Source organism: Rugamonas fusca (assembly GCF_014042365.1).
Taxonomy (GTDB): Bacteria; Pseudomonadota; Gammaproteobacteria; order Burkholderiales; family Burkholderiaceae_D; genus Rugamonas; species Rugamonas fusca.
The window spans coordinates 567461-759687 of the sequence record NZ_JACEZS010000001.1; the positions used below are offsets into that span (position 1 = coordinate 567461).

Here is a 192227-nt window from a genome sequence, read left to right on the forward strand (position 1 = left end):
ACAAGGTGGCTACCTTGTAGTTAGCCGAGGTGCAAATGTCCGCCAGATAACTGTTACGTGTAGATGACGAAGACGCGAACGCGGGTGAAATCGAAGGCGCCAATGTGCTAAAAAGGAGCGCCATGATGGCGACCAAAATATGCAATGTTCTCCGTTTGGCAAATGCAGACATGGCGATATTATACGCTCGCGTGCTAGCACCACCTGACAACGTCACCGATATGCTCAGGTGGCTACTGCGATTGATGGTGCCAACCAAACAAAAAAGAGGGCTATAGTATTGTGAAGTCAACGATTTCAGAAGGCTACGTGGTGCTGGACCTTCTGTTGTCTTCATGTACCGGGGAGACAAAGCGTTGGGACAAAATTATGGTTCTTCACGGATTTCCGGGAAACGCGGCTTTAATCCTCAAAAAGAAGAATTCAGAGTCGCGATAACCGTATGCCATCCGTTTCAAGCGTGCTTTGGCGCCCAGCCGCAAGGCACGCCAAGCCGCGAGACACTGCCGCCAAGCTTCGCTCGATCACTGCCGACGGTGTATGTCACGCGAAAAATTAACTTACATCAATATTTCCAAATACTATATGACTGTATAATTCATCATCACCTGAACGAACGCCGAACTCGGGATAGCGATACCGGCCGCTGAAACGACACGATGAAATTGACCACACTGACGCGCCAACTTACCGCCTGGATCGCCTGTCTCGCGATCCTGATGGCCGCGTTGGCGCCGGCCATTTCTCAAGCCGTCGCCGCGCAGGAGGTAGCCAACGCCGGCTGGACCGAGGTTTGTTCGTCTACCGGCGCCAGGATGGTCAAGATGGCCCCGGACCAGAATCCCGCCTCGACATCGCCAGCCGAACACGGTTTTCACTTCAAGCACTGCGCGTTCTGTTGCACCCATGCCGGTGCGCCCGGTCTGCCGCCCTCCGCCGGCTTCATCGTTCCCATCTTGAACGACAGGCTAGCCTTACCGTCCCTCTACTACCAATCTCCCCGCCCGCTGTTCATCTGGGCCGCCGCGCACTCGCGCGCGCCGCCTGCCATTTCCTGATTTTTTCCGCTCTTTTCTGATGCCGGTCGCGCCGCGCAAGCGGTGACCGTGGGCGCCTTCGCCACTGCTTCGCCCGCGCCGGCCGCATCCGTTTGCCGCCGTCTGTCCCCGACTACGTCCACACGTCGTCGGTGTGCGCACGCGCGCTCGTAAAAAACTCCAGGAGAACAATCGATGAAGCTGCCCCCCTTGGTGCAACCATTGGCGGAACTGACCGCCGCCGACATCCGCCGCTACAGCCGGCATCTGCTATTGCCCGAGCTCGGCCTCGATGGACAAAAGCGCCTCAAATACAGCAAGGTGCTGGTCATCGGCGCCGGCGGCCTCGGTTCGCCGGCCTTGCTTTACCTCGCGGCGGCCGGCGTCGGCCTGCTCGGCGTCGCCGACTTCGACGTGGTCGACGAATCGAATCTGCAGCGCCAGGTGATACACGGCGTATCGGATCTGGGACGGTCGAAAGCGGAAAGCGCGCGTGCCGCGATCTGGGAACTCAACCCGCACGTGGACGTCCGGCTGCACACTGAACGGCTCGACGCCAGCAACGCGCTGGCCATCGTGGCCGGCTATGACCTGATCGTGGACGGCACGGACAACTTCGCCACGCGCTATCTGGTCAACGATGCCTGTGTGTTGGCCGGCAAGCCCTACGTCTGGGGCTCCATCTTCCGCTTCGAAGGCCAGGCTTCGGTGTTCTGGGAACAGGCGCCCGATGGTCGCGGGCTCAATTATCGCGACCTGTATCCCGAACCGCCGCCGCCCGAACTGGCGCCGTCCTGCTCCGAAGGCGGCGTTCTCGGCATCCTGTGCGCGTCGATCGGCGCCATGATGGCGACCGAGGCGATCAAACTGATCACCGGCCTGGGCGAAACCTTGCTGGGACGGCTGGCGGTCTACGATGCCCTGGACATGAGTTACCGCTTCATGCCGCTGCGGCGCGATCCCAAGCGGACCCGGATCACCGCGCTGGCCGACTACCAGGCTTTCTGCGGCTTGCGGCGCCCCGGCGGCATGGAAGCCGACGTTCCCGCGATCAGCGCCGTCGAACTCAAGCAATGGCAGGAACGCGGCGACGCCTTCCAGTTGATCGACGTGCGCGAGGCGACCGAGTGGGACATCGTGCGCATTCCAGGCGCGCGGCACCTGCCGAAAGACATCGTGGTGTCACCCGGCGTCGCCTCGCAACTGGACCGGAACACGCCCATCGTCCTGCATTGCAAAGCCGGGGCGCGCTCCCGCGCCGTGCTGCTGGCGTTGCGGGAACAGGGGTTCAACAATCTCCGCAATCTGGACGGCGGCATTCTCGCGTGGATCAAGGACGTCGATCCCACGCTGCCGAGCTACTGAACATCGAGGAGAACCATCCCATGCTGATCATACTTGCAGACCTCGTCGACGCGATGCTGGTCCAGGCCAGGCGGGACCATCCGCTTGAAACCTGCGGCGTTATCGCCGGCGCAGCGGGCTCTAACCAGCCCATGCGCCTGATCCCGATGCGCAACGCGGCGCAATCGCCGGAGGCGTTCCGCTTCGATGCGGCCGAACAGTTCCAGGTCTGGAAAGACATGGACGCGCGCGGCGAAGAACCGCTCGTGCTCTATCACTCGCATACCGGGTCACCCGCCTATCCCAGCAGGGACGACGTGGCATGCGCCGCCGAACCACACGCGCATTACGTCATCGTCTCCACAGACGCCGCCTGCGAGCGGCCCGTGCGCAGTTTTCGCATCGTCGACGGCCGCGTGGTCGAAGAGACGATCAAACCGGTCGAACGCTACGCATCGCCCGCCGCGCAGGCCGTCCCCTCGCACAACCTCATCAAGGAATTGTCATGACCATCATCGTCCATATCCCCACGCTGTTACGCCCGCTGACCAACGATCAAAAGCGGGTCGAGGCCAGCGGCGCCACCATCCGGGACCTCATCGCGCATCTCGAACGCGCCTACCCCGGCATCCGGCAGCGGCTGATGCAGGGCGAACAGCTGCACCGCTTCGTCAACATCTACGTCAACGATAACGACATCCGCTTCGCCGGCGAACTGGATGCGCCCGTGGGCGAGCACGATACGGTCACGATCCTGCCGGCGGTCGCCGGCGGCTCGGGCCGCTCGCTGGCACGGGCCGTGGTGGAGCATGTGCGATGAGCCTTCCGCTGCCCCTCAGCCTCTGCAGCCTCGCCGGTTTGCCCCAGACTGGCGCCCCCGCCTTCAGCGCCGCCGTGGCCTCGCTGCGCTACCAGGGCCAGGCGCTCGGCATGTCCCTGACGGAGGCCGCGATGCTGCAGGCCACCGGGCCAACGCTTGCGCTGGCGCTCCATACGCCGGGTGCGCCGCCCATCGCATGCGACATCGGCGGCTGGCCAGATGGCCAGCCCGGCATCGCCACCGAATTCACCGTGCAAGCGGCATGTGGACTGATGTCGGTGCACGGGCGCGCCAGCGGGCGGATGCAGCCGCTGGGCGTGAACTACGTCTCCATGCTGACGGCCACCCTGGCGCTGCAGGGCATGCTGGCTGCCGCCGTTGGACAGCGGCGCGGCTTGCCGGCCACGCAGGTCTCGACCTCGTTCGCTTCAGCGGCGCTGCTGGCCGTCGGACAATACATCGCCGGCGCGACCGCGCCGGAAGCGCCGGAAAAAATCCTGCCCGGCGGCGCGTCGACGGCGGATCGCCCGCCATTCGTTTCCGCCGACGGCGTGACGTTCGAACTGGAGACGCTGGATGCGCAACCATGGCGCGCCTTCTGGTCTGAAATCGGCGTCGAGATGGACAGCGTAGGCAAGGGTTGGAACGGCTTCCTGCTGCGCTACGCCAAAGCGATCGCCCCGCTGCCGCCGGCATTGAGCGCCGCGCTGGCGCGGCTGCCCTATGCCCAGGTCGCCACGATTTGCGCGCGCACCGGGGTATCGATTTGTCCGGTACGTGCGCTGGAAGAACGCTCCCGTGACCCCGACGCGGGTTCCCTGTTGCGGCAAGGACCATGGGCGTTCACGCGCGAAGACGATGCGGCCCGCTACGCCACCCCGGATAGCGCGCTGAGTCCGTCCACTGGCACGCTGCCCTTATCCGGCTTGACGGTGGTCGAATCCTGCCGTCGCATCCAGGGGCCGCTGGCGGGACATCTGCTTGCGCTGCTCGGTGCTACCGTCGTCCGTATCGAACCGCCGGGCGGCGATCCCTTGCGCGGCATGCCGCCAATGGCAGGAGGAGTTTCCGCCCGCTTCGACGCGCTCAACCGGCTCAAGAGCGTGCGCGAAATCGACATCAAGTCGGCGCAGGGCCGCGCCGAGATCCACGCGCTGGTGCGGCAAGCGGATGTATTCCTGCATAACTGGGCGCCCGGCAAGGCGGCCGAACTGCGGCTCGATGCGATGGATCTGCGCCGCATCAATCCCGCCCTGGTCTACGCCTACGCCGGCGGCTGGGGTGTGGCAGGCGGCCATAACCTTCCCGGCACCGATTTCATGGTGCAAGCCTATTCCGGTGTCGCGCACAGGATCGCGCGCGCATCCGGCACGCGCGGCGGCTCGCTGTTTACTGTGTTGGACGTGCTCGGCGGAGCGGTGGCTGCGCAAGGCGTGGCGGCGGCACTGCTGAGCCGCACCCTGCAAGCGGGCGGCATCCGCATGGAATCGTCACTGCTGGGGGCGGCGACCATGCTGTGCGCCGACGACTTTGACGCGCTATCCCATCCGAACGACCTGCCGCCGTCCCCCAGCGGCGTGCTGGTGGCTATCTATCCAACGCAACAGGGCTGGCTCGCGATCGATTGCCCCGACGCGCAAACGGCGGCGGTGCTGGCCCGCGTCGTCGGCTTGGACGCCGCATTGGAACCGGCGCGACTACACGCCCACCTGACGCAGGCGCTGCAAGCGAAAACGGCGCATCAATGGTTGGCCCTGTTGGAGCCGTGCGGCGTCGCCGCCGCCATCGCGCTGGAAGACCTGTCCGAACTGCATGGCCAGCCCCGGCTGGCGTCCTGTTTCACGGACGACGCGTATACCCGTATCAATTCTCCCTGGAGGTTTCAATGAATGACGCCGGCATCATCGACCTGGTCCCCGCCGAACTGCGCCGCGAATGGGTACGGCGCGGCTGGTGCCCTAACCGCACCGTCTACCAGATGTTCCGTCAACAGGCCGAGCGGCACCCCGACAAGGCCGCCGTGCTCGCGCCTGGCGGCGGCATCAGCTATGGCGAACTGCTGGAACAGGCGCTGCGGCTGGCCACGAGCCTGAAAGCGCACGGCATCGTAGCCGGCGACGTGGTGGCCTACCAGTTGCCGAACACCTGGCACTGCTGCGCGATCGATCTGGCCGCCGCCGCGCTGGGCGCCGTGGTAGCGCCGTTTCCGCCGGGGCGCGGACGCCTGGACATCGAGTCGCTGCTCAAGCGCTGCGACGCCCGCGCCATCGTCGTGTCGCCGGAATACGGCGGCCTCGATATGTGTGCGCTGATCGAATCGCTGCGGCCGGCCGTGCTGTCGCTGCGGCTGTTGATCGTCGACGGCGGTAGCCGGCCCGGCTGGCATGGCTTCGAACAATTGCTGCAGGCTGAAGCGATGCCGCACGAGGCGTTGCCGTCCGTCTGCCCGGACGCTCCGGTGCGCTTCCTCGTCTCTTCCGGCACCGAATCCGAGCCCAAGCTGGTCGCCTATTCCCATAACGCCTTGTTGGGTGGACGCGGCCGCTTCCTGCAACGGCTGCACCCGGATGGGCCGTCGTTCCGGGGACTGTACCTGGTGCCGCTCGGTTCCGCCTTCGGCGCCACGGCCACCTTCGGCGTCCTGTGCTGGCTCGGTGGTTCGATCGCGCTGTTGCCGAAGTTCGACGTGGCGCAGGCGGTGGCCGCCATCGCCACGTTCAAGCCCACGCATATCCTCGGCGTGCCGACCATGCTGCAACGGATGGCCGCCGAGCCGTCGCTGGCCGCACTCGACAAGTCCAGCCTGGCCGCGCTGGTGTCTGGCGGCGCGGTGATCGACCAGGCCAGCATCCAACGCTGCATGGTCGCATTCGGCTGCGGCTTCATCAGCCTGTATGGCTCGGCCGACGGCGTCAATTGCCACAACACGCTGGACGAGCATGCGGACGTGATCTTCAAGAGCGTGGGCCGGCCCAATCCCACCATCTGCGCCATCCGCATCGTCGACGAGGCTGGTCACGAAGTACCGCAGGGCGAGGTGGGCGAGATCACGGCGCGCGGGCCGATGTCGCCCATGCAGTACGTGAACGCGGCCGATCTCGATCGCCGTTATCGCGATGCCGACGGCTGGGTCAGCACCGGCGATCTAGGCCTGATCGATGCCGATGGCCGCCTGGTGCTGGCCGGCAGGAAGAAGGACATCATCATACGCGGAGGCGCGAACATCAGCACCGTGCAGATCGAAAGCCTGGTCACCGCCTATCCGGATGTGGTGAGCGCCGCCTGCGTGCCGGTGCCGGACACGGATCTGGGCCAGCGCGTCTGCCTGTGCCTGACCATGCGCGACGGCGCCGAGCGGCCCGCGCTGGCCGACCTGACCGGCTACCTGCGCGACCAGGGGCTGGAAGTCAACAAGCTGCCCGAATACCTGCGCTACCTGCGGCGCCTGCCGCTGACGCCGGCCGGCAAGGTGGACAAGAAGCTGCTCGCGGTCGAAGTGGCGTTCCTGGGGCGGGGCGTCTCGGCACCGCCCGCGCATGCGGCGCGTCCGCAGGAGCTGGTGCATTGAACGCCACCACCGAACCGGCCCGCCTGTCATGGCCGGCCAGCGTCGGCCTACGCCTGGTGCTGACGCTCGCGATGACGCTGCCCATGCTGATCCTGTATGCGATCGGCACGCTGGGGCCGTTCCTGGTCCGTGACTTGCGGATCCCGCCGGGCTGGCTGGGGCTGGCGACCATGAGCACCTTCGGCCTGGCCGCTCTGATGTCGCCGGGCGCCGGCCCGCTGGTCGAACGGCTCGGCGCGCGGCGCGGCTTACGCATCCTGTTCTTCTCGGTCGCACTGGCCTATCTGCTGATGATCTTGCTGCCCGGCTTCGGCGGCGTGGTGACGGCCGTCGCCATCTGCGGCCTGGCGCAGGCATTGTCCAATCCAGTCACCAACCTGTTGATCGCGCAGCGCGTCGCACCAGAACAGAAAGCCCTGGTGGTCGGGCTCAAGCAGGCCGGGGTTCAGCTGGGCGCCCTGTTCGCCGGCCTGGCCTTGCCGGGCCTGGCGACCCAATTCGGCTGGCGCACGGCGCTGGGCCTGATCGTGCCGCTCGCGTTCGCGCTCGGTTGCATGGCGCCTCTGGTGGCGCCGGCGCCTCCGGCGACCGGCGCCAAGCGTGCTGCCTGGAGACGCCCGAACCTGCCCCTGCGGCGCTTGATGGGTGTGCAAGCCGCGGTGGGCATCGCCCTGTCGGCCTTCGTCACCTTCCTGCCCATGTTCGCCACCAGGCAGGGCATGGGAGCCGCCCAGGCAGGATTGATGGTCGCCATGTTCGGCGCCATGGGTATCCTGTCCCGCATCGTGCTGACGCCGCTGGGGGCCAGGTTCAAGGACGAATCTCATCTGCTGCTGGCCTTGCTGATCCTGGCGGCGCTGGCCATCGTCGTGACGATGACGGCCGATGCCGCCAGTCATTGGAAGTTGTGGCTGGGCGCGATCGGGATGGGCTTGACGGCCGTCGCCACCAACGCGATCGCGATGGGCATGCTGCTGCGCGATCCAGGTTTCGGGCCAACGGCCACGTCCTCGGCATGGTTGTCGGCGGCGTTCTTCGGCGGCTTCGCGTTCGGCCCGCCGTTGTACGGTGTGATCGCCGATTCCGCCTACGGCTTTAGCGGCGCGTGGAGCTTCGCGATCGCGGTGCTGCTGGCCGGCTGCCTGATGACAGGCGCGTTGGCGCGCGCGCGCCGGGAGCAAGCCCAATGACGGCCCGGGATTTGACTGGCGACGCAGTGCTGAGCCGCACCGAGATCATGGCCACGCTCGACCACCTCTGCGCACGCATGGACTGGATCGAGGCCCAGTGCACGGAGGGCTTTCCGCTATATTCGCCCGGTACGGACAATGCCTGGACGGTGTCACAAGGCGGCTCCTGGGTAGGAGGCTACTGGGCCGCCTGCTGGTGGCTGCGCGCGCACCTGCGCCGCGTGGAGTCCGACCGTCAAAAAGCCCGGCTGCTTTGCCGGCGCCTGGCGGCGAAGATGGACACCGATTCCATTCATCGCGCGATGCTGTTCTGGTATGGCGCAGCCTTAGGCGCGCGCTGGTGCGGCGACGAGGCGGCGGGACGCGTCGCGCAGGCCGCCGCCGACGTGCTCGCCGGTGCCTTCGATCGTACGCTGCAATGCATCCCCACTGGCACGGCGATCGGCGGCGGCAGCCACGGCCGCCGGCACATCGCCATCGATGCGCTCGGCCCGCTCATCGAGCTGCTGACGCACAGCGACAACCAGGCCCACCATGACATCGCGCGACGGCACACCGATACCGTGCTCGCTGCCTGCCTGAACGGGGATGGCGCGTTTCACGCGGAAGCGCTGTACGCGGATCAGGCGGGCCCCGCGTGCCCTGCATGCCACCCCATTGGCCAGGCCGGCGCCTGGTCGCGCGGACAGGCGTGGGGCATGTTCGGACTGGCCGCCGCCGCGCGCTGGGGCGAACCCTACCGGGCACAGGCGCGCGCGGCCTGCGAATACTGGTTGCGCTCGCGTCCATGTGGCATACCGCCGGACCGCCTGGACCAGCCATCCGGCTTGGCCGATCCTAGTGCTGCGCTGATCGCAGCCCTGGCGATGCAGTTGCTGGCCAAGGTCGAAGCGGCCGAAACGCCATGGCAAGCCTGCGCCGAGCGCCAGATCGCCGCGGTTGTGCGCAGCCGCTATCTGACCGGTGCGCACAATGCCGAGGGCGGCACGCCGCCAGGCATTTTCTGGGGCGCCTGTTACCAGACCAGGCCGGGCCAGCGCGAACTGGTCGAAGCGGCGTGGAGCAGCTTCTTGCTGATGCAGGCGCTGTCCACGCTGGCTGGCGCGCCCGGCGCCGCGTCACGCATTGATTGAACTTCATTTTTTAACGACAGGAGAAACACCATGAAACGCATGAAATTGCACTGCCTGATGGCCGCACTGCTGATGGGGGGTAGCCTGGCGGCGGCGTCCGCGCAAGACGCCGAGCACGCGGCCCGGATCAAAAGCCTGATCGGCAAGACCTATGACCGCCCCGATCACAAGGTGGAAACCGCACCGGTGGTGGTGGTCGGCGAGCATGCGCTGGCCGACTGGGTGCAAGGCGAAAAAGGCGGACGTGCGCTGCTGCGACGTAACCAAGGCGATTGGACCATCGTGGCCTGCGGCGGCGACGGCTTCAAAGACGTCAAGCTGCTGCAGGACGCCGGCATCCCCGCCGACGCGGCCAAGCGGCTGGTCGCCCGGTTGAACGAGGCCGAGCAATCGCTCAGCCCTGCGCGCGTCAAGCGATTCGGCTTGTACGGCACGGCCAACGACCCACGTGCGGCTGAACACCACGACCATTCCCACCATTCAATGCAACACTAAGCCTCAGAGAACCATACGCCATGAAACGACAACGCCATCCACTTACGCTCGCCGTCTCGCTCGCCTTTGCCGGCGGCGCGTGCGCGCAAACTGCAACCGTCGCAACCGTGATCGTCACGGCACATCCGATCATCGAAGACGTGAGAGTCGATCCCTACTCCAGCACGACCGCCGTGCTCACCGAAGGTCAACTGCGCGACCAGAACGCGGTCGACCTCGCGTCCGCGCTGCGCCGCACGCCGGGCGTGCAGATCTCGCGCTACAACCCGGTCGGCGCGTTCGGGGGTGACCAGGGCGGCGCCATTTTCATCCGTGGCATGGGCGTCAGCCGCCCGGGCAGCGAAATCAAGACCGAGATCGACGGCGTGCCATTCTACATGGGGCTGTGGAGCCACCCCTTGCTCGACCTGCTGCCCGTGAACGGCATGCGCACGATCACGGTCTATAAGAGCCCACAACCTCAGGTCAGCGGCAACAACTTCGCCTCGGTCAATCTGGAAACCAAGCGGGCGACCGAGGATGGCGTACATGGCAGTGCGCGCGTCTCGGCTGGCGCGTTCGGCACGGTCATCGAACAGGCCGACCTGCTGGGCCGCGCGGGCAAGCTCGATTTCGCGTTGGCGCAAGGCCATGCCCAATCCGATGGCCACCGCGCCCATGCCGACGGCGAGTTGAATAACGCGATGGGACGTCTGGGCTGGAAGCTGGACGAGAACTGGTCGCTCGGCGCGAGTTTCCTGGCTGTTGACAACAAGGCAAGCGATCCCGGCGACAGCCGGCTGCCCGCGCCGACGGTCGCGGCGCAATACAACACGCGCGCCAGCATGATCGCCGCCTACCTGTCGCACCAGCATGGCGACTGGCGCGGCGAAGTCAAAGTCTACCGCGACAGCGGGGAAGGCAACTGGCTGCATCAGGCCGGGCTCGATGGCGATACGCCGTCCAACTTCCGGATGAGCGGGCTGCGCTGGAAGGAGCAGTTTTCGCCGTGGCAGGGCGGCACGGTCATGGCCGGCCTCGATGACGACCGCATCTCGGGCGACGTGAAATTCAATCGCATCGCGCCCGCGCCGCAGGCATCGTTCGACGCGCCGACCTTCAGGATCACGTCGCCGTATGCGTCGGCCAGCCAGAATGTCGTCCTCAACGCCGACTGGTCGCTGCTGCCCTCGGCAGGTGTGCGCTTCTACAAGCACAGCGAGTTCGAGTCCAGATCGGCGCCGCATGTCGGCTTGTCGCTGGTATCAGACAAATTGACCGTATTCGCCAATCTGTCCCGAGGCATCAACTACCCAGGCCTGGAGGTGCCGACGCTGGCATCGCTGATTCCGCCGCTTGGAACGAGCTGGAAGCAGTTATCTCCGGAGGAATTGGATCATGCGGAAATCGGTGCCAAGCTGTCGCCAGGCGACAGCACGCAGATTGACGCCAGTCTCTTTAACGACAAGGTGAATAACCGCTACGTATTCGGCTTCCCGCCGGACGTGCCTCCGCCGCCGCAATTCATGAACCTCGGCGCTTACCGTATGAAGGGCGCGGAACTGGCCATCCGGCAGGGGATAGCCAGCGACTGGACGCTGTTCGGCGGCCTCACCCTGCTCGACCCAAGTATCGACCATTTGCCCTACACGCCGAAGCGCGCGCTCACCGTCGGCGTCAACGGCAAGGTCGGGCCATTCTCCATCGCTTTCGATGCGCAGTACCAGTCGCAAGTGTGGGCCTTGAACCGTGCCCGGGCCGCCGGCGCGGTCAACAGCGAACAGGTCAGCGGATTCGCGGTGGCGAATCTGCGCATCGCCTATCCGCTGCCGGCGTTGGGCAAGAAGGGAGAGGTATTCCTGGCGCTCGAAAACCTGTTCGATCGTGACTATGCCTATCGCCCCGGCTACACCATGCCAGGGCGCTGGGGCCAGGTCGGCCTGGCGGCGAGTTTTTGAGCATCGGGCCAGCAATGCTTGAACGGACCTGATGCAAATGGCCGATCCGTCCGCACCGGATCGGCCGCTTGCCTTCACCTGGCCGCGACAACGCGGAAAAAAGGAAACGCAAACGTGGACTTGCAACTGACAACAGAGCAGGAAATGATGGCCACCGCCGCGCGCAAAATGGCGGCCAAGTGTATTGAACCAGTCTTGCGCAAGCATGCGGCCAGCGCACCGTTGCCGAAGGCCGCCATGCTGGAGATCTATGGCGCGCTGGCCGATTTCGGCCTGACCGCGGCGCGCCTGCCGACTGAGCTCGGTGGCGGCGGGCTAAGCATGATCGACTATGGACTCATGATCGAACAGCTCCCGCCCGTTATCGCGCTGTCCCTGATCTCGCACGAGGGCACGATCATGCGTATCCATGCAGGCGCCACGGCGGAGGTCAGGCACGCCTATCTGCCCGATCTGATCGCGGGACGCAAGATCGCGTGCGCGGCCAACTCCGAAGAGGCGGCGGGCTCCGATGCGAATGCCGTGCGCACCAGGCTGGAGATGGCCGATGGCCACGCCCGCATCACCGGGCGCAAAATGTGGATCTCCAACGCCTCGGTGTGCGACGTGGTGGTCGCATCGTGCGCCGCTGAGGCTGATGGTGGCGGCCGGCCCCGGATCCGCCGTGCCCTGGTCGATCGCAGCCAGAGCGAAATCGAGGTCCGGGCCATCGAACTGACCGGCCTCAAGCAAGGTCATCTTGGCGAGCTGGTATTCGAGCGGACCATGGTGCCGCCGTCCCACCTCATGGACGGTGAAGGCGACGCCGGCAAATACTACGTGGTTGGCGGCAACGGCAACCGCCCATTGCTCGGCCTGATGGCGGTGAATATGGCGCAACGTGCGTTCGACATGGCGCGCGAGTACGCGACCGTGCGGCAGCAGTTCGGGCAGTCGCTGGCGAGCTGCCAACTGGTCCAGCAGGATCTGGCCGAGATCGAGTCCGCCGTCATCAGTTCACGCCTGATGTGCCTGTACGCCCTCGATTGCCTCGATCGCGGCATGCGCGGCGACGGTACCTCGGCGATGGCAAAGCGCTTCGCCACGCACCATGCCGAACGGGCCGTCCATCTGGCCATGCAAGTGCACGGCGCGATGGGCATCAGCGAGGAATTGGCCCTGGAACAGCTCTGGCGCGACGTGCGCGTGCTGCAGGTTCCAGACGGAACGATGGGCATCCTGGCGCTCATCCAGGCGCGCAGCTTGACCGGGGTCGCCGCGTTCCGCCCCGGGATGGCGCGGCCTTGAGCGCGCCCCGCTGTCAGGCGTGACGTACAGACCGGGTGCGTAACACAATTAAAAGGTTCTTCACGGATTACCGGGAAACGCGGCTTCTATCTTCAGGAGGAAGAAAGCGCTGTCCCGGCAATCCGTGAAGAACCAAAACTATTCCACGGCGGCCGCGACCGGAGCAACCAAAGGGTACAAGCTACACGGATATCTGAAGGCTGTCCGCCTCGAATTTGCTGCGCCGCAGCCGCGCAAGTAGTAGCGGGAGTCATTGCGAGGTTGCCCGCTGCCGAGATTAGGTCGCTGTTGGTTGGCTAATTGGAGATTACGGGATTTTCGGACCAGCAACATTTACTAATCGACTCCCTTGAGATCGAGAGAAATCAATTGTAGGTGGGTGCAGGTGAGCGTCCAGCTAACGTGGCACGTCCTGTTTAAAGCTGAGATCGACAAATTCGCGCAGTTGCGTCAAGTCGGTCTTGGCATAGGCGGCCGTGGTCTGAATCGATGCATGTCCAAGGAGGGACTGAGCCACCGGCAGCGGGACACGATGATCAACCACTAGCGCTTTTGCATATGCATGGCGTAGCCAATGCGGGGACGCCGCCTCTAACAACGCTGTGCGGCCTGGGTCGGTAGCCTTCAGCGTTTCAGCGATTGACCTGAATATAAGTTTGATTTCGTCGTAGAGCCCGCCAGCCTGTAGGGCACCGCCCTTGAACCCGTGAATAAACGGCAGCACTTCATAGGAACTCGGGTCGGGGTTCAGTCCGCGGGCCACGCGATAGGAACGGATCGGTGCGACCGCTGACATCGGCAGCGGGACGGCTCGTTTTTTCTCCCCCTTGCCATGAACATATAGCGTCCATCCCCCATTATCGTCGACTTCGACTCTCGGCAGGTTTCGCAGAGCATCCCAAGCCAGCTCGGCCAGGCGCACGCCAGAATAGCGGTAGGCCGTCCAGATCGCTCTGCGGCGCAGCACCGCTATGTCTTGCTCTTGGCTGGTATCGACCATCCATTGATCGCAAGCGGCCAGGACGGTCGGCGGCAAAAAGCGGCTGGATGAAAACGTATTGCGCGATGCGTTCGTTGAAACCAGGCCCGACGCGGGATTGGCGACCAGATAGCCGGTGTCAAACCAGTACTGATAGACGCTGGCCATCACCGCAAGTGCGCGTGCTTGGGTACTATCACTTGCGCGCTTGATCTTTTGCTCGCCGCTCGCCCCAGTCGTCGCACGGGGCAAGGCAAGCATCTCACGATAGGCCACGAGGTCGTTGCGGGTCAGATCCGACAAGGGCCCAAGCCCATGGTCGCGCGTCCAGTTAATGAGCTTTCGCAGGTCAGTCGCATACGCGCGCAATGTATGTCGCGATCGGCTCGCCCGCTCGCGCAAGAACAAGATCAGCGCCCGCGCATCGTCCGGTGCATCGATTGTGTTCGAGGCGGCGTCCTTGTTCACAAAACGTCCGGATCTAGCCAGCCAGGTGAACAACGTGTCGGTGCGACGTGATTCGATCAACGACAGCCATCGGTTTGCTTCGTCTACCTGATCATCAACCGTCGCCACCAAGGCGCTAACCTTGAAGCGCCGTCGATGCGTATGCAGTAAGCCTGCGAGAACGGCCTTGGGTTGGGGGGCATCTGAGGCCAAGGCGGTAAGCAGTCGGCCCTGGGTCCACCATTGGATTACCTCGTCATGCTCGAGGAGCAGCTGGAAAATCTTTGGCTTACTTTTTTTGGCGTCTGCCAGTGATGGGAATGTCTGTTTTAGTCGCGCGATTGTCCAGCGCTCATAGCAGTCATGCCCCAAGGCGTGAGTCAGGTACACCAGGGCGTCTTCGATCCTCTCCGGCAGCAAAGCGGCGGGAGCAACACCATGATCAAGCCAGCGTTCCATGGCTATTTCGCCGGTTTGCGGCGTGGCGCCGCACGCTTGGAGGTTGCTGCCGGCGCCGAGGGCGCGCGCTGCTTCGGTGCCGGCGCCTTCGCCAGGGTCGCCCGGATCAGTTCATCGAGCTGCATACGCTGGCTCGAATTGATCGCCTTCAGGGTGTTCGCTTCGCTAACGGCCGTCAGGCATTTGCCATGCTCGCTGGCAGCTTCGGCCTGTGCGTGGGCGAGCCCGTCTTCCAACGCAGCAATCCGTCGCTCCGCGAACTTCAGCTGGGAGGAGATGCGCTCCTGATCCTGCTTAATGGATTGACGTTGGTGGGCCGTCTCCTGCAGCAACTGCTTGGACAGTCCCTCATAGCGCTCCTGCGCGGAGGCCAGCTCCTTGGCCTGTACTCGCGCTGTCGTATCACTTTGCTGCCTCAGTGCCTGCAATTCAATTTGCACTTCGTCATAGACTCCTTGCAGTGCCGCGAACTGTGCGTGGCCAGTGCTCAGCTCCGCCCGGGTTTGCGCCAGCTCCGCGTCCCGGCTAGCCAGCTGCGCGCGCAGGGCCGCAAGCTCCTCGCGCAGCATCTCATTGCGTAGCTGCGCATCCTTGACCGAGGCATCGGCCTCATCAATCGATTGCCGGGCCTGGGCCTTGAGTTTAAGGACGTCGTCCAGCTGGGCGGAGACGGCTGATTGCCACAGCCCGCGCATCTGGACGGCGATATCGGTCGGGATGTCCGGTATCGCGGCGTTGGCCAGGCCGGAGATCACGATTTCCGACTCGATCTCGTTAAGCGCGCGCCCGACTGTGGCCGGATTGCCGCCACCCAGGCGGTCCATGAGCTTTCGCACCGAGACGATACGCCGGAAGCGCTCGCTGGTAGCCGGTGCCACGTCATGGGCCTCAGCCAACATGGTGAGCACGGTGGAACGGATTTTGTCAGGGGTGGCAATAGGTGGGCGTGGCATGGAAAGCTCCGAAAAAGTCGGTTGTCGGAGTAAGCTTACACGTTAAAATAACGTTATGTAAGTTTAAAATGGTATTATTAAAAAATACAATCAAAGATAACTTATATTATCCGTTCAAACCGGGGCGTGCGGATGTTGGCAACGTCGGTGCAAGGCTAGCGTCGCCGAGGCCAGCGGCCGGGCCGCGTTACAATGGCATTTTTGTACCCGCAGGACGTTTATGGCTGAGTACGCGAAACGAATCAACGGTTGGGCTGGTTTTTCCGGCAAGAAGGGCAAGGGATTTTGTGTCATCTGTGGTCAATTCGGGGAACTTACGCGCGACCACGTGCCACCACAAGGATGTGTACAGATCACCAGCGCCGTACTGAGTCGGCTCATGATGGAGTCGCAGCGCAAGGAACAGCAGCACGACACTATATACATTCAGGGCGGCCTAAAATTTCAGACCTTATGCGCAACGTGCAATAACGAGCTGCTAGGACTGCGCTATGATCCGGAGCTTAAGCATTTCGTCGATCAAATGCGCATCGGTATGCAGGCCGTTGCAAGGAATGTTGTGCTGCCCCGCATCGTCAGGGTGGAGGCTGCCCTGCACCTGGTGGCCAGATCCGTCGTCGGCCATATCCTTGCCGCACATTCAGTAGCCGATACGCAGAACTGGCGTCAGGATATCGGAGCTTCGGAATCCTTACGCCAGTATTTCCTGCATTCTGATCACTCGTTCCCGGAGGATTGGCGCCTGTACTGCTGGCCATACCTATCGAGAAAGCAGGTGATCCTGAGGCACGCGTCCTGGATGAATATCGCGTTAACCACGGGCGATAAGACGGTGTATGGACATTTACTGAAATTTTTGCCGTTCGGTTTTTGGCTCGTACACAATCAGCCGATGGACTTTATCATTAATGCGCTGGACATCACGCCACGAAGTGCGCCCGACACAACACGGGAGGCAGTTTCATTTGATCTTCGCCACGCGCCTCACCATCTATATCCAGAAAACCCATCCGGCCACCACATCATGCTATTTGCAAACGAGCACGTCTGTCGCCGCGCCGGCGCCAGGTCGGCCCAAAACTGGCAAATAGTCTGCCGCCACATGCCGGGGACAGCAAGTCCGGACTAAATGTATCATTTCCACCCCTTGTCCTACCTCGCCCTCAATATCGAAGGAGAGTGATGGGGTTACAGGATCTTGCAATGTGAAATCTAACACTGACTGCCAATGTAAGCATTCGAACGGTTCCGCTTGGAACCATACATTCCAGGTAGTTGCCTCATGGCATCATATGCTACTGGGATTGCGAAAAAAAAACGGCCAAACGGCGATCTTTCAGGGGTAGTCAGGAAGTTATTGATTTTATGGGGAAAATCGGACTGACCTAGGAAATCGGCCTTATACCAGCCACGTATCGCTAACGTAGTGAATCACATAGAAATCGAAGCAACCCCTGGATGGGCGACAAGGTCGTTAAGTCGCTGGAAGCCTACAAATACAGCATCGTCAACAACGACTTCGAAGCGACGGTCTCAGTTGATCGCAACGACGTGGAAGACGACAACCTCGGCTTCTATGGCCCACAAGCTCAGATGGCGGGCCAGTCCGCCAAACAACTACCCGATGAAATAATCATGGAAGTAGTGAATCGTGCGATGAGCACGCCATGCTTTGACGGCCAAAATTTCATCGATACCGACCATCCAGTACGCCAGGTCAACGGGTCGATGGCGTCAGTAAGCAACAAAGGTACGAAAATCTTGTCGGTAGCCACCCAAGCCGCAGCGGCGGCGAGCTTCGGCGCCGCGCGCATGGCGATGCGCCAATTTAAAGACGAGGAGGGCCGCCCACTCGGCATCACGCCAAACGTGTTACTGGTCCCCGTGGCACTTGGCGATGTGGCCCGCGCTCTGGTGACAAATGATCGCCTCAACGATGGCACTCCCAATCCGTATCGTGGCTCCGTTGTAGTGATTGAAGACGCGCGCCTCATCTCCGACACCGCGTGGTTCCTGCTGGACACTACGAAAGCGGTCCGGCCGTTCATCTACCAAGTACGCAAGGAACCTGTATTCGTACAGCAAACCGATGCGAACTCCGACGCGGTATTCAACCGCCGAGAATTCAAGTTCGGTGCAGAGGCCCGTGTCGCCGGCGGCTACGGCTTCTGGCAAATGGCATGGGGGTCTGACGGCACCACGTAACGAGCATTCCATAACCTTTAGCCGAGATAGGGAAATCATAGGCGAAGAGGGTAGCACTCCTAAATATGGTTTCCCATAGCGTGGCTGGCCCCGCTAAAATACGCGCCGCCTCTGTGGGGCATAGTTGTACCGCGTATTTCCCAAGCCAGCATTTTCAAATACTCACCGCCCGCTAGGCTATGGATACAGGCCATATTTAACGTTGTAGGCCAATGGGAGGCCGGACGTCCCTCCATACACATGGTCAAGACCCGTGATCGTGGACTCCGAATTTCCACGCCTCATTAGCCTACAGGACTAGCGTACACCAAATGTGCCGCTAGTTGTATCTAGACAAACGCTCTGCAATATTTCAATTCTCTTGTCCAAATATTTCAAACCATGTGGCTACGGTCAGCGGCGCGGCGGCGCCTCCGTGCCGCCGGTGGCCACCGCGTTGACGCGGATGCCGTCCTGCGCATGCTCCATCGCCAGGCTGGCCGTCATGGCGTTGACGCCGCCCTTGGAGGCCGCGTACGGAATGCGGTAGATGCTGCGGGTGGCGATCGACGAGACGTTGACGATCACGCCCTGCTGGCGCGCCACCATGTCCGGCAGCACGGCGCGGCAGCACCACAGCGTGGGGAACAGCGAGCGCCGGACTTCCGCCTCGATCTGCTCGGGCGTGTACTCCTGGTAGGGCTGGGCCCAGATGGTGCCGCCCACGTTATTGATCAGCACATCGACCCGGCCGTAGGCGGCCAGCGCGGCCGCCACCAGCTGCTCGGCGCCGGCCCAGGTTTCCAGGTCCACCCGGGACACCAGCGCCAGCGCGCCCAGCGCCTGCACTTCGGCCGCCACTTCCTCCACCAGCTGCGCGCGGTCGGCCAGCACCAGCTGCGCCCCCTCCCGCGCCAGTTCCAGCGCCACCCCGCGGCCTATGCCTTGGGCCGCGCCCGTGACGACGACAACCTGCCCTTCAAAACGCCGCGCGCTCATGCCGCCACCTCGCTGCTGGCCGAGAACTTCTCGAAATAGAAATTGGCCGGGCTCACGCCGCATTCGGCCAGCCAGCGCCGCACCGCGTCCACCATGGGCACGGGACCGCACAGGTAGAGATCGACGTCGCCGCCGTTGAGCCAGGCCGGATCGACATGCTGGGTCACATAGCCCTTGCGCGGATGCGGACTGTCGACCGAAGCGACGACGGTGCGGTAGCTGAACTGCGGATGGCTGGCCGCGATGCGCTCCAGATGGTCGAGCGCAACCAGGTCCACGTCGTTGGTCACGCCGAACACCATGCGCACCGGCTGGCGGAAGCCGCTGGCCGCCAGCACCTGCAGCATCGACAGGAAAGGCGCGATACCCGTACCGCCGGCCAGCAGCAGCAAGGGACGCTGCACTTCGCGCAGATAGAAGCTGCCGTACGGACCGGAGAACGAGATCGGCTGGCCGACCTGCGCGTCGTGCGCCAGGAAGGTGCTCATGCGGCCCTGCGGCACGTTGCGCACCACGAAGTCGTAACGGCGTGCGCCGGGCGCGGAACTGAACGAATAGGAGCGCGTGAGCGCCGTGCCTGGCACTTCGACGTTGACGTACTGGCCGGACAGGAAGCCCACATCGGCGCCCTCCTCCAGTTCGATCGAAAAGCCCAGCGTCGTCTCCGACAGCCGCTTGACCTGCGCCAGGCTGCCGGCGTAGCGGGACACGCCCGTCTTGCAGGCCGCCGAGGTGGCGGGGATGCGCACCACGCAGTCCGAAGTGGGCTTCATCTGGCAGGCCAGCACGTGGCGCTGGGCCGCCTCCTCCGGCGTGAGCGCATCCTCGATGTAGCTCGACTCGGGCATGTCGTAGCTGCCCGACTCGCACAAGCCGCGGCAGGTGCCGCACGCGCCGTCGCGGCAATCGAGCGGAATGTTGACCTTCTGGCGATATGCGGCGTCGGCCAGCTTTTCGTTGTCGTTGCAAGAAATGAAGCGGGTCACCCCGTCTTCAAACTGCAGTGCGATGCGGTAGCTCATCGTCTGTCTCCTGGTTCTGTTGCGGTAAAGCGGATACGGCGTGCGGTGCCTGCCTACAGGTGGTAGATGTCGATCACCTGATGGATGTAGTCGTTCTTCAGCACCACGTATTTATTGGTGATCAGCGGCTGCCCGCCCGAAAAGTCGATCTCGTAGCGCATCATGCCGAAGTGGCTGAAGTCGGTCTGGTAGCGATGGCTCAGCGTGTGCCAGTTGAAGCGCACCGTCACCCGCGCCCCGTCCTGCCGCTCGATCTCCACGTTGGAGATGTTGTGGCTGGTGCGCGTGTCCGGGATGGTGGCGCTCGAGCGTTCGGTCTTGATGCGGAACACGCGGTCTTCCAGGCCCTGGCGGGTCGGGTAGTAGATCAGCGAAATCTCGCGCTGCGGATCGCTGATCAACTCCCCGTCGTCGTCCCACGACGGCATCCAGTACTGGACCTGCGGGTGGTAGCACGCCAGCCAGTCATCCCACTGCTGGTCGTCCAGCAGGCGGCTTTCGCGGTACAGGAAGGCGCAGATATCGGTGATGGAAACGGTGCTCATGCCTGCTCCCCTTCGCTGCGTACGGCGCGCTGCATCACTTCCAGCCAGTAGCGGTGCTGGATCGTGTACAGGCCTTCGTCCTCGGTCTTCACGCCGCTCATCACCGGCTTGAGGCCGATTTCGCGGGCGGCCGCGTCGGCGCCGGCAATCCAGTGCTCGCTGCCGCGGCACATGTCGTTCCATTCCAGCGCGCTGCCCATGTAGCCCTGCTGGCAGGCGCGGAATTCCTCCAGGTCGTCCGGCGTGGCCATGCCGCTGACGTTGAAGAAGTCCTCGTACTGGCGGATGCGGCGGGCGCGGGCCTCGTCCGACTCGCCCTTGGGCGCGATGCAGTAGATCGTCACTTCCGTCTTGTCGACCGAGATCGGACGCAGCAGGCGGATCTGGGACCCGAACTGGTCCATCAGGTACACGTTCGGATACAGGCACAGGTTGCGCGAGCGGCCTATCATCCAGTCGGCCGTGGCGCCGCCGAAGCGCTGCGCATATTCCTCGCGGCGGGGGAAGTTGGGCCGGTCCTGCGGATTGGCCCACTGGGTCCACAGCAGCAGGTGGCCATGCTCGAAGGCGTAGAAACCACCGCCCTGCTTGCCCCACTTGCCCGCATCCATGGCGCGGATATTGTCCGGACGCGTCTCCGATTCATCCTTGCGGCGGTTGGTGGTGGCCGCGTAGTTCCAGTGCACGGCCGACACGTGGTAGCCGTCGGCGCCGTTCTCGGCCTGCAGCTTCCAGTTGCCGTCGAAGGTGTAGGTCGACGAGCCGCGCAGCACTTCCAGCCCGTCCGGCGACTGGTTGACGATCATGTCGATGATCTTGCCCGCCTCGCCCAGGAATTCGGCCAGCGGCGCCACGTCGGCATTGAGGCTGCCGAACAGGAAGCCCTTGTAGCTCTCGAAACGGGCCACCTTCTTCAGGTCGTGCGAACCTTCCTTGTTGAAGCAGTCCGGGTAGCCAGCATCCTCCGGGTCCTTCACCTTCAGCAGCTTGCCGCTGTTGTTGAAGGTCCAGCCGTGGAACGGACAGGTGTAGGTCGCCTTGTTGCCGCGCTTGTGCCGGCAAAGCTGCGCGCCCCGGTGGGTGCAGGCATTGATGAAGGCATTGAGCTCGCCCTGGCGGTTGCGCGCGATGAACACCGGCTGGCGCCCGATATGGGTGCTGTAGTAGTCGTTGTTCTGCGGGATCTGGCTTTCGTGGGCCAGGTAGATCCAGTTGCCTTCGAAGATGTGCTTCATCTCCAGTTCGAACAGGGCCGGGTCGGTGAAGGCGCGGCGGTGCAGGCGATAGTCGCCGCGCTCCTTGTCCTCGACCAGGAAGCCGTCCAGGCTTTCCAGCCTGGGCGCGGCGGCGGGATGGATGGGGATCATGATCTCGCTCTCCCTCAGGCGGCGGCGCGCACGCGCTCCACCTGGGCGGCAGGGGCGACCGGCGTTTCGGCGTGCAGCTGGAAGTCGAAGTCGATCTCGGCATACGGCGCCTGCAGGCCCTTGGCGGCGATGGCGCCCGGCTCGGACACGTGGCGCACCGGCGGCACCAGACCCTCGCGGCTGGCGAAGGCGAAATCGTCCCACAGGTATTTGTCGCCGTCGATGTTGATCTGGGTGGTCAGCTTGCGCTGGCCGTCGGCGCTGACGAAGAAGTGGATGTGGGCCGGACGGTGGCCGTGGCGGCCCAGCTGGTCCAGCAGGCGCTGGGTGGTGCCTTGCGGCGGGCAGGAGTAACCGACCGGCAGGATGCTGCGCAGCTGGTAGCGGCCTTCGCCGTCGGCGATGATGGTGCGGCGCAGGTTGAAGTGCGATTGCGTCTTGTCGAAGAAGGAGTAATTGCCCAGCAGGTTGCAGTGCCACACTTCGACCTTGGCGCCCGGCAGCGGCTGGCCGTCCTGGTCGCGCACCGTGCCTTGCATGAACAGCACTTCGGCGTTGTCGCTCTCGGTGCCATCGTCCAGGCGGGCGTAGCCCTTGCTCTCGGGGGCGCCGGCCACGTACAGCGGGCCTTCGATGGTGCGGGGAGTGCCGCCGGTCAGGCCGGCCTTCGCTTCCGCTTCGTCGGCGCGGATGTCGAGGAAGCGCTCCAGGCCCAGGCCCGGCGCCAGCAGGCCCAGTTCATTGCGGGCGCCCGCTTCGCTCATGTATTCCAGGCCCTTCCAGAATTCGCTGGGCTGGATGTCCAGGTCTTCGATCGCCTTGCACAGGTCGCCCACCAGGCGCAGCACAACCTGCTGCACGCGCGGGTTGACGGGGCCGGTGGCGGTATCGCAAATCCAGCCTTTAACCAGGGTATCGATGTCGTTATGGGTCATGCTAGTCTCCTTCAGTTGGGTGGGGTGTAGGGTTCAGGCGTCGCCGTCGCGCACCGACGAGGGGTGGCGGCACAGCGGCATGATCTGGATCTGCATATACGGGAACAGCGGCAGGGAGGTGAGCAGCGCGTGCAGCTCGTCCACGCCGGCCACGTCGAAGATGCTGACGTTGGCGTACTGGCCGGCGATGCGCCACAGGTGGCGCCACTGGCCGCTGCGCTGCAGGCTCTGGGCCAGTTCGCGCTCGGTCTTCTTCAATTCTTCGGCCTGGGCGGGCGGCATGGCCGGCGGCAGGTTCACATCCATGCGTACGTGGAATAACATCGTGGTCTCCTCTGTTCCGTTTTTCGATGCGCGGCGCGATCAGCGGCGGCGCAGGTCGCGCAACTTGTCCATGTCCGGCTCCACGCCCAGGCCGGGGCCGGTGGGCACCTGCAGCATGAAGTCCTGGTAGACCAGCGGCGTGCGCAGCACTTCCTGCGTCAGCAGCAAGGGGCCGAACAACTCGGTGCCGAAGGCCAGCTCGCCGAAGGTGGCAAACAGGTGGGCCGAGGCGGCCGTGCCGACGCCGCCTTCGAGCATCGTGCCGCCATACAGGCCGATGCCGGCCAGCTGCGCCACCGCCGCCACCTGGGCCGCCGGCACCAGGCCGCCGGATTGGGTGATCTTGACGGCGAAGACGTCGGTGCCGTCGTTACGGGCGAAGGCCAGCGCGTCGAGCGGGCCATGCAGGGCCTCGTCGGCCATCAGGGCCACCGAGAAACGCTGCGCCAGGCGCGCCATGGCGGCCGTGTGTTCGGCCCGCACGGGCTGCTCGATCAAATCGATGCCGCCCGCCTCCAGCGCCGCGATACCGCGCACCGCGTCCAGTTCGGACCAGGCCTGGTTCACGTCCACCCGCACGCTGACCGCATCGCCCAGCGCCTTCTTGATGGCCAGCACATGGGCCACGTCATCGGCCACGGGCCGGCTGCCGATCTTGAGCTTGAAGATGTTGTGGCGGCGCAGTTCCAGCATCTGCTCCGCTTCCGCGATGTCCTTGGCCGTGTCACCGCTGGCCAGGGTCCAGGCCACGGGCAGCGCATCGCGCACCCGGCCGCCCAGCAATTCGCTCAGGGGCACGCCCAGGCGGCGGGCCTGCGCATCGAGCAGCGCCGTCTCGATCGCGCACTTGGCGAAGCGGTTGCCCTGGATGATCTTGCGGATCTTGGCCATCGCTTTGGCCACCTGGCTCGCTTCCATGCCGATCAGCAGCGGCGCGATGTGCTTGTCGATGTTGACCTTGATGCTGTCCGGGCTCTCCTCGCCGTAATTGAGGCCGCCGATGGTGGTCGCCTCGCCCCAGCCTTCGATCCCGTCGGCACAGCGCACCCGTACCAGCACCAGGGTCTGGGACTGCATGGTCGCCACGGACAGCTTGTGCGGACGGATCGTCGGCACGTCTGCCAGGATGACTTCTATGTTCGTGATCATATTTAATTTGTATAATGGGTCGCAATGGATACACGATATGCCACGCAAACCGGCCCGTCCAACACTGAGTTAGTATTGTTTCCATACTCAAAAGGTATAATGTGGAATTACGTCACCTGCGCTATTTCGTCGCCGTCGCGGACGAGAAGAACTTCACCCGCGCCGCCAAGCGGCTGTTCATCGCCCAGCCGCCATTGAGCCGGCAGATCCAGTTGCTGGAGGAGGAACTGGGGGTGGATCTGATCGAAAAGGGATCGCGCCCGCTGCGCCTGACGGCAGCGGGCCACTTCTTCCACGCGCACGCGCAGGAGCTGCTGGCCAAGGCGGCCGAGCTGAAAACCATGACCCAGCGGGTGGGCAAGATCGAGCGCACGCTGTCGATCGGCTTCGTCGCCTCCACGCTGTACGGCCTGCTGCCGCAGATCGTGCGCCGCTTCCGCGAGCGCAATACCAACGTCGAGGTGACGTTCCACGAGCTGACCACCATGCAGCAGATCCAGGCCTTGAAGGATGGCGTGATCGACGTCGGCTTCGGCCGCGTCAAGAGCGAAGACCCCAACATCCGCCGCATCGTGCTGCGCGAGGAAAGGCTGATCGTGGCCCTGCCCTCGAACCATCCGCTGGCCAGTTCCACCGATCCCGTCAAGCTGCTGGACCTGCAGATGGAATGCGTGATCGTCTACCCCAAGACCCCGCGCCCCAGCTTTGCCGACCAGGTGCTGGCCGTGCTGACGGAGCGCTCCATCACCCCGCACCAGGTGCTGGAGGTGCGCGAACTGCAGATCGCCATCGGCCTGGTGGCGTCCGGCCAGGGGGTGGCCGTGGTGCCGGAGAGCGTGAAAGGGATGCGGCGCGACGACGTGGTCTACCGCGACATCTCGGACCGCCACGCCATCTCGCCCGTGATGTTCAGCGTGCGCAAGCTGGACCGCTCGGAAGAGCTGCTCAGCATGCTGGCCGTGATCTACGAGATTTACGACGAGGTGGGGATCAGCTACGTGCGCGAGACGCTGTGAGCGCTGGCGCCGCACCGCGCGGCGCGGACCGCCATCCTGCCCAGCGCGGAACCGGGATGATCAGGCTGTTGATTTGGCCCATCCGCAAGCCATCGAGCCGGTATGCCGTGGTGTCGTAGCCGACGAATTTCTTCTTGCCATGCCAGCCTGGCGCAGCGCGCGCAACGCATATGCCCCAGGTGGATCGACTGTTCGATCTTGGCCACTCGTCGAAAATTGAATTCGCTGAGCAGGCCGCCAAGGCACTCGGCAAGACACTGAACGTTTCGCTCGTATACCGCGATGCAAATCCGCGACATCGACAACCAGTCGATGGTCGACGCCGGCCTACAGGTGATCGACCAGGACCTGGTGCACCTGGCGACGGCAAACGCATCAAGAATCAGCGGACCTGGTATTTAGCTTGGACGGCAGCAATGAATTTTGGCCACTCGACGGCGCGTTGCGCTGCTATCGACTGTACATGTGGCCTCCCGCTCAGGCGCTGTAGCAAATCGCTGGCTTCAGGGAAGCCGTCCAGAAGGTCGATGCCAAAGAGTTTTTTGGCGACTGACACGCCCAATTCAACGGAGTAAAGAAACACGATATCGGCCATGGTGAACGAGTCGCCTGCCAGGTAGGGTGAGAACTTCGCTTGGCGCTTCAGTGCCGCAAAGCCGGAGAGCAACTCGTCGCGCGCCTTGACTTTGATTGCCTCCGAACACTTCGCACCGAACAGGGCCTCCGGATAGCAGCTGCGTGCCGGCAACTCAATGTACAGCTCAAGCTGTTTCATCAAAGCTCGCACACGGGCTTTCTCACCTGGGTCCTTGGGAAGCAGCGGGACACCGTCGGTCGCTTCTTCGATGTAGTCGAGCAGGACGCTGGATTCGTTCAGATAGCCGCTGGGTGTTTCCAAGTATGGCACTTTTCCGCGTGGGCTTTTTGCGAGGAATTCGGGACTTTGGCCCGGATAGGTCAACACAAATTCGAAAGGTACACCTTTTTCGAGCAGCGCCAGTTGCACCATATTGACGTAATTGCTAGATGGAAAACCGTAGAGTTTGAGCATCTTTTTTCCAAGTATTTCTTGCGTATTAAGCTGGCAAGCCTATTGAAGGATTGATCAGATATTTGCCCCCGGTGGCACGTTGGCTGTAGATGGCAATTTCATCGAGATGGAGCGCTTCAGCCAGCGACAGCACCCGCGCATAGTGGCAGGCGAAAACCGTTTTCAGGTCGGCCAGCACGCGCGCCTGCATCTGCATCCGCTCGCTCGTACTCAGTGTTTGCATATAGTGCGTTAGCAACCAGCCGCCGATGCCAAAGGCCAGACCAAAGTTCAGCCTGATGGTGGTCGGGGAACGATCAAGCACCCCGTAGATGTATGCCTGCTTACGCTTTGCCGACCCGTATCGGCTATAGGGCTCGGATTGAGCCAGCGACTTTTCCATCACGGCCATGATCTGCGTCAGTAAATCGCCCCCGCCTATCGGGTCGAATACCAGCGTCGCACCGGTGGCCTCAATCGCGTTCGTCAGATCTTGAATAAAGTGTGGTGACGCGGAATTGCAAACCCACCTGGCCCCCATTTCCTTGAGCAAATCGTGTTGGGACTGGCTACGAACAATATTTACCAAGCCGATATGCTCTTTCTGACACAGCCTGATCAGCATCTGCCCCAGATTGCTCGCCGCGACGGTATGGACGATCGCCTTGTGTCCCTCCTTGCGCATGACATCCACCATGCACAGTGCCGTAAGCGGGTTGACAAACATGGCCGCGCCATCCGCGGCCGTGCAATCGTCCGGCAGCTCGACACATTGCGCAGCCTTGGCACAGCGATATTGCGAATACATCTCGCCACCGAACGTTGCGACCGTTTTGCCGAGCAATGCCTGTGCTTGGGGTGATTTTCCGGCTCTTACAACCACGCCGGCACCTTCATTGCCTACTGGCATCGATTGATTCAATCGGCCTTGCATGGCGGGCATCGCCGTCGCCGGAACGGTGGCGGTGACGACCGGAAATTCTGCCGTTCCGGACGCTTGCGCAGTCGTCATGTCCGCTGCGCCAAAGAGCAGGTTGAAATCAGATGGGTTAAGTGGTGCTGCCTCAACCCGGATGATCACTTCATCGACTGCGGGGTCGGCGACGGGCATCTTCCGCAGGGATAATTCCAACGTTCCACTGTCTTTGATTAAGGAGTGCAGTTGCCATCCTGTGCTCGCTGGATATGTCATGGCTTTCCTTGTTGATTGCTTGGCGATTCGGCGGGTCTACGGGTTCTCGTGGCCCATCCGGAGACAAAGGTAGTAGTCTCAGATAAATCACTAAGGAGGACTATCAGTTTTCCGCAATTTGTGAATTTTCTCGACGATCTGGCACTGTGGGTACGAAGCCGAGCCAGCCTATCCCTCGGTCGGCGCGGTAAGCGCTAGCTGCATGCAACGCCGAGTGAATCTTCCTGCCCTGATAGTCATCATTCGACTGGACATGAGCCACATACTTGCGCATAGTTATGCCATGCAAAATACCGACACGCGCCCGCCCCTGCCCGCGGTGGAAATCCGCGACATCGACAACCAGTCGATGGTCGACGCCGGTTTTCAGGTGATCGACCAGGATCTGGTGCGCCTGCAATCGAAGCCGCTCAAGGCGCGGCAGGTGATCATCCGTCTCGATGGTTGCATCCTGGCCCACCAATTCACCAACCTGCGCCTGCGCTCGCGCCCCAGCCTGCCCGACCAGTTCATCGCCTTCGTGGCCTTCGGTCCCGACGCCAGCGGCAGCGTCAACGGCCTGCAGGTGCGCCACGACATCATGCTGGCCGTGCCGCCCTCCACCGGCATCAGCCTGGTGAGCGATCCCGGCTACGAAAGCATGACCTTCCTGCTGCGCCCGGAGGACGTCAGCGCCCACCTGAAGGTGCGCGACCTGGAGGACAGCTTCCATCTGCCGCAGGAAGTGCAAGTGCTGCACGTGGGTGCCGATTCGGCCGGCAACCTGTTCGCCTGGGGCAAAAGGCTGGTGGAGGTGGCGACGGCGGACCCCGAACTGTTCAACAACAAGGAACAGCGCGCGGCCGCGCAAGCCGACCTGGTCGACACGCTGCTGACTACGCTGTCGGGCACCAGCAAGCTAGAACCGGAGCGGCGCGAACGCACGCGCCAGCTGCAAAGCGACATCGTGCGGGCGGCCGAACGCCACGCGCTGGCGCACGCCGACGAGCGCCTGTACGTGACGGACCTGTGCCGCGCCGCCGGCGTCAGCGAGCGCACGCTGGAATACGCGTTCCGGGCCGTCATGGCGCTCAGCCCCACCGCCTACCTGACCCGCATCCGCCTGCACCGGGTGCACCAGGCCCTGTTACAGGCGCGCCCGGGCTCGACCACCGTCACGGAACAGGCGCTGAACTGGGGGTTCTGGCATTTCGGCGAGTTTTCGCGGGCCTACAAGGACTGCTTCGACGAACTGCCCTCCAACACGCTGCGGCGCAGCGCCGACCAGTCGTAGCGGGGGTTTCGGATTTCCGATAGCGCCGTCGGGTGAATTCAAGAAGACTCTTGAACACCTCACTCCGACCGGAAATCCCCATGACACCGACAAGCAATGTACTGATCGACAATAAGCAGGGCCTGAAATTCACGGAAAGCCCCCGCTGGCACGATGGCAAGCTGTGGTTCATCGACATCCACGACAAGGGCATCAAGACGGTCGCGCCGGATGGCACCCTGGCGACGGTGCTGACATTGCCATTCCTGCCCAATGGCCTGGGCCGCACGCCCGACGGCGCCTGGCTGTTCGGCGACGCGCTGGGCCGCCAGCTGTACCGCTGGGATGGCGCGCAGCTGGCGCCGCTGGCCGACCTGTCGCAACTGACCACGTTCTGCCTGAGCGATGGCATCACGGACGCCCACGGCCGCTTCTACGCGGGCGACATCGGCTACAATTTTTTCGACCCCGCCAACCAGCCCGTCGACAGCTGCGTCATCGTCAAGGTGGAGCCGAACGGCAGCACGGCGGTGGTGGCGAACGGACTGTCGTTCCCCAACGGGATGGTCATCACGCCGGACGGCAAGACGCTGATCGTGGCCGAATGCATGGCGCACCGCCTGACGGCCTTTGACATCGACGCCACCGGCGCCCTGCACAACCGGCGCGTGTGGGCCGCGTTCGACGCCGGCGTGCACCCGGACGGCATCTGCCTCGACGCCGAGGGCGCCGTCTGGGTCGCCAACCCGGAAGGGCGCGACCAGGTGCTGCGCGTGCTCGAAGGGGGCCGCGTCACGCACCGCGTCAGCGTGGGCACCGGCGCCTTCGCCGTGATGCTGGGCGGCGCGGACGGCCGCCAGCTATTCATTTGCACTTCCGCCTCGCACGACCCGGCGCAGATCGCCCGCGCCCCGTCCGCCCGCATCGAGACGGTGCAGGTGGCAGTGGCCGGCGCCGCCTGAGTCCTGGCGCCGGCAAGGCCGTGCCCGGGGAGCCGGAACCAGCCCCCTCCCCGGTCCCGCCCACCGTGTTACCTGGTGAGGATGTGGATCGCCACCGAACCTTCTTCCACGCCGATCAAGCCGCCGCCATTTTCCTGGATCGCGTGGCGGGCGCCCTGCACCTGGCGCGCGCCGGCCTCGCCGCGCAGCTGGGTGACCAGTTCGAACAGCTGGCCGATGCCGGTGGCGCCCAGCGGATGGCCCTTCGATTCCAGGCCGCCGGATGGGTTGATGGGCAGGCGCCCGCCCAGCGCGAACTCGTTGCGCTCGGCCGCCGGTCCGCCTTCGCCCAGCGGCACGAAGCCGAGATTCTCCGACTGGATGATCTCGCCCATGGCCGCCGCGTCGTGCACCTCGGCCACGTGCATGTCCTGCGGTCCCAGGCCGGCGATTTCATAGGCCTGGTTGGCGGCCAGCCGGGCCAGGTTCAGTTCCGGCTGGTCAAAGCGGCGGTGGCTGAAGCTGCGGATCACGCTGGCCGCGACCTTGATGCAGCGCGACTTGTCCGCGCCCAGCCGCTTGAGGCCCTCCTCGGTGCACAGGATGACGGCGGCGGCGCCGTCCGACAGCGGCGCGCACATCGGCAGCGTCAGCGGGTAGGTGATGGGCGGCGCGGCCAGGATCTCGTCGACGCTAAACGGCTTGCGGAACTGCGAATACGGATTGAGCACGGAATGGCCGTGGTTCTTGGCCGCCACGGCGGCGATCTGGCGCTGCGTGGTGCCGAAGGTCTTCATGTGGTAGCGGCACATGGCCGCGTAGATCGCCATGAACTTGCTGTACGGGCGCTCCGACTCGCTGCCGGCCGGCACGGGCACGCCCTCGCCCATCTTGATCAGCGTCGCATAGTTCTCGTCGGCGCGCGAGACGTCCCAGCCCGCCTCCATGACGGTGAGCGCCTTGAGCTTGTCGGCGATGTTCATCTTTTCGCAGCCGATGGCCAGCGCGATGTCGGTGGCGCCGGCGCGCAGGCCCTGGATCGCCAGGTGCACGGCCGAGCTGCCGGCGGCGCAGCCGTTGTCGACGTTGAAGATGGGGATGCTGTCGATGCCGATCTTACCCAGCACCACCTGTCCCGGAATGGCGAACTGGCCTTGCAGCGGGCCGTTGGTGATGCCCGCGTAGTAGGCGGCGCCCACCTGCTCCGGCAGGCAGCCGGCGTCCTTCAGCGCGCCGCGCAGGGCCTCGCCGGCCAGGTCTTCCAGGCTGCGGTCGGGATGGCGTCCGAAGACGGTCATGGAGATACCAGCGATGTAAATTGTGCTCATGATTGTTCCAGTGTGAAGTTGATGTTGACGCTGCGCTTAAATCTTGCGGCCCTGTCCCTGCCAGTAGCTGGCCCGCAAATCCTTCTTCAATACCTTGCCCGACGGGCTGCGCGGCAGCTGCGCCACGAAGTCCACCGACTTGGGCGCCATCACGCTGCCCAGCTGCGCCTTGCACAGCGCGATCAGCTCGTCGGCCGTCACCTGCTGGCCCGCGTTCAGCTCGACCACCGCCTTGACGGCCTCGCCCCACTGCGCGTCGGGCACGCCGATCACGGCGCAGTCCTGCACCGCCGGATGGCCCCAGATCACCTGCTCCACCTGGCTCGGGTAGACGTTGAAGCCGCCCGTGATGATCATGTCCTTCTTGCGGTCCGTGATGTGCAGGTAGCCTTCCGCGTCGATGCAGCCGATGTCGCCCGTGTGCAGCCAGCCGTCGATGATGGTCTCGGCCGTCTTGGCCGGCTCCTTGTAATAGCCCTTCATCACCAGGTCGCCGCGCACGCAGATCTCGCCGGACTGGCCACGCTCCAGGATCCGTCCGTCGTCGTCCATGATCTCGACCTGCACCAGCGGGTTGGGCCGGCCCACCGAGGACAGGCGCGCGTCGCTGGCCAGCCGGCCGGCGTGGACATGCTCGCCCGGCAGCAGGGTCGAAATCGAGCCGGGCGCCTCGGTCTGGCCGTAGCCGCCCGTCATCACGGGGCCGAACACCTCGATCGCCTGCTTGAGCTTGTCGACCGACATCGGCGCGGCGCCGTACATGAAGTAGCGCAGCGACGAGAAATCGATCTTCATGTTGATGTCGGGGATGTCGAGCAGGCGATAGATGACGGTGGGCGGCAGGAAGATCTCGGTCACGCGGTGGCGCGCGATGGCGGCCAGCATCAGCGCCGGGTCGGGCTTGGACAGGATGATCACGGTGCCGCCGCGGCACGTCACGGGCAGCGACAGCAGGCCGGCCGTGTGGGTCATGGGCGCGGCCGCCAGCGTCACCGGCTTTTCCTCGGGGCCGTAGGGGCAGGCCATCAGGAAGTGGGCGAACGCGGCCTGGTAGCCGCGGTGCGTGTTCATCACGCCCTTGGGCGCGCCGGTGGTGCCGCCCGTGGGCATGACCGCCACCACGTCGTCCATGTCGACCCGCACGTGCGGCTTGCTGGCCGGCTGGCCGGCGATCCAGTCGTCCAGCGCGATGGACTGGCGCACCTGCGGCGTGGCGCCGTCGATGCAGATCCAGTGCCGGACCTTGGGCAGCTGCGCCTGCAGGCTGGCGATGGTGTCGGCGAAATAGGCCTGGTAGAACAGCACCTCGCAGTCGAACTGGTCGAGCACGTAACGGTTCTCCTCGGCCGCGTTGCGCGCCCCCACCGGCAGCCAGCACATGTTGGCGCGCCACAGGCCCAGCGCGCAGGCCCAGGCCGTGGTGTCGTTCATGGCCCAGACGGCGCCCTTGGTCTCCTTGGGCAGGCCGGTGGCCAGCAGCGCGTTGGCGATGCGGCACGATAGCTCGCCCACTTCATTGAAGCTGTAGCTGCGCTCGTCCTGGATGTAGGCGGGACCGTGCGGGTTGATGCTCCAGCCCCGGTCAAAAAAATCGATCATGGCCATCTGCGGCCTCCTTCCAATGGTTCGATGAGTAAAAATGTCGGCACGCCGCGCCTCGTCAGCGCCTGGCGGCGAAGTGCCGGTCGTTCAACAGGAAATGCGACAGGGCCGGGATCAGCACCAGCGCCCCCACCATGTTCAGCAGGAACATGAAGGTCAGCAGGATGCCCATGTCGGCCTGGAACTTGATGGGCGAGAAGGCCCATGTGATCACGCCGGCGGCCAGCGTGACCCCGACCAGCGCCACCACCTTGCCGGTAAACAGCACCGCCTCGCCGAACGCCACCGGCAGCGGCAGGCCGCGCCGCTGGCCGGCCAGCTGCACCGACAGCAGGTACAGCGCGTAATCGACGCCGATGCCCACGCCCAGCGCGATGACGGGCAGCGTGGCCACCTTCACGCCTATGCCCAGCGCCACCATCAGCGCCTCGCACAGGATGGAGGTGAGCACCAGTGGCAGCACCGCCACCAGCGTGGCGCGCCACGAGCGGAACGTCACCATGCACAGGGCGATGACGGCGCCGTACACGTACAGCAGCATGGTCGAATTGGCCTGGCGCACGACGATGTTGGTGGCCGCCTCGACGCCGGCGTTGCCGGCCGCGGGCAGCAGTTGCAGCAATTTAGGGTCGGTGGGGTTGTCGGCGATGAAGCGCTCGACCACCGCCAGCACGGCGCTCAGGGTGGCCGCCTTGTGGTCGGTCAGGAACGCCACCAGCGGCATGACCGAGCATTCCGTGTTGAACAGCTCGGGCGTGTTGACGCTGGCCTGCTGGGCGGCGTAGTTCAGCACATCCTGGTTGCGGCTGATGGTGAGCCACTTGGGATTGCCCTCGAACGTGCCGGCCGTGATCTGGCGCACCACGTCCGGCAGCGATTGCGTCATGCGCACCTGCGGCAGTTGCTGCAGCTCCCACGCCAGCCGGTCGACCGTGTCCAGCGTCGCGTAGCGCAGGCAGCCCTCCGGCGGCGTCTTCACGATCACGGCGAACACGTCGCTCGAGAGCGCGTAATGGCTGGTGATGAAGGCGTTGTCGCGGTTGTAGCGCGACTGGGCGCGCAGCTCGGGCGCGCCCGGGTCCAGGTCGCCGATCTGCAGCCGGGTCGACACGCCGTAGGCGGCCACGCCGACCAGCGTGGCGATCACCAGCGTGGCCAGGGCCCAGCTGCGCCGTTCAGCGAAGTGGTCGAGCACCACCCACAGCCCGCGCTGGCCGGCCAGCTGGCGCTCCTCCTGCTCCAGGGTGCGGCGCGCGGCGCGCGGGCTCACACCCACGTAACTGAGCAGCACCGGCAGCAGCAGCAAATTGGTCAGCACCAGCACCGCCACCCCGATGCTGGCCGTGACGGCCAGCTCGCGGATCACGGGGATGGGGATCAGCACCAGCACGGCGAAGCCCACGGCGTCGGCCAGCAGGGCGCTGACCCCGGCCAGGAACAGGCGGCGGAAGGTGTAGCGCGCCGCCACCAGGCGGTGGGTGCCGCGCGCGATGTCCTGCATGATGCCGTTCATTTTCTGGGCGCCGTGGCTGACGCCGATGGCGAACACGAGGAACGGCACCAGCATGGAATACGGATCGAGCTCCAGGTGGAATACGGCCAGCAGGCCGATCTGCCACAGCACGGCCACCACGGAGCAGGCCAGCACCAGGAAGGTCGAGCGCATGCAGCGCGTGTAGCCGAACAGCAGCACGGCGGCGATCGCGAGGGCGATCAGGAAGTATTGCGCCACCTGCACCAGGCCGCTCAGCAGGTCGCCGACGATCTTGGCGAAGCCGATCACGTGGATCTTCACGCCCCACGGCTTGCCGTCCGGCGCCAGGCCATGCTCGTAGCGCGCGCGCAAGCCATCGAGGTCGCGGCTGAGCTGCCAGTAGTCGATGCGCTCGCCCGTGGCGGTGCGCTCGAGCAGCGGCAGCTGCACGGCGGCCGAGCGCATGTCGGTGGCCACCAGATTGCCCACCAGGTTGGCGCGGTTCAGGTTCAGGCGCAGCCGGTCCAGGCTGGCGCGGTCGCCGTTGAAACCGTCCGGCATCACGGGGCCGCCCTGGAAGCCCTCCTCCGTCACCACGGTCCAGCGCACGGCCGGGGTCCAGACCGACTTCATCCAGGCCCGGTCCACGCCCGGCATCAGGAACAGCTCGTCGTTGACGTGCCTGAACGCCTCCAGGAAGCGGCCATCGAGCACGTCGCCGTGCGTGTTCTCGACCACCACGCGCAGGCTGTTGCCCATGCCGCGCAGGTCGCCGCTGTATTTCAGGAAGTTCTGGATGTAGGGGTGCCCGGTCGGTATCATCTTCTCGAAGCTGGCGTTGACCTGGACCCGCGTGGCCATCCAGCCCAGCGCCAGCGTCAGCAGCAGACAGCCGGCCATGAAGGCCCGGCGGTGGTTGAAGATCAGCCGCTCCAGCCAGTTGCCCGACTGGATGGGGAATGCCGCCAGATCGCGGACCACCGGCATTTCGGTGGAAACAGAAGTCAGTACCATGGGATCAATTCCTCGGCAATGGCAGGCTGCGCAGTCCGCGCATCCCGGCCATCACCAGCTTGTTGGAGCTTACTTGCAGGGCCGCCAGCGGTTGGCTGGCCGGCAGCGCCATGCCGTTGAAGGTCTGGCCGCCGTCGCGGCTCACCACGACTTTGCCGATCTGGTCGCCCAGCCACAGGCTGCCGTCCGCGCCGCGCGCCGAGGCCGTGATGCTGCCCTGCAGCCCGGTGGCCAGCGCGCGCCAGCTGGCGCCGCCGTCGCGGCTGATGACGGCGTGGCCGCGCATGCCATGGGCGATCAGGGCGTCGCCGCAGTCGAGCAGGCCGAAGAAGCTGCCCCGATAGCCGGTGTCGACCCGCACCCAGCGCTGGCGGGCCGTGTCGAGCCGCATCAGCAGCCCCGCCTCGCCGGCCGCGAACAGCTGCCCCCGGTGCGCGCGGATGGCGTACAGGTTGAGCAGCTTGTCGCCGTTGTCGCTGCGCGCGTACCAGCTGGTCCAGCTGGCGCCGCCATCGCGCGTTTGCAGGATCAGGTTGTAGGCGCCCACCACGAAGCCTTCCCGGGCGCTGGTGAAGTACAGGTCCAGGAAAGGCTTGTCGGGGCCGGCGGCCGCGTTGCGCTGCGCTTCGGCCAGCAGGCGGTCGCGCTCGGCGCCGGCCGGCTGCGCCGCCAGCTGCGCCAGTACCAGCGCGTTGACGGCCACGCCGTCGAGCAGCTTGCGCCAGGTGGCGCCGCCGTCGGCGCTGGCCAGCACCACGCCGTCGTGGCCGACGGCGTAGCCTTGCAGCGGCGTGACGAACTGCACCGCCGTCAGATCGACGCTGACCGGCATCGCCACCTGCGCCCAGCTGGCGCCGCCGTCACCGGAGACGGCGGCGTGGCCGCGCTGGCCCACGGCGATCAGCCGGCTCGGGCCGATCGCGGCCAGCGCCGTCATCTGGCGCCGCGCCACCAGGGCGCTGGCGCGCGCCGGGCGTTGCAGCGGATCGGCGTGGCCGGCGCCGGCCGCGGCCAGCCCGCCCAGCACGCAGGCGGCAAGGACGCAGGCGGTCAGGCCGTTGCGGCCAGGCTTAGCGCACACCGGCCGCTCCCAGCGCATCCGGGGTCCACTGGCGCTCCGGCAGCCCTTCCGTGTATTTCAGGCCGAACGGATACGCGCCCAGCAAGCCGATGATGTTGTAGCTGCCGGTGGCGAAGTCATAGAAGAATTGCGACGTGGCGCCCGGCGCCGGCTGCTCGTAGGCCGGCGTGAAGGCGGTGAAGCCGGAGCGGTACAGCAGGCCGCGCCCGTCGAACTCGTCCGATGCCAGCGCGTACCAGCTGTCCTCGTCCAGGTAGAAGGTGCGCTTGGAATAGATGTGGCGCTTGCCTTCCTTGAGCGTGCCCTCCACCACCCACACGCGGTGCAGTTCCCAGCGCAGGTAGTCGGGATTGAGGTGCTTGGGGGTGGTGACGGCGTACGGATCCTTGGCATAGGACAGCTTGTAGGCGTTGTAGGGCACGATCATCTCGCGCTTGCCCACCAGCTTCCAGTCGTAGCGGTCCAGCGCGCCGCTGAAGACGAAACTGTCGTCGAAGGTGGAGGTGCCGGCCGTGGCGGGATTGGGCGTGTCGTAGGACAGGTCCGGCGACAGCTTCACACGCCGCTGTCCCGGCAGGTACTGCCAGCCCTTGCGGGCGTGCTCCAGCGGGTTGATATAGTCCTCGATCAGCAGCGCCTCGCCCACCCGGCGCGCCGGCGCGGAATAGGCCACCTTGGTGCGGAAATAGATGTCCTTGCCGCCGGAGGTGCCGCTGCGCCTGGGGTCGTAGTACGGGTATTCCACCGTGATCTCGCCGGTGGTGGCCAGCACGGCGCTGCCCGACGCACTGACGTTGATGGAGTCATACTTGGCCACGTAGGAATGGCCGGCGTAGCGCAGCAGGTGGTTCCACATGGCCTCGTTGCCGGTCTTGGGAATCGGGAACGGAATGCCGGCATAAGTGCCCTGCACGCCCAGGCCGCCGTCGATGGCTTTCACGGAAGTGGCGTTCTTGACCGAGTTATCGAGCACGTACTTGGGATAGGCGGCGCTGCGGTGCGTGGGATAGACGTCGACCCGCATGCCGGGATAGCGCTTGAGCAGCTCGCGGGTGCCGGCCGTCAGGCGCGACTGGTACTGCGCCACGTTGGCGCCGGTGATGGAATAGAGCGGCTTCTCGGCCGCATACGGATCGGGGCGCAGGCCCGAACCTTTCTGGTAGCCGGCCGGCGCCGTCGTCAGCCCGCCCGTGTAGGGTGGAATGGTCTTGTCGGCGTTGCCGGCCAGTTCCGCGCCCACGGGGCTCAGGGTGGTGCCCAGCTTTTTCGCCTCGTCGGGCGAGACGGCCGCGAAGGCCGAGGCAGTGGCCATGGCCAGGATGGGCAAGGCCCACAGATGTGAGGATTTGAACATGATGCAGTCTCCGTCGTGTCGTGTTAGAAGGTGGTCTTGAAGGTCAGCACCAGCATGTTGCGGTCCGACAGCGCCGCGTAGCCGGGCGCCACGGCCGCGATGCCGGTCGGGGTGGTGGCATAGGGGCCGAAGGCGGCGATGTAGCGCAGCGCCAGGTTGTAGCGGTTCTTGTAGTCGGCCACGATGCCGATGGCGCGGGTGCCGGAATGGGCCGCCCCGCCGCTGGCGACGGCGGCCTGGCCGCTCAGGCCCACCTGGTAGCTGAGCGGCAGCGAGAGGTCGAGCTCGGGCAGCGCGCCCAGCCAGGACGGCGTGAACGACAGCGCCAGCGTGCTCGAGGAGCGGGTCACGGCGTCGATATTGGCCGCGCCCGAGGTCTTGCCGGCCGCGTAGGCGGCCGTCCCCTTGTACAGGTTGAACGGATCGGAGGTCACCTTCAGCACCCGCATCCAGGTGGTTTCGGCCGTCAGCGTGGCGATGTCGAACAGGGGGGTATGCGGCAGCACGCCCACCACGTTCAGCACCGCGTGCGCCGTGTTGCCGCGCGCGCCGGGCACTTCGCCGTTGTCGGCCAGCGCCCACAGGGCCTTGCTGGCCACCAGCGGACCGCCCGGCAGCGCCGTGGCGATCGCGTTCTGGCTCACCAGCGGCATGTTGCGGCGCGTGCTCAGCTCGGCGCCGATGCTGACGCCGTCCACGGTCTTGGCCAGCGAGGCGCCGAAGATGGAGATGTCGCTGGCGAAGCTGAAGTGGTATTTGCCCGTCGCCGTGCCCGGCTCGAGCGCCAGCCATGCCTGGTTGGCGATATCGGCGGTGCGGCGCGCGTACAGGCCCAGCGTGCCGTCCAGCCACTCGGGACTCCAGTGCGCCGACAGGCCCCAGTCGCCCGTCTTCCTGGGCGAGACCATGCTGCCCTGGGCAAACGGGCCGAAGCGCTGCCCGCCCAGCAGGGCCGCGTCCAGCGAGGACAGGTAGGTGCCCGACTCGGCCACCCGCGCCGGTTCCCACTCGAAGAAGGTCTGGGCCGTGATCGACAGCTCGCTGGTGGGCTGGACCTGCACCGTCAGGCCATTGCGGGGACGGTACAGCTCCTTCGCTTCCGTGCCCGGCGTGGCGGTCGACTTCCAGATGTCGAGCGCATACTGGCCGTACGACACGCCATGGATGGCGCCATACAGCAGCAGCCCCTCGCCCCAGAAGGCGGTGTGACGGCCGAGACGGACCGACACCGGCACCTCGCCGGCATCGAAATTGGCGAAGCCGAACGCGTCGAGCAGTTCGCCCGACGGGCCCTGGGCGAAGCGGCGGCTGTAGGGGGACAGCGAGTTGGGGCCGCCCAGGCCATTGTAGGTGGCGGGGCTGTTGGCGTCCGTCGCCAGGCTGCGGTAGGCCGCGTCGGCCCAGGCCGCGCCGCTCACGCGCACGCCGTACTTCTGGTTGACAACGTAATCGAGTTCGCTCAGCAAATCGAGGCGGTTGGTGACGGCCTGGTTCTTGGCGAAGTTGCGGTCGCCGTCGTCGGCCTGCGGGTTGCCGATGATGGCCGGATCGCGCGCCTTCATGCGCACGCCGTAGTTGTAGCGCACCGTATTATCCCAGCGCAGCACGGCATCCGGATTGCCGGTTTGGATCTCGATCGCCTGGGCCGGCGCGGCGCCGGCGCCGGCCAGCACCAGCGCGGCCCACGCCAGAGCGGTCAGCTGGAAGCGGTGTTTGTCAGTCATGGTCTGTCTCCTGTTTCTCTTGTTGAAGTCCGGCGCGGGCCGGCTTCTTTTTCTAGGGTTGGGTGATAACGAAGGGGTTGGCGCGGCGGTCAGTCCACAAACGCCACCACGCGAGCCGGCGCGGCGCTGCAATGGGCCAGCTTGATGGGGAAGAAACCGACCATGAAACCGCTCAGCGGCAGCGCGCCCAGGTTGGTCATCTGCTGCACGATGAACGCTTCGCGCTCGACGATCGCCTTGTGGCCGTCCCACAGCACGGCCTTGTCCCTCGTCTGCTGGAACTTGCGCGCCATCAGGCCGAACGGCAGGTCCCAGCCCACCGCGTCGGTGCCAAGGATGGTGGCGCCCTGCCGCGTCAGGTGCAGCGTGCCGGCGCGGCCCATGCCAGGCTGCTGGTAGTACTCGGGGTCGTCCATGCTGTAGCGCTCCTGGCCGGTGCGGATCAGCACCGCGTCGCCGGGCTGGATGGCGGCGCCGGTCGCCGCCAGCGCCGCGTCCAGCATGGCGACGGTGATCTCCTCGCCCAGCTTGGCCCAGGGCCGCACGTCGAGCACCAGGCCGGGCCGATACAGTTCACCCAGGGCGATGTCGGTGATGGTGCGCGCCGGCGCGCCGGCGATGCGCGATCCGCTGTGCAGCGGCGCGTCGACGTGGGTGCCGCAGTGCGATGACATGTCCGTCAGGATTTCCGATCCCCAGCCTTCGCCGTCCGGCAGGTCGTCATGGGTGCAACCCAGGTATCTGCAGAACTCGTCCGCGCCCTGCTCCCTGGGATGCTGGTATTCGATACGCGGCGCCACCACCACGGCGGCGCCGGCCAGTGCCGGCGGCAGCCTGGCGCGGTTGGCGGGGTCCAGGGTCTGAGTCAAGTCAATCAAGCGCGTCATGCCGAAGTCTCCTGTTCGTTATTGCGTCTTATGGGAAGCGTAGTGTCGGATCAGCGCGATTGCCGCGATATCAGAATTCCGCAAAAGACCGCGCCAACAAAAAAAATTCCGGCCTCATGCCGGCGCGTACAACACTTGGCCACGCATTGCGGAATTCCGATAGCCAGATGTCCCGGCCGACGCCAGAATCGCCTTCATTTTCAATAAAAGGGGTGGATATGCGAGTCGTACTGCAAGGCGCCAGGGCGCCACTTCTCTGGTCGCTGCTGGCCATGCTGGCCGCGCCGGCAAGCGCGTCGGCACAGGCGCCGGGCGCCGCGCCGGCGGCGATGGCCACTGCGGCCGGCACCCGCCTGATCCTGCTGGGCACGGGCGCCGGCCCCATACCGCGCAAGGACCGCTCGCAGCCCGCCAATCTGCTGGTGGTGGGCGGCCGGCCCTACCTGATCGATGCCGGCAACGGCGTGTCGCGCCAGCTGGTGCGCGCCGGCTATGTGCCGTCGGACGTGCGCACCGTCTTCATCACGCACCACCATATCGACCACAACGCCGACATGGGCGCGCTGATGTCGTTCGCCTGGGTCGAGGACAACAAGCGGCGCGACGCCAGCGCGCCGCCGATGCGCTTCTACGGCCCGGCGCCGACGGCGGCCCTGGTGCAGGTGGCGCAGCAGTTCCTGTCCGTCTCGGAGCGCATCTTCCGCGCCGGCGTGCCGATGGCCCCCGTGGCCGGGCGCTTCGAGGGATACGACGTGCAGGCGCCCGGCGTCGTGTTCCGCGACGACCGCATCGTGGTGTCGGCCATCGAGAACACGCACTACGCCGGCACGGCGCCGGGCGTCGACAAGTCCTACTCCTACCGCTTCGATACGCCCGGCCGCGCTATCGTCTTTTGCGGCGACACTGGCCCCAGCGAGGCATTGACGGCACTGGCCAAGGATGCCGACGTGCTGGTGTGCGAGGTAAACGACCTGGACGCGTCCATGAAGGAAGTCGCCTCAGGCATGCAGCTGCCGCCGCAGGCGCTGATGGCGATGCGCCACCATATGGAAGCGCAGCACATTACCCCCGAGCAGATCGGCCAAATGGCGCAGAAGGCCAACGTGAAATCGGTGGTGCTGACCCACTTCTCGCCGGGACTCGATGGCGAACAGGACCACGGGCAATACACCGATGGCGTGCGCAAATACTTTCATGGCCCCGTCATCGCCGGCCATGACCTGCTGGAATACTAGCGCGGCCTGGCTGGCCGAGGCGGGTACATGCGTCGGTCGCCAAGAGTTTTTAACGTGAAGGGCAATTAGAGGGGATTATGAAAAGACTCATACTAGCAAGCGCAATCTGCGCCGCGTTCGGCAGCGCCCACGCGGGCGCCATGGACGACGGCAATCTCACCATCGGCGGCTTCGGCACGCTGGGCGTGGCCAAGACGAATACCGACAAGGCCCAATTTTCCCGCTACAACCAGTACGAAGGCGTGGCCGACCAGGCCCGCATCGGCCTCGACACCAACCTGGGCCTGCAAGCGAGCTACAAGGTCAACGATGACCTGTCGGGCACGGTGCAAGTGCTGACCCGCAAGAACACCAGCCCCACCTTCACCACGGACCTGACCTGGGCCTTCCTCAAGTACAAGATCAGCGATGAACTGAATGTGCGCGTGGGCCGGGTCGTGCTCCCGACCTTCCTGATCTCGGACTACCAGAACGTGGGCTACGCCAACACGATGATGCGCCCGCCGGTCGAGATGTACGACCAGGACCCCATCGAGAGCGCCGACGGCGCCGACTTCAACTACCAGCACGCCTTTGGCGACACCAACTTCACGGCCCAGGGTGTAGCCGGCGTCAGCCGCGGCAAGCTGGTGGCGGCCGGCACCAGCACGGTGGGCACTTACCGCGCCCCGGTCATGGGCCTGAGCCTGGCCATCGAGCACGGTCCCGTCACGCTGCGCGTGGCCCACCTGGAAGCGAAGATGAGCAGCAACGACGTGACTCCGCTCATGCAGCTGCAAGCGACGTTGAGCACGCTGGGCTTCCCCACGCTGGCCCGTGACATCGGGGTCAACAACAGCAAGAAGGTGACGTTTACGGAAGTGGGCATGACGCTGGACTGGAACAACGTGGTGGGTCAGGCCGAATATGGCATGCGCCGCGCCAAGGACCCCATCTACGTCCCCGACAACAACGCCTGGTACGCCATGCTCGGCTACCGCATGGGCAAGGTGCTGCCCTACTACAGCCACGCCGCCGTCACCCAGCATGGCCGCTCGGTGACGCTGCCGGCCGGCTTCCCGGCCGCCGGCGCCCTGTTCAATGTCGTCAACGGCCTGCTGACGGCGTCCGAGCAGAGCACCGACCTGGTCGGCGTACGCTGGGACTTCGCCAAGAACGTGGCCATGAAGTTCCAGCTCGACCGCGTCAAGCCCAAGACCAAGACCGGCACCCTGATCAACGGCCCCGCGACGGGATTGAAGGACACGGTCAACGTGGTGGCCGCTTCGCTTGATTTCGTATTCTGAGAAGGAGGATGCCATGAAACTGCTGATCCAAACCTCCCTGCTGTGCGCCCTGTCGGCCGCCGCCCTCTCGGCCGGTGCCGAAACGGTGGTCATCGTGAGCAAGCAGAACCCGGCCACGCGCATGTTCTCGGAACAGGCGTCCCAGTTCTTCCTCGGTAAGTCGGCCATGTTCACGCCCATCGACCAGGCGGAAGGCTCGGCCATCCGCGCCGACTTCTACCGCAAGGTGGCCGACAAGGATCCGGCCCAGGTCAAGGCCATCTGGTCCAAGCTGGTATTTACCGGCAAGGCCACGCCGCCGAAGGAATATGCCTCCAATGCCGAGATCAAGAAGGCCGTCGCCGCCGATCCCAAGGCCATCGCCTACATCGACAAGGCGGCCGTGGACGATACCGTCAAGGTCATCCTGACCCTGCCGTAGCGGTTGGCGCGTTGCGCGCCCCGCCCCGACCGGGGCGGCGGGCGCGCAGCAGGGGTAAAAGTCCCGGATACGAAAAAGGCCAGTCCGAAGACTGGCCTATCCGTTGAATCTATTGGTCGGGGCGAGAAGATTCGAACTTCCGACCCCTTGCACCCCATTCGCTTCTGTGCTCATCCGTATACATCCGCAGCAAGTTTTCATGAATTACAAAACACCATCAAATCAATAACTTGCAGCTCATCAATATCCGCCGGCATTCATCTTGATACGCTGGAAGCGAATGATTTTTAGTGTATACCTAGTGCACGGAGGCTGGAGGGAAACAGATGAAAGGGAAGTTGACCGCGCGCGAAATTGCCGCCTTTCGCCCCTCTGACCGGTCGCAGCGGATCGAGGTGGACACTGGCTTGCAGCTACGCATCTCGCCCGATGGCACCAAGATCTGGGTGGTCCGCTACTCAGCCGCCGGGCGCCAGCGTGACTATCGGCTCCCCAAGCCCTACGGGCCCCATACCGACGACAGCCACCTCTCCTTGGCCGACGCCAGGAGCGAAGCGGCCGCCATCCACGTCCTCGCCCGTCAGGGCATCGACATTCAGGTGCAGGCGGAAGAACAACGAAAGGCAGAGCGAAAACAGCGGGAAGAACAGCAAGCCGCCGAGGCGGCACGCCGGCAGAAGGAACAGCAGGAAAATCTGACCTTCCGGCAGATGTACGACGCCTGGCTGGCCGACGGCGTCCGCCGAAAAAACGATAATGCCCAGATCAAGCGCGCCTTTCAGGCCGACGTCCTGCCCAAGATAGGAGAACTGCCTGTCCGCGCATTGACCGAAAATGAACTGCGCACGATCCTGCGCACCATCGTCGAGCGCGGCGCCAACCGCGCCGCCGTCATCGTCCGCAACGACCTCACCCAAGCCTTTTCCTGGGCCGAGAAGCGCCAGCCCTGGCGCAAGCTGCTCATCGAAGGCAACCCTATGGAGCTGATCGAGATCGAAAAGATCGTCAGTCCTGACTTCGACCTCGACAACCAGCGAGACCGCGTCCTCGCGCCAACGGAAATCCGGGAGCTGCACCACATACTCCAACAGATGCAGGACCAGTACGACAAAGCCCCCAACAAACGCACTTGCAAACAGCCGCTGGAAAAGACCACCCAGTACGCCATCTGGATCATGCTGTCCACCCTATGCCGGGTCGGCGAACTGACGATGGCCCGATGGGAACATATCGATTTCAACACCGCGAAATGGTTCATCCCGCGCCAGAACGTCAAGAGACGGGTGGCCAACCTTGATGTCTTCCTCTCCGACTTCTCGCTCGAGCAGTTTAAGCTTCTCCACGAAATCACCGGCCACACCCCGTGGTGCTTTCCAGCGAGGGACACGCTCAGCCATCTCGCCCCCAAGTCTATCGCCAAGCAAATCGGCGACCGCCAAACCAGGTTCAAAAATAGCCGCGACGGCAGCGCGCGCAAGCCGATGAAAAACCGGCGCCACGACGATTCCCTAGTGCTGGGCAACGGTGAATTCGGCGCATGGACACCGCACGATTTACGTCGCACTGGCGCCACCTTGATGCAGGCCCTTGGGGTCTCATTGGAAGTCATCGACCGTTGCCAGAACCACGTCCTCCCTGGCAGTAAAGTGCGACGCCATTACCTACATCACGACTATGCGATCGAAAAGCGCGATGCTTGGAATTTGCTAGGCTCCCGCATATCCGATATCTTGACGGACGAAGACCATTAATCTTGACGGTGGGATTGGTATTGACGCGCGTCGCAGAAGGAAACACTGCCGAATGCGCTGCTGCTCGGCGGTAAGTGGTTTGCCAATGCCTGGCTGGCCGTTCTGCTCGGCGCCGTACTGCGTCAGCCAGCGCCGGATCGCCGTCTGGCCGATGCTCATGCTTTCGCTGACGTTCTGGACGCTCAGGCCTTGTTCCTTGATCATCCGAACCACTTCCAGCTTCAGGCTCGGCTCGAATGTCTTAAAGTGGACCCATCGGTCAAGACAATATTTCAGCGAGTTTAAGCTGTGTCCGTTTCCAATGCCGCAGCTGGTCGGCGCTGTAAAGTGGACCCATCGGTCAAGACAATCTTTCAGCGAGTTTAAGCTGTGTCCGTTTCCAATGCCGCAGCTGGTCGGCGCTGCCCCGTGATTCCACTTCCGTGCCACTGGAGGGCATCATCCTCCAGTGGCCGCCCCCGGCAGGGCTTGTTTTCACGCTGCCTCGAGCACCGCCACTTCCGTGCTGCCGTACTTGTCGACGATCAGCGCACCACCTCCGATACCACTGCGGTAGACGCTGGCCGGCGTCTGGTAGCCAAGGGACTGGTGAGGCCGCTCTTCGTTGTAGAACGCGAAGTACTGCGCCAAGCCGATCGTCGACGCGCGTGGAGAGCAGGTCAAAGAATCGGTCCGGTTGGAGCGCCCACGTGTGTTCTTTGCTACGGTGTTCAACGCAGAGCAGATCGAGGGATTGCCGCCGATCGAGCGCCGGGAGCAGACCTGGAACCCCATCGAGCGCGCCGAACAGATCCTGCTGACATCCGGCGCTACTGTGCACCACGGCGAATACGACCGCGCCTTCTACCGCCCGTCAACAGACAGCATTCATCTGCCGGACAAGGAACAGTTCCCGACGGCCGACAATTACTACGCCACTGCATTGCATGAGCTGGGCCACTGGACCGGACATGAATCGCGTCTCTCGCGGGACTTGGTGCATCCATTTGGCAGCGAAGGTTACGCGAAGGAGGAACTGCGCGCGGAGATAGCGAGCATGATCCTCGGCGACGCGATTGGAATCGGGCACGACACCAAGCAGCACGCCGCTTACGTGAACTCCTGGATTAAGGTCTTGCAGGACGATCCGCTGGAGATATTCCGCGCGGCGGCCGACGCGGAAAAAATCCAGGACTTCGTCCTCGGCCTAGACGAGAAACTGGTCCAGGACGAGTCGGCTCAGATGGGCCGGCAGAACGCGGCCAGCGCGGAGCAGGCACCGGTATCGGCCGTGCAAAACGCAACGGAGGTTGACATGGGCATTCCCCGAGAAGGCATGGATGCGGATGGCGCGACTCTGCGCGTTGAAGCGTGGACTGTGGCGCGCGTGGAGCAAGGGACGCTGCTGCGGGCGCTGGACCAGGCGAGCCCCGAGCAGGTGGAAAAGATGCGCAGCGTGCTGCAGGCCATGAGTCCGGTGGATGCGGAAAACCCGTTCTGGCAAAGGCACGCCTTGCCTGCCGATGGCGAGGCCACGCAAGAGAAAATCGAACGGGCGTCCGAAGCAGCCGAGCAGCGCCTGGTCGACGCTCCCTTGGCGGCCGCGCGACTTGGCCCGCCCACTGGCCGCGCATATGGGCGTGAACGCGGTGGCGACGCAGACGAACTGGCGCGCGAATCGGAAGATGCACTCGGCTTTCCACTGCCGGCGGACTGGAACGGGCGCGTCCGAGTCGATGGCTTCGGAACCGAGACGCTTGAGGGCGAACAGGTCTTCACGACGCTGCTGCCCAAGGGCGCGCGGCCGGACGGCTGGGGAGTGTTCGCGCAACACGTCGACGGCGGCTTTGCCATGCTGGCATCGTTTGGTTCGGAACGCGAAGCCGACGAACTGGCGGAACGCCTGGCTCTGATCGATGCCCACTCGACGGCAACCGAGCACGAGAAGGCAGCCAAACTCGCCCGTAACGTCTGGACGTAGGTAGCCCTGGCCGCCAAAGTAGTTCCCACTACTTTTATGATGGGAACCACTTTGGATACTGAAATGAAACCGGGAAACCGGAAAGGGCGGCCGAACTATCCGGTCGAGTTCAAGCGACAGCTCGCGGCCGCCGCGTGCGAAGCCGGGGTGTCGGTGTCGAAACTGTCGATGGCCAACGGGGTCAACGCAAACATGGTGATCAAGTGGCGGCGCGAGTATCGCGCCGGGCTCCTTGACGATATGCCGGACGCGCGTACTACGTTGCTTCCGGTTGTGCTTACAGAAGCTTCACCGATGGCGGCGCCAACTGCGGCGACAGCCCGTGCACCCGCTACCGCGTCGATTGCGGTCGAGATCATCTTCGCCGATGCGGTGGTGCGCGTCCATGAGGGCGTCGACGCTGCGCTGCTTAGAACGATCTTCCAGAGCTTGCGTCCATGATCGGGCTGCCGGCGGGCACACGCATCTGGATCGCTGCGGGCTTCACGGATATGCGCTGCGGCTTCAATGGCCTGGCGGCCAAGGTGGAGAGCGCGCTGTTGGACGATCCATTCAGCGGTCACGTCTTTGCGTTTCGTGGTCGACGCGGTAACGTGATCAAACTGCTGTGGTCCAGTGGCGATGGCCTGTGCATGTTTGCCAAGCGCCTCGAGCACGGCCGCTTCATCTGGCCGCAGGCGACCGAGGGCAAAGTCCATCTGACGCCAGCTCAACTGTCGATGCTCCTCGAAGGCATCAACTGGAAACAGCCCGAACGCACCGCGCCCCTCATGTCGGTGTTGTAAACGTTCAAACATGCGCGTAAACTGCGCGCATGCCTTCCAGTCCCACCTCACTCCCCGACGATATTGAAGCCTTGAAAGCGCTGCTGATGCAGCGCGACGGCGAAGTCCAACAGCTGCGTGATACTGTCACAACGCTGGAGCAGGCGCTCAATGTCCGTTCGCTGGAAATCGAGCAGCTCAAGCTCCAATTGGCCAAACTCAAGCGGATGCAGTTCGGTCGCAAGTCCGAAAAGCTCGACCGCAAGATCGAGCAACTGGAAACGCGGCTAGAGGATCTGCTTGCGGAGGATGGTGCCAGTGGGCAGAAAGCTGCGCTGCCAGGATCGAACGCGCGCAAGGCGGCGCGCCAGCCGCTGCCAGAACACTTGCTACGCGAAGACAATGTCATCGAACCAGCGGATCAGGCCTGTTCGGAATGCGGCGGCAAGCTCAAACCCTTGGGCGAGGATGTATCCGAGCAGCTCGAGCTCATCGATTCGGCTTTCAAAGTGATTCGCCATATACGGCGCAAGAAGGCTTGTGCCTGCTGTGATCACATCGTGCAGGCGCCAGCACCAAGCCGTCCTATCGAACGCGGCATCGCCGGACCAGGGTTGCTGGCGCACATACTCGTCGCCAAGTTCGCCGACCACCTGCCACTGTACCGCCAGTGCGCCATATACGCGCGTGACGGCGTCGAGCTTGACCGTTCGACGATGGCGCGCTGGGTCGGCGCTTGCGGGGCGCTGATGCGCCCTCTGGTCGATGCATTGCAGCGCTATGTGCTCCAGCCGGGCAAGATCCATTCGGATGACACGCCGATGCCGGTGCTGGCGCCGGGAAATGGTCAAACCAAGACTGCACGCTTGTGGGTCTACGTACGTGACGACCGGCGCTCCGGCTCAACGGCTGCGCCGGCCGCATGGTTCGCCTATACGCCGAATCGCCAAGGCCAGCATCCGCAGTCGCACCTGGCCAACTTTACCGGTGTTCTCCAGGCGGACGCATTTGCGGGCTACGATAAAATCTACGCCGATGGCCGCGTGCGCGAGGCAGCATGTATGGCGCACGCCCGCCGCAAGATCCATGATCTGCACGTGCGCAAGGCAACCGTGACAACGACCGAGGCGTTGCGGCGGATCGGCGAACTGTATGCCATTGAAGAACACATCCGTGGTCAGCTACCAGATCACCGAAAGCGCATACGGCAAGAGCAGGCGCGGCCCTTGCTCGACGACTTTGAACTCTGGCTCAGGGCACGGCTGCTCACACTGTCGACCCAGTCCGACACGACGAAGGCCATCAACTACATGCTCAACCAGTGGCAGGCGCTGGTGTATTACTGCCATGATGGCTTGGCCGAGATCGACAACAACATCGCCGAGAACGCGCTCAGAACGTGCTGCCTTGGTCGCAAGAAGTTCCTGTTCATGGGCGCTGACAGCGGCGGCGAGCGCGCCGCAACGATGTACTCGCTGATCGTCAGCGCCAAGCTCAATGGCATCGATCCGCAGGTTTACCTACGCCATGTGCTAACTCGCATTGCCCCCGTTGGCCAGGCAAAATCCCCCACCCCAGGCCGGGTCAAAATCCCCCACCTCCTGACCGTTTAGCGCTGCCGTAGGCTGCCGGTCTCCGGAGAGTAATCCCGCTGGCAGGACGTAACCTTACCCCTTCAACCATCGAAGGGGAGTATGGAAGGGTGAACGTCTTGAAACCAAACAAACGCACCACAGTCGCCACGCTGCTGGCGAACGGCGCCAGCCAGCGCGAGATAGCGCGGCTGACCAGGGTGAACCGCAAAATTATCCGCCGGGGGAGCGCTCTGGCATTGTCCTCCGCAAGGTGTGGAGGATGAAATCTGCTAAAGGCGACACTGGCGTTAATGCGTGTCTTGCCAGCGGCGCCGTACCAAATCAACTTCGGGCAGAAGATCTAAGAAAAGATCGACCAAGTGCGGATCGAAGTGTTTGCCGCGCTGCGCCACTAGATATTCGATGACCTGGTCCAGCGGCCATGGTTCCTTGTAGGGTCGGGATGATGTCAAGGCATCAAACACGTCGGCGATCGCCACGATCCGCGCGCAGATGTCGATTTGCTCTCCCGCCAGCCCACGCGGATAGCCGCTGCCATCGTATTTTTCGTGGTGTTCAAGCGCGATGCGGTATGCCAGTTGCAGCATACCGGACGAATCTTCGCCAAGGATGTCTGCGCCGATCGCTGCATGGCGCTGCATAATCGCCCACTCTTCGGCATCCAGCTTGCCGGGTTTGAGCAGGACCTGGTCGGGAATACCAATCTTGCCTACATCGTGCATTGGGGCCGCGTGCAGCAATTCGTCGGCCAGTTCCTCGCTCAAGCCTGCCGCCAGCGCTAGTAGGCGCGCATAATGACTCATTCGGATAACGTGCATGCCGGTTTCATTGTCGCGGTACTCGGCGGCACGTCCCAACCGCTGCACGATCGCCAGCCGGCTGGTCAGCAGCTCTTCGACCCGCACCAGTGACAGATGGGTGCGCACGCGCGCCTGCACGATGGGCGGGCTGACCGGCTTGCTGATGTAATCGACCGCGCCGCAGCCGAAGCCCAACAGCTCGTCGGCCACGTCGCTCTGACTGGTGACGAAGATCACCGGAATGCCGGCCGTGGCCGGATCGGCCTTGAGCCGGCGACACACGTCGTAGCCACCCAGTCCGGGCATCACCACGTCCAGCAGGATCAGCGCCGGCATCTTCTCGCGCGCCAGCACCTGCGCGCGCTCGCCGTCCTTGGCCAGCAACAGGCGGTAGTCATCGCCCAGGATCTGGTCCAGCAATTGCAGGTTGCCGGCTTCGTCGTCCACCGCCAGTATCAACTTTTTGTCCATCATGAAATCCTTTCGTGAAAGATAACAGGGCTATGGCGTCGGCAATGTGACGGTCACCACGGTGCGGTCTAGTGCGTCGTCACAGTCGAGCACGATCCGCCCGCCCTGCGCTTCCACCAGCAACTTGGCGGAATAGGTGCCGAGGCCGGATCCACCGCTCTTATTGGTTACGTATTTGGTAAACAGTCGATGACGCATGGCCGGTGCCACCACGCCTTGGTTCGCCACCACTACTGTCAGTATTGCGCCGGGCAGGAGCCACAGTTGCACCGCAGAGAACGGCGGCGCGGCCTCGCAGGCATTCTTCAGCAGGTTATGAAACACCGCGTTGTACAGTAGCGCATCGCCGACGGTGTCCGCCCCGACGGCGGTTTCGCATTCGATACGGATATCCTTGCTGGTGAAGCTGGCTTGGGCCAGCGCCGCCACCTGCGCCAGCAGCGGAGCCAACGCCACCGGCGTGCTGCGGCGTGTATAGCGCCCTGTCTCGATCTTGAACAGCTCAGCTGATAGCGTGATACTGTCCAAGGCATCGTTGCTGCTGCGGGCGATCAGTTTCGCCAGTTCCTTTTGCCCGGGCGGTAGCTGCGCGACATCGGACAGCTGCTCGGCCAAGCGATCGGCCAGGCCGGCCACACCGGCCAATGGCCCGCGCAGGTCGTGCCGCAGCATGCGGTCGATGTCTTCGCGCAGACGCGCCTGAGCCAGCATTTCGTCGTACTCACCCTGGCGCTCTTTCTGCCGGTGGATCCAGCGGGCGAAATTCTGCACCCGCAGTTTTAACAAGTCGGGATCGATCGGCTTGGTGATGTAGTCGACCGCGCCGAGACTTAAGCCGCGTCGCTGCGCCGCCACGTCGTCCATTGCGGTCACGAAGATGATCGGCAGGTGTTCGCAGTTGGGATGGGCGCGAAGCTGCCGTGCCAGCTCAAAGCCGTCCATGCCCGGCATCATGACGTCTAGCAGCAGCAGATCGGGCGGCGTGATTGAGGTGCAGATGGCCAAAGCCTTCTCGCCGTTGTGTGCCAGACGGACCTTGAAATTGTCCTCGAATATGCGCGAGATAAGGCGCAGGTTGTCGGGTGTATCATCCACAGCTAGAATCGACAGGCGCGTGTCCAGATCGGGCTCCAGTTCCGCTGCCGCTGCTGCCGCTGCCGCTGCTGCCGCCGACGCAGCAGCCTCCGCCGCTTCGGCAGCCGCGATCGCGGCTGCCGCGGCATCGCGCGCGGCCTGCTGCTCTGCTTCGGCTGCGGCGCGCACAGCGGCCTTCAACCGCTCGCTGCGTTGCAACACCTTGATCACCTTATCGCCCAGCCGGGTGGTCGTGTAGGGTTTGACCAGCAGGTCGGACACCCCGTTGGCGATCGCTTCCTGCACCCGGCCATGCTGCGACTCCGCTGTCACCATGATGATCGGCAGCGAACCAAGATGCGCATCCGCGCGTACCGCCTTGAGCAGGTCGATGCCGCTCATGACCGGCATGTTCCAATCAGCCAGCACCAGGTCGAAGTGCTGGCTGCGCAGCAGCTTGAGCGCGGCCTGGCCATCTTGGGCCTGCTCGATATGTAGCGCGCCCAGCGCGCGCAACTGGTCGACGGTGAGCTTGCGCATTACTTCCATATCGTCGACCACCAGAAAGCGGATCGCTCCCAGGCTCATGCTGCCCCCTCTTCCACGTTGGCCTGGCTGGCGCGCCAGGCTTCAGACAACAGGCCATGGGCCTGCTCGAAGTCAAACTGCTCCAGCGCGGCCGCGACGGCGGCCGCACTGTCGCCGAAGGCGCCCGCCAGCAGTCCGGTATGCTCCTGCAGCAGGCGCTCGGCCTGTGAGTCGTTATCGGCCAACAAAAGCAGCAAGCGTGGACAAACGCTTGCCAACAGTTGCCGATCTTCGGCGCTCATCAGAGCCGGCTGCGCCGTCTCGGCCCGCTCCGGGAACGCCGCCACGATAGCGGTCAGCACCCGCTCCAGCTCCAGTACCAGCGCCACCTGACGGGCCTCCAGCTCTTGTGGGGTTTCACGTCCCAGCGCTTGCTCCATCTGCTGCGCCAGCATCTGAACCTTGACCGCGCCGATATTGCCGGCCACGCCGCGCAAAGTGTGCAGCAAGGCACCCGCGCCACTGCGGTCGCTCACTTCCAGGCAGTCCGACAGCCGTACCGGCAAACTACCCTGGTCGCGCACGAAGGTGTGCAGCATCTTGCGATAGGCGGCCTGCTTGCCCAGCATGCGCCGCAGGCCAGCCGCCGTGTCCAGGCCGGCGATATGCGGTATGGTGGTAGTCGATGCGGCAGGCCTTGGCGCTGCCGCGGGCGCAGCTTCGCTGCCGACCGGTCGCGCAGGGATCCAGCGCAGCAACTGCGCCCATAGCGCCTCTGGCTCGATAGGCTTGCCAACGAAGTCATTCATACCAGCCTCGCGGCAGCGCTCGCGGTCTTCGGTCAGCACGTTGGCGGTCATGGCGACAATGGGCAGGTCGGCGTAGCGACCGTCGGCTCGGATCGCCTCGGTGGCCTGCAAACCATTCATGACCGGCATTTGCATGTCCATCAGCACCAGGTCATAGTGCTGCCGGTCCAACATGGTCAGGCATTCGGCGCCATGATTGGCGATGTCGACCTGCAGTCCGGCACCAACCAGCATTTCTCTCGCCACCTGCTGATTCACTTCGTTATCCTCGACCAGCAGCACGCGCGCGCCGTGGATGCTCGGTAGGCTGGCCACAGCCACCGGCGGCAGCGCTTCATCCGGCACCTGGTCCGGTTCCAGGTTGGCCAAGTGCATCATGGTGTCGAACAGCAGCGAACCGTTGACCGGCTTGCTCAGCACTTGTTCGATGCCCAGAAAGGCTGCCTGTTGGCGCAACTCGTGCCGCGCGTGCGCGCTCAGCACCGCCAGGTGCGGCGGCTGGGCCAACGGCAGCGCCTGGATCGCCTTGGCGGTCTGCACCCCGTCCAATCCCGGCATCTGCCAGTCCAGCAGCACAAACTGATAGGGCTGCCTGCTAACGTCGGCCTGCTCCAGCAGGCGCAGCGCTTCGCTACCGCTGGCGGCAAAGCCGACCTCCAGGCCCAGCGCGCGCAATTGATTGCCGACCAGCTGGCGGGCGCTGGCTTCGTCATCGACGACCAGCACTGTCAAGCCCTTCAAGCCGGCGTGGCGCAGGCGACGCTGGCTACACTTGGTCCCGAGCCAGGCCGTGAACCAAAAGGTACTGCCCTCGCCCGGCACGCTGTCAACCCCAACTTCGCCGCCCATCAGCGCGGCAAGCTTGCGCGAGATCGCCAAGCCCAGGCCAGTGCCGCCATACTTGCGCGAGATCGAGGTATCGGCCTGGCTAAACGACTGGAACAGATTGGCGCGCTGCTCCGGTGTCAGGCCGATGCCGGTGTCGCTGACGCTAAAGCACAGCAAGGCGTCATCACCGTCGCGCTCCATTAGTTGGACCGCCAGCATGACCGTACCTTCGTGGGTAAATTTGACCGCATTGCTGGCGAAGTTGATCAGGATCTGGCCCAGCCGCAAGGGATCGCCGCTCAGCTCGTGCGGCACTTCGGGCCCTACTTCGAGGAACAATTGCAGGCCGCGCTTGTGGGCCTGCTCGCTGACCAGGCCGACCACATTATCGAGCACGCTGTCGAGGTTAAAGTCGATGCGCTCGACCGCCATCTGGCCTGCTTCGATCTTCGAATAATCCAGGATGTCATTGATGATGCCTAGCAGATGCTGGCCGGCGCGCTGAATCTTGCTCACATAGTCGCGCTGGCGTGCCGACAGGTCTGACCGCAGCGCCAGGTGCGACATACCCAGGATGGCGTTCATCGGGGTGCGGATCTCGTGGCTCATATTGGCCAGGAAGCTGGACTTCACCTGCGAGGCGGCTTCGGCCACCTCCTTGGCGTGCCGCAGCACCTGCTCGGTCGCGCGCGCCGCCGTCACATCCTCGAAGAAGCCGCTCCAGACACCACGCTTGCCCGGCGCCGTGTGCGCGCGTGCGTGCCAACGCACCCAGCGCTGCTGGCCGTCCCACTCCACAGGTACCACGGTGTCGATGATGCCTGTGCCGTCGCCGAGTTGCTGCCAGTCGAGTGCAGCGCGCAATTCGGCCGCCACCTGCGGTTCCACATGGCGCCAGCAGGCCTGGGCATCCTGCATTAGTTCGGACGCATCCACTCCGATGAGCTCGCCGACCGGCGCACCGATAAACTTGAAGCGCACCTGATTATCTTCCAGCACCCGTAGCTGGAACACCGCCACCGGAATCGATTGGGTCATGTCGACCATGCGGTCCAGCTGCAAGCGGTTGTCGGCCATGTACTGCTGCAGGGCGGCCTTCATACGCGCCAGTTCCGCCAGCAGCTGGCCGGTTTCGCCACCGCTGCCAACCTCGATTTCGCCGCTCATATCGCCAGCTGCGATTCGGTGGGCGATCTCGACCGCCTGTGCCAGCGGGTCGCGGATGGCGCGGTACACCCACAACAGCATCAGCGCCAGCGTGGCCAGCGTCACGGCACTTAGCACATAAACCAGCATGGCCATGCGCTTCGCATGGCCATGGGCGATCGCGACGGCGGCAGCGGTACGCTGGTCCAGCAGGGCCAGGAAGTCGTCCACCGGACGCAGCACCTCGGCCTTCATGACGTGGTAGGCATGGTTGTACAGCAGGTCGCGCGCCAATTGCGGATCCGGCAGGCGCAGAACGGTGAAGCCGCCATGGCCATCGTCAAACTTGCCCTTGGCTGCGTTCATGGCGATCAGTTCGGTCCTGGCCAACTGGTCGGACTTGATCTTGGCTTCGCTCAACTTTGCCATCTCGACCGCGCTGAAATGCGCATCGCGCAAGAGCTGCCGCAGCGGTACGGCGATACCATCGGGTGAGGGCGCGCGGCCGTCGGCGGACACGAAGTCCCAGTAGATGCGTTCGTAATTTTGCGGCCGCGGGCGTTTGCCGTCGCGGATCTCGATAACCGCCAGATACTGTTGTTCATAGGCCGCTTCGCCCGTTTCCACAAAGGTGCGAGCCAGGCGAGTGAGATCGGCCGAGCTTTGGCGCAGCTCGGCCGCCAGCAAAAAGGATTGGTAGCGGTTCTGGCTAGCCGCGTCCAGTTCGGCATTGCTGCGGTCGGCCGCACTATAGGCCAGCAAGGTCATGCTCATCAGCACAGCTACCGAGCCAGCGAGAACCTTGAAATTCTGCCGGATCGAGAGTTTCTTTAATATGGGTAATGCCAACGCCGCCTCCGTATGCTGTCGCTTCCACCATAAAAGTTTCCTGGAGGAATCTCTAATCGTGAGATAGTAAAGACGGCCACCACCTCCGCCTAGTGGAATGCATGACAAACTCTTTACATTTGACGACAAGCGCTGGCTCGCCGGCACTGCCCGTCAGACGGCCGACTCCACCTCCTGCAAGGTTCGCAGGGCCTGTTCAAAATCGTAGTCCTCGGCAGCAGCGGCGATTGTGCTCAGAAGCGCCTCCGCCGGGCTGCCGCGTGCCTCTCGCGACAGCCGCGCGGCCAGTTTCAGCGCGGCGCCGCCGTTGTCGTCGAGCAGTTCCCTGAGGCGAGCCAGTCCGGCTTGCAGGGTGGGGCCGTCGAGCGCTGGCAGCGCTGGCGCCAGTTCCGGCTCCAGATCGAGGGGAGCCAAGCCGGCCAGCACCGTATCCAGCTCTGCTGTCACCTGCGCCTGCAATGCGTCCAGTTCGTTGTCTGGCTCGTTGCGTAAACAAGCATGCTCCAGCGCGGCGGCCGCCATCTGCACCTGCAGCGCTCCAATGGTTCCGGCCAAGCCGCGCAGGGTATGGGCGATGCGGCGCGTGGTGGCGGTGTCGGCGGCCACGCGGGCGCCACTGAAGTCGATATCGAATGCCACCTGCTCGCGGCAGAGACGCCGCAACATCTGGCGGTACATGGCGACACTGCCTCCTATGGTCTTCAGTCCGGCCTGGCCGTCGATGCCCGGCAACGCGCTGAATGTCGCGTCAGCGTCTGGTGCGGGCGGCGCGTTCGGCGGGGGGGCGCTTGCGGCCGGGCTGGTATGATTCACTGCGCCATGGTGATGAACATCTGCTGCACATCAAGCGGCTTGGCGATATGGTCGTTCATGCCCGCCGTCAATACCTTGGCGCGATCATCCGACATCGCGTTGGCCGTCATCGTCAGTACGGACAGCGCCTGCCACTGCGGCTGTTGGCGGATCGCACGGGCAGCCATGTAACCGTCCATCACCGGCATCTGGCAATCCATCAGCACACCGTCGAGTGGGCCGGCCTGCGTCAGCAATTCCAGCGCCTCGCTACCATTGCCGGCCAATGTCGCCGTGATGCCGGCCTTGGCCAGCATATCCTGGGCCAACTCCTGGTTCATCTCGTTGTCTTCCACTAGCAGCAAGTGGGCGCCGGCCAGCTTGGCGCTGGCCTGCACGCGCACCTCGCTCTGGTGCTGTGCCGTGCACACCGCCACCACCGTTCCATGCGCGACGGCCAGCGCCTCCAGCAGACGAGGTGCGGTGATAGGCTTGGTGAACACGCCCGCCAGCCGGACTCCGTGCTCGTGCGCGTGCGCCAATGCATCCTCGCGCCCATGCGCCGTCATTATCAACACTGGCGGCGTAGCCTGCGATTGTAGCTGCAACCGCAGCGCGCATTCCATGCCATCCATGAGCGACAATTTTCAGTCGATCAACAGTTACGGTGCTGATGACTTCCTTGACAGTGGGAAACGCGGCCAACGTCACTACAACCGGCGACGCAGCGGTACCAAAATAGTAGAAGTCACTTGAAGACACTCCCAGTACTCGGCACCGATCTGGCCAGCATTAGCACTAGATTTTTTGCCACTCATCGCTGCTGGTCCGCGTCGAGACCGCTTTAGTGAGGCGTCTCGGACTGGACACTTCGTCACGACTTACAGCTCGCTCTCTCCCGGCAAGAGCAACCACTTCTGAGCGAGTGGCGGTCCCCGCTTGGTGATGGACATGGAAGACCGAAACGGCACGAGACAGCTGCACCGCTTGTTCATCTAGGCTGGCTGCCGCAGCTGCTGCCTGCTCCACCAGGGCCGCATTCTGCTGCGTCCCCTCATCCATATCAGTCACGGCTTGGTTGACCTGTTCAATACCGTCGCTCTGTTCATGACTGGCCGAGGCAATCTCACCCATGATTCCCGCGACCCGCTGCACTGACTGAATAATTTCCGACATGGTCTCGCCGGCGTTGCCAACCAGGCGGTTACCCAGTTCAACTTTGCTGACGGAATCGTGAATCAAGTCCTTGATTTCCTTGGCGGCAGCTGCCGAACGCTGAGCCAGGTTCCTCACCTCCGTTGCGACCACGGCAAATCCACGACCTTGCTCTCCGGCGCGTGCAGCCTCAACCGCAGCATTCAATGCCAGGATATTGGTCTGGAAAGCTATGCCGTCAATCAAAGCAATGATGTCGACAATTTTGCTGGCCGAGGTGCTGATATCGCCCATGGTCGTTCGCACTTCGGCGACGGATTGCCCACCCTTGGTGGCAATTATGGAGGTGGTGGCCACAAGTTCGCTGGCCAGACGGGCATTGTCCGCATTTTGACGGACAGTCGATGAAAATTCCTCCATGCTGGACGCGGTTTCCTCCAGGCTGGAGGCTTGCGCCTCCGTGCGAGACGATAAATTCAGATTGCCTTCGGCAATGTCACGTGTTGCCGCACCCATGGCATCGACGTTGGCCCGGACGCCGCCAATGATCGCCATCATGTTGACGTTTATCTGCTGTAATGCACGCAGCAGTTGCCCCATATCGTCGCCCCTGCTGACATCGACCGTGCCGGTCAAATCACCACCTGCTAGGGCGCGGGCAGCCGTAGTCGCTTGACGCAACGGCACCGTGACCGTCGCTCGTAAGGCTAACCCTAGCACCAGTGCCACAGTGATGCCTGTGATAGCCAATCCGGCAGTCCAGCTGGCTACGATACCTGGCTGGGTCAGAAGCCCAATGCCTCCCATTGCGGCGATCAACGTCGCCAAAAATATCAGGCCGACATTGAAACGCGTCTGTATCGACAGTTCATTCCACTCCCGCGCCGTACCGGCCAAGCCGGTGCGCACGACCTGGCCTTGCTTCACAGCGACCCGGTTGGGATTGCCGGCGACGATTTCCCGATATACGCGATCCGCCGAGGTGATCTGATCCCTACTCGGCTTAGAGCGAATGGACATGTATCCGGTGACACGGCCATTTTCGAGAACAGGAGTGACATTGGCCACCACCCAGTAGTAGTCGCCATTTTTCCGGCGATTCTTAACCATGCCGGTCCACGGCAGGCCAGCTTTGAGGGTTTGCCACAGATCGGCAAATGCCTCAGGCGGCATCTCTGGATGTCTAACCAAATTATGTGGCGCGCCGATCAATTCTTCTTCAGTGAATCCGCTGACCTCAACAAAATAGGGGTTGATATAGGTTATCTTTCCCTTCAAATCGGTTTTCGACACGATAGGCTTGCCATCCGCCATTTCATATTCGATGTTGGTTATTGGTAAGTTTTTGCGCATGTCTTCCCCCTGTATTTTTATGGACTTCCTGGCGACTGGACGGAATTTAGAGAATTACAACAAATTTCACCAAAATTTGACCTGCACTGAGCTGTGAAATATCAATATTTCCATAAGGAAATTATAGGATTAACACTACATGATAAAAATGAACAACGCTTCGCATTCCATGACACTCAATTTACATTTGATGACGACCGTAGTCTTGCAGCTCGCCCGGTCTCATCAGTGATCACGGCCGGATCAAGGATTCAAGGTGCCGGAATAGCTGGTCCCGTTGCCCAGCCCCCCCCCCCACCTCTGGCCGGGTCAAAATCCCCCACCTCCTGACCGTTTAGCGCCCCCGTTGGCCGGGCAAAATCCCCCACCCCTGGCCGGGTCAAAATCCCCCACCTGCTGACCGCCTAGCGCTGCCATAAGCTACTGGCCAAAGTAGAGCAAGGGGTTTGAGGTGCAATGGAACAGTTATGCTCAGCTGAGCATAACTGTTCCACTGCACCTCAGACCCCATGTAGTCCAGAACCCGTACAAAAGCAATTATTCGGGCTCAAAAACGATTACAAAACCTGGCTGTGTTCAAAAAAATAGTTATAAACTTGCCCTCGTGGCATCAAGTGAAGAATAGGTCACTTCCCCACCTCGGGCGCGGTCGACGTGGCGGCGATCTTGTCGAGATAGGCCCGCAACTGCTCTCCAATTTGCTCCTGTGCCTGCACCTTCGCGTTGGCCTGGGCCAACAAGAGCTCCAACTCACGAACCTGTGCCTTGATCGGCGCGATCTGGTCGTTGGTATTGTTTAGCTGTTCGGTCAGTAGTACAGTTTCGGCGATTTTACCGACCAGTTGGCGCTCGGTATCCGATGCGCGCACCTGCAAGGATTGCAGCGAGTCGACTTTTTGCTCCAGCTTACGGACCTGGGTCAGTTGTTCGTAAAGGTTCTGCTTGGTGTGCGACAACTCGGACACCAATTTCGCTCCCTCCTGATTCAGGCGGGTCAGCTCGTCTTGCTTGATGGAGATCGTCTGCAGGGCCAGGCGTAGTTCGGCCTGCATTTGCTGTATTTGTTGTTCGTGGCGCCGGATATCGGCCTCGCGCTGCTCCTTTACCGACTGGCGATAGTGCTCCAGGGCTTGGCGCGCGTGCTGGTGTTTCTCCTCCAGCGATTCCCGATGTGCCTCATTCTCGGCAAGCCGTTGCTGGAGGTCGGTCACCTTCTGTTCTGCGACCAGGCGCATGGTCGATTCCCTTTGATGATCGCTATGGCTGGCCGCCAGCGCCGCCGCCTGCTCCTGGAGGGCCGTTTCCAGCTCCAGCACGTGGGCCCGCTGTTGCGCATTTTCTTTCTGGGCCGCCTGCAGCAGCGCCGCCAATTCAACCGCCTTCGCTTCGGATGCGACCTCGGCCGCTGCTATCCGTTCCTGGGCCTCATCCTCCAGCCGCGCGGCCAGTCGCTGGACCAAGTCCTGTAACGCCTCACTGATCGAGGTGCGCTGGCCGCCGACGCCGCCGTCCTCGGCTTCCAATTCCTTGAGATATTTGTGGATCGTGGTTTTAGAGCCCGTATTCCCCAATGCCACACGAACGGCGTCCACCGACGGGTTTATACCCTGCGCAATGAGGGCGTCACGTGCCTTTTGTACGTCCGATTTGTAAAGCCCGCTGCGTGCCATAGGGTCTCCAGAGGATGAAATAAGATAATAAATTACATACCACGTAAGTACATAACAGATTACCCCAAATTCCAAGAGCAATTGCGTCTAAATTTTACATCGGATAAAGTAGGTTTATCCGGTGTGATCATCTGAACCGGCGAGTTTTTCGCATTTTTCCCTGTAATTTCGCTGTTGGCCAGCTACATTGATGCTTTGCCGTGGAGGTAGTGATAGTGACGCTAGACGAGTACATGATAGATTCAAAAAAGCGCGGTGCGCTTATCCTCGCCCTCAGGCGGGCGATCGTCAGCGAATTCAATGTTGAAGACTGGCGTGAGTTCGGGTATTTGTCCGGACAGTCTGACTACATCCAGCGCCATGACCGGTTACTGCACAGCTTGCATTGGCAAGATCCTGATTACGGCGACTGCGTCTTGCAGGCGCTTGAGCGTTTCACCCGTGAAGGCTGGGATGTTGTGGATCAGCTCATCAACCATCCAAAATTGACCAGCCATTTGTTGAACGAGATCCCGGACCTATCGATTTTTGTGCGCAGGGATATTCAAAGTGTAAAGACCGAAGCACCGGCCAGCCTATCGAGCGGCGACGTGGTATTGCTCGCACTGAATGATGCCGAACGCCTTATGCATATCAGCGGACCAGTCAGCGCGGTCGACCGCCTGCATACGGCGCTGCATGGCTACTTCCGAAGCCTGTGCGCCGACGCCGGCCTCAGCATGGCCGACGAGGCCTCGTTGACCGCACTATTCAAGGCGTTGCGCACGGCACATCCGATGCTCAAGAACCTGGGCTCGTATGACAATGACCTGGTGCGCGTGCTGAACGGGTTTGCGAACGCGATCGACGCCATCAATTCCCTGCGCAACAACGGCAGCATTGCGCACCCGTCCGAGGACCTGCTGGGCGAACCGGAAGCCCACTTGGCCGTCAACGCGACCCGCACGATATTCAACTATATCCGGGCGAAGGTAGGACACTAACCTCATGTCAAAACTCGATCAATACATCGCAGCGGCGACACGGGACAACACCCGTCAGAGCTATCGCGCCGCCATCGAACACTTCGAAGTGCAATGGAAAGGCTTGCTGCCCGCCACAGCCGACAGCGTGGCTCGGTACCTGGCGGAATATGCCGATACGTTGGCAGTCAGCACCTTGCGGCAGCGCTTGGCGGCGCTCGCCCAATGGCACAACGCACAGGGCTTTCCCGACCCCACCAAGGCACCTGTCGTCCGCCAGGCCATGCGCGGCATCCGCGCGCTGCATCCGGCGCAGGAGAAGCAAGCGAAGCCCCTGCAGCTCGATGAACTGGAGCGCGTCGTTGGTGGGCTCGAAAGCGCCATCAATGCCGCACGACGTTGCAACGATCGCGCCAGCGAGCTGCGTAGTCTGCGCGACAAGTCACTGATTCTGCTTGGGTTCTGGCGGGGATTTCGGAGCGACGAACTGAGCCGGCTTTGCGTCGAACAAGTCGAGGCAAGCGCCGGCGAAGGCATCAGCTGTTTCCTCGGGCGGACCAAGGGTGATCGGCAAAATCTCGGCAGCACGTTCCGAGCGCCCGCGTTATCACGCCTCTGCCCGGTCGACGCCTACCTGGACTGGGTCGGCGCCGCGCAGTTGAACACAGGCCCCGTCTATCGCGCAATCGACCGTTGGGGACATGTCGGTGAAACTGGCCTGCATATCGATAGCATCGCACCGCTGTTGCGAGCAATTTTAAGAAAAGGAGGTGTCGCCTCGGCGGGCGCGTACAGTGGGCATTCGTTGCGCCGAGGATTCGCCAACTGGGCAGCGTCCGATGGCTGGGATGTCAAAAGCCTCATGGAGTATGTGGGTTGGCGGGACATCAAGTCGGCGCTCCGATATCTTGATGCGTCGGTCTCGTATGCAAAGGGCCGAATGGAACACAGCATGATTGGTCGTGCGGGTAAATGATGATCGGGAGTTCCCGGCCGCCTAAACTACCTGATAGATTCCGTCTTTAAATGAAAGGGACGAGTGCATCCAACTCGCGCTTACACGTCATATTCTTGGCTACTAAAATCACTCAGCCTTGGCGTCCGCACCGTGCTCGGATAGTTGTGCACCAAACCATCTATGAACTGCTGTCAGCAGTTTAATGTCCGTCGTGGTAAAAATAATTTCTGCGCCAGTCGACAACGGCGAATACGAAACCTTAATTCGCGAAGCTCCTGCTTGTAACTCTTGGAGTCCAGGCATATTTGCGCCATGCAATGATGCGGGATCAGAATAATCCCCCCGCTGGAATGCGATCGACTCATGTTGCAGATGTTGCTGAATCATCGCGACCTGTACTTTCGCCGATGCGTCTCTGACGATGACGCGTTCCACGCCACCAGACTCCGTCATCTGAAAGATGTGGATGGTTCTGCTGAGGTCAAACGGCATCACGTTATGTCCCATGTGGTGAATATGTTCTTGCGTTGTTTGGGCTGCCGCGATCGTGCAGCCCAGTGTCGCATAAAGCACGATTGCGCACCTGAAGTTTTGTGGACGAGAATATTTTTTCATTGTCTTCTTTCGAAAGTCTAAACAGTGTTACAGGTTTCAATCGCAGTTGACAGCATAGTCCATGGGCGCGACACCAAATGTGCGCCGTACAGTATTCACACCTCGCCGGCTGCAAGTTCCAGTACGCCTGCCGCTACCCATTCTGCCACGCCGTCGCGCAACTTGAGCGCGCTATACCCTTGTGCGCGCAGCAACTCGACTGCGTCGCCGGACATCAGACAATACGGGCCGCGACAGTAAGCCACGATGGTTTTATCTTGGGGCAGCTCCGCCAGACGGGTACGCAATTCGGGAAGAGGTATCGAACGAGCGAACGGCAGGTGCGCTTGTGCGTATTCGCTACCAGGTCGAACATCTATCACAACGATCTCGCCATTCCGCGCCTTGCGCATCAGCTCGACACGGTCTTTGCCATGCCATTCATGCATGGCGCCGGAGATGTGTCGTAGCGCATCTTGCAGTTCGAAGAGTCGATCCTCAGCCAAAGTGCGTAGCAACACCCAGAGACGCGGGATTTCGGTGCTGGCAATTCGATAGAAGATCTGCTTGCCCCGGCGCTCTGTATCGACCACGCGACTCGTTCTCAGTTCCTTGAGGTGGGCACTGGCAAGCTTGATGCTGATCCCAGTCTCCTGTGCCAGCGTATCCACCGGCTTGGGCGCTTGGCACAACAATTCGATCAGTTCCAGCCGTTTTGGATTGGCGACCGCCTTGGCGATCCGCGCCACCTGGTCAAACAGGGCGTCCTTGACTTCTCGGTTTGTATCCATAGCGTTATGGGTGGCGTGTATGGGCGTACGGTTAATGTGATTTTGCGAAAGCTGGCGATGCAGTATAACATTCCAATAATCGTTAGAATGTACGGTAATCAGGTTCTGTGTTTGCCTGCCGTCCATCTACGCATCAAATCAGGAGTTCGGCCATGTTCTTCAAGCAACGTATCAACGATGGCGCCTCGATCGCATACTTTTTCGGTTATGGCGGTCTGGGCAAAGCGGTCGCCGTGGATGTCGTGGCGGGCGATGAGGCGTGGTTTGCTGCCGAAGCCCAGCGCGCCGGCGTACTCATTTCACATGTCATCGACACCCATATCCATGCTGATCATTATTCGGGGGGCTGGGCCTTGCATGCCAAGGTGCTGCCGCAGCCGGCGATAGAGGTCTTTCCTGGCCACCAGGCTGGCAGCCTGTGTGGAGCGGGATTGTCAGGCAAACCTTCCTCCACGCTCGCCTTTGAGAAGCGCTGGAATCCCGTCCTCTCACTTGACCGGGCCGGCTTTATCGACCATGTAACTAGCGCAATTCCACCACGCCTTCCAGGGATGGACGAGATCGTCCGCGCAAACGTCGGCTTGGCGGAGTGAGCGATGGCATCAATCCGCTTGGGCTTACGTGAAAATGCCGGCCAGTTTGCCTTGCTGGTCTTCATTAACTCCTTCGTCGGTGCAATGGTTGGTTTGGAGCGCAGCATCTTGCCGGCCATCGCGGAGCGAGAGTTCAACATCGCCGCCAAGACCGCAGTCCTGTCCTTTATTGTTGTCTTCGGCATTTCCAAAGCACTGACCAACTACATTGCCGGGCGCCTGTCAGACCGTAACGGCCGCAAGCACGTACTGGTGTCGGGATGGCTGGTGGCGATCCCGGTGCCGTTCATGCTCATGTGGGCACCGAGTTGGGATTGGGTCGTCGTGGCCAATGTCTTGCTGGGTGTTAGTCAGGGTTTGACCTGGTCGACCACGGTCATCATGAAAATCGATCTCGTTGGCCCCAAGCAGCGCGGTCTAGCCATGGGGCTCAATGAATTCTCTGGTTACCTGGCGGTCGCTGGTAGCGCGCTGGCCACAGGCTGGATAGCTACCCATTACGGCTTGCGTCCCCAGCCCTTCTACCTAGGCGTGGCCTATGTTGCTTTCGGTTTGACTCTGTCCGTACTGGCGGCGCGAGAGACGCGCCATCATGTCACGCGCGAAGTCATGAATACGGCGACCGCCACTGGTGAAATTGCGCTCAGCCAGGGCGAGATATTCCGCCGAACCTCGTTCACCGATCGTAACCTATCGAGCGTCAGTCAGGCCGGGCTGGTGAACAATCTCAACGACGGTATGGCGTGGGGCTTGTTTCCCTTGGTGTTTGCCAACGCTGGCCTCAATCTCACGCAGATTGGTGCGCTGGCCGCGATCTACCCGGCTGTATGGGGATGCGCCCAGATCTTCACCGGCGCCGTGTCCGACTGCGTCGGCCGCAAGTGGCTGATTGCCGGCGGCATGTGGGTGCAAGCCGTAGGAATCGGCATCACTGCCCTGGCGTCCGGCTTTGCGGGATTCTCGCTGGGCGGCGTACTGCTGGGTTTAGGTACAGCGATGGTCTACCCGACGTTGTTAGCCGCGATTAGTGATGTAGCGCATCCAACGTGGCGTGCATCGGCCGTGGGTATCTACCGATTGTGGCGTGATCTCGGATATGCAGTCGGCGCCATTTTGGCTGGTATCATCGCCGATCTGTTTGGAGTGAACGCGGCGATTTGGGTGGTGGCCGTTCTGACGTGCGTATCGGGCATCGTGACTGCGGTACGTATGCGCGAGACCTTAGCGCAAAGGCTGGCTATCGACACGGTATAGCACACTTGCCTTGTGCTGCCCCCCCCTTTATGCCGCTACGGTTTCGCGCCGCACCCGCCAAAAACCGCCAAGTCGTATATCCGTCACGAGCAGCGCAAGGCGGTGAAGTAGAAGCTGGACGCAAGTTGCGGTGATTCTATCCAGCCTACAGGACATGACGAATGTTCAAGTCGGCTCTAAATAATTTGGATTCATCCGTCGCGTATGGAAAGGGACGGACGGAGCACAACATGCTCGGTCGCGCGCAAGAGCCAGACAGATCGTGATTCCGATCGCCTGCACTTCGGGGCTATAGACTCTGCATTACTCGCTCCAGCCGCTGGCGCACTTCATCGGCCAGGCGGCTGATGTCTGGCTTGTCGACCAAGGCGAGCACCGAATTGGGATCCAAGAATTCCACGTGAACCTCGCCGGCGTCGTCTTCCCGCACCACGACATTGCACGGCAGGAGCAATCCGATCGAAGGTTCCGCCGCAATCGCTTGATACGCGAGTGGTGGATTGCAGGCACCCAGAATTCGATACGGCGGCATCTCCAGTTTCAGCTTTGCCTTCATCGCGCCCGCAACGTCAATATCGGCCAGCACGCCGCCCCCCTCGCGCTTGAGCGCCTCGATCACATGCTCGACAGTCTGGTCAAAACGAAGGCCGACTGTCTTTCCGAACCCATACTTGGTGTCCACAGGAATAGCCTCCTATCTAAGCAACAGGAACTATTTTTGTACTGGCGGCGTCGGATTCATCCATTGTTGATGCCACATCATATGATTCATCATCATTTGTTGCGCGCCCAAATATTGGTCCATCATGTATTGCCGCTGGCGCAGCTGCTCCGGAGTCAGTTTGGAATAGTAGCTGCCCATCCCATGCCACCCCATCATCCCCTGCATCATGCTGCCCATCATGTGCCCGCCCATCATCGGGCCGGCGCCGCAACATCCCATCATGCCCGGCCCCCACATCCCGTGCATCGTTGCCATCGCCGATTGCATGGTGGTCCAGTGATCTTGCAATAGCCGTTGGCGCTCCTGCGGGTCCTGGGTCTGCTGAAGCTTGGTCATTTGCTCCTGCATTTTTTTCATATTCTCTTGCATCTGCACCATCTGTTTGTCGAACTCAGCTGGATTCGGTGCAACTGGGGTTGCCTTCGGTTGTGCTGGTGCGGCGGGCTGCTGTGCGAACGCCAGCGAACTTGCAAGCACAAGCGCTGTCAGAATTGCCTTTTTCATTGATTACCCCTTCACGGATATCGCGAGTGAAAAATTGGTTGGCGGCACGCGATCAAGCGTGCACACGATCAAAACCGCCTCTGATGTTTGTTGTACGCCGGTGACGCTTGAAAACCCATGACCTAGATCAAAATCGGTAGTGTTACCCCAGAACGAATTTCATTCCTAAATCTTCAATTCCGGTACGGCAAGATGCCTGGGGACTATCGCTGGCGCAAAAGGCGCAGGCCATTTGCTACGACGATTAAGCTGGCGCCCATGTCGGCAAAGACCGCCATCCAGAGCGTGGCGAGGCCCGCCAAAGCGAGCGCAAAAAAAATGGCCTTGATCCCGAGTGCCACAACGATGTTTTGGCGCAATATCCTCCGTGTCCTGGCGCTCAAGCGTACAAAATCAGGAACCTTGCGCAAGTCATCATCCATCAACGCTACATCGGCTGTTTCCAGCGCCGTATCGGTACCGGCTGCGCCCATTGCGAAACCAATATTCGCCTTCGCCAGCGCTGGCGCATCGTTGATGCCATCGCCGACCATCCCGACATAGCCGTGCGATTGCATGAGTGAGTTGATCGCGTTCAATTTGCCCTCGGGGAGCAGATCGCCGTGTGCCTGGGCCATGCCGGCTTTTGTGGCGATCGATTGCGCGGTGTGCGTGTTGTCGCCAGTCAGCATCACTACCTCAATGTCGAGTGAGCGTAACTGCGCAATCGCTTGCGCGCTCGAAGCGCGGATCGTATCGGCGACTGCAACGATCAGCAATGGCGAAGTGGCCGAACACAGCACAACGACTGTCTTTCCGTCCTGTTCAAAGGTGGCGAGCTGCGCCTCAAGGTCGCCACTGCAAATCCCTGATTCATGGACGAGACGATGGTTACCGAGCGTGAACGTTTTGCCGTCGATCACAGCTTTGATCCCACGTCCGGTTATCGCTTGTAGGTCGGTCAAATCCAGCAACGACTGGGCAGAGTTCGTCGCGCGCCAGTGTGCGGCGATGGCTGCAGATACCGGATGGTCGGAGCGGCTCGCCAGGCTGGCCGCATACAGCAGCAACTCGCTTGCGTCACCACTGCCGGCTGGAAGGATATCGGTGACGGTCGGTTTGCCTTGCGTGATCGTGCCGGTCTTGTCAAAGGCAATTGCTCGCAACTGGCAGCCCTGTTCCAGGTAGATGCCGCCCTTGATCAGGATGCCATGCCGCGCGGCGGCGGCCAGGCCGCTGACCACCGTCACCGGCGTTGATATCACCAGCGCGCAGGGGCATGCGATGACTAGCAGTACCAGTGCTTTATAAAACCACGGCTGGAAAGGCGCGGCCATCATCAGGGGTGGCAAGGTGGCGATCAGCACCGCCAACACTACGACAGCCGGAATATAGAGTTCCGCGAATCGGTCGACGAAGCGTTGTGTTGGAGCCCGGCCGCCTTGTACCTGTTGCACGCTCTTAACGATGCGAGACAAGGTCGAATCACTCTGTGCGGCGGTAACCCGATAATCGAAAGCGCCGCTTTCGTTGATGGTGCCAGCAAACACAGGATCGCCGACCGTTTTCGCAACTGGCATGCTTTCACCGGTGATCGGCGCCTGGTTGATGGTGGTGTGCCCAACCGTGATGTTGCCGTCGAGTGGAATGCGCGCGCCTGGTTTGACACGCACGATAGCACCCACGGCGACATCTCTGGCGGCGACGTCGCGCCATTGGTCAGTGGCGTCCTGCACAGTCGCAGTATCCGGCGACATTGCCAACAGACCCTTGATCGCGTTGCGCGCGCGATCAAGTGACAAGGCTTCAATCATTTCCGCCAGCGCAAACAGAAAAATCACCACCGCCGCTTCCGGCCACTGCCCGATGAAGATCGCCCCCAGCACGGCGAGCGACATCAGGAAGTTCATGTTCAATGCGAGGTGGCGCAGCGCGATCCAGCCTTTCCTCAAGGTGCCGGCGCCACCTGCGAGGATGGCGATCAGGGCCAAGGTCACTACCAGCGATGAGCGCTCCTCCCCGGTACGCCAGGCGACGGCTTCGGCCCCGACCGCCGCCAGCCCCGAGACCGTCATCAACAGCCAGGTCCGCAGAGGGATACGTTGGGCGCCTGTCGCCTCCGATTCCTCCGCAAATACAGGTGGCGCCCCAGGCGCGTCCGATGCGATGACCGGCTCCATGTCGAGTGTCCGGATCGCACGAATGATGGGTTCAACCGATGGGAGCTGATGCAGCACCGTTAATTCACGCTCGATCAGGTTGAACTTCAGGTCTTCAATGCCTTCCATTCCTTGCAGCCTGCTGCGAATGAGCTTTTCCTCGGTGGGGCAATCCATGTTTTGGATGCGAAACACCACTTCTGCGGCCGCCGTCGTGGCCTGGGTATTCCCCGGCGTCGGTGCGGCGGTATCAGTCGTACAATTTGTGTCGCCGCAGCAATGCATGGCAATCTCCTGTATTTCGTTTTCTCGCATTGCGATTTGATTCCCTAAAGCTGAGATGCTGTTCCGCGCCGCCGTCCATGGACGAAAAATTCATGGCTTTCCTCATTCCTTGCGGCCAGTGGCCGGGCATTGGTCACCTATTGCAGTTGTTTGGCGCTCAGTATCCGGGTAACGCGCGCGAGGTTCCCAGCTGCGCAATCGGCGGGCCACAGTTCGACGATATCGCCGTCCTGAATATCCAGAGTTGGCGGTACTGGCGCCACCGCCGTTCGGGTCATGCGCACATGGTGGTACCGGACCAAGACAAACCGTTGGGCCGCATATTGATCAGGCGGCAAGTCGGCCAAACACTTCGGAAGCTGGGCCGGTGGGAGGTCAGCCGCATAGGTGATGACCACACGACCGTGTCTGGCTCCATGCTTCCAGTCAACCGAGCTCAAACTCGTCTCCGCCGCACAGCCGGCAAGGACCAGCAAGACAGCACCGATCGTCGGGATTGCCCTCAATTGGAGCATGCTCTTCTCCCTCCGAACCCCAATAAGGCCTGGTCGTGCCACTGACAAGCGGGTATCGCCATTCCAGCCACGCCTGCAAGCGTCGTGCGGATGGGCCTTTGTTCGGTTGACCAGCCCATATCGGGCCTACACAGAATGCTGAAGCGGCGGGCAGCGGCAAGAGGTTGCAGGGCGTGACGGTAATCAGTGTGCATGCAACAAAGGTAAACCTTGAAGCTACTCGAACGTCAAGGGCAATAGACGCCCCGGCCTACTGCCTGGGCTGCAGTGTGTCAATAATGCGGCAGTTGGCCATCGTCCCGCCCTGGCAGGACTCCAACATACTCGTCAGTTGCTCCTTGAGTACCGTCAGGTCGGCAATCTTCTGCTCGACCGCGTGTAGATGCTCGGACGTCATCGCGGTCACCACGCAGCAGTCGGCGTCGCGCTGGTCGGAGAGCGACAGCAGGCTACGGACCTGGTCGATCGTAAATCCGATTTCGCGGGCCCGCCGCACGAAGGCGAGCCGGTCCAGGTCTTCCTTGTCATATTGCCGGTAGTTGCTGCCCGTGCGCGATGGCGCGGAAAGCAGCCCGATTTTCTCGTAATAACGGATGGTGGCCGAAGGCGTCTGCGCGGCGCTTGCCAGTTGGCCAATCGAAAAGGATATCGTCATGATGCTTGACCTTAAAGTTACTATAAGGTTTATAAACCTAGCAAGTCAACCCGTCAAGCGTCCCACTATGTACCTTCGAATACCTATCAGTCTTGTGCTGCTCCTGGCCGGTTGCGAAAGCTACGCGCCCCAAGCTCTCGATCCCGGAAAGCAGTTGGCGGCCCTGGAATCGCGGCGGCTCGACGCCCCGGAAGTCCGGCGGTTCGCCGAGCATAGCCTGGGACATGAAGTCACACCGTGGCCGCCGCAGTCCTGGGGCCTTGATACGCTCACCCTGGCCGCCTTCTACTACCACCCCGACCTCGACCGGGCACAAGGTCAGCGGCTCGCGGCCGAAGCCGCCACCGTCACCGCAGGGGCGCGTCCCGCCCCGACCGGTGGCATGTCGTTTCAGCACAACAAGGATGCGCCGCCTGGCCAGTCGCCCTGGACCAGGGGTCTCGTGCTTGACATCCCGCTGGAAACCGCCGGCAAGCGCGACATTCGCATCGATCAGGCACAGCATTTAACGCAGGCCGCAAAGCTGCGCGCAGCCGAGTCCGTCTGGCAGGTGAGAAGCCGCGTGCGCGCGAGCCTTTTGGCCGCCTACCCGACCGAGGACTTGGTGCGCCGCCAGCGCGACCTGCAAGACGAGATCACGCGCATGTTCGAGCGGCGCTTTGCCGCCGGCGCAGTCTCCCAGTCCGAACTCACCCAGGCGCACCTCATGCTCAGCCGGGCCACACTCGCGTTGCGCGAGAACCAGAAGCAGGGTGCAGAAAACCACGCCCGGCTAGCCGCCGCCATCGGCGTGCCGGATGCGGCGCTCGACGGCGCCGAGATTTCTTATCAAGCTTTCGAACAACTGCTGCCGGTCGCTTCACTGCCGCCCGCCGAGGCTCGGCGCAAGGCGCTGGCGGCCCGGCCAGACGTGCTCGCAGCCCTGGCTGATTACGAGGCTGCACAGTCGGCTCTGCAACTGGAAATCGCCAGGCAGTACCCAGACATCTCAATTGGCCCCGGCTACACCTGGGACGCCGGTCAGGTGAAATGGTCGCTGGGCCTGTCGCTGGTGCTGCCGCTTTGGAACCGCAACGAAGGTCCCATCGCGGAAGCCAAAGCGCGGCGCATGGAGGCTGCCGCCGCTTTCCTGTCTGTCCAGGCCAGGGCGATCGCCGAGGTCGACGAAGCGGTGGCCGGTTACGGTCATGCCATTGACATGTACGAGACGGCCAATGCCCTGCTACAAGCCCAGCGGAAGCAGGAGCGCAACATCTCAGCGGCCTTCCAGGCGGGTGAAGCCGACAGGCTGTCTTGGATATCGGCCCGCCTGGAAACAGCTGCCGCCGAACAGGCTCGGATCGGCGCGCTTTCGCAGGCACAGACGAGCCTGGGCCGCGTGGAGGATGCCCTGCGCCGACCGTTGGGCGTCCAGGGTACAGCCCCGACAGCGGAACAGGTGTTGTCGTCGAAATCTCTTCGCACCGGAAATTAACCATGAAAAAGAAACCGTTTATCCTGGCCGCCATCGCTGCGGCCGTGGCTAGCCTCGCCGTCTGGGGCTTCATCGAGGGGCGCAAGGAACTCGCGTTGGAGGCGGAAAGGGAGCGCCCTGTCCAGGTCCCCTCACGCGTCGTTGCCCAGCCTGACGGCACGGCGTTGGTATTTGATGCCGACACCCAGAAACGAGCAGATATTGCCGTGGCGCCGGTGAAGGCTGTCACCCGAAGCGGGGAGGTGGAAGCCCTGGCCGCTGTCTTGTCAGCCCAGGAGTTGATCGACCTGCGCAGCGCTTTCATCACCGCCCGCGTTCAGGCGGATCGGGCGCAGGCGGCGGCACAAGCATCGCGCCGGGAGTACGAGCGGATCAAGGCGCTACATAGTGACGACTACAACGCATCGACCAAGGCGCTGGAGGCGGCCCAGGCCCAGCAGTTGGCCGAAGAAGCCGCCGTTCGTGGCGCCGACGAGATCGTGGCGGCGTTGGAACGGGGCATTCGCCAAAAATGGGGCGGTGTGCTGGCCGCAGCTGTCCTGAGCAATGCTTCCAGTTTTCAGCGCCTCACAGACGGGCGGGAGGTTCTGCTGCGGGTAGCGGCGCTGGCAGGCACTGCCCTCGTCAAGGCGCCTCCTGAGGCACGTGTGACAGGCAGCGACGGCGGATTCCGGGTGGCTACCTTGGTCTCGTCCTCGCCAATGGCTGATCCCCGCATTCAGGGGCCCACATTCTTCTATACCGCCCCGCCCGATGGACTACTGGCCGGCACTACGGTCACAGCCTACCTGCCCTCCGGCGCGGAGCGCACGGGCGGCCTCATCCCAGCTGATGCCGTGGTCTTGTGGCAGGGCAAGGCGTGGTATTACGTGCAGGGCGCGCCAGACCGTTTCCTGCGCCGGGAACTTACTGGCGCCATGCCGGTGGACCAGGGCTGGTTCGTCGCCGGCTTGCCGGCCCTCCAGGTCGTGGTGCGCGGCGCCCAGACGTTACTATCTGAAGAACTGCGCAGCCAGATCGAGGTCGGCGAGGAGAGCAAATGAGGAATCTCGACGTGCGGGCCGGCTGGTTGGCGGCCATTGTCGGCTTCTCCCTGCGCTATCGGGGTGTGGTCATCGCGCTCGCCGTGCTGCTGGCGGGCTACGGCCTCTATGCCTTCAGCGGCGCCAAGTACGATGTCTTTCCCGAATTCGCCCCGCCCCAGATCACCATCCAGACTGAGGCGCCGGGTTTGGCGCCGGAGCAGGTGGAAGTGCTGGTGACCCAACCTATTGAAAATGCTGTCAACGGCGTCGCCGGGATCGAGTCCCTGCGTTCCCAGTCGGTCCAAGGGCTATCGGTCATTACCGTCACTTTCGATCCGAAAAGCGACATCTTCCGCGATCGACAGAATGTGAATGAACGTCTGACCGCACTGGCCACACAGCTGCCACGTGGTGTTCAGGCACCGGCCATGTCGCCTCTGACTTCTTCGACCAGCGTGGTCATGGCCATCGGCGTCACCTCCGCCCAGAGGTCCCTCATGGACTTGCGCACCTTGGCGGACTGGACCTTGAAACCACGTCTTCTGGCGGTGCCGGGGGTATCGAAGGTCGCCGTGTTCGGTGGCGAGAGCAAGGAATTCCAGGTGCAGGTGCGGCCGGAGCGGCTGATCAAATATGACTTGGCCATCTCCGATGTGCTTGACGTGGCCCGGCGCGCGACCGGCGTCCGTGGCGCAGGCTTTATTGACAACACCAACCAACGACTCGTCCTGCGTAGCCAAGCCCAATCGCTGACCGCGGAACAGCTGGCCCATACCGTTGTCCGCCAGCAGTCGGGGGCCAACTTGACACTGGGAGACGTAGCCGACGTGCGCGAAGCCCCAGAGCCGCCCATCGGTGCCGCCCTGGTGACGGGAACGCCGGGCGTGCAACTGGTGATTTCAGAGCAGTACGGCGCCAACAGCATGGCGGCCACCGAGGCGATCGAGCGCGCGCTGGACGAGATGCGGCCCAGCCTCGAAGTCCAGGGGGTTAGCCTTCATCGCGACGTATTCCGGCCTGCTAACTTTATCGTCATCGCCACCCAAAACGTCCAGCATTCGCTCCTGTTCGGGGCGGCCCTGGTCATCGTCGTCGTCGCGCTCTTCCTGTTCAACTGGCGCACTTCGGCCATCGCGCTCACCGCAATCCCGCTCTCGCTGCTGGCAGCCGTCACCGTCCTGGAAACGCGGGGGATCAGTCTCAACACCATGACGCTCGGCGGACTGGCCATCTCCATCGGCCTTCTGGTGGACGACGCCATTATCGTGGTGGAGAACATCTACCGGCGCCTGCGGGAAAATCGCCAGCGCCCCGATCCCGTAGCTATCCTCGACGTGGTGCTCGACGCGTCACTCGAGGTGCGGAGCGCCGTGGTCTACGCCACCTTCGCCATCGCCCTGGTCTTCCTGCCCGTCCTCACGCTGCCGGGGATAGCCGGCCGGCTCTTTTCGCCGCTGGGGACCGCCTACCTGTTGGCGACGCTGGCCTCGCTTGTGGTCGCCATCACCGTGACGCCTGCGCTTTGCCTGACGCTCCTGCCGCAAGCCGAATTGCCACCCCACGATCCGGCGGTGGCGGCTTGGTTGAAGACGCGCTACCGGAAACTGGTGGGGGCCGTCGAGCGACACTACCGCTGGGTCGTGGGCGGGGTGGCCATCCTCACCCTGGCGGGACTGGCGGCTCTGCCGTTTTTCGGCGGCGGCTTTCTGCCCGAGTTAAAGGAGGGGCATTACATCCTGCACATGTCGGCTGTACCCGGCACCTCGCTCGCCGAGTCGCTACGCATCGGTCGCCAAGTCACGGCGGAACTTCTCAAGCTGCCTTCCGTACGCGCCGTTAGCCAGCGCGTCGGACGGGCCGAAAAGGCTGATGACACCTACGGCACCCATTACAGCGAGTTCAACGTCGACCTCAAGCCGCTGTCCGGGGAAGAGGCCGAATTCGCGCAATCCGACATTCGCAAGGCCCTGGCCCGCATCCCTGGCGTGAGCTTCGCGGTCAAGACATTCCTCACCGAACGGGTTGAAGAAACCCTGTCCGGCTACACAGCGGCGGTGGTGGTCAACATTTACGGCAACGATCTCGACACCCTGGACGCTGAGGCCAAGCGCGTCGCCCAAGCATTGGGACAGGTACCTGGCGCCACCGAAGTGCAGGTGCAGTCGCCGCCCGGTTCGCCCGAACTGGGCATCCGAATCCGCCCCGAGGCTCTGGCCCGCTGGGGGTTCGACGCCGTGGACGTACTCGACACGGTGGAAACCGCCTTCCAAGGCTCTGCGGTCGGGCAGGTCTATGATGGCAACCGGGTTTTCAACGTGAGTGTCATCCTGCCGCCCAAGGCCCGGCGCAATATCGCCGACGTGCAGGCGTTGCCACTGCGGAACGCCGCCGGGGCCTTTGTCCGACTAGATCAGCTCGCCGACGTGTATGCCACGTCGGGCCGCTACGTGGTGCTGCACACCGGTGCCCGTCGGGTACAGACGATCACCTGCAATGTCGCCGGCCGGGATGTGACGTCCTTCGTGGCCGATGCCAAGCAAAGCCTCTCCACAGTGCGCCTGATTCCCGGAAACTATGTCGAATTCGGCGGTGCCGCCGCGGCCCAGGCGGCCTCGTTGCGCGATCTGCTGATTCATTCGGTGATTGCCGCAGTGGCCATCGTCCTGCTGCTATGGATCACGCTGGGACGCTGGCGCAACCTGAATCTTGTACTGCTCAACCTGCCATTCGCCCTGGTCGGCGGCGTACTCGCCGTGTTTGCTGCTGGCGGCGGCATTTCGCTCGGTTCATTGGTCGGATTCGTGACGCTGTTCGGTATCACCCTCCGCAATTCCGTGATGCTGCTGTCCCACTACAACCACCTGGTCAATGTGGAAGGTGTGGTTTGGGGGCCGGATGTCGCCCTGCGTGGTGCCATGGAGCGACTGACGCCGATCCTGATGACTGCTCTTGCGACCGCGTTGGGACTTCTGCCGCTGGCGATCGGCAGCGGTGACCCGGGCCGTGAAATCGAAGGCCCGATGGCCATGGTGATATTAGGTGGACTCTTCACATCCACCGCACTCAATCTACTGGTGATGCCCAGCCTGGCGCTGCGTTACGGCTGCTTCCAGCGTTGACCGAATGAGTCATGTGGTTCCTGACCACGCGTAGATAAAAATGGGAAAATGCGAATGGCCTCGATTGAGCGCACCGCCTATCCGCCGATCGAAAAGTCGGTTGACGTCGTGCTGCCGTGAGTGCGCAAAACCGGGCCGGTATATCTTGTGGCAAGCCAGAACGCGATGATCGCATATTCTTTTCACTGTTAATTTTCCGCTCATGGCCACTGACACGCGTCGGCTGACGATTCTATCGACCGAGGAAATAGCCGCCCTCTACGACTTACCCAAGTTTCACGATGACGACAGGCAGCTCTACTTCGATTTCAGCGCTGTTGAGCGCGATACGGTGGAGCGCGTCCATACCTCATCGGCGGCGGTGCAGTTGGCGCTGCAGATGGCCTATTTCAAGGCCAAGCGACGATTCTTTGTCTTTGAACCGAATTCGGTCGCTGATGACGTGGCCTATGTCGTCAAGCGCCATTTCGCCAACAAGAAGATTTGCACGCTGAAAGCCCTGTCCAAGCCTACCCGATTGGATCAACAAAAGGTCATCCTGCAACTGTTCGATTACCGCCTGGCTGATCAGACGATCAAAGAAGAGTTGGAGCAAAAAGCACAGCGTTTCGCGATGTTGTCAACACAGCCAATCTACATCATGCGCGAAGTCCTGCAATACTTGGAAAGCCAGCGCGTCGTCATACCAGGTTACAGCTATCTACAGGATATGGTCGGACGTGCCGTCACCTCGGAGCGCAACCGCATCACGGGCCTCCTGGACGCGGCGTTGACACCGTCGGCGCGCGAGCCGTTGGATGCCTTGCTCGAAGCTGACGAAACCATGTACCGGATAAGTGCATTAAAGCGCGAAGCCAAGGATTTCAGCTACAAGGAGTTGCGCCAGGAAGTCGAGCGGCGCCATTTTTTCCAGCCACTGCATGATACGGCGCGCACGTTCCTGGCTACCGCCGGGCTCTCGGCCGAAAGTGGTAAATATTACGCGTCGCTGGTCAAGTTCTATACAGTCTACAGCTTGCGACGCATGGCAACAAAGACAACACGGCTGTACCTGCTGTGTTTTGCGTACCATCGCTTCCGCCAGATCAACGACAACCTGATTGACGCCTTCATCCATTTGGTCCACCAATATGAGAAGCTTGGCAAGCGCGCGGCCGACGAGGCCATGCACAAGGCGATGGAGGACGCAGCCACACATTTGCAGGCGGCGGGCCAAGTGCTCAACCTGTTTACCGACACCACAATATCCGAAGATGTGCCGTTTTCCGCCGTCAAGGTACAGGCGTTCCATTTGCTGGAGCCGGAACAGTTCCCGATCGTGGCGAACTACCTGCGCAATATCGCCTTCGACAAAGTCGGGTTCGAGTGGGCGTACTACACCACCTTGTCGCACCAGTTCAAGCGCAATCTCCGCCATCTGTTTTGCGAACTCGAATTCGCTGGCCGGGTGGAAGACGCGCCACTCCTGAGCGCGGTGCTGGTCCTGCAAGACCTGCTTCGCAACGGGAAGTCGCCGCGCCAAGTCAAACCGTCGCTGTTTCCTATCGAAGTGATTCCAAAGAGCCTGCAGCGCTATCTTTTCGTAAATGCCGAAAAAGATGGTGCCGACCAGCTTGCCGATGGAGACAAGGTGCTGGACGTCGACCGCTACGAATTCCTGTTGTACCGCCTACTGCGCAATGCGCTCGAAGCCGGCAACCTATTTGTCAAGGACAGCGTGGAATATCGTCGCTTCGAGGATGACTTAATAAGCGACGAGCGCTGGGAAAATAAGACGCAAGTCCTTCAGGAAATCGGCGCGCAGATCCTGATCGATCCGATTGAGGATACTCTGGCAGAGATGAAGGCCGATCTGGAAGCGAAGATCGAAGCCGTCAACCAGCGTATCGCCGACGCGGTCAACCAGCACATCAAAATCACTGGCCGTGGTGAAAAGCGACGCTGGCAGTTGTTGTATCCGAGCGAGGACGAGCCCGTCAACAGCCCGTTCTTCGGGAAGCTGCCGGGCGTGGGCGTCGCCGATCTGCTGTGGTTCGTCCATCAACACACCGGGTTCTTAAAGTGCTTCAGCCACGTGCTTGACCGCTACGTCAAGCACGATCCCGATCCGCGCGAACTGCTAGCGTGCATTGTCGCCATGGGGACCAACATGGGGATCGGAAAAATGGCAGAGGTGTCTGGCCTGAATTACGCGTCGCTGCTCAATACGGCGCGCAATTTCCTGCGCCAGGAAACTTTGCATGTGGCCAACGATGCGATCAGCAACGCGATCGCAGTGCTGCCGGCATTCCATCTGTACGACATCCGTGACGACGTGCATTCCAGCAGCGACGGACAGCGAATCGAAACGCAGATCGATACGGTCAACGCCCGCCATTCGCCGAAATACTTCGGACTGCAAAAAGGCGTCAGCGCCTATACGCTGGTCGCGAACCATGTGCCGATCAACGCCAAGATTATCGGCACGCACGAGCACGAAAGCCACTATGTATTCGACTTGTTATACAACAACACGTCTGACATCAAACCAGAGCTGCATTCCACTGATACGCACGGCACCAACCAGGTTAATTTCTGGACCTTGCATGTGTTCGGCTACCAGTTCGCGCCGCGCTACCGCGATCTACACAAGAAAATGGAAAAGTTGGTCGGATTCCAGAATCCAGGGGAGTATGGCGAACTACTGATCAAGCCATCCAGAAAGGTGCCGGAGGATCTGATTATCGCCGAGTGGCCAAATATCCAGCGCATCATGGCGTCGCTCGCGCAAAAAGATGTGACGCAGGCGACCGTCATCCGCAAGCTCAGCAGCTACACGCGCCAGAATCAGACTAAGAAAGCCCTGTGGGAACTGGACAATATACGCAGGACGTTGTACATCCTAGACTTCATTGATGACGCCAGCCTGCGACAAAGCGTGCAAAAGGCATTGAATCGGGGAGAGGCCTATCACAGGTTCCGCAAATCGGTGTCTTACGTCAACAACGGGAAATTCAGGGTCAAGACTGAAGCCGAGCAGAATATTTGGAACGAGTGTTCGCGGCTGATCGCCAACGCCATCATTTATTACAATACGGCGTTACTGTCGAAGGTCTATGAACAGAAGCGCGCGGCGGGGGATATGGAGGCGATAAGGGCGCTGAGCGGCGTGTCGCCAGTGGCCTGGCGCCATGTAAACTTGATCGGCCGATTTGAATTCACGGCCGAGGCACCGCAGCTCGACATCGATGCACTGGCAGCGCGCTACGCCGAACCTGGTTACTGGGATCATGCGTTCGAGGAGGGGGAGGATGGCTCATTAGCCTGAGAATTCAAGCACTTCCGAATACTTTTACCTTTTCGAGGGGATGGGTAGAAATAGCCTATTTGAGCGGATGGAAATGGAAGGCGTTCGATTCGTACAAGGCGCCGAAATAGCGCGCGCTATGGGCGCGCTGCGCGAACTCCGCGCGGCTGATCCGTTGCCATTGCACGCCCAGCTTGTCGGCCATGAAGCGCTGCTGCTCGTCGAGAATGCGGTCGTCGTCGAACCAGTTGGCCAGGTAGATGCCGCTGTGGGTGGCATCGCAGGCGATGCCGTAGCGTTCAATGCGGCGGCGGATGTGATCAAGAGCGTCCAGCGTCAGGCGATAGAGCTGGGCACCCCGGCCATCGCCGGCCGCGTCCAGCAGGCCGCGTTCGCCCAGCGAATAGCCGCCGAAGACAAAACCACCATTGCGTCCCGACGCGCCGTAGCCCACGGTTTCCGCCTCCAGCACGACCACGTGCTTCTCACCCCGCTCCAGCAGGGACAAGGCGGTGGACAACCCGGCGAACCCGCCACCGATCACGCACACGGCAGCCGAAGCGCTGCCCGCCAGCGCGGGCCAGACCGGCGTGCCCGCCGTGGCGCGGTAGAAGTTGTCGCCGGACAGCCGCTCAGTCACGGGGCAGCGTCGGATAATCGGCGATGGTCAGGTCGAAGCCCTCCGCATCGGACACCAGCTGCCCCATGCCGCCATACGGCAGCGTGCAGCGTTCCTTGATGTGGCCGAACGGCAGACCAGTCAGCACCGGGATGGGCAAGCGCTCGCGCAGGAAAGCGAGCATGGTCTCGAAGTCGTAGCCATTGTCGGCCGGGTTGAGCTTGTAGCCAGAGAAGTCACCCAGCACCAGCGCCTGCTGCCCCTCGAACGCCCCCGCGTACAGCAATTGCAGCACCATGCGCTCGACCCGGTACGGGTGCTCGTTGATATCTTCGAGGAAGACGATGCCGCCTTCGATGGGGGCGAACAACGGCGTGCCCAGCATGTGCACCAGCATGGCCAGGTTGCCGCCCCACAGCCGTCCGCGTACGTCGACCCGCGGGTTGTGCTGCGCCGTACCGCGCACCTTGTGCGCGGTACCGCGCACGCAATCCCAGAACTGCTTGAGCGTGTACTCAACCGGCTCGGCGCGGATGAAATCGTCGCACATCATTGGGCCGGCAAAGCTGGCGCGGCCCGTGCGCTTCCACAGGCCCATGTGGAAGGCCGTGAAATCGCTGTAGCCGACGAACAGCTTGCCGCTGTCGGCCATGGCCTGGAAATCGATCTGCGGCAGGATACGGCTTATGCCGTACTGGCCGCGCAATGCCACCACGATCTGGACCTCCGGATCGGCGGCGGCGGCGTTGAGCTGGGCCAGCCGGCCGGCGTCCGTGTCGGCGAAGCGCAGGTGCTTGCGCGAAGAATCGTAATAGTTATGGACGGTGATGCCTTGCGCGCGCAGGCGCGCGATGCCCATCTCCAGCGCGGCGTCGTCGGGTGCGTAGCCGCCCGGCGCTGCGATGGCGATGCCGATGTTCTTGGTGCTCAAAAATAGGTCTCGTTCAGTAGTGGGTGTCGCTGCCGGCCCGCCGGGTGGACGGGAGCTTGTCATTCAGCTCCATCTTACCGTGCAGGTGGGCGTCGATCAAGGCGATCAGCCGCTCGATCAGCTGCGGTGGCAAGTCGTGGCCCATGCCTTCGATCACGTGCATGGAAGCGTTGGGGATGGCCATCGCCGTATCCTCGCCGCAGGCCAGCGGCACCAGCGGATCGGCCGCACCGTGGATCACCATGGCCGGGCAGTTGATGGCCGCCAGCAGCGGCGTGCGGTCGCCGCAGGCGACGATGGCCACCATCTGCCGCGCAATGCCATCCGGACAGGTATTGCGGTCCAGCGCTTGATGGATTTTCGTACGCAGCAGTTTTTCGGGCGTCGGATAGGCCGGGCTGCCGATGGTGCGCAGCGTCTGCACCATGTGCTCGACCACCTGATCACGGTCGCGCGGATCGGCCGGCATGCGCATGATGGCCTTGCGCGCCACCGGCGTCGGTCCCGGCAGGCCGCGCCGGCCGCTGCTCGACATGATGGAAGTGAGGCTCAGTGTGCGCTCGGCATGGCAGGCGGCGAAGATCTGGCCGATCATGCCACCCATCGACACCCCCACCACATGGGCTTTGGGGATGCCCAGGAAATCGAGCAAGCCACGCGCATCATCGGCCATGTCGTGCAGCGTGTAGGGGGACTTGATGGGCCAGCGTACCAGCGACTTGAGCCAGGTCAGCGTCATGCTGGGCGTGCCGTGCTGGCGCAGCTTGCTCGACAGGCCGCTGTCGCGGTTATCGAAGCGGATCACGTAATAGCCCTGCTCCACCAGGCCGTCGACGAAGTCCTGCGGCCAGCTGGTGAGCTGCATGCCCAGTCCCATCACCAGCAGCACGGGCGGATCGTGCGGATCGCCCTGCGTTTCGTAGGCGATGGTGATGCCGTTTGCGAGCGCGGTAGCCACGGCGCCTCCTTCAATATAGGCCGAACAGGGATTGGAACAGCGGTGTGCGTTGCGGGTCCAGGTACAGCAGCTTCTTCAGGCCCGTGTGGCCCTCATGGTCGAAGCGCTTCCATTGCCCTTCCGGCTGCGCCAGCCGGTCAGCGATGGCGTACAGCGCCGACGGGTTGGCGCCCATGCCCACATGGCTGGCATGCACTTCGATGTTTTCGGAACTGGCCGTCTCCTCCTCCATGCTGCAATGCCAGGCGACCACGCCGTCGGTGCGGCTGAAGATGGAGGTGGTCGGCATGGGCGGGCGTTCCCGCAGCGCGGCGAAGCGCTCGGCGTCGATTTCCTTTTCACCCGAGACAAGCTGGTACACGCGCCAGGCATTGGTGGCCTTGTGGCTGCCCGTGAACGGCGAACCGAGCGTGACGACGGTGCGCACGTCATCGGGCAGCATCTTGGCCAGCTCGCGCGCGTACACGCCACCCAGGCTCCAGCCCACCAGGCTGACGGTACGGCCCGTGTCGGCCCGCAGCTGGCGAATTTTCTCCATGCACGCCTCCAGCACGCCGGGCCGGGGGCCGAAGTTCAAACCCTGCTCCCACGCATGGACGGAAAAGCCGCGGTCAGTGAGGAAGTGGCGGATGACGAGCGTGGTGAAATCGCCGGCGGCCAGGCCTGGAAAGACCATCACCGGATGGCCGTCGCCCTGGGGCGCCATGCGCATGAACGGATAGGCGGCCAGCGCGGCGCCCAACTCCCATGGTGCGCGCATCTCCAGTGCCATCCTCAACATGCCCGGTGGGTTGTCGTTTTCCAAAGCTTGTACGGCGGTCTTGCGGTGTCCCATCTGTGCTCCCAGCGATATGGTTTGAGCATACCATTTTTACTGGGAGCATGAAATGGCGCACCGTTGAACGGCGCGCGCGTACGCTTGACCGAAGTCAGCCGGCGTTGGCGGCTTTGCGCGCCTCGGCCGCCGCCGCGCGGCGCGCAGCGAAAAAGCGCTTGAGCATGGCGCCGCATTCGTCGGCCAGCACGCCGCCCACGATGCCCGTGTGATGGTTGAGCTGGACCTGGTCATACAAGTTGACGACGGAACCGCCGGCGCCCGTCTTGGGGTCGGCCGCGCCGTACACCACGCGCGCCAGCCGCGCATGCATCATGGCGCCCGAGCACATCACGCACGGCTCCAGCGTCACATACAGTTCGCAACCGGGCAGGCGGTAGTTGCCCAGCGCCTCGGCGGCGGCCCGCAAGGCGACGATCTCCGCGTGCGCGGTGGGATCGTGGCGGCCGATCGGGCGGTTGTAGCCGCGTGCGACCACCACGCCATCCTTGACGACCACGGCGCCCACCGGCACCTCGCCCTCGTCCCACGCAATCTGCGCCTGCGCCAGCGCCTGGCGCATGAAGTCCATTTCTTCAGGCGTGGCCGCATGCTCCACGACGGCCGTCGTTTCAGGCATCGGTGATCTCTGCCCAGCAGTTCGGGGTTTCATGCAGCACCAGCTTGTGCAGGTGCAGGCCGGTGCCGAAACGGTCCTTGTAGGCGGCTTTCAAAATATCGAAGGCCACCTGGGCCAGGTTTTCCACCGTCGGGATGCGGTCGATCACCACCGTCTTGTGGTTGGGTAGCGTGGCCAGGAATTCACGCACGGCCGTGTCCTTCTCGTACACGAGGAAGGAATGGTCCCACACGTCGACCAGGTGCTCCTTGGCCAGCGCCTTGATGTCGGAAAAGTCCATGATCATGCCATTGTCGGAATTGCCTTCCACGGCGATGACCTGGCCCGTCAGCGTGATTTCCAGCGTGTAGCGGTGGCCGTGCAGGTTGCGGCACTGGCTCTTGTGGTCGGGGATACGGTGGCCTGCGTCGAATTCGAGCTTGCGGGTAATAGTCAGCATTGTTATGGTATTTGTAAGAGTTTATGGGTTTGCAGGCTCAGTTTCCACTGGGGGCGGCGCTTGCAGGTGTCGATCGCGAGCTTGGTGTTGAATTCGGCCAGCGGGCCATCCATGGGCTGCACGAAGAAGTGCTCGAACGCCAGTCCCTCGTAGGCGGCCAGATCCTGGTCCGTCTGCGGGATCACCACCTTGATCTCGTTGCCGCGCTCGACAACCAGCTGCGAACCCATCTTGGGACTGACGCAGATCCAGTCCACGCCCGGCGGCACCGGGATGGTGCCGTTGGTTTCGATGGCGATCTCGAAGCCCGCCGCGTGCATGGCGGCGATCAGCGGCGGATCCAGTTGCAGCAGCGGTTCGCCGCCCGTGAACACCACGTATTTATGCGCAGGATAGCCGGCCGGCCAGTGCGCATCGATGGCCGCGGCCAACTGCGCCGGGGTGGCGAACTTGCCGCCGCCTTCGCCATCGGTCCCCACGAAGTCCGTGTCACAGAACTGGCAAATGGCGCTGGCGCGGTCGCTTTCGCGGCCCGTCCACAGGTTACAGCCCGAAAAGCGGCAGAACACGGCGGGACGCCCCGCATGGGCGCCTTCGCCCTGCAGGGTGTAAAACATTTCTTTGATGCTGTAAGTCACAACGTTTCCTCGACTGACCGGCTGCGTACGGCGCGCAAACTCCGGTTGACAACCCTCCATTATAAGCGAGCCTGAGGCTGCGCAGGAATTTAACGGCGCCCCCGCCTTTTTTGCTTGCCGCGCCGCAAAACTTGACTTTTCACAACGCCCGCCTGGCCTTGCCGCGATATGTTGTCACGGTGCACCAGCCAAATCCCCGCTGTGAAATCCGTATGGAGCATTGCACCCATGAAATACACCGCACCCTCCCTGCATGTCGACCTGATCTCGGCCGGCGCGGTCGTACTCACCATGATCGCGTTGAGCTTGCTGTGGCGCCAGCACCGCCTGCGCGCCGCCATGGCGCGGCTGCAAAGGGCGCTGTTGGCCGAACAGGCAGCGCGGGCCATGGCGGATCAAACCGCGTTCGAACAGCGCGCCGCGTCTGCCAGCTGCTGGCCCAGCAAGATAGCGCGCTGGAAGCGGAGCGCCAGCGCATCGCCCGCGACATCCACGATGACCTGGGACAGAACCTGCTGGCCCTGAAAATGGACCTGGCCATCCTCAGCCGCGGCCAGCCCCGGCTGCAGGCGCAACTGCACCAGCTCGAAGCCCACATCGCCGCCAGCCTGCGTTCGCTGCGCGCCATCATCCACGACCTGCGGCCAGAGGCGCTCGACCACGGCTTGCGCAACGCCATCGAAAGCCAGGTCACCCAGTTCTCGCGCCTGAGCGGCATTGCTTGCCGGCTGCACGCCGACCAGCGCGTCTACAACGCCGCCCCCGGCGCCAAGGTCGATGCGGCGCTGTTCCGGGTACTGCAGGAATCGCTCAGCAACATCGCCCGCCACGCCAACGCCACCCAGGTCGAAATCGCCCTGTGCCGCCAGCCCAGCAGCCTGACCCTGACCGTGACCGACAACGGCATCGGCCTGCCCGCGCGGCCACCCCGGCGCGGCAATGGCCTGGCCGGCATCGCCGACCGCGTGGCGCGGGCCGGCGGCCAGTTCCACGTGGCCAGCCGCCCCGGCCAGGGCACGGCCCTGTCCATGTCGTTCCCGCTCGAACTTGCGCCGCATCAAGGGGAACACGTGTTACCGGAAGCAAAATGACAACCCTCCTCCACGAGCCGGCCGCCATGACCACACTCCATGCCATACCCGTACAAGGATCACCCATGAACAACCTCCAGAAAATCCAGCATGTCATGGAATTCCCGCCAGCCGAGCAGCAGCACGGTTTCGCACTCAAACTGATGGAATTGCTGGTCATCCCCACGTTTGTGATCGATGCCAGCGGCAAGGTGCTGATCTGGAACCGCGCCTGCGAACGGTTGACGGGCGTGCCGGCCTACGAGGTGCTGGGGACAGCCGACCACTGGCGCAGCTTCTATAGCGAGCGCCGTCCCACGCTGGCCGACCTGGTGATCCAGGGGCGCACCGGCGAAGTGCATGCGCTGTACGACCAGCACGCCCACCGCAGCGAAGGCGCCGACAATCTGTGCGCGGAAAACTGGTGCGAGATGCCGCGCGTGGGCAAGCGCCGCTACCTGGCCGTGGACGCCAGCCCCATCTACGACGCCGAAGGCCGGCTGGTGGCGGTGGTGGAAACGCTGCGCGACATGACCGATGAAAAACGGGCCCAGGTGGCGCTGGAACAACTGGCCACGCGCGACGGCCTGACCAGCCTGGCCAACCGCCGCTGCTTCGACGATACCCTGGCGGCCGAATGGCAGCGGGCGCTGCGCCAGCAGCAACCGCTGTCGCTGCTGATGGTCGATGTCGACAACTTCAAGCAATACAACGACGCCTACGGCCACCTCGGCGGCGACGAATGCCTGCAGCGCATCGCCAACGCCGTGGCCAGCGAAATGCGGGCCAACGACCTCGTGGCGCGCTACGGCGGCGAGGAATTCGCCGTGATCCTGCCCAACCAGGCCTTGAAGGGCGCCGCCATCGTGGCCGAGCGCATCCGCTGCCGGGTCGAGCAATTGCACCTTCCCAACCTGGGCAGCGATGCCCACGTGGTCACAGTCAGCATCGGTGCGGCCACCGCCCTGCCCTCCGTGGACACCGATCCCAGCCAGCTGGTGGCGACGGCCGACTCGGCGCTGTACCGCGCCAAGCACATGGGCCGCAACCGCATCAGCCTGCCATTCCAGGAACCCGACACGGCCGCGAGCCGGGCCTGATCAGCCGAACGGATTGGCGACCGTCTTCACGTCCGGCGGCGGCAAGGTGGCGGGCAAGTCCTGGGCCGCGAGCCGCGCCACCACGTCGGTCAGCACCTGCAGCAAGGCGCGCGCATCGCGCAGGCCGGCCTGGTCGGCCATCAAGTCCACGTCGCCGCTGATGGTGATGCGGTCGAGCCGGTTTTCAATGCACAGGTGGCCGATGTGCAGCACGTCAGCCTCGTTGGCATAAGGGACAAATTTTTTCATCACATGCTCCAATCGTCACGTTTATCCTTGCGCGGCTTCACCTTGGGCAGGCGCAGCATGCGCTCCTTGTCGCTGGCCGACAGCGAGGGCAGCAAATTGATCCCGACCCGGCTTTCCAGTTCCGCGATGCTCAGCGTCTCGTACTCGCTGGTGGGCGCGTTGGCGATGAAATATGCCGCCCCGGCGCGCTGGCGCGGGCTGTACACCAGTTTGTACAGGTGGCTGGGCACCAGCACATTGCCGATCTTTTGCAGGTTACCACCAAGGAAGGCCGGGCCCGTGATCACGTACAGGTCGCCCTCTTTCTTCGCCATCTTGCGCACGGCGCCCTCGATACCGGCCCAGATATGGCGGTTATTGTCGCCGTTTTGCGGCACCATGTTGGCCAGCGTGAAGCTTTCGTGCTGGGTTTCGCGGTCGGGCATGTCGCCGTTGGGGGACATGTGGCCCCGGTCAAAGCCACTGCGCGCATAATCGGACAGTTCGGCCCGCTGACTGGCCGGCAGTTGTGGCTCCGCGTGGAAGGAGTTCTCGCGCGACAGGTTCTGGGCTGCGGCGATGTTCTCGGCCGTCAAGTGCTCGGCCGACCACAGCGGCGTGCGGGTGAGGCCCGAATGCATGACGCCGAACACGCCATAGCACAGCTCGCGCGTGGCGGCGTTCATTTTCTCGTTACGGATTTCCGGCGTGCGGCCGTCCACGTAGTGGGCCGGGCAGGCGCCGGCCAGGGCCAGGCTGGAAACGACGGTGCCGCACGCAAAAATGGCGGCGGCCAGGGTTTTCTGAAGCAGACTAGGGTGTTGCATGGTTCCTTCTGGAAAGCGCGAAAAAGTTCAGTGCGGCACTCTATCAGACTGTAGCCATTTGCAACAAACGCCTGGCGTGCGCGGCCAGTTCCACGCGCAGGCGCGGGGGATCGAGAATCTCCAGTTCGAACGGCACAGCCGCTAATTGGCGCGCCAGCCAGGCCAGGTCGTCGGACTGGTTGTGCAGCAGCACCCCGCCCTCGCATTGTTCGAATATGCCTAGGGTTTCCATCAAGGTACGGCGCGCCGTCTCCAGATCGGTCTTCAACAGTACCGTGGCCGAGAATGCGCGCGGCAACGATGCCACCGACAGCCGCAGATGGGCCAGCGCATCGAAACCGGCAGGACGGACGAAGCCGCCCTGTGCCGGCTTGGCCGTCACGATGCGATCGAGCCGGAACGTGCGCACCGCGCCGCGCATATGGCACCAGCCCACGGCATACCAGCCGCCGAGGTAGTACGCCAGGCCGTAAGTATCGACGTCGCGCACCGTGTCGACGCCACCCGAGCGGTAGCGCAACTGCACGCGCTGGCCACGCTGGGCGGCGGCGCTCAGCACCACCAGCGCATCATTATCCTGGGACGCCCGGCCAGTCGCCAGGTCCAGCCTCACCGTCTCATCGAGCGCACTGACGCGCTGCTTCAACCCATCGGGCATGATGCGCGTCAGCTTGGCCTGGGCGCTGGCCACGGCCGGCGCCGCCTCCGCCAGGCCCAGGCTGCGCGCCGCCAGCAAGCCCAGCGACAAGGCCAGCGCTTCGTCGTCCGTGAACATCATCGGCGGCAACTTGAAGCCGGCCACCAGCGCGTAGCCGCCGTGCCGGCCCCGCTCGCTCATGATGGGGATGCCTATCTGTTCCAGCATCACGATGTAGCGCCGCAGCGTGCGGCCATCGACCCCGATCCGGCGCGCCATCTCGGCGCCGCTGATGCGGCCATGGGCTTGCAGCAGTTCCAGCACTGCCAGTACGCGGGTGGTGGGATGGTACATCTGACAAAGATACCAGATTATCAGGGCGGAATCTGCCCTATATAGGCGTTACAGTGGGCCCTCGCTGTACAAACGGTCTATCTGAGGAGCGAACACATGACGCAAACCTATACGCTGTGGCTATATTTTCTGGTGGTATTCGGCGTGGTGCTGCTGCCGGGACTGGACATGGCCTTTGTGATGGGCAGTTCGTTGCTGGGCGGCCGGCGCAGCGGCATGGCGGCGGTGGGCGGCATCATCGCCGGCGGATTCTGCCACCTCTGCATGGGCGCGCTGGGCGTGGCCGTCGTGTTGCAATGGTGGCCGGGCCTGTTCCGGGCCATGCTGCTGGGCGGGGCGCTGTATATCGCATGGATAGGCTGGACCTTACTTGGCGCCAACAGTGTCCTGCTGCCCGCGCCCGCGCAGCAACGCGCGTCGGAAGGCGTGATTTTCCGGCGCGCCATGGTCACCAGCCTGCTCAATCCCAAGGCCTACCTGTTCATGCTGGCCATCTTTCCCCAGTTCCTGCGGCCCGGCCAGGGGCCGCTGTGGGTACAGTCCGGCGTGCTCGGCGCGATCACGGCGCTGACCCAGGCGGGCGTGTACGGCGCCCTCGCCTTTGCCGCCAGCGGTGCCAGTGGCTGGTTCGTCCGTCATCCGGGCGCGGCGGTGGTGGTCGCCCGCTGCATGGGCCTGCTGCTGCTGGCGACGGCCATGCTGAGCGCATACCAGGCCTGGCGCATGGCGTGAACCGGGCGCGCGGCCATAAAAAAGGGCCAGACGCGCAAACGCGCGTCTGGCCCACACTTTTTTTATTGTTGGGAGTCGACGCCGGCACGGATACCGGGTCAGCCTTGGTTTTTCTTGTTATTCCTTGCCTTGCGTTCCGAATTGCAATAAAGAAATCCATATTGGCGGTATGGTAAGACATTAGCGCTCAGTTTAGCGCGATTTTGGCCGGAACTGTCACGAAATCTCACGCTTTGTTCCAAACAACAACAGTTGGCCTCGCGAAGACCGAATCGCCGTCGCAAAGCTATCTGCAAAGTTGAATGTGGCGTAACGGCAAGAAAAGAGGATAATGCGGACACCCCCACTTTAATCGTCACAAGCGGAGTACCATGAAACACAACTATATCAACGGCGCATGGGTCGAAGGAGCAAGCTCTGCCGCCAACATCAATCCCTCCAACACGGATGACGTGATCGGCCACTATGCCCAGGCCGATGCGCAGCAGGCGCAACTGGCCATCGCGGCCGCGGCCGCGGCGGCGCCGGGCTGGGCCTTGTCCAACGTCCAGCAGCGCGCCGACGCGCTCGACAAGATCGGCAGCGAAATCCTGGCCCGCAAGGAGGAACTGGGCACCCTGCTGTCGCGCGAGGAAGGCAAGACCAGGCCCGAAGGCATAGGCGAAGCGGCCCGCGCCGGCGCCATCTTCAAGTTCTTCGCCCAGGAATGCCTGCGCCTGCGCGGCGACAAGCTGCCCTCCGTGCGCCCCAACCTGGAGGTGGAAATCACCCGCGAGCCGGTCGGCGTGGTCGGCATCATCGCCCCGTGGAACTTCCCGATCGCCATCCCGGCCTGGAAGATCGCCCCGGCACTGGCCTACGGTAACTGCGTGCTGCTCAAGCCGGCCGAACTGGTGCCGGGCAGCGCCTGGGCGCTGGCCGAGATCATCAGCCGCGCCGGCCTGCCACCCGGCGTGTTCAACCTCGTGATGGGACGCGGCAGCGTGGTCGGCCAGGCCTTCCTGAACGACCGCCGCGTCAATGCGATCAGCTTCACCGGCTCCGTGGCCACCGGCGGCAAGGTCGCGCAGGCAGCCATGACGCGCATGGCCAAGGTGCAGATAGAAATGGGCGGCAAGAATCCGCTCGTGGTGCTGAACGACGCCGACCTGGCTACGGCCGTCAACTGCGCCGTGCAGGGTTCGTTCTATTCGACGGGCCAGCGCTGCACCGCGTCCAGCCGCCTGATCGTGGAAAAAGGCATCTACCCGGCCTTCGTGGCCGCCGTGAAGGAAAAGCTGGCCGCGCTGACCATCGGCGACGCGCTGGCCGCCGGCACCGATATCGGCCCCGTGGTGGACGCCAGCCAGCTCGAGCAGGACCTCGAATACATCCGCATCGGCCAGGATGAAGGCGCCACGCTGGCCTTCGGCGGCGAACGCGTCGCGTGCGGCACGCCCGGCTTCTTCCTGCGTCCGGCCCTGTTCACCGATTGCAGCAACGACATGCGCATCAGCCGCGAGGAAATCTTCGGCCCCGTGGCCAGCGTGATTCCGGCCGACAGCTACGAACATGCGCTGGCCCTGGCCAACGATACGGAGTTCGGCCTGTCGAGCGGCATCTGCACCACCTCGCTCAAGCACGCCACGCACTTCAAGCGCCACGCGCAGGCTGGCATGGTGATGTTGAACGTGCCGACGGCGGGCGTCGACTACCACGTGCCGTTTGGCGGCACCAAGGGGTCCAGCTACGGTTCACGCGAGCAGGGCACCTACGCCGCCGAGTTCTTCACCACCGTCAAGACCACCTACTGCGGCGTCTGATTTCCCCTGGGGGCAGTGCCAACATTTCTACACGAGCTGGACCGTCAAGCGACTAACGGCCGGGCCCGTGTTTGCATGTTGGCACTGACCCCGCCGGGTGTTTGCCGTCAGCCCAGGCGGCTGTCCAGTTCCTCCAACACGCCTTTGCGTTTCTTGTGCCGCGCTTCGTGCGTGCGCACGCGCCGCAGCTCGGATTGCGACAAGCCGTCCAGCTGCCGCAGCACCTGCTCGGCCGTCAGTTCCTCGTAGTTGGCGATGGGCAGGCTGCGTTCAGGCGCCGTCGCGTGATGGGCCTGTTCCGCTACCGTTTCGCCGGACGCGGCGCGCTGCTTGTTGACGATGCGGGCCGCTACTTCCTCCTCGCGTCCCCGATAGCGGCCTTCCTGCTCGAACTTGTGTTCCAGCTCTTTGTACTCGCGTTCCCGCTTGGCATTCGCTCCTTTTGGCATGATGCACCTCCCTCGCAATGTGCCGGGAAGCCACCATGCTAAGCGATCGACACGCGATCCGGCGCACCGCAGGGCGCCGGCGCGGCCATCACAGCTGGTCGATCCAGGCGGCCAGCTGGGGGGCGCCGAAGGCCGGGTCGGCCACGCTGATCTGGCAACGCAGCACGGCGCCATCGGGCGTCAGCTGCATGGCGTGCCCCCGGCGGCCCAGCCACAACAGGCAGGCCAACCAGGCGGCGTGGGTGGCCGACGGCGCAGCCTGGGTCGGCAAGGCCAGGAATTCCATCAGCGTGGCCGGCTGCACGAACATGCCGCGCGACGGGCCGGTGGCTTCAAAGGTGGGCCCGAAGAATTCAGCCAGCAACAGCAAGACCTGCTCCGGCTCGTTGCTCGGGCAGCGCTGCTCGATGCGGGCCAGCTGGGCCCGCACGGCCTCGCCCAGCGCGGCGCAACGCATCACTTCCGAACCCGTCAGGTCGGAAAAATCGAACATCAGCCAGTCCGGCTCCATGCCCTCCAGTCCCGCGCACACGGCGGCGGCCAGGCTCGCTTCCACGGCCACGTGGGCGCCCCGGTCGCTCAGGCCCGCGCACAGGGTGTAGAGCATGGCGACCCGGTTGGCCAGCGTTTGCCGTTGCCGCACCAGCAGCTTTTCCCGCAGCAGCTGGTTGTGGTCCTTGCGCAGCTGGGCCATGTCCAGCGCCTGCTTGAGCTCCATGCGCAGCGCCGAAATGTCCCACGGCTTCTGGATGTAGCGGTGGATCTGGCCCTGGTTGACGGCTTCCACCGTCTGCTCCAGTTCCGAGTACGCCGTGGTCAGGATGCGCACCACGTGGGGATGCTTGTCCCAGGCGTAGAACAGCAGTTCATTGCCGTTGGCGCCGGGCATGCGCTGGTCGGACACCAGCACGGCCAGCGTGTCCGAATGGGCGTCAAGCAGGCGCTTGCCCTCCTCCACCGATTCGGCCGTGATGACGTTGGCCAGCGCGCCCAGGGCACGCTGGAAATATTTGAGGGCGGTCGCTTCATCGTCGACATACAGAATGGTCGGTGCCTGCGTTGCGGGATCGCTCATACAAGTTCCTTTTCGATTGCTGGGAAATTCAAAGTGACGGTGGTGTAGCGTCCTGGCTTGGATTGCACCATGATATTGCCGCCGAACGATTGCATGATGCGCTGGCAGAATATCAGCCCCCAGCCATTGCCACCGTTATGGGCATGCGTGGTGACGGGATCGACCAGCAGCCGCGCCAGGATCTCGGGCGGAATGCCGGGACCGTTGTCGCTGATACTGATCTGCGGCGTGCCATCGACCAGCACCGTGAAGCGCAAGGCCGCGTCGGCCTGGCCATCGAGCGCGCGCAAGGCGTTGCTCATGATGGACGACAGCACCAGCGCCACGCAATTGGGCAGCGCCTTGACGTTAAAGTCCTGCTGCACGTCGGTGCGTATCATCTGGCGCTGCGCGGGCGTGAGCGGATAGGCGTCAAGCAGCGCAGCCAGCAACTGCGCGGCGCTCTGCCCGCTGCGCGGGGCCGACGGTGGCAGCGCGCCATTGGCCAGCTTGACCGAATCGACGAAACTGCTCAGCACGGACAAGCAATAACGGGCGTTATCCTGCATCAGCGTGGCGGCGTGGCCGATTTCCTCCAGCTGCCGGGCCGGATCATCGCCTGATGCGCGGCGCGCGATGCCGCGCGCGAAATTGCCTATCGTCGCCAGCGGCGTGTTCAACTCGTGCGCCAGGAAGGCCAGCGTTTCCTCGATCGCCAGCAGGTTGTCGCGCCGCGACTGTCGTTCGCGCGCGCGCTCGCTGGCCTGGCGCAGCGCCAGGCGCAACTGGTACAGGTCGAGCGGCTTTTCCAGCACGCGAAACACTTCGGCGCCGTTGATGCTGTCGAGCAGCACGTCCTTGTCCGCGTAGGCCGTCACCATCAGGCACACCATGTGCGGGAAGTGCTGGTTCACGTAGCGCAGCAGGATGCTGCCGACCCGGCCCGGCATGCGGTAATCCGTCACCAGCACGCCGATGCCGTGGCCGGGCGTGGACAGGATGGCCAGGGCCTGGTCCACCCCGCCCGCCGTCACCACCTCATAGTCGTCGGCCATGGCGCGCTCGAAATACTTGCAGGCCAGTTCCTCGTCATCCACGTACAGGATGGCGGCGGCCGGATGGGACGCTGGACGCATCATCGTTGCTCCGTTTCCGCGCGCGGCAAGTCAAAGATCATCTTGGTCCACTCGCCCACCACGCTTTCGGCCAGCAGCACGCCGCCATGCCGTTCGATCACCCGGTAGCTGATGCTCAGGCCCAGCCCCAGACCCTGCCCCACTTCGCGCGTCGTGAAGAACGGTTCGAACACGCGCGCCAGTTGTTCGTCCGGGATGCCGGGACCATTGTCGCGCACGGTCACCAGCAGGCGCTGGCCTGTCCACACGGCCGTGATGGCCAGTTCATGCGGGCGCTTGCCCGCCTTGCGCATGGCCATCACGGCGTTGCTGAACAGGTTGATCAGCACGCCGATGATGGCCGCCTCGTCGCCGCGCACCAGGGTGTCGGCCGGCAGATCGCGCGCCACCTTGATGTCCTTGAGCTCGTGGCCGATCAGGCGGATGGCCGCACCCAGCGCCCGCTCGAACAGGAAGTGGGCGCTCAGCAGGTTGTCGCCGTTCTTGCGGTAGGCGAAGGTCTTCAAATCCGACACGATGTGCTGCACGCGCTGCATGCCTTGCTTGGCGTCGGCCAGGCATTCCGTCAGCAAGGGACTGGTGCGCGCCACCGGATCTTCGGCCGCCAGGTCGATGGCCATCAGGCAGAAGTTGACCGGGTTGTTCACTTCGTGCATCAGGCCGGCAGCCAGCGTGCCCAGCGCCGCCATTTTTTCCTGCTGCAGCATCTGGCCCTTGATCTCGGCCAGGCTCCTGTTGGTCAGTTCCAGCTCGCGGTTCTTCTGCGCCACCTGGGCCTTGAGCTTGAACAGCAGGTAGCGGGCGCGCTCGTTGTAGACCGTGAACACGGCGCTGATGGTGGCCGACATCAGCAGGAACATGGAATTGACAACAAATGGCCCATGCAGCTCGAAACTGACGGGATGGTGCGCGCACGCGGCCGCGTACAGCAGGTAGCTGACGCCGCCGAACACGATGTTCTGCCACAAACCGAACGCCAGCACGATGCCCGACGAGTAGATGGCCAGCGTCAGGCCCGCGTAATAGATGGAGGCGGCGCCCTCGGTGGCGGCGATCATGGCGGCGATCATGATCTGCGGCAGCAGCAGCCAGCCGAACGTGAGCCACTGGCTATTGTGCTTGCCCCATTCCGTGCGCATGCCGCACAGGATGACGGCCATCAGCGCCGACGCCAGCAACCGCCAGCCGGCGAACGCGGCCTGCCATTCCGGGTACATGGCGTGGTCCAGCCCCACGCCCAGCAACACCAGCACGATGCCCGTGCGCAGGCCGGCCCGGCTGAATTCCAGCCGAAAGTGGCGCAAGGCCGTCTCGTAGCTCTCCTCGGGCGCCAGCACCACACCGTCCGGCAGACGGGCCGTCATGCGATGCGCACTTCCGCGAACAGGTTGACGCCGGTGGCGTCCACGTAGATCTTGCGCTCGCGCGATTGCGGCGGCAGCAGTTTTTCCAGGCCCGCCTCGTCGCGGTAGATCAGATGCCATTCCAGCAAATGCTCCATGCCGAACTTGCCGGGATTATCGGAGTGCACATTGGTCACCAGCAGCTTGCCGCCGGGCCGCAGGCGGCTCGCGAAGTGGGCCATCAGGCGCGCGCACACCTTGTCGGACAGGTAGTCGAACAGGCCGGCGCAGTAGACGGCGTCGAATTCGCAAGTACGTTCGCCGGCCGGGCCGGCACGTCGCTTGAGCAGGTTGTGGACGGAATCCTGCACGTAGTGGATCTCCACCGGCCGCGCGCTGCGGGCCGCCCGCCTGGATAGCTGGCCGCGGGTCCAGTCCAGCGTCTCGGCGCTGAAGTCGAGCAGTTCAAACTGGAGCAGATGGGGATCGGGATAGCTGTCGAGGAAGCGCTGGATTTCCACGGCCGGACCGCAACCGATGTTGAGGATGCGCATGGGCCGCCCCAGCTGGCGCGCCTCGTCGGCCAGGCCCTTGAGGAAGCCGACCAGGATGTCGATGCGGTTGCGGTGCGCGGCTGCCACGGCCGCTTGCAGGAAGGCCGTGTTGACGATCTGGAAGTAGGTGCTCGGGCCCTGGCGCGGATCGTCCAGGATCTGGTTCACCATCTGGTAGTCGCCCGCGTAACCGAGCGGCTTGGTGTAGGTGCGGAACACGAAGGGCGCGCGCAGGATCAGCGGATGCAGCGCCGACTGGCAGAAGGCCCGGTGGGCCGGCGCCAGTTCCGGCGCGATGATGGCGGCCTCGCTCTCCAGCCGCTCCAGGTAGGACAGGGTCTTGTCCATGAACGGGCTGGCCAGTTCGTAGAACAGGTCCTCGCGCAGCATGCCGTCCACCTTGGGCAGGTTGCCGGCCAGGTCCACCTGGTCCACCCAGCGCGACACGTCCGACAGGAAGGCACGCATTTCGTTGACCACGGCCTGGTAGTCGCGGCCGATGCGATAGCGTTCGCTCCATTCGCGCACGAACCCGGCCGCCTCCGCGCCGACGGCGCCCGGCACCAGCGTCAGGTCGCCCAGCTCGCACCACTCGTCCACCAGGGTCAGCGACACCACGGCCGTCAAGCCCGTGTTGACCACGCTGACCACCAGCGCCCGGCCGCAGTAGGCAACGCGGGTGCCGATGCGTACGGTGAGTTCGGAGAGCACCTCACTAACTTGCAATATGAAATCTGGATTGTAGATTTCCATCACCAGCGCCATGCGCTGCACGTTGATCAGGGTGCCCCGCACGGCCTCGCCCTGCGCATTGCGGAAACTGACCAAAGGATCGATTTGCGATTGTGAATACACGGTTCGGCGTCTTCAAATGGCCGGCGGGCCGCAGCGGCAAGCCGGCGGGGTTAAAGCCAGGCCGGCACCGGCAACGCCACCGGCCACCCGCCGCTCTTGTTTTGCACACATCCTTTGCACGCATCCAGGGCACGCACTGCCGTGCATTGCGGGTCGAGTGTACATGGCAGTGAAATATTCAGCAACATTTCATTCCCGCCAGATATGTTGTTTTTCTATCTTTTAGTGCAGCAATTCTAATAAGAAATATTTCTTGATTCACAAGAAGCGCGCACTGCTACACTGCCCGCACCCGGAGGAGACGCCGGGCCCGACCAACCGTCCCTGGACGCCCGATCACACGCCGCGCCAGGGCCTGAGAAGAAAAACAATGCCATGAACATCGCAAACATCAAGATCGGCCATCGGCTGACAATCGCTTTTTCCCTCACCACGATCATGCTGGCGGTGGTGGTCGCGCTGGGCGCGTCGGCCCTGCGCACGACGGCCGAGGCAATCGACCGCACGGAACATGAACGGGCGCGCCAGATCGCCCTGCTGCACCAGGCCAGGGACGACGTGGCCGGCCAGGCGCGCGCGCTGGACCAGCTGCTGCGGGCCGACGTGGCCAGCGAAGACGGCGCGGCCGCGCGCGACGCCGCGCACGGCGCGCGCGTGGCCAGCACCGTCATGATCGCGCTGGGCCTGGCTGGCGGCTTCATGAGCCTGCTCACGGCATGGATCATCACGCGCGGCATCGTGGGACCGATCAACCATGCCGTCAAAGTGGCGCGCACGGTGGCCGGCGGCGACCTGAGCTCGCGCATCGAGATCCGCCGCGCCGACGAGATCGGCCAGTTGTCGGCCGCCCTCAAGGAGATGAACCACAGCCTGGTCGGCATCGTGCGTGAAGTACGGGGCAGCACGGACGCCATCGCCACTGCCTCGGCCGAGATCGCCACCGGCAACCTCGACCTGGCCGAACGCACGGAACGCCAGGCCGGCGCGCTGGAGGAGACGGCATCGGCCATGGCGCAGCTGACCTCCACCGTCAAGCGCAACGCCGACCATGCGCAGCAGGCCAACACGCTGGCCCAGTCCGCCTCGGACGTGGCCGGCCAGGGCGGCGCCGTGGTGGCGCAGGTGGTCGACACCATGGCGTCCATTAATGCCTCGGCGCGCAAGATCGTCGACATCATCGCCGTCATCGACAGCATCGCCTTCCAGACCAATATCCTGGCCCTGAACGCGGCCGTGGAAGCGGCCCGCGCCGGCGAACAGGGGCGCGGCTTCGCCGTGGTGGCCAACGAAGTGCGCAACCTGGCGCAGCGCTCGGCGGCCGCCGCGCGCGAGATCAAGACCCTGATCGGCGACTCCGTGGATCAGGTGGACGCCGGCGCCCGCCTGGTCGACGCGGCCGGCCACACCATGGGCGAGATCGTCGCCAGCGTGCGGCGCGTGACCGACATCATGGGCGACATCGCCAGCGGCAGCCAGGAACAACTGGCCGGCATCGAGCATATCAACGCGGCCGTGAGCCAGATGGACCAGGGCACGCAGCAGAACGCGGCGCTGGTGGAACAGGCCTCGGCGGCGGCGGCCACCATGCGGGAGCGGGCGCGCCACCTGTCGCACGCCGTCGACCAGTTCCGCCTCGATGGCGCCGATGATCGCGCCGGCGGCGCGCCCGCCCCGGCCAGCGTCAGCGCCCTGCCCCGCCAGCGCCCCAAGCGCATTGCCGCGCCCGTACCCGTGGCGCCGCAGGCGCCGGGACAGGCAGCCCGCAAGGTGGCCAATGGCGCCGACGAGGACCAGTGGCAGGCGTTCTGACCGGCGTTGGCGCGGGCGCCGCGCTTGGACGGGCGCGCCCGCGTGTGCAATACTCACGCTGTAAACCACCACCGGCTTCCTATGCTCTCCAGCGTCCCTCTCATCCGCAGCCTCAAATTCCGCATGACGGCTGTGGTGGTGGCGCTTGTGCTGGCGGCCACCGTGATCGTCACTTCGCTGGCCCTGCTGCTGGCAGAACGGGACATGGAGGCGGTGATCGGCGACCAGCAATTCGCGCTGCTGTCGGCCGCCGCCGCCAACATTGATTCCCAGCTCGAGGCCAAGCGCACGCTGCTGGCCAGCCTGGCCGACGCCATGCCGCCCGACCTGAGCGACCATCCCGAACGCATGCGCCAGTTCATCGAGCAGCATCCCACGGTGCGCGCCGCGTTCCTGAACCTGGTCACCTACGACCGCAAGGGGGTGTTGCGCCACACGGCGCGCAGCGGTATCGCCACCTTGCCGTTGACGCAAACGGCCAAACAATTCTTCGAACAGGCGCTCGCCTCGCGCGGAAGCATCATTTCCGAGCCATTCAAAAGCACGGTGACGGACCTGCCCGTGGTGCTCATCACCCAGCCCGTGCTGGACGAAACGGGCGCCGTGGCCATGGTGCTGGCCGGCAGCATCGACCTGGCCAACGCCTCCTTCCTGGCGCCCGTCAGCGCCCAGCGACCCGGCAAGACGGGCTTCATGTACATCATGACCAGCAAGGGCATCCTGGTCAATCATCCCAACCGGGCCCGCCTGCTGCAGCACATTAACGCGCGCCCTGGCGTCAACCGCGCCACGCAAATGGCGCTGCAAGGCTTCGAAGGCTGGACCAACGCCGCCAACAAGGATGGCAGCGAAGGCATTTATTCGTACAAGCGGATTCCGGCGGCCGACTGGATCCTGGGCGCCCGCTTCCCCACCGACGAAGCGTTCGCGCCCATGATCGTGATGCGGCGCCACGCGGTCCTGGCCTCGACCCTGTTCGCCGCGCTGGCCGGCGCCATCGGCTGGGTCGCCATCCTGGGCCTGCTGCGCCCGCTGGGCCGGCTGCGCCGCAACATCGCCGATATCCGCAGCGGCAAGGCCGGCATCGACGTGCTGCAGCGGCGCCGGCGCGACGAGATCGGCGAACTGAGCTCCGCCTTCCACGTCCTGATGGCCGAGCGCGAGGCGGCGCTGGAATCGACGCGCGAGAGCGAATCGCTGATCCGCAATATCCTGGAGCAGGCGCCGGACGCCTTCATCAGCTGCGACGCCAACGGCATCGTCACGGAATGGAACGCCCAGGCGGAAAAGAGCTTTGGCTGGAGCCGCACGGAAGCGGTGGGACAGGATGTGGCGGAGCTGATCATTCCACCGGCCATGCGCGCCGAACACCGGGACGGCATGGCCCGCTTCGCCAAGGGCGGCACGGGCCCCGTGCTCAATTCGCGGATGCGGCTGACGGCGCGCCACCGGGGCGGCCACGACGTGCCCGTCGAACTGTCGGTGCGGGCCCTGCGCCACGGCAGCGACTACTACGCCACCGCCTTCCTGCACGACATCACGGAACGGCTGGTGTACGAGCAGCAGATCGCCGCCAGCGAGAAGCGCTCGCGCATGATCGCCGATAACATGCCGGCCATGATCGCCTACGTGGACGACAAGCTGCGCTACCGCTTCACGAACGAACACTTCCGGCACCTGATGGGCATCGACCCCAACGCGCTGCTGGGCCGCACCTTCGGCGACACCTTTGGCGAGGCTTTCCGCGAACGCCTGCGCCCCTACTACGAGGCGGCGCTGCGGGGCGAGCGCGTGCACTACGAGCGCGAAGGCCACGAAACGGGCCGCGCCATCCAGCTCATGGTGGACATGATCCCCGACCTGCGCGCCGATGGCAGCGTGGCCGGCTTCTACCTGATGGCGCTCGACATCACGGAGCGCAAGAACGCGGAGCTGACCCAGGCGGCCAGCGAGAAACGTCTCAAGCTGCTGACCGATAACCTGCCGGTGCTGATCTCCTACGCCGACCGCGAGCGCCGCGTCCAGTTCCTGAACGCGACCTTCCAGGACTGGTTCGGCATCGATCCGGCCAGCAGGCTAGGCCGCCCGCTGGCCGAAATCATCGGCCGCGACCATTACCGCAACGCCGAGGAGCACCTGGAGCGCGCCTACCTGGGCCATCACGTCACGTACGAGCTCAAGGCCCGCATCACGGGCAGCATGCACACGCTGGAGACGACGTTCGTGCCGGAAGTGCTGGCCGACGGCGGTGTGGCCGGCGTCTATTCGCTCACGCACGACACCACCCGCATGAAGGAGATCGAGGAAAGGCTGATCCACCTGGCCCGCATCGACACCCTGACGGGCATCCCCAACCGCCTCATGTTCGAGGAACTGCTGCAACTGGCGATTGGCCGCGCGCGGCGCAACCGGCAGCCCGTGGCGCTGGCCTACCTGGACGTGGACAACTTCAAGGCCATCAACGACAGCCTGGGGCACGGCGGCGGCGACACCGTGCTCAAGGAGTTCGCCACCCGGCTGGTGGGCAATGTGCGCGCCACGGACACCGTGGCCCGGCTGGCCGGTGACGAATTCGTCATCATCTTCGAACAGGTCAACGATCCCGACGAGGCGGGCCGGCTGGCGGCCAAGATCGTCGAGGCCATCCGGCCCGACTTCACGGTGGCGGGCCAGCCACTGGCCGTGACCACCAGCGTGGGCGTGGCCCTGCACCTCGGTGGCGAGCAGACCCCGGCCGAACTGGTGGCGCGCGCCGACGGCGCCCTGTACGCGGCCAAGCGGCGCGGCCGCAACTGCCACGTCGTGGCCCAGCAGCCGTAGCGCTGGCAGCCTCTAGCGCGCCAGCGGATTGGGCGTCGGCTCGGCCACCTTGACCAGCAGGTTCTTGTCCATGTGGTGGAACGGTTCGTCCTGGCCGCGGATCTGCATCACCGTATCTTCCTCGTAGCCCCAGGTGCCATCGTCATGGATGGTGACCTTGATGCGGTATTCCGTCGTCTTGAAGCCGTATTCGAGGAAGGGATTGGAGCAGATGCCGTAGGTGTCCTGTTCGCGGCGCGCCACCAGCTCGAAGCTCCTGGCATCGGGCGCCGCCTGGCCGGAGGCCATGGCGATCTGGCCGCGCGGGATGGCCAGGGTCTGGATCACGGTGCCGGTGGCCGGTTCCCACAGCCAGTAGCCCACCTGCTCGTGGTAGGTCTTGACCTGTTCAGGCTTGGTAATCAGGATCAGGTAGCGCAAGCCGTAGAACAGCTGCGGCCCGTTGGTGACAGGATCAATCGGCTGCAACTCGATACGCTCGACGAACGCCTGCTTGCGCGGACCGTCGGCCTTGGGCTTGATGTCCAGCCCCCGCTTGCCTTCCCAGACGCCAGCCATGGGCCGCAGCGGCCCCAGGTTTTCCAGCGTACGGATGTCGATGTTGGACGGTTCGGTGTAGATATCCTGCGAGAATTCGCTCATGCCTCGTGCCTTTCAGTTGGTTGCCTGGTCGGTGCCAACTATTGTAGAGCAAGCATGCCTTCACTGCCGCAAGCGCTCCAGGAACCAGCGGCCCGCCGGACCGGGCGGCGCATCCTTGCGGTACAGGGCGCGCATGGAGAATGCGGCGCCGAACGCGGGCCCGCCCTCGACCTCCACCGGCTTGAGCGTGCCGCGCGCCAGGTCGTCCTGCACCATGTGGCGCGGCATGCTGCCCCAGCCCAGGCCCGCGCGCAGGAAGGCCAGCTTGGCGCCCAGGTCGGCCAGCCGCCATACCTGGGGCGACATCACGTTGAAGTCGCGCCCGTGCGTGAGGCTGGAGCGGTCCGTCAGCACCAGCTGCACGTGGCGCGCCGCCTCCTCCAGCGGCACGGCGCCCGCGTACTGCGCCAGCGCGTGGCCGGGCGCGGCCACCAGCAATGCCGGCACTTCCAGCAGGTATTCGGTGGCACATTCGGACGGCACGTCGGGGAAGGAACCGACGACGCCAAGCCGGCAGCGGCCATCGAGCACCGGCTGCACCACGGCGCCCAGCGCCTCCACGTACAGCCGCAGCGGCGTGCGCGGGAACTGCTGGTGGAAGGAACCGACGGCCGCCGTCAACGCGGCGATGGGAAACATGACGTCCACCGCGACCGCCAGTTCCGGCTCCAGTCCTTCGGCCAGCGTGCGGGCGCGGGCCTTGAAGCTGTCCATGCTGCTGGCCGTGGCGCGTGCGTCGTCGAGCAGGGCGCGGCCCGCCTCCGTCAGGCGCGGATAGCGTCCGCTGCGGTCGAACAGGGGGAAACCGACCTGCTGTTCCAGGTTGGCCAGGGTCTGGCTGACGACCGATTGGGCGCGCCGCAGCTTGCGCCCGGCGGCGGAAAAGCTGCCTTCGTCGGCGGCGGCGATGAAGGTGCGCAGTTGGTCGAGGGACATGGCGTCCAGCATGTATCGCTCCGATAGATGGATTCCATCTAAATATATAGGCTTCCGCGATACCAGTCCAGCGCCTACCATGCAGTCATCGGATCGCACAACGCGCTCCACAACCGGAAACCACCCAGGAGATTGCCATGAACAACGCCAACGTCAACACCGCCACCCTGCCCCTGATCAGCCGCCTGCTGATGGCCACCATCTTCGTCTTCAGCGGCGTGGGCAAGATCGCCGCGCCGGCCGCCACCATGGGCTACATCGCCGCCATGGGCTTGCCCTTCCCCTTCCTGGGATTGATAGGCGCCATCGCGGTGGAAGTGGCCGGCGGCCTGCTGCTGGTGGCCGGCCTGCAAACGCGCGCCACCGCACTGGTGCTGGCCGGGTTCTCGCTGGTGACGGGGCTGATCTTCCACCATGCCATCGGCGACCAGAACCAGCTGATCCACCTGCTGAAAAATATCGCGATGGCCGGTGGCCTGCTGCAGATCGCCGCCTACGGCGCCGGCAGCTTCAGCCTCGATGCCCGCCTGGGCACGCCGCTGGCGCGCCGCGCGGCCTGATCACAACTCGATCTCCATGCCGTCGTAGGCCGACACCACCTCCAGCGGCGCTTCGCCCGTCACCTCGGCGTAGCGCCGCGTTTCTTCGAGCACCCGGGCGATCTGGGTGTCGCCCTGCACGGGCTCATGATGGAACAGGCAGAGCTTGTGCACCCCGGCCAGCTGGCACAGTTCCACCCCCACCACGTTGCTCGAATGGCCCCAGTCAGCCTTGACGGAAATGGCCTCGGCCAGCGAGTACATGGCGTCGAAGATGACGAGGTCGGCGTCGCGGAAGAACTCCACGAAGGCCAGCCGCTGTGCCATGTCGTCCAGCCGGTGTTCGGAATCCGTGCTGTAGACCAGCGCGCGGCGGCCGTGCTCGAGCCGGTAGCCGTAGGAATCGCCGCCATGCAGCTGCAGCATGGCCGTCACCCGCAAGCCGTCGATCACGACGGGGATGCCGGGAACCATGCGCCGGAATTCGATGTGGGCCGCCATCTGCTCCAGCCGCACGGGGAAGCTGATCGGGTCCTGCTGGCGCCGGAACGCCTGCTCCAGCGCCGCATGGCAGCCGTAGATGATGATGCGGTTGCCTGGGATGTAGGCGGGCGTGAAGAACGGGAAGCCCATGATGTGGTCCCAGTGCAGGTGCGACATGAACACGTGGTAGGTCTGTGGATGGTCGCGTCCGTAACGGGCCAGCATGGCGCCGGCCAGCGCACGCGCGCCCGAGCCCAGGTCCAGGATCACATGCTGGCCGCTGGTATCCGGGTCCCACACCTCCACTTCCACGCAGCTGGAATTGCCGCCGTAGGTGCCGCGCACGTCGAACGGCAGCTCGTTGTCCACGTAGTCGGCGATCCTGGCCGGCGTGTCAAGGCCGCGGCCGATGGCGCCTTCCAGCGCGGCCACCAGCTTGGCGCGTACCTGGGCGTGGTTCAGGGCCACGGGCAGCGAACCGCGCGCGCCCCAGATCCTCGCCTTCATGCTTCGCCTCCCGCCCAAGCTGCCTGTTCGTGCCGCTGTCGCTTCATCATCATTCCGCCTGCATGTTGCGGGCGCATGCAGCTGCACATGCTTGGTCCGCGTTGGGGAAAGTGTAGCAAAAGGCGGGGGCACTCGGCCAGCAATTCGCCATCGCGCCAGCGCCGGCGCCGTCATGGGCTTGTCAATCAGCCATTTTTGACCCCGGCTCAACGTGCTATGCTCTCGCCCGCCCTGCCTGACGCGGCGCGGCCCCGACCGATCAAGACACGGAGAATATTGTGAATTTCCTGCAAAGCTATTTCAGGCTGAATGAGAGCGGCACCAGCGTGCGCACCGAAGTGGTGGCCGGCGTGACGACCTTCCTCACCATGGCCTACATCATCTTCGTCAATCCCTCCATCCTGGGTGACGCGGGGGTGCCCAAGGAGGCCGTGTTCGTGGCCACCTGCTTCGCCGCCGCGCTGGGCACCATCATCATGGGCCTGTATGCCAACTACCCGATCGCCATGGCGCCCGGCATGGGCCTGAACGCCTACTTCGCCTACGCCGTGGTGCTGGGCATGGGCATCTCGTGGCAGGCGGCGCTGGGCGCCGTGTTCATTTCCGGCAGCCTGTTCGTGCTGGTCAGCCTGCTGGGCATACGGGAACAGATCGTCAACGGCATCCCGCACTCGCTGCGCACGGCCATCACGGTCGGCCTGGGCATGTTCCTGGCGCTGATCGCGCTGAAAAGCGCCGGCATCGTGGTCGCCAATCCGGCCACGCTGGTGGGCGTGGGCGACCTGCACCAGCCATCGACCATCATGGCGATCTGCGGCTTCATGCTGATCGTCACGCTGGACCGCCTGAAGGTGACGGGGGCCATCCTGATCGGCATCGTGGCCGTGACGGTGATGAGCTTCTTCTTCGGCGGGAACACCTTCCACGGCCTGGTGTCCATGCCGCCATCGATCCAGCCCACGCTGCTGAAGCTGGACCTGCAGGGCGCGTTCTCCGTCGGCCTGCTCAACGTGGTGCTGGTGTTCTTCCTGGTTGAACTGTTCGACGCCACCGGCACGCTGATGGGCGTGGCCAGCCGCGCCGGCCTGCTGAAAGGTGGCAAGATGGAGCGCCTGAACAAGGCCCTGCTGGCCGACAGCTGCGCCATCGTGGCCGGCTCCATGCTGGGCACCTCGAGCACCACGGCCTACATCGAAAGCGCGGCCGGCGTGCAGGCCGGCGGCCGCACCGGGCTGACGGCGCTGGTGGTGGCGGCGCTGTTCCTGGCCAGCCTGTTCATCGCCCCCATCGCCGGCGTGGTACCGGCCTATGCGACCGCACCCGCCCTGCTGTACGTGGCCTGCCTGATGCTGCGCGACCTGACGGATGTGGACTGGAGCGACAGCACGGAAAGCGTGCCAGCCGCCATCACGGCCTTGCTGATCCCGTTCACCTACTCGATCGCACACGGCATCGCGTTCGGCTTCATCACTTACGCCGCGCTCAAGCTGGCGACCGGCCAGGCGCGCAAGGTCAAGCCCATCGTATGGCTGATCGCGGCCATCTTCCTGTTCAAGTACGCCTATCTGAAGGCATAAGCCGTCGCCCGCCTCCGGCTCAGGCCAGCCGCCTGGGCCGGGACGCGCTGTCCACAGCCACCAGCGCCGGCGTCTCCCGGATCGGCAGAATGCCGATCACGTTATGCAGGCGCTGGCGGCACAATACCAGCGCATCCTCCTCCGCCGACGCGAGCCGCATCGTTACTTCCAGTCCCGCCAGTCCGCCCGTTGTGCGCAGGCTGCGCAACTCCAATCCCAGGCGCCGCACGATGGCCAGCGCCCCCTCGAGAGTGCCGATGGCGCCATCGGCCTCGATACTGAAGCGGAAAGTCTTTTGGTGGGGGCCGGTATTGGTCGTCATGGGAGAACTATACCGGCCGCCGGCGGGAATAGGCTCCCATAGTTTGCTGCATTGTCGCCCCTTAAAGGATGATTCTTCCACCATTTTATAATTGATGAGAATTTTCATCTTTCAGGAAAGAAACGCATGGAGCATCATCACGAACTCGACGAGATCGACCGCCGCATCTTGCGCGAACTGCGACTGGACGGCCGCCTGAGCAACACCAGGCTGGCTGAAAAAGTCGGCCTGTCCACCACGCCGTGCTGGAACCGGGTGCGTGCGCTGGAGGAGCACGGCGTCATCGAAGGCTATACCGCCCTGCTCAGCCAACAGTCGCTGGGCTATCCCGACACCGTCATCATCGAGGTGACGCTGGACCGCCACGATGACGAGATCTTCGAAAAATTCGGCCAGGCGCTGGCCGAGCTGCCGGAAGTGATGGAAGCCTATCTGCTGACCGGGGAATACGATTACCTGATCAAGGTGGCCGTGGCCGGCACGGCCGGCTACGAGGAATTCTTGCGCCGCAAACTGTACAAGTTGCCCGGCCTGCGCCACAGCCGCTCGACCTTCGTGCTGCGCTGCCTGAAACGGACCTATTCAGTTGTCCCGTGAATGCGGTGGCGCGGCAATACAACACCCAACGCCCTGGCAAGCGCGGAGTCGCGAAATGATAAATGATTGTCAGTAAATGACAAGCAGTCAACATCACCAGTGGAACAAAATGATCTCCTAGAAACATAGATTTCAATACGGCACAGACCGTTCCACCGGGAGACAAATGCATGGCCAAGGATTTCTACCTGCGCTGCGCCGCAGCGATAGGTAAGCTCAACATAGGATTGCGACTGACGATGGGCTTCGCCCTGACCATGGTGCTGCTGGTGGCCATGATCGGCGTGGCCTTGCTGGCCATGGCCGGCATGCAGCAGCGGGTGGACAACATCCTGCAGGACCAGTACCGCAACGTGACCCAGGCGAACGAGGTCAAATACAACGTGGCCGTGATCCACCAGTTGCTGCGCAGCGCCATGATCGCCGCCGAATACCAGGGCGAAAGCGCCGTGGCCGCCCAGATCCGTCCCATCCGCGACCGCAACGCGGCCCTGCTGTCGGGCATGCAGGCCAACCTGCACGCCCCGGCCGACAAGCGCGCGCTGGACGACATCGTCAAGGCCAGCCGCGCCGATGAGGCCAACCAGAAGGAACTGTTCCAGCTGCTGAACGCGGGCAGCCTGACGGAAGCGAAGAGCCTGCTCAACGCCACCATCCGCCTGTCGGAGCAGGAATTCGTGCAGGCGCTGCAAACGCTGGTCAAGCTGCAATCTGAGCACATGGCGCAAGAATCAGCGCAATCCAATGCGGCCTACTTCAGCGCACGCTCGCAACTGCTGATGTTGGGGGCGGCCGCGCTGGTTCTGGGCAGCGTTGGCGCCTGGCTGCTGGTACGCGGCCTGCTGCGTGAGCTGGGCTGCGAACCGCGCGAAGCGAGCCGCATCGCCGCCAGCATCGCCGACGGCGACCTGTCGGTGCAGATCGCCCACCGCACGCATGCCGGGGACAGTTTGCTGAGCGCGCTCGAAACGATGCGCGATAAACTGGCCGCGCTGGTCAGCCAGGTACGCCAAGGCACCGAGCAGATCGCCACCAGCTCGGCCGAGATCGCCGGCGGCAACCAGGAACTGTCGCACCGCACGGAACAGCAGGCCGGCGCGCTGGAGGAAACGGCCGCTTCGATCGAGGAACTGACGGGCACCGTCAAGCAGAACGCCGACAATGCCCACACGGCCAATGACCTGGCCATCAAGGCGTCCACGGTGGCCACGGAAGGCGGCAACGTCGTCGGGCGCGTGGTACAGACCATGACGGCCATTAACGCCGCCTCGGCCAAAATCAGCGACATCATCGGGGTGATCGATGGCATCGCCTTCCAGACCAACATCCTGGCCCTGAACGCGGCCGTCGAGGCGGCGCGCGCCGGGGAACAAGGGCGCGGCTTCGCCGTGGTGGCATCCGAAGTGCGCAGCCTTGCGCAGCGCAGCGCGTCGGCCGCGCATGAGATCAAGGCGCTGATCAACGACTCCGTGGCCCAGGTCCGCTTGGGCAGCACGCTGGTGGCCGACGCCGGTGTGACGATGACGGCCATCGTCGACAGCGTCAAGCACGTGACGGACATCATGGGCGACATCATGGCCGCCAGCCAGGAGCAGACCTCGGGCATTGAACAGGTCAATTCGGCCATCATGGATATCGACGGCGTGACCCAGCAGAACGCGGCGCTGGTGGAACAGGCGGCAGCCGCCGCCGCTTCGATGCAGGATCAGGCCAGCCGGCTGGCGGAACTGGTGAGCATCTTCAAGCTGCCCGGCGAGACGGGACGGCGCACCGCCGCGGCCGCAGCCGTGGCGCCCGCGCCGGCCCGCGCCGTGCGGCGGCTGGCTTGAATGGCAAGCTTGATCTCGCAATGGTTGAGCTTGCGCGCCTTCCGCACCGACCTTGATCCGACGATGCTAAAAGGCTTTTCAATACCTCACAACGTGATATAGTTTCCTCAACAGGGGTGCTTACGTCATCCCTGCCGGTCACAAGCCAAATCAACTCGAGGAGATGCGATATGAGCACGTTGGACTACCTGAAGATGCCATTTTCGGCGCACGGCGCATGGGACAAGTTAAGCACGGTCCATCCGGCCGTGTGGAAGACCTTGTTGTCGCTGGTGTTGCCGTTGTCGCTGATCCCGCCGGCCATGCTGCTGTACGCCGGCGCCCACCATCCGGAAGTGTATTGGATGTCGGCCTCGCCGCAGCGTTTCCAGCTGATCGCCGCGCTGTTCCTGGTGGCTGAACTGTGCACCGTGCCGCTGATGGCCCAGGCCATCAAGACCATCGCGGAAGCGCACCAGGTGCGCGTGGCGTTTCGCGACACGCTGATGCTGTCGGCCATCTCGGCCGTACCCATGTGGCTGTCGGCGCTGGCGTTGGCCATCCCCAGCCTGCTGCTGACGGTATCGCTGCTGGTGCTTGGCCTGCTGGCCGCGCTGATGCTGCTGTTCCAGGGCAGCACCACCATCCTCAAGATTTCGAATGAAATGGAAGCCCAGGAAGTATGCTCCCAGGCCTACGCCGTCGGCGCCCTCGTGTGGACGCTGCTGTGCGTGTTCGTCAAACTGAGCCTGATGGCGTGACCAAAGAATCGGGGACGGACTCCGGTTTTCCACAGCGGGAATACCGGAGTCCGTCCCCGATTTTCTTTTTGGCGTTAGAAGTGGTATTCGGCGCGCAGCATCGGCGTCTTGGCCACGTAGCCCTGGCCGCCCGTGGTGGCCGCGGTGTTGCCGAACTTGTTGCGCCAGTACTGGTACTCGATGCCGACCTTGAACACGTTCCTGGCGTGGCCCATGGCGGCGCCCGCGTCCAGCATCAACTGCATGTCGATGTTGGTTTCCGCGCCAGTGTCGTTGCCCACTTCATCCTTGCCCTTGGCGGCGATGAAATTCGCATACCCTTCGAACGAGACCAACGAGGTGACGGGTATGCCCCAATCAGCCGTCAGCATGGCGTGCGTCTTGTAGGTGTAGCGGCCGGTGACGGTGGAGATCGGAGGGAACGCGCCGCTGGGGGCGTTGCTTTCGTTGAGCAGCAACAGGCTGGTGTTCAGGTGGCCCGGCACGTCCCACATCAGCGTGGGGCCCAGCACCAGCATGCGCTTGCGCGAGTTGTAGCCGACGTCGTTCTTGGTGTTGACGTCGAAGCCGGCCGTCAGGCCCACGCTGTTGACGGGGCCGAATTTCATGCTGGTGCCGCTCACCTTGGCCAGGTCCAGCGTGTGGCGGTACACCACGTAGGCTTCCTGCGCGCCCGACGTCTGGGTCAGCGAGGCGGGATCGTTCTTGTCCGATAAGAGCACGTCCACGTTGAAGAAATTGGTGCCGTAGGCGTAGCCGCTCACGCTGGTCAACGCGAAGATGTTCTTCTTGATGTCCTTGGCGTTGAACGGTTCGCGGTAATCGTTACCGGTACGCCAGCTGATGGAGGTGTCGCTCCAGTTGGCGGCGTGGGCGGCGGTGCCGGCCAGGCACAGGCAGGCGATGGAAATCAGTTTTGGCAGCTGTCTCATGGTCGTTCTTTTCTTGTGTATAGCATTGCGATGGACGCGGCTCGCCCCGCCGGCGCCATTGCTGGCGCCGGCGCGGCTGTACCGCAGGGGGAAAAGGTGTTGCGCCGCCTCAGCCTGCGCCGAGGTAGACGAACTTGAAGGTGAACACGCAGGCGATGGCCCAGATCACGGGGCGCACTTCGCGCACGCGGCCCGTCAACAGCTTCAGGATCGCGTAGGAGATGAAGCCGAAGGCCACGCCCAGGGCGATCGAGTAGGTGAAGGGCATGGTCAGCGCCGCGATGGCCGCTGGCACGCTTTCAGTGGTGTCGCTCCAGTCGATGTCGACCAGTTCGCGCAGCATCAGGCAAGCCACGTACAAGAGCGCCGGTGCGGTGGCGTAAGCGGGCACCACGCCAGCCAGCGGCGAAATGAACAACGCGGCCAGGAACAGCAGCGCGACGGCGACAGCCGTCAGGCCGGTGCGGCCACCGGCCTGCACGCCGGCCGCGCTTTCGATATAGGCCGTGGTGCTCGAGGTACCCAGCATGGAACCGGCCACGATGGCGCAGCTGTCGGCCAGCAGGGCCTTGTTCAGGCGTTCCATCTTGCCGTTCACCAGCAGGCCGGCGCGGTTGGCCACGCCCATCAGGGTGCCGGTGGCGTCGAACAGTTCAACCAGGAAGAACACCAGCACCACGTTCAGCAGGCCCACCGAAACAGCGCCCATCACGTCCAGCTTGAAGAAGGTCGGCGCCAGCGTGGGCGGGGCCGAGACGACACCGTTGAACTGGTTACCGGCGAAGAAGAAGCTCAGCACCGTCACGGCCAGGATGCCGATCAGGATGGCGCCCTTCACTTTCAGCTTGTCCAGCGACACGATCAGGAAGAAGCCGAAGATGGCCAGGATCACGGGCGCCGAGTGCAGGTTGCCCACGCCAACCAGGGTGGCGGGATTGGCGACCACGATGCCGGCGCTCTTCAGCGAGATCAGGCCGAGGAACAGGCCGATGCCGACCGTGATGGCGGTCCGGATCGAATGCGGTATGCCGTTCACGATCATTTCCCGCAGCTTGAAGACGCTCACGAACAGGAACAGGCAACCCGAGATGAACACGGCGCCCAGCGCCATTTGCCACGGCATGCCCATGCCCTTGACGACGACATAGGCAAAGTAAGCGTTCAGCCCCATCCCCGGCGCCAGTGCGATCGGATAGTTCGCGTACAGGCCCATGACCAGGCAGCCCAGTGCGGCCGCGACACAGGTGGCGACAAACACGGCGCCTTTAGGCATGCCGGCGTCGCCGAGGATGGAGGGATTGACGAAGATGATATACGCCATGGTCAGGAAAGTGGTGAGGCCGGCGACCAGCTCCGTGCGCACGTCCGTCCCGTTTTCCTTGAGTTTGAAGAGTTTCTCGAGTAACAACATTTTTGTCTCCATGTTCTGTTTTAGTACTGCTTTAGCCATGCCGATTAAACAAGGGAACAATCGGCGATGATCTGGTGTGACCTTATCCCAGCTGCCGCCACGTCATGTACGGGTGACGGCATACTTGCTATCTGCTATTTCCCATAACAGCCGGGGCGCGCCGCATGGTGTGCGGCGCCCGCCCCTTCCTGCCCTCCTTCGATTGGTTAGCCTGCCGGTTTATACGAATTGTCCGATCTGTGCTTCGACGGCCTTGCGCACCGAGCCTGTGGTGACGAAGGAGCGCGCCATTTCAATGTCGTCGTGGAACCAGCGGTCACCGTCGAGGCAGGCCGGGATCTGGCTGCGCACGGAGGCGTAGGCGGCGGCCGTGCCTTTGCCCAGCACGAATCCGGGCAGCAGGTGTTCCGTCATGGTCAGCGCCTGCGCGGCCAACAACATCTCCACGCCGACGATGTACTGTGTGTTCGATACCACAACGGCGGCCTTGCGCGCGCACCAGGTGGAGTTGGACACGTGGTCTTCGCTGTTGCCCTTGGCCGGAATCGAATCGACACTACCGGGCATGCACAGGGTGCGGTTTTCCATCACCAGCGAGCTGAGCGAGCACTGCACCACCGGGTAGCCCGTGTTCACGCCACGCACGCCCGACATCAGGTTGCGCGGCAAGCCCCACGACAGCGTGGGATCGATCAGCCGCGCCACGCGGCGCTCGACGATGCTGCCCAGGTCGGCCACGGCCATGGCCAGCAAGTCCATCGCCTGCGCCAGGTACTGGCCGTGGAAGTTACCGCCGGAGATGATCTCGAAGCCTCCTTCGTCCTTGCTGAAGATGAGCGGGTTATCGGTGGCCGAATTGACCTCCTTGTCGATAATGGTGTCGATGTAGTCCAGCGCATCGAACACGGGGCCATATACTTGTGGCGCGCAGCGCAGCGAGTACACGTCCTGGATGCGGGCCGTGTACGGAATATCGGTGCGCCGCAGCTCCTCGGGGAACTGCACGGCGCGCGCCGCGTGGGTGGTGCGGGTCGAGCCTTCCAGCAGGTTACGGATGATGGACGCCGTCTTGATCTGGCCCGCGTGCGGGCGCGCCGTGTGGATGCGCGGATCGAAGGCCGACATCTCGGCCCGCATTGCTTCCAGCGTCAGCCCCAGCGACAGGCAGGCGTCCGACAGCAGGTTGCGCGCGTCCTCGGCGGCCAGCAGGGCCACAGCCAGCGACACGGTGCAGCCGTTGATCAGGGCCGACGCATCCTTGGCCTTCAGCTCGAACTCCACCGGGCCCACGCCGGAGGCGCGGATCGCGTCCGGCGCCGACATGCGCTGGCCACGGTACATCACCTCGGCCTGTTCAAAGCCGCAGATAGCGGCGGCCAGGTAGGACAGCGGCGCCAGGTCGCCCGAGGCGCCCACGGACCCCTTCTGCGGCATGATGGGATGGATGCCGGCGTTGACGAAGGCCAGCAGGCGGTCCACCACTTCCACGCGCGGGGCCGAGTAGTTGCTGGCGAAGGCGTTGGCGCGCAACAGCATGGTGGCGCGGCTCACTTCCTCGGGAAACGGCTCGCCCATGCCGGCAGCGTGGGCCTTGATCAACTGGGTCTGGAACAGGTTGATGTCCTGGACCTTGACGCGGGTGTCCTTGAGCATGCCCACGCCGGTGTTAAAGCTGTACATCATCGGCGCTTCATCGTGCATCCAGGTCGATTCGATGTAGTCGCGGCTTTCCTTCAGGGCCGCGCGCGAGGACGCGGCCAGGTTCACTTCGATGCTGTGGTCGCGCGCCACGGCCACCACTTGGGCCGCCGTCAGGTTGAAACCGTTGATGGTTGTCGTCGTCATGATTGCTCTCTTATTAGTTGTGTGGGCGCTCAGTTGGCGCCGGCCGCGAACCAGGCGCCGATTTCGGCGCGTTCTTCCGGCGTGATGTTGGTCATGTTCCCGATCGGCATAGCCTTCAGCACCACGGCCTGCTGGTTGACCCTGGCCGCGTATTGGTGGATCTGCTCGGGGGTGTTGAGCATCACGCCGGCCGGCGCGGTGGCGAAGCCGGGCTGGGTGGGCGTGGCCGAGTGGCAGCTCACGCAGCGCTGATTGATGATGGCTTGCACGCGGCCGAATTCCGGCGCGGCCACGGCGGCGGCATGTTCATCACCGCTCACGCCCTGAGCGATCTGGGCGGCCTGCGCTGTTGGACGCGGTGCGATGACAATGGCCACGGCCAGCAGGATGGCGCAGCCGGCCGCCGGGAAGCCCCAGGCCGTGCGGCCATGGTGGCGCAGGTTGAAGAAGTGGCGGATCAAGACGCCGGCGGCGATGATGGCGCCCAGCAGTGCCCAGCTGTAGGCGTGGCTGTAGGTCATGGCGTAGTGGTTGCTGATCATGATCAGCAGCACGGGCAGCGTGAAGTAGTTGTTGTGGACAGAACGCTGCTTGGCCTTCTTGCCGTGAATAGGATCGGGCGACTCGCCGCGCTCCATGGCCTGCACCAGCTTGCGCTGGCCAGGAATAATCAGCATCAGCACGTTCCCGACCATCATGGTGCCGATCATGGCGCCCACGTGGATGTAGGCCGCGCGGCCACTGAGGAAGTGCGTCAGCACATACGCCATGGCGACGATGAACACATACATGACGATGGCCAGCAAGCCTTCGCGCTTGCCCAACGGCGAGCGGCACAGGGCGTCGTACACGATCCAGCCGAACAGCAGGCTGCCCAGGCCAACGGCGATGGCCTGGCCCTGGCTCAAGTCGGCCACCGACTTATCGATCATCATGGCCGAGGCGTTGAAGTAATAGACGATGAACAGCAGCGAGAAGCCCGACAGCCAGGTGGCGTAGGCTTCCCACTTGAACCAGTGCAGGTCCGACGGCAGCTCGGCCGGCGACACCAGGTACTTCTGCGGGTTGTAGAAACCGCCGCCGTGCACGGCCCACAGTTCGCCCGACACGCCCTTCCTGGCCAGGTCGGAACCGGGCTTGGGCGGACGGATGCTGTTGTCGAGCCAGACGAAGTAAAAGGACGCGCCTATCCAGGCGATCCCCGTGATCAGGTGCAGCCAGCGCACCAATAGATTGAGCCAGTCCACGCCATATGCGAGCAGTTCCATGTCTTCCTCTTGATTGGATTTAAGCTCGTCTGCCACCGCGGGCGCTCCAGACGATTGGGACTTGGTCCCTGTTGGCCGCGAACTGTTGAGAGCTCCGCTGCGACCGGTTTGAAGACCACGCATTGCGGTGCGTGGTATGGCCTGAACGATAAAACTAATTCTGGCCTTTCACATTGGAATCGACGTATATTAAAAATAGGAACGAAGTTATACACAGATAAAGTCATGGCCCAATTACCCGATCATTTAGACCTGCACCTGATCCGCATCCTGTACCTGCTGCTGTGCGAAAAGAACGTCTCGCGCGTGGCACTCAAGCTGGACCAGCCGCAGCCTTCCATCTCCGCCTCGCTGCGCAAACTGCGTGAATTGACGGGCGATCCGCTGCTGGTACGCGGTGGACGGGGCATGGTGCCGACCCAGCACGGCGAGAGCTTGAAGAAGCCCGCCAAGCGCATCCTGGACGAGGTGGGACAGCTGTTTTTGCAGAAAACGCCGTTCGCTTCGATGGAGGAAAGCCGCACCTTCCGCATCGGCGCGCCGGACTACCTCGACATCCAATTTTTGCCGACGGTTGTGGCGCGCCTGCGACGCGAATCGCCCAAAAGCCGCATCATCATCCAAAGCCTGGGCGCGGAAGTGGACTCGATCCGCATGCTGTCGGACGGCGATCTGGACCTCATCATCGGCAACTGGCAGGAGCCGCCCGAGCATCTGCACCTGTCGCGGCTGTTCGAAGACCCCATCGTGTGCGCCATGCGCGCCGATTCGCCCTACGCCAAGCGCACCGACGCCAACGAGATGACGGTGGACGACTACCTGAACCTGCCCCACGTGGCGCCCTCGCCCACCCTGCCCGGCTTCCACGGCGTGATCGACAGCTTCCTGGCCGAACATGGGCTCGAGCGCAACGTGATGGTCGAATCAGCCTATTTCAGCCTGATTCCCCACATGCTCACGCAGACGGACCTGGTACTGACGACGGGCCGCCAATACCTGCGCTTCTACGAACGCAACCTGCCGATCAAGGTGTACACGGTGCCGCTGCGCTTCCCGCCGATGCGCTTCTATCAGTTGTGGCACGAACGCGTGCACCAGGCCCCCGAGCACAAGTGGCTGCGCGACCAGATCACCCAAGCCGCCGCCGCCCTCAATGGCAAATAGCAAAATCGGGGACGTAACACGGTTTTTCCGCTTGGGAAAACCGTGTTACGTCCCCGATTTTGCTGACCGTGGCAGGCTGGCAACACTTGCCATATCCGCATGCTGAACCTCCTTATGTTCAGTTGCTTATATATCCGCCCCGCCGTGCCTATACTATTCTTCATATACCAAGGCCGGCGCCAGGTCCCATGCGCCGGTCACGATAGCTGAGGAGACAGGCTGGTGGGGCCGCCTGCACAACAATGACGATCACTCTCGAACACCTGAACCAGTGCACCGCCGAGGAATTCACCCGCCTGCTGCACGGTCTGTACGAACATTCGCCCTGGATACCCGAACGCGCCGCCGCTGGCCGTCCCTACGCCACCGTCACCGCCCTCAAACAGGCGCTGGAACAGGTGGTGCGCCAGGCCTCCGTGGACGAACAACTGGGCCTGGTGCGCGCCCACCCTGAGCTGGCCGGCAAGGCCGCGCTGGCCGGCACGCTGACGGCCGAATCGACCGGCGAACAGGCCAAGGCCGGCCTGACCCAGTGCAGCCCGGAGGAACTGGTGACGCTGCACCGCCTCAACGCGGAATACAACGCGCGCTTCGGCTTCCCCTTCATCCTGGCCGTCAAGGGCCCGACGGGCCATGGCCTCACGCGCCAGGAAATCATCGCCCACTTCACGCGCCGCCTGCGCGCCCAGCGCGATGACGAACTGGCCGAATGCCTGCGCCAGATCGGCCGCATCGCCGCCATGCGGCTGAACGCGCTGATGGACCTGCAGTTCCACTTCGGCCCCACCATCATGGCCTGGGCCGAAATCATCGGCGAATGGAGCGACGATCCCGACAACCTGACCTGCGCCTACATGACGCCTGCCCACCGCAAGACGGCCGGCCAACTGGCTGAGTGGATGACGGAAGCGGGCATGCAAGTGCATATCGACCCGGTCGGCAACGTGGTGGGCCGCTACCTGTCGGATCGCCCCAACGCCAAGACCCTGATGACCGGCTCACACTACGACACGGTGCGCAACGGCGGCAAGTACGACGGCCGCGAAGGCATCCTGCTGCCCATCGCCGTTATCAAATACATGCACGAACGGGGCGAGCGGCTGCCGTTCAACGTGGAGATCGTCGGCTTCTCGGAAGAGGAAGGCGTGCGCTATCAAAGCACCTTCCTGGGCAGTAACGCCATCATCGGCCAGTTCGACATGGCGCTGCTGGACAAATCGGACGCCCAGGGCATCACCATGCGCGAGGCGCTGATCGCGGCCGGCCATGATGTGACGAAGATCCCCGCCATCGGCCGCAAGCCGGAAGATGTGCTGGCCTTCGTCGAGGTCCATATCGAACAAGGCCCGGTGCTGCTGAACCGTGACCTGCCCGTGGGCGTAGTCAGTTCCATCGCCGGCAGTTGCCGCTACCAGGTCGAACTGACCGGCCTGGCCAGCCATGCGGGCACCACGCCCATGAACATGCGCAAGGACGCCGCTGCAGCCGCAGCAGAAATCGTGCTGTTCGTCGAGCAGCGCGCCAGCCAGGCGCCGTCGCTGGTGGGCACCGTGGGCCAGTTGCAGGTGCCCGACGGTTCCGTCAACGTGATCCCCGGCGCCTGCAGGCTGTCGCTGGACATCCGCGCCGCCGACGATGCGACGCGCGATGCGGCCGTGGCCGACATCCTGAACCAGGCCGAGGCCATCTGCGCCCGCCGCCAGGTGGAAATCAAGGTCACCAAGATCATGTCCGCGCCCGCGGCGCCGTGCGCGCCGTGGCTGGTCCGCCAATTCGCCGCCGCCACCGAACGGGCGGGCGTGGAAGTGTTCGAGCTGCCCTCGGGCGCCGGCCACGACGCGATGGCGCTGGCCCGCATGACCGACGTGGCCATGCTGTTCACGCGCTGCGGCAACGGCGGCATCAGTCACAACCCGCTGGAAACCATGACGGCCGACGATGCCGAAGTGTCGGCCCAGATCTTCCTGGACTTCCTGCGCAACTTCCAGCCGAAATCCTGATTGTTTTATCAGACCCAAACGATACAAAAGCAGATTTCTATAATTAATTGAACATAGTAGCCATGGCGGCCCCGATATTGGTGAGGGGGCCGGTGGCTGCTAACCTGTGCAAACAGCATCAGTTCAACAGCGCGGAGCATCCATGTCAGAACCTATCCGATTTTTCTATCGCGGCGAAGTCCACACCGTCGCGCAAGGCGCACCGACCCGTACCCTGCTCCAGCACCTGCGGGAAGACCTGCACTGCACCGGCACCAAGGAAGGCTGCGCCGAAGGCGATTGCGGCGCCTGCACCGTGGTGGTGGCCGAGCTTCAGCCCAATGGCGAAGTGGCCATGCAGTCGGTGAATTCCTGCATCCAGTTCGTCCCCACGCTGGACGGCAAGGCCGTGTTCACCGTGGAAGACCTGCAACAAGCCGACGGCGCGCTGCACCCGGTGCAGGAAGCGCTGGTCGAATGCCACGGTTCCCAGTGCGGCTTCTGCACCCCCGGCTTCGCCATGTCCCTGTGGAGCCTGTACCTGAAGCAGGAAGGCCAGGCCGAGGCGCCCTGCCGCAAGACCATCGATGAAACCCTGTCCGGGAACCTGTGCCGCTGCACCGGCTACCGCCCCATCATCGACGCCGCGCGCCGCATGAGTGAACTGCCGGCCGTACACTTCGACCGCGCCGCGCTCAAGACGGCACTGCAAGCGCTCCAGCGTGACACCATGTTCAGCTACAGCCACGACGGCCAGACTTTCTACGCCCCCCGCACGCTGGCCGAACTGGCCACCCTGCGGGCCGAGAAACCCGCCGCCACCATCGTGGCCGGTTCCACCGACGTGGGCCTGTGGGTGACCAAGCAGATGCGCGACCTGGGCGACATGATCTACGTCCGCATGGTCAAGGAGCTGCACGAGATCGAAGCGCGCGACGGCATGCTGCACATCGGCGCGGCCGTCAACCTGAACGACGCCTACGGCGCCGTCTGCGAACACTACAAGGACGAGCTGACGGAAATGTGGCAGCGCTTCGCCTCCCAGCCTATCCGCAACACGGGCACGCTGGGCGGCAGTGTCGCCAACGGCTCGCCCATCGGCGACTCGGCCCCGTGGATGATCGCGCTGGGCGCGGAGATCGTGCTGCGCAGCGCGCAGGGCCAGCGCGTGCTACTGCTTGAGAAGTTCTACCTCGACTATATGAAGAAAGACTGGCAGCCGGGCGAATTCGTGGAAGCCGTGCGCATTCCGCTGCCGCGCCCGGGCGTCCAGTTCCGTACCTACAAGCTGGCTAAGCGCTACGACCAGGACATCTCCGCCGTCTGTGGCGCCTACGCCATCACGCTGGACGACGCCGGCATCGTGACCGACGCCCACATCGCTTACGGCGGCATGGCCGCCACCTCGCGCCGCGCACCGTTGGCCGAAGCGGCCCTGAACGGCAAGCCGTGGAACGAAGAAAACCTGCAACAGGCCATGGCCGCCCTGGCCAAGGACTACACACCGCTGACGGACATGCGCGCCAGTGCCGACTATCGCATGAAAACGGCCCAGAACCTGCTGCGCCGCTTCTGGCTGGAGACGCGCCCGGACGGCGCCATGCCCATCCAGTCTATCAACGCATTCAACTACGCTGAAGGAGGCGCCGCAGCATGAACAGCAAAACGGAAGCTTTCCTGACCCAGCAAGTACCGATGGCCTGGGCCGAAGTGGGCAAATCCCAAAAGCATGAATCGGCCGTGCTGCACGTGCTGGGCGAAGCCACTTACACCGACGACATCGCCGAAGCGCAAGGCACGCTGCACGCCGCGCTGGGCCTGTCGTCCAAGGCCCACGCAAACATCCTGTCCATGGACCTGGAGCCCGTGCGGCGCATGCCCGGCGTGGTGGCCGTGTACACCCACACGGATATCCCCGGCACCAACGACTGCGGCCCCATCATCCACGATGACCCTATCCTGTCGCCGGGCCTCGTGCAGTATATCGGCCAGCCTATCTTCATCGTCGTCGCAAAGACACACGAGCAGGCGCGCCGCGCCGCCCGCAAGGCCGTGATCGAATACGAGGAACTGCCCGCCATCCTGACTCCGCAGGCCGCGCGCGATGCGCAATCGTTCGTGGTGCCGCCCATGCATCTGGCGCGCGGCGACGCGCAGGCTGCGTTCGAACGCTCGACGCATCGCCTCAAGGGGGAGCTGCAAGTGGGTGGCCAGGAGCAGTTCTACCTGGAAGGCCAGATCGCCTACGCGGTGCCGAAGGAAGGCGACGGCATGCACGTCTACTGCTCGACCCAGCATCCGACCGAGATGCAGCACGTGGTGGCGCACGCCCTGCACCGCCATTCGCACGACATCGTGGTCGAGTGCCGCCGCATGGGTGGCGCGTTCGGCGGCAAGGAATCGCAATCGGCATTGTGGGCCGCCTGCGCCGCCATCTCGGCCGCGCGCCTGAAGCGCCCCGTCAAGCTGCGCGCCGACCGCGACGACGACATGATGGTGACGGGCAAACGCCACTGCTTCTGGTACGAATACGAGATCGGCTACGGCGACGATGGCCGCATCACGGCCGCCAAGGTGCAGATGGTGTCGCGCGCCGGCTTCTCGGCTGACCTGTCGGCCCCGGTCGCCACCCGTGCCGTCTGCCACTTCGACAACACCTATTACCTGGGCGACGTCGATATCCGCGCCATGTGCGGCAAGACCAACACCCAGTCCAACACGGCCTTCCGTGGCTTCGGCGGCCCGCAGGGCGCCATCGCCATCGAATACATCGTGGACGAGATCGCGCGCAACCTGGGCATGGATGCGCTGGATGTCCGCAAGATCAACTTCTACGGCCGCAACGACGAGGAAGGCCGCAACGTCACGCAATACGGCCAGAAGATCGTCGACAACGTGATCCACGAACTGGTGGAACAACTGGTCAGCGAGAGCGACTACCGCAAGCGCCGCGACGAAATCAACGCCTTCAACGCCACCAGTCCCGTGCTCAAGCGCGGCCTGGCGCTCACGCCAGTCAAGTTCGGCATCGCGTTCAACGTCACCCACTTCAACCAGGCCGGTGCGCTGGTGCACGTGTACACGGACGGCTCGGTGCTGGTCAACCACGGCGGCACCGAGATGGGCCAGGGCATCAACACCAAGGTGTGCCAGGTAGTGGCCCATGAACTGGGCATCCCACTGGACATGGTGCGCGCCAGCGCCACCAACACCAGCAAGGTGGCCAATACCTCGGCCACGGCCGCATCCACGGGTGCAGACCTGAACGGCAAGGCCGCGCAGGACGCCGCCCATACGATCCGCAAGCGGCTGGCCGAATTCGCCGTCAAGCTGCATGGCGGCGCGGTGGAGGACGTGCGCTTCGAGGCTGGCCAGATTATCGTCAATGGCAGTGCCGTGCCCTTCCCTGAGCTGGTGCAGAAGGCCTACATGGCGCGCGTCCAGCTGTGGTCGGACGGCTTCTACGCCACGCCGGGCCTGCATTGGGATCCGAAAACGATGAGCGGCAATCCGTTCTCGTACTATGCCTACGGCGCTTCGGTGTCGGAAGTAGTGGTCGATACACTGACAGGCGAATGGAAGCTGCTGAAGGTGAACGCGCTTTACGACGCGGGCCAGTCGCTGAACCCGGCGCTCGACGTGGGCCAGGTGGAAGGCGCCTTCGTACAGGGTATGGGCTGGCTCACCACCGAGGAACTGTGGTGGAATGCGAGCGGCAAGCTGATGACGCACGCACCGTCCACCTACAAGATCCCCGGCGTGTCGGACTGCCCGGAGAATTTCGATATCCGCCTGTTCAAGAACCGCAACGTGACCGACAGCATCCACCGCTCCAAGGCGGTCGGCGAACCGCCGCTGCTGCTGCCGTTCTCCGTGTTCCTGGCCATCCGCGATGCCTGCTCCAGCGTGGCGAACCACAAGTTCAACCCGCCGCTGCGCGCACCCGCCACCAGCGAAGCGATCCTGAACGCCATCAGCGCCGTGCAGGAACTGGCGCAAGGCTGAACGACATGGCCAGCGATCTGTCCTCTCCGACCAATGCCCTGGTGGCCGCCGCCGCGCTGGCCGAGCCGCGCGTGCTGGTGACGGTTGCTCAGGTGGCCGGTTCGGCGCCGCGCGAACCGGGCGCCAAGATGCTCATCACCCAGGATGGCGCCTACGACACCATCGGCGGCGGCCACCTGGAAATGCGCGCCACCGACATCGCCCGTGAGATGCTGGCCATGCCGGCCGACGCGCTGCCCGCGCAGCGGCGGCTGGAACGCTTCCCGCTCGGCCCCAGCCTGGGACAGTGCTGCGGTGGCGTCGTGCATCTGGCGTTCGAGCGCATCATGCCCGACGCGGACGCGCATTTCGCCGCGCTGGTGCGGCGCAAAGGCGAAGGACAGGATAGCTGGCGCCTGCTGCCGCTGGGCTGCACGGAGGCTGCCAGTACCTACGACGCGGCTGGCCTGCGCCTGTCCGGCAACGGCCCCGCCCTGCTGCCGCTGCCCGGCCCCGGTGTCGAGTGCAAGCTGCGGCTGGACGACGACGGCCGCCAGTGGCTGCTCGACTCCTGCCTGCCGTACCGTCCGCGCCTTTATCTGTTCGGCGCCGGCCACGTGGGCGCGGCCATCGTGCGCGCGCTCGCGGAACTGCCGTGCCAGGTGGTGTGGATAGACGAACGCGAGGACATGTTCCCGTCCACGCTGCCGGCCAACACCCGCATCGAAGCGACCGACACGCCGGAAGCCGTCATCGAGCAAGCGCCGGCCGGCGCCAGCTTCCTCGTGCTCACCCACAGCCACGCGCTGGACCAGCAATTGTCCGAACAAATCCTGCGCCGTACCGACTTTACGTGGTTTGGCCTGATCGGATCGGCCACCAAGCGTGTACAATTCGAGCGACGCCTGCGCGAGCGGGGCATTCCGGCCGAGCGCATGGCGGACATGACCTGCCCGATCGGCCTGCCCGGCATCCGCGACAAGGCGCCCGCCGTCATCGCCGTCTCGGTGGCCGCGCAACTGATGCAAGTGTGGGAGGCCGCAGCACTCGCATCGCCAACGCAAACGAATACGACTTTGGCCGACACGCCAGCCCAGGACCACGCATGCATCGCCTGATTTCTTCCATTTCGCCCGTCACGCAGGCGTTCTCACTCTCCGGCAGCGCCGGGGCGGGAGCGCCGCATCGCTGTACATCCCTCTAGCCGCCGCGCTAGCTTCAACACATTCAAGCACCGATGGCCCGCGCGCATGCGCGAAGACCGTCAGCGACCACCTGCGTCACGCACTAACGAATTTCGGAACGATCATGGCAAACACTCAAACCTTCCAGGCTTACCGCGCCAGCCTGCTGCACTTTAACGACGACCCGGCCTACCACGCCAACGCGCACCGCTGGCACGAGGATGGCCTGCTGATCGTCAACGACGGCAAGGTCCACATGGCCGGCGACTACGCCCAGCTGGTGCACCTGCTGCCCGAGGGTACGCCCGTACACGACTACCGGGGCAAGCTGATCACGCCCGGCTTCATCGACACCCACGTCCACTACCCGCAGACGGACATGATCGCCTCGCCCGCACCGGGCCTGCTGCCATGGCTGGAAAAATACACCTTCCCCACCGAGCGCAAGTTCGCCGATCCAGACCACGCCACCAACGTGGCCAGCTTCTTCCTCGATGAACTGACCCGCTGCGGCACCACCACGGCCATGGTCTACTGCACCGTGCATCCGCAATCGGTGGACGCCTTCTTTGGCGAGAGCGAAAAGCGCAACCTGCGCATGGTGGCCGGCAAGGTGCTGATGGATCGCCATTGCCCCGATTTTCTGCGAGATACCGCCGGATCGGGCGTGCGTGAAAGCGAGGAGCTGATCAAGCGCTGGCACAAGCGGGGCCGCCAGCTGTACGCCATCACGCCGCGTTTCGCGCCCACCTCCACGGAAGCCCAGCTGGAACTGGCTGGCGCGCTGGCCAAGGCCTACCCGGACACCTTCCTGCAAACCCACGTGGCCGAGAACACCGACGAAGTGGCCTGGGTCAAATCGCTGTTCCCCAACGCCCGCAGCTACATGGACGTGTACGACCACTACGGCATGCTGCGCCCGCGTTCCATGTACGCGCACTGCATCTGGCTCGACGACGCCGACCGTGTCCGCATGGCCGCCACCCAGTCCGCCATCTCGATCTGCCCCACGTCCAACCTGTTCCTGGGCAGCGGCCTGTTCGACTTCGAGCGTGCCGACGCGGCGCAGGTACCGCTGTCGCTGGCCACCGATGTGGGCGGCGGCACCTCGTTCTCCATGCTGCAGACGATGAACGAGGCCTACAAGGTGGCGCGCATGGGTGGCACCTATTTGCAAGCGATGCGCATGTTCTACCTGGCCACGCTGGGCGGCGCGCGCAGCATGCAACTGGAAGGGACGATCGGTAATTTTGCGCCGGGCGCGGAAGCGGATTTCGTGGTACTCGATCCGAAGGCGACGCCCCTGCTGGCGCGCCGCACGGAGCGCACCGACAGCCTGGAAGAACTGCTGTTCGCCATCGCGCTGCTGGGCGACGACCGCACGGTGGCGGCCACCTACGCAGCAGGCAAGGCCGTGCACCAGCGCCAGCAATGACCATGGACCGAATTTCCAGCGAATGCCGGGACGCGCAGGCCCCGGCCGGCGTCACCAGCGCGGCGGAATGGCAAACCCGGATCGACCTGGCCGCCTGCTACCGGCTCTGCGCCCTGTACGGCTGGGACGACGTGATCTACACCCACATCACGGCCGCCGTACCGGACCAGCCGGGACACTACCTGATCAATCCGTTCGGCCTGCGCTTCGATGAGGTGCGCGCCTCCAACCTGGTCAAGGTCGACCGGGAAGGCGTGGTCGTGTGCCGTTCGGGGCATGCCATCAATCGGGCCGGTTTCGCGTTGCACGCGGCCGTGCATGGCGCGCGGCCGGAGCTGGGCTGCGTCATGCACCTGCATAACGCCAACGCCATCGCCGTGGGCGCGCAGCAGGATGGTTTGCTGCCGCTGTCGTCGCACGCGCTGCGCTTCTATCAGCAACTGGGCTACCACGACTACGAGGGCCTGGTTCTGACGCCATCCGAAGCGACACGGCTGGTGGAACGGCTGGGCGCCTATCCGGCCCTGCTGCTGCGCCACCACGGCTCGCTCGTGTGCGGCCGCACGGTGGCCGAGGCATTCGTCCGGATGGAGACGCTGGACAAGGCTTGCGGCTTGCAGCTCAAGGCCCAGTCGGGCGGCGTGCCTTTACACACCCCGCCGCACGACATTTGCGTGCAGGCCCAACGCGACCTGGAGGCGGGCGGCGCGCCAGAAGGCGCCCTGGAATGGCCTGCGCTGCTGCGCAAGCTCGATCAACTCAGCCCCGGATACCGTGGCTGAACCAACATCACAAGGAGGAGACATCATGCCCACCATTAACGTCCAGGTCTTCGAAGGCCGCACGCTGGAACAGAAGCGCGCCTTCGTCAAGGCCGTCACGGAAGCGACCGTGCAAACGCTGGGCGCCACGCCTGAATCGGTGGACATCATCATCCACGAGCTGAAAAAGGAAGACTGGGCCACGGCCGGCCGCCTGTGGTCGGACCGGACCTGAGCTGGCGCCGCCCGGCCCAGCCAGGTCTATAATCTCGCTTCGACAAGAATTGACGGGGACGCAGATGGCCTGGCTGGTTTTTAAATACTTGATGACTTCCGCAGTGGTGGTGGCCGTTTCCGAGTTCGCCAAACGCAGCGACAAGCTGGGCGGGCTGGTCGCCGCGCTGCCGATGGTGACCTTCCTGGCGCTGATCTGGCTGCACGTTGAACATCAACCGGAACAGAAGATCGCCAACCACGCGTGGTACACCTTCTGGTACGTGGTCCCCACGCTGCCCATGTTCCTGGCGTTCCCCGCCCTGCTGCCGCGCATCGGCTTCTGGCCCACGCTGCTCGCCTGCGCCGCGATCACAATCGCCTGCTTTGGCGCGTTCGCGTTCGTCGTGCGCCGGTTCGGCATCGACCTGCTGTAAGCCCGGCCGGGGCAACCGCCCGCTCAGCCCCACACCACGGCGCGTTGTTCACCGTACCAGTCCGCCATGCGCTCCGCAGCCTGCGCCTCGATCTTGCGCCGCTTGATCTTCAAGGTCGGCGTGAGACAGCCATTTTCAATCGACCATGGATCATGTGCCACCACCAGCATCTGCAGGCGCTCATAGCTGGGCAACTGCGCGTTGACGTCCTTGAGCATCAACAGCAGCTCCTCCTCCATGCGCATGCGCTCGGCCGGATCGCCCAACTGGCTGCGTAAATGCTCGGCCAGCACCACCAGCGCATAGGCCGCCGGCTGCCCCACCCCGGTCACCATCGATTGTTCCACCATCGGATGGGCGTTGATCAGGTTTTCGATCGGAGCCGGCGCCACGTACTTGCCCTTGGCGGTCTTGAACACTTCCTTGAGCCGGCCCGTCAGCTTCAGCAAACCGTCTTCACGCCGTTCGCCCTGGTCGCCGGTGCGGAAAAAGCCGTCGGCGGTAAAGCTCTCAGCGTCCAGGTCGGGCCGCTTGTAGTAGCCGACCATGCGGCCGGGTGACTTGATCAGCACTTCATGGTCATCGCTGATGCGCACTTCCACGCCTTCAAACGGAATGCCCACGTACCCTGGCGCGTTATGCTCGGCCGTGGAAATATGCGACAGCGCGAAATCCTCGCTCATGCCATATCCTTCCATCAGGTTCAGGCCAAGCCGGCGATACCACGCGATCAGTTCCGGCGGCGTGGGCGCCGAACCGCTGCCGGCCAGCCGCACATGGCCCAGCCCCAGTCCGGCCAGCACCTTATGGCCAACCAGTTTGCCCACGAGCGGAATACCCAGCAGGACGTCCAGCACCTTGGGCGGTATCTTCTCGAACACGCCAAGCTGGAACTTGAGCCACAGCCGGGGCACGGACAGGAACAAGGTGGGGCGGGCACGCTTGATGTCATCGACAAAAGTGCTCAGGCTTTCGGCGAAAAAGACATGGCAACCGGCCACCAGGCTGCAGCATTCGATATACGAGCGTTCGACCACGTGCGCCAGCGGCAGGTAGGACAGGTAACGGTCATCCGGCCCGCAATCGACGGTCTGCGTCATGATTTCGGCCGCTCGCGTCACGTTGGCGAAGCAGTGCATCACCCCTTTGGGCTGGCCCGTGGAACCCGAGGTGTACACCAGCATGGCCAATTCATCCCCGCCGCGCGCCACCCTGCCCGCCAGCGGCGCCTGGGCCGCCACGGCCGCATCCCAACTGGCGCCCGCATGCTCCGGCGCCAGTGGGAAGGCGATGCGCGGCAGCGTAGCGGGTACGCCTTCGGCCTGGTGTTCCCAATTATCGAGCTTGCCGACGAAAATCAGCTTACTCTCGCTGTGTTCGAGCACGAAACGTATCGTGTCCGGTTCCTCGGTGGGGAAGATCGCCACGGTGGCGCAGCCAGCCATCCAGATCGCCAGTTCAGCCATAAAACTGTGGGCGCAATTCTTCGACAGGATGGCAATGTGGCTGCCCGCCTCCAGTCCCGACGCGCGCAGGTGGGCGGCCATGCGCCGCGCCTGATCCATGCATTGCGCCCAGGTGTAGTCGATCACCTGGCCGCCGCCTACGGGTTGGGTCAGATAGACCTTGTCCGGCGTGGCCTGCTCATGCTCGTAGGCGTAATCGAGCAGCGTCTTGGTGGGCGTAGCGTTCATGGGTATTCGCTCCTCCGGCCTGGGTCGGCATGACCGCGGCGCATGACTGCCGCTGTGGCGCGGCTATATGCTCATGCTGCCACGAAAAAATTGCCAAAGCAACAGCATCAGATCAAGCGCGGGCCCTTATGTGCCCTGCTCCAGCCTGCGTTTCAACGCCTGCAGCACATCGGCAAAGTCACCCGTGACCATGGGGCCGAATTCGGCCGCCGCCGGCCCGGTGATCTCGGTGCTGTACGAAACCCGGGTCCGCCCCGGCTCCACGGCGGCAATGCGGTGATGGACGACCACCCGCGTACCATCGACGACCGTTTCGTCCGTAAATCCCACGTTTTCCTCCACGCTCAGCAGGGTGCTGGTGAACGGCTCCGAGCCCGGCGGCTGCATGTCGAACGTGGTGCCCGGCGCGAATGGCCCGTGGATGGCGATGCGTTCGATGCCGGCGTTCCACTGCTTCCAGCCCGGCACGTCGGCGAACAAAGCCCACACCTGGGCCGGGGTTGCGGTCGTTTCCATGCTCTCTTCATGCGTCCACATGACTATCCTTTCGATCAGGTTGATGGGCCCGGACGGGCACGATCATATTGTCATGTCAACATTAATTAAGCAACATCCTTTTTCGACGTGAGCGCCAGCACCAACCACACGGACAACACGAATGGCAGCGTGTAGAAATCCACTCCCAAGGCGGCGCAGGCGGCGCACAGGGCGATACTGGCCACGCCGCCGGCGCAGCGCCAGCGCCAGTGCCGTTCATGGACCGACAATCCCAGCAAGGCCAAGGCGCTGTTGACGCCCGCGCCGGTCGCCATGGCCGCCGGCGGCATGGCCGGCGCCACCAGCGGCGCGAGCGCCATGGCGCCCCACGCCAACGCCGCACCGCCCAGGCTCCACGCGCCAAGCTGCCAACGCCCGCGCGCCAGCGCCGCGCACAACAGCATCCCCAGCGCCGCCAGGCCGACGAAGCTGGCTTGCCCGATCGCGCAGAATACATACGCGAGCGGCGCCATGCCGCATCCCGCCACTGCCCCCGTTCCATGCGGCGCCAGGCCAAGCGCTGGTCCAGTGGCGCCGGACAGCCACATCACGAGCACGAACGGGAAGGTCAGCGGCGGCCAGCCCCGGCGCGTCATGGCGCGGGACAGCAAGGCCGTCACGATGCCCGTCAACGTGATCCAGCACAGCAGCGCCACATTGCACTGCCAGAAAACGCACAAACCCGTCCCGCCCAAGGCGCCATTGAAGCCGTATGTGCCGGCCTCACGCTCGGCGCGCGGAAAGTCCAGTGCCCACGCCGTGCCGCTGGCGGCGCCCACGCCCAGCAGGCAACCGGCCGCCAGGGCCGGCGCCGTCAGGTACAGGCATCCCAGCAGCAGCGCCCCGAACAGCGGCGAGGACTGGAAGTAGATCTGGCCGATGCCGGCCAACGGCGCGCGCATCAGGCCGCGGCCGCGTCCTGGGTGGGCCAGATCCGGGCGATGCGCAACAGGTTGGTGCTGCCCGGCTGGCCAAACGGCACCCCGGCCGTGATGGCGATCTGGTCCCCCGGCTTGGCGAAACCTTCCGTCAGCGCAGCCTGGCAGGCCGCAGCTACCATGCGCGCTTCGTTGCGCACGTCGGGGCTGACGGTGGTGTGGACGCCCCAGGCCAGCGCCAGCCGCCGCGCGGTGGAGAGGTTGGGCGTGATGCTGAGGATGGGCGCCATCGGCCGCTCGCGCGCCGCGCGCAGGCTGGTGTGGCCGGAGCTGGTGTAGGTCACCGTGACCACGGCGCCCAGGATGCCGGTCACGTCACGCAGCGCCGAGCAGATCGCGTCACCACTGTTGGGCAGCGGCGCCTGGTTCTGCGCCGCGATCATCTGCCGGTACAACGGGTCTTTCTCCACTTCGCCGATGATGCGGTCCATGATGCTGACGGCCGCCGTGGGATAGGCACCGCTGGCCGATTCTGCCGACAGCATCACCGCGTCGGCGCCGTCGTAGATGGCGCTGGCCACGTCGGAAGCCTCGGCGCGGGTGGGCACGGGCGAGGAAATCATCGATTCCAGCATCTGGGTCGCGATCACGATAGGCTTGCCGTGCTGGCGGCAGGTGCGCAGGATGCGCTTCTGTACGCCCGGCACGCGCTCGGGCGGCAGCTCCACCCCGAGGTCACCGCGCGCTACCATGACGGCATCCGAAGCGGCCACGATGGCGTCGAGGCCATCCAGCGCGGCCGGCTTTTCCAGCTTGGCCAGCAAGGCGGCACGGTTGCCGATGATGGCGCGCGCCTGGTGCAGGTCTTCCGGCCGCTGCACGAACGACAGCGCCACCCAGTCCGCCCCCATGTCCAGCGCGAAGTCCAGGTCGCGCAAGTCCTTTTCTGTCAGCGCGGGGATCGGCAGCACCACGTCGGGCACGTTGACGCCCTTGCGGTCCGACAGCACGCCGCCGGTCACCACACGGGTGCGGATGGCACGCCGGTCGGCGCTGCGGCCAAGCACCGCCAGCCGCAGCTTGCCGTCGTCCAGCAATAGCGACTGGCCAGCGTCGATCACCTCGAACAGTTCCGGGTGCGGCAGGCAGACCCGCGTGGCGTCGCCGGGCGTTGGATCGCGGTCGAGCGTGAATTCCGCGCCTTCGGCCAGCGTCACCTTGCCGGCGGCGAACTGGCCCACCCGCAGCTTGGGGCCTTGCAGGTCGGCCAGGATGGCGATGGGCCGCCCAACCTCACGCTCGATCCGGCGCACGATGTCGCAGCGGGCCTGATGGTCGGCATGGCTGCCGTGGCTGAAATTGAAGCGGAACACGTCCGCTCCCGCATCGAACAGGGCCTGGATCGCTTCTTTGGTACTGGTGGCTGGGCCGAGCGTGGCCACGATCTTGGCCTGGCGTTGACGTCGCATGTTGTCTCCGTTATTTGTCTTGATTGGTCTGGGCCGGACTTACAGCACCAGCACGGCGCGGAAGTCGTTGACGTTGGTGCGGGTCGGGCCGCTCACCACCAGGTCGTCGAGCGCGCTGAAGAAGCCGTAGCCGTCGTTGTTCTCCAACAGGGTGCGGGCGCGCAGGCCCTTGTCGGCGGCACGTGCCAGCGAATCCGGTGCGTACAGTGCGCCGGCGTTGTCTTCCGAGCCATCGATGCCGTCCGTATCGCAGGCCACGGCGTGGATGCCGGGATGGCCATCGAGTGCCACTGCGAGGCTGAGCAGGAATTCCGCGTTACGCCCGCCGCGCCCGGAACCGCGTACCGTCACCGTCGTCTCGCCGCCGGAGATGATGACGCAAGGCCGCTGGAACGGCTGGCCGCGCGTGGCCACCTGTTTAGCCATGGCCGCGTGGACGATGGCCACGTCGCGCGCTTCGCCTTCGATGCCGTCGGACAGGATGTAGGGCGTGATGCCTGCCGCGCGCGCATGCTCGGCTGCCGCTTCCAGCGCGTCCTGCGCGATGGCGATCACGTGGTGTGCATTGCGGGCGAAGCGGGGATCGTCTGGCTTGGGCGTTTCGCCGGCACCCGTCTCCAGGTGCTCGCGCACGCTGCCGGGGATCTCGATGCCATATTTGCGCAGCACGGCCAGCGCGTCGGCGCAGGTGGTCGGATCAGGCAAGGTGGGGCCACTGGCGATCACGCCGGGGTCGTCGCCCGGCACGTCCGAGATCAGCAGCGTGACCACGCGCGCGGGCGCGCAGGCCAGCGCCAGCCGTCCGCCCTTGATGGCCGACAGGTGCTTGCGCACGCAGTTCATCTCCGAGATGGTGGCGCCGCTCTTGAGCAGCGCGCGGTTGACGGCCTGCTTCTGTTCCAGCGTGATGCCGGGCGCGGGCAAGGCCAGCAGCGACGAGCCGCCGCCCGAGATCAGGCACAGCACCAGGTCATTCTCGCTCAGGCCCTTCACCATCTCCATCATGCGGCCGGCCGCGCGCCGTCCCGCCTCGTCGGGCACCGGATGGGCCGCCTCGATCACTTCAATGCGCTGGCAATCGACGCCATGCTCGTAGCGCGTGACGACCAGGCCGGAAAGTTCGCCCTTCCAGTGCTGCTCGACGGCGCGCGCCATGGCGGCCGCGCCCTTGCCGGCGCCGATCACCAGCGTGCGGCCATTGACGGGCGGCTCAGGCAGATAGGCCGGCAGGCACTTGGCCGCGCTCACAGCGTCCACCGCGCTGCCATACAGGTCCAGGAGGAATTGACGTGGATTCAAGGTACTCATCCGGTGTGCTTTCTAAAAAAATGCGGCGGCCGTCAGGTGCAGGGAGTTGCGGACCGCCGCATGCAAGGTAACAAGGCCAGGGTCGCGATCAGGCTTCCGCGATCTGGTGGTTGGACATGATCTCGATGGCGCGGCACAGGGCCGAGTGGTCCATGCCGCCCAGGCCATGGGCGGCGCAGGCGTTCATCAGCTCCTGCGCCATGGCCGTGTTCGGCAGGGACACCCCCATCGCCTTTGCGCCCTGCAGTGCCAGGTTCAAGTCCTTCTGGTGCAGTTCGATGCGGAAGCCGGGGTTGAAGGTGCGCTTGACCATGCGCTCGCCGTGCACTTCGAGGATGCGCGAGTTGGCGAAGCCGCCCATCAGCGCCTGGCGCACCTTGGCTGGATCGGCGCCAGCCTTGGACGCGAACAGCAGCGCCTCGGCCACGGCCTGGATGTTGAGCGCCACGATGATCTGGTTGGCCACCTTGGTGGTCTGGCCGTCGCCATTGCCGCCCACCAACGTGATGTTCTTGCCCATCAGTTCAAACAGGGGCTTCACGGTCTCGAACGCCTGTTCCGAACCGCCCACCATGATGGTCAGCGAAGCGGCCTTGGCGCCCACTTCACCGCCCGAGACGGGCGCATCGAGGTATTCGCAGTCCAGCGCGTTGATCTTTTTGGCAAACTTCTTGGTTTCGATGGGCGAAATCGAGCTCATGTCGACCACGATGGTGCGCGGGCGCAGGCCTTCGGCCACGCCCTTTTCACCGAACAGGGCCGCTTCCACGTGAGGCGTATCGGGCACCATGATGATGATGATGTCCGACCGCATGGCCACTTCGGCGGCCGAGGTGCAGACCGTGGCGCCGCCTTCGATCAGGGCGAACGGCGGGTTCTTGATATCGTGCAGGAACAGCTTGTGGCCACCGTTCAGCAGATGCTGCGCCATTGGTGCGCCCATGATACCCAGACCAATAAATCCAACTCGAGACATGATGTATTCCTTTGCTAGTGTGATGTGTGGAACGTTCTGTTACAGGCCATGGGCGGCGCGCCAGCCCAGTCCTTCCGTGGTGGTGGTGCTCGGCTTGTATTCGCAGCCTATCCAGCCGTCGTAGCCGAACGCGGTCAGCTGGTCGAACAGGAAGCGGTAGTTGATTTCGCCCGTACCCGGCTCGTTGCGGCCGGGGTTGTCGGCCAGCTGCACGTGGCGGATCAGCGGCAGGTTGGCCTTGATGGTGTTCGCCAGCTCGCCCTCCATGCGCTGCATGTGGTAGATGTCGTACTGGATGAACAAGTTGTCCGACCCCGTTTCCGCAATGATGCGGGCGGCCTGGCTGGTGCGCGACAGGAAGAAGCCGGGAATATCGAAGGTGTTGATCGGCTCGATCAGCAACCGGATGCCTTCCTCCTTCAGCGCGGCGGCCGCGAACGTGAGGTTGGCTACCACCGTGCGGTGCGCCGTCTCCTGGCTCACGCCGGGCGGGACAATGCCGACCAGGCAGTTCAGCTGCTTGACACCCAGTTGTTTGGCGTAGCTGATGGCGGTGTGCACGCCGGCCCGGAATTCGTCCACCCGGTCCGGATGGCAGGCGATGCCGCGCTCGCCGGCTTCCCAGTTACCGGCCGGGAGGTTGTGCAGTACCAGTTCCAGCTTGTTGTCCTTCAGGCGCTGGGCCAGGTCCCTGGCCTCGTAGGCATACGGGAACAGGAATTCCACGCCTTCAAAGCCGGCCTTGGCGGCCGCTTCAAAGCGGTCCAGGAACGGGACTTCGTTAAACAACATGGTCAGGTTGGCGGCCAGTTTGGTCATTTTTCTTCCTTTCGTAGCGGGTCGTGGCGATTCAATCGAGCAGCGCGATGGCGGTCGGCGCATCCGAGGCTTTCAGCGCCAGCTCTTCGAATTCGTTGATGTTGTTGATGTCCACGCCCATGGCGATGTTGGTGACGCGCTCCAGGATCACTTCCACCACCACTGGCACCTTGAACTCCTCCATCCAGTCGCGGGCTTGCGTGAACGCGGCCGGCAGGTCGTCGGCGTTGGTGACGCGGATCGCCTTGCAGCCCAGGCCTTCTACCACGGCCACGTGATCGACGCCGTAGCCGTTCAGTTCCGGCGCATTGATGTTCTCGAACGCCAGCTGCACGCAGTAATCCATGTCGAAGCCGCGCTGCGACTGGCGGATCAGGCCCAGGTAGGAGTTATTCACCACCACGTGCAGGTAAGGCAGCTTGAATTGCGCACCCACGGCCAGCTCCTCGATCATGAACTGGAAGTCGTAGTCGCCCGAAATGGCCACCACCTTGCGCTGCGGATCGGCCGCAGCCACGCCCAGCGCGGCCGGAATGGTCCAGCCCAGCGGACCGGCCTGGCCGCAGTTGATCCAGTGGCGCGCGTTGTACACGTGCAGGAACTGGGCGGCGGCGATCTGCGACAGGCCGATGGTGCTGACGTAGCAGGTATCGCGGCCAAACGCCCGGTTCATCTCCTCGTACACGCGCTGGGGCTTGACGGGCACCTGTTCGAAGTGGGTCTTGCGCTGCATGGTGCGCTTGCGGTCCTGGCACTGGGCCACCCAGGCCGAGCGGTCTTTCAGCTTGCCGGCCGCCTTCCATTCGGTGGCCACTTCGATCATGAGCTTGAGCGCCGCGCCGGCGTCGGACACGATGCCGAAGTCCGGGCCGAACACGCGGCCGATCTGGGTCGGTTCGATATCGATGTGGACGAATTTGCGGTCCTTGGTGTAGACCTCGATCGAGCCCGTGTGGCGGTTGGCCCAGCGGTTGCCGATGCCGAACACGAAATCGGACGCCAGCAAGGTGGCGTTGCCGTAGCGGTGGCTGGTCTGCAGGCCGACCATGCCCACCATCAGCCGGTGGTCGTCCGGAATGGCGCCCCAGGCCATCAGGGTCGGGATCACGGGGATGCCGGTCAGCTCGGCGAACTGCACCAGCAGGTCGGACGCATTGGCGTTGATGACGCCTCCGCCGGCCGTGATCAACGGGCAGTCCGCCTCATTCAGCATGGCCAGCGCCTTTTCAATCTGGGCGCGGGTAGCCTTGGGCTTGTAGGCTTCCAGCGACTGGTAGGTGTCCGGATCGAATTCGATCTCGGCCATCTGCACGTCGAACGGCAAGTCGATCAGCACGGGGCCGGGACGGCCGGAACGCATGATGTGGAAGGCTTGCTGGAACACCATCGGCACCAGCGCCGGCTCACGGACGGTCACGGCCCACTTGGTCACGGGCTTGGCGATCGACTCGATATCGACGGCCTGGAAATCCTCCTTGTACAGGCGGGCGCGCGGCGCCTGGCCCGTAATGCAGAGGATGGGTATGGAATCGGCTTGGGCCGAATACAGGCCCGTGATCATGTCCGTACCGGCCGGACCGGAGGTGCCGATGCACACGCCGATGTTGCCGGCCCTGGCGCGGGTATAGCCCTCGGCCATGTGCGAAGCGCCTTCCACGTGGCGCGCCAGGATGTGCTTCGCGCTGCCCTGCTTCTTCAACGCCGCGTAGAATGGGTTGATCGCGGCGCCCGGTACACCGAATACCTGGTTCACGCCCTCTTTTTCCAAAACGATTGCTGCTGCCTGCGCTGCCGTCATGCGTGCCATGCTGTACTCCCTTGTATGTGTAAGGATTGACTGATGAATGGATGCTACCGGCAAAAAGCGGCGGTGATAAGAAGACAAACTCTCGCTTTATTCGATACTGGAAATATCGAATAACTGTGGAATAATGGGGGTATGGACAAACTCACCCAAATCGAAGCCTTCGTCGAAGTGGCTGAAAAGGGCAGCCTGGTGCGGGCCGCGCTGGGTCAGCACATCACGCCCGTGATGCTGGGCCGCCGTATCGACGCGCTGGAAAAGCGCCTGGGCGTGAAGCTGATGCACCGGACCACGCGGCACCTGACGCTGACCGAACAAGGCACCTTGTATCTCGATCATTGCCGCAAGCTGCTGGCCGACCTGGGGCATGCGGACCGCATGGTGTCCGAAGGCCGTCATCGCGCGACCGGCCACCTGACCGTGTCCGCGCCGGCCGCGTTCGGGCGCAAGCACGTGGCGCCGCACGCGGCGGGCTTTGTGCGCGCCCACCCGGACGTGCAGATTTCATTCAACCTGACGGACCGCGTGGTGGACCTGGTGCGCGATGGTTATGACGTCGGCATCCGTATTGGTGGCGTGATCGATCCCAGCTTCGTGGCAGTCAAGCTGGCCAGCAACCGGCGCGTGGTATGTGGCACGCCGGAATACTTCGAGCGCCACGGCATCCCGCGCACGCTCGACGACCTGGCCAACCACAACTGCCTGGCCTTCAACCTGCAGGGCGGCCAGCAACGGGGCTGGTATTTCCGGGACCAGGGCAAGCAGGTGACGGTACGGGCGGACGGCAACCTCAACTGCAACGACGGCGAACTGCTGCACCGCTGGGCGACGGAAGGACTGGGCCTGGCGTGGCGCTCATCGTGGGAAATCCAGGCCCAACTGGCCTCAGGTGAACTGATCACGGTGCTCGACGACTACGCCCTGCCCCAATACGACATCATGGCCGTCTACCCGCAGCAGCGCCACCTGCCGGCCAAGGTCCGGTTCTTCATCGACATGCTCAAAGAAGTCTACGCGCGGCCAGACTACTGGCTACGATAAAATCGGTGTCAGGTCTGTCATTTGGACACAAGGAGCATATCTTTGAGTTCAATCAACCGGTGCTAAGCTCGGATATGATATGCGGTGGCTCATTATCGCAACTGTCACGTACACAAAGGCCCATCATGAGAAAACTCAAAAGTGTGCCGCAACTGTCCAAATGACAGACCTGACACCGAAGTTTGTCACCGAAGTTATCCCCCTTGCGGCGATATGCAAAGGGAAGTAGTCTCACGCATGGGTTCCGCGCTCAGGGGAACCAGTCATTCAAGAATCACGGAGACAGATATGAAAAAGATAACCGGCTCGCGCCGCACCATGCTGGCAGGCTCGCTGGCCGCCGCGGCAGGCGCCCTCGCCGGCACCGTGGCCTCGGCTGCGCCCGCCACGGCCAAGCCGACCGCCTACAAGGCCCTGTTCCAGGTCAGCGACGACGATCCCAAGAAATGGAACCAGACCCTCAACAACATCAAGAACCTGCAGCAGGATCTGGGCGCGGCCAACGTCACCATCGAGGTGGTCATCTTCGGCCCGGGCATCGGCATGGTGAAGATCGAGTCGGAAGTGGGCAACCGTGTCCAGGAAGCGATCGACGCCAAGGTGTCGGTGCTGGTGTGCCAGAACACCATGCGCGGCGCCCACCTGACGCCGGAGGACATGCAGGCGCGCGTCGGCTACGTGCCGGCCGGCGTCGGTGAGATCGTCCGCCGCCAGGCCGAAGGCTATGCCTATATCCGCTCCTGATCACACCTCCACGACCAGCTTGCCGCAGGCCGCATTGCGCTCCATGAGCGCGTGCGCCTCGGGTAACTGATCCAGCCCGAACACCCGCCCCAGGCGCGGACGCAAGCGCCCCGCCTCCACCATCCGCACGATCGTCTGCATCGGCACGGCGCTTAGTGGAAACCGGGGGCCGCCGAATTCGAAACTGCCGAAAAAGCTCAATTGCACGCCGCTGGGCATCTGGCTGAGCGGATTGAAGCCTTCCACCGGCGCCATTCCGCCCAGGAAGCCGGCCAGGCACACCCTGCCACCCGGACGCGCGGCCCGCATCGAATCGAGCACCGTGCTGTTCCCGACCAGGTCGAGCACGGCGTCGAATGGCTCGCCGTCCCAGGCGGAATCGGCAAGCGCACCTTCGGCTACGATCACGGATTCCACGCCCATTTCCAGCAGCGGCGCCTTGTGGGACGTTTGGCGCGTCGTCGCGCTCACGCGCGCGCCCAATTGCAGCGCCAGGTCGATGGCGGCCGCGCCCAGGCTGGAGGTGCCGCCACGCACCAGCAAGCGCTGGCCCGGCAGCAGGGCCAGGTTGCCATGCAGGCAGGTCCAGGCCACCGCATAGGATTCCGGCAGGGCCGCCAAGACCGCCCAGTCCAGCACACTGTCGATCGGAACGACATTCTCGCGACGGACTGCGACGTACTCCGCATAGCTGCCATTCGCGGTCCGCCCCATGCCGCCCATGCAGGCCATCACCGTCTGCCCCGGCGCCAGCACGCCGCTTGGATCATCCTTCACTACGCCCACGCACTCGATGCCGCTGATCGGCGCCGCATCGCCCCATTCGCCCCGCCGCATATACAACTCCGCCCGATTCAGGCCGAACGCTCTTACTTCAATCAGCACATCGCCGGCCCCGGGAGCCGGCAGATCGACCTCACGCGGCACCAGCACTTCCGGCCCGCCATACGCTTTCCGTACCATCGCTTTCATTGCATTGACTCCTGTAGTGGTTGAACAAGGCATCAGCTTATAGCGAGAAAGTTGAAATAAAAATCACGAATAGTCGACAATCATTGTAGACTTCTCCTAATTTGCATTCTTGCTGCCCCAACGCATGTCCGAACCCACCCTCCTGCAACTGCAATGCTTCGTCGCACTGGCTGAACAGGGCAGCTTTGCGGCCGCCGCCGAACGCCTGCACCGCACCCACCCCACCGTCCACGCGGCCGTGAAGGCGCTGGAGCAGCAGTTGGGACTGGTGCTGCTGGATCGCGGCGGCTACCGCGTAGCGCTGACGGCCGAAGGCGCGAGCTTCCTTCCCCGCGCCCAGCTGTTCCTGCGCGAGTACGGCGAGCTGCGGCGCGGTGCGCTTCAACTGGCCAATGGCGAAGAACCTGAGCTGCGCATCGTCGTCGGCGACCTGTGCCCGCTGCCCGCCACCATGGCGTCGCTGGCGCCATTCTTCGCGCAGCGCCCCGGCACCCGACTGACGCTGTTTGCGGAGGCCATCAGCGGGCCATGGGAACGGCTCGCACGCGGCGAGTGCGACCTGATCTTGCATCACCGGAACGCGCCGTCGCCCCGCTACGAATCGCTGCCGCTGTACACGGTCACGCTGGTGCCCGTGGCGGCGCCGGCGTTTCTCCGCCGCTTGGGCACCCAACCGTTGGGGCCACAGCAGCTGCGGGGACAGATGCAATGTGTGATCCGCGACTCCAGCTCCCGCCCGGAAGAGGCGAACTACCACCTGCTCGACGGCGCACACACCTGCAGCGTGCCAGACCAGGCGATGAAGCGCGAGCTGATCGTACAGGGCATGGCCTGGGGCCACCTGCCGCTGCATCTGGTGAGCGACGACCTCGCGGCCGGCCGCCTGCGCTCGCTGGAAAGCGAACAGTTGCCCGCCACCTCGCTGGAACACTACGCCACGCGCCGGCGCGACACGGCACATGGCCCCGTGGCGCGCGCCTTGTGGGAACACCTCAACACTTAACCGAGGCTTAATCACCGCCCGCAGAACACCAGCAGAACGCCGCGCAGGCTCGTGTGCGGTTACAATGCCGCCTCCTTCGCATCAAGTACAGGTCCGCAAGGGTGCGCCACGCCACGCGCGCGGGCCGATAGAATCGACATGAAATCACTCCCTCTCACCGCACTGGCGCTGGCACTGGCCATCGTCCACGGCGGCGCCCTGGCCCGTACCGCTCCCGAACGCACATGGAATACCTCTGCCGAATTGGGCGCCATCGCCACCTCCGGCAACACCGTCGGCGCCTCCATCACCGGCAAGATCGACGCCAAACAGGAACTGCAAGACTGGAGCAACGAATACATCGCCAGCGGTTATTTCAAGGAGGACGAAAACCGCAACGCCGCCGGCCAGACCGTGCGCGAGCGCTCGGCGGAACGCTATTCGCTGTCGGCCAAGGCGGCTTACAAACTGCTGGAAGAAGGCGAAAAGATGTTCGTGCTCGGCTCCCACGTGGGCGACCGCTTCGGCGCCTACAGCAGCTTCTCCACTTTCGGCGTCGGTCACGGCTCGCGCTGGTACACGGACGAAGACAAGACGGTGGACGTGGAAATCGGTCCCGGCTACTTCAGCGGCCGGCGCGCCGGCGGCGACGTGGAAAAGGGCTTCACCATCCGTGGCGCGGCCGCGCTCAAATGGCAGGTCAGCGACGCCGCCGTCTTCACCCAGAACCTGAGCGTGGAACGGGGCACCTCCAACGTGCACTCGCTGGCCGAGTCGGCGCTGCGCACCAAGATCAACAGCACCATGCAGATGAAGGCCGCCTTCAGCGTGCGCAACGATACCGACGTCCCGGCCGACAAGAAAAACACCGATACGCAGACCTCGGTCACGCTGGTCTATTCGTTCTGAGACCCGCCATCCCCGCTTATCGTCGCATTATTTGCTATCATTCCGCACCCAACTATTCCGGACACCCCCATGAGCACTCCACGCATTTTCGGCACCCCACTCTCCCCCTCGGCCACCAAGGTCATGCTGCTCGGCTCCGGCGAGTTGGGCAAGGAAGTGATCATCGCGCTGCAACGCCTGGGCGTGGAAGTGATCGCCGTGGACCGCTACCCGAACGCGCCGGGCCACCAGGTGGCGCACCGCGCCCACGTGATCAACATGGCCGATGGCGCGGCGCTTGCCGCCCTGATCGAACAGGAACAGCCGGACCTGATCGTGCCTGAAATCGAAGCCATCGCCACCGACACGCTGGCCGCGCTGGAACAAGCCGGCAAGATCACCTGCATCCCCACGGCGCGCGCGGCCCAGCTGACCATGAACCGCGAGGGCATCCGCTGCCTGGCCGCCGAGACGCTGGGCCTGGCCACCTCGCCGTACCGCTTCGCCAGCAGCCTGGCCGAGCTGGAGGCGGCCTGCGGCCAGATCGGCTTCCCGTGCGTGATCAAGCCCGTCATGTCCTCCTCCGGCAAGGGCCAGTCCAAGATCGACAGCGCGGCCGAAGTGAAGGCGGCCTGGGACTATGCCGCCGCCGGCAGCCGGGTCGACGCCGGCCGCGTGATCGTGGAAGGCTTCATCGACTTCGACTACGAAATCACGCTGCTGACGGTGCGCTCGCTGGGCGCCGACGGCCAGATCGAAACCAGCTTCTGCGAACCGATCGGCCACCTGCAGGTGCATGGCGACTACGTGGAATCGTGGCAGCCCTGCCGCATGAATCCCGTGGCGCTGGAACGCGCGCGCGACATCGCCCGCAAGGTCACGTCCAACCTGGGCGGCATGGGCGTGTTCGGCGTGGAGCTGTTCGTCAAGGACGACATGGTGTGGTTCTCGGAAGTGAGCCCCCGTCCGCACGACACGGGCATGGTGACCATGGCCAGCCAGGTGCAAAGCGAATTCGAACTGCACGCCAAGGCCATCCTCGGCCTGCCCGTCAACGTGGCGCTGCGCGCGCCGGGCGCCTCGGCCGTGATCTACGGCCAGCACGAGGCGAAGGCGATCGCGTTTGAGGGCGTGGCCGACGCGCTACGTGTACCGGGCAGCGATATCCGCCTGTTCGGCAAGCCCGAGTCGTTCGCGCGCCGCCGCATGGGCGTGGCACTGGCCACGGCGGACGACGTGGAGACGGCCCGTGTACGCGCCAGGGAAGCGGCGTCGCGCGTCAAGCCCGTGCTGTCGAAGTAAGGGCCTGCGGGACGGACGGTCGCCCCTCCCTGGAGGCGGCGGCTTTTATCTTGGCACTTGCCATTTGCGTCAAATCGGCCAATACTGCCTGAGCTTGCATAGTAAACAAGACTGCAGTTTTGCTATTCCATCTGATCGCAAAGGAGGCTAGCCATGCCCGTCTGTCCCGTTGATCTTTGGCGCGCGCTGCACAGCGACGACTTTCCCGAAGGGGCCACCTTCCCCGACGGCAGTGCCCGTCCTGGCATCCTGTATCCGCTGTTCGAACAAAAAATCCTGCCCAAGCCGGGCGGCGGCACCCGCGTCCGCGAGCCTGACGTGACGGTGCGCGACGGCATGGTGCAAACAGGCGGCGGCACCTCGCTGTTCGACCGCAGCCACTGCTTCAAGGGCAAGAGCTGGCGCTACTTCAGCATCCCGAAAGACACTGAGGTCGATCCCAACCTCAAGATCATCTCCACTGGCTACAATGACTTCTTCGCGGCCGAGCATTACCAGATCGAGGTGCAAAAGCCGATGTTCGTGGCCGCGCTCAAAGGCGCGCTGGACAACCTGGCCCGGGCCGCCATCGCCAAGGCCGTGGCAAACGCACACAAGTAAGTTAAGCAAAATTCGCCAGTCAGGAGAGCACCATGAGTATCAGCGACCAAACCGTCATCATGGCCATCCGCGCCATCGCCGCCAAGACCAGGGAACTGGAAACGCAGATCAACGCGGGCGACGAGGATGACGTGTCGTACCTGGAGGAGGAATTGCTGGCCTACTCCAGGGCCCAGATGGACCTCAAGCGCCATTACATCGACGTGCAGCGGTTAAGCGATAACCTGCCACCGTACGACCGCCTGCTTGGCTAGCCCACGCGGCCGTTACATCTGCCGGAACAAGTCCACGTAGTTACGGCTGACCACCAGCTGTTCCGGCCGGCCTTTCAGCTGCACCATGAGCCGGCCGCGAAAATCCTGGCGCGTGCCGGCCACATGGCGCGCGGCCACGATCACGCTGCGGTGGATCTGCCAGAACTGCTGTTCGTCGAGCTGTTCGCGCAGCTTGCTCAGCGGGGTGCGGATCAGGCTTTCGCCCTCGGCCAGGAACACGCTCGTGTATTTGTCGTTGCTCTGGAAGTAGATCACGTCCTCGATCGGGATCAGGCGCGTCTCGTCGCCATGCGCGGCCCGTATCCATTGCAGGCTGGCCGCCGTTGCTGTTGCTGGCACGGGTGCTGGCGCGGCCGGCACGCCCCCCGGCACGCCCAGGTGCCCGGCCAACTGCTGCAACAACGCCTGCAAGGCCGCGGCCGAGGCGTCGCCAGAGACGGGCGCCACCGCCGGCGCGCCGGCCCCGCCCAGCCCTGGCTGTGCCTGCAGCGCGGCCTTCAGCTTCGCCACCGTCCTGCCCAGCCGCTCCTGGCTGACCGGCTTGAGCAGATAATCCACCGCCGCGTGTTCAAACGCAGCCACCGCATACTGGTCATAGGCCGTCACGAACACGATGCGCGGCGGCCGTTCGCCACTGGCCAGCCGGGCCGCCACGTCCAGCCCCGTCATGCCCGGCATGCGGATATCGAGAAACACCACATCGGGCGCTTGCTCGTCGATCAAGCGCAAGGCATCGAGGCCGTTGGCGGCTTTGGCCACGATGCGCAGTTCCGGCCAGGCGCTGGCCAGCTGGGTTTGCAAATGGTCGCGCAGGTGCGCTTCGTCGTCGGCGATTATGGCGCGGGGGTGGATGATGGCAGGCTCCCGTTCAATGGCAGCAGCAGACGCACGGTCATGCCGCAAGGTTGATTTTCCAACAATTGTACCTGAGCGTCGTTCCCGTACAAAGTGCGCAGCCGCTCGCGCAGATTGCCCAGTCCCACGCCGCCGCCACGCTTGCCCGACACCGGCCCCGCCCCGGCCAGGCCCACGCCGGTATCGCGCACTTCCAGGCACAAGCGGTTATCCTGGCGCCGCGCCGCCAGCACGATCTCGCCGCCTTCCACCTTGGGCTCCAAGCCATGGGCGACGGCGTTTTCCACCAGCGGCTGCAGCAGCATGGGGGCGATCACCACCGCGCGCAATTCCGCCGGCACATCGATGCGGTAGCGCAGCCGCTCGCCCATGCGCACGGCCAGCACGTCGAGGTAGGCCGCGATCAGGTCCGCGTCCGCGCCCAGCGTGGCCGATTCCTCGCGGCTGGCGGCCAGGCTGGCGCGCAGGTAGTCGATGAAGCGCTCCAGCATGTGGGCGGCCTGGGCAGGCTGCGGTGCGATCAGGCTCACCACGTTGGCCAGCGTGTTGTACAGGAAGTGCGGTTCGATCTGTGCCTGCAAGGCGCGCAGGCGGGCCTCGGCCAGCTGGCGTGCGCTGGCCTCCAGTTGCTCGCGCTGGCGCGCGGCCTGGGTTTCCGCCGCGATGCGCCGCTCGCCCGACAGGTGCACCACCAGCATGAACAAGGCGATGAAGACGGCCAGCGGCAGCACTTGCGTCAACGCCCGGCGGCTCACCAGCAGATGCAGCGGATCGCCGCCGCCCAACAGTGCGATACCGAGCGCGTAACCGAGCAAGGCGCAGCTCCCGGTCAGGACAAGCCGGTAGGCCAGCCGTGGCACGCCGCGCGCCCGCCGTGGCCATCCGCCCAGCAGCCAGTTGCCGGCCACCGTGCCCAGGTGGATCAGATAGCCGATCAGGTTGGAAATCAGCAGCATCGGCCACCAGTAATCGGCGAAGCGCGCGCCGCTGGCGCCAAACATCAGGCTTGCGCCAGCCAGGCACAGGGCCAGGCCCACGTTCCAGATGCCCGTGTACACCACGTTGCGCAGCGGCGAGGATGGCCAGCGCCGGAACAGCGGGATGCTGTCCAGGGGATGGGGACCAACCGCCATCTTCTCCGGACAGGTGGCGCGCGCCAAGACTGGCATGTTCAAATCATTCGGCATGTTCAACTTGTTCATGTTGGCGGGAAGGCCGGTCTAGCTGCCCAGCGCGGCCCCGATGGCCGCCCCCGGCAAGCCGGCGCGCCCGGCCGGCAACTGGCGCAGAATGACGCTGAACATCTGCTCCACGTCGATCGGCTTGGCGATGAAGTCGTTCATCCCAGCCAGGATGCATTCCTCCTGCTCGGCCTGCATCACGCCGGCCGTCATGGCCAGCACCGGCACATCGAGCCGCAGTTCGCCGCGGATGGCGCGCGTCGCTTCGAAGCCATCCATCACCGGCATCTGCACGTCCATCAGCACGGCGTCGTAGCCGTCAGGCTGGGCGCGCAGCATGTCGAGGGCGATCTGGCCGTTGTCGGCCACGCTGACCTGGGCACCGGCGAATTCAAGCATGCCGCGCGCCACGATCTGGTTCAGCGGATGGTCTTCCACCAGCAGCAGCCGCAGGCCGGCCAGGCGCTGGGCGGCCGCATCGGGCGCGCTGGCCAGCACAGTCTCGCCGGCGCGGTGGGCCAGCGCCTCGTGCAGCGTGTCGAACAGGCTGGACGCCGTCACCGGCTTGATCAGCACCGCGCTGGCGTCGCGCGCCTGCTCGGCCGCCATCAGCTTGTCGCGGCCGAACGCGCTGACCATGATCACCACCGGCAGCTCGCCATCGGGCAGCGCCGCGCGCAGCGCCTGCATGGTGGCCAGGCCGTCCATGTCCGGCATCTGCCAATCCGTCAGCACGGCGTCATAGCGCACGCCGCTGGCCAGGCCACGCTGCAGCAGCGCCACCGCTTCCGGGCCGGAGCGGGCGCTGTCGGCGTCCCATTTCCAGGCGTGGATGGTCTTGCACAGGTAATCGCGGCTGGTGTCGTTATCGTCCACCACCAGCAGCTTGAGCGGCCCGATCGGCATGGCCGGCGCGGCCTGTTCCGAGGCCAGCTGCAACGGCACGGTGACGGTGAACCGGCTGCCGCAGCCCACCGCGCTGTCGACCGTGATCGTGCCGCCCATCAGTTCCACCAGGCGCCGGCAGATGGCCAGGCCCAGGCCCGTGCCGCCGAAGCGGCGCGTGGTGGAGGCGTCGGCCTGGCTGAAGGCCGAGAACAGGCGGCTTTGCTGGGCCTTATCCATGCCGATGCCGGTGTCGCACACAACAAAGCGCAGGCTGGCGCTGTCGCCCTCGCGCGCGGCCAGCTCCACCAGCAGCGACACCTCGCCCTGCTCGGTGAACTTGACGGCGTTGGCCACCAGGTTGATGAGGATCTGCTGCAAGCGCATGGCGTCGCCCACCAGCGAGGGCGGCACGTCGGGATCGACACCGATGGCCAGCTCGATATTTTTTTCGCCCGCGTTGAGCGTCATCACGGTGGCGATGGCGTTCAGCACGTCGTTGAGCTGGAACGCCATGGGCGCCAGCTCCATGCGCCCGGCTTCGATCTTGGAAAAATCGAGCACGTCGTTCAGGATGCCCAGCAGCGCCTTGCCCGAGGCCAGGATCATGTCCAGGTATTTTTTCTGCACCGAGCTCAGTTCCGTATTGCCCAGCAAGTAGGCCACGCCCAGTACGGCGTTCATCGGCGTGCGGATCTCGTGGCTCATGTTGGCCACGAACTCGCTCTTGGCCCGGCTGGCCGCCGCCGCCCGTTTCTCGCTGGCGGCCTGCTGCAACTCGGAGGTCTTGCGGGCCGTGATGTCGGTGGCCATCAAATAGGTGCCGGCCACCGTGCCGTCCGGCGCCACGTCGGGCACCAGGTCGACCATGAAGTGCAGGATGCGGCCAGCGTGGGCGAGCTCGCGCTCGTAGTGGATGCGCTCGCCGTCCAGCGCCCGCGCCAGCTCGGCATGCCACGGCTCGGCCGTGCTGATCGCGATGTCCTGCACCCGCTTGCCCAGCATGGACTGGGGATCGATGCCCCACTGGCGCTGGTAATGGCTGTTGATGAACTGGTAGCGCCCGTCCCGGTCCAGGTAGGCGATCAGCACCGGCAGGTTGTCGGCGATGATGCGGGCCCGCTTCTCGCTGGCGGCGATCTGCTCCTCGTAGGCGATGCGGGCCGACACGTCGTGCAGGAAGGCGGTGGCCATGTAGCTGTCGCCATCGCGCACCACGCCCACCGACAACTCGACCGGCACTTCGCTGCCATCGCGCCGCATGGCCGGCACCCGCACCCGGTTGTTGATGATGGGGCCGGCGCCGCTGCTGGCGAAGGCGCGCATGCCGGCCACGTGGTGCTGGCGCAGCCGCTCGGGCACCAGCAACTGTCCGATGTCGGCGCCGATGGCCTCCTCGCGGGTCCAGCCGAAGGTGCTTTCCGCCTTGGCGTTCCATTCGGTGACGATGCCCTGGCTGTTACAGCTGACGAAGGCGTCCGGCGCCCGTTCGAGAATATTGCGGATCAGGGTTTCGCTGTCGCGCGTGCGCTGCTGGGCCACTTCGCGCTCGGCCATGAGCCGGTAGAACGCGCCGCTGAGCTCTCCAATCTCATCATTGCGATTCAATTGCAGCACCTGGATGCCGGCGCGGCTATGCTTGATGCGCGAGATATTGCGCCGCAAATGCTCCAGCGGCCGCAACAGCCGTTCTATCCCCACCCACGACAGCAGCCCGGCCAGCGCCGCGAACAGGGCCGCCGCGCCGGCCGCCTCGTAGCGCATCTGGCGCAGCGGCGCCAGCGCCTCATTGCTGGGAAAACGGGCCGCCACGATCCAGTCGGTCTGGCGCAGCCGCTTGTACGAATAGATGCCCTTCACGCCATCCTTGTTCTCCGCCTCGGTCCAGCCCTCGAAGCCGGCCAGCGCCATTTCCGTGGCCTTGTTGTAGCCCGGCCGGGCGTTGATGTTCTGCAGGATGCGCGCCTTGCTCGGGTGGCTCAGCAGCACGCCCTGGGCCGTCATGATGAAGGTGAAGCCCGTGCTGCCGGGCTTGAGGGCGCTGAGCGACTGGAACGGCGCGTAGCGCAACAGGTTGATGCCGCCGGCCAGCACCAGCGCCAGCTTGCCATTGCGGTCATACACGGGGGCCGTCACCAGCACCGTCGGCGCGCCCACGATATGGCTGAAGAACGGCGCCGAGATCACGCCGTGCCGGCCGGCCACGGTGCGGTCGAAATACGGCTGGCCCCTTGCATTGAACGGTTGCCGCGGCATGTCCGTGTCAAACGTGTCGACCAGCGTGCCGTCGGCGGCGTACACTTCCATGCTGTTGAACGCTGCGCGGCTGGTGGGGCGCTCGGCCAGGAATTGATGGAGCTGCTGCGCGTCGCGGTGGGCCGCCTCGGGCACGGACTCGGCCAGCGCGGCCAGCATGGCCAGCTTGCCGGCCAGGTGTTCGTCGATGTGCGCGGCCGCGCCGGCCAGCAAGGCATACTGCTGGTTACCGATCACGGCCTTCATGTCCCGTTCCGCCAGCAGCAACGCCGCTGCCGTCACGGTGACGGTGGCGGCCAGCACCAGCAGCACCACCAGGGTACTGAGCCTGAACTTCAAGGTGGCGGGTAAAAATCGGTTAAACGGCATGGGCGGTGTGGTCGTCACAACAACAATGAAATCCTAGTATCACACGGCACGGAGCGAAAGGCCATAGCCATGCCTGTGGCGCGACGGATACGCTGCGGCGCGTCGCGGCTGCGGCGGGGCCGGCGCACGCGGGATTTATGGCGCAGCAGCCCGCGTTTTGCGCTATAGTTATTTCCCAGGTTGCAACATCGGAGTTCCCATTTCATGACCGACGGCGTGGACACGAACCGGCAAACGACCGCAGCGCCCACCCGCCCCGCGGCGCTGGCCGCCTTGCTGCCCATCGTGCTGCTGGCGCTGATCTACTACGGCGCCGCGCGCCTGGGGCTGTTGCTGGCCTTCGCCCACAGCAACGCCACGCCCGTCTGGCCACCGTCCGGTATCGCGTTCGCCGCCCTGCTGCTGTTCGGCTACCGCCTGTGGCCAGGCATCCTGGTGGGCGCCCTGGCCGCCAACCTGGTCGCCTTCCATGTCAATGGCCTGCCGCTGGACGGCAAGGTGCTGGCCGTGTCAATGGCCATTGCCATCGGCAACACGCTCGAGACGCTGGTCGGCGCTTCCCTGATGCAGCGCTACACGGACGGCCCCCGGCCGCTCAACCAGCTCCACAACGTCTACAAGTTCGCCATCATCGCCATGGTCATGTCCATGGTCAGCGCCGGCATTGGCAGCAGCGCGCTGGTGCTGTCGCACCTGGTGCCGGCCAGCGCGCAGTGGACGGTGGTGAGCACCTGGTGGGTGGGCGACACGGCCGGCGTGCTGGTGGCCACGCCCACGCTGCTGGCCTGGCGCCACGCGCGCGGCCAGCGCTGGGGCAACGGACTCGCTCTCGAACTGGGCCTGTCGCTGGCGATCCTGCTCGCGGTGCTGCTGCTGGTGTTCGGGCGCCATTACCAGGCCGACAGCGACACCCAATGGCTGGCCTACCTGGTCCTGCCGTGCATCGCCTGGTCGGCCTGGCGCCACGGCCTGCGCGGCACCAGCCTGGTATGCCTGGCGACGGCCGGCGCGGCCGTGCTGGGCACCACCAACGGCCTGGGGCCGTTCGCCACCGGCACGCTGAACGACGCCCTGATCACGCTGGAGAGCTATGTCGTCGTCTGCAGCCTGCTGGGCATGGTGCTGTGCGCGGACGCGCGCGAGCGCCAGCGCCTGGCCAAGCCCCTGCATGGGCGCATCGTCACCCAGTGGCTGACCCTGTTCGCGGGCGTGGCGCTCACCGTCACGGTCTGGCAACTGGTGGGGGCCAGCACGGAACGGCGTGCCCGTGAACGTTTCGAGGTGAGCTGCACCAGCATCCAGCAACGCATCGTCAAGCGCATGACGCTGTACGAGACGGCGTTGCGCAGCGCCCAGGCCTTGTTCAAGGTCACCCCCAACGTGACGCGCCAGCAGTGGCACGACTACGTGGAAGGCATTGCCATCGAGCGTAATTTCCCCGGCCTGCAGGGCATGGGCTACGCCCGCTATCTGCGCCCCGGCGAACAGGCGGCACTGGAACGGGCCGTGCAGGCGTCGGGCTATCCGCGCTTTCGCGTCTGGCCGCCCTCGGACGGCGACGGCTATGCCCCGGTGCTGTACCTGGAGCCTTTCGCGGGGCGCAATTTGCGCGCGTTTGGCTACGACATGATGTCCGAGCCGACCCGCCGCAACGCCATGCTGGCGGCGGCCCGCAGCGGCCGCCCCACGCTGACGGCCAAGGTGACGCTGGTGCAGGAATCGGAAGAGCACGTGCAGGCCGGCTTCCTCATGTACCTGCCGGTCTATTCCACGGACGCGCCGCTGGCCACCCCGGAGCAGCGCCTGGCAGCCCTGCAAGGCTACGCTTACAGTCCGTTCCGCACGCTGGACCTGATGCAGGACGTGCTGGGCACGGACAACATGGCCGTACAACTCGACATCTACGACGGCGCCTCGACGGACGCCAGCGCGCGCCTGTACACCAGCGGCGGCCGCACGCCGGAGCAGGCCTGGCTGTACCCCAATCCCTTCCTGCGCACCAGCGCCCTGACCGTGGCCGATCACGCCTGGACGCTGCGTTTCACCTCCCTGCCCGCCTTCGAGGACGCCATCGACCGCCAGAAAAGCCATATCGTGCTGTTGGCCGGCACCGCCATCAGCCTGCTGTTCTTCGGCGTGGTGCGGGCCCTGACGGCGCGCCGCGAATACGCGCTGGCGCTGGCCGAGGACATGACGGCGGCCCTGCGCCGGTCCGAGGCTTCACTGCTGGCGGCCAAGGAACAGGCCGAGGCGGCCAGCCGCGCCAAGAGCGAATTCGTGGCCAACATGAGCCACGAGATCCGCACCCCGCTCAACGCCGTGCTGGGCATGACCCACCTGCTGCACAACACGGAGCTGTCGCCGGACCAGCGCAAATACCTGGACATGATCACCCAGTCCGGCAAATCGCTGCTCAGTATCCTCAATGACGTGCTGGATTTCTCCAAGATCGAAGCGGGCCGGCTGGAACTGGCGCCGGCCCCGTTCCAGCTGGCCACCCTGCTCGAGGCGATGGCCACCATCATGACCGTCAACGCCAGCGACAAGGACCTGGAGCTGGCCATCGGCGTCACGCCGCAGGTGCCGCTGCAGCTGATGGGCGACGCGCCGCGCCTGCAGCAGATCCTCATCAACCTGGTGGGCAACGCCATCAAGTTTACGGAAACGGGCACCGTATCGGTGCTGGTGGAACTGGCCGGACGCGACGGCGGCCAGGCCCAGTTGCGCTTCGTGGTGCGCGACACCGGCATCGGCATGGAACCGGCCATGTTGCAGCGCATGTTCGCGCCGTTCTCCCAGGCCGACGCCTCCATGACGCGCCGCTTCGGCGGCACCGGGCTGGGGCTGGCGATCTCGCGCCGCCTGGCCACGCTGATGGGCGGCGCCATCACGGCCCACACGGAGCTTGGCCGCGGCAGTGAGTTCGTGCTGACCGTGCCGCTGGCCGTGGCCGACCAGGGCACCGGGCGCCCGGCCGCCGGCGCGCCGCTGCTGGTGGTGGACGACCATGCCGTCAGCCGCGAGTACCTGTGCCAGACCATCCGCGCCTGCCACGGCGGGGCCGACGGCGTAGCCAGCGTGGAGGCGGCCGAGATCCAGCTGGCCCGCGCCGGCACCCGCTACGGCGCCGTGCTGCTGGACTGGCAGCTGCCGGGGCCGGACGCCGACACGGCCATCGCCCGCCTGCGCGCCGCCGCCCCCGGCACGCCAGTGCTGCTGATGGTGAGCGCTTTTGGCCAGGGCAAGCTGCTGCGCACCGACGTGTCGCACGCGGGCGACGCCGTGCTGCTCAAGCCCGTCACGCCGGAACGCCTGTCGGGCGCGCTGCAGCAGGTGCACGCGACCATGTCCAGCGCACCGGCCGACAAGGTGCAGCAGCGGCTCGACGGCATCAGCCTGCTGCTGGTGGAAGACAATCCCCTCAACCAGATCGTCGCGCGCAGCATGCTGGAGCACGCGGGCGCGCACGTGGACACGGTGGAAAATGGCTTGATGGCGCTGGACGCCCTGCGCGCCGACAGCGCCCGTTACGACCTGGTGCTGATGGATGTGCAGATGCCGGAGATGGATGGCTTTGAAGCGACCCGCCGTATCCGCGGCGAACTGGGGCTGAACCTGCCCGTGCTGGCCATGACGGCTGGCGTGCTGCTGTCCGAGCGCGAGCAGTGCATCGCCTGCGGCATGAACGACTTCATCGCCAAGCCGGTGGACGTGGAGCAGATGCTGCGCGCCATCGTGCGCAACCTGCCGGCGCTGCGGCGCCAGGCGCTGGCCGGCTGAGCCGGGCGCTTGTGGCGGGCCATGAATTAATGTAGTATCTTACATAAATCTTTAAACGCCTGTGTGCCATGACCACCCTGGAACTGAACCCCGCCGCTATCGCCACCCTGGTCCACACCTTCTACGACGACGTGCGGGCCGACCCGGAACTGGCGCCCATCTTCAACGCCGCCATCGGCGACCAGTGGGAACCGCACCTGGCGCGCATGGTGGAGTTCTGGTGCACGGTCATGCTGGGCCATAAGAGCTTCCAGGGCAATGTGTTTGGCACCCACATGCAGTTGTCGGGTGTGGAACCGCAGCACTTCCGGCGCTGGCTGGACCTGTTCCTGGCCACCGTCCAGCGCCTGTTCGCGCCCGAGGTGGCCGATGAATTCCTGATCGTCGCGCGCCGCATCGCTTCCAGCTTGCAGTACGGTTACTTTGGCAAAGTCGTAGCCCAATAAGCCATGGCGAGCCCACACCGTTTCATGTCGGCTTATAAGTAGTATTGCCGATACCTGTTTTTGGAAAACCTGCCATAATGGGTCATCCCAGCGGCCAACAAAGGAGATCACCATGAAAACCTTGCCCGACCATGTAGTCCATTACCGCAGCTCCCCCGTGTTCACGGACAGCACCGTGCCGGAAGCCCTGCGGCGCGGCCACACAACGGCCGCCGGCGTGTGGGGCCGCATCACCGTGCTCGAAGGCAGCCTGCGCTACCGCATCACGGACACTTCAGCGACACCGGAGGAACACATCCTCACTCCCCTGCACCCTGGCGTGGTCGAACCCCGGATCGAACATGCAGTGGAAGTGATCGGTCCCGTGAAATTCCAGGTTGATTTCCACCGCTGATTGCCGCCTCAGCGTTTTCTCATTTTGCGCCATTAAAGATGTATTCTATATATAGCTTCAATACCCACCAATCTCGAAAGCAGACCATGAACATCGACAAATTCAAGCACCAGCACATCGACATCCTGAGCGACATCGCCACCCTGCGCAAGCTGGTGCAGTCTGGCATCGTGAGCGCCGCGCCGGCCATCGCAGCCCGCATCGTCTCCATGAGCGGCGTGATCAAGCTGCACCTGGCCGTCGAGGACCGGGTGCTCTATCCCGCACTGGAAGCGAGCGGCGACGCCGAGCTGGCCCGCCTGAGCCGCCAGTATCAGGGCGAGATGGAAGGCATCGCGGCCAGCTACCTGGCCTTCGCGGCCAAGTGGAACACGCCCCGCCTGCTCGAACAGCAGCCGGAAGTATTCCGCGCCGAAGCCAACCAGGTGCTCAAGACGCTATACGAACGCATGAAGCGCGAAGACCACGAGTTCTATCCCGCCATCGAAGCGGCCAGCGCCGTGCCAATGGCTGCCTGAGGCGCTTAGAATTCCAGGTCTTCCATGATGGCGGCCAGGCCGGCCTTGGCGCAGCCCTCGTCGGCCGCGCCATTGGGCGCACCGGACACGCCGATGCCACCGAAGGTCACCCCGCCCGCCTCGACCAGGATGCCGCCGCCCACCGCCAGCACGTGGCCGATCTGGCGGATGCCGCTGGAATCCTTGTTGGCCTGCGTGCTCTCGGCCAGCGCCAGGCTGCTGGTCTTGAAGCTGATGGCGGTCCAGGCCTTGCCGATGGCCGCGTCGGGCGTATGCATGCCGGCGTAGCGGTCGCGCAGCATCACTTGCGGCACGCCGCTGCGGTCGAGCACCGCCACGGCCACCTGGTAACCGCCGTCGCGGCATTTTTTCAGCGCGCCCTGGGCCGCCTTGAGCGCCGTCTCCGGCGTCATCAGCTTGACGGCGTAGGTGGTGTCGGCCGCTTGCGCGCGCTGTGCCGCCAGTGCCGCCAGCAGCAGCGCCGCCGCCATGGTCCATGCCCCTGTTGTCCGTACCGCTTTGCCTTGCTGCTTCATGGTCGCTCTCCCTGAGGTTTGCCGCCTGCGTGAGACGCCAGCCGCCGTACCGCCTCGGCCAGCGCGTTATCCAGATAGCCGCCATACAGGCCGGTGGTGTCGCCGCCCACGATGGGCGCGGCCAACAGCGCGCCACTGGCGTCCACCAGCACCACGGTGGGCGCGAAGCGCGCGCGGTAGCGTGCCGCCAGCGCCTTGCCGCTGGTGGGCGCGCCGTCGAAACCGCGCAGCGGCGCCGTATCGTCCAGCTGCACTTCCCGCACCACGGGCCGCCGCGCCGGTGGCAAGTCCCGTTGCAGCGGCAGCAGGTAGTTGCGCCGCACGACCAGGCAATAGCCGCAGTCGGGCAGCGAGAACAGCAGCACCACAGGCATGCCGCGCGCCGCCGCCTCGGCCGCGTCGGCGCGCAAGTCCCGGGCTGGCGCCAGCAATTCCATCAGAACTGCGGGTAGTACAGCTTGGCCGGTTCCAGCTTGTAGGTCCACGGCAGGCCCGCGTTCTTCCAGCCGTTAACCACGCGCTGGCCGGCCTGCGGGCCATCCTTGGCCAGGTCGCCTTCGAAGCCGTCCACCACCGTGTAGACCTTATGGTAGCCCAGTTGCACCAGCAGGTTGGCGGCGCGGCCGCTGCGGTCGCCGGAGCGGCACATCAGGATCACCGTGTCGTCCTTGCCCATGCCCCTGGCCGTCAGGCGGCGCGCCAGTTCCGGGCCGAAGTCGTTATTGACGGACATGGTCCAGCGGCCATTCTTGGCGTCCCAGCCCGCGTCATCGGGATGCTCGAGGTAAGGGATGTTGGCGTCGGCCACGGTGGGCATGCCCAGGTAAGCCACTTCGTAGCGGGTGCGCACGTCCACCATGTAGGCATGTTCGCCCAGGCGCTGCTTGAGCGCATAGGCCTCTTTCGCGTCCACGTACTGGGCGCCGGCGGCGCGCTTGGCCTCGGGCACGGCCGCCGCGTCGAACGCGCTGGCGTGGCCCGCCGCGCCGGCCAGCGCCAGCCAGATTGCGGCGCACAGGAGGCGGGAGGTTGATTGCATGAGGTTCTCCGTCTGGTTGATGTTATTTCAGCGCGATGCCGGGATTGCCGTCCATGCCGATCAGGCGCGGCGTATTGAGCTTGCGGGGCGCGATGGTCTTCTTGTCGCGCAGCCATTTGCCCACCACTTCCCATACCGGCTCGCCGCTGGCGCCTTCGGCCACGGGCGCCCAGCCGGCCACCTTGTAGGTCTTGTCGGCGTCGATCAACTTGCCGTTCAGGCGCATATCCTGGATGCGCGCACCCATGCGCGCGTTCGGCTCGATCGCGTAGCTCATGCCACCCACGCGCACCATGTCGCCGCCCTGCTGGTAGTACGGGTCGGGATTGAACAGGTTGTCGGCCACGTCCTCCATGATGTTCTTGATGGTGGCGCCCGTCATCTCCGTCAGCGTGCTGTAGGAATAGGTCGTCGCCGTCTGGTCCATCAGGTGTTCCATCAGGATCGGGCTGTCCGGCAGCAGCGAGGTACCCCAGCGGAAACCGGGCGAGAACGCCAGGTCCGCGCCCTTCACGTCGATCAGCGCATCGACGATCAGCTGGTCGAAGGTGCCGTTGAAATTGCCGCGCCGGTACAGCGTGCCCTGGGTCATGGCCAGTTTTTCATTGAGCTTGGCCTCGTAGGGCGCGCGGATCTTCTTGACCAGCGCCGCCATGTCGCGGTCGGCCGGCAGGAAGTTGGAGAACACGGGCAGCAGCTTGTAGCGGTAGCCCTGGATGGCGCCGTCGCGCACATCGAAATCGAGCACGCCGAGGAATTTGCTGTTGCTGCCGGCATTGGTCACCAGCGTCTTGCCGCCGCCGTTGGCCACGATCACGGGCGCGGGCATGCCGTCGTGGGTATGGCCGCCCATGATGGCGTCGATCCCGCGCACGCGCGAGGCCATCTTCAGGTCCACGTCCATGCCGTTGTGGGACAGCACGACGACCACCTTGGCGCCCTTGGCGCGGCATTCGTCCACCATCTTCTGCATGTTCTCTTCCTGGATGCCGAAGCTCCATTCCGGCACCATGTAGCGCGGGTTGGCGATCGGCGTGTACGGGAATGCCTGGCCGATGATGGCCACCTGCACGCCGTTCATCTCCTTCATCACGTAAGGCTTGAAGACGGGATCGCCAAAGTCCGTAGTCTGGATGTTCTGGGCCACGAAATCGACCTTGCCCTTGAAGTCGCGCTCGACGATCTCCTTGACCCGCTTGTCGCCCAGCGTCATTTCCCAGTGCGCCGTCATCACGTCCACGCCCAGCTCCAGGCAGGCGTCCACCATGTCCTGGCCGTTGGTCCACAGGGCCGTGGCCGAGCCTTGCCAGGTGTCGCCACCATCGAGCAGCAAGGCGCCGGGCCGGCTGGCGCGCATGCGCTTGACCAGCGTGGACAGGTGGGCGAAGCCGCCCACCTTGCCGTAGGTGGCCGCCGCCTGCTCGAAATTGAGGTAGGTGAAGGCGTGCGCCTCCGGCGTGCCGGGCTTGATGCCCGTCTGGCGCAGCAGTTGTTCGCCCACCAGGTGCGGCATGCGGCCCACGGCCTGGCCCACGCCCAGGTTCACGTTCGGCTCACGGAAGTACACCGGCGTCAGTTGCGCGTGGCAGTCCGTGAAGTGCAGCAGGTGCACATTGCCATAACGGGGCACGTCGTACAACGCGCCGGCCGATGGCGCGGCCAGCGCGCCCTTGGCGTCGAGCAGCATGCCGCCGGCCGCCGCGATGCCCATCACCTGCATGAATTCTCGCCGACTCAGACTCATATCATTTTCCTTATCAATCTTGTGCGTTCGCCGTATGTCACTGGTATATCACTGGTTGACCGGCGATGCGGGGTCCAGCAGCAACGCCATCACGTCGCGGATCTGGGCTTCGGTCAGGATGCCGTTGTGGCCGAAGCGCGGCATGCTGGAACAGGCTTTGAAGGCCTGCGAGTTGAAGATCTTGCCCCAGGTGTAGCGCATGATTTCGGCGCTCTGGCCACGCAGCTTGCCGTACTGGTACAGCGACGGGCCGATATTGCCAAATGAGATCTCGTCCTTGCGCAACTGGTGGCACGCATAGCAATTGCCACCGTTGACGCTGCCCACCGCGTCCGAGGACTGCATGCCGCGCCCGTTCTGGGCGATCTTCTCGCCCTCCTCCCACTTGCCCAGCCAGACGCCATCGGCCGGATAAACGATGGTCTTGAGCTGGCTCGCTTCGATCTTCGCGTCCACCTTCTTGCTGCGCGCGGCCGGTTGTGCGCTGCAGATCTTCTGCACCTCGTCCTGCTGGGTCACCCGTTCCACCGTGGCCGGTCCCTTGGAGCGGAAGTCGCTGGACAGCATGTCGTGGGCCATCTTGGCGTAATCCGGGCCGGCCGCAGCCGCCGTGGCACAGGCGCCCGCGAACAGCAATGCCACTGCCTTGTCGATATGTCGCATCTGCGTCTCCTTAACGTTTCAGCGCGGGCGCGTCGAACTTGCCGCCGTCGGCGCTCTTGGCCAGGTACATGGTGAGCGCCGTCACCGCGTCCGACGCATACACGGGCTCGGGGAAGCGCTGCTGACGGAAGCAGTCCATCAGCCGGTGCTGCATGGTGCGCACTTCACCCTGCGACACGCGGTAGGCGGGCCACGTGGTGTAGGCCGCCTGCGCGTTGGCCTTGTTCAGTATGTTGGGCAGTTCCTGCAGGCGGATGCGCTGGCCGTCCGTGCCGTGACAGGTGGCGCACGCGAAATCGTGCGCGCCGCCACGGTAGAAGAACAACTTCTTGCCCACTTCATAGGCCTGCTTTTCCAGCGGGTGCGCGGTCGACACGTTCATCGGCATGCCGCGCGATTCGGCCGCCACGTAACTCATGATGGCTTCGATGTCGGACGGTTTGCCGGGCGCCGCGAACGGATTCGCCAGCGCCTCGGCCTGGGTCAGGCCCTGGATCGTCATGCGGCAGTATGCCAGGCGCTGCTCGGCGTCCATCACCTTGCCCGTGTCCTTGAAAAAGCGCGGCAGCGACACGTACGCGCCTTTCAGCACGCCGGGCCCCTGGCCCATGTCGCAGGTCTCGAGCGAGGCCTGCTTGGGGCCAGCCTTCTTCTTCCACAGCTCCTCGCCGCGCATTTCCCACAGCTCGGCCGGATTACCGTCGGCCAGCATCTGCCGGTACTTGGCGATTTCGTCGGTGGCCGACGTCTGCGCCCACGCCGGCAATGCCGCCAGCGCCGACAGGATCAAACAAGCTTGTCTCTTCATGGTGTCTCCTCCGTTTGCTTGCCTGGCGTGGCGCCTGGTCAGCTGACGACGCCTTCGTCAGTGCGGCTGTCGCCCGTGTTGTCCACCCACGTCACGCTGACCTTGTCGCCCTTGGCGCCGCCCTTGAACTTGAAGGACAGGAACGGGTCTTTCGACACCGAGGGGCCGAACTGCGCATCCAGCACCACCTTGTCCTTGCACTTGACCACCAGCGTCTTGATGTGGTGGGCCGGTATCACCTTGCCCGCCGCATCCTTGCGCTGGCCCGTTTCCATATCGTGACGCATCAAAATCTTCACTTCCACCGTGTCGCCCGCGGAAGCGGCGCGAATACGCATCGGATCACCCATGATCTTTCCTTTACTGTGATGTGTTTAAGAGACTCGCCGGCGCGCGGATCAACCGCCGCAACCGCCCAGCGTGACCTTGATTTCCTTGCTGGCCACCAGCCACTTGCCGTCCGCCTTGACCAGCGCGTGCACGTTGGAGGTGGCGCCCATCTTCACGCGGGTGCTGATGGCGGCCTCGGTACCGGCCGGGATCACGAAGCCGGCCGACATGGCGCTCGGGTTCTTGTCCACCAAAATGGCCATGTATTCCGTGTTGGCGGCCTTGGACGCGATCGAAACCGGCACCACGGCGCCGTTCTCGGCGATGTCCGGGCCGCTCACCGTCACGTCGGGGCTGACGGCGAACTTGTCGCCACCGAGCGCCTTGAGCACATCTTCCAGGCTCTTGGCGTCGAACACCTTCTGGCTCCATTCAGCCGCGAAGACGTCGGACGGCTTGAGCAGGCCCGCCGTAAATGCCATGCCCAGCACGGACGAAATCCGCAGCATGTCGCGTCGACTTTGATTCATCACTCTCTCTCCTATCGAAAATTACGGGGCTGGCTGTTGGCCAGGCCCACGGTTGGCGCAGTCTTGCCGCTGCCTTCTTGCTTGATGCATTCGGATCGGCAGGGCCACATGGCCCGCCGTCAATGTGCTACGTCCCCATTGGCCGGTTATTTGGCGCCGCCCAGCACCCACGCCACCAGGGTCTGGATCTCGTCATCCTTCAAGCTGGCCTGGGGCGGCATGGGGATGGCACCCCAGGTGCCGCTGGTACCGGCGCGCACCTTGGCCGCCAGCGCCGCGGGCGCGCCCGCGTCACCGCGATAGCGGGCCGCCACGTCGCTGAACGCGGGACCGACGATCTTGTTGGTGATGCCGTGGCAGGCCACGCAAGCGTACTGCTTCGCCAGCTTCAGGCCCGCGCTCTCGGCGGCCACCGGCGCGGCGGCGGCAGCGGCAGGCGCGTTGTTGGAACCCACCGGCGCCGTCGGCGCGGGCTTGGTGGTGTCGGCACCGCGCACGGGACCGAAGGTACGGTTCTGCAGCGCGATATTGCCGTGCGCGTTGCGCGATGGCTCCGGCAAGGTGGACCGCACGCCCGGTTCGACGGGGCAGTTCTTCATGCAGGCCACGCTGTGCACATCGGGCTTGCCCTTGATGTCCCACATGCCATGGTTGGTCTCCATGCCGTTCCGGTTCGGCATGCGCTTTTGCACCTCGGCGATATTCTGGTCCGACAGCGTGAAATCGTCCGGCACGATCTCGCCCATGTTGAGGATGTAGGCCAGCACGGCGTACACCTCGTCCGTCTTGAGCGACTTGGGCGCCGTCCACGGCATGGCGCGGTTGATGTAGTCCCACAGCGTGGAGACGGTGGCCACCTTCATCAGGGTCGTCTTTTGCGGCTGCCGGCCCGTTTTCAGCGCGGCCACATGGCCGGTCTTGATGTCGTCGGCCGTGGTGCCACCGACGATGGGCGTGAACACTTCGTTCGATTCGCCAAACGTGCCGTGGCAGCTGGCGCAGCGTCCTTCCCAGATCACCTGGCCGGCCGCCACCGTGCCCGAGCCCTTGGGCAAGCCCTTGAAGTCGGGGCGCACGTCAATATCCCAGGCCGCCACTTCGGCCGCCGTGGCGGGACGGCCCAGGCCCGTGGGCGTGGCGGTGGCGGCGGCGGCAGGCGCGGCCGACACCTGCCAGCTGGCGCTCACCAGCGCCGTCAACAGGACGGATTTAATAAACCTGGACATTGGACACCTCGCCGGATTGTGCGACTTGCCAGGACTGGATCGCATTGTTGTGGTAGATGGATTTGGTACCGCGCACGGCGCGCAGCTCGTTGATCTTGGGCTGCACATAGCCCGTCTCGTCGATCGCGCGCGACTGCAGCACGGCGGGCGAGCCGTCCCACACCCAGTCGATGTTAAAGCGCGTCAGGCACTTGGGCAGCACGGGCGACTCCAGCCGCGCGGTACGCCAGTTGCGGCCACCGTCGACGGATACATCGACCCGCTTGATCCTGCCTCGCCCGGACCATGCCAGGCCAGTCACGTTGTAGAAGCCCTTGTCGAGCAAGGTCTGGCCGGCCGATGGCGTGGTGATCACGGACTTGCATTCCTGGATGGACGTGTACTGGCGGAAGTTCCCGTCCGGCATGGCGTCGATGTAGTGCACGGCTTCGTCCTTGGTGGCGTAAGGCTGGTCGCCCACTTCGATCCGGCGCAGCCACTTGACCCACGACACACCCTGCACGCCCGGCACCACGAGGCGCAGCGGGTAGCCATTCTCGGGGCGCAGCATCTCGCCGTTCATGCCCCAGGCCACGATCACATCGTCCAGCGCGCGATCGAGCGAAATGGTGCGCGTCATGGCCGATCCGTCGCCGCCCTCGGCCAGGATCACGCGCGCATTCTTCTTGTCGTAGCCGCATTCCTCCAGCAGCACGGACAAGGGCACGCCGGTGAATTCGCTGCAGCTGAGCATGCCGTGCGAATACTGCACGGTGGGCACGGCCACATTGCCCCACTCCATGGCCGTGTTGGCGCCGCATTCGATGAAATGCATGCGCGACACGGACGGCATGCGCATCAAATCGTCCATGGTGTACACCTTGGGCGTCTTGACCATGCCGTTGATCATCAGGCGATGGGTGGATGGGTCGATGTCATACCAGCCCTGGTGGTGGCGCTCGAAATGCAGGCCGCTGGGCGTGATGATGCCGAACAGGCCTTGCAGCGGCGTGAAGGCGACGGAAGCGGCGCCCACCCGCGTCAGGCCCGGCGATTCGCGCCGCAGCAGATTGGTTTCGAATTTGGAGGGCATGCCATACGGATTGCTGGCCACCGGCTTGCCCAGCGTGCGCGCATGCTCGGGCAGGTTCAGGATGTTGGGGTCGCCGGCCGACTGGGCCAGCGCGCTGCCGCCCGCCAGCGCCGCGCCGGCGGCCAGGAAGCTGCGCCGCAGGAAGCCCCGCCGTTCCTCGTTCAGGCCGGAGGCCGTGATGTCAGCGGCCAGCTGGCCATCGACGAAATGTTCGGGCGCGCGCAGGATGCGCCCCCGCTGCGTGGGTGTGTTCGCCATGAAGTGTCTCTCTCCCTTGCTATAACAATATAGTTATATGATCAATTAGGCATATTTAGCTTACAAGAAAGCCGCCGCCTGCGCGGCTTTCCCCTAGTCGTCGCCGACCATGAACGTGCCCGCCACCTTCTCGGCGGACGCGCGACTCTCGATCCGGCTGGCCATTTGCCCGCAGACAGTGCGGCACAGGTCGATCGTAGCCTGGTCATCTATCCGGTAATAGACTTGCGTACCTTCCTTGCGCCGGCCCAGTATCCTGGCCCGGTACAGCATGTTCAGCTGGCGCGACACGTTGGCCTGGGTCGATTCGATCTCCGTGACGATCTCGCCCACGGGGCGCTCACCGGCGCACAGCGCGTGCAGGATCTTGAGCCGCGTCGGTTCCGACAGCAGGAAGAAGTAGTTCGACACTTCCTCAAACACTTCGCCCATGGCTTCCCGGCCTAAATTCTCTTTCATTTCTAAATCACTATATGCATATATGCGCATATAACCAGATTCGCCCGATAAACGCAAGCGCGATGCTATTTTGCGTGCAGGCTCTCGCGCTCCATCAGGATGTAGGTGTCGTAGGCGTTCAGGCGGTTGGCGGCCGTGAATGCCGGATAGCCGGCAAAGCGGCTCCAGTCCGTCTGCGCGTAAGCCTGCTCGAACGGCACCATGTCGGCCACGGCCGCCCCCATCTTGTCGCGAAGAAACAACAAATAGTCCCGGGTCAGGGCGATGTCGTCCAGCGGCGCGCGCGACATCTCGCCGTGGCCGGGCACCACCACTTGCGGGCGCAGCGCGAGCATGCGCTCGAGCGCCGTCAGCCACACCTTGCTGTCGGCGTCGCCCACGAAGGGGATGCGGCCAGTGAAGAACAGGTCGCCGGCGAACAGCATGTGGTCCTCGTCCACGGCCAGCATGATGTCGCCGTCGGAATGGGCGCCGCTGCTGTCGATGACGCGCAGGTGCAGTCCGCCCATCTCGAACGGGATGTCACTGCCTGGCGCGAAGCTGAGCCAGCGGTCGGCCGGCACCAGCCGGGTCTGGGCGTTGACCCATGGCGCCAGCGCTGCGCGCCGCTGGGCCAGGCGCTCGCGCGCCAGGTCCGAGGCCAGGTACAGCTTGCCGTTCTCGTGCGCCCACACTTCCGCGCCGCGCGCCTTGAACGCCTGCAGGCCGTAGAAATGGTCGGCATGGTAGTGGCTGACGATCACCCGCCGCACGGGCTGGCGCGTGACGCGCGCGATCGCGGCCAGCATGGCCTCGCCCAGCGCCGGACTGCCCAGCGTGTCGAACACCAGCACCCCGTCATTGGTGACGACAAAGCCGGCGTTGGACATGAAGCCCTGGTTCTCGGCCCCCGCCACCCCGGCCTGGCCGTGGAAATAGTAGACATGGGGCGAGACGGGAATGGCGTCCAGGCGCAGCCCGGCGGGCGCCGCCGCCGCCGGCAGCGGCACCATCCATGCCACCGTCCATGCCACCATCAGCGTCAGCACGCCGGCCACTGCCTTGTTCCAGCTCCCCATACCGCCTCCTCGTTCGCGCCGCCGCCTCAACGACCTGCCAATACACAACACCCGCATCAAGATAGCACCATTTGCGTATATGCCTATAGAAGCATATATGGTTTAATTGCTGGTGACAACATGAACTGAGTACGCCATGAACTTGCTGACGCTGATGGAAACGGTGGGAGAAAGCCAGACGCTGGCCCTGGGCGGCCTGCTGATCGGGCTGTGCTTCGGCTACCTGGCCCAGCGCTCGCGCTTCTGCCTGCGCTCGGCCGTGATCGAGACCTGCCACGGCCCGTTGGGCGGCAAACTGGCCATCTGGCTGCTGGCGTTCGGCGCGGCCATCACCCTCACCCAGTTGTTCATCCTGGCCGGCCTGCTCGACGTGCGCAGCGCCCGCCAGCTGGCCACGCGCGGCACGCTGTCGGGCGCGCTGGTGGGCGGCCTGCTGTTCGGTTCCGGGATGATCCTGGCCCGTGGTTGCGCCAGCCGGCTGCTGATCCTGGCCGGCACCGGCAACCTGCGCTCGCTGCTGTCGGGCCTGGTGTTCGCGGTGGTGGCGCAAGCGTCGCTGGGCGGCGTGCTGGCGCCGCTGCGCCTGGCCATCAGCGACTGGTGGACCATCGATGGCGGCGACGCGCGCGACCTGCTGGTATGGTTCCACGCCAGCCACGGCATCGGCCTCGCGTTCGGCCTGGCCTGGCTGGCCGGCGGGCTGGCGTTCGCCTGGCGCGCCCGGCTCGGCCCGTGGCCGGCCCTGGCGGGCGCCGCCTGCGGGGCCATGGTGGCCTGCGCCTGGCTATTCAACTACCAGGTGTCGGCCCAGGCGTTCGAACTGGTGCCCGTCAAGAGCCTCAGCTTCACGGGGCCGGCGGCCGACATGCTGATGCTGGTGCTGTCGCCGCCCGGCAAGCCGTGGAACTTCGACATCGGCCTGGTGCCCGGCGTGGCGCTGGGCGCCTTCCTCGGCGGCCTCAAGGGACGCGAACTGAAGCTGGAAGGCTTCAAGGATGGCCTGAGCATGCGCCGCTACCTGGTCGGCGCGGCCTGCATGGGCCTGGGCGGCATGCTGGCCGGCGGCTGCGCCGTGGGTGCCGGGGTGTCGGGTGCGGCCGTGTTCGCCCTCACGGCCTGGATCACGCTGTTCGCCATCTGGGGCGCGGCCGCCGCCACCGACTACCTGATGGACCGCCAGACCACCTGAGCGCCACCGCCACCGCCCGCGCGGCAATATTCACCGTTTCATTCTTGCTCAATGGCATAATTGGCACGGGAACCCCTCCAGCGCGCTCAAGTTCTACCGCAAACTACGTGGGACGGGATACACTTGCTCCAATAGCAATTGGTTGACTGTGATTAACAGGCCCGCGCGACGGGCCGCCATACCATACCAGACCACGATGCCCCTGATGCCTCCGACACCGCTTTTCCAGTTCTCCCCCCGCCCCGCTTGGCAGCGTTGAACCACAAGCGCCCGGCGGGGCAGGCTGCACCGTCGCCCAGCCTATCGCTGGCGCCGCAGCCGTGCTGCGCGCCCGCGGCCGGCTGGCCGCTGGCCGGCGCGCTGGCGCTGGCCGCGCTGGCGCTGGCCGCCCCGCCCGCCCAGGCCGACACGGTGCCCGACAACATGGGCGCGCGCGGCGTCCATGGCGAGCAGTTGGCGCAGGTGGCCGACCCGGCCCGGCGCCCGCGCGCGGCGGCCGGCACGCTGGCCGTACTCTACCCCGATATTGGCGAGCCCTACCGCAAGGTGTTCACGGAAATCCTCGAAGGCATCGAGGAACAGGCCCAGACGCGCGTGCATGGCTACCCCGTGGCCGCCAGCGCCGATCCGGCCGAACTGCAGGCCACGCTGAAAAACAACGGTTGCCGGGTCGTCATCGCACTGGGCCGGCAAGGCTTGAAGACGGCCAGCGGCCTCGACCTGCCGCTGGGCATGGTGGTGGGCGGCGTCAGCTCCGTGCCGGAGGCCGACAAGCTGAACGGCATCAGCCTGACGCCCGATCCGGGCCTGCTGTTTTCCCACCTGAAAGGCTTGCTGCCGGGCGTGCGGCGCGTGATCGTCGTCTACAACCCGCATACCAATGAGCCGCTGATCAAGCTGGCGCGCGAAGCGGCCCGGGCCCAGGGACTGGAGTTGCAGACGCTGGAGGCGACCGACCTGGCCGGCGCCGTGCGCCGCTACGAAACAGCCCTGGCCGGCGCCGACGGCCGGCGCGACGCGCTGTGGCTGCCGCCTGACCCGCTCACGGTGGACGAGGCCGTGATCGTCCCCATGGTGCTGCGGGAGTCGTGGAATCGCAACATCGCCATTTTTTCCAGCAGCATCCTGCACGTGCGCAAAGGCGCCCTGTTCGCCCTCTATCCCAACAATTTCGAGCTGGGCCGCGACCTGGCCACGCTGGCCCTGGCGCGCCTGAACGGCGACCCGGCGCGGCGCGGGGTGGCGCCGTTGCGGGCCGTGCGCACGGCGCTCAACACCCGCAGCGCCAGCCACATGGGGCTAAATATTTCCGCCAGTCAACAGCATAGTTTTGATGCAATATTCCCCGAACCTTGACCATAGCAAGTTGCCCATGTTTTCTGGCAACAAATTTCCTTTAGTTTAACTCGCTTCAGCATATATACTACGGCGTACCTTGGTCCCAAGTCGCAAGGGACGGCAACTGACAGCTGAATGAATACCATGAACCTCCCCGCCGGCCGCCGCGTGCGCGCCTGCATCGCCTTACTGCTGGCCCTGGCCGGGATAGTCGCGACGGGGCCGGCCAGCGCCCAGCGCGGCGACCAGCCCTCCATCGTCGACCTGCCCGGCCCCCACGTGCATTCCGACGTCGGGGCCCTGATGGACCGCATCGAGTCGGGCAATGTACCGGCCCCCTACCGCCCCGTCACCCTGGCCCAGCTGGAAGACCAGTTGCGCCGGCCCGAACTGCAAGCGTCGATCGGCAAGGGCGGCACCATCGCCGTGCTCTACCCCAACGTCGAGGAGCCGTTCCGCTCCGCCTTCGTGAGCATGATCCAGGGCATCGAGGAGCGCACCAAGCTGCACGTGCGCAGCTACCCGGTGGACCCGCGCGTCGATACCGCTGAACTGAACAGCACCCTCAAGCGCAACGGCACCCGCGTCGTGATCGCGCTGGGCCGCCAGGGCTTGAACGCGACGGCCGGCCTGGACAAGGAGATCACGGTGCTGGCCGGCGGCGTGCTGCTGCTGTCGGAGGCCGACAACGTGGCCGGCATCAGCATGACGCCCGACCCGGCCCTGCTGTTCGCCCGCCTGCGCGCACTGCTGCCGGAATTGAAACGGGTGATCGTCGTCTACAACCCGCAAAAGACGGAATGGCTGATCAAGCTGGCGCGCGAGGCGGCCCGCGCCCAGGGCCTGGAACTGTCGACCCACGTGGCCGGCGACCTGGCCCGCGCGGCCCAGCTCTATCCGCAGCTGATCGCGGCCGCCGACAACCGCCACGACGCCGTCTGGCTGCCGCATGACACCACCACCGTCGAGGAAGGCACCATCTTGCCGCTGGTGCTGCGCGAATCGTGGAACAGCGGCGTGCCCCTGTTCTCGAGCAACGCGCTGCACGTGAAGAAAGGCGCGCTGTTCGGCATGGTGCCCAACAACGTCGAACTGGGCCGCACCCTGGCCAGTTCCGCGCTCGGGGTGATCGCCGGCGACAACCGGCGCCGCAGCCTGACCCCGCTACGCGAACTGCAGACGGCCATCAACGTGCGCACGGCCAGCCATATCGGCCTGAACCTGGGGGAACGCCAGCAGCGCAGTTTTGACTTCGTCTACCCCCAGCCGTGAAACGTTAGCATCCCATTCGACTCCTGAGCACGGTTAACATGTTTCGTCACTATTTACGCCGCACCGGATTCCAGCATCAACTGACCGTCATCGTCTCGGCCGCCATCCTGGTGCTGGCGTTGTTCTCGTCGTTCATGAACTCGTGGGAAGCGCGCTCGCGCATGCGCGAGCACTTCATCGGCCAGGGCCAGCGGGTGGCGGAGAACCTGGCGCGCCAGAGCACGCTGGCGCTGCTGTTCCACTCGCCCGAGAACGCGCGCGACGTGGTCAGCGCCACGCTCGCCTTCCCCGACGTGGTGGGCGTGCAGATCAGCGACGCGCGCCACAAGGTGCTGCTGTCGAAGGTGCAGGGCGGCGCCACCCTGGACGCAGCGGCCCAGCGCGGCACCAGCCTGGCCCACCCGGGCCTGGTCAGCGAGAACCAGGACGCGTGGCTGTTCGCCGCGCCCGTGTTCGGCGGCCAGGCCGAAGCCTCGCCGTTCGAGCTGCAGGAACGCCAGCCCCAATTGCTCGGCTACGTGCACGTGCAGTTCGGCAAGGACACGCTGCAGCACCTGACCTTGTCGCTATTGCTGGGCAACCTGGCCATCAGCCTGTCGTTCGCCGTGATCCTGCTGCTGCTGGTGCGCCTGCTCACGCGCCACATGATCAACCCGCTCAATGCCCTGTCCACGCTGATGCGGCGCGCCGAAGCGGGCGAATCGGGCATGCGCGCCAAGCCGGCCGGGCCGCGCGACCTGATCGAGATGGGCCAGGCCTTCAACAAGATGATGAACGTGCTCGAACAGCGCGAGGCCGAACTGATGGACTCGCGCGACGCGGCCGTCAACATGGCGCAAATGAAGGCGCAGTTCGCCGCCACCGTCAGCCACGAGGTGCGCACCCCGCTCAACGGCGTGGTCGGCATGCTCGACATGCTCAAGGAAATGCGGCTCAACCAGCGCCAGCAGGAATGCGTGGACGTGGCATGGAATTCCTCGCGTACGCTGATCGACCTGATCAACAACATCCTCGACTACTCGAAGATGGAAGCGGGCAAGCTGGCGCTGGAGGAAGTCGATTTCGACCTGCGCACGCTGCTCGAGGAAGTGGTGGAGCTGGTGGCCCGCCCGGCCCAGCAAAAAGGGGTGGAGATCGCCTACCTGCTGGACGCGGCCGTGCCGGCCCGCATCACGGGCGACGCGCTGCGGCTGCGCCAGATCCTCATCAACCTGCTGGGTAACGCCGTCAAGTTCACGGAGCACGGCGAAGTGGCGCTCAGCGTCACGCCGGCCGACGTGGGCGATGGCGCCGGCCTGCGCTTCGAAGTGCGCGACAGCGGCATCGGCATGAGCCAGGAAGTGCAGCGCCACCTGTTCGAATCGTATGTGCAGCCCGACCCGTCGACCACGCGCCGCTACGGCGGCACGGGCCTGGGCCTGGCCATCTGCAAGCAGCTGGTGGCCCTGCTGGGCGGCCAGATCGGCGTGACCAGCGTGCCCGGCGCCGGCACCACCTTCGTGTTTACCGTGCGCTGCCAGCCGGCCGCCGCGCAACCGGCCGCGCCGGCCGACGCCGCGCTGGCCGGCGTGCCCGTGCTGGTGGTCGATGGCAGCGAGCTGGTACGCACCTTCCTGCGCCAGGCGCTGGAACGGTACGGCGTGCGCTGCCAGGTCACCGCCTCGGGCGGCGCCGCCTTGAGCGAATTGAAGGCGGCGGCCGCCGCCGGCCAGCATTACCGCGCCGTGATCCTCGACATGGCCGCCACCGACGACGAAGGCGGCGACCTGGCCGGGCGCATCGAGGCCACCGGCCTGGGCGCGCAACTGCTGGTGCTGGACCGCTTCGGCCCGCCTGCCGGCGGCACCACCATCGGCGGCCACGCCACGCTGGGCAAGCCGCTGCGCCAGGAGCGCCTGCTGGCGGCGCTGCGCACCCTGCTGGCCGGCCGTCCCGCGCCGGAGCCGCAACAACTGAGCCACGCCGGCACGCCGCCGGCGCACCAGTTCCGCGTGCTGGTGGCCGAGGACAACCGCACCAACCAGATGGTGGCGGCCGGCATGCTGGCCATGAATGGCTGCGTGTGCGAATTCGCCGCCAACGGCCGCGAAGCCGTGCAGGCGGCCCAGCGCAGCCACTACGACCTGATCCTGATGGATTGCAGCATGCCGGAGATGGATGGCTACGAAGCGACGGCCCACATCCGGCTGGCCGAGGAAGCCCAGGGCCGGCGCACGCCGCTGGTGGCCATGACGGCCAACACCCAGCGTGGCGATGCCGAGAAATGCCTGGCCGCCGGCATGGACGACTACCTGGCCAAGCCCATCACGCTGATCGAATTGCGCCACAAGCTCGAAAAATGGCTGCCGCACGGCGCCGACCCGGCGCCCCACGCCAGTCCGGGCGCGCCACCGGGCGCCACCGGCGACGCCGAACGCGATCGCCACGCCGCCGCCGAACAGGCGCCCGCCAGCCCGGTCGACCGCGACGTGTTCGACAAGCTGCGCGACATCCTGGGCGCCACCCTGCCGCACGCCATCACCCCCTTCCTGGAAGACGCCCCCGCCAGCCTGGACGAGCTGGAACAGGCCGTCCATGGCGGCGACATCGAGACGGCCCGCGCCCGCGCCCATGCCCTCAAGGGCTCGTCGGGCAACCTGGGGGCGACGGAACTGGCGCAACTGGCGGCCCAGGCCGAACAACTGGCCATCGCCCACAAGGTGACCGAGATCGAACCGCTGCTGCCGCGACTGCGCGACAGCTACCAGCAGGTGGCCGAATTCCTGCACGCCCAGCTGGGCAGCGCCACGGCCGACGCCGCGCTGGGTGACGAAGACATGCCGCAAGTGCTGGTGGTGGACGATGACCGCAGCACGCGCAGCACGCTGCGCTACACCTTGCAGCGCGACGGCTTCCGGGTCGAGGAGGCGGCCGATGGCGCCCAGGCCCTGACCATGCTCAAGCGCTTCCAGCCCGACGTGATCCTGATGGACGCCGTGATGCCCGTGATGGATGGCTTCACGGCCTGCGCCCGGATGCAGGAGCTGCCCGGCGGCAGCGGCATTCCCGTGCTGATGATCACGGCCCTGCAGGATAACTCCTCGGTCGAGCGCGCGTTCGCGGCCGGCGCCAGCGACTACATCCCCAAGCCCATCCACTACGCCGTGCTGTCGCAGCGGGTGCGCCGCATCATCGAAGGCAACCGGGCCGAGAAACGCATCCGCCACCTGGCCTTCAACGATTTGCTGACGGGACTGCCCAACCGCACCCTGTTCTTCGACCTGCTGGGCCAGAGCATCGAGGCGGCCGGCGCGGCCGGCGGCCAGGTGGCCGTGCTGTTCATGGACCTGGACCGCTTCAAGTACGTCAACGACAACCTCGGCCACGACGTGGGCGACCGCCTGCTGCAGGCCGTGGCCCAGCGCGTGCGCCACAGCGTGCGCAACGTGGACACGGTGGCGCGCCTGGGCGGCGACGAATTCACCGTCGTGCTGAGCGACCTCGACGGCCCCGGCGCGGCCGCCGCCGCCGCCCACAACATCTGCCGCATGCTGGCCACCCCGTTCCAGATCGACGGCCACGACATCTTCGTCACCAGCAGCGTGGGCATCGCCATGTATCCGCACGACGGCGCCGACGTCGCCACGCTGGTCAAGCACGCCGACAGCGCCATGTACCGCGCCAAGAAGACCAACACCGGCTTCCAGTTCTACGAAGCGTCGATGGAACAATCGATCTCCGAGCATGTGCGCCTGGAGAGCGACCTGCGGCGCGCACTGGAACTGGAGCAGCTGGAAGTGTATTACCAGCCCCAGTCCAGCTTCGCCACCGGCCAGATCGTGGCCATGGAGGCGCTGGTGCGCTGGCACCACCCCACGCGCGGCATGGTGTCGCCGGCCGAGTTCATCCCGCTGGCCGAGGAGACGGGCATCATCAAGCCGCTCGGCGACTGGGTGCTGCGCACCGCCTGCGCCCAGCTCAAGGCCTGGCACAACGAGGGCTTGCCGCCGCTGCGGGTGGCCGTCAACCTGTCGGTGCGCCAGCTGCTGCAGAAGGACTTCTCGCGCGCGGTGGAAGCGGTGCTGGCCGACACCGGCCTGGCGCCGCACCTGCTGGAACTGGAGATCACGGAAAGCACCTTGATGGAAAACGCGCAGGACACGCTGACGGCGCTGCACCGTTTGCGCTCGCTGGGCGTGCGGCTGTCGATCGACGATTTCGGCACCGGCTACTCGTCGCTGTCCTACCTCAAGCGCTTCCCGGTCGACATCATCAAGATCGACCGCTCCTTCGTGCGCGACGTGCCGCAGGACGCGGACGACGCGGCCATCGTCACGGCCATCATCGCGCTGGCCCACAGCCTGCGGCTGGAAGTGGTGGCCGAAGGCGTGGAGACGGCGGCCCAGCTGCACTTCCTGCAGGCGCGCCATTGCGACCTGCTGCAAGGCTACCACCTGAGTCCGGCCATCCCGGCGGCCCAGTTCGCCGACCTGGTCCGCCAGCACGAGGCGGGCGCCGTGCGGGCCTGACGGCGGCGCGCACGGGCCGGCCCAGCGTCAGCACTGGGCCCAGTATCGCTCCAGGTTGGCCAGGCCCCAGGCGCCGGGGTCTTCACGCGACGCCACCGCCTCCGTGTCGGGCAGCAGCGACAAGTCCACCACCTGGGGCGGCAGATAGGTCATCGACTTGGTGGAAAACAGCACTTTGACGACCGGACGCAGCAGGGACTTGCTGATGTCGACCACCACCGCCAGCCGCCCCGACGTCAGTTTCAGCAAGGTGCCGATGGGGTAGATGCCCACGCATTTGACGAACGCCGTGAACAGGGTCGGATCGAAATGGCCTTCCTTGGTCCACTCCGCCATGCGGCGCAGCGATTCGGCCGGGCACCAGCCAGCCTTGTACGGCCGGTTCGAGGTGACCGCGTCGTACACGTCGCATACGGCGCCCATCCGGGCGTACAGGCTGATCGCGTCGCCGCTCAACCTGGATGGATAGCCGCTGCCATCGTATTTTTCATGGTGGTGCAGGCATACGTCGAGCACGGTGCACGACATCCCGCCCACCGCCGCCAGCATCTCGTAGCCGGCCCGCGGGTGCGTGCGCACGCTGCTGAACTCCTCGTCGGTCAGCCGTCCGGGCTTGTTCAGTATGGCCGGCGCGATCGCCATCTTGCCGATATCGTGCAGCAGGCCGGCCTCGCCGCACGCCTGCACTTCCTGCTCCGACAAGCCTAGCTGCCTGGCCAGCGCGATCATCATCGCGCACACGGCCACCGAGTGCATATAGGTATAGTCGTCCGAGGTTTTCAGGCGCGACAGCGCCACCAGCGCTTGCGGATTGCGCATCACCGACGCGGCGATCTCCTCCACCAGCGCGCTCGCGCCCTCCACCCCACTGACCTGCCCCATGCGCGCCTCGCTGAACATCGAGCTGACCGCCAGCTTGGATTTGGCGATCACCTGGGCGGCACGGTCGAATTCCTGCGCGATCGCACCCGGGACGACGTCCAGCGCGCGTGCGGGCGCGGGCGCGCGGGCGGGCGCCACCGGCGGCGCGGGGGCAGCATCCGCGGCCAGGTCGTCGCCGCGCGCCGTGTCGATGATGATGTCGCGCACGCCGCTGGCCTGCACGCGCAAGCGCAGCTGCTCTGAGCTGACAAGAAACGATTTCGTCCAGAACGGGATATCGAGCCACGAGCCGCACATCTCATGGATGTACATGCCTGTTCGTATTTTCTCGACGGATATCTTCCGCAACATCTTGCCTCCTCGGGTGCGTCGTCGGGGGCGGGGCGACCCCGGTTTGCGTGCACCTCCAACGCCCCGGCGCATCGATTTTAATCGCAAAAATGCTTTATTTGTTAAATTTGATTGCGAAAATTTGCGATAACCAGTTAACAAAATCAAAAACATTGCCCTACGAACAATGATGAATTTGACGGACGGCATCGCTTCAGCGCCGAATTAGTTGCAATCTCGCCACAGATGCCCGCATGCTGCAGCGCACTATGAAAATCCGGTTTTTTTCAAAGTTCAACTAGAATAATTCTCCTAAATTCTCACAGAATGTCACAAATCCTTTGTTTTTACGCTATCATTGCGCCCTGGAATCTTTCGTTACTTCTAAACAAATGTAGTTGCTGTATCGCTATTTCATGTCGGCTCATCCGGATAGCCGATATCGCCTATTCAGAGGAGCTTTACATGTTTGACGCAGTTGAGTTTGAGCAACACAAAGCTGTCCCCGCCGCCCGCGCCCTCCCCGCCTCCCCCCTGCGCGCCACCGACACCATGGACATGGCCGACCTGCTGGTGGCCTACCTGGAACAACTGGAAATCGATTATGTGTTCGGCATTCCCGGCGGCGCCATCGAGCCGCTGTACAACGCGATCGCCCGCAACCAAAGGCGCGGCGGCCGATTGAGCCACATCGTAGCGCGCCACGAGGCCGGCGCCGCCTTCATGGCCGACGGCTACGCGCGCGAGACCGGCAAGATCGGCGTGTGCGTGGCCACCTCCGGCCCCGGCGCCACCAACCTGATCACGGCCGTGGCCACCTCCTACGCCAATGGCGTGCCCATGCTGGTGATCACCGGCCAGCCCGCCCTGCCCTCGTTCGGCAAGCACACCTTGCAGGAATCGACCTGCACCGGCATCGACGTGATGGGCATGCTGCGCCCCTGCACACGTTACAATTCGCTGGTCTCGCATCCGCTGCAATTGGAGTGGAAATTGCTTACCGCACTGCAGCATGCGACCCGTGCGCCGCGCGGTCCCGTGCACCTGAGCGTGCCGGTGGACGTGTTCCGCGCACCCAGCATGCAAAGCGCGCCGGCCTATGACCTGCCCTCGCTGCTGCGGCCGTCCGCGCTGGTCGACAGCCAGGCCGTGGAAACCCTGCGCACCATGATGGCCGCCTGCCGCAACGTGGTGCTGCTGATCGGCGGCGACTGCGGCGACGCCATCCACCCCATCCTGCAATTCGCGGCCCAAAAGGGCGCCACCTTCGTCACCACCCCCGACGGCAAGGGCCTGGTCAGTCCCCAGCACCCGCTGTACCGCGGCGTGTTCGGTTTCGCCGGCCACGCCTCGGCCGAGGCGGCGCTGCGCGATCCGTCCGTCGACCTGATCCTGGCCGTGGGCGCCAGCATGGGCGAATGGAACACAGGCGGCTGGAATGACAGCCTGCTCAACGAACGCCTGGTCCACATCGACGAATCGGAGGAGCACCTGGCCCGCACGCCGATGGCGCGCTTCCACATGCGCGGCAACCTGCGGTCCATCTTCAATTGCCTGGTCGAGCGCATCCATGCCCACCGCCAGCAGGCCGACGTGGCCGTGGAGCGGCGCCTGGCGGCGCGCGAACTGGCCGCGCTGACGTGGGACCCGGAATCGCTGCTGGCCGCGCCGCAGGCGTTCCACAGCGAGGCCACCCCCATCAAGCCGCAGCGGCTGATGTACGACCTGGGCCGGCTGTTCCCGCCCACTACCCGCTATTTGGCCGACGCCGGCAACAGCGTGGCCTGGGCCACCCACTACCTGCAGCCGCGCGATCGCCGCATGGCCGAAGGCGGGCGCGCCAGCCAGCCAGGCCAGGGCCAGGACCTGCGCGCCACCCATGGCGGCTGGCTGCGCCTGACCACCCACTTCGCCCCCATGGCCTGGGCCATCGGCGCGGCCGTGGGCACGGCGGCCGGCAACCAGAACGCGCCCGTGGTGTGCATCACGGGCGACGGCAGCATGCTGATGAGCGGCCAGGAGATCTCGGTGGCCGTGGCCGAACAACTGTGCGTGGTGTTCGTGGTGCTGAACGACCGCGCGCTGGGCATGGTCAAGCACGGCCAGCGCCTGGGCGGGGCCGAGCAGATCGGCTACGCGCTGCCGCCGACCGACTTCGCCATGCTGGCCCGCGCGCTGGGTGGGCGCGCCCATACCATCCACTCGCCGGCGGACCTGGCGGCGCTCGACATCAAGGCCATCTGCAACTACCCCGGCCCCACGCTGCTGGACGTGCACATCGATCCGGAGGAAGTGCCGCCGATGAACAGCCGCCTGCGCGTGCTGCAGGAAGGGGTGTAAGCGATGGGCAAGGCGGAACACTATCTGCACGCCCCTGCGGCGCACGGCATGGCGGCGCACGGCAAGCTGGCCGGCAAGGTGGCCCTGATCACGGGCGGCACCAGCGGCATCGGCCTGGCCAGCGCCCGGCTGTTCCAGGCCCACGGCGCGCAACTGGCCATCACGGGCCGCAGTCCCGACGCCCTGCGCCAGGCTGGCGCCGCGCTCGACGGCCAGGCGCTGGTGCTGCGCAGCGACGCGGCCAGCCTGGAGCAGATCGACGCCGTGATGGCGGCCGTCAAGCAACGCTATGGCCGGCTGGACGTGTTGTTCATCAACGCCGGCGTGGCCAGTCCCGCGCCCATCGAGCAGGTGGACGAAGCCAGCTTCGACAACCAGATCGGCGTCAACCTGAAAGGCGTGTTCTTCACCATACAAAAGGCGCTGCCCCTGTTCGACGGGCCGGCCAGCGTGATCGTCACCACCTCCATCACCAACCGGCTGGGTTCACCGAACTTCAGCGTGTACGGCGCGGCCAAGGCCGCCCTGCGCTCGCTGGTCAAGTCGCTGGGCCTGGAGTTGATCGCTCGCGGCATCCGCGTCAACGCCATCAGCCCCGGTCCGATCGACACGCCCATGTTCGACCGCCTGGGCCTGCCCGACGCGGTGGCGGCCGCCAAGAAGCAGGCCATCGCGGCCAAGTCGCCCAGCGGCCGCTTCGGCAGCGCCGACGAGGTGGCCAAGGCCGCCCTGTTCCTGGCCAGCGCCGACGCCTCCTACATGGTGGGCGAGGAGATCGTCGTCGATGGAGGCATGAGCCTGTTATGACCGCGCGCGCGCCCCGGCCCGACGCGGCCGACCTGATCCACACCCGCATCTGGCACGAGACGCCGGAGCCGGACAATCCCTTCGCCACCCGTGTCGCGCTATGCCGCGGCTATGACGTGTTCGGCCAGCTGGTGGGCCGCGCGCGCTGGGTGGACATGCTGTACCTGCTGCTGCGCGATGAACCGCCGGCGCCCTCGGCGCTGGCGATGCTCGAAGCGCTGGCCGTGGCGCTGGCCAACCCCGGCCCGCGCGACGCCGCCGTGCACGCGGCCATGTGCGGCGCCGTCGGCGGCTCCACGGCCGCCGCCAGCCTGATCGCCGCGCTGTCGGTGGGCGCCGGCCGCCACGGCGGCGCGCGCGACGTATATGACGCCATGCTGCTGTGGCAAACCTGCGGTCCCGACCTGGCCGCGTGGCGGCGCCACCAGGCCGCGCTGGCCGACGCCCCGATCGACCCGTGGCCGCCCAGCGCACGCCTGCCCGGCTTCGACCCGCACGGCACGTCCACCCCGACCGTGGTGCGCCAGTTGCTGGCCACCCTCGTCACGCTGGGCGGCGACAACGGCCATGGCTACACGGGCTGGCTGCTGCAACAGCTCGATCATCTGCCCGCGCTGGCCGGCCTGCCGCTGGCCATCAGCGGCGTGGCCGCCGCCGCCCTGTGCGACCTGGGCCTGACGCCGGACGAGGGCGAGATGCTGTACCTGCTGCTGCGCCTGCCCGGCGCGGCGGCCCACGCGCTGGAACAGCAGCACGGCGGCTTCAAGCGTTTCCCCTTCTATCCGGTGCACCTTGGCACCCGGGACCACAGCAGCGGGGAGGCGCCATGACGGGCCCCGACCTGCTGCGCCGGCACGCCGGCCGGCTCGACACCGAGGTGGGCGCCTGCTATCCCGGCAGCCACGCCATCTTCCGTGGCCACGACCTGCACCGCGACCTGCGCGCGCTGGACTGGGTCGACCTGTACGTGTTCGGCATCACGGGCCGGCGCCTCGCCCCGGCCCAGGTGGCCATGCTGCATGCGATCTGGGTCTGCACCAGCTATCCCGACGCGCGCCTGTGGAACAACCGGGTGGCGGCACTGGCCGGCAGCGCCCGCAGCAGCGCCAACCTGGGCATCGTGGCCGCGCTGGCCCTGTCGGAGGCCACCGTGTACGGCGGCCAGGCCGGGATGCGCGCCATCGCCTTCCTGCAGGCGACGCGCCAGGCCGTCGAGGACGGCGCGGCGCTGGCGCCGCTGGTGCTGGCCGAGGCCCGCGCGCGGCGCGTGTACGGCTATGGCCGCCCCATCCACGCCACGGATGAAAGGTTGCCGTGGATCATGGAACTGGCCCGCGAACACGGGCTGGACGGCGGTGCGCACGTGCAACTGGCGTTCGACGTGGAAAAAGTGTTGCTTCCGCACTACCCACAGTTGCGTATGAACTACGCCGCGCTGCATGCGGCCCTGATCGCCGACATGGGCCTGTCAGCGCGCGAATACCAGCTGCTGCGCATCCCGACTTTCCTCGCGGGCATGCCGCCTTGCTTGGTGGAAGCGGCGGAAAAGCCCGAAGGCGTACTGTTCGCCACCCCCTGCGAGGGCGTCGCCTACGCGGGCCTGGCGCGCCGCGACTGGCCCGGCGCCGGCAATTGACGGTGCATATTTTGAACATTTGCCGTCAGGTGCACGCTACAATGCAAAAAATCATCACCACAGGAGACACGATTTTGAAGTCGTCGCATGCGTACCGTTTCTGCCTGGCAGCCGCCCTGACCGTTCCCGTTGCCCTGGCCCACGCCCAACCATCGAGCGAGGAAGAGGAATTGACGCTGGTGTACGGTGACAACGACAGCGTCAGTATCGCCACCGGCAACGTGCAGGCCCTGCGCCGCGCGCCATCCGTGGCCTCGGTGATCACGGCGGCCGACATCGCCGCCATGGGCGCGACCGACCTGGACCAGGTACTGGAGACGGTGCCCGGCATCCATGTGGCCCGCAGCGCCAACAATTATTCGCCCCTGTACGTGGTGCGCGGCATTTTCAGCGCCTACCTGCCGCAACTGCTCGTGATGCAAAATGGCGTGCCCATCACCACCATTTACCAGGGCAACAAGGGCAACCTGTGGGGCGGCTATCCCATCGAACACATCGCCCGCATCGAAATCATCCGCGGCCCCGGCTCGGCCCTGTACGGTTCGGACGCCTTCTCCGGCGTCATCAACATCATCACCAAGGGCCCGGCCGAAACCCAGGGCACGGAACTGGGCGCGCGCGTGGGCGCCTTCCATACGTATGACGGCTGGGTGCAGCACGGCGGCAAGGCCGGCCCGATGGACGTGGCCGCCTATGTGCGCGTGGGCCAGACCGATGGCTTCAAGAGCATCATCGACGCCGACGCCCAGACCCGCAACGACCACATCTTCGGCACCCACGCCAGCTACGCGCCGGGGCCGGTCAACGTGGGCAACAAGGCCGTGGACGCCAACCTGGAACTGGGCCTGGACAAGTGGAAGGCCCGTTTCGGCTACAAGCTGCGCGACGACCTGGGCACGGGCGCCGGCATCGCCTCCGCGCTCGACCCCGTGGGCAAGCAAAAGAGTGAACGCATCACCACCGGCCTGAGCTGGGCCGATCCCCAGTTCCGCCCCGACTGGGGCCTGGGCGCCAGCGTCAACACGCTGCAGTACATGCAGCAGATTCCCGTCGACTTCCAGCTGCTGCCGCCGGGCACGGTGCTGCCCACCGGCGCCTTCCCCAACGGCATGCTGGGCGGGCCGGACACGACCGAACGCCAGGTACGCCTGGCCGCCTACGCCGACTACAGCGGCATCGAGGGCCACCGTGTGCGCCTGGGCGCCGGCCACGACGACCTGAATATGTACCACACCCACGAGACGCGCAATTTCACCTACGCGGCCAACGGTACGCCGATCCCGCTGCCGGCCGTGGTCGATTTTTCCGACACCAACCCGTTCATCTTCCCGCAGCACCGCCGGCTCGACTACCTGTACCTGCAGGATGAATGGAACTTCGCCAAGGACTGGAACCTGACGGCCGGCGTGCGCCATGACCGCTATTCGGATTTCGGCGGCACCACCAATCCCCGCCTGGCGCTGGTGTGGGACGCCAGCTTCGACCTGACGGCCAAGCTGCTGTATGGCCGCGCGTTCCGCGCGCCCTCGTTCAACGAAAGCTACAGCATCACCAATCCCGTCGCGCTGGGCAACCCCAACCTGCGGCCGGAAACGAACGGCACGGCCGAGGCGTCGCTGGCCTGGCAGGCGCGCGCCGACGCCCAGGTCAACGCCACCTTCTACCGCTACGACATGCGCAACATCATCCGCACGGTCCCCAACGCGGTGGCCGGCACGGGCGCCACCTACGCCAACACGGGCGACCAGACGGGCCACGGGCTGGAACTGGAATCGAGCTGGACGGTGAACCGCGACTTGCGCCTGCTGGGTAACTATGCGTGGCAGAAATCGATCGACGTGGCCACCGGCCGCGACGCCGGCTATGCGCCCCATCACCACCTGTTCGGCCGGGCCGACTGGCAAGTGGCCGGCGCCTACCTGCTCAGCACCCAGCTGAACTGGGTGGCGGACCGCCATCGCGCCCCCGGCGACGCGCGCGCCCCCATCGCCGACTACCAGACCGTGGACTTGAGCCTGTCCACCCGCCATGGCCGCGAACAGTGGAACTTCACGGCCACCGTGCGCAACCTGTTCAACGCCGACGTGCGCGAACCGAGCCTGGCGCCCGGTTTGTCGCTGCCGCACGACTTGCCGATGGCGCCGCGCGCGCTGTCGCTGCAGGCCGTCTACAAGCTGTAAGCGATCCGGGGTGGCGCCTGCCGCCCCGGCCGCGCGTCCGGCCCCGGGCCTGTCCGTTTCAGGACCGGTTTCCCGGTATCAGCCACCAACCCAGTTCCTGCCGCACCCGTTCCAGCGCCGGCGGCGGGGTCGGCCCGGCGCGCCGCCGCTCCAGCGGGTCCCGGACCGCCGGTTTCGGCGGCGGCGTGCTCTGTGTTGGTCGCTGGTTCATGATCGCCTCGCTCGCGCTAGATCACTCGCTGATACTGTACAGTACAATCATGCGCGCCGTCGCACGCCACCGGCACGACGAACAACAAGCCCGCCACCGGCCAATGCACGGCTTTGCTGACTTTTCGCATGAAAGCGCCAGTGCAAGCCGCTGTTGGCCGCCTTGCCCCGCCCATCCTCCCGCCCCGCCCTGGCACTGTTACAATTTCGCCATGGTCTGGCACCTGAAGTCAATCCGCGCGCCAAAACTGATTGTGTCCAAAACAATTGGACAGTAGGATTGATGATTTCAAGGCAATAATAGTTACTCTGGTACAAATACCACCGTTTGTCGCCCGCCGGCACGCGGTGACAGTCGCCGCCCGGCCGGCGCTGAAAGGAGCAACATGAGCGCGTCCCCCCCGTCCTCGCCCGACCATCCCGGCCCCGAGCGCGTGCGCCGGCTGCGGCACGGCTCCGGCGCGCTGCGCCTGCAGGTCGCCCTGTTCTTGCTGGTATCGCTGGCCGCGCTATGGAGTTTCACGCTGTACGCGCTGGACCGGCGCGAGCAGCTCGACACGGCCAGCGCCGAGGTGGAAATGCGGGCGCTAGCCCAGGCTTACGCGGAGAATTCGCTGTCGACCATCAAGCGCATCGACCTGATCCTGCTGGACCTGGCGCACACCTGGACCCTGCGCCCGGCCGAATTCCAGGCCGAGATCAGCCGCCACCAGCAAGACCTGGACGACGTGGCGCTGCAGGTGGCCGTGGCGGACAGGGATGGCCTGATGGTGTACTCCTCGATCCAGCGCCCCCTGGAGCGCGTCAGCCTGGCCGACCGCGAGCATTTCAAGGTGCACCAGCAAGGGCAGGCGAGCCGCCTGTTCATCAGCAAGCCCGTGCTGGGGCGGGTGTCGGGCAAGTGGTCGCTGCAGTTCACCCGCCCGCTGCTGCGCGACGGCCGCTTCGACGGCATCATCATCATTTCCGTGCCCCCGGAACTGTTCAGCCGCTTCTACGACACGCTGTCCATGGGCCGCCAGGGCGTGGTGCTGATGGTGCGCGACAGCGCGGAAATCATGGCGCGCGCGCCCGACTGGCGCGCCTACATGGGGCGCAGCCTGCCCACGGCCCCCTACCTGGCGCCGGGGGCGCCGCCGCAGGGCAATTTCCAGCGCGTGGCATTGCTCGACGGCGTGCCGCGCCTGTATGGCTACCGCAAGCTGCCCCAGTACCAGCTCACTTTCGTGGCCGCTCTGCCGCAGGATGAAATCCTGGCCGGCTTCCAGCGCCAGCGCCAGGCCACCTTCGCCACCATCACGGCCATGTCGCTGCTGCTGGTGGCCATGGGCTGGCTGATCCTGCGCAGCGTGCGCGCGCGCGACCGGGCCGAACGGGCCCTGCGCGACGCCAACCGCGAACTGTCGCTGGCCGGCAGCGTGTTCCGCCACACGATGGATGCCGTGATGGTGACGGAGATGGATGGCACCATCGTCTCCGTCAACCCGGCTTTCACGGCCATCACCGGCTACGAGGCGGCCGAAGTGGTGGGCCACACGCCGCGGCTGCTGCGCTCGGGGCGCCACGACGCCGACTTCTACCGCGCCATGTTCGCGCAACTGGGCAGCACCGGCCACTGGCGCGGCGAAATCTGGAACCGGCGCAAGGATGGCCAGTCCTACCTGGAGTGGATCAGCATCTCGCTGGTGCGCGATGAGCGCGCCAAGCCGCTGCGCTACGTGAGCGTGTCCAACGACGTGACCGAATTGCGGGCCGGCGACGAGCACCTGCGCCACCTGGCCTTCCACGACCCGCTCACGGGCCTGCCCAACCGCGCCCTGCTGCTCGACCGCATCGGCCAGGGCATCAGCGTGGCGCAACGGGACGGGCGCGGCATGGGGGTGATGTTCATCGACCTGGACCGATTCAAGCCCATCAACGACACCCTGGGCCACGACGTGGGCGACCAGTTGCTGCAGCAGGTGGCCCAGCGCCTGAGCCACGCCGTGCGCCATTCGGACACGGTGGCCCGCATCGGCGGCGACGAATTCGTGATCCTGCTGGAACAGGTGGATGACGGCATCACCTACGTCAACCTGGCCGAGAAGGTGCTCTCAAGCCTGAGCCGGCCCATGGTGCTGGGCCCGCACACGCTGGAAGTGGGCGCCTCGATCGGTATCGCCAGCTATCCCGGCGACGGCGAGGAGGCGGCCAGCCTGCTCAAACACGCGGATGCGGCCATGTATGTGTCCAAGGCCAGCGGCCGCGGCGCCTACCACTTCTACCATCCGGGCATGACGGCGCCGTCGGCGCGGCGCGAACCACCGGCCACGTCCTGAGCGGCGGCCGTCAGCCGGCCGCGCCGTCCACCCTGGCGCTGCTCAGGTAAGGCGCGTACACGATCACGTAGGCCACGAAGGCCGCCGTCCAGCAGCCCGCGCTCAACAACAGCGCGCCATCGCGCAGGCCATCGGTGGCCAGCGCGGCGGCCACGCGGAGCAGCGCGCCGGCCTGGATCAGCGCGAACATCGCGAACTCGGCGCGCCCCGCCTTGAGCGGCCGGCCCGTGTGGCCCAGCGTGGTGCGGGTGATCATGCCGATGATCAGGCCCGTCATGGAGCCCACCGTCAGCGCGTGGAAGGCGGCGCTGGAGGGCACCCAGCCCAGCGCGGCGCCGGCCAGCAGGAAGCAGCCCACGCCGATCCAGGCGTACGACAGGTGCAGCACCCACAGCAGCGGCACATGCCATACCTTGTGCGGCTGCCAGCCGGCCAGGCGCACCAGCACCAGCGCACCGGCGGCCAGCGCCAGCGGCGCCGTCAGCCAGCCGGGCAAGCCAGCCACCCAGGCCAGGCCGGTGGCAGCCAGCAGGCCCAGCGATACCTGGTCGCGCTTGGGGCGCACCACGGGATCGGTGCCGGGCGCGCCGTTGCGGGTGAACATGGGCAGCACGCGGGTGCCGACGGCCGATTCCATCACCACCACCACCAGGATGGCGGCGCGCACGGGCACGGCCTGGGCCAGCGCCAGCACGCCCAGCGTGGCCAGGTGGTACAGGCCGTTGGCCACGGCCAGCAGCGACAGCAGGCCGACCAGGAAGTAGTTGCGCTTGTTGTTCGACTGGCGCATCACGCGCCACAGCGGCCAGGTGGCCAGCGGCAGGAACAGGCAGTCGACCACGGCCGCGACCGGCGCGGGCGCGAACAGCATGGCCAGCCGGCCGGCCAGCCACAGCGCGGCCAGCGCCGCCAGGTGGCCGCGCACCGGGGTCCACAGGCCGGTCCAGTTGCGCGCGGCCGTAAACAGGAAGCCGATCACCACGGCCGTCACCATGCCAAACACCATCTCGTGCATGTGCCAGCCCATGTCGATATGGGCTGCGTGCAGCCAGCCGGCATACTGGGCGATCCACAGCGGGATGCTGAGCGCGGCGAACAGCGCGGCCAGCAGGTAGAACGGGCGGAAGCCCAGCCGCCACAGCGGATGGGCCATGTGCCACGGCGCCGGCGTGCTGGCCGGCAGGGGTTCGTCGATGTGTAACAGGCTCATGATGATCACTCACTGATGCTAAGGTTGCGGGCCACCAGGCGCGCCGTCAGTCTTCGGAATTCCAGGTTGGTCCACCCATTGTGTGTGCGGGCGCAAACCTTGTGAAGACAGCGGGCGCAAGCGGATGATATGCATCAAGGAAAACAAATTTACCGGCCGCACCGCCCGTTTGCGTATCGACGCGGCGCCCCGGTTCCCTTACGCTACAACTTCCCGACGCCGCCACGATCAGCCACATCGTCCGCGACGTCCCCTGATTTCTTAAGAAGGAAGTTCGCCATGCAAAACGCTACTTTGAAAATCGACGGCATGAACGGTGAAGCTTGCGCCGACCTCGTCACGCTCGTGCTCAACAACATCACCGGCGTCAGCGACGTGCGCGTATCGCTGCTCAACAGCCAGGCCAGCCTCAAGTACGACGAGCGCCACACGTCCGAGCCTTACCTGATCAACAGCCTGGCCCGCGCCGGCTACACGGCCCGCTCCGGCGCCCAGGCGGAAAAAGCCGGCGGTTGCTGCGGCGGCTGCTGCGGCGGTTGATCGCTTCGGGCGGGGCCCACGCTCCGCCCCCTTCCCATCCGCCTGTCCGCAGTGTCGTCCCGGCGCCTACGCGCCGCAAACCCTGATCAGCGCTCGCCGCCGGCGCCCAGCAAACGGTGCTCGACGGCGAACACGGCAGCCTGCACCCGGCTGCTGAGCTTCAGCTTCTTCAACACATTCTGCACGTGGATCTTGACCGTGCTTTCGGCCAGGTCCAGCGAGCGGGCGATCAGCTTGTTGCTCTCGCCGCGCGCCAGGCAGGCCAGGATTTCCTTTTCGCGCGGCGTGAGCTTGTCGATCTCGGACGCCACCGGCGCCTCGGTGCCGCCATGGAGCTGGGCCACCAGCTTGGCCGTCATGGCCTCGGCCACCACCGTCTCGCCGGCCGCCGCGCGGCGGATGGCGCGCGTCAGGTATTCAGCATCGATATTTTTCAGCAGGTAGCCCGAGGCGCCAGCCTTGAGCGCCACCGACAGGTCGTGCGCATCCTCGGACACGGTCAGCATCACGACGGCGCTGTCCGGGCAGTCCTGCAACAGCAACTGCAGCGTTTCCACGCCCGACATGCCCGGCATGTTCAAGTCCAGCAGGATCACCTGGGGCTTGAGCTGCTGGGCCCGCTTGATACCCTCCACCCCGTCCGCCGCCTCGCCCACCACGGCAAATTCCGGATTGCGCTGCAGCAGCAGCCGTATGCCGCTGCGAAACAGGGTGTGATCGTCGACCAGCAGGACGGTGATCGGGTTGCTGCTTGCTTCCATTGTGGCTATGCCTCTCTCTGTTTGAATGATGGCGGGCCGCGCTCAGGCGGCGCGCCGTTGCTGGCGCGGCAGGCGCAGCGTGACGGTGGTGCCGCCGCCGACCACGGAGCTGACGGCCAGCTGGGCGTGGATGCGCTGCGCGCGCTCGCGCATGATGTGAATGCCGACGTGGCTCTCGCCCTTGCCCGGCAGCGTTTCCGTGTCGAAGCCGGCGCCGTTGTCGCTGATGCTGAGCACGAAGTCATACTGGTCCTGCAAGCGCACTTCGACCCGGCTGGCCATGGCGTGCTTGCGCACATTCGACAGCGCCTCCTGCACGATGAACAACAATTGTAGCTGCTGCTCGCGGGGGAATGGCGCACCGTCGCTGTCGGCGATCAGCACGGCCTCGATGCCGCTCTGGCGCTGGAACTTGTCGATGGTCGTCTCCAGCGACGCCACCAGGTTGCCCTGCTCGAGGCGGGTGCGGAAATTGTGCAGCAGTTCGCGCACATCCTGGTAGCTTTCCTCCACGCCCGTGCGCAACAGCGGCACGATCTCGGCGACGTCCTCGAACTGCTTGGCCTGCACCGACTGGTCCAGCATCTGCACTTGCAGGTTGAGGAAGTTCAGGCCTTGCGCGATGCTGTCGTGCAGGCCCTGGGCCACCAGGTTGCGCTCCTCGGAAATGGCCATCTCACGCTCGCGCGCGGCCAGGCGCTGGTTCTCGATGGCCGTGCCCAGCAACTGGCCCAGCGTCTCGAGCAACGCTGTCTCGCGCTGGTTGAACGAGACGGGCTTGCGGAAGTGCAGGTTGAAAAAGCCCAGGTGCTGGCGCTGCGCGTAGATGTGGAACACGGAGACGGTGATGAATCCTTCGCGGTGGCATTGCAAGGTATGGCTGTCGTCGATGCGGCGCAAGTCATGCACCACGGCGATCTTCTTGGCCACGGCCTCACCGCACAGGCAGTCCCCCACCTTCAGGCAGTGCTCGGTCGCCACCAGCTGGTCGGAGATGCCGTGGTGGACCAGCATGTGCAGGTTGCCACGGATGGGATCGAGCACGCGCACGGAGCCGCCATCAGCGTGGAAATAGGCGCTGATGCGCTTCATGAAACCGTCGCACAGCGATTCGGCCGGCTGCGGCTGCTGCAGGAAGGCGGCGCTGTCGTACAGCAGCGCCAGCTCGCGGTTCTGGTCTTCCAGCGCCGCCGTCTTGGTCTTGACCAGCTGTTCCAGGTTGCCGTACAAGCCTTGCAGCTTGTCGGCCATCAGGTTGAAGCCTTGCGCCAGCTGGCCGAACTCGTCCTGCGTGTCGACCGCCAGGCGCACCTCGAAATCCTGCTCGCGCATGCGGTCCATGCCCTCCTGCAGGCTGGTGACGGGGTTCACGATCAGGTTGAACATCAGGTAGATGATACTGACCGTGCCCACCATGGCCAGCCCCAGCAGCAGCAACTGCGAGGCGCGCAACCAGAACGTGCGCTGCTCGCTGTCCTGCTCGATCAATTGCACCAGACCGTTGACCTGCACCACGAACCGTTCGGCCTCGGTGTGGAAATGACGCGCATCGGCCGCGCGCACATCGTCGCGCGCCAGCAAGGCCAGCGCGGCCGGCTGCACCGTGTCGTGCCAGCGCTGGTTGACGGTGGTGAAGGCGTCGCGGATGGTGGCCGATGGCGGCAGGAACAGCGGCCGTTGCGGATCGCCCTGGCGCAGCTGCTGCAAGGTCTGCTCGATGGCGGCCAGCTGGTAGCGCGCCTCGTCGCGCGCGGCGGCGCGGCCCTCGGTGTCCGTCAATTCGCCCACCACGAAACTGAGCCGGTAGCTATTCATGCGCAAGCTGCCGGTCACGTTGATGGCGGCGGCGCTGCCTTCGAGCTGCCAGGACAGGAACAGCGTGGAGCCGATCACCATCAGCGCCACGGCCAGGAAGCTGAGCAGCACGCCGACGATCTTGGTCGACAGTTTCTGCCAGGCGGCCGGCAGGTGCGGGGTGCCCATTATCGTTGTCCTTCGCGCGCGCACGGCCAAGCGCCCGGTACGCGATGCGCCCGGGCCCGGCCCTGGTCCACTGTTTGTTTCATTCCGTCTCCTCGATTGGCGGCGCCACCTTGGCGGCGCGCTGGCCGCGCGCCACGCTCTGCCCAGCAAAGTATACACGCGCCTTGTTGTTTCGTTATCGTCCGTCCGCCCTCCTCAGCCACCCGTCTGCGACATGAAGCGGATGATCTTTTCCGGCTGCCGGCCAAAATCATGCTGCTGCGGCTTCAGTTCGATGGCGTCGCGGATCGCCTGTTCCAGCTCGGCGTCGCTGGCGCCGCCCCGCAGCAGCGGGCGCAGCTCGAATTTCTCCTCCTGGCCCAGGCACAGGTACAAGGTGCCGTCAACGGCCAGCCGCACCCGGTTGCACGTGGCGCAGAAATGCTGCGACATGGGCGTGATGAAGCCGATGCTGCTGCGCCCGTCCGGCGTGGCCAGGTAGCGCGCCGGGCCACCGCCCAGCTCCAGCGCCTGCGGCACCAGACCGAATTTCTCGCGCAAATGGCGCTGCACCGTGTCCAGCCCCAGGTAAGAGGCATCCTTGCCGGTGGCGCCCATGGGCATCACCTCGATCAGGCGCAGCACGAAGGCGTGTTCGATGCAGAACTCCACCATGGCGTCGATTTCCTGGTCGTTCACGCCGCGCATGGCCACCATGTTGATCTTGATGGGCGCGAAGCCCACTTCCTTGGCCGCCTGCAGGCCCGCCAGGATCTGCGGCAGGCTGTCGCGGCCCGTGATGCGGGCCATGCAGTCGCGGTCCAGCGAATCGAGGCTGACGTTGATGCGGCTGATGCCGGCCGCCTTCAGCGCGCCCGCATGGCGCGCCAGCTGGGTGGCATTGGTCGACAGCGACAAGTCCTGCAAGCCCGGCAACGCCGACAACCGGCTGGCCAGCTGGGGCAGGTGGCGCCGCATCAGCGGCTCGCCACCCGTCAGGCGTACCCGGCGCGTGCCCAGGCGCGCGAACGTGGCGATCACCCGTTCCAGCTCATCAAAGCTCAGCCAGTCGGGCGGGTCCTCGAAATCCTTGAAATCCTTGGGCATGCAGTACGTGCAGCGCAGATCGCAACGGTCCGTCACGGAGACGCGCAGGTAGTCGATGGACCGACCAAAGCGGTCGCTTAACATCGCAAGCTCCTGTTCATAGTCAATGGCCAAATTGTAGCGGGCCACCGTGGGTTTGCCGATGGCCATGACGACTTAGACGCCCTAGTCCATAAGCACTAGACAAATTTACTTTGAATCAATTTTTAGGAATTTCCCTATTGCAATATGTTATCTAATAATATAGAGTCCGCGGGTGCCGGCGCACCACACCGAGAAGCTGGCCGTCCCCGCCCCATCCCGTACGACTTCAGGAGCACCGTTTGACCACGTCCGCCAACACCAGCTGGATTTCCACCCTCACCGACGGCGGCGTGCGCGCCGACCTGGCCAGCCTGGCGGCCGACGGCACGCTCAGCTACGCCGACGCGCTGCGGATCCTGACCGACACGGCGCGCGACGGCGCCTTCACGGCCGCCGAATTCCAGGACTTGCAGACGGTGGCGCGCCACATGAACGACGGCGTGGCCGCGTCCAGCTATGTGGCCGACATCTTCATCCAGCTGGTGCAGGGCAATCCGGCCAACGTCAGCTGGCATGGCGGCGCCAACACGGCCAGCCCGCTGGGCGACCTGAGCGCCACCAGCAGCGTCAGCCAGCTCAACGAATTGATCGCCAAGTGGTTCCTCGGCACCGACCTGCCCGATCCGACGCTGCAGGAAATCAACCAGCGTGGCGGCGTCCAGCCCACCTACACCATGCTCAACGGCCCGCTGTACGGCGCCACGGGCGCCGCCGCCACGGTCGACGTGGCCCAGGGCGCCGTGGGCGACTGCGTGGTGTGCGCCAACATGATCGAGATGGTCAACAACCACCCCGAGCTGCTCAAGTCGATGATCGTCGACAACGGCAATGGCAGCTATGGGGTGCGCTTCTACCTGGACGGCAACGAAGTATGGGTCACGGTCGACGATGAATTTCCCGTCAACAGCGCCGGGGCCATGGTGTACGCCCATAACGGCGTGGGACAGGACCAGGCGCTGTGGGTGCCGCTGCTGGAGAAGGCGTACGCCCAGTTGAGCGAGACGGGCCAGGTGGGACATCCATCCGTGAACGGCTACCAGAATATCGACGGCAACTCGACCAGCATCGTGCTGCCGGCCATGGTCAACACCAGCGTCACCTACTACCGCACCACGGACAGCGACTGGGCCAGCCGCAAGGCCACCTTCATCCAGGCGCTGGCCGAGCACCGGGACGTGGTGCTGGAGACGGCCGCCGGCGCGCCCGACACGCACGACGGCGCGGGCATGACGCAACTGGTGGGCGAGCACGCGTTCGCCGTGCTGGGATACGACACGGCCAGCGGCAACTTCATCGTGCGCAACCCGTGGGGCGACAATTACGCCCACCAGAGCTGGAGCGCCCAGTTCGAGGTGTCAATGGAGCAGATGGCGGCCGAAGGCGGCGCCGTCGCCGTGGCCGCCGGCAGCGCGATGACGGTGATCCAGCCCGCCGCCGCCAGCTTCACGCTGGCCCTGTCGTCCACGGTCGCGGTGGCGCCCCTGTTCTCCGTCTTCAACCCGGACGCCCTGGCCGTCAGCCGCTACCTGTTCCACGCGGCCGGCAGCGGCCAGCTGCTCCTGAACGGTGCGGCCAACCTGGCCACGCCCGAACAGCAAGCGGCCGGCGACGTGGTGATCGCTGCCGCCGACCTGGCCAGGCTGCAATTGGCGGCGCCCGCGCTCGATGGCCAGGCCACCCTGTCCGTCCGGGCCCTGCTGGGCCAGCAGTGGAGCGGCGCCACCGATATCGGCTGGACCTTCAACGGCACCAGCGCCAGCACCATCGTGCTGCCGCATGCCCACAACAGCGTGGCCGCTGGCGCCAGCGTGGCCGTGGCCAGCCTGTTCCAGCTGGACGGTAGCGGCGCCGGCAATACCTTCTATGAAGTGATCCTGCCATCCGGCGCCGGCGGCGCGCTGGAACTGAACGGCGCGCGCAACCTGTGGAACGGCGCCGCTCCAGGCGAATATGAATTCACGGCGGCCGACATGGCGCGCGTGACCTACCGCGCCCCGGTCACCGCCGGCACCGGGAAGCTGCAGGTGAACGCCTGGCAAGGCAAGGGCTGGGGCACGACCCAGGACGTCGCCATCGACGTGGGCCTGCAAAGCGTGGCGCAGGCGCTGCAGAACTACGCCAACGGCCAGTTCGCCGCCATCACGGCCGTCGCCGACAGCGCCAACCACGTATTCGGACAGCTCGACGGCCTGCGCACGCTGCTGCGCGGCGGCTGGCTGGCCACCATCGAGATCACCGACGCGACGGCCCAGCCCCAGACCATCACGGGCGCCCAATACGGCCAGTACCAGGGCGTACTGGCCGCCTTGCAAGGCAATTGGCGCATCAACGTGACGGACGCGTCGGCCGACGCGGCCGCCGCCCTGGCCGCCGCCCCGGCCGGGCAACTGGGCACGGTCAGCTTCCATGGCAGTGCTGCCAGCGTGGCGGCCAACCTGGACGCCTTGCAGGCGCTGGCCGCGGCCGGCAAGGCCACCAGCATCACGCTGACCGATGGCGGCACGCCCGCCATCGTCATCACCAGCGCCCAACTGGCCGCCGACGGCGACGCCTTGCGCCTGCTCGGCGGCGCCTGCCACGTGACGCTGCGCGACGACCTGGCCGCCGTGCTGGCAGCCGACGCCGGGCCGGCGGGCACCGAGGCGCTGGTCTACAACATCACCGACAGCGCCGCCCACGTCGGCGCCGGGCTGGACGCGCTGCAGCAACTGGCCGCCGCCGGCAAGCTGGGCACCGTCACGCTGACCGATGGCGGCACGCCCGCTCTGACTGTCAGCGCGCAGCAATTGCGGGCGGACGCCACGGCACTGTCCAGGCTGGCCGGCGCCTTGACACTGTCCGTCACCGAGGCCAGCGTGGCCGACGCGACGGCGCTGTCCGCCAGCCATGCGAACGCCAGCTTCGCCGTCAGCGACAGCGCGGCCAAGGTGGCGAGCCAGCTGGACGCGCTGCAAACGCTGGCCTCGCAGGGCAAGCTGGCCAGCGTGGCGCTGACCGATAGCGACACGCCGGTGCTGCAGCTGACGTCCGCCCAGCTGGTGGCCGACGCCGCGCTGCTGCGCGCCATCAGCACCCCGTACACGGTCAGCGTGCCTGGCGTGAGCGATGGCGTGGCCCGCTTCGTGATCCAGCAGGACGGCGGCGCGCGCGCCGCCGGCGCCCTGATGCAGCCGGTGGCCGACGGCGTCACCCTGCCGCGCACGGGCAATGTCGTGGTGGGCTTGCAGAACGCCAGCCTGGGCGACGGCTATCATGCCGTGGTGCTGGAGGCGGCGCGCGACCACTACGCGCTGCGCAGCGACGCCACGGGCAAGCTGGAGATCGAGAACGTGGCCGCCGGCGACGCCGACTTCGGCAAGCACGTGACCATCACGGGCGCGGACTACGTGTTGTTCAACGGCGCGGCCGCCACCGACACCGGCTTTTATCCCGACATGTATTTCGTCGTCAACGGCCACAACGCGGCCGTGGCCGAACTGTACATGGCGGCACTGGGGCGCCTGCCCCGGCTGACGGGCCTGGAATTCTGGGAGAACCAGCTGGCCGCCGGCGCTTCCCTGGCCGACATCGCGGCCGGCTTCATCGGCTCGGCCGAATTCACCAGCCGCTACCCGGCCGCCGCCACCCCGTCCGACCATGGCGGCGCGGGCGACCTGGCGTTCGTCAACGCCCTGTACCAGAACGTGCTGCACCGCGCGCCCAAGGCGGCCGGGCTGGCGTTCTGGGTCAACGACCTGGCCCATGGCGACAGCCGCGCCAACGTGCTGGTGGCCTTCGCCGTCAGCCCCGAGGACGAGGCCAACACCCACGCCGCACCGGGCCACGCCAACGGCTGGCTGATCGACAGCGCCAAGGGCGGCTACGCCGACCAGGGCCTGCTGCTGGACGCGGCCACCGTGCTGCGCCAGGGCCTGGCCAATGGCTACCTCAATACCGGCTTGATCGATGCCGCCACCATTGGCGCCGGCGTCACGCAGGGCGGCGAAACGCTGGCCGGCGGCACGCTGACGCTGGGCGCCACGCTGGCGCCGCAAAGCGTCGTGCTGTCCGCCACGGTCAACCACGCCATCGTCAACGGTGGCGGCCACCAGATATACAGCAGCGGCAACGCGGTGGTGGCGCTCCATGGTGCCGGCACTGGCGTGCACGCGGCCGCCGGCGACCAGCTCGACCTGCTGGGCGGCAGCGACACCACCATCACCGGCTTCGTGCCGGGCAGTGGCGCTACGCTGCACCTGGCCGCCGGCGCCCCAACGCTGGTCGATGCCAGCGCCGTGCGCGTAGCCGGCACGGCGCTCACCTTCGACGCCAGCCATGGCAATGTAATCCAGGTGGGCAGTCTCGGTGACGGGTCGGCTGCCGCCACCGCCGCCGCCATCAACCGCGCCTACGCCGTGGCGGGCACGCTGAACGAGCATGCCACCTTCATCGGCCAGGACGCTGGCGGCAATACGCAAGCGTGGCTGTTTGGTGCAGGCGGCGGCGCGGCCGACCATAACGGCAACCACCTGGCCGATGCCAGCGAACTGGTGCACCTGGCCACGCTGGTTGGCGTTCCCACCGCCCAGATCGGCGTCGCCGACCTGGCCTGACGGACAACGCCAGGAACGGAACTGTAGGAACAGTTGGGAACAGTTGGGGTCAGGTCCGGCATTGTGCCAAATGGCGCAATGCCGGACCTGAACATCCCGCCCGGATTTTCCAATGCTTTTTGGTTCGAAGCCAGGTAAGCGATACTCGCGTTGACCGTGCAGCATGGACCACAGTACTCGGCATAGCTGCCGTCCCAAGGCGCGTACAGCCTGGTTGTGGGCTTTGCCTTCGCTACGT

General features: G+C 64.8%; 159 protein-coding genes and 3 pseudogenes (1 of these 162 cut by a window edge). 76 read left to right on the top strand and 86 right to left on the bottom strand.

The genetic code is table 11. The features are described 5' to 3' along the window. Nucleotides 1–172: the 5' portion of a DUF2946 domain-containing protein gene (locus H3H36_RS02475; protein WP_182213586.1), read on the bottom strand. 224 nt of this gene lie to the left of the window's left edge; 172 of the gene's 396 nt are visible here — the first part of the coding sequence; its start codon is at nt 170–172; the stop codon falls past the left edge of the window. Nucleotides 173–659: 487 nt separating this feature from the next. Between H3H36_RS02475 and H3H36_RS02480 the strand changes: the two genes are divergently transcribed. The 11 genes from H3H36_RS02480 (at nt 660) to H3H36_RS02530 (ending at nt 12811) form a co-directional block, all read left to right on the top strand. Further along, the gene (locus tag H3H36_RS02480) at nt 660–1058 is read left to right on the top strand and encodes a DUF2946 domain-containing protein (RefSeq protein WP_182213588.1); all 399 of its coding nucleotides are present in this window, start codon (nt 660–662) and stop codon (nt 1056–1058) included. 174 nt (nt 1059–1232) lie between these two features. Continuing rightward, nucleotides 1233–2402, top strand: a complete 1170-nt coding sequence (moeB, locus tag H3H36_RS02485; RefSeq protein WP_182213590.1) for a molybdopterin-synthase adenylyltransferase MoeB — start codon at nt 1233–1235, stop codon at nt 2400–2402. Between the two features lie 20 nt (nt 2403–2422). Then, complete coding sequence (locus H3H36_RS02490; RefSeq protein WP_182213593.1) at nt 2423–2890, top strand: M67 family metallopeptidase; 468 nt, start codon at nt 2423–2425, stop codon at nt 2888–2890. Next, nucleotides 2887–3201, top strand: a complete 315-nt coding sequence (locus tag H3H36_RS02495) for a MoaD/ThiS family protein (protein WP_182213595.1) — start codon at nt 2887–2889, stop codon at nt 3199–3201. Before H3H36_RS02490 ends, H3H36_RS02495 begins: the two co-directional genes overlap by 4 nt. Then, nucleotides 3198–5090 (top strand): CoA transferase, encoded by a 1893-nt coding sequence (locus H3H36_RS02500; protein WP_182213597.1) that lies wholly within the window; start codon nt 3198–3200, stop codon nt 5088–5090. The genes H3H36_RS02495 and H3H36_RS02500 overlap by 4 nt, the downstream gene beginning before the upstream one ends. Continuing rightward, nucleotides 5087–6769 (top strand): AMP-binding protein, encoded by a 1683-nt coding sequence (locus H3H36_RS02505; RefSeq protein WP_182213599.1) that lies wholly within the window; start codon nt 5087–5089, stop codon nt 6767–6769. Before H3H36_RS02500 ends, H3H36_RS02505 begins: the two co-directional genes overlap by 4 nt. Next, a complete protein-coding gene (locus H3H36_RS02510; protein WP_229219666.1) occupies nt 6766–7959 on the top strand; it encodes an MFS transporter in 1194 nt (397 codons plus the stop codon). The genes H3H36_RS02505 and H3H36_RS02510 overlap by 4 nt, the downstream gene beginning before the upstream one ends. Beyond that, complete coding sequence (locus H3H36_RS02515) at nt 7956–9092, top strand: glucuronyl hydrolase (RefSeq protein ID WP_182213601.1); 1137 nt, start codon at nt 7956–7958, stop codon at nt 9090–9092. The genes H3H36_RS02510 and H3H36_RS02515 overlap by 4 nt, the downstream gene beginning before the upstream one ends. A 30-nt stretch (nt 9093–9122) precedes the next feature. Continuing rightward, nucleotides 9123–9587 (top strand): copper uptake system-associated protein, encoded by a 465-nt coding sequence (locus tag H3H36_RS02520; RefSeq protein WP_182213604.1) that lies wholly within the window; start codon nt 9123–9125, stop codon nt 9585–9587. Between the two features lie 20 nt (nt 9588–9607). Next, on the top strand, nt 9608–11524 hold the full coding sequence (locus H3H36_RS02525) for a TonB-dependent receptor (RefSeq protein WP_182213606.1): 1917 nt from the start codon (nt 9608–9610) through the stop codon (nt 11522–11524). Between the two features lie 114 nt (nt 11525–11638). Then, nucleotides 11639–12811 (top strand): acyl-CoA dehydrogenase family protein, encoded by a 1173-nt coding sequence (locus tag H3H36_RS02530; RefSeq protein WP_182213609.1) that lies wholly within the window; start codon nt 11639–11641, stop codon nt 12809–12811. A gap of 397 nt (nt 12812–13208) precedes the next feature. Here the strand turns inward: H3H36_RS02530 and H3H36_RS02535 are convergent, their stop codons facing one another. Further along, a complete protein-coding gene (locus H3H36_RS02535; RefSeq protein ID WP_182213611.1) occupies nt 13209–14696 on the bottom strand; it encodes a tyrosine-type recombinase/integrase in 1488 nt (495 codons plus the stop codon). Nucleotides 14697–14698: 2 nt separating this feature from the next. Further along, nucleotides 14699–15649, bottom strand: a complete 951-nt coding sequence (locus H3H36_RS02540; RefSeq protein ID WP_182213614.1) for a DNA-binding protein — start codon at nt 15647–15649, stop codon at nt 14699–14701. A 220-nt stretch (nt 15650–15869) separates the two neighbouring features. On the opposite strand from H3H36_RS02540, the gene H3H36_RS02545 reads away from it, so the two are divergent. Together H3H36_RS02545 and H3H36_RS02550 are read left to right on the top strand one after the other, a co-directional pair. After that, the gene (locus H3H36_RS02545) at nt 15870–16778 is read left to right on the top strand and encodes a hypothetical protein (RefSeq protein WP_182213616.1); all 909 of its coding nucleotides are present in this window, start codon (nt 15870–15872) and stop codon (nt 16776–16778) included. A 329-nt stretch (nt 16779–17107) separates the two neighbouring features. Continuing rightward, nucleotides 17108–17854 carry a Mu-like prophage major head subunit gpT family protein gene (locus H3H36_RS02550; RefSeq protein ID WP_182213619.1) on the top strand — a complete coding sequence of 249 codons (747 nt, stop codon included), beginning with the start codon at nt 17108–17110 and terminating at the stop codon, nt 17852–17854. A gap of 396 nt (nt 17855–18250) precedes the next feature. On the opposite strand, the pseudogene H3H36_RS02555 reads toward H3H36_RS02550, so the two are convergent. The 7 genes and pseudogenes from H3H36_RS02555 to H3H36_RS02585 all read right to left on the bottom strand — a co-directional run. Further along, nucleotides 18251–18832: pseudogene (locus tag H3H36_RS02555) on the bottom strand (SDR family NAD(P)-dependent oxidoreductase); the annotation flags it as partial. Next, nucleotides 18829–19854, bottom strand: coding sequence for a benzoate 1,2-dioxygenase electron transfer component BenC (gene benC, locus H3H36_RS02560; RefSeq protein ID WP_182213622.1), 1026 nt, complete (start codon nt 19852–19854; stop codon nt 18829–18831). The gene benC and the pseudogene H3H36_RS02555, both read right to left, overlap by 4 nt. Before the next feature lie 53 nt (nt 19855–19907). Further along, complete coding sequence (benB, locus tag H3H36_RS02565; protein ID WP_182213625.1) at nt 19908–20399, bottom strand: benzoate 1,2-dioxygenase small subunit; 492 nt, start codon at nt 20397–20399, stop codon at nt 19908–19910. Continuing rightward, entirely contained in the window at nt 20396–21766 is a 1371-nt protein-coding gene (gene benA, locus H3H36_RS02570; protein WP_182213627.1) for a benzoate 1,2-dioxygenase large subunit, read from the bottom strand. The genes benB and benA overlap by 4 nt, the downstream gene beginning before the upstream one ends. Before the next feature lie 14 nt (nt 21767–21780). Beyond that, nucleotides 21781–22701, bottom strand: a complete 921-nt coding sequence (gene catA, locus H3H36_RS02575) for a catechol 1,2-dioxygenase (protein WP_182213629.1) — start codon at nt 22699–22701, stop codon at nt 21781–21783. Between the two features lie 33 nt (nt 22702–22734). Continuing rightward, complete coding sequence (gene catC, locus H3H36_RS02580) at nt 22735–23025, bottom strand: muconolactone Delta-isomerase (protein ID WP_182213631.1); 291 nt, start codon at nt 23023–23025, stop codon at nt 22735–22737. 39 nt (nt 23026–23064) lie between these two features. Further along, nucleotides 23065–24174, bottom strand: coding sequence for a muconate/chloromuconate family cycloisomerase (locus tag H3H36_RS02585; protein ID WP_182213633.1), 1110 nt, complete (start codon nt 24172–24174; stop codon nt 23065–23067). 101 nt (nt 24175–24275) lie between these two features. On the opposite strand from H3H36_RS02585, the gene H3H36_RS02590 reads away from it, so the two are divergent. After that, the gene (locus H3H36_RS02590; protein WP_182213636.1) at nt 24276–25190 is read left to right on the top strand and encodes a LysR family transcriptional regulator; all 915 of its coding nucleotides are present in this window, start codon (nt 24276–24278) and stop codon (nt 25188–25190) included. Between the two features lie 382 nt (nt 25191–25572). On the opposite strand, the gene H3H36_RS02595 is transcribed toward H3H36_RS02590, so the two are convergent. Both H3H36_RS02595 and H3H36_RS02600 read right to left on the bottom strand, forming a co-directional pair. Then, nucleotides 25573–26241 carry a glutathione S-transferase family protein gene (locus H3H36_RS02595; RefSeq protein ID WP_182213638.1) on the bottom strand — a complete coding sequence of 223 codons (669 nt, stop codon included), beginning with the start codon at nt 26239–26241 and terminating at the stop codon, nt 25573–25575. A gap of 25 nt (nt 26242–26266) precedes the next feature. Continuing rightward, a complete protein-coding gene (locus H3H36_RS02600) occupies nt 26267–27412 on the bottom strand; it encodes a zinc-binding dehydrogenase (RefSeq protein WP_182213640.1) in 1146 nt (381 codons plus the stop codon). Between the two features lie 283 nt (nt 27413–27695). On the opposite strand from H3H36_RS02600, the gene H3H36_RS02605 reads away from it, so the two are divergent. Continuing rightward, nucleotides 27696–28685 carry a helix-turn-helix domain-containing protein gene (locus H3H36_RS02605; RefSeq protein ID WP_182213642.1) on the top strand — a complete coding sequence of 330 codons (990 nt, stop codon included), beginning with the start codon at nt 27696–27698 and terminating at the stop codon, nt 28683–28685. A gap of 80 nt (nt 28686–28765) precedes the next feature. Next, nucleotides 28766–29626, top strand: a complete 861-nt coding sequence (locus H3H36_RS02610) for an SMP-30/gluconolactonase/LRE family protein (protein ID WP_182213644.1) — start codon at nt 28766–28768, stop codon at nt 29624–29626. Nucleotides 29627–29694: 68 nt separating this feature from the next. On the opposite strand, the gene H3H36_RS02615 is transcribed toward H3H36_RS02610, so the two are convergent. The 7 genes from H3H36_RS02615 to H3H36_RS02645 form a co-directional block, all read right to left on the bottom strand. Continuing rightward, nucleotides 29695–30933 (bottom strand): thiolase family protein, encoded by a 1239-nt coding sequence (locus H3H36_RS02615; protein WP_182213646.1) that lies wholly within the window; start codon nt 30931–30933, stop codon nt 29695–29697. Between the two features lie 36 nt (nt 30934–30969). Further along, on the bottom strand, nt 30970–32538 hold the full coding sequence (locus tag H3H36_RS02620) for an AMP-binding protein (protein ID WP_182213648.1): 1569 nt from the start codon (nt 32536–32538) through the stop codon (nt 30970–30972). Between the two features lie 55 nt (nt 32539–32593). After that, nucleotides 32594–35023: an efflux RND transporter permease subunit gene (locus H3H36_RS02625; RefSeq protein ID WP_220459581.1), complete on the bottom strand. Its 2430-nt coding sequence runs from the start codon at nt 35021–35023 to the stop codon at nt 32594–32596. 4 nt (nt 35024–35027) lie between these two features. Next, nucleotides 35028–36104 (bottom strand): WD40/YVTN/BNR-like repeat-containing protein, encoded by a 1077-nt coding sequence (locus H3H36_RS02630; protein ID WP_182213650.1) that lies wholly within the window; start codon nt 36102–36104, stop codon nt 35028–35030. After that, nucleotides 36094–37458 carry a DUF1329 domain-containing protein gene (locus tag H3H36_RS02635; protein ID WP_182213653.1) on the bottom strand — a complete coding sequence of 455 codons (1365 nt, stop codon included), beginning with the start codon at nt 37456–37458 and terminating at the stop codon, nt 36094–36096. The genes H3H36_RS02630 and H3H36_RS02635 overlap by 11 nt, the downstream gene beginning before the upstream one ends. 23 nt (nt 37459–37481) lie before the next feature. After that, a complete protein-coding gene (locus tag H3H36_RS02640) occupies nt 37482–39182 on the bottom strand; it encodes a DUF1302 domain-containing protein (protein WP_182213655.1) in 1701 nt (566 codons plus the stop codon). An 89-nt stretch (nt 39183–39271) separates the two neighbouring features. Then, the gene (locus tag H3H36_RS02645) at nt 39272–40069 is read right to left on the bottom strand and encodes a cyclase family protein (RefSeq protein ID WP_182213657.1); all 798 of its coding nucleotides are present in this window, start codon (nt 40067–40069) and stop codon (nt 39272–39274) included. Nucleotides 40070–40287: 218 nt separating this feature from the next. Here H3H36_RS02645 and H3H36_RS02650 point away from each other — a divergent pair, with 218 nt between their 5' ends. The 4 genes from H3H36_RS02650 to H3H36_RS02665 all read left to right on the top strand — a co-directional run bounded on the left by H3H36_RS02650 (nt 40288) and on the right by H3H36_RS02665 (nt 44762). After that, entirely contained in the window at nt 40288–41304 is a 1017-nt protein-coding gene (locus H3H36_RS02650; protein ID WP_182213659.1) for an MBL fold metallo-hydrolase, read from the top strand. A gap of 77 nt (nt 41305–41381) precedes the next feature. After that, nucleotides 41382–42590 (top strand): porin, encoded by a 1209-nt coding sequence (locus H3H36_RS02655; protein ID WP_182213661.1) that lies wholly within the window; start codon nt 41382–41384, stop codon nt 42588–42590. Between the two features lie 13 nt (nt 42591–42603). Further along, complete coding sequence (locus H3H36_RS02660; protein WP_182213664.1) at nt 42604–43011, top strand: type 2 periplasmic-binding domain-containing protein; 408 nt, start codon at nt 42604–42606, stop codon at nt 43009–43011. Between the two features lie 326 nt (nt 43012–43337). Further along, a complete protein-coding gene (locus H3H36_RS02665; RefSeq protein ID WP_229219667.1) occupies nt 43338–44762 on the top strand; it encodes a tyrosine-type recombinase/integrase in 1425 nt (474 codons plus the stop codon). On the opposite strand, the gene H3H36_RS27675 is transcribed toward H3H36_RS02665, so the two are convergent. Continuing rightward, nucleotides 44718–45191: a transposase gene (locus tag H3H36_RS27675; protein WP_375539564.1), complete on the bottom strand. Its 474-nt coding sequence runs from the start codon at nt 45189–45191 to the stop codon at nt 44718–44720. The two genes, H3H36_RS02665 and H3H36_RS27675, sit on opposite strands and share 45 nt — an antisense overlap. 45 nt (nt 45192–45236) lie before the next feature. Beyond that, nucleotides 45237–45401 (bottom strand): annotated as a pseudogene (locus H3H36_RS02675) (integrase core domain-containing protein); the annotation flags it as partial. Between H3H36_RS02675 and H3H36_RS27835 the strand changes: the two are divergent. The 4 genes and pseudogenes from H3H36_RS27835 to tnpC all read left to right on the top strand — a co-directional run. Next, nucleotides 45391–46020: pseudogene (locus tag H3H36_RS27835) on the top strand (ArdC family protein); the annotation flags it as partial. The pseudogenes H3H36_RS02675 and H3H36_RS27835 sit on opposite strands and share 11 nt — an antisense overlap. Before the next feature lie 765 nt (nt 46021–46785). Then, nucleotides 46786–47163, top strand: coding sequence for an IS66-like element accessory protein TnpA (gene tnpA / locus H3H36_RS02685; protein WP_220459584.1), 378 nt, complete (start codon nt 46786–46788; stop codon nt 47161–47163). Further along, nucleotides 47160–47507 carry an IS66 family insertion sequence element accessory protein TnpB gene (gene tnpB / locus H3H36_RS02690; RefSeq protein WP_182213675.1) on the top strand — a complete coding sequence of 116 codons (348 nt, stop codon included), beginning with the start codon at nt 47160–47162 and terminating at the stop codon, nt 47505–47507. Before tnpA ends, tnpB begins: the two co-directional genes overlap by 4 nt. 29 nt (nt 47508–47536) lie before the next feature. After that, nucleotides 47537–49099 carry an IS66 family transposase gene (tnpC, locus tag H3H36_RS02695; RefSeq protein ID WP_182213681.1) on the top strand — a complete coding sequence of 521 codons (1563 nt, stop codon included), beginning with the start codon at nt 47537–47539 and terminating at the stop codon, nt 49097–49099. A 269-nt stretch (nt 49100–49368) separates the two neighbouring features. Here the strand turns inward: tnpC and H3H36_RS02700 are convergent, their stop codons facing one another. The 7 genes from H3H36_RS02700 to H3H36_RS02730 form a co-directional block, all read right to left on the bottom strand. Continuing rightward, a complete protein-coding gene (locus H3H36_RS02700; RefSeq protein WP_182213683.1) occupies nt 49369–50355 on the bottom strand; it encodes a response regulator in 987 nt (328 codons plus the stop codon). Between the two features lie 27 nt (nt 50356–50382). Continuing rightward, nucleotides 50383–52014 carry an ATP-binding response regulator gene (locus H3H36_RS02705; RefSeq protein ID WP_182213686.1) on the bottom strand — a complete coding sequence of 544 codons (1632 nt, stop codon included), beginning with the start codon at nt 52012–52014 and terminating at the stop codon, nt 50383–50385. Continuing rightward, nucleotides 52011–55586 carry a hybrid sensor histidine kinase/response regulator gene (locus tag H3H36_RS02710; protein ID WP_182213688.1) on the bottom strand — a complete coding sequence of 1192 codons (3576 nt, stop codon included), beginning with the start codon at nt 55584–55586 and terminating at the stop codon, nt 52011–52013. The genes H3H36_RS02705 and H3H36_RS02710 overlap by 4 nt, the downstream gene beginning before the upstream one ends. A 153-nt stretch (nt 55587–55739) precedes the next feature. Further along, complete coding sequence (locus H3H36_RS02715; RefSeq protein WP_182213691.1) at nt 55740–56264, bottom strand: Hpt domain-containing protein; 525 nt, start codon at nt 56262–56264, stop codon at nt 55740–55742. A gap of 131 nt (nt 56265–56395) precedes the next feature. Next, nucleotides 56396–56947, bottom strand: coding sequence for a response regulator (locus tag H3H36_RS02720; RefSeq protein WP_182213694.1), 552 nt, complete (start codon nt 56945–56947; stop codon nt 56396–56398). Nucleotides 56948–57176: 229 nt separating this feature from the next. Continuing rightward, a complete protein-coding gene (locus H3H36_RS02725; RefSeq protein WP_182213696.1) occupies nt 57177–58886 on the bottom strand; it encodes a methyl-accepting chemotaxis protein in 1710 nt (569 codons plus the stop codon). A gap of 626 nt (nt 58887–59512) precedes the next feature. Next, a complete protein-coding gene (locus H3H36_RS02730; RefSeq protein ID WP_182213699.1) occupies nt 59513–60556 on the bottom strand; it encodes a DNA-binding protein in 1044 nt (347 codons plus the stop codon). Nucleotides 60557–60789: 233 nt separating this feature from the next. Here H3H36_RS02730 and H3H36_RS02735 point away from each other — a divergent pair, with 233 nt between their 5' ends. Both H3H36_RS02735 and H3H36_RS02740 read left to right on the top strand, forming a co-directional pair. Further along, nucleotides 60790–61539 (top strand): abortive infection family protein, encoded by a 750-nt coding sequence (locus tag H3H36_RS02735; protein ID WP_182213701.1) that lies wholly within the window; start codon nt 60790–60792, stop codon nt 61537–61539. Between the two features lie 4 nt (nt 61540–61543). Beyond that, nucleotides 61544–62494: a tyrosine-type recombinase/integrase gene (locus H3H36_RS02740; protein ID WP_182213704.1), complete on the top strand. Its 951-nt coding sequence runs from the start codon at nt 61544–61546 to the stop codon at nt 62492–62494. Between the two features lie 108 nt (nt 62495–62602). Here H3H36_RS02740 and H3H36_RS02745 read toward each other — a convergent pair whose 3' ends face one another. Both H3H36_RS02745 and H3H36_RS02750 read right to left on the bottom strand, forming a co-directional pair. Beyond that, the gene (locus tag H3H36_RS02745) at nt 62603–63091 is read right to left on the bottom strand and encodes an aspartate carbamoyltransferase (protein WP_220459586.1); all 489 of its coding nucleotides are present in this window, start codon (nt 63089–63091) and stop codon (nt 62603–62605) included. Nucleotides 63092–63186: 95 nt separating this feature from the next. Beyond that, the gene (locus H3H36_RS02750) at nt 63187–63987 is read right to left on the bottom strand and encodes an ArsR/SmtB family transcription factor (RefSeq protein WP_311196563.1); all 801 of its coding nucleotides are present in this window, start codon (nt 63985–63987) and stop codon (nt 63187–63189) included. Between the two features lie 26 nt (nt 63988–64013). On the opposite strand from H3H36_RS02750, the gene H3H36_RS02755 reads away from it, so the two are divergent. Together H3H36_RS02755 and H3H36_RS02760 are read left to right on the top strand one after the other, a co-directional pair. Next, on the top strand, nt 64014–64454 hold the full coding sequence (locus H3H36_RS02755; protein WP_182213707.1) for an MBL fold metallo-hydrolase: 441 nt from the start codon (nt 64014–64016) through the stop codon (nt 64452–64454). Nucleotides 64455–64457: 3 nt separating this feature from the next. After that, on the top strand, nt 64458–65708 hold the full coding sequence (locus H3H36_RS02760; RefSeq protein ID WP_182213709.1) for an MFS transporter: 1251 nt from the start codon (nt 64458–64460) through the stop codon (nt 65706–65708). Between the two features lie 289 nt (nt 65709–65997). On the opposite strand, the gene H3H36_RS02765 is transcribed toward H3H36_RS02760, so the two are convergent. The 4 genes from H3H36_RS02765 to H3H36_RS02780 form a co-directional block, all read right to left on the bottom strand. Further along, nucleotides 65998–66390, bottom strand: coding sequence for a DUF302 domain-containing protein (locus H3H36_RS02765; RefSeq protein ID WP_182213712.1), 393 nt, complete (start codon nt 66388–66390; stop codon nt 65998–66000). Between the two features lie 30 nt (nt 66391–66420). After that, nucleotides 66421–66936, bottom strand: a complete 516-nt coding sequence (locus H3H36_RS02770; RefSeq protein WP_182213714.1) for a hypothetical protein — start codon at nt 66934–66936, stop codon at nt 66421–66423. Between the two features lie 203 nt (nt 66937–67139). Continuing rightward, nucleotides 67140–69389: a heavy metal translocating P-type ATPase gene (locus H3H36_RS02775; RefSeq protein WP_182213716.1), complete on the bottom strand. Its 2250-nt coding sequence runs from the start codon at nt 69387–69389 to the stop codon at nt 67140–67142. Between the two features lie 735 nt (nt 69390–70124). After that, the gene (locus H3H36_RS02780) at nt 70125–70529 is read right to left on the bottom strand and encodes a MerR family transcriptional regulator (protein ID WP_182213718.1); all 405 of its coding nucleotides are present in this window, start codon (nt 70527–70529) and stop codon (nt 70125–70127) included. On the opposite strand from H3H36_RS02780, the gene H3H36_RS02785 reads away from it, so the two are divergent. From H3H36_RS02785 to H3H36_RS02800, 4 genes are all read left to right on the top strand, one after another. After that, nucleotides 70528–72003 carry a TolC family protein gene (locus tag H3H36_RS02785; RefSeq protein ID WP_229219668.1) on the top strand — a complete coding sequence of 492 codons (1476 nt, stop codon included), beginning with the start codon at nt 70528–70530 and terminating at the stop codon, nt 72001–72003. The genes H3H36_RS02780 and H3H36_RS02785 overlap by 2 nt on opposite strands. A 2-nt stretch (nt 72004–72005) precedes the next feature. Continuing rightward, nucleotides 72006–73046, top strand: coding sequence for an efflux RND transporter periplasmic adaptor subunit (locus H3H36_RS02790; protein WP_182213720.1), 1041 nt, complete (start codon nt 72006–72008; stop codon nt 73044–73046). Then, nucleotides 73043–76147 carry an efflux RND transporter permease subunit gene (locus H3H36_RS02795; RefSeq protein WP_182213722.1) on the top strand — a complete coding sequence of 1035 codons (3105 nt, stop codon included), beginning with the start codon at nt 73043–73045 and terminating at the stop codon, nt 76145–76147. Before H3H36_RS02790 ends, H3H36_RS02795 begins: the two co-directional genes overlap by 4 nt. A 202-nt stretch (nt 76148–76349) precedes the next feature. Further along, nucleotides 76350–79454 carry a Tn3 family transposase gene (locus H3H36_RS02800; protein WP_182213725.1) on the top strand — a complete coding sequence of 1035 codons (3105 nt, stop codon included), beginning with the start codon at nt 76350–76352 and terminating at the stop codon, nt 79452–79454. A 55-nt stretch (nt 79455–79509) separates the two neighbouring features. Here the strand turns inward: H3H36_RS02800 and H3H36_RS02805 are convergent, their stop codons facing one another. The 7 genes from H3H36_RS02805 to queE form a co-directional block, all read right to left on the bottom strand. Next, nucleotides 79510–80073 carry an NAD(P)/FAD-dependent oxidoreductase gene (locus tag H3H36_RS02805; protein WP_311196564.1) on the bottom strand — a complete coding sequence of 188 codons (564 nt, stop codon included), beginning with the start codon at nt 80071–80073 and terminating at the stop codon, nt 79510–79512. Then, nucleotides 80066–80983 carry a muramoyltetrapeptide carboxypeptidase gene (ldcA, locus tag H3H36_RS02810; RefSeq protein WP_182213727.1) on the bottom strand — a complete coding sequence of 306 codons (918 nt, stop codon included), beginning with the start codon at nt 80981–80983 and terminating at the stop codon, nt 80066–80068. The genes H3H36_RS02805 and ldcA overlap by 8 nt, the downstream gene beginning before the upstream one ends. Before the next feature lie 13 nt (nt 80984–80996). Continuing rightward, nucleotides 80997–81941, bottom strand: a complete 945-nt coding sequence (locus H3H36_RS02815) for an alpha/beta fold hydrolase (protein WP_182213729.1) — start codon at nt 81939–81941, stop codon at nt 80997–80999. Between the two features lie 10 nt (nt 81942–81951). Beyond that, nucleotides 81952–82776, bottom strand: coding sequence for an esterase/lipase family protein (locus H3H36_RS02820; protein ID WP_229219669.1), 825 nt, complete (start codon nt 82774–82776; stop codon nt 81952–81954). 94 nt (nt 82777–82870) lie between these two features. Continuing rightward, a complete protein-coding gene (gene tadA, locus H3H36_RS02825) occupies nt 82871–83395 on the bottom strand; it encodes a tRNA adenosine(34) deaminase TadA (RefSeq protein WP_182213731.1) in 525 nt (174 codons plus the stop codon). After that, a complete protein-coding gene (queD, locus tag H3H36_RS02830; protein WP_182213734.1) occupies nt 83388–83834 on the bottom strand; it encodes a 6-carboxytetrahydropterin synthase QueD in 447 nt (148 codons plus the stop codon). The genes tadA and queD overlap by 8 nt, the downstream gene beginning before the upstream one ends. A gap of 2 nt (nt 83835–83836) precedes the next feature. Beyond that, entirely contained in the window at nt 83837–84472 is a 636-nt protein-coding gene (gene queE / locus H3H36_RS02835) for a 7-carboxy-7-deazaguanine synthase (RefSeq protein WP_182213737.1), read from the bottom strand. 228 nt (nt 84473–84700) lie between these two features. On the opposite strand from queE, the gene H3H36_RS26850 reads away from it, so the two are divergent. The 3 genes from H3H36_RS26850 (at nt 84701) to H3H36_RS02845 (ending at nt 86642) form a co-directional block, all read left to right on the top strand. Further along, complete coding sequence (locus tag H3H36_RS26850) at nt 84701–84997, top strand: hypothetical protein (protein WP_229219708.1); 297 nt, start codon at nt 84701–84703, stop codon at nt 84995–84997. Continuing rightward, nucleotides 84994–85563 (top strand): sensor histidine kinase, encoded by a 570-nt coding sequence (locus H3H36_RS02840; protein ID WP_229219704.1) that lies wholly within the window; start codon nt 84994–84996, stop codon nt 85561–85563. The genes H3H36_RS26850 and H3H36_RS02840 overlap by 4 nt, the downstream gene beginning before the upstream one ends. Nucleotides 85564–85628: 65 nt before the next feature. Beyond that, nucleotides 85629–86642 carry a sensor domain-containing diguanylate cyclase gene (locus tag H3H36_RS02845; RefSeq protein WP_182213739.1) on the top strand — a complete coding sequence of 338 codons (1014 nt, stop codon included), beginning with the start codon at nt 85629–85631 and terminating at the stop codon, nt 86640–86642. Here the strand turns inward: H3H36_RS02845 and H3H36_RS02850 are convergent, their stop codons facing one another. The 3 genes from H3H36_RS02850 to H3H36_RS02860 are packed head-to-tail and all read right to left on the bottom strand — an operon-like array spanning nt 86643 to nt 88688. After that, nucleotides 86643–86891, bottom strand: a complete 249-nt coding sequence (locus H3H36_RS02850) for a hypothetical protein (RefSeq protein ID WP_182213742.1) — start codon at nt 86889–86891, stop codon at nt 86643–86645. Further along, nucleotides 86891–87697: a DNA/RNA non-specific endonuclease gene (locus H3H36_RS02855; RefSeq protein WP_182213744.1), complete on the bottom strand. Its 807-nt coding sequence runs from the start codon at nt 87695–87697 to the stop codon at nt 86891–86893. Before H3H36_RS02855 ends, H3H36_RS02850 begins: the two co-directional genes overlap by 1 nt. 43 nt (nt 87698–87740) lie before the next feature. Continuing rightward, the gene (locus H3H36_RS02860; protein WP_182213746.1) at nt 87741–88688 is read right to left on the bottom strand and encodes a helix-turn-helix transcriptional regulator; all 948 of its coding nucleotides are present in this window, start codon (nt 88686–88688) and stop codon (nt 87741–87743) included. A 96-nt stretch (nt 88689–88784) separates the two neighbouring features. Between H3H36_RS02860 and H3H36_RS02865 the strand changes: the two genes are divergently transcribed. Both H3H36_RS02865 and H3H36_RS02870 read left to right on the top strand, forming a co-directional pair. Continuing rightward, nucleotides 88785–89420: a LysE family translocator gene (locus tag H3H36_RS02865; RefSeq protein WP_182213748.1), complete on the top strand. Its 636-nt coding sequence runs from the start codon at nt 88785–88787 to the stop codon at nt 89418–89420. 371 nt (nt 89421–89791) lie between these two features. After that, nucleotides 89792–91222, top strand: a complete 1431-nt coding sequence (locus tag H3H36_RS02870; RefSeq protein WP_182213750.1) for an aldehyde dehydrogenase family protein — start codon at nt 89792–89794, stop codon at nt 91220–91222. Between the two features lie 107 nt (nt 91223–91329). Here H3H36_RS02870 and H3H36_RS02875 read toward each other — a convergent pair whose 3' ends face one another. The 5 genes from H3H36_RS02875 to H3H36_RS02895 all read right to left on the bottom strand — a co-directional run bounded on the left by H3H36_RS02875 (nt 91330) and on the right by H3H36_RS02895 (nt 96613). Next, on the bottom strand, nt 91330–91671 hold the full coding sequence (locus H3H36_RS02875) for a hypothetical protein (protein WP_182213752.1): 342 nt from the start codon (nt 91669–91671) through the stop codon (nt 91330–91332). Between the two features lie 88 nt (nt 91672–91759). Beyond that, nucleotides 91760–92746 carry a response regulator gene (locus H3H36_RS02880; protein WP_182213755.1) on the bottom strand — a complete coding sequence of 329 codons (987 nt, stop codon included), beginning with the start codon at nt 92744–92746 and terminating at the stop codon, nt 91760–91762. Continuing rightward, nucleotides 92743–93864 carry a hybrid sensor histidine kinase/response regulator gene (locus H3H36_RS02885; protein WP_229219671.1) on the bottom strand — a complete coding sequence of 374 codons (1122 nt, stop codon included), beginning with the start codon at nt 93862–93864 and terminating at the stop codon, nt 92743–92745. Before H3H36_RS02885 ends, H3H36_RS02880 begins: the two co-directional genes overlap by 4 nt. Further along, the gene (locus H3H36_RS02890) at nt 93861–95225 is read right to left on the bottom strand and encodes a sensor histidine kinase (protein ID WP_182213757.1); all 1365 of its coding nucleotides are present in this window, start codon (nt 95223–95225) and stop codon (nt 93861–93863) included. Before H3H36_RS02890 ends, H3H36_RS02885 begins: the two co-directional genes overlap by 4 nt. Continuing rightward, a complete protein-coding gene (locus tag H3H36_RS02895) occupies nt 95222–96613 on the bottom strand; it encodes a class I SAM-dependent methyltransferase (RefSeq protein WP_182213760.1) in 1392 nt (463 codons plus the stop codon). The genes H3H36_RS02890 and H3H36_RS02895 overlap by 4 nt, the downstream gene beginning before the upstream one ends. Nucleotides 96614–96988: 375 nt before the next feature. On the opposite strand from H3H36_RS02895, the gene H3H36_RS02900 reads away from it, so the two are divergent. Continuing rightward, complete coding sequence (locus H3H36_RS02900) at nt 96989–98422, top strand: methyl-accepting chemotaxis protein (protein WP_182213762.1); 1434 nt, start codon at nt 96989–96991, stop codon at nt 98420–98422. A 123-nt stretch (nt 98423–98545) separates the two neighbouring features. After that, nucleotides 98546–101242, top strand: coding sequence for a sensor domain-containing diguanylate cyclase (locus H3H36_RS02905; protein WP_182213765.1), 2697 nt, complete (start codon nt 98546–98548; stop codon nt 101240–101242). 12 nt (nt 101243–101254) lie between these two features. Here H3H36_RS02905 and H3H36_RS02910 read toward each other — a convergent pair whose 3' ends face one another. After that, the gene (locus H3H36_RS02910; protein ID WP_182213767.1) at nt 101255–101884 is read right to left on the bottom strand and encodes an FABP family protein; all 630 of its coding nucleotides are present in this window, start codon (nt 101882–101884) and stop codon (nt 101255–101257) included. Between the two features lie 60 nt (nt 101885–101944). Beyond that, nucleotides 101945–102832: a LysR family transcriptional regulator gene (locus H3H36_RS02915; RefSeq protein ID WP_182213769.1), complete on the bottom strand. Its 888-nt coding sequence runs from the start codon at nt 102830–102832 to the stop codon at nt 101945–101947. A 125-nt stretch (nt 102833–102957) separates the two neighbouring features. Between H3H36_RS02915 and H3H36_RS02920 the strand changes: the two genes are divergently transcribed. Then, nucleotides 102958–103380, top strand: coding sequence for a DoxX family protein (locus tag H3H36_RS02920; protein WP_182213772.1), 423 nt, complete (start codon nt 102958–102960; stop codon nt 103378–103380). Here H3H36_RS02920 and H3H36_RS02925 read toward each other — a convergent pair whose 3' ends face one another. Beyond that, nucleotides 103381–104349 (bottom strand): MBL fold metallo-hydrolase, encoded by a 969-nt coding sequence (locus tag H3H36_RS02925; RefSeq protein WP_182213774.1) that lies wholly within the window; start codon nt 104347–104349, stop codon nt 103381–103383. It lies immediately after the preceding gene. 278 nt (nt 104350–104627) lie between these two features. Here H3H36_RS02925 and H3H36_RS02930 point away from each other — a divergent pair, with 278 nt between their 5' ends. Beyond that, entirely contained in the window at nt 104628–105926 is a 1299-nt protein-coding gene (locus H3H36_RS02930) for an NCS2 family permease (RefSeq protein WP_182213776.1), read from the top strand. 19 nt (nt 105927–105945) lie between these two features. Here H3H36_RS02930 and H3H36_RS02935 read toward each other — a convergent pair whose 3' ends face one another. Further along, nucleotides 105946–106248 carry a hypothetical protein gene (locus H3H36_RS02935; RefSeq protein WP_182213779.1) on the bottom strand — a complete coding sequence of 101 codons (303 nt, stop codon included), beginning with the start codon at nt 106246–106248 and terminating at the stop codon, nt 105946–105948. A gap of 126 nt (nt 106249–106374) precedes the next feature. On the opposite strand from H3H36_RS02935, the gene H3H36_RS02940 reads away from it, so the two are divergent. From H3H36_RS02940 to H3H36_RS02950, 3 genes are all read left to right on the top strand, one after another. Next, a complete protein-coding gene (locus H3H36_RS02940) occupies nt 106375–106845 on the top strand; it encodes an Lrp/AsnC family transcriptional regulator (RefSeq protein WP_182213781.1) in 471 nt (156 codons plus the stop codon). 170 nt (nt 106846–107015) lie between these two features. Then, nucleotides 107016–108674 (top strand): methyl-accepting chemotaxis protein, encoded by a 1659-nt coding sequence (locus tag H3H36_RS27435; protein ID WP_182213784.1) that lies wholly within the window; start codon nt 107016–107018, stop codon nt 108672–108674. A gap of 170 nt (nt 108675–108844) precedes the next feature. Continuing rightward, complete coding sequence (locus H3H36_RS02950; RefSeq protein ID WP_182213786.1) at nt 108845–109414, top strand: YIP1 family protein; 570 nt, start codon at nt 108845–108847, stop codon at nt 109412–109414. 74 nt (nt 109415–109488) lie between these two features. On the opposite strand, the gene H3H36_RS02955 is transcribed toward H3H36_RS02950, so the two are convergent. From H3H36_RS02955 to H3H36_RS02970, 4 genes are all read right to left on the bottom strand, one after another. Continuing rightward, a complete protein-coding gene (locus tag H3H36_RS02955; RefSeq protein ID WP_182213788.1) occupies nt 109489–110346 on the bottom strand; it encodes an outer envelope protein in 858 nt (285 codons plus the stop codon). 109 nt (nt 110347–110455) lie between these two features. After that, nucleotides 110456–111757, bottom strand: a complete 1302-nt coding sequence (locus H3H36_RS02960; RefSeq protein WP_182213790.1) for an NCS2 family permease — start codon at nt 111755–111757, stop codon at nt 110456–110458. Between the two features lie 219 nt (nt 111758–111976). After that, complete coding sequence (locus H3H36_RS02965) at nt 111977–113602, bottom strand: HAL/PAL/TAL family ammonia-lyase (protein WP_182213792.1); 1626 nt, start codon at nt 113600–113602, stop codon at nt 111977–111979. A gap of 29 nt (nt 113603–113631) precedes the next feature. Continuing rightward, a complete protein-coding gene (locus tag H3H36_RS02970) occupies nt 113632–114870 on the bottom strand; it encodes a urate hydroxylase PuuD (protein ID WP_182213794.1) in 1239 nt (412 codons plus the stop codon). A 225-nt stretch (nt 114871–115095) separates the two neighbouring features. Between H3H36_RS02970 and H3H36_RS02975 the strand changes: the two genes are divergently transcribed. From H3H36_RS02975 to H3H36_RS03015, 9 genes are all read left to right on the top strand, one after another. Then, a complete protein-coding gene (locus tag H3H36_RS02975; RefSeq protein WP_182213796.1) occupies nt 115096–116034 on the top strand; it encodes a LysR family transcriptional regulator in 939 nt (312 codons plus the stop codon). A gap of 242 nt (nt 116035–116276) precedes the next feature. Beyond that, the gene (locus H3H36_RS02980) at nt 116277–118034 is read left to right on the top strand and encodes an allantoate amidohydrolase (RefSeq protein ID WP_182213799.1); all 1758 of its coding nucleotides are present in this window, start codon (nt 116277–116279) and stop codon (nt 118032–118034) included. 142 nt (nt 118035–118176) lie between these two features. Further along, entirely contained in the window at nt 118177–119670 is a 1494-nt protein-coding gene (gene xdhA / locus H3H36_RS02985) for a xanthine dehydrogenase small subunit (protein ID WP_182213802.1), read from the top strand. Next, nucleotides 119667–122018, top strand: coding sequence for a xanthine dehydrogenase molybdopterin binding subunit (gene xdhB / locus H3H36_RS02990; protein ID WP_182213805.1), 2352 nt, complete (start codon nt 119667–119669; stop codon nt 122016–122018). Before xdhA ends, xdhB begins: the two co-directional genes overlap by 4 nt. Nucleotides 122019–122023: 5 nt before the next feature. After that, entirely contained in the window at nt 122024–123115 is a 1092-nt protein-coding gene (gene xdhC, locus H3H36_RS02995) for a xanthine dehydrogenase accessory protein XdhC (protein WP_182213808.1), read from the top strand. Between the two features lie 190 nt (nt 123116–123305). Then, nucleotides 123306–124616, top strand: coding sequence for a guanine deaminase (guaD, locus tag H3H36_RS03000; RefSeq protein WP_182213810.1), 1311 nt, complete (start codon nt 123306–123308; stop codon nt 124614–124616). 2 nt (nt 124617–124618) lie between these two features. Further along, nucleotides 124619–125398, top strand: coding sequence for a class II aldolase/adducin family protein (locus H3H36_RS03005; RefSeq protein WP_182213812.1), 780 nt, complete (start codon nt 124619–124621; stop codon nt 125396–125398). A gap of 25 nt (nt 125399–125423) precedes the next feature. Next, nucleotides 125424–125612, top strand: coding sequence for a 4-oxalocrotonate tautomerase (locus tag H3H36_RS03010; protein ID WP_182213814.1), 189 nt, complete (start codon nt 125424–125426; stop codon nt 125610–125612). Between the two features lie 64 nt (nt 125613–125676). Beyond that, nucleotides 125677–126027 (top strand): DUF3147 family protein, encoded by a 351-nt coding sequence (locus H3H36_RS03015; RefSeq protein ID WP_182213816.1) that lies wholly within the window; start codon nt 125677–125679, stop codon nt 126025–126027. A 23-nt stretch (nt 126028–126050) separates the two neighbouring features. Here the strand turns inward: H3H36_RS03015 and H3H36_RS03020 are convergent, their stop codons facing one another. The 8 genes from H3H36_RS03020 to gcl form a co-directional block, all read right to left on the bottom strand. Further along, complete coding sequence (locus tag H3H36_RS03020) at nt 126051–127721, bottom strand: AMP-binding protein (RefSeq protein ID WP_182213818.1); 1671 nt, start codon at nt 127719–127721, stop codon at nt 126051–126053. Nucleotides 127722–127847: 126 nt separating this feature from the next. Further along, nucleotides 127848–128258 carry an SRPBCC family protein gene (locus tag H3H36_RS03025; protein WP_182213820.1) on the bottom strand — a complete coding sequence of 137 codons (411 nt, stop codon included), beginning with the start codon at nt 128256–128258 and terminating at the stop codon, nt 127848–127850. 65 nt (nt 128259–128323) lie between these two features. Further along, the gene (locus tag H3H36_RS03030) at nt 128324–129160 is read right to left on the bottom strand and encodes an urea transporter (RefSeq protein WP_182213823.1); all 837 of its coding nucleotides are present in this window, start codon (nt 129158–129160) and stop codon (nt 128324–128326) included. After that, a complete protein-coding gene (gene pyk / locus H3H36_RS03035) occupies nt 129160–130605 on the bottom strand; it encodes a pyruvate kinase (RefSeq protein ID WP_182213826.1) in 1446 nt (481 codons plus the stop codon). The genes H3H36_RS03030 and pyk overlap by 1 nt, the downstream gene beginning before the upstream one ends. A gap of 39 nt (nt 130606–130644) precedes the next feature. After that, nucleotides 130645–131913: a glycerate kinase type-2 family protein gene (locus H3H36_RS03040; RefSeq protein ID WP_182213828.1), complete on the bottom strand. Its 1269-nt coding sequence runs from the start codon at nt 131911–131913 to the stop codon at nt 130645–130647. Nucleotides 131914–132001: 88 nt separating this feature from the next. Next, nucleotides 132002–132889, bottom strand: a complete 888-nt coding sequence (locus tag H3H36_RS03045; protein ID WP_182213830.1) for a 2-hydroxy-3-oxopropionate reductase — start codon at nt 132887–132889, stop codon at nt 132002–132004. Nucleotides 132890–132928: 39 nt separating this feature from the next. Continuing rightward, nucleotides 132929–133708, bottom strand: coding sequence for a hydroxypyruvate isomerase (gene hyi, locus H3H36_RS03050; RefSeq protein ID WP_182213832.1), 780 nt, complete (start codon nt 133706–133708; stop codon nt 132929–132931). A gap of 31 nt (nt 133709–133739) precedes the next feature. Then, nucleotides 133740–135515, bottom strand: coding sequence for a glyoxylate carboligase (gene gcl / locus H3H36_RS03055; protein WP_182213835.1), 1776 nt, complete (start codon nt 135513–135515; stop codon nt 133740–133742). A gap of 132 nt (nt 135516–135647) precedes the next feature. Here gcl and H3H36_RS03060 point away from each other — a divergent pair, with 132 nt between their 5' ends. Together H3H36_RS03060 and H3H36_RS03065 are read left to right on the top strand one after the other, a co-directional pair. Continuing rightward, nucleotides 135648–136553, top strand: a complete 906-nt coding sequence (locus tag H3H36_RS03060) for a LysR family transcriptional regulator (protein WP_182213837.1) — start codon at nt 135648–135650, stop codon at nt 136551–136553. A gap of 288 nt (nt 136554–136841) precedes the next feature. Beyond that, the gene (locus H3H36_RS03065) at nt 136842–137297 is read left to right on the top strand and encodes a DsrE family protein (protein WP_182213840.1); all 456 of its coding nucleotides are present in this window, start codon (nt 136842–136844) and stop codon (nt 137295–137297) included. Here the strand turns inward: H3H36_RS03065 and H3H36_RS03070 are convergent, their stop codons facing one another. Next, on the bottom strand, nt 137298–138269 hold the full coding sequence (locus tag H3H36_RS03070) for a zinc-binding dehydrogenase (RefSeq protein WP_182213842.1): 972 nt from the start codon (nt 138267–138269) through the stop codon (nt 137298–137300). 124 nt (nt 138270–138393) lie between these two features. On the opposite strand from H3H36_RS03070, the gene H3H36_RS03075 reads away from it, so the two are divergent. From H3H36_RS03075 to H3H36_RS03095, 5 genes are all read left to right on the top strand, one after another. Next, on the top strand, nt 138394–139272 hold the full coding sequence (locus H3H36_RS03075) for a LysR family transcriptional regulator (protein WP_182213844.1): 879 nt from the start codon (nt 138394–138396) through the stop codon (nt 139270–139272). A 138-nt stretch (nt 139273–139410) separates the two neighbouring features. Next, nucleotides 139411–140160: a DUF481 domain-containing protein gene (locus H3H36_RS03080; protein WP_182213847.1), complete on the top strand. Its 750-nt coding sequence runs from the start codon at nt 139411–139413 to the stop codon at nt 140158–140160. A gap of 69 nt (nt 140161–140229) precedes the next feature. Next, complete coding sequence (gene purT, locus H3H36_RS03085) at nt 140230–141441, top strand: formate-dependent phosphoribosylglycinamide formyltransferase (RefSeq protein WP_182213849.1); 1212 nt, start codon at nt 140230–140232, stop codon at nt 141439–141441. 153 nt (nt 141442–141594) lie between these two features. Beyond that, nucleotides 141595–142041: a Tse2 family ADP-ribosyltransferase toxin gene (locus tag H3H36_RS03090; RefSeq protein ID WP_182213851.1), complete on the top strand. Its 447-nt coding sequence runs from the start codon at nt 141595–141597 to the stop codon at nt 142039–142041. Between the two features lie 32 nt (nt 142042–142073). Continuing rightward, nucleotides 142074–142295 carry a Tsi2 family anti-toxin gene (locus H3H36_RS03095; RefSeq protein WP_182213853.1) on the top strand — a complete coding sequence of 74 codons (222 nt, stop codon included), beginning with the start codon at nt 142074–142076 and terminating at the stop codon, nt 142293–142295. Between the two features lie 12 nt (nt 142296–142307). Here H3H36_RS03095 and H3H36_RS03100 read toward each other — a convergent pair whose 3' ends face one another. Genes H3H36_RS03100 through H3H36_RS26865 form a run of 3 tightly spaced genes read right to left on the bottom strand, consistent with a single transcriptional unit; the run spans nt 142308 to nt 147862 of the window. Continuing rightward, nucleotides 142308–143129: a LytR/AlgR family response regulator transcription factor gene (locus H3H36_RS03100; protein WP_229219706.1), complete on the bottom strand. Its 822-nt coding sequence runs from the start codon at nt 143127–143129 to the stop codon at nt 142308–142310. A 20-nt stretch (nt 143130–143149) separates the two neighbouring features. After that, nucleotides 143150–144340, bottom strand: coding sequence for a sensor histidine kinase (locus tag H3H36_RS03105; RefSeq protein ID WP_182213856.1), 1191 nt, complete (start codon nt 144338–144340; stop codon nt 143150–143152). A gap of 51 nt (nt 144341–144391) precedes the next feature. Then, on the bottom strand, nt 144392–147862 hold the full coding sequence (locus H3H36_RS26865; RefSeq protein ID WP_229219673.1) for a response regulator: 3471 nt from the start codon (nt 147860–147862) through the stop codon (nt 144392–144394). Between the two features lie 204 nt (nt 147863–148066). On the opposite strand from H3H36_RS26865, the gene H3H36_RS03115 reads away from it, so the two are divergent. The 4 genes from H3H36_RS03115 (at nt 148067) to H3H36_RS03130 (ending at nt 153000) form a co-directional block, all read left to right on the top strand. Next, a complete protein-coding gene (locus H3H36_RS03115; RefSeq protein WP_182213858.1) occupies nt 148067–151642 on the top strand; it encodes a CHASE domain-containing protein in 3576 nt (1191 codons plus the stop codon). Between the two features lie 68 nt (nt 151643–151710). Beyond that, nucleotides 151711–152088: a group III truncated hemoglobin gene (locus H3H36_RS03120; protein ID WP_182213860.1), complete on the top strand. Its 378-nt coding sequence runs from the start codon at nt 151711–151713 to the stop codon at nt 152086–152088. Nucleotides 152089–152200: 112 nt separating this feature from the next. Continuing rightward, complete coding sequence (locus tag H3H36_RS03125; protein ID WP_182213862.1) at nt 152201–152482, top strand: TehB family protein; 282 nt, start codon at nt 152201–152203, stop codon at nt 152480–152482. 86 nt (nt 152483–152568) lie between these two features. Next, nucleotides 152569–153000: a hemerythrin domain-containing protein gene (locus H3H36_RS03130; RefSeq protein ID WP_182213864.1), complete on the top strand. Its 432-nt coding sequence runs from the start codon at nt 152569–152571 to the stop codon at nt 152998–153000. Nucleotides 153001–153005: 5 nt separating this feature from the next. Here H3H36_RS03130 and H3H36_RS03135 read toward each other — a convergent pair whose 3' ends face one another. The 12 genes from H3H36_RS03135 to H3H36_RS03190 form a co-directional block, all read right to left on the bottom strand. After that, the gene (locus H3H36_RS03135) at nt 153006–153536 is read right to left on the bottom strand and encodes a GlcG/HbpS family heme-binding protein (protein WP_220459592.1); all 531 of its coding nucleotides are present in this window, start codon (nt 153534–153536) and stop codon (nt 153006–153008) included. Next, the gene (locus H3H36_RS03140) at nt 153533–153973 is read right to left on the bottom strand and encodes a thioredoxin fold domain-containing protein (protein WP_182213866.1); all 441 of its coding nucleotides are present in this window, start codon (nt 153971–153973) and stop codon (nt 153533–153535) included. The genes H3H36_RS03135 and H3H36_RS03140 overlap by 4 nt, the downstream gene beginning before the upstream one ends. Then, nucleotides 153973–154575, bottom strand: a complete 603-nt coding sequence (locus H3H36_RS03145) for a rhodanese-like domain-containing protein (RefSeq protein WP_182213868.1) — start codon at nt 154573–154575, stop codon at nt 153973–153975. The genes H3H36_RS03140 and H3H36_RS03145 overlap by 1 nt, the downstream gene beginning before the upstream one ends. 22 nt (nt 154576–154597) lie before the next feature. Beyond that, the gene (soxB, locus tag H3H36_RS03150) at nt 154598–156319 is read right to left on the bottom strand and encodes a thiosulfohydrolase SoxB (protein WP_182213871.1); all 1722 of its coding nucleotides are present in this window, start codon (nt 156317–156319) and stop codon (nt 154598–154600) included. Nucleotides 156320–156367: 48 nt separating this feature from the next. Then, nucleotides 156368–156982, bottom strand: coding sequence for a sulfur oxidation c-type cytochrome SoxX (gene soxX / locus H3H36_RS03155; protein ID WP_182213873.1), 615 nt, complete (start codon nt 156980–156982; stop codon nt 156368–156370). A gap of 10 nt (nt 156983–156992) precedes the next feature. Next, nucleotides 156993–157790: a sulfur oxidation c-type cytochrome SoxA gene (gene soxA / locus H3H36_RS03160; RefSeq protein ID WP_182213875.1), complete on the bottom strand. Its 798-nt coding sequence runs from the start codon at nt 157788–157790 to the stop codon at nt 156993–156995. A 38-nt stretch (nt 157791–157828) separates the two neighbouring features. Then, complete coding sequence (gene soxZ, locus H3H36_RS03165; RefSeq protein WP_182213877.1) at nt 157829–158140, bottom strand: thiosulfate oxidation carrier complex protein SoxZ; 312 nt, start codon at nt 158138–158140, stop codon at nt 157829–157831. A 48-nt stretch (nt 158141–158188) separates the two neighbouring features. After that, nucleotides 158189–158650: a thiosulfate oxidation carrier protein SoxY gene (gene soxY, locus H3H36_RS03170; RefSeq protein ID WP_182213879.1), complete on the bottom strand. Its 462-nt coding sequence runs from the start codon at nt 158648–158650 to the stop codon at nt 158189–158191. A gap of 146 nt (nt 158651–158796) precedes the next feature. After that, nucleotides 158797–159876 carry a c-type cytochrome gene (locus H3H36_RS03175; protein WP_182213880.1) on the bottom strand — a complete coding sequence of 360 codons (1080 nt, stop codon included), beginning with the start codon at nt 159874–159876 and terminating at the stop codon, nt 158797–158799. Beyond that, the gene (gene soxC / locus H3H36_RS03180; RefSeq protein WP_182213882.1) at nt 159860–161206 is read right to left on the bottom strand and encodes a sulfite dehydrogenase; all 1347 of its coding nucleotides are present in this window, start codon (nt 161204–161206) and stop codon (nt 159860–159862) included. The genes H3H36_RS03175 and soxC overlap by 17 nt, the downstream gene beginning before the upstream one ends. Nucleotides 161207–161299: 93 nt before the next feature. Further along, on the bottom strand, nt 161300–161665 hold the full coding sequence (locus tag H3H36_RS03185) for an ArsR/SmtB family transcription factor (RefSeq protein ID WP_229219674.1): 366 nt from the start codon (nt 161663–161665) through the stop codon (nt 161300–161302). Between the two features lie 65 nt (nt 161666–161730). Further along, complete coding sequence (locus tag H3H36_RS03190; RefSeq protein ID WP_229219675.1) at nt 161731–162723, bottom strand: MBL fold metallo-hydrolase; 993 nt, start codon at nt 162721–162723, stop codon at nt 161731–161733. A gap of 136 nt (nt 162724–162859) precedes the next feature. Between H3H36_RS03190 and H3H36_RS03195 the strand changes: the two genes are divergently transcribed. From H3H36_RS03195 to H3H36_RS03210, 4 genes are all read left to right on the top strand, one after another. After that, the gene (locus tag H3H36_RS03195; RefSeq protein ID WP_182213884.1) at nt 162860–163912 is read left to right on the top strand and encodes a YeeE/YedE family protein; all 1053 of its coding nucleotides are present in this window, start codon (nt 162860–162862) and stop codon (nt 163910–163912) included. A 255-nt stretch (nt 163913–164167) separates the two neighbouring features. After that, the gene (locus tag H3H36_RS03200; RefSeq protein ID WP_229219676.1) at nt 164168–165268 is read left to right on the top strand and encodes an ABC transporter substrate-binding protein; all 1101 of its coding nucleotides are present in this window, start codon (nt 164168–164170) and stop codon (nt 165266–165268) included. Between the two features lie 126 nt (nt 165269–165394). Beyond that, on the top strand, nt 165395–166522 hold the full coding sequence (locus H3H36_RS03205) for an ABC transporter substrate binding protein (protein WP_229219677.1): 1128 nt from the start codon (nt 165395–165397) through the stop codon (nt 166520–166522). A 38-nt stretch (nt 166523–166560) separates the two neighbouring features. Continuing rightward, nucleotides 166561–171030: an EAL domain-containing protein gene (locus H3H36_RS03210; protein WP_182213886.1), complete on the top strand. Its 4470-nt coding sequence runs from the start codon at nt 166561–166563 to the stop codon at nt 171028–171030. A 27-nt stretch (nt 171031–171057) separates the two neighbouring features. Here H3H36_RS03210 and H3H36_RS03215 read toward each other — a convergent pair whose 3' ends face one another. Beyond that, nucleotides 171058–172263: an HD-GYP domain-containing protein gene (locus H3H36_RS03215; RefSeq protein ID WP_182213888.1), complete on the bottom strand. Its 1206-nt coding sequence runs from the start codon at nt 172261–172263 to the stop codon at nt 171058–171060. 444 nt (nt 172264–172707) lie between these two features. Here H3H36_RS03215 and H3H36_RS03220 point away from each other — a divergent pair, with 444 nt between their 5' ends. The 6 genes from H3H36_RS03220 (at nt 172708) to H3H36_RS03245 (ending at nt 181733) form a co-directional block, all read left to right on the top strand. Beyond that, on the top strand, nt 172708–174582 hold the full coding sequence (locus H3H36_RS03220) for a thiamine pyrophosphate-binding protein (protein ID WP_229219678.1): 1875 nt from the start codon (nt 172708–172710) through the stop codon (nt 174580–174582). Between the two features lie 3 nt (nt 174583–174585). Then, nucleotides 174586–175389 carry an SDR family oxidoreductase gene (locus H3H36_RS03225; RefSeq protein WP_229219679.1) on the top strand — a complete coding sequence of 268 codons (804 nt, stop codon included), beginning with the start codon at nt 174586–174588 and terminating at the stop codon, nt 175387–175389. Beyond that, on the top strand, nt 175386–176219 hold the full coding sequence (locus H3H36_RS03230) for a citrate synthase family protein (RefSeq protein WP_182213890.1): 834 nt from the start codon (nt 175386–175388) through the stop codon (nt 176217–176219). The genes H3H36_RS03225 and H3H36_RS03230 overlap by 4 nt, the downstream gene beginning before the upstream one ends. Beyond that, nucleotides 176216–177025 carry a citrate synthase family protein gene (locus H3H36_RS03235; protein ID WP_182213892.1) on the top strand — a complete coding sequence of 270 codons (810 nt, stop codon included), beginning with the start codon at nt 176216–176218 and terminating at the stop codon, nt 177023–177025. Before H3H36_RS03230 ends, H3H36_RS03235 begins: the two co-directional genes overlap by 4 nt. Nucleotides 177026–177099: 74 nt before the next feature. Then, nucleotides 177100–179205 (top strand): TonB-dependent receptor plug domain-containing protein, encoded by a 2106-nt coding sequence (locus H3H36_RS03240; protein ID WP_182213895.1) that lies wholly within the window; start codon nt 177100–177102, stop codon nt 179203–179205. Nucleotides 179206–179801: 596 nt separating this feature from the next. Further along, nucleotides 179802–181733: a sensor domain-containing diguanylate cyclase gene (locus H3H36_RS03245; protein WP_220459594.1), complete on the top strand. Its 1932-nt coding sequence runs from the start codon at nt 179802–179804 to the stop codon at nt 181731–181733. A gap of 10 nt (nt 181734–181743) precedes the next feature. Here the strand turns inward: H3H36_RS03245 and H3H36_RS03250 are convergent, their stop codons facing one another. Further along, nucleotides 181744–182943 carry an NnrS family protein gene (locus H3H36_RS03250; protein WP_182213897.1) on the bottom strand — a complete coding sequence of 400 codons (1200 nt, stop codon included), beginning with the start codon at nt 182941–182943 and terminating at the stop codon, nt 181744–181746. Between the two features lie 279 nt (nt 182944–183222). Here H3H36_RS03250 and H3H36_RS03255 point away from each other — a divergent pair, with 279 nt between their 5' ends. Continuing rightward, the gene (locus tag H3H36_RS03255) at nt 183223–183483 is read left to right on the top strand and encodes a heavy-metal-associated domain-containing protein (protein ID WP_182213898.1); all 261 of its coding nucleotides are present in this window, start codon (nt 183223–183225) and stop codon (nt 183481–183483) included. 86 nt (nt 183484–183569) lie between these two features. Here H3H36_RS03255 and H3H36_RS03260 read toward each other — a convergent pair whose 3' ends face one another. The 3 genes from H3H36_RS03260 to moaA form a co-directional block, all read right to left on the bottom strand. Further along, nucleotides 183570–184244, bottom strand: a complete 675-nt coding sequence (locus H3H36_RS03260) for a response regulator (protein ID WP_182213901.1) — start codon at nt 184242–184244, stop codon at nt 183570–183572. A gap of 42 nt (nt 184245–184286) precedes the next feature. Then, nucleotides 184287–186227, bottom strand: a complete 1941-nt coding sequence (locus H3H36_RS03265) for a type IV pili methyl-accepting chemotaxis transducer N-terminal domain-containing protein (protein WP_182213904.1) — start codon at nt 186225–186227, stop codon at nt 184287–184289. Nucleotides 186228–186422: 195 nt separating this feature from the next. After that, the gene (gene moaA, locus H3H36_RS03270; protein ID WP_182213906.1) at nt 186423–187397 is read right to left on the bottom strand and encodes a GTP 3',8-cyclase MoaA; all 975 of its coding nucleotides are present in this window, start codon (nt 187395–187397) and stop codon (nt 186423–186425) included. Nucleotides 187398–187636: 239 nt separating this feature from the next. Between moaA and H3H36_RS03275 the strand changes: the two genes are divergently transcribed. Further along, on the top strand, nt 187637–191989 hold the full coding sequence (locus tag H3H36_RS03275; RefSeq protein WP_182213909.1) for a DUF4214 domain-containing protein: 4353 nt from the start codon (nt 187637–187639) through the stop codon (nt 191987–191989). Nucleotides 191990–192227 lie beyond the last annotated feature (238 nt).

Excerpts from the sequence above, each read along its gene's own strand:
- H3H36_RS02480 (WP_182213588.1), top strand. The coding sequence starts at position 660 with ATGAAATTGACCACACTGACGCGCCAACTTACCGCCTGGATCGCCTGT.
- moeB (WP_182213590.1), top strand. The coding sequence starts at position 1,233 with ATGAAGCTGCCCCCCTTGGTGCAACCATTGGCGGAACTGACCGCCGCC.
- H3H36_RS02490 (WP_182213593.1), top strand. The coding sequence starts at position 2,423 with ATGCTGATCATACTTGCAGACCTCGTCGACGCGATGCTGGTCCAGGCC.
- H3H36_RS02495 (WP_182213595.1), top strand. The coding sequence starts at position 2,887 with ATGACCATCATCGTCCATATCCCCACGCTGTTACGCCCGCTGACCAAC.
- H3H36_RS02500 (WP_182213597.1), top strand. The coding sequence starts at position 3,198 with ATGAGCCTTCCGCTGCCCCTCAGCCTCTGCAGCCTCGCCGGTTTGCCC.
- H3H36_RS02505 (WP_182213599.1), top strand. The coding sequence starts at position 5,087 with ATGAATGACGCCGGCATCATCGACCTGGTCCCCGCCGAACTGCGCCGC.
- H3H36_RS02515 (WP_182213601.1), top strand. The coding sequence starts at position 7,956 with ATGACGGCCCGGGATTTGACTGGCGACGCAGTGCTGAGCCGCACCGAG.
- H3H36_RS02520 (WP_182213604.1), top strand. The coding sequence starts at position 9,123 with ATGAAACGCATGAAATTGCACTGCCTGATGGCCGCACTGCTGATGGGG.
- H3H36_RS02525 (WP_182213606.1), top strand. The coding sequence starts at position 9,608 with ATGAAACGACAACGCCATCCACTTACGCTCGCCGTCTCGCTCGCCTTT.
- H3H36_RS02535 (WP_182213611.1), bottom strand. The coding sequence starts at position 14,696 with ATGGAACGCTGGCTTGATCATGGTGTTGCTCCCGCCGCTTTGCTGCCG.
- H3H36_RS02540 (WP_182213614.1), bottom strand. The coding sequence starts at position 15,649 with ATGCCACGCCCACCTATTGCCACCCCTGACAAAATCCGTTCCACCGTG.
- H3H36_RS02545 (WP_182213616.1), top strand. The coding sequence starts at position 15,870 with ATGGCTGAGTACGCGAAACGAATCAACGGTTGGGCTGGTTTTTCCGGC.
- H3H36_RS02550 (WP_182213619.1), top strand. The coding sequence starts at position 17,108 with ATGGGCGACAAGGTCGTTAAGTCGCTGGAAGCCTACAAATACAGCATC.
- benC (WP_182213622.1), bottom strand. The coding sequence starts at position 19,854 with ATGAGCTACCGCATCGCACTGCAGTTTGAAGACGGGGTGACCCGCTTC.
- benB (WP_182213625.1), bottom strand. The coding sequence starts at position 20,399 with ATGAGCACCGTTTCCATCACCGATATCTGCGCCTTCCTGTACCGCGAA.
- benA (WP_182213627.1), bottom strand. The coding sequence starts at position 21,766 with ATGATCCCCATCCATCCCGCCGCCGCGCCCAGGCTGGAAAGCCTGGAC.
- catA (WP_182213629.1), bottom strand. The coding sequence starts at position 22,701 with ATGACCCATAACGACATCGATACCCTGGTTAAAGGCTGGATTTGCGAT.
- catC (WP_182213631.1), bottom strand. The coding sequence starts at position 23,025 with ATGTTATTCCACGTACGCATGGATGTGAACCTGCCGCCGGCCATGCCG.
- H3H36_RS02585 (WP_182213633.1), bottom strand. The coding sequence starts at position 24,174 with ATGATCACGAACATAGAAGTCATCCTGGCAGACGTGCCGACGATCCGT.
- H3H36_RS02595 (WP_182213638.1), bottom strand. The coding sequence starts at position 26,241 with ATGCTCAAACTCTACGGTTTTCCATCTAGCAATTACGTCAATATGGTG.
- H3H36_RS02600 (WP_182213640.1), bottom strand. The coding sequence starts at position 27,412 with ATGACATATCCAGCGAGCACAGGATGGCAACTGCACTCCTTAATCAAA.
- H3H36_RS02605 (WP_182213642.1), top strand. The coding sequence starts at position 27,696 with ATGCAAAATACCGACACGCGCCCGCCCCTGCCCGCGGTGGAAATCCGC.
- H3H36_RS02610 (WP_182213644.1), top strand. The coding sequence starts at position 28,766 with ATGACACCGACAAGCAATGTACTGATCGACAATAAGCAGGGCCTGAAA.
- H3H36_RS02615 (WP_182213646.1), bottom strand. The coding sequence starts at position 30,933 with ATGAGCACAATTTACATCGCTGGTATCTCCATGACCGTCTTCGGACGC.
- H3H36_RS02620 (WP_182213648.1), bottom strand. The coding sequence starts at position 32,538 with ATGGCCATGATCGATTTTTTTGACCGGGGCTGGAGCATCAACCCGCAC.
- H3H36_RS02625 (WP_220459581.1), bottom strand. The coding sequence starts at position 35,023 with ATGGTACTGACTTCTGTTTCCACCGAAATGCCGGTGGTCCGCGATCTG.
- H3H36_RS02635 (WP_182213653.1), bottom strand. The coding sequence starts at position 37,458 with ATGTTCAAATCCTCACATCTGTGGGCCTTGCCCATCCTGGCCATGGCC.
- H3H36_RS02640 (WP_182213655.1), bottom strand. The coding sequence starts at position 39,182 with ATGACTGACAAACACCGCTTCCAGCTGACCGCTCTGGCGTGGGCCGCG.
- H3H36_RS02645 (WP_182213657.1), bottom strand. The coding sequence starts at position 40,069 with ATGACGCGCTTGATTGACTTGACTCAGACCCTGGACCCCGCCAACCGC.
- H3H36_RS02650 (WP_182213659.1), top strand. The coding sequence starts at position 40,288 with ATGCGAGTCGTACTGCAAGGCGCCAGGGCGCCACTTCTCTGGTCGCTG.
- H3H36_RS02655 (WP_182213661.1), top strand. The coding sequence starts at position 41,382 with ATGAAAAGACTCATACTAGCAAGCGCAATCTGCGCCGCGTTCGGCAGC.
- H3H36_RS02660 (WP_182213664.1), top strand. The coding sequence starts at position 42,604 with ATGAAACTGCTGATCCAAACCTCCCTGCTGTGCGCCCTGTCGGCCGCC.
- H3H36_RS02665 (WP_229219667.1), top strand. The coding sequence starts at position 43,338 with ATGAAAGGGAAGTTGACCGCGCGCGAAATTGCCGCCTTTCGCCCCTCT.
- tnpA (WP_220459584.1), top strand. The coding sequence starts at position 46,786 with ATGAAACCGGGAAACCGGAAAGGGCGGCCGAACTATCCGGTCGAGTTC.
- tnpB (WP_182213675.1), top strand. The coding sequence starts at position 47,160 with ATGATCGGGCTGCCGGCGGGCACACGCATCTGGATCGCTGCGGGCTTC.
- tnpC (WP_182213681.1), top strand. The coding sequence starts at position 47,537 with ATGCCTTCCAGTCCCACCTCACTCCCCGACGATATTGAAGCCTTGAAA.
- H3H36_RS02700 (WP_182213683.1), bottom strand. The coding sequence starts at position 50,355 with ATGATGGACAAAAAGTTGATACTGGCGGTGGACGACGAAGCCGGCAAC.
- H3H36_RS02705 (WP_182213686.1), bottom strand. The coding sequence starts at position 52,014 with ATGAGCCTGGGAGCGATCCGCTTTCTGGTGGTCGACGATATGGAAGTA.
- H3H36_RS02715 (WP_182213691.1), bottom strand. The coding sequence starts at position 56,264 with ATGTACCGCCAGATGTTGCGGCGTCTCTGCCGCGAGCAGGTGGCATTC.
- H3H36_RS02720 (WP_182213694.1), bottom strand. The coding sequence starts at position 56,947 with ATGACGGCGCATGGGCGCGAGGATGCATTGGCGCACGCGCACGAGCAC.
- H3H36_RS02725 (WP_182213696.1), bottom strand. The coding sequence starts at position 58,886 with ATGCGCAAAAACTTACCAATAACCAACATCGAATATGAAATGGCGGAT.
- H3H36_RS02730 (WP_182213699.1), bottom strand. The coding sequence starts at position 60,556 with ATGGCACGCAGCGGGCTTTACAAATCGGACGTACAAAAGGCACGTGAC.
- H3H36_RS02735 (WP_182213701.1), top strand. The coding sequence starts at position 60,790 with ATGATAGATTCAAAAAAGCGCGGTGCGCTTATCCTCGCCCTCAGGCGG.
- H3H36_RS02740 (WP_182213704.1), top strand. The coding sequence starts at position 61,544 with ATGTCAAAACTCGATCAATACATCGCAGCGGCGACACGGGACAACACC.
- H3H36_RS02745 (WP_220459586.1), bottom strand. The coding sequence starts at position 63,091 with ATGAAAAAATATTCTCGTCCACAAAACTTCAGGTGCGCAATCGTGCTT.
- H3H36_RS02750 (WP_311196563.1), bottom strand. The coding sequence starts at position 63,987 with ATGGACGGCAGGCAAACACAGAACCTGATTACCGTACATTCTAACGAT.
- H3H36_RS02755 (WP_182213707.1), top strand. The coding sequence starts at position 64,014 with ATGTTCTTCAAGCAACGTATCAACGATGGCGCCTCGATCGCATACTTT.
- H3H36_RS02760 (WP_182213709.1), top strand. The coding sequence starts at position 64,458 with ATGGCATCAATCCGCTTGGGCTTACGTGAAAATGCCGGCCAGTTTGCC.
- H3H36_RS02770 (WP_182213714.1), bottom strand. The coding sequence starts at position 66,936 with ATGAAAAAGGCAATTCTGACAGCGCTTGTGCTTGCAAGTTCGCTGGCG.
- H3H36_RS02775 (WP_182213716.1), bottom strand. The coding sequence starts at position 69,389 with ATGCGAGAAAACGAAATACAGGAGATTGCCATGCATTGCTGCGGCGAC.
- H3H36_RS02785 (WP_229219668.1), top strand. The coding sequence starts at position 70,528 with ATGATGCTTGACCTTAAAGTTACTATAAGGTTTATAAACCTAGCAAGT.
- H3H36_RS02780 (WP_182213718.1), bottom strand. The coding sequence starts at position 70,529 with ATGACGATATCCTTTTCGATTGGCCAACTGGCAAGCGCCGCGCAGACG.
- H3H36_RS02790 (WP_182213720.1), top strand. The coding sequence starts at position 72,006 with ATGAAAAAGAAACCGTTTATCCTGGCCGCCATCGCTGCGGCCGTGGCT.
- H3H36_RS02795 (WP_182213722.1), top strand. The coding sequence starts at position 73,043 with ATGAGGAATCTCGACGTGCGGGCCGGCTGGTTGGCGGCCATTGTCGGC.
- H3H36_RS02800 (WP_182213725.1), top strand. The coding sequence starts at position 76,350 with ATGGCCACTGACACGCGTCGGCTGACGATTCTATCGACCGAGGAAATA.
- H3H36_RS02820 (WP_229219669.1), bottom strand. The coding sequence starts at position 82,776 with ATGGGACACCGCAAGACCGCCGTACAAGCTTTGGAAAACGACAACCCA.
- tadA (WP_182213731.1), bottom strand. The coding sequence starts at position 83,395 with ATGCCTGAAACGACGGCCGTCGTGGAGCATGCGGCCACGCCTGAAGAA.
- queD (WP_182213734.1), bottom strand. The coding sequence starts at position 83,834 with ATGCTGACTATTACCCGCAAGCTCGAATTCGACGCAGGCCACCGTATC.
- H3H36_RS26850 (WP_229219708.1), top strand. The coding sequence starts at position 84,701 with ATGAAATACACCGCACCCTCCCTGCATGTCGACCTGATCTCGGCCGGC.
- H3H36_RS02845 (WP_182213739.1), top strand. The coding sequence starts at position 85,629 with ATGAACAACCTCCAGAAAATCCAGCATGTCATGGAATTCCCGCCAGCC.
- H3H36_RS02850 (WP_182213742.1), bottom strand. The coding sequence starts at position 86,891 with ATGAAAAAATTTGTCCCTTATGCCAACGAGGCTGACGTGCTGCACATC.
- H3H36_RS02855 (WP_182213744.1), bottom strand. The coding sequence starts at position 87,697 with ATGCAACACCCTAGTCTGCTTCAGAAAACCCTGGCCGCCGCCATTTTT.
- H3H36_RS02860 (WP_182213746.1), bottom strand. The coding sequence starts at position 88,688 with ATGTACCATCCCACCACCCGCGTACTGGCAGTGCTGGAACTGCTGCAA.
- H3H36_RS02865 (WP_182213748.1), top strand. The coding sequence starts at position 88,785 with ATGACGCAAACCTATACGCTGTGGCTATATTTTCTGGTGGTATTCGGC.
- H3H36_RS02870 (WP_182213750.1), top strand. The coding sequence starts at position 89,792 with ATGAAACACAACTATATCAACGGCGCATGGGTCGAAGGAGCAAGCTCT.
- H3H36_RS02875 (WP_182213752.1), bottom strand. The coding sequence starts at position 91,671 with ATGCCAAAAGGAGCGAATGCCAAGCGGGAACGCGAGTACAAAGAGCTG.
- H3H36_RS02880 (WP_182213755.1), bottom strand. The coding sequence starts at position 92,746 with ATGAGCGATCCCGCAACGCAGGCACCGACCATTCTGTATGTCGACGAT.
- H3H36_RS02885 (WP_229219671.1), bottom strand. The coding sequence starts at position 93,864 with ATGATGCGTCCAGCGTCCCATCCGGCCGCCGCCATCCTGTACGTGGAT.
- H3H36_RS02890 (WP_182213757.1), bottom strand. The coding sequence starts at position 95,225 with ATGACGGCCCGTCTGCCGGACGGTGTGGTGCTGGCGCCCGAGGAGAGC.
- H3H36_RS02900 (WP_182213762.1), top strand. The coding sequence starts at position 96,989 with ATGAACATCGCAAACATCAAGATCGGCCATCGGCTGACAATCGCTTTT.
- H3H36_RS02905 (WP_182213765.1), top strand. The coding sequence starts at position 98,546 with ATGACGGCTGTGGTGGTGGCGCTTGTGCTGGCGGCCACCGTGATCGTC.
- H3H36_RS02910 (WP_182213767.1), bottom strand. The coding sequence starts at position 101,884 with ATGAGCGAATTCTCGCAGGATATCTACACCGAACCGTCCAACATCGAC.
- H3H36_RS02915 (WP_182213769.1), bottom strand. The coding sequence starts at position 102,832 with ATGCTGGACGCCATGTCCCTCGACCAACTGCGCACCTTCATCGCCGCC.
- H3H36_RS02920 (WP_182213772.1), top strand. The coding sequence starts at position 102,958 with ATGAACAACGCCAACGTCAACACCGCCACCCTGCCCCTGATCAGCCGC.
- H3H36_RS02925 (WP_182213774.1), bottom strand. The coding sequence starts at position 104,349 with ATGAAGGCGAGGATCTGGGGCGCGCGCGGTTCGCTGCCCGTGGCCCTG.
- H3H36_RS02935 (WP_182213779.1), bottom strand. The coding sequence starts at position 106,248 with ATGACGACCAATACCGGCCCCCACCAAAAGACTTTCCGCTTCAGTATC.
- H3H36_RS02940 (WP_182213781.1), top strand. The coding sequence starts at position 106,375 with ATGGAGCATCATCACGAACTCGACGAGATCGACCGCCGCATCTTGCGC.
- H3H36_RS27435 (WP_182213784.1), top strand. The coding sequence starts at position 107,016 with ATGGCCAAGGATTTCTACCTGCGCTGCGCCGCAGCGATAGGTAAGCTC.
- H3H36_RS02950 (WP_182213786.1), top strand. The coding sequence starts at position 108,845 with ATGAGCACGTTGGACTACCTGAAGATGCCATTTTCGGCGCACGGCGCA.
- H3H36_RS02955 (WP_182213788.1), bottom strand. The coding sequence starts at position 110,346 with ATGAGACAGCTGCCAAAACTGATTTCCATCGCCTGCCTGTGCCTGGCC.
- H3H36_RS02960 (WP_182213790.1), bottom strand. The coding sequence starts at position 111,757 with ATGTTGTTACTCGAGAAACTCTTCAAACTCAAGGAAAACGGGACGGAC.
- H3H36_RS02965 (WP_182213792.1), bottom strand. The coding sequence starts at position 113,602 with ATGACGACGACAACCATCAACGGTTTCAACCTGACGGCGGCCCAAGTG.
- H3H36_RS02970 (WP_182213794.1), bottom strand. The coding sequence starts at position 114,870 with ATGGAACTGCTCGCATATGGCGTGGACTGGCTCAATCTATTGGTGCGC.
- H3H36_RS02975 (WP_182213796.1), top strand. The coding sequence starts at position 115,096 with ATGGCCCAATTACCCGATCATTTAGACCTGCACCTGATCCGCATCCTG.
- H3H36_RS02980 (WP_182213799.1), top strand. The coding sequence starts at position 116,277 with ATGACGATCACTCTCGAACACCTGAACCAGTGCACCGCCGAGGAATTC.
- xdhA (WP_182213802.1), top strand. The coding sequence starts at position 118,177 with ATGTCAGAACCTATCCGATTTTTCTATCGCGGCGAAGTCCACACCGTC.
- xdhB (WP_182213805.1), top strand. The coding sequence starts at position 119,667 with ATGAACAGCAAAACGGAAGCTTTCCTGACCCAGCAAGTACCGATGGCC.
- xdhC (WP_182213808.1), top strand. The coding sequence starts at position 122,024 with ATGGCCAGCGATCTGTCCTCTCCGACCAATGCCCTGGTGGCCGCCGCC.
- guaD (WP_182213810.1), top strand. The coding sequence starts at position 123,306 with ATGGCAAACACTCAAACCTTCCAGGCTTACCGCGCCAGCCTGCTGCAC.
- H3H36_RS03005 (WP_182213812.1), top strand. The coding sequence starts at position 124,619 with ATGGACCGAATTTCCAGCGAATGCCGGGACGCGCAGGCCCCGGCCGGC.
- H3H36_RS03010 (WP_182213814.1), top strand. The coding sequence starts at position 125,424 with ATGCCCACCATTAACGTCCAGGTCTTCGAAGGCCGCACGCTGGAACAG.
- H3H36_RS03015 (WP_182213816.1), top strand. The coding sequence starts at position 125,677 with ATGGCCTGGCTGGTTTTTAAATACTTGATGACTTCCGCAGTGGTGGTG.
- H3H36_RS03020 (WP_182213818.1), bottom strand. The coding sequence starts at position 127,721 with ATGAACGCTACGCCCACCAAGACGCTGCTCGATTACGCCTACGAGCAT.
- H3H36_RS03025 (WP_182213820.1), bottom strand. The coding sequence starts at position 128,258 with ATGTGGACGCATGAAGAGAGCATGGAAACGACCGCAACCCCGGCCCAG.
- H3H36_RS03030 (WP_182213823.1), bottom strand. The coding sequence starts at position 129,160 with ATGCGCGCGCCGTTGGCCGGCATCGGCCAGATCTACTTCCAGTCCTCG.
- pyk (WP_182213826.1), bottom strand. The coding sequence starts at position 130,605 with ATGCGACGTCAACGCCAGGCCAAGATCGTGGCCACGCTCGGCCCAGCC.
- H3H36_RS03040 (WP_182213828.1), bottom strand. The coding sequence starts at position 131,913 with ATGAGTACCTTGAATCCACGTCAATTCCTCCTGGACCTGTATGGCAGC.
- H3H36_RS03045 (WP_182213830.1), bottom strand. The coding sequence starts at position 132,889 with ATGTCTCGAGTTGGATTTATTGGTCTGGGTATCATGGGCGCACCAATG.
- hyi (WP_182213832.1), bottom strand. The coding sequence starts at position 133,708 with ATGACCAAACTGGCCGCCAACCTGACCATGTTGTTTAACGAAGTCCCG.
- gcl (WP_182213835.1), bottom strand. The coding sequence starts at position 135,515 with ATGGCACGCATGACGGCAGCGCAGGCAGCAGCAATCGTTTTGGAAAAA.
- H3H36_RS03060 (WP_182213837.1), top strand. The coding sequence starts at position 135,648 with ATGGACAAACTCACCCAAATCGAAGCCTTCGTCGAAGTGGCTGAAAAG.
- H3H36_RS03065 (WP_182213840.1), top strand. The coding sequence starts at position 136,842 with ATGAAAAAGATAACCGGCTCGCGCCGCACCATGCTGGCAGGCTCGCTG.
- H3H36_RS03070 (WP_182213842.1), bottom strand. The coding sequence starts at position 138,269 with ATGAAAGCGATGGTACGGAAAGCGTATGGCGGGCCGGAAGTGCTGGTG.
- H3H36_RS03075 (WP_182213844.1), top strand. The coding sequence starts at position 138,394 with ATGTCCGAACCCACCCTCCTGCAACTGCAATGCTTCGTCGCACTGGCT.
- H3H36_RS03080 (WP_182213847.1), top strand. The coding sequence starts at position 139,411 with ATGAAATCACTCCCTCTCACCGCACTGGCGCTGGCACTGGCCATCGTC.
- purT (WP_182213849.1), top strand. The coding sequence starts at position 140,230 with ATGAGCACTCCACGCATTTTCGGCACCCCACTCTCCCCCTCGGCCACC.
- H3H36_RS03090 (WP_182213851.1), top strand. The coding sequence starts at position 141,595 with ATGCCCGTCTGTCCCGTTGATCTTTGGCGCGCGCTGCACAGCGACGAC.
- H3H36_RS03095 (WP_182213853.1), top strand. The coding sequence starts at position 142,074 with ATGAGTATCAGCGACCAAACCGTCATCATGGCCATCCGCGCCATCGCC.
- H3H36_RS03105 (WP_182213856.1), bottom strand. The coding sequence starts at position 144,340 with ATGCCAGTCTTGGCGCGCGCCACCTGTCCGGAGAAGATGGCGGTTGGT.
- H3H36_RS26865 (WP_229219673.1), bottom strand. The coding sequence starts at position 147,862 with ATGCCGTTTAACCGATTTTTACCCGCCACCTTGAAGTTCAGGCTCAGT.
- H3H36_RS03115 (WP_182213858.1), top strand. The coding sequence starts at position 148,067 with ATGACCGACGGCGTGGACACGAACCGGCAAACGACCGCAGCGCCCACC.
- H3H36_RS03120 (WP_182213860.1), top strand. The coding sequence starts at position 151,711 with ATGACCACCCTGGAACTGAACCCCGCCGCTATCGCCACCCTGGTCCAC.
- H3H36_RS03125 (WP_182213862.1), top strand. The coding sequence starts at position 152,201 with ATGAAAACCTTGCCCGACCATGTAGTCCATTACCGCAGCTCCCCCGTG.
- H3H36_RS03130 (WP_182213864.1), top strand. The coding sequence starts at position 152,569 with ATGAACATCGACAAATTCAAGCACCAGCACATCGACATCCTGAGCGAC.
- H3H36_RS03135 (WP_220459592.1), bottom strand. The coding sequence starts at position 153,536 with ATGAAGCAGCAAGGCAAAGCGGTACGGACAACAGGGGCATGGACCATG.
- H3H36_RS03140 (WP_182213866.1), bottom strand. The coding sequence starts at position 153,973 with ATGGAATTGCTGGCGCCAGCCCGGGACTTGCGCGCCGACGCGGCCGAG.
- H3H36_RS03145 (WP_182213868.1), bottom strand. The coding sequence starts at position 154,575 with ATGCAATCAACCTCCCGCCTCCTGTGCGCCGCAATCTGGCTGGCGCTG.
- soxB (WP_182213871.1), bottom strand. The coding sequence starts at position 156,319 with ATGAGTCTGAGTCGGCGAGAATTCATGCAGGTGATGGGCATCGCGGCG.
- soxX (WP_182213873.1), bottom strand. The coding sequence starts at position 156,982 with ATGCGACATATCGACAAGGCAGTGGCATTGCTGTTCGCGGGCGCCTGT.
- soxA (WP_182213875.1), bottom strand. The coding sequence starts at position 157,790 with ATGAAGAGACAAGCTTGTTTGATCCTGTCGGCGCTGGCGGCATTGCCG.
- soxZ (WP_182213877.1), bottom strand. The coding sequence starts at position 158,140 with ATGGGTGATCCGATGCGTATTCGCGCCGCTTCCGCGGGCGACACGGTG.
- soxY (WP_182213879.1), bottom strand. The coding sequence starts at position 158,650 with ATGAATCAAAGTCGACGCGACATGCTGCGGATTTCGTCCGTGCTGGGC.
- H3H36_RS03175 (WP_182213880.1), bottom strand. The coding sequence starts at position 159,876 with ATGTCCAGGTTTATTAAATCCGTCCTGTTGACGGCGCTGGTGAGCGCC.
- soxC (WP_182213882.1), bottom strand. The coding sequence starts at position 161,206 with ATGGCGAACACACCCACGCAGCGGGGGCGCATCCTGCGCGCGCCCGAA.
- H3H36_RS03185 (WP_229219674.1), bottom strand. The coding sequence starts at position 161,665 with ATGAAAGAGAATTTAGGCCGGGAAGCCATGGGCGAAGTGTTTGAGGAA.
- H3H36_RS03190 (WP_229219675.1), bottom strand. The coding sequence starts at position 162,723 with ATGGGGAGCTGGAACAAGGCAGTGGCCGGCGTGCTGACGCTGATGGTG.
- H3H36_RS03195 (WP_182213884.1), top strand. The coding sequence starts at position 162,860 with ATGAACTTGCTGACGCTGATGGAAACGGTGGGAGAAAGCCAGACGCTG.
- H3H36_RS03205 (WP_229219677.1), top strand. The coding sequence starts at position 165,395 with ATGAACCTCCCCGCCGGCCGCCGCGTGCGCGCCTGCATCGCCTTACTG.
- H3H36_RS03210 (WP_182213886.1), top strand. The coding sequence starts at position 166,561 with ATGTTTCGTCACTATTTACGCCGCACCGGATTCCAGCATCAACTGACC.
- H3H36_RS03215 (WP_182213888.1), bottom strand. The coding sequence starts at position 172,263 with ATGTTGCGGAAGATATCCGTCGAGAAAATACGAACAGGCATGTACATC.
- H3H36_RS03220 (WP_229219678.1), top strand. The coding sequence starts at position 172,708 with ATGTTTGACGCAGTTGAGTTTGAGCAACACAAAGCTGTCCCCGCCGCC.
- H3H36_RS03225 (WP_229219679.1), top strand. The coding sequence starts at position 174,586 with ATGGGCAAGGCGGAACACTATCTGCACGCCCCTGCGGCGCACGGCATG.
- H3H36_RS03230 (WP_182213890.1), top strand. The coding sequence starts at position 175,386 with ATGACCGCGCGCGCGCCCCGGCCCGACGCGGCCGACCTGATCCACACC.
- H3H36_RS03235 (WP_182213892.1), top strand. The coding sequence starts at position 176,216 with ATGACGGGCCCCGACCTGCTGCGCCGGCACGCCGGCCGGCTCGACACC.
- H3H36_RS03245 (WP_220459594.1), top strand. The coding sequence starts at position 179,802 with ATGAGCGCGTCCCCCCCGTCCTCGCCCGACCATCCCGGCCCCGAGCGC.
- H3H36_RS03250 (WP_182213897.1), bottom strand. The coding sequence starts at position 182,943 with ATGAGCCTGTTACACATCGACGAACCCCTGCCGGCCAGCACGCCGGCG.
- H3H36_RS03255 (WP_182213898.1), top strand. The coding sequence starts at position 183,223 with ATGCAAAACGCTACTTTGAAAATCGACGGCATGAACGGTGAAGCTTGC.
- H3H36_RS03260 (WP_182213901.1), bottom strand. The coding sequence starts at position 184,244 with ATGGAAGCAAGCAGCAACCCGATCACCGTCCTGCTGGTCGACGATCAC.
- H3H36_RS03265 (WP_182213904.1), bottom strand. The coding sequence starts at position 186,227 with ATGGGCACCCCGCACCTGCCGGCCGCCTGGCAGAAACTGTCGACCAAG.
- moaA (WP_182213906.1), bottom strand. The coding sequence starts at position 187,397 with ATGTTAAGCGACCGCTTTGGTCGGTCCATCGACTACCTGCGCGTCTCC.